General features: G+C 61.7%; 195 protein-coding genes and 3 tRNA genes (2 of these 198 only partly in view). 98 read left to right on the plus strand and 100 right to left on the minus strand.

The genetic code is table 11. The features are described 5' to 3' along the window. A protein-coding gene (locus tag FJ954_RS05680) for an alanine racemase (protein ID WP_140660702.1) crosses the window boundary here: on the plus strand, positions 1-383 show its 3' end. 1,444 nt of this gene lie to the left of the window's left edge; 383 of the gene's 1,827 nt are visible here — the last part of the coding sequence; its start codon lies off the left edge, out of view; its stop codon occupies positions 381-383. Here FJ954_RS05680 and FJ954_RS05685 read toward each other — a convergent pair whose 3' ends face one another. From FJ954_RS05685 to FJ954_RS05715, 7 genes are all read right to left on the minus strand, one after another. Further along, positions 384-1,760: an FGGY-family carbohydrate kinase gene (locus FJ954_RS05685; protein WP_140660703.1), complete on the minus strand. Its 1,377-nt coding sequence runs from the start codon at positions 1,758-1,760 to the stop codon at positions 384-386. It lies immediately after the preceding gene. After that, positions 1,757-2,074: an L-rhamnose mutarotase gene (rhaM, locus tag FJ954_RS05690; protein WP_140660704.1), complete on the minus strand. Its 318-nt coding sequence runs from the start codon at positions 2,072-2,074 to the stop codon at positions 1,757-1,759. Before rhaM ends, FJ954_RS05685 begins: the two co-directional genes overlap by 4 nt. Continuing rightward, the gene (locus tag FJ954_RS05695; RefSeq protein ID WP_140660705.1) at positions 2,074-3,075 is read right to left on the minus strand and encodes an ABC transporter permease; all 1,002 of its coding nucleotides are present in this window, start codon (positions 3,073-3,075) and stop codon (positions 2,074-2,076) included. Before FJ954_RS05695 ends, rhaM begins: the two co-directional genes overlap by 1 nt. Next, on the minus strand, positions 3,072-4,052 hold the full coding sequence (locus FJ954_RS05700) for an ABC transporter permease (RefSeq protein WP_015319236.1): 981 nt from the start codon (positions 4,050-4,052) through the stop codon (positions 3,072-3,074). Before FJ954_RS05700 ends, FJ954_RS05695 begins: the two co-directional genes overlap by 4 nt. Next, on the minus strand, positions 4,049-5,590 hold the full coding sequence (locus FJ954_RS05705) for a sugar ABC transporter ATP-binding protein (RefSeq protein ID WP_140660706.1): 1,542 nt from the start codon (positions 5,588-5,590) through the stop codon (positions 4,049-4,051). Before FJ954_RS05705 ends, FJ954_RS05700 begins: the two co-directional genes overlap by 4 nt. Positions 5,591-5,673: 83 nt before the next feature. Further along, positions 5,674-6,669 (minus strand): rhamnose ABC transporter substrate-binding protein, encoded by a 996-nt coding sequence (gene rhaS / locus FJ954_RS05710; protein ID WP_015319234.1) that lies wholly within the window; start codon positions 6,667-6,669, stop codon positions 5,674-5,676. A gap of 54 nt (positions 6,670-6,723) precedes the next feature. Then, a complete protein-coding gene (locus FJ954_RS05715) occupies positions 6,724-7,527 on the minus strand; it encodes a DeoR/GlpR family DNA-binding transcription regulator (protein WP_140614716.1) in 804 nt (267 codons plus the stop codon). A 188-nt stretch (positions 7,528-7,715) separates the two neighbouring features. On the opposite strand from FJ954_RS05715, the gene FJ954_RS05720 reads away from it, so the two are divergent. The 3 genes from FJ954_RS05720 (at position 7,716) to ggt (ending at position 13,183) form a co-directional block, all read left to right on the plus strand. Then, positions 7,716-9,818, plus strand: a complete 2,103-nt coding sequence (locus FJ954_RS05720) for a bifunctional rhamnulose-1-phosphate aldolase/short-chain dehydrogenase (protein ID WP_140660707.1) — start codon at positions 7,716-7,718, stop codon at positions 9,816-9,818. Between the two features lie 111 nt (positions 9,819-9,929). Beyond that, positions 9,930-11,222, plus strand: a complete 1,293-nt coding sequence (rhaI, locus tag FJ954_RS05725; RefSeq protein WP_140660708.1) for an L-rhamnose catabolism isomerase — start codon at positions 9,930-9,932, stop codon at positions 11,220-11,222. A 215-nt stretch (positions 11,223-11,437) separates the two neighbouring features. Beyond that, positions 11,438-13,183 carry a gamma-glutamyltransferase gene (ggt, locus tag FJ954_RS05730; RefSeq protein WP_140660709.1) on the plus strand — a complete coding sequence of 582 codons (1,746 nt, stop codon included), beginning with the start codon at positions 11,438-11,440 and terminating at the stop codon, positions 13,181-13,183. A gap of 81 nt (positions 13,184-13,264) precedes the next feature. Here ggt and FJ954_RS05735 read toward each other — a convergent pair whose 3' ends face one another. Next, a complete protein-coding gene (locus FJ954_RS05735) occupies positions 13,265-13,606 on the minus strand; it encodes a hypothetical protein (protein WP_015319229.1) in 342 nt (113 codons plus the stop codon). A gap of 270 nt (positions 13,607-13,876) precedes the next feature. Here FJ954_RS05735 and FJ954_RS05740 point away from each other — a divergent pair, with 270 nt between their 5' ends. From FJ954_RS05740 to FJ954_RS05750, 3 genes are read left to right on the plus strand one after another with little or no spacing between them, the layout of a single operon-like run. Next, on the plus strand, positions 13,877-14,803 hold the full coding sequence (locus tag FJ954_RS05740; protein WP_246681021.1) for an ABC transporter substrate-binding protein: 927 nt from the start codon (positions 13,877-13,879) through the stop codon (positions 14,801-14,803). Then, positions 14,796-16,844 carry a Fe(3+)-hydroxamate ABC transporter permease FhuB gene (gene fhuB, locus FJ954_RS05745; RefSeq protein WP_140660710.1) on the plus strand — a complete coding sequence of 683 codons (2,049 nt, stop codon included), beginning with the start codon at positions 14,796-14,798 and terminating at the stop codon, positions 16,842-16,844. Before FJ954_RS05740 ends, fhuB begins: the two co-directional genes overlap by 8 nt. A gap of 28 nt (positions 16,845-16,872) precedes the next feature. After that, a complete protein-coding gene (locus tag FJ954_RS05750) occupies positions 16,873-17,733 on the plus strand; it encodes an alpha/beta hydrolase-fold protein (protein WP_140660711.1) in 861 nt (286 codons plus the stop codon). Positions 17,734-17,742: 9 nt separating this feature from the next. On the opposite strand, the gene FJ954_RS05755 is transcribed toward FJ954_RS05750, so the two are convergent. The 3 genes from FJ954_RS05755 to FJ954_RS05765 all read right to left on the minus strand — a co-directional run bounded on the left by FJ954_RS05755 (position 17,743) and on the right by FJ954_RS05765 (position 19,757). Then, positions 17,743-18,177 carry a hypothetical protein gene (locus FJ954_RS05755; protein WP_140660712.1) on the minus strand — a complete coding sequence of 145 codons (435 nt, stop codon included), beginning with the start codon at positions 18,175-18,177 and terminating at the stop codon, positions 17,743-17,745. 459 nt (positions 18,178-18,636) lie between these two features. After that, a tRNA-Phe gene (locus tag FJ954_RS05760) sits at positions 18,637-18,712 on the minus strand. Between the two features lie 172 nt (positions 18,713-18,884). Next, on the minus strand, positions 18,885-19,757 hold the full coding sequence (locus FJ954_RS05765) for a helix-turn-helix domain-containing protein (protein WP_140660713.1): 873 nt from the start codon (positions 19,755-19,757) through the stop codon (positions 18,885-18,887). Between the two features lie 104 nt (positions 19,758-19,861). Between FJ954_RS05765 and FJ954_RS05770 the strand changes: the two genes are divergently transcribed. From FJ954_RS05770 to FJ954_RS05790, 5 genes are all read left to right on the plus strand, one after another. After that, positions 19,862-21,133, plus strand: a complete 1,272-nt coding sequence (locus FJ954_RS05770) for an ABC transporter substrate-binding protein (protein ID WP_140660714.1) — start codon at positions 19,862-19,864, stop codon at positions 21,131-21,133. 94 nt (positions 21,134-21,227) lie between these two features. After that, on the plus strand, positions 21,228-22,088 hold the full coding sequence (locus tag FJ954_RS05775; protein ID WP_015316252.1) for a sugar ABC transporter permease: 861 nt from the start codon (positions 21,228-21,230) through the stop codon (positions 22,086-22,088). Further along, positions 22,085-22,921: a carbohydrate ABC transporter permease gene (locus FJ954_RS05780; protein WP_140660715.1), complete on the plus strand. Its 837-nt coding sequence runs from the start codon at positions 22,085-22,087 to the stop codon at positions 22,919-22,921. The genes FJ954_RS05775 and FJ954_RS05780 overlap by 4 nt, the downstream gene beginning before the upstream one ends. Positions 22,922-22,929: 8 nt before the next feature. Next, a complete protein-coding gene (gene ugpC / locus FJ954_RS05785; protein WP_140660716.1) occupies positions 22,930-24,009 on the plus strand; it encodes a sn-glycerol-3-phosphate ABC transporter ATP-binding protein UgpC in 1,080 nt (359 codons plus the stop codon). 36 nt (positions 24,010-24,045) lie between these two features. Continuing rightward, positions 24,046-26,073 carry an aldo/keto reductase gene (locus FJ954_RS05790; RefSeq protein ID WP_140660717.1) on the plus strand — a complete coding sequence of 676 codons (2,028 nt, stop codon included), beginning with the start codon at positions 24,046-24,048 and terminating at the stop codon, positions 26,071-26,073. 17 nt (positions 26,074-26,090) lie between these two features. On the opposite strand, the gene FJ954_RS05795 is transcribed toward FJ954_RS05790, so the two are convergent. Beyond that, positions 26,091-26,966, minus strand: a complete 876-nt coding sequence (locus FJ954_RS05795) for an AraC family transcriptional regulator (protein ID WP_140614689.1) — start codon at positions 26,964-26,966, stop codon at positions 26,091-26,093. Positions 26,967-27,214: 248 nt separating this feature from the next. Between FJ954_RS05795 and FJ954_RS05800 the strand changes: the two genes are divergently transcribed. From FJ954_RS05800 to FJ954_RS05825, 6 genes are all read left to right on the plus strand, one after another. Further along, positions 27,215-28,681 carry an alpha-glucosidase/alpha-galactosidase gene (locus FJ954_RS05800; RefSeq protein ID WP_140660718.1) on the plus strand — a complete coding sequence of 489 codons (1,467 nt, stop codon included), beginning with the start codon at positions 27,215-27,217 and terminating at the stop codon, positions 28,679-28,681. Between the two features lie 103 nt (positions 28,682-28,784). Further along, a complete protein-coding gene (locus FJ954_RS05805) occupies positions 28,785-30,866 on the plus strand; it encodes an ABC transporter substrate-binding protein (protein WP_140660719.1) in 2,082 nt (693 codons plus the stop codon). Positions 30,867-31,000: 134 nt separating this feature from the next. Then, positions 31,001-32,008: an ABC transporter permease gene (locus FJ954_RS05810; RefSeq protein ID WP_140660720.1), complete on the plus strand. Its 1,008-nt coding sequence runs from the start codon at positions 31,001-31,003 to the stop codon at positions 32,006-32,008. Next, the gene (locus FJ954_RS05815; RefSeq protein WP_015316260.1) at positions 32,009-33,145 is read left to right on the plus strand and encodes an ABC transporter permease; all 1,137 of its coding nucleotides are present in this window, start codon (positions 32,009-32,011) and stop codon (positions 33,143-33,145) included. It abuts the gene before it with no gap. 10 nt (positions 33,146-33,155) lie between these two features. Next, positions 33,156-34,823: an ABC transporter ATP-binding protein gene (locus FJ954_RS05820; protein ID WP_140614686.1), complete on the plus strand. Its 1,668-nt coding sequence runs from the start codon at positions 33,156-33,158 to the stop codon at positions 34,821-34,823. Between the two features lie 19 nt (positions 34,824-34,842). Continuing rightward, complete coding sequence (locus tag FJ954_RS05825) at positions 34,843-36,213, plus strand: alpha-glucosidase/alpha-galactosidase (protein WP_140614685.1); 1,371 nt, start codon at positions 34,843-34,845, stop codon at positions 36,211-36,213. A gap of 11 nt (positions 36,214-36,224) precedes the next feature. Here FJ954_RS05825 and yacG read toward each other — a convergent pair whose 3' ends face one another. The 9 genes from yacG to FJ954_RS05870 all read right to left on the minus strand — a co-directional run bounded on the left by yacG (position 36,225) and on the right by FJ954_RS05870 (position 41,819). Continuing rightward, the gene (gene yacG / locus FJ954_RS05830) at positions 36,225-36,422 is read right to left on the minus strand and encodes a DNA gyrase inhibitor YacG (RefSeq protein WP_023772777.1); all 198 of its coding nucleotides are present in this window, start codon (positions 36,420-36,422) and stop codon (positions 36,225-36,227) included. Continuing rightward, positions 36,419-37,045 (minus strand): Maf-like protein, encoded by a 627-nt coding sequence (locus tag FJ954_RS05835; protein ID WP_015316264.1) that lies wholly within the window; start codon positions 37,043-37,045, stop codon positions 36,419-36,421. The genes yacG and FJ954_RS05835 overlap by 4 nt, the downstream gene beginning before the upstream one ends. A 24-nt stretch (positions 37,046-37,069) precedes the next feature. Next, on the minus strand, positions 37,070-37,288 hold the full coding sequence (gene infA, locus FJ954_RS05840) for a translation initiation factor IF-1 (RefSeq protein WP_006329283.1): 219 nt from the start codon (positions 37,286-37,288) through the stop codon (positions 37,070-37,072). 87 nt (positions 37,289-37,375) lie between these two features. Beyond that, positions 37,376-37,837: a low molecular weight phosphatase family protein gene (locus tag FJ954_RS05845; protein WP_140614683.1), complete on the minus strand. Its 462-nt coding sequence runs from the start codon at positions 37,835-37,837 to the stop codon at positions 37,376-37,378. After that, on the minus strand, positions 37,825-38,310 hold the full coding sequence (locus FJ954_RS05850) for a UPF0262 family protein (RefSeq protein ID WP_015316266.1): 486 nt from the start codon (positions 38,308-38,310) through the stop codon (positions 37,825-37,827). Before FJ954_RS05850 ends, FJ954_RS05845 begins: the two co-directional genes overlap by 13 nt. Positions 38,311-38,316: 6 nt before the next feature. Continuing rightward, a complete protein-coding gene (gene hisD / locus FJ954_RS05855) occupies positions 38,317-39,609 on the minus strand; it encodes a histidinol dehydrogenase (RefSeq protein WP_140660721.1) in 1,293 nt (430 codons plus the stop codon). A gap of 7 nt (positions 39,610-39,616) precedes the next feature. After that, the gene (locus tag FJ954_RS05860) at positions 39,617-40,051 is read right to left on the minus strand and encodes a DUF2948 family protein (RefSeq protein ID WP_015316268.1); all 435 of its coding nucleotides are present in this window, start codon (positions 40,049-40,051) and stop codon (positions 39,617-39,619) included. 168 nt (positions 40,052-40,219) lie between these two features. Then, entirely contained in the window at positions 40,220-41,512 is a 1,293-nt protein-coding gene (gene murA / locus FJ954_RS05865) for a UDP-N-acetylglucosamine 1-carboxyvinyltransferase (RefSeq protein WP_015316269.1), read from the minus strand. Between the two features lie 130 nt (positions 41,513-41,642). After that, positions 41,643-41,819 (minus strand): hypothetical protein, encoded by a 177-nt coding sequence (locus FJ954_RS05870; RefSeq protein ID WP_015316270.1) that lies wholly within the window; start codon positions 41,817-41,819, stop codon positions 41,643-41,645. Positions 41,820-41,979: 160 nt separating this feature from the next. Between FJ954_RS05870 and FJ954_RS05875 the strand changes: the two genes are divergently transcribed. Beyond that, positions 41,980-42,054, plus strand: a tRNA-Thr gene (locus FJ954_RS05875). A gap of 176 nt (positions 42,055-42,230) precedes the next feature. Then, entirely contained in the window at positions 42,231-43,739 is a 1,509-nt protein-coding gene (locus FJ954_RS05880; protein WP_140660722.1) for a tyrosine-type recombinase/integrase, read from the plus strand. Positions 43,740-43,785: 46 nt separating this feature from the next. On the opposite strand, the gene FJ954_RS05885 is transcribed toward FJ954_RS05880, so the two are convergent. Further along, positions 43,786-44,430, minus strand: a complete 645-nt coding sequence (locus FJ954_RS05885; protein WP_140660723.1) for a type IV toxin-antitoxin system AbiEi family antitoxin domain-containing protein — start codon at positions 44,428-44,430, stop codon at positions 43,786-43,788. A 171-nt stretch (positions 44,431-44,601) separates the two neighbouring features. Between FJ954_RS05885 and FJ954_RS05890 the strand changes: the two genes are divergently transcribed. The 3 genes from FJ954_RS05890 (at position 44,602) to FJ954_RS05900 (ending at position 45,628) form a co-directional block, all read left to right on the plus strand. Further along, complete coding sequence (locus FJ954_RS05890; protein WP_140660724.1) at positions 44,602-45,012, plus strand: XRE family transcriptional regulator; 411 nt, start codon at positions 44,602-44,604, stop codon at positions 45,010-45,012. Beyond that, complete coding sequence (locus FJ954_RS05895; protein ID WP_140660725.1) at positions 45,009-45,206, plus strand: hypothetical protein; 198 nt, start codon at positions 45,009-45,011, stop codon at positions 45,204-45,206. The genes FJ954_RS05890 and FJ954_RS05895 overlap by 4 nt, the downstream gene beginning before the upstream one ends. Positions 45,207-45,274: 68 nt before the next feature. Continuing rightward, the gene (locus FJ954_RS05900) at positions 45,275-45,628 is read left to right on the plus strand and encodes a DUF2293 domain-containing protein (RefSeq protein WP_140660726.1); all 354 of its coding nucleotides are present in this window, start codon (positions 45,275-45,277) and stop codon (positions 45,626-45,628) included. A gap of 6 nt (positions 45,629-45,634) precedes the next feature. On the opposite strand, the gene FJ954_RS31790 is transcribed toward FJ954_RS05900, so the two are convergent. The 5 genes from FJ954_RS31790 to FJ954_RS05925 form a co-directional block, all read right to left on the minus strand. Further along, positions 45,635-45,982, minus strand: coding sequence for a hypothetical protein (locus FJ954_RS31790; protein WP_140660727.1), 348 nt, complete (start codon positions 45,980-45,982; stop codon positions 45,635-45,637). 504 nt (positions 45,983-46,486) lie between these two features. Further along, positions 46,487-49,576, minus strand: coding sequence for a DEAD/DEAH box helicase (locus tag FJ954_RS05910; RefSeq protein WP_140660728.1), 3,090 nt, complete (start codon positions 49,574-49,576; stop codon positions 46,487-46,489). Next, positions 49,573-50,901, minus strand: a complete 1,329-nt coding sequence (locus FJ954_RS05915) for an EH signature domain-containing protein (RefSeq protein WP_140660729.1) — start codon at positions 50,899-50,901, stop codon at positions 49,573-49,575. The genes FJ954_RS05910 and FJ954_RS05915 overlap by 4 nt, the downstream gene beginning before the upstream one ends. Next, positions 50,898-51,863, minus strand: a complete 966-nt coding sequence (locus FJ954_RS05920) for an OmpA family protein (protein WP_140660730.1) — start codon at positions 51,861-51,863, stop codon at positions 50,898-50,900. Before FJ954_RS05920 ends, FJ954_RS05915 begins: the two co-directional genes overlap by 4 nt. Then, positions 51,863-53,890: a hypothetical protein gene (locus FJ954_RS05925; RefSeq protein WP_140660731.1), complete on the minus strand. Its 2,028-nt coding sequence runs from the start codon at positions 53,888-53,890 to the stop codon at positions 51,863-51,865. The genes FJ954_RS05920 and FJ954_RS05925 overlap by 1 nt, the downstream gene beginning before the upstream one ends. A 248-nt stretch (positions 53,891-54,138) precedes the next feature. On the opposite strand from FJ954_RS05925, the gene FJ954_RS05930 reads away from it, so the two are divergent. From FJ954_RS05930 to FJ954_RS05960, 7 genes are all read left to right on the plus strand, one after another. Then, positions 54,139-55,713 carry a class I SAM-dependent DNA methyltransferase gene (locus FJ954_RS05930; RefSeq protein ID WP_140660732.1) on the plus strand — a complete coding sequence of 525 codons (1,575 nt, stop codon included), beginning with the start codon at positions 54,139-54,141 and terminating at the stop codon, positions 55,711-55,713. Further along, a complete protein-coding gene (locus tag FJ954_RS05935; RefSeq protein WP_140660733.1) occupies positions 55,710-56,891 on the plus strand; it encodes a restriction endonuclease subunit S in 1,182 nt (393 codons plus the stop codon). Before FJ954_RS05930 ends, FJ954_RS05935 begins: the two co-directional genes overlap by 4 nt. Before the next feature lie 2 nt (positions 56,892-56,893). Then, positions 56,894-57,727 carry a DUF3883 domain-containing protein gene (locus FJ954_RS05940; protein WP_140660734.1) on the plus strand — a complete coding sequence of 278 codons (834 nt, stop codon included), beginning with the start codon at positions 56,894-56,896 and terminating at the stop codon, positions 57,725-57,727. 14 nt (positions 57,728-57,741) lie between these two features. Next, on the plus strand, positions 57,742-58,275 hold the full coding sequence (locus tag FJ954_RS05945) for a hypothetical protein (protein WP_140660735.1): 534 nt from the start codon (positions 57,742-57,744) through the stop codon (positions 58,273-58,275). Further along, on the plus strand, positions 58,272-61,703 hold the full coding sequence (locus FJ954_RS05950; RefSeq protein ID WP_140660736.1) for a DEAD/DEAH box helicase family protein: 3,432 nt from the start codon (positions 58,272-58,274) through the stop codon (positions 61,701-61,703). The genes FJ954_RS05945 and FJ954_RS05950 overlap by 4 nt, the downstream gene beginning before the upstream one ends. Positions 61,704-62,493: 790 nt before the next feature. Further along, positions 62,494-63,021, plus strand: a complete 528-nt coding sequence (locus FJ954_RS05955; RefSeq protein ID WP_140660737.1) for a hypothetical protein — start codon at positions 62,494-62,496, stop codon at positions 63,019-63,021. A 101-nt stretch (positions 63,022-63,122) separates the two neighbouring features. After that, entirely contained in the window at positions 63,123-63,962 is an 840-nt protein-coding gene (locus FJ954_RS05960) for a DUF3102 domain-containing protein (RefSeq protein ID WP_181177755.1), read from the plus strand. Between the two features lie 1,814 nt (positions 63,963-65,776). Here the strand turns inward: FJ954_RS05960 and FJ954_RS31460 are convergent. Next, positions 65,777-65,926, minus strand: coding sequence for a hypothetical protein (locus FJ954_RS31460; protein ID WP_181177756.1), 150 nt, complete (start codon positions 65,924-65,926; stop codon positions 65,777-65,779). 198 nt (positions 65,927-66,124) lie between these two features. On the opposite strand from FJ954_RS31460, the gene FJ954_RS05965 reads away from it, so the two are divergent. Next, the gene (locus tag FJ954_RS05965; protein ID WP_140660739.1) at positions 66,125-66,460 is read left to right on the plus strand and encodes a hypothetical protein; all 336 of its coding nucleotides are present in this window, start codon (positions 66,125-66,127) and stop codon (positions 66,458-66,460) included. A gap of 467 nt (positions 66,461-66,927) precedes the next feature. On the opposite strand, the gene FJ954_RS05975 is transcribed toward FJ954_RS05965, so the two are convergent. The 3 genes from FJ954_RS05975 to FJ954_RS05985 form a co-directional block, all read right to left on the minus strand. After that, positions 66,928-67,155, minus strand: coding sequence for a hypothetical protein (locus tag FJ954_RS05975; RefSeq protein ID WP_246681022.1), 228 nt, complete (start codon positions 67,153-67,155; stop codon positions 66,928-66,930). A gap of 253 nt (positions 67,156-67,408) precedes the next feature. Next, the gene (locus FJ954_RS05980) at positions 67,409-67,588 is read right to left on the minus strand and encodes a hypothetical protein (RefSeq protein ID WP_246681023.1); all 180 of its coding nucleotides are present in this window, start codon (positions 67,586-67,588) and stop codon (positions 67,409-67,411) included. Further along, positions 67,581-69,173 carry an anti-phage dCTP deaminase gene (locus FJ954_RS05985; protein WP_140660741.1) on the minus strand — a complete coding sequence of 531 codons (1,593 nt, stop codon included), beginning with the start codon at positions 69,171-69,173 and terminating at the stop codon, positions 67,581-67,583. The genes FJ954_RS05980 and FJ954_RS05985 overlap by 8 nt, the downstream gene beginning before the upstream one ends. A 99-nt stretch (positions 69,174-69,272) precedes the next feature. Between FJ954_RS05985 and FJ954_RS31465 the strand changes: the two genes are divergently transcribed. Further along, positions 69,273-69,446, plus strand: a complete 174-nt coding sequence (locus tag FJ954_RS31465) for a hypothetical protein (protein ID WP_181177757.1) — start codon at positions 69,273-69,275, stop codon at positions 69,444-69,446. A 310-nt stretch (positions 69,447-69,756) separates the two neighbouring features. On the opposite strand, the gene FJ954_RS05990 is transcribed toward FJ954_RS31465, so the two are convergent. The 11 genes from FJ954_RS05990 to FJ954_RS06040 form a co-directional block, all read right to left on the minus strand. Further along, the gene (locus FJ954_RS05990; RefSeq protein ID WP_140660742.1) at positions 69,757-71,271 is read right to left on the minus strand and encodes a zinc-binding dehydrogenase; all 1,515 of its coding nucleotides are present in this window, start codon (positions 71,269-71,271) and stop codon (positions 69,757-69,759) included. A 9-nt stretch (positions 71,272-71,280) separates the two neighbouring features. Beyond that, positions 71,281-71,718 carry an SRPBCC family protein gene (locus FJ954_RS05995; protein ID WP_140660743.1) on the minus strand — a complete coding sequence of 146 codons (438 nt, stop codon included), beginning with the start codon at positions 71,716-71,718 and terminating at the stop codon, positions 71,281-71,283. Between the two features lie 17 nt (positions 71,719-71,735). Beyond that, entirely contained in the window at positions 71,736-73,925 is a 2,190-nt protein-coding gene (locus tag FJ954_RS06000; RefSeq protein ID WP_140660744.1) for a flotillin family protein, read from the minus strand. Positions 73,926-74,005: 80 nt separating this feature from the next. After that, positions 74,006-76,213 carry an ABC transporter permease gene (locus FJ954_RS06005; protein ID WP_140660745.1) on the minus strand — a complete coding sequence of 736 codons (2,208 nt, stop codon included), beginning with the start codon at positions 76,211-76,213 and terminating at the stop codon, positions 74,006-74,008. Beyond that, complete coding sequence (locus FJ954_RS06010; RefSeq protein WP_127318638.1) at positions 76,206-76,976, minus strand: ABC transporter ATP-binding protein; 771 nt, start codon at positions 76,974-76,976, stop codon at positions 76,206-76,208. Before FJ954_RS06010 ends, FJ954_RS06005 begins: the two co-directional genes overlap by 8 nt. 41 nt (positions 76,977-77,017) lie before the next feature. After that, complete coding sequence (locus FJ954_RS06015; RefSeq protein ID WP_140660746.1) at positions 77,018-78,265, minus strand: ABC transporter substrate-binding protein; 1,248 nt, start codon at positions 78,263-78,265, stop codon at positions 77,018-77,020. Positions 78,266-78,314: 49 nt separating this feature from the next. Beyond that, complete coding sequence (locus FJ954_RS06020; protein ID WP_140660747.1) at positions 78,315-79,337, minus strand: branched-chain amino acid ABC transporter permease; 1,023 nt, start codon at positions 79,335-79,337, stop codon at positions 78,315-78,317. A gap of 2 nt (positions 79,338-79,339) precedes the next feature. Continuing rightward, a complete protein-coding gene (locus tag FJ954_RS06025; protein ID WP_140660748.1) occupies positions 79,340-80,389 on the minus strand; it encodes a branched-chain amino acid ABC transporter permease in 1,050 nt (349 codons plus the stop codon). Continuing rightward, the gene (locus FJ954_RS06030; protein WP_140660749.1) at positions 80,386-81,714 is read right to left on the minus strand and encodes an amidohydrolase family protein; all 1,329 of its coding nucleotides are present in this window, start codon (positions 81,712-81,714) and stop codon (positions 80,386-80,388) included. Before FJ954_RS06030 ends, FJ954_RS06025 begins: the two co-directional genes overlap by 4 nt. Before the next feature lie 52 nt (positions 81,715-81,766). Continuing rightward, the gene (locus tag FJ954_RS06035) at positions 81,767-82,546 is read right to left on the minus strand and encodes an alpha/beta fold hydrolase (protein WP_140660750.1); all 780 of its coding nucleotides are present in this window, start codon (positions 82,544-82,546) and stop codon (positions 81,767-81,769) included. Beyond that, complete coding sequence (locus FJ954_RS06040) at positions 82,543-83,421, minus strand: fumarylacetoacetate hydrolase family protein (RefSeq protein ID WP_140660751.1); 879 nt, start codon at positions 83,419-83,421, stop codon at positions 82,543-82,545. The genes FJ954_RS06035 and FJ954_RS06040 overlap by 4 nt, the downstream gene beginning before the upstream one ends. 180 nt (positions 83,422-83,601) lie before the next feature. Here FJ954_RS06040 and FJ954_RS06045 point away from each other — a divergent pair, with 180 nt between their 5' ends. Then, positions 83,602-84,291 carry an FCD domain-containing protein gene (locus FJ954_RS06045; protein WP_246681025.1) on the plus strand — a complete coding sequence of 230 codons (690 nt, stop codon included), beginning with the start codon at positions 83,602-83,604 and terminating at the stop codon, positions 84,289-84,291. Positions 84,292-84,623: 332 nt separating this feature from the next. On the opposite strand, the gene FJ954_RS06050 is transcribed toward FJ954_RS06045, so the two are convergent. Next, positions 84,624-84,929, minus strand: a complete 306-nt coding sequence (locus FJ954_RS06050) for a hypothetical protein (protein WP_140660752.1) — start codon at positions 84,927-84,929, stop codon at positions 84,624-84,626. 145 nt (positions 84,930-85,074) lie between these two features. Here FJ954_RS06050 and FJ954_RS06055 point away from each other — a divergent pair, with 145 nt between their 5' ends. The 7 genes from FJ954_RS06055 to FJ954_RS06085 all read left to right on the plus strand — a co-directional run bounded on the left by FJ954_RS06055 (position 85,075) and on the right by FJ954_RS06085 (position 92,904). Then, on the plus strand, positions 85,075-86,040 hold the full coding sequence (locus FJ954_RS06055; protein ID WP_140660753.1) for an ABC transporter substrate-binding protein: 966 nt from the start codon (positions 85,075-85,077) through the stop codon (positions 86,038-86,040). A gap of 10 nt (positions 86,041-86,050) precedes the next feature. Next, positions 86,051-87,001 carry an ABC transporter permease gene (locus FJ954_RS06060; protein ID WP_140660754.1) on the plus strand — a complete coding sequence of 317 codons (951 nt, stop codon included), beginning with the start codon at positions 86,051-86,053 and terminating at the stop codon, positions 86,999-87,001. Further along, positions 86,982-87,833 (plus strand): ATP-binding cassette domain-containing protein, encoded by an 852-nt coding sequence (locus tag FJ954_RS06065; protein WP_181177758.1) that lies wholly within the window; start codon positions 86,982-86,984, stop codon positions 87,831-87,833. The genes FJ954_RS06060 and FJ954_RS06065 overlap by 20 nt, the downstream gene beginning before the upstream one ends. An 11-nt stretch (positions 87,834-87,844) precedes the next feature. Next, a complete protein-coding gene (locus tag FJ954_RS06070; protein WP_181177759.1) occupies positions 87,845-88,657 on the plus strand; it encodes a TetR/AcrR family transcriptional regulator in 813 nt (270 codons plus the stop codon). A gap of 40 nt (positions 88,658-88,697) precedes the next feature. Continuing rightward, positions 88,698-90,062 (plus strand): aminotransferase class III-fold pyridoxal phosphate-dependent enzyme, encoded by a 1,365-nt coding sequence (locus FJ954_RS06075; protein WP_181177760.1) that lies wholly within the window; start codon positions 88,698-88,700, stop codon positions 90,060-90,062. 77 nt (positions 90,063-90,139) lie between these two features. After that, positions 90,140-91,309 carry an acetyl-CoA acetyltransferase gene (locus FJ954_RS06080; protein ID WP_140660758.1) on the plus strand — a complete coding sequence of 390 codons (1,170 nt, stop codon included), beginning with the start codon at positions 90,140-90,142 and terminating at the stop codon, positions 91,307-91,309. Then, on the plus strand, positions 91,306-92,904 hold the full coding sequence (locus FJ954_RS06085; RefSeq protein ID WP_140660759.1) for an acyl-CoA synthetase: 1,599 nt from the start codon (positions 91,306-91,308) through the stop codon (positions 92,902-92,904). The genes FJ954_RS06080 and FJ954_RS06085 overlap by 4 nt, the downstream gene beginning before the upstream one ends. Before the next feature lie 73 nt (positions 92,905-92,977). Here FJ954_RS06085 and FJ954_RS06090 read toward each other — a convergent pair whose 3' ends face one another. The 7 genes from FJ954_RS06090 to FJ954_RS06120 form a co-directional block, all read right to left on the minus strand. Further along, positions 92,978-94,147: a Gfo/Idh/MocA family oxidoreductase gene (locus FJ954_RS06090; RefSeq protein ID WP_246681026.1), complete on the minus strand. Its 1,170-nt coding sequence runs from the start codon at positions 94,145-94,147 to the stop codon at positions 92,978-92,980. A gap of 70 nt (positions 94,148-94,217) precedes the next feature. After that, complete coding sequence (locus FJ954_RS06095; protein WP_140660761.1) at positions 94,218-95,858, minus strand: GMC family oxidoreductase; 1,641 nt, start codon at positions 95,856-95,858, stop codon at positions 94,218-94,220. Then, the gene (locus tag FJ954_RS06100) at positions 95,848-96,507 is read right to left on the minus strand and encodes a gluconate 2-dehydrogenase subunit 3 family protein (protein WP_140660762.1); all 660 of its coding nucleotides are present in this window, start codon (positions 96,505-96,507) and stop codon (positions 95,848-95,850) included. The genes FJ954_RS06095 and FJ954_RS06100 overlap by 11 nt, the downstream gene beginning before the upstream one ends. Positions 96,508-96,612: 105 nt before the next feature. Then, positions 96,613-97,575, minus strand: a complete 963-nt coding sequence (locus tag FJ954_RS06105) for an ABC transporter permease (RefSeq protein WP_140660763.1) — start codon at positions 97,573-97,575, stop codon at positions 96,613-96,615. Further along, the gene (locus FJ954_RS06110; protein ID WP_246681027.1) at positions 97,572-99,104 is read right to left on the minus strand and encodes a sugar ABC transporter ATP-binding protein; all 1,533 of its coding nucleotides are present in this window, start codon (positions 99,102-99,104) and stop codon (positions 97,572-97,574) included. The genes FJ954_RS06105 and FJ954_RS06110 overlap by 4 nt, the downstream gene beginning before the upstream one ends. A gap of 162 nt (positions 99,105-99,266) precedes the next feature. After that, on the minus strand, positions 99,267-100,391 hold the full coding sequence (locus tag FJ954_RS06115) for a substrate-binding domain-containing protein (RefSeq protein WP_140660765.1): 1,125 nt from the start codon (positions 100,389-100,391) through the stop codon (positions 99,267-99,269). Between the two features lie 78 nt (positions 100,392-100,469). Continuing rightward, positions 100,470-101,195: a sugar phosphate isomerase/epimerase family protein gene (locus tag FJ954_RS06120; RefSeq protein ID WP_224713084.1), complete on the minus strand. Its 726-nt coding sequence runs from the start codon at positions 101,193-101,195 to the stop codon at positions 100,470-100,472. Positions 101,196-101,276: 81 nt separating this feature from the next. On the opposite strand from FJ954_RS06120, the gene FJ954_RS06125 reads away from it, so the two are divergent. The 6 genes from FJ954_RS06125 (at position 101,277) to FJ954_RS06150 (ending at position 108,925) form a co-directional block, all read left to right on the plus strand. Continuing rightward, positions 101,277-102,842, plus strand: a complete 1,566-nt coding sequence (locus tag FJ954_RS06125; RefSeq protein WP_140660767.1) for an ROK family protein — start codon at positions 101,277-101,279, stop codon at positions 102,840-102,842. A 299-nt stretch (positions 102,843-103,141) separates the two neighbouring features. Then, a complete protein-coding gene (locus tag FJ954_RS06130; protein WP_181177761.1) occupies positions 103,142-104,032 on the plus strand; it encodes a substrate-binding domain-containing protein in 891 nt (296 codons plus the stop codon). A gap of 251 nt (positions 104,033-104,283) precedes the next feature. Continuing rightward, entirely contained in the window at positions 104,284-104,685 is a 402-nt protein-coding gene (locus FJ954_RS06135) for a serine acetyltransferase (RefSeq protein ID WP_140660769.1), read from the plus strand. A gap of 214 nt (positions 104,686-104,899) precedes the next feature. Then, on the plus strand, positions 104,900-106,567 hold the full coding sequence (locus FJ954_RS06140; protein ID WP_140660770.1) for a DUF882 domain-containing protein: 1,668 nt from the start codon (positions 104,900-104,902) through the stop codon (positions 106,565-106,567). A gap of 94 nt (positions 106,568-106,661) precedes the next feature. Continuing rightward, entirely contained in the window at positions 106,662-107,567 is a 906-nt protein-coding gene (locus FJ954_RS06145) for a MurR/RpiR family transcriptional regulator (RefSeq protein ID WP_140615407.1), read from the plus strand. A 41-nt stretch (positions 107,568-107,608) separates the two neighbouring features. After that, positions 107,609-108,925 carry an ArgE/DapE family deacylase gene (locus tag FJ954_RS06150; protein ID WP_140614679.1) on the plus strand — a complete coding sequence of 439 codons (1,317 nt, stop codon included), beginning with the start codon at positions 107,609-107,611 and terminating at the stop codon, positions 108,923-108,925. A gap of 20 nt (positions 108,926-108,945) precedes the next feature. On the opposite strand, the gene FJ954_RS06155 is transcribed toward FJ954_RS06150, so the two are convergent. From FJ954_RS06155 to FJ954_RS06175, 5 genes are read right to left on the minus strand one after another with little or no spacing between them, the layout of a single operon-like run. Next, positions 108,946-109,980 (minus strand): branched-chain amino acid ABC transporter permease, encoded by a 1,035-nt coding sequence (locus tag FJ954_RS06155; RefSeq protein WP_140660771.1) that lies wholly within the window; start codon positions 109,978-109,980, stop codon positions 108,946-108,948. After that, positions 109,977-110,852 carry a branched-chain amino acid ABC transporter permease gene (locus tag FJ954_RS06160; protein ID WP_140660772.1) on the minus strand — a complete coding sequence of 292 codons (876 nt, stop codon included), beginning with the start codon at positions 110,850-110,852 and terminating at the stop codon, positions 109,977-109,979. Before FJ954_RS06160 ends, FJ954_RS06155 begins: the two co-directional genes overlap by 4 nt. A gap of 9 nt (positions 110,853-110,861) precedes the next feature. After that, complete coding sequence (locus tag FJ954_RS06165) at positions 110,862-111,575, minus strand: ABC transporter ATP-binding protein (RefSeq protein ID WP_140660773.1); 714 nt, start codon at positions 111,573-111,575, stop codon at positions 110,862-110,864. Further along, positions 111,572-112,312, minus strand: a complete 741-nt coding sequence (locus tag FJ954_RS06170) for an ATP-binding cassette domain-containing protein (RefSeq protein WP_140614675.1) — start codon at positions 112,310-112,312, stop codon at positions 111,572-111,574. The genes FJ954_RS06165 and FJ954_RS06170 overlap by 4 nt, the downstream gene beginning before the upstream one ends. 3 nt (positions 112,313-112,315) lie before the next feature. Beyond that, positions 112,316-113,569, minus strand: a complete 1,254-nt coding sequence (locus FJ954_RS06175; RefSeq protein WP_140660774.1) for an ABC transporter substrate-binding protein — start codon at positions 113,567-113,569, stop codon at positions 112,316-112,318. 190 nt (positions 113,570-113,759) lie between these two features. On the opposite strand from FJ954_RS06175, the gene FJ954_RS06180 reads away from it, so the two are divergent. Both FJ954_RS06180 and FJ954_RS06185 read left to right on the plus strand, forming a co-directional pair. After that, complete coding sequence (locus FJ954_RS06180) at positions 113,760-114,578, plus strand: alpha/beta hydrolase (RefSeq protein WP_140660775.1); 819 nt, start codon at positions 113,760-113,762, stop codon at positions 114,576-114,578. Positions 114,579-114,751: 173 nt separating this feature from the next. Continuing rightward, positions 114,752-116,146, plus strand: a complete 1,395-nt coding sequence (locus tag FJ954_RS06185) for a multicopper oxidase family protein (RefSeq protein WP_140660776.1) — start codon at positions 114,752-114,754, stop codon at positions 116,144-116,146. 33 nt (positions 116,147-116,179) lie between these two features. On the opposite strand, the gene FJ954_RS06190 is transcribed toward FJ954_RS06185, so the two are convergent. The 3 genes from FJ954_RS06190 to FJ954_RS06200 all read right to left on the minus strand — a co-directional run bounded on the left by FJ954_RS06190 (position 116,180) and on the right by FJ954_RS06200 (position 118,425). Beyond that, entirely contained in the window at positions 116,180-116,467 is a 288-nt protein-coding gene (locus FJ954_RS06190; protein WP_015316281.1) for a PTS sugar transporter subunit IIB, read from the minus strand. Positions 116,468-116,485: 18 nt separating this feature from the next. Next, entirely contained in the window at positions 116,486-116,947 is a 462-nt protein-coding gene (locus tag FJ954_RS06195; protein ID WP_140660777.1) for a PTS sugar transporter subunit IIA, read from the minus strand. A gap of 71 nt (positions 116,948-117,018) precedes the next feature. Further along, entirely contained in the window at positions 117,019-118,425 is a 1,407-nt protein-coding gene (locus FJ954_RS06200) for a PTS sugar transporter subunit IIC (RefSeq protein WP_015316283.1), read from the minus strand. Positions 118,426-118,764: 339 nt separating this feature from the next. Here FJ954_RS06200 and FJ954_RS06205 point away from each other — a divergent pair, with 339 nt between their 5' ends. The 3 genes from FJ954_RS06205 to FJ954_RS06215 are packed head-to-tail and all read left to right on the plus strand — an operon-like array spanning position 118,765 to position 120,779. Continuing rightward, a complete protein-coding gene (locus FJ954_RS06205; protein ID WP_140660778.1) occupies positions 118,765-120,099 on the plus strand; it encodes an NAD(P)H-dependent oxidoreductase in 1,335 nt (444 codons plus the stop codon). A gap of 45 nt (positions 120,100-120,144) precedes the next feature. Beyond that, positions 120,145-120,387, plus strand: coding sequence for a type II toxin-antitoxin system VapB family antitoxin (locus FJ954_RS06210; protein WP_015316285.1), 243 nt, complete (start codon positions 120,145-120,147; stop codon positions 120,385-120,387). Next, positions 120,387-120,779, plus strand: coding sequence for a type II toxin-antitoxin system VapC family toxin (locus FJ954_RS06215; RefSeq protein ID WP_140660779.1), 393 nt, complete (start codon positions 120,387-120,389; stop codon positions 120,777-120,779). The genes FJ954_RS06210 and FJ954_RS06215 overlap by 1 nt, the downstream gene beginning before the upstream one ends. 10 nt (positions 120,780-120,789) lie before the next feature. On the opposite strand, the gene proC is transcribed toward FJ954_RS06215, so the two are convergent. From proC to FJ954_RS06230, 3 genes are read right to left on the minus strand one after another with little or no spacing between them, the layout of a single operon-like run. Continuing rightward, a complete protein-coding gene (gene proC / locus FJ954_RS06220) occupies positions 120,790-121,605 on the minus strand; it encodes a pyrroline-5-carboxylate reductase (RefSeq protein ID WP_140660780.1) in 816 nt (271 codons plus the stop codon). A 60-nt stretch (positions 121,606-121,665) separates the two neighbouring features. After that, positions 121,666-122,994 carry an O-antigen ligase gene (locus FJ954_RS06225; RefSeq protein ID WP_140660781.1) on the minus strand — a complete coding sequence of 443 codons (1,329 nt, stop codon included), beginning with the start codon at positions 122,992-122,994 and terminating at the stop codon, positions 121,666-121,668. Next, the gene (locus FJ954_RS06230; protein ID WP_140660782.1) at positions 122,963-123,961 is read right to left on the minus strand and encodes a glycosyltransferase; all 999 of its coding nucleotides are present in this window, start codon (positions 123,959-123,961) and stop codon (positions 122,963-122,965) included. The genes FJ954_RS06225 and FJ954_RS06230 overlap by 32 nt, the downstream gene beginning before the upstream one ends. A 171-nt stretch (positions 123,962-124,132) precedes the next feature. On the opposite strand from FJ954_RS06230, the gene FJ954_RS06235 reads away from it, so the two are divergent. From FJ954_RS06235 to FJ954_RS06245, 3 genes are read left to right on the plus strand one after another with little or no spacing between them, the layout of a single operon-like run. Continuing rightward, positions 124,133-125,305 carry a glycosyltransferase family 4 protein gene (locus FJ954_RS06235; protein ID WP_140660783.1) on the plus strand — a complete coding sequence of 391 codons (1,173 nt, stop codon included), beginning with the start codon at positions 124,133-124,135 and terminating at the stop codon, positions 125,303-125,305. Next, positions 125,302-126,108 (plus strand): WecB/TagA/CpsF family glycosyltransferase, encoded by an 807-nt coding sequence (locus FJ954_RS06240; RefSeq protein ID WP_015316291.1) that lies wholly within the window; start codon positions 125,302-125,304, stop codon positions 126,106-126,108. Before FJ954_RS06235 ends, FJ954_RS06240 begins: the two co-directional genes overlap by 4 nt. Continuing rightward, positions 126,105-127,031: a DUF6492 family protein gene (locus FJ954_RS06245; RefSeq protein WP_140660784.1), complete on the plus strand. Its 927-nt coding sequence runs from the start codon at positions 126,105-126,107 to the stop codon at positions 127,029-127,031. Before FJ954_RS06240 ends, FJ954_RS06245 begins: the two co-directional genes overlap by 4 nt. Positions 127,032-127,036: 5 nt before the next feature. Here FJ954_RS06245 and FJ954_RS06250 read toward each other — a convergent pair whose 3' ends face one another. Continuing rightward, complete coding sequence (locus FJ954_RS06250) at positions 127,037-128,332, minus strand: lipopolysaccharide biosynthesis protein (protein ID WP_140660785.1); 1,296 nt, start codon at positions 128,330-128,332, stop codon at positions 127,037-127,039. A gap of 200 nt (positions 128,333-128,532) precedes the next feature. Here FJ954_RS06250 and FJ954_RS06255 point away from each other — a divergent pair, with 200 nt between their 5' ends. From FJ954_RS06255 to FJ954_RS06270, 4 genes are all read left to right on the plus strand, one after another. Then, the gene (locus FJ954_RS06255; protein ID WP_140660786.1) at positions 128,533-131,121 is read left to right on the plus strand and encodes a GumC family protein; all 2,589 of its coding nucleotides are present in this window, start codon (positions 128,533-128,535) and stop codon (positions 131,119-131,121) included. A gap of 179 nt (positions 131,122-131,300) precedes the next feature. After that, complete coding sequence (gene folD / locus FJ954_RS06260) at positions 131,301-132,200, plus strand: bifunctional methylenetetrahydrofolate dehydrogenase/methenyltetrahydrofolate cyclohydrolase FolD (protein WP_140660787.1); 900 nt, start codon at positions 131,301-131,303, stop codon at positions 132,198-132,200. A gap of 28 nt (positions 132,201-132,228) precedes the next feature. Then, on the plus strand, positions 132,229-133,227 hold the full coding sequence (locus FJ954_RS06265; protein ID WP_032922464.1) for a GlxA family transcriptional regulator: 999 nt from the start codon (positions 132,229-132,231) through the stop codon (positions 133,225-133,227). A 113-nt stretch (positions 133,228-133,340) separates the two neighbouring features. Further along, positions 133,341-134,999 carry a VWA domain-containing protein gene (locus tag FJ954_RS06270; protein ID WP_140660788.1) on the plus strand — a complete coding sequence of 553 codons (1,659 nt, stop codon included), beginning with the start codon at positions 133,341-133,343 and terminating at the stop codon, positions 134,997-134,999. A gap of 67 nt (positions 135,000-135,066) precedes the next feature. On the opposite strand, the gene edd is transcribed toward FJ954_RS06270, so the two are convergent. The 3 genes from edd to zwf all read right to left on the minus strand — a co-directional run bounded on the left by edd (position 135,067) and on the right by zwf (position 139,134). Further along, on the minus strand, positions 135,067-136,890 hold the full coding sequence (edd, locus tag FJ954_RS06275; protein ID WP_140660789.1) for a phosphogluconate dehydratase: 1,824 nt from the start codon (positions 136,888-136,890) through the stop codon (positions 135,067-135,069). A gap of 73 nt (positions 136,891-136,963) precedes the next feature. Then, positions 136,964-137,680, minus strand: a complete 717-nt coding sequence (gene pgl / locus FJ954_RS06280; protein WP_140660790.1) for a 6-phosphogluconolactonase — start codon at positions 137,678-137,680, stop codon at positions 136,964-136,966. Next, positions 137,662-139,134 (minus strand): glucose-6-phosphate dehydrogenase, encoded by a 1,473-nt coding sequence (zwf, locus tag FJ954_RS06285; protein WP_015316300.1) that lies wholly within the window; start codon positions 139,132-139,134, stop codon positions 137,662-137,664. The genes pgl and zwf overlap by 19 nt, the downstream gene beginning before the upstream one ends. 321 nt (positions 139,135-139,455) lie before the next feature. On the opposite strand from zwf, the gene FJ954_RS06290 reads away from it, so the two are divergent. Further along, on the plus strand, positions 139,456-140,202 hold the full coding sequence (locus tag FJ954_RS06290) for an SDR family oxidoreductase (RefSeq protein ID WP_041163342.1): 747 nt from the start codon (positions 139,456-139,458) through the stop codon (positions 140,200-140,202). Positions 140,203-140,221: 19 nt separating this feature from the next. On the opposite strand, the gene FJ954_RS06295 is transcribed toward FJ954_RS06290, so the two are convergent. The 4 genes from FJ954_RS06295 to FJ954_RS06310 form a co-directional block, all read right to left on the minus strand. Further along, positions 140,222-141,103, minus strand: a complete 882-nt coding sequence (locus FJ954_RS06295) for an SH3 domain-containing protein (protein ID WP_181177762.1) — start codon at positions 141,101-141,103, stop codon at positions 140,222-140,224. 376 nt (positions 141,104-141,479) lie between these two features. Further along, on the minus strand, positions 141,480-142,766 hold the full coding sequence (locus FJ954_RS06300) for an FAD-binding oxidoreductase (RefSeq protein ID WP_140660792.1): 1,287 nt from the start codon (positions 142,764-142,766) through the stop codon (positions 141,480-141,482). A gap of 48 nt (positions 142,767-142,814) precedes the next feature. Next, entirely contained in the window at positions 142,815-143,180 is a 366-nt protein-coding gene (locus FJ954_RS06305) for a four helix bundle protein (protein ID WP_015316304.1), read from the minus strand. Positions 143,181-143,235: 55 nt separating this feature from the next. Continuing rightward, on the minus strand, positions 143,236-144,672 hold the full coding sequence (locus FJ954_RS06310) for a glutamine synthetase family protein (RefSeq protein WP_015316305.1): 1,437 nt from the start codon (positions 144,670-144,672) through the stop codon (positions 143,236-143,238). Between the two features lie 148 nt (positions 144,673-144,820). Between FJ954_RS06310 and FJ954_RS06315 the strand changes: the two genes are divergently transcribed. Beyond that, complete coding sequence (locus tag FJ954_RS06315) at positions 144,821-145,537, plus strand: HAD family hydrolase (protein WP_140660793.1); 717 nt, start codon at positions 144,821-144,823, stop codon at positions 145,535-145,537. Between the two features lie 70 nt (positions 145,538-145,607). On the opposite strand, the gene FJ954_RS06320 is transcribed toward FJ954_RS06315, so the two are convergent. The 3 genes from FJ954_RS06320 to aceA all read right to left on the minus strand — a co-directional run bounded on the left by FJ954_RS06320 (position 145,608) and on the right by aceA (position 147,879). Further along, on the minus strand, positions 145,608-146,021 hold the full coding sequence (locus FJ954_RS06320) for a response regulator (RefSeq protein WP_167331149.1): 414 nt from the start codon (positions 146,019-146,021) through the stop codon (positions 145,608-145,610). Positions 146,022-146,290: 269 nt separating this feature from the next. Then, entirely contained in the window at positions 146,291-146,533 is a 243-nt protein-coding gene (locus FJ954_RS06325) for a hypothetical protein (protein ID WP_006202762.1), read from the minus strand. 56 nt (positions 146,534-146,589) lie between these two features. Next, positions 146,590-147,879, minus strand: coding sequence for an isocitrate lyase (aceA, locus tag FJ954_RS06330; RefSeq protein WP_023772829.1), 1,290 nt, complete (start codon positions 147,877-147,879; stop codon positions 146,590-146,592). Between the two features lie 225 nt (positions 147,880-148,104). Here aceA and FJ954_RS06335 point away from each other — a divergent pair, with 225 nt between their 5' ends. From FJ954_RS06335 to FJ954_RS06365, 7 genes are all read left to right on the plus strand, one after another. Continuing rightward, a complete protein-coding gene (locus FJ954_RS06335; protein ID WP_140660794.1) occupies positions 148,105-149,553 on the plus strand; it encodes an XRE family transcriptional regulator in 1,449 nt (482 codons plus the stop codon). Positions 149,554-149,700: 147 nt separating this feature from the next. Beyond that, positions 149,701-150,600: a DUF2167 domain-containing protein gene (locus FJ954_RS06340; protein ID WP_140660795.1), complete on the plus strand. Its 900-nt coding sequence runs from the start codon at positions 149,701-149,703 to the stop codon at positions 150,598-150,600. A gap of 176 nt (positions 150,601-150,776) precedes the next feature. Continuing rightward, a complete protein-coding gene (locus tag FJ954_RS06345) occupies positions 150,777-151,730 on the plus strand; it encodes a DMT family transporter (RefSeq protein ID WP_015316311.1) in 954 nt (317 codons plus the stop codon). 328 nt (positions 151,731-152,058) lie between these two features. Beyond that, positions 152,059-153,156 carry a polyamine ABC transporter substrate-binding protein gene (locus tag FJ954_RS06350; RefSeq protein WP_023772832.1) on the plus strand — a complete coding sequence of 366 codons (1,098 nt, stop codon included), beginning with the start codon at positions 152,059-152,061 and terminating at the stop codon, positions 153,154-153,156. Positions 153,157-153,232: 76 nt separating this feature from the next. Beyond that, positions 153,233-154,375, plus strand: coding sequence for an ABC transporter ATP-binding protein (locus tag FJ954_RS06355; RefSeq protein WP_015316313.1), 1,143 nt, complete (start codon positions 153,233-153,235; stop codon positions 154,373-154,375). Positions 154,376-154,384: 9 nt separating this feature from the next. Beyond that, complete coding sequence (locus FJ954_RS06360; RefSeq protein WP_140660796.1) at positions 154,385-155,353, plus strand: ABC transporter permease subunit; 969 nt, start codon at positions 154,385-154,387, stop codon at positions 155,351-155,353. Further along, positions 155,350-156,168 (plus strand): ABC transporter permease subunit, encoded by an 819-nt coding sequence (locus tag FJ954_RS06365; protein WP_015316315.1) that lies wholly within the window; start codon positions 155,350-155,352, stop codon positions 156,166-156,168. Before FJ954_RS06360 ends, FJ954_RS06365 begins: the two co-directional genes overlap by 4 nt. Positions 156,169-156,194: 26 nt before the next feature. Here FJ954_RS06365 and FJ954_RS06370 read toward each other — a convergent pair whose 3' ends face one another. Beyond that, positions 156,195-158,048 carry an AsmA family protein gene (locus FJ954_RS06370; protein WP_140614648.1) on the minus strand — a complete coding sequence of 618 codons (1,854 nt, stop codon included), beginning with the start codon at positions 158,046-158,048 and terminating at the stop codon, positions 156,195-156,197. 204 nt (positions 158,049-158,252) lie between these two features. On the opposite strand from FJ954_RS06370, the gene FJ954_RS06375 reads away from it, so the two are divergent. Next, complete coding sequence (locus tag FJ954_RS06375) at positions 158,253-160,211, plus strand: acetoacetate--CoA ligase (RefSeq protein ID WP_140660797.1); 1,959 nt, start codon at positions 158,253-158,255, stop codon at positions 160,209-160,211. 246 nt (positions 160,212-160,457) lie between these two features. Here FJ954_RS06375 and FJ954_RS06380 read toward each other — a convergent pair whose 3' ends face one another. Beyond that, positions 160,458-164,354, minus strand: a complete 3,897-nt coding sequence (locus tag FJ954_RS06380) for a PAS domain S-box protein (protein ID WP_140660798.1) — start codon at positions 164,352-164,354, stop codon at positions 160,458-160,460. Positions 164,355-164,602: 248 nt separating this feature from the next. Between FJ954_RS06380 and FJ954_RS06385 the strand changes: the two genes are divergently transcribed. Further along, complete coding sequence (locus FJ954_RS06385; RefSeq protein WP_015316319.1) at positions 164,603-165,061, plus strand: phasin; 459 nt, start codon at positions 164,603-164,605, stop codon at positions 165,059-165,061. A gap of 351 nt (positions 165,062-165,412) precedes the next feature. Beyond that, positions 165,413-165,489 (plus strand) — tRNA-His (locus FJ954_RS06390). A 217-nt stretch (positions 165,490-165,706) separates the two neighbouring features. Here the strand turns inward: FJ954_RS06390 and FJ954_RS06395 are convergent. From FJ954_RS06395 to FJ954_RS06405, 3 genes are all read right to left on the minus strand, one after another. After that, positions 165,707-166,726: an NAD-dependent epimerase gene (locus FJ954_RS06395; protein ID WP_140660799.1), complete on the minus strand. Its 1,020-nt coding sequence runs from the start codon at positions 166,724-166,726 to the stop codon at positions 165,707-165,709. Positions 166,727-166,831: 105 nt separating this feature from the next. Further along, complete coding sequence (locus FJ954_RS06400) at positions 166,832-168,223, minus strand: HlyD family type I secretion periplasmic adaptor subunit (RefSeq protein WP_140660800.1); 1,392 nt, start codon at positions 168,221-168,223, stop codon at positions 166,832-166,834. Continuing rightward, entirely contained in the window at positions 168,216-169,970 is a 1,755-nt protein-coding gene (locus FJ954_RS06405) for a type I secretion system permease/ATPase (protein WP_140660801.1), read from the minus strand. Before FJ954_RS06405 ends, FJ954_RS06400 begins: the two co-directional genes overlap by 8 nt. 404 nt (positions 169,971-170,374) lie before the next feature. Here FJ954_RS06405 and FJ954_RS06410 point away from each other — a divergent pair, with 404 nt between their 5' ends. The 8 genes from FJ954_RS06410 (at position 170,375) to FJ954_RS06445 (ending at position 181,869) form a co-directional block, all read left to right on the plus strand. Continuing rightward, positions 170,375-172,084 (plus strand): calcium-binding protein, encoded by a 1,710-nt coding sequence (locus FJ954_RS06410; protein ID WP_140660802.1) that lies wholly within the window; start codon positions 170,375-170,377, stop codon positions 172,082-172,084. 176 nt (positions 172,085-172,260) lie between these two features. Then, a complete protein-coding gene (locus tag FJ954_RS06415) occupies positions 172,261-172,512 on the plus strand; it encodes a hypothetical protein (RefSeq protein ID WP_140660803.1) in 252 nt (83 codons plus the stop codon). A gap of 254 nt (positions 172,513-172,766) precedes the next feature. Further along, positions 172,767-173,978 (plus strand): glycosyltransferase, encoded by a 1,212-nt coding sequence (locus FJ954_RS06420; RefSeq protein WP_041163711.1) that lies wholly within the window; start codon positions 172,767-172,769, stop codon positions 173,976-173,978. Beyond that, the gene (locus FJ954_RS06425) at positions 173,975-175,237 is read left to right on the plus strand and encodes an O-antigen ligase family protein (protein WP_015316384.1); all 1,263 of its coding nucleotides are present in this window, start codon (positions 173,975-173,977) and stop codon (positions 175,235-175,237) included. The genes FJ954_RS06420 and FJ954_RS06425 overlap by 4 nt, the downstream gene beginning before the upstream one ends. Next, positions 175,237-177,228 (plus strand): asparagine synthase (glutamine-hydrolyzing), encoded by a 1,992-nt coding sequence (gene asnB / locus FJ954_RS06430; protein ID WP_140660804.1) that lies wholly within the window; start codon positions 175,237-175,239, stop codon positions 177,226-177,228. Before FJ954_RS06425 ends, asnB (FJ954_RS06430) begins: the two co-directional genes overlap by 1 nt. Position 177,229: 1 nt before the next feature. Further along, a complete protein-coding gene (locus FJ954_RS06435) occupies positions 177,230-179,464 on the plus strand; it encodes an exopolysaccharide transport family protein (RefSeq protein ID WP_140660805.1) in 2,235 nt (744 codons plus the stop codon). Between the two features lie 97 nt (positions 179,465-179,561). Further along, a complete protein-coding gene (locus tag FJ954_RS06440; RefSeq protein ID WP_246681029.1) occupies positions 179,562-180,806 on the plus strand; it encodes a lipopolysaccharide biosynthesis protein in 1,245 nt (414 codons plus the stop codon). A 1-nt stretch (position 180,807) separates the two neighbouring features. Further along, on the plus strand, positions 180,808-181,869 hold the full coding sequence (locus FJ954_RS06445; protein ID WP_015316388.1) for a glycosyltransferase family 2 protein: 1,062 nt from the start codon (positions 180,808-180,810) through the stop codon (positions 181,867-181,869). Between the two features lie 132 nt (positions 181,870-182,001). Here the strand turns inward: FJ954_RS06445 and FJ954_RS06450 are convergent, their stop codons facing one another. Then, a complete protein-coding gene (locus FJ954_RS06450) occupies positions 182,002-182,703 on the minus strand; it encodes a helix-turn-helix transcriptional regulator (RefSeq protein ID WP_224586269.1) in 702 nt (233 codons plus the stop codon). A gap of 184 nt (positions 182,704-182,887) precedes the next feature. Here FJ954_RS06450 and FJ954_RS06455 point away from each other — a divergent pair, with 184 nt between their 5' ends. Beyond that, complete coding sequence (locus FJ954_RS06455; protein WP_140660807.1) at positions 182,888-184,627, plus strand: PAS domain S-box protein; 1,740 nt, start codon at positions 182,888-182,890, stop codon at positions 184,625-184,627. A 1-nt stretch (position 184,628) separates the two neighbouring features. Here the strand turns inward: FJ954_RS06455 and FJ954_RS06460 are convergent, their stop codons facing one another. Beyond that, positions 184,629-185,300, minus strand: coding sequence for a response regulator transcription factor (locus FJ954_RS06460; protein WP_015316391.1), 672 nt, complete (start codon positions 185,298-185,300; stop codon positions 184,629-184,631). A gap of 420 nt (positions 185,301-185,720) precedes the next feature. Between FJ954_RS06460 and FJ954_RS06465 the strand changes: the two genes are divergently transcribed. From FJ954_RS06465 to FJ954_RS06495, 7 genes are all read left to right on the plus strand, one after another. Beyond that, positions 185,721-186,443 (plus strand): NDP-sugar synthase, encoded by a 723-nt coding sequence (locus FJ954_RS06465; protein ID WP_015316392.1) that lies wholly within the window; start codon positions 185,721-185,723, stop codon positions 186,441-186,443. A gap of 33 nt (positions 186,444-186,476) precedes the next feature. Beyond that, positions 186,477-187,613 (plus strand): DegT/DnrJ/EryC1/StrS aminotransferase family protein, encoded by a 1,137-nt coding sequence (locus tag FJ954_RS06470; protein WP_015316393.1) that lies wholly within the window; start codon positions 186,477-186,479, stop codon positions 187,611-187,613. Beyond that, positions 187,610-188,284, plus strand: a complete 675-nt coding sequence (locus FJ954_RS06475) for a sugar transferase (RefSeq protein ID WP_140614635.1) — start codon at positions 187,610-187,612, stop codon at positions 188,282-188,284. Before FJ954_RS06470 ends, FJ954_RS06475 begins: the two co-directional genes overlap by 4 nt. Before the next feature lie 64 nt (positions 188,285-188,348). After that, a complete protein-coding gene (locus FJ954_RS06480; RefSeq protein WP_140614634.1) occupies positions 188,349-189,353 on the plus strand; it encodes an SDR family NAD(P)-dependent oxidoreductase in 1,005 nt (334 codons plus the stop codon). Then, positions 189,350-190,612 (plus strand): hypothetical protein, encoded by a 1,263-nt coding sequence (locus FJ954_RS06485; RefSeq protein WP_140660808.1) that lies wholly within the window; start codon positions 189,350-189,352, stop codon positions 190,610-190,612. Before FJ954_RS06480 ends, FJ954_RS06485 begins: the two co-directional genes overlap by 4 nt. Next, a complete protein-coding gene (locus FJ954_RS06490) occupies positions 190,599-191,858 on the plus strand; it encodes a polysaccharide biosynthesis/export family protein (RefSeq protein ID WP_140660809.1) in 1,260 nt (419 codons plus the stop codon). Before FJ954_RS06485 ends, FJ954_RS06490 begins: the two co-directional genes overlap by 14 nt. 60 nt (positions 191,859-191,918) lie before the next feature. Next, positions 191,919-192,611, plus strand: coding sequence for a class I SAM-dependent methyltransferase (locus FJ954_RS06495; RefSeq protein WP_140660810.1), 693 nt, complete (start codon positions 191,919-191,921; stop codon positions 192,609-192,611). Between the two features lie 54 nt (positions 192,612-192,665). Here FJ954_RS06495 and FJ954_RS06500 read toward each other — a convergent pair whose 3' ends face one another. From FJ954_RS06500 to FJ954_RS06525, 7 genes are all read right to left on the minus strand, one after another. Next, on the minus strand, positions 192,666-192,932 hold the full coding sequence (locus FJ954_RS06500; protein WP_023771446.1) for an acyl carrier protein: 267 nt from the start codon (positions 192,930-192,932) through the stop codon (positions 192,666-192,668). A 61-nt stretch (positions 192,933-192,993) separates the two neighbouring features. Beyond that, a complete protein-coding gene (locus FJ954_RS06505) occupies positions 192,994-194,547 on the minus strand; it encodes an AMP-binding protein (RefSeq protein WP_181177763.1) in 1,554 nt (517 codons plus the stop codon). Next, positions 194,544-196,565, minus strand: a complete 2,022-nt coding sequence (gene asnB / locus FJ954_RS06510; RefSeq protein WP_140660811.1) for an asparagine synthase (glutamine-hydrolyzing) — start codon at positions 196,563-196,565, stop codon at positions 194,544-194,546. Before asnB (FJ954_RS06510) ends, FJ954_RS06505 begins: the two co-directional genes overlap by 4 nt. Positions 196,566-196,568: 3 nt before the next feature. Beyond that, positions 196,569-197,552, minus strand: a complete 984-nt coding sequence (gene nadE, locus FJ954_RS06515; protein WP_015316402.1) for an NAD(+) synthase — start codon at positions 197,550-197,552, stop codon at positions 196,569-196,571. Next, the gene (locus FJ954_RS06520; protein WP_140660812.1) at positions 197,549-200,278 is read right to left on the minus strand and encodes an AMP-binding protein; all 2,730 of its coding nucleotides are present in this window, start codon (positions 200,276-200,278) and stop codon (positions 197,549-197,551) included. The genes nadE and FJ954_RS06520 overlap by 4 nt, the downstream gene beginning before the upstream one ends. 345 nt (positions 200,279-200,623) lie before the next feature. Further along, a complete protein-coding gene (locus tag FJ954_RS31470; RefSeq protein ID WP_167331116.1) occupies positions 200,624-200,767 on the minus strand; it encodes a hypothetical protein in 144 nt (47 codons plus the stop codon). A gap of 245 nt (positions 200,768-201,012) precedes the next feature. Then, positions 201,013-204,165 (minus strand): GAF domain-containing protein, encoded by a 3,153-nt coding sequence (locus FJ954_RS06525; RefSeq protein ID WP_140660903.1) that lies wholly within the window; start codon positions 204,163-204,165, stop codon positions 201,013-201,015. Between the two features lie 398 nt (positions 204,166-204,563). Between FJ954_RS06525 and FJ954_RS06530 the strand changes: the two genes are divergently transcribed. Beyond that, positions 204,564-204,806 carry a hypothetical protein gene (locus tag FJ954_RS06530; RefSeq protein WP_015316406.1) on the plus strand — a complete coding sequence of 81 codons (243 nt, stop codon included), beginning with the start codon at positions 204,564-204,566 and terminating at the stop codon, positions 204,804-204,806. Between the two features lie 108 nt (positions 204,807-204,914). Then, positions 204,915-205,199: a hypothetical protein gene (locus FJ954_RS06535; RefSeq protein ID WP_140660813.1), complete on the plus strand. Its 285-nt coding sequence runs from the start codon at positions 204,915-204,917 to the stop codon at positions 205,197-205,199. A gap of 16 nt (positions 205,200-205,215) precedes the next feature. On the opposite strand, the gene xth is transcribed toward FJ954_RS06535, so the two are convergent. Continuing rightward, the gene (xth, locus tag FJ954_RS06540) at positions 205,216-206,001 is read right to left on the minus strand and encodes an exodeoxyribonuclease III (RefSeq protein ID WP_140660814.1); all 786 of its coding nucleotides are present in this window, start codon (positions 205,999-206,001) and stop codon (positions 205,216-205,218) included. A 334-nt stretch (positions 206,002-206,335) separates the two neighbouring features. Between xth and FJ954_RS06545 the strand changes: the two genes are divergently transcribed. The 4 genes from FJ954_RS06545 to FJ954_RS06560 all read left to right on the plus strand — a co-directional run bounded on the left by FJ954_RS06545 (position 206,336) and on the right by FJ954_RS06560 (position 209,652). After that, a complete protein-coding gene (locus FJ954_RS06545; RefSeq protein ID WP_140660815.1) occupies positions 206,336-207,262 on the plus strand; it encodes an NAD(P)/FAD-dependent oxidoreductase in 927 nt (308 codons plus the stop codon). 146 nt (positions 207,263-207,408) lie between these two features. Beyond that, positions 207,409-208,398 (plus strand): alpha/beta hydrolase, encoded by a 990-nt coding sequence (locus FJ954_RS06550; RefSeq protein WP_246677665.1) that lies wholly within the window; start codon positions 207,409-207,411, stop codon positions 208,396-208,398. Between the two features lie 40 nt (positions 208,399-208,438). Next, a complete protein-coding gene (locus FJ954_RS06555) occupies positions 208,439-208,969 on the plus strand; it encodes a DUF1003 domain-containing protein (RefSeq protein ID WP_140660817.1) in 531 nt (176 codons plus the stop codon). Positions 208,970-209,259: 290 nt separating this feature from the next. Further along, positions 209,260-209,652, plus strand: a complete 393-nt coding sequence (locus FJ954_RS06560; protein WP_140660818.1) for a response regulator — start codon at positions 209,260-209,262, stop codon at positions 209,650-209,652. 339 nt (positions 209,653-209,991) lie between these two features. Here the strand turns inward: FJ954_RS06560 and FJ954_RS31475 are convergent, their stop codons facing one another. The 4 genes from FJ954_RS31475 to FJ954_RS06580 all read right to left on the minus strand — a co-directional run bounded on the left by FJ954_RS31475 (position 209,992) and on the right by FJ954_RS06580 (position 212,302). Then, a complete protein-coding gene (locus tag FJ954_RS31475; RefSeq protein ID WP_157163632.1) occupies positions 209,992-210,168 on the minus strand; it encodes a hypothetical protein in 177 nt (58 codons plus the stop codon). A 173-nt stretch (positions 210,169-210,341) separates the two neighbouring features. After that, on the minus strand, positions 210,342-210,935 hold the full coding sequence (locus tag FJ954_RS06570) for a sigma factor-like helix-turn-helix DNA-binding protein (protein ID WP_140660819.1): 594 nt from the start codon (positions 210,933-210,935) through the stop codon (positions 210,342-210,344). 376 nt (positions 210,936-211,311) lie between these two features. Beyond that, positions 211,312-211,548, minus strand: coding sequence for a hypothetical protein (locus FJ954_RS06575; RefSeq protein ID WP_140660820.1), 237 nt, complete (start codon positions 211,546-211,548; stop codon positions 211,312-211,314). Positions 211,549-211,567: 19 nt separating this feature from the next. After that, positions 211,568-212,302, minus strand: a complete 735-nt coding sequence (locus FJ954_RS06580) for a Crp/Fnr family transcriptional regulator (protein ID WP_015316416.1) — start codon at positions 212,300-212,302, stop codon at positions 211,568-211,570. A 73-nt stretch (positions 212,303-212,375) separates the two neighbouring features. Here FJ954_RS06580 and FJ954_RS31480 point away from each other — a divergent pair, with 73 nt between their 5' ends. Then, a complete protein-coding gene (locus FJ954_RS31480; protein WP_041163349.1) occupies positions 212,376-212,792 on the plus strand; it encodes a hypothetical protein in 417 nt (138 codons plus the stop codon). Positions 212,793-213,039: 247 nt separating this feature from the next. Then, on the plus strand, positions 213,040-216,381 hold the full coding sequence (locus FJ954_RS06590; RefSeq protein ID WP_181177765.1) for a DEAD/DEAH box helicase: 3,342 nt from the start codon (positions 213,040-213,042) through the stop codon (positions 216,379-216,381). Positions 216,382-216,661: 280 nt separating this feature from the next. Here FJ954_RS06590 and cyoD read toward each other — a convergent pair whose 3' ends face one another. From cyoD to FJ954_RS06615, 5 genes are all read right to left on the minus strand, one after another. Continuing rightward, entirely contained in the window at positions 216,662-217,078 is a 417-nt protein-coding gene (gene cyoD / locus FJ954_RS06595; protein ID WP_140614624.1) for a cytochrome o ubiquinol oxidase subunit IV, read from the minus strand. Beyond that, positions 217,075-217,761 carry a cytochrome (ubi)quinol oxidase subunit III gene (locus FJ954_RS06600; RefSeq protein ID WP_140660821.1) on the minus strand — a complete coding sequence of 229 codons (687 nt, stop codon included), beginning with the start codon at positions 217,759-217,761 and terminating at the stop codon, positions 217,075-217,077. Before FJ954_RS06600 ends, cyoD begins: the two co-directional genes overlap by 4 nt. Continuing rightward, positions 217,758-219,761, minus strand: coding sequence for a cytochrome o ubiquinol oxidase subunit I (gene cyoB, locus FJ954_RS06605; RefSeq protein WP_181177768.1), 2,004 nt, complete (start codon positions 219,759-219,761; stop codon positions 217,758-217,760). Before cyoB ends, FJ954_RS06600 begins: the two co-directional genes overlap by 4 nt. A 2-nt stretch (positions 219,762-219,763) precedes the next feature. Next, complete coding sequence (gene cyoA / locus FJ954_RS06610) at positions 219,764-220,780, minus strand: ubiquinol oxidase subunit II (protein WP_140660823.1); 1,017 nt, start codon at positions 220,778-220,780, stop codon at positions 219,764-219,766. 178 nt (positions 220,781-220,958) lie between these two features. Further along, a complete protein-coding gene (locus FJ954_RS06615) occupies positions 220,959-221,828 on the minus strand; it encodes an MBL fold metallo-hydrolase (protein ID WP_015316424.1) in 870 nt (289 codons plus the stop codon). 313 nt (positions 221,829-222,141) lie between these two features. Here FJ954_RS06615 and FJ954_RS06620 point away from each other — a divergent pair, with 313 nt between their 5' ends. Further along, on the plus strand, positions 222,142-223,311 hold the full coding sequence (locus FJ954_RS06620; protein ID WP_181171267.1) for a beta-glucosidase: 1,170 nt from the start codon (positions 222,142-222,144) through the stop codon (positions 223,309-223,311). Positions 223,312-223,369: 58 nt separating this feature from the next. On the opposite strand, the gene FJ954_RS06625 is transcribed toward FJ954_RS06620, so the two are convergent. The 3 genes from FJ954_RS06625 to FJ954_RS06635 are packed head-to-tail and all read right to left on the minus strand — an operon-like array spanning position 223,370 to position 226,264. Continuing rightward, complete coding sequence (locus tag FJ954_RS06625; RefSeq protein WP_015316426.1) at positions 223,370-223,891, minus strand: ferritin-like domain-containing protein; 522 nt, start codon at positions 223,889-223,891, stop codon at positions 223,370-223,372. 34 nt (positions 223,892-223,925) lie between these two features. Next, positions 223,926-225,089, minus strand: coding sequence for a UDP-galactopyranose mutase (gene glf / locus FJ954_RS06630; protein WP_140660824.1), 1,164 nt, complete (start codon positions 225,087-225,089; stop codon positions 223,926-223,928). 2 nt (positions 225,090-225,091) lie between these two features. Further along, complete coding sequence (locus FJ954_RS06635) at positions 225,092-226,264, minus strand: glycosyltransferase (protein WP_140660825.1); 1,173 nt, start codon at positions 226,262-226,264, stop codon at positions 225,092-225,094. A 358-nt stretch (positions 226,265-226,622) separates the two neighbouring features. On the opposite strand from FJ954_RS06635, the gene FJ954_RS06640 reads away from it, so the two are divergent. Both FJ954_RS06640 and FJ954_RS06645 read left to right on the plus strand, forming a co-directional pair. After that, complete coding sequence (locus tag FJ954_RS06640; protein WP_181177766.1) at positions 226,623-227,540, plus strand: hypothetical protein; 918 nt, start codon at positions 226,623-226,625, stop codon at positions 227,538-227,540. 179 nt (positions 227,541-227,719) lie between these two features. Continuing rightward, positions 227,720-228,565 carry a manganese catalase family protein gene (locus FJ954_RS06645; protein ID WP_015316430.1) on the plus strand — a complete coding sequence of 282 codons (846 nt, stop codon included), beginning with the start codon at positions 227,720-227,722 and terminating at the stop codon, positions 228,563-228,565. Between the two features lie 57 nt (positions 228,566-228,622). Here FJ954_RS06645 and FJ954_RS06650 read toward each other — a convergent pair whose 3' ends face one another. Continuing rightward, positions 228,623-230,263 carry a M20/M25/M40 family metallo-hydrolase gene (locus FJ954_RS06650; RefSeq protein ID WP_140660826.1) on the minus strand — a complete coding sequence of 547 codons (1,641 nt, stop codon included), beginning with the start codon at positions 230,261-230,263 and terminating at the stop codon, positions 228,623-228,625. Between the two features lie 348 nt (positions 230,264-230,611). Between FJ954_RS06650 and FJ954_RS06655 the strand changes: the two genes are divergently transcribed. Then, a protein-coding gene (locus FJ954_RS06655) for a hypothetical protein (RefSeq protein ID WP_015316433.1) crosses the window boundary here: on the plus strand, positions 230,612-230,686 show its beginning. 537 nt of this gene lie beyond the right edge of the window; only the first 75 of its 612 coding nucleotides appear in the window; its start codon is at positions 230,612-230,614; its stop codon lies beyond the right edge, outside the window.

The raw sequence follows: 230,686 nt of genomic DNA on the forward strand, positions 1-230,686 counted from the left end.
AAAACGTCGTCATCATCGGACTGCGCCAAGCCGATCCGGCGGAAGTGCGGGTCCTGAAGGATTCGCGCGTCTCGGCCTTCACGATGACCGATATCGACGCGATGGGCATGCGCGACCTGATGCACGAGGCAATCCGCATCGCCACCTCGGGCACGCAAGGGTTTCATGTCAGTTATTCGCCCACGGCGACCGAATTCGCCGGCTGGGCGGCTGGCTCCGGCGGCCTCACCGTGCGCGAGACGCATCAGGCGATGGAGGCGATCGCGCTTTCCGGCGGGCTGCTTTCGATGGATGTCTCCGGCCTGGGTGCCGATCTGGAGCCCAGGATCGGTAGCGACGCGGTCAACTTCGTCATGTCGGCCTTCGGCAAGCGGATTCTCTGATCAGCCAATAGCCTCGACGGCCGCCCGCCATGCGCTGATATACTCCGCCCAGGCCGGATCGGCCGGCGGCTCCAGTGTTTGACCTTTGCCATGCGCCGCGCGCTGGTCCGATGCAAGCAGGGCGGCCCCGATGCTGGTGCCGGTAGCGGCTTCCGATGCGATGACGGCGCGGCCAGTGCTCGCGGCGAGCATCCGCGTGAACAATTGATTGCGCGCGAAAGGCCCCTCGACGGTCGTCGGGCCATCGCCGCCGACGAGGTCGAGGCAGGTCGCCGTCATCAGCGCCAGGTAGAAGGAGATGGCGGCAAAGCGTTGGCCGGGAGGGATCGCCTCGCCCTTGCGCCATGCGGCGGTGTGATGCGGAAACGGCCCCGAGCCTTGCTGGATCGAAGGCAAAAGCAATGTCTTGCGCGCCAGCACCGCGGTGACATCGCTGTCGCTCCAGCTCTGCGCCGAGCCCTCGGTCAGCAGCGAGAATTCGCGGCCACCCATGAACCGCGCCGAGGGCACGGGGTCGCCGAGCGCATTGACATTGACCAGCGTATCCCTTGCCGGATCGAGCGCCACCGTCTTGACGCCGACCGCCATCGACACCACCCAGGTGCCGGTCGAGACCACGCAGAAGGGCGGCGCATCTGACAGGAGGTGGGGCAGCAGCGAGGCGTTGGAATCGTGCAGGCCGCAAAAGACCGGGGTTTGTGGATCGAGCCCGGTCCGCTCCGCAAGCGCGGGCAGGATCGAGCCAAGCCGGTCCCTGGCCGGCCGCACCGGCGCCATCAGCTCGCGCCAGCCCAGGCGATCGACCAGCGCCGAAAAATCCCCCGTCCAGGGGTTCCACAAATCGGTGTGGCAGCCGAGCGAGGTGACCTCGTTGGCGGCCACGCCGGTCAGGCGCAGCGCCCAGTATTGCGGGTACATCAGCATCGCGGCTGCCCTGGCGAACTCCGTCGGGAAACTTTGCTGCTGCCAGAAGAATTGCGCGCCGAGATTGAGGCCGAGCGGCAGGCGCGGCGTGCCGGTCTCGGAGAAGGGCGGGCGGATCGCGTCATAGTCGGACGCCAGCTCATCGGGCCCATCGTATTCATAATCGAGGACAGGCAGCACCAGCTCGCCCGTGGCATCGACCAGCACGCCGGTCGCGCCATGCGTGGTGATCGAAACTGCGTCGATGCGCTGTTCGCGATTGAGGTCGGCAAGGCTGTCGAGGATGAACGCCCACAGCGCGTCGACATCGTGATGCGGGTAGGGCGCTTGTCGCACCGGCGCGTTCGCCACCCGGCGCAGCGTCACCTCCCTCAATGTGGCGAGATCGACCAGCGCCACCTTGGCGTTGGTCTTGCCGATGTCGATGACGGCGATGTGGCGGACCGCGCTCATTCCATATGGAACATCATTTCCAGCGGCACCGCCACCGGCTCGTTATCCGGTTTCGCCTCCATGATGTCGGCCATTTCAGCCCACCAGCGCTGCATCACCGGATGCTTAGGCAGATCGTCCATGCCGTGATCATCGCGCCGCCACAGCACGCCGAACAGGATGTTCGTCTCTTCGTCGAGATGGATGGAGTAGTCGGAGATGCCGGCCTGCTTCAGCAACGCGACCAGCGACGGCCAGATTTCATCGTGGCGCTTTTTGTACTCGGCCTTCATGCCGGGTTTGAGCATCATCTTGAATGCGTATTTCTCGGGCATCAGGCCAGGCGTCCCCCGCGCAGCCGCCGCCAGACGATCGGCAGCGCGATGACGGTGATCAGCAGCAGGCCGATGAAGATCGACATGACGATGCCGGGCACGTTGAGCAGGCCGAGGCCGAAGGTCACCAGCCCCATGATCAGGGCGGCAAGCACCACGCCGACGATGCTGCCGGCGCCGCCGAGGATGCTGACGCCGCCGAGCACCACCATGGTGATGACCTCCAGCTCATAGCCCTGTGCGATCGACGGACGCGTCGAGCCGAGCCGCGACGTGATCAGCACCGAGGCGATGCCCGACATCAGGCCGGTCAGGCAAAACAGGATGAATTTTATGCGGCCGACGCGCACGCCGGAAAACTGCGCCGCGACCGGATTGTTGCCGATCGCGAAGACCCGGCGGCCGAAACTCGTGCGGTGCAGCAGGACCCAGTAGACCACCGCGGCGATGAGGAAGAGCACCAGTTCGAACGACACCACCCACCAGACATAACCCTGGCCGAAGAAGGCGAAGCTTTCGGGATAGCCCTTGTAGGCCTGGTCGCCGAGAGTGATGAAGGCGATGCCGCGAAACAGGCTCATCGTGCCGATGGTGACGACGATGGAAGGCAAACCGAGGCGCGTGACCAGCAGTCCGTTGAAGGCGCCGCAGCCGAGCCCGACGACGATGCCGATCAGGACAAGCACTGGCGTGCCGGCGCCGGCCTGCACCGCCATGCCCATCATGGTCGAGGCGAGCGCGATGATGGCGGCCACCGACAGGTCGATCTCGCCCGAAATGATCAGCAGCGCCATGGCGAACGCGATCAGGCCCTTCTCGGTGAAATTGAAGGTGAGATCGGACAGCGAATACGGATCGAGGAAATAGGGTGAGGCGAAACTGTTGATGGCAAAGATGGCGATGGCCACCACGACCAGCAGCGCTTCCCAGGAAAAGATCGCCGAAGAGAGCGGCTTGTCGAGCCGGTCGGGAATGTGGCGCGGGGCGGGGACGTCGGTCATGTCACCGCTTCCACTTTCTTGAGGATGATGCGGCCTTGCTGGCGTTCGCCGCGCGCGTTGAGCACGACCGCCAGGATGATGGCGCTCCCCGAAATCGCCATCTGCCAGAAGGGCGAGATGTTGATGACCGGCAAAGCGTTGGAGATGATGCCGAGGAACAGCGCGCCGAGCACGGCGCCGCCGACCGAGCCGATGCCGCCGGCGATCGATATGCCCCCGATGACGCAGGCGGCGATGATGTTCAACTCATAGCCGTTGGCGACCTCGACCGAGGCGATCACATAGCGCGAGATCCAGAGATAACCGCAGAGGCCACCGATCATGCCGGAGATGCAGAAGACGATGAATTTGGTCCGCCCGACATCGATGCCGGTATAGACGGACGCCGTCGGATTGACGCCGATGGCATAGATCGAGCGGCCGAGCGCGGTGCGCGTCATCAGCACGAAGAACAGCGCGATCACCAGGATGGCGATCCAGGACAGAACCGGAATGCCGAGGAAAGCAGCGCGCTGGAAGCCGATGAAATCCGGACTCATCCTGTCGGCATTGACCCAGGCGCCGCCGGACAGGACGAAAGTGGCGCCGCGATAGATGGTGAGCGTGCCCAGCGTCACCACGATCGAGGGGATGTTCAGACGCCACACCAAAAGGCCGTTGATGGCGCCGAGCACCAGCCCGACTGCGAGCGCGATGACGATCAGCAGCGGGATCGGGATCGCCGGGTGCGCGGCGTTCAGCATCGCCACCACCATTCCGGTGAAACAGAGGTTCGACGCCATCGACAGGTCGATCGAGCGCGTCAGGATGACGACCATCTGGCCGAGCGCCAGGATCATCAGGATCGAGGTGTCGTTGAACACCTGGCGCAGATTGCCGGGGTCGGCAAAGGCGGGGAAGCGCGTCGAGATCAGCCCGATCAAGGCGACGATGGCCGCGAGCAGCCAGATTTCGCGGTATTTGAGGAAAGCTTTCATGCCGCGATCCCTGCTGCTGTCCTGACCAGCGTCTCGGCATCCAGTCCCTTGTTGTCGTAGACCGCCGCGACAAGGCCCTCGCGCATGACGACGACGCGATCGGACATGCCGAGAATTTCAGGCAGTTCGGACGACACCATGATTACCGACAAGCCCTGCGCCACCAGTTCGGCCATGAAGCCGTGCACGGCGGCCTTGGAGCCGATATCGATGCCCTTGGTCGGCTCGTCCAGGATGATCACCTTGGGCGCGGTCGCCAGCCATTTGGCGATGACCACCTTCTGCTGGTTGCCGCCCGATAGCGTGCCGACATCCTGGCTGAGCGAGGAGGCCCTGAGGTCGAGCCGTTCCGTGTAGGAACGGGCCAGCGAAAACTCCTCCGCCAGCCGCAGCATGCCTGATTTGGAGGTGCGGGCGAGCGATGGCAGCGAAACATTCTGGAAGATCGGCAGGCCGATAACCACGCCCTGCTTGCCGCGTTCTTCCGGGACGTAGACGATGCCGGCCTCGATCGAATCCGCGGCCGATTTCGGCGCGATCGCCTTGCCATCCAGCGTGATCGTGCCGGCGCTTATGCGGGTAATGCCTGAAATCGCCTGCATCACCTCGCTGCGCCCGGCGCCGACCAGGCCATAGAAGCCAAGAATCTCACCCTTGTGCAGTTCGAAGCCGATATCCCTGAACTCGGTCGGATGCGACAGGCCGGAAACGGAAAGCACCGGCGCGCCGATCTCGGCCTTGCGCTGCGGAAAGATGTGGTCGACCGAACGGCCGACCATCATGCGCACGATCTGGCTCTGGCCGGCATCCCTGATCAGGCCTTCGCCGACCATCTCGCCGTCGCGGAACACCGTGTAGCGATCGGCAATGCGATAGATCTCGTCGAACTTGTGGCTGATGAACAGGATCGCCTTGCCCTGCTCCTTGAGGAATTCGATCAAAAGGAAAAGCTCCTCGATCTCCTTCATCGAAAGGGCTGCGGTCGGCTCGTCCATGATGACGATCTGGGAGTCGATCGACATGGCGCGCGCGACGGCGACGAGATGCTTGTTGGCGATGCCGAGATCCCTGAGCCGCGCATCGGCATCGATATGGCCGGCATGCATGGTGTCGAGCACTTCGCGCGCATTCTTGCGCATCGTGCGCCAGTCGATGGTGCCGAAGCGCGTGCGCGGCGCATGGCCGAGGAAGATGTTTTCGGCGACGCTGAGATCGTCGAACAGCACGGTTTCCTGATGGATGGCGGTGACGCCGTGGCCGAAGGCGGCGTGCGCGCTGGGCAGCGCGACGGCCTGGCCGTCGATGCTGATCGTGCCCGCATCGGGCTGGTAGATGCCGGTCATGATCTTGACCAGCGTCGACTTGCCGGCGCCATTCTCGCCGATCAGCGCGGTCACCTGGCCGGGATAGAGCGACAGGCTGACATTGTGCAGGGCACGGACACCGGGGAAGCTCTTGGAGATGCCGGACAGTGCCAGGCGCGGAGCGGAGGCCGGAAGCCGCTCGTCAGTCTCGCTGTGTCGGGCCGTCGTGTCCATATCCGTATCAAGCCCTGAAACTAGGTCCGTTTGAAGTCGCGGCGGGATGTGAGTCCCGCCGCGCCAGCTTGAAAGCTCCGAGATCAATAGATCTTGGAGAACTTCTCGATGTTGCTCTTGTCGAACTGGAAGGGCGGAGCCATCGCGGCCGAGTTGGTGTCGTCGAGCGTCACCTTGCCGACGCGGCCGATCGACAGCGTCGCACCCGGCTTGGCCTCTTCCTTCTTCACCGCCAGGTCGTGGGCGAGGTAGACGGCGGAGTAGCCGAGGTCGATCGGGTTCCACAGCGCAACGGCCTGGCTGGCGCCGTTGTCGATGAACTTCTTGAACTCGGACGGCAGCGCCAGACCGGTGACGTTGACCTTGCCGATCAGGTTCTCGTCGGTGACCACCTGGGCGGCGGCGACGACGCCGACGGTGGTCGGCGCGATGATCGCCTTGAGGTTCGGATAGGACTTCAACAGGCCCTTGGCCTCGTCGGTGCTCTTGGCCGAATCGTCATCGCCATAGACGGTGGCGACCAGCTTGATCTTGGGGAACTTCTCCGGCAGCACCTTCTTGGCCGCTTCGATCCAGGAATTCTGGTTGGTCGCGGTCGAGGAGGCCGACAGGATGGCGACATCGCCGCCTTCCGGCAGATAGTCGGCGGCAAGCTTGATGATGGTCTCGCCGATCAGGCCGGTGTCGGACGGGTTGAGGTGAAGCTGGCGGCCTTCCTTGGCGACGCCCGAATCCCAGGAGATGACGGTGATGCCGCGTTCCATCGCCTTCTTCAGCACCGGCACCAGCGCGTCGGCGTCATTGGCCGAAATCGCGATGGCGTTGACCTTCTGCGCGATCAGCGAATTGACCACTTCGATCTGCGCCTCGGCGGTCGCCTTGGTCGGGCCGGTGTAGATGATGTCGACGTCGCCGAGTTCCTTAGCCGCCTCTTGCGCGCCCTTGTTGGCGGCATCGAAGAAGCCGTTGCCGAGCGACTTCACCACCAGCGCGATCTTGACGTTTTCCGCGTACGCGGCATTCACGAACATGGCGGCCGAGAAGGCCGCCGTCACCATCAGTTTCTTCAAGAAGCTCATCGAATTTCCTCCCTTGAGCGTTGCATTCCATCGCCGCTGCGGGCGTGAGGTGTCTCAGGCCTGCAGTGAAGATTCTTCCTTTGTCGACTTGCGGGCGACGATCAACGTCACCCCCGCGGCTTCCAGCATCTTTGCCTCGCGGTCCTCGATGCCGTCGTCGGTGATGACGGTGGCAATGCGCGAAAGACCGCACAGGATCAGGCTGGAGCGTTTGCGGAATTTCGAGGAATCGACCAGCACCACCAACTCGTCGGCCTGGTCGATCAGCTTCTGCTCCGCCTGGATCAGCAGTGGATCGCCTTCCATCAGGCCGAGCGGCCCCAGTCCCTGAGCGCCCATGAACATGCGGCGTGCGTAGAAATTGCGCGTCACGTCATTGTCGAAGGGCGACAGGATGATGTTCTGCTCGCGATAGATGGTGCCGCCCGACAGCATGACCGTGTTCTTGGAGTGCTTGAGCAGGTGCTCGGCGATCGGGAACGAATTGGTGAAGATCGGCATGCGGAGGCCGGTCAGGAAATGCACCATCTGGAAGGTGGTGGTACCGCCATTGATGATGATCGGCTCGCCGTCCTTGCACAGTTCGACCGCTTCACGAGCGATCGCCCGCTTCTGCGCCGCGTTGAGCGTTTCGTTGACGGAGAAGGGCCGGCCGGCCAGCCCGATGAACTGCGGCGGCGATATTGCTTCAGCACCGCCGCGCACACGGCGCAGGCGCTTCTGGACATGGAGAGCCGCGATGTCGCGCCGGATCGTCGCCTCGGACGATTCCGTCAGGTCGACCATTTCCTGCACCGTCACCACAGGTTTTTCCTGGACGGCGGACAGAATGATCCTGTGGCGCTCTTTTTCGTGCATGGTTCCTCCCTGCCTGAGCATCTAGGCACCCAAACCGAGCAGTGTCAATCATTTCCGATCATATAATTTCATTGTGCAGTGCAATATGATTGATATTGATCGTTTGTGATTGACAAGCTCGCCTCTTGCGTAGACATTCCCGAGCGAAAAAGGAGCGCATGGTGCGCGCTCCAAAGGGAGGATTACCTATGCTCGACAAGCGCTCCGGCTCGCGCCTCGCCAATCTGTGGGAGGATGCGAAGGCGAAGGGGATGAGCGAGCCCGAGCTGCTGGTCTATCGCTCGAACACGCTCGGCTCCGACAAGCGCGTCACCAATTATGGCGGCGGCAACACCTCCTCGAAGATATGGCAGAAGGATCCGCTCACCGGCCAGGATGTGGAAGTGCTGTGGGTGAAGGGGTCGGGCGGCGACAGCGCCTCGATCAAGCTTGACGGCTTCGCCACCCTTTACATGGACAAGCTGCGGGCGCTGAAGGGGCTTTATCGCGGCGTCGAGCACGAGGACGAGATGGTGGGCTATCTTCCCCACTGCACCTTCAACCTCAATCCGCGCGCGGCCTCGATCGACACGCCGCTGCACGCCTATGTGCCGAAGCCTTTTGTCGACCACATGCATCCCGATGCCATCATCGCCATCGCCGCCGCCAAGGATTCCAGGGTGCTGACGAACGAGATATTCGGCGATGCCATTGGCTGGCTGCCGTGGAAGCGGCCGGGCTTCGAACTCGGCCTGTGGCTGGAGAAATTCTGCGTCGAACACCCCACCGCCAAGGGCGTCATCCTCGAAAGCCACGGCCTGTTCACCTGGGGCGATACGCCGAAGGAGTGCTACGAAACGACGATTTCGGTGATCAACCAGGCGATAGAGTGGTTCGAGCGCCGCTCCGAAGGCGTGGCGATCTTCGGTGGGGAGGTGGTGAAGTCGCTCGATGCCGCTGCCCGCCGAGCGATTGCCGCCAAGCTGATGCCCAGGATTCGCGGCCTGATCTCGGAAAAGAGCCATAAGCTCGGCCATTTCGATGACTCGCCCGCCGTGCTCGAATTCGTCAACTCCAAGAATTTGCGCCCGCTGGCAGCCCTCGGCACCTCGTGCCCGGACCACTTCCTGCGCACCAAGATCCGCCCGCTGGTGATCGAATTCGATCCCGCAAAGCCCGACGTCGATGCCGTCATCGCGCGACTCGCCGACGACATTGCCGAATATCGTGTCGGCTACCAAGCCTATTACGACAGCTGCAAGCATGCGGATTCGCCTGCCATCCGCGACCCCAACGCGGTGGTCTATCTGATGCCCGGCGTCGGCATGTTCACCTTCGCCGGCGACAAGGCGACAGCGCGTATCTCGGGCGAGTTCTACGTCAACGCCATCAACGTCATGCGCGGCGCTTCCACCGTCTCGTCCTATGTTGGCCTGCCAGCGCAGGAGGCTTTTGACATCGAGTATTGGCTGCTCGAGGATTTGAAGCTGCAGCGCATGCCGAAGCCGAAGTCTCTCGCCGGCCAGGTCGCACTGGTCACCGGCGGCGCCGGCGGCATCGGCCGCGCCACGGCCAACCGCCTGCTGCGCGAAGGCGCCTGCGTCGTGCTGGCCGATATCGACGAGGCGGCACTCGCCGGCGCCAACGAGGAACTGGCAAAAGCCTATGGCAGGGATTTCGTCCGCCCAGTTCTCATCAACGTCACCTCGGAGGACCAGGTCGTCGCCGGCTTCGCCGAGACGGCCGTCGAGTTCGGCGGCATCGACATTCTGGTCTCGAATGCCGGCTTGGCATCGTCGGCGCCGATCGAGGAGACGACCCTGGCGCTGTGGAACAAGAACATGGACATCCTGTCCACAGGCTATTTCCTGGTCTCCAGGGAAGCATTCCGGCTGTTCCGGGTACAGAAGATCGGCGGCAACGTCGTCTTTGTCGCCTCCAAGAATGGCCTGGCGGCATCGCCCAACGCCGCCGCCTATTGCACCGCCAAGGCGGCCGAAATTCATCTCGCCCGCTGCCTGGCGCTGGAGGGCGCGGAAGCGCAGATCAGGGTCAATGTCGTCAACCCGGATGCGGTGCTGCGCGGCTCGAAGATCTGGACCGGCGAGTGGAAGGAACAGCGTGCCGCCGCCTACAAGATGTCGACCGACGATCTGGAAGAGCACTACCGCTCGCGTTCGATGCTGAAGCGCTCCGTCTTCCCGGAAGACATCGCGGAGGCGATCTATTTCCTCGCCTCCGACATGTCGGCCAAGTCGACCGGCAACATCATCAACGTCGACGCCGGCAACGCACAAAGCTTTACGCGGTAGCCGCTCGCCGGCGCTCACGCTGGCCCTTCTCTCCCGTCGCTATACGGGGAGAAGTTTCCGGCTGGCGGATGAGGGGCGCCGCCGACCGAATGCATTCTGGGAGGAACAGCAGTGTCCGAATCCATCATCTCCGCCGACATCGTCGCCAGCAGTAACGCCGCGCGCAAGATTGACCTCGAGCGTGACTATGCCTCGCTCGGCGAGCGCCTCGACCGACGCGGCATCGCCATCGACTCTGTCCGCGACAAGGTGGAAAACTTCGCGGTCGCGATCCCGTCCTGGGGCGTCGGCACCGGCGGCACCCGCTTCGCCCGCTTTCCCGGCGCCGGTGAGCCGCGCGACATCTTCGACAAGATCGAGGATTGCGCCGTCATCCAGCAGTTGACGCAGGCGACGCCGACCGTGTCGCTGCACATTCCTTGGGACAAGGCCGATCCGAACCGGCTGAAGCAGGCGGCCTCCCGCTTCGGGCTTGGCTTCGATGCGATGAACTCCAACACCTTTTCCGACGCGAAGGACCAGACGCTTTCCTACAAATTCGGTTCGCTGTCGCATGCCGACGCCGACACGCGTCGTCAGGCGGTCGAGCACAATCTCGAATGCATCGAGATCGGCAAGACGCTTGGGTCGAAGGCGCTGACGGTGTGGATCGGCGACGGCTCCAACTTCCCCGGCCAGGTCAATTTCGCCAAGGCGTTCGAGCGCTATCTCGACGCGATGAAGGAGATCTATGCCGGGCTGCCGGACGACTGGAAGCTGTTCACCGAACACAAGATGTATGAACCTGCCTTTTACTCCACCGTCGTGCAGGACTGGGGCACCAACTACATCATATCAAGGGAGCTCGGCGACAAGGCCTTCTGCCTGGTCGACCTCGGCCATCATGCGCCCAACGTCAACATCGAGATGATCGTCTCACGGCTGATTCAGTTCAAAAAACTCGGCGGCTTCCACTTCAACGATTCGAAATATGGCGACGACGACCTCGATGCCGGGTCGATCGACCCCTATCGGCTGTTCCTGGTTTTCAACGAATTGGTCGATGCCGAGCTGTCAGGCCCCGAGGGGTTCGACCCCGCCCATATGCTCGACCAGAGCCACAACGTCACCGATCCGATCGAAAGCCTGATGCTGTCGGCGGTCGAGGTGCAGCGCGCCTACGCGCAGGCGCTGCTGATCGACCGAAAGGCGCTTGAAGGGTTCCAGGACGGCAATGACGCGCTGATGGCGACGCAGACGCTGAAGGCGGCCTACCGAACCGATGTCGAGCCGATCCTTGCCATGGCACGGCTGAAGACAGGTGGCGCCATCGATCCTGTCGCCGCATACCGGGCGGCGGGCTATCGCGCCAAGGTCGCGGCGGAGCGGCCAGCCGTCGCAGGTGGTTCCGGCGGGATCGTTTGAGGTAGAGCCGATCTTCCCCTTTGCGGGGGAGATGTCCGGCAGGACAGAGGGGACGCTGTCGCGCCGACGTCCGAAAGTTGGCGATCCTTCACGCCTCCTCTGCCCTGCATCTCCACCACAAGCGAGCAGTCACCAACCCGTGAATGTCTTTATTGAAGATGGACTCGATCGCTCCAAGTAGCTCTTCTAGGCAAGCACCACTTGGAGAACCCGCCATGCATCTCACCCGTAGGACATTGATCGCCCTCGGTCTTTCCATCGCCTTCGCCTTTTCGCCATCGGCTTTCGCCGCGTCGCCGGCACCGGCCAAGGGCGAGAACGGCATGGTCGTCACGGCCCAGCATCTGGCTTCCGAAGTCGGCGTCGAGGTGTTGAAAAAGGGCGGCAATGCCGTCGATGCGGCGGTCGCCGTCGGCTATGCCTTGGCCGTCGTCTATCCCAATGCCGGTAATATCGGCGGCGGTGGCTTCATGACCATCCGCTTCAAGGACGGCAAATCGACCTTCCTCGATTTCCGCGAGCGGGCGCCGCTTGCCGCGACCAAGACCATGTATCTCGACAAGGACGGCAACCCGGTGAAGGGCGCTAGCCTGGACGGCTATCTCGCGGTCGGCGTACCAGGCTCGGTGGCTGGTTTCGAGATGGCGCGCCAGAAATATGGCACCTTGTCCAGGCAGGACCTGATGGCGCCGGCGATCGCCTATGCCAGAGATGGGTTCGTCCTCAACCAGGGCGATGCGGCTTCGTTCGCTGGCAGCGCCGAAAGGTTGGCGAAGGACCCAGCGGCGGCGGCGGCCTTCCTCAAAACCGATGGCAAGCCCTATGGCGTCGGCGAGAAGCTGGTTCAGCCCGACCTTGCCGCGTCGCTCTCGGCCATTTCCGAGAGAGGTCCCGATGCCTTTTACAAGGGCGCCATCGCCGACGCCATCGCCGACGCCATCGCCAAGGCGAGCGGCGCCAAGGGCGGTATCCTGGCCAAGGGTGATTTCGAACAATACGCGGTGCGCGAGTTGAAGCCCGTCACCTGCTCCTATCGCGGCTACGAGATCATCTCTTCGCCGCCGCCGAGCTCAGGCGGCGTCATCATCTGCGAAATCCTCAACGTGCTGGAAGGCTATCCGCTGTCCTATCTCGGCGCCGGCTCGGCCGAGACCGTCCACGTCATGGTCGAGGCGATGCGCCACGCCTATGTCGACCGCAACTCCGCGCTCGGCGATCCCGATTTCGTCGACAACCCCGTCTCCAGGCTGCTGGACAAAGCCTATGCCAAGGACATCCGCGACAAGATCGATCCGTTCCGCGCCGGCGTGTCGCAGGATCTGATGCCGAAGGGCTTCGGCGAGTCGAAGGAGACGACGCACTATTCGATCATCGACAAGGACGGCAACGCGGTCGCGGTCACCTACACGCTCAACGGTTCGTTCGGTGCCGGCGTGGTCGCCGACGGCACCGGCATCCTGCTCAACAACGAGATGGACGACTTCACCCAGAAACCCGGCGTGCCCAATCTCTATGGCCTCGTCCAGGGCGAAGCCAATGCCATCCAGCCGAAGAAGACGCCGCTGTCCTCGATGAGCCCGACCGTGGTGGCCAAGGATGGCAAGCCGTTCATGGTCATCGGCAGCCCAGGCGGCTCGCGCATCATCACCATCACGCTGGAAGCCATCGTCAACGTGATCGACCACGGCATGAACATCCAGGAGGCGATCGACGCGCCGCGCATTCATCACCAATGGCTGCCCGATACCGTCTATGTCGAGCCGTTCGGCCTTTCGCCGGATACAGAAAGACTGCTGGCCGGGATGGGCTATCGCCTTGATCTCAGTGACCAGAGCTGGGGCCAGGCGGCGGGCATTCTCGTCGGCGGCAAGAGCCTGGCGGAAATCGAGAAGGGCGGCGGCGCGCGCTACAATGGCGCCATCGACAGCCGCGCGGCATCCGGCGAAGCGCTCGGATATTGATAGGCCGCAAGACCGTTGCTTTCCGGATGAGGCCGGATTCCGCCTTTCGGGACCGGCCTCCGCCTCATGGCCCGGGAGCCGTCAGGTCACCAGCGTGATGGTCGACGCGATCAGCATCAAGGCGGCGATGCCGACGAACAGCGCATAGATGCGTGGCCGGTCGAGCAGCAGCGCGTTTCCCGATATCCAGGCCGACGTGGCACCGCCCAGCGCGAACAGGAACCCGTTGCGGTGGCCGAAAGTCATCGACGCGGCCATCAAGCCGCCGATGATCAGGGCGCCGAACACGATGATCACGGCGACCGCGTACTTCTCGAAGTCGTTATTGCCGATCCCTGGTCCGATCGCGTTCAAATTCGGCAGGTCGTCCGGATCGAAGGGGTTCGCCGACCCGTATTCGTCTTGACCCATGGATTCTCGCATCACTTGATCTCCGCTGACCGGCAACAAACCATCAACGCCTGCCGAGCGCAACCCGATCACGCTGTGGCGGATGCGCCCGGCACCGCCTCCGGCCCCTTTTCGGGGATAGTTTGCTGACGGATTTTAGGAGCTGTTGCCGGATCGCGTCACCTGCCTTCTTGGGGTTTGTCGCCGCCGGCCTCGTCTTAAAACTGACTAAGAATATCCTGTTTAATAGTCAACTCGGATTGGTCGCCGGAGACCAGGGCTCCGGGCAACAGGCAAGCCAAGTTGAATACAGATCATCAACCTCGGCCAGGAGAGGTCAATCGTCCGCGCGTCCGGATCACGCGTCGCCACGCGCTCGCGCTGTTCACTCTGCCGTTCACCGGCGTCGTGACGCCAGCCGCGGCCAGCCCGCCGCGCATCGTCTGCCTCGATGACGGCTTGGCGGAGACCTTGCTCATGCTCGGCATCACGCCGGTCGCTATCGCCGACCGTGAGGTCTGGGAAAGGTGGGTGCTCGAGCCGCCGCTGCCGCCCCAAGTCGCCGACATCGGCACGATCCTGGAGCCCAATCTCGAATTCCTGCAACAGCTTCGTCCCGACATCATCCTCTCCATCCCTTATCTCGACGGCATCAAGCCGCTCCTCGAGCGCGTGGCACCGGTGACGACGATCGGCATCTATACGCCGGGCGGTCAGCCCTATCAGCGCGCCATCGAGGCGACCCGGCAATTGGCCGGGCTTGTCGGCAAGGAAAGGGAAGGCGAGGCGCTGATAGCGGCGACGGAGGCGCATTTTTCGACCATCAAGCAGCAGCTGGAACCGCTTTCGGCGCGGCCGATCTATGTCGTCAGCTTCCTCGATCCGCGCAATGTGCGCGTCTATGGCGGAAAAAGCCTGTTTCAGGCGGTGTTCGACCGCATCGGCATCCGCAACGCCTGGGCCGGAGAGACTAATTACTGGGGATTTGCAACTGTCGGCATCGACGGGCTGGCAACGTCTGATGATGCGCGCCTTGCCTATCTCGAACCCTTGCCCGAAGGGGCGGGCGGAACGCTGACCGAGAGCCCGGTCTGGAATGCCATGCCGTTCGTGCGCAAGCGCTCGATCATGCGCCTGCCTGCGGTGCTGATGTTCGGCACGCTGCCCTCGGCGAGCCGTTTTGCCCGCCTGCTGGCCGCGGCGCTGACGGCGGAGACCGCCCGTGGTTGAGCAGGAAGCGATCTTGCCCGACAATGCCGTCCTCGTCCGCGGTCGCACCCCGTCGCCTCGCATACCAGGCGGATATCCCCTGGGCGCGATCCTGCTTTGCGTCGTGCTTCTCTGCGCGGCCGGCGCCGCGACCCTCTCCAACATGAGCGTGCAATTGCCGCCGGCACTCTGGCTGGGGGCGCTCGCAAGCCCCGATATCGAGGATATCAGGCAGGTGCTCGTCCACTACGCTTTCCTGCCCCGGCTCGCCGTCAGCCTTCTCTGCGGTGCGGCCCTCGGACTGGCCGGGACGGTGCTGCAGCAGGTTTTGCGCAATCCGCTCGCCTCGCCCGAAACCGTCGGCGTCTCGGCCGGCGCCTATCTGGCGCTGGCGCTGGCGACGCTTCTGGCGCCGTCGCTGCTTGCCTTCGGCCGCGAATGGGTGGCGCTTGCCGGCGCCTTCACTGCCCTTGCGGCGGTCCTGGCGCTCTCCTGGCACAAGGGCCTGTCGCCGCTTTCGGTCGTGTTGGCCGGGCTGGTCGTCAGCCTTTATGCCGGCGCCATCGGTGCTGCGTTTGTGGTGCTTCGGCATGAATGGCTGGCCAGCCTGTTCCTCTGGGGCGCCGGTTCGCTCGGCCAGCAGGACTGGTCGGTGACGCGGTGGCTCTTGCCGCGCCTTGGCGGTGCCGCGCTGGCTATCCGCCTCATGGTGCGGCCGCTGACCCTGCTTGGCCTCGACGACGAAGGCGCGCGCAGCCTCGGCGTCCCGCTCGGTGCCTATCGCTTCGCCGGACTGGCGGCGGCGGTCGCCCTGATCGCCTTCGTCGTTGCCGCCGTCGGCGTCATCGGCTTCGTCGGCCTTGCCGCCGCCACGCTCGCGCGCATCGGCGGCGCCCGCTGGCTCGGCCAGCAACTGGTGATGGCGCCGCTGATCGGCGCGGCACTGCTGTGGGCCGCGGACCAGGGAGTGCAGGTCGCGACCGGGCCACAGGGCGACCTGCTGCCGACCGGCGCGATGACGGCGCTTCTCGGCGCGCCTCTGCTTCTTTGGCTTCTGCCGCGCCTCGCGCTTGGCGCGGAAGCACCGGCACTCGCCGCCGAGCGCTTGCCCAGAACGAAAAGGCCCGGCCTTGTGCTGGCGGCGATCGGCGGCCTCCTGCTTTTGCTGCTCGTGCTGGCGCTGCTCTACGCGCCGGGCACCGATGGTTGGACATTCGCGTCCGGCGATCAGCTGCGGCCCTTGCTGGCCTGGCGGCTGCCTCGAGTGTCCGCGGCACTTGCCGCCGGCGCCATGCTGGCGCTGGCCGGGCTGATGATGCAGCGGCTGACCGGCAATCCGATGGCCAGCCCCGAAGTGCTCGGCATCAGCGCCGGTGCTGCGCTCGGCATGATGGTGGCGCTGTTCGCGCTCGCCGATGCCAGCCGCCCGGTACAGACCCTGGCCGCCACGATCGGCGCCTTCGCCGCCCTTCTGGTGACGCTGGCGATCGGCCGCCGTGCCGCCTATGCGCCGGAGCGGCTGCTGCTTGCCGGTGTCGCCTTGACGGCCCTGTTCGACGCGCTGATCCTGGTGCTCACCGCCACGGGCGATCCGCGCGCCATGCTTTTGCTCAATTGGCTCACCGGCTCGACCTACGGCGTCGACGCCGGCTCGGCGCTTCTGACCTCGACGTTTGCCTTTTGCCTGTTCCTGCTCGCACCGTTCTTCCTGCGCTGGCTGGACATGCTGCCGCTCGGCTCCGCCGCGGTGCAAAGCCTCGGAGTCAACCTCAAGGCAACACGGCTGCTGGTGCTTTTGATGGTGGCAGCGCTCACCGCCGCCTCGACCCTGGTCGTCGGGCCGCTGACCTTCATCGGCCTTATGGCGTCGCACCTGGCGTGGCGCCTTGGCCTGTCGCGTGCGCTGTCGCAAGCGATCGGCGCGATGCTTGCCGGCGCGCTGATCATGGTCTGCGCCGACTGGATCGGCCGCACCGCCATCTTCCCGCGCCAGATTCCGGCCGGCCTCGTCGCGACGCTGATCGGCGGCCCCGTCCTGATGTGGCTCTTGCGCCGCCGCTGAGCCTTGTCCCGTGGAGATATCCAAGCCGATGGCGACGCCAGCCTTGATTGCCGACACCACCGTCCACGACTTCGTTGGCAAAAGCGGAGGCGATCCCTGGCGGGTCTTCATCCATGTGCCGTCGGGGCCAATGCCCGAGGCCGGCTGGCCGGTGCTCTACATGACCGACGGCAACGCCGTTATCGGCACTGCGGTCGACGCGATGCGCGCGCAGGCCCTCTATCCCGCCGGCACCAATGTCGGCTGGGGCGTCATCGTCGCCATTGGCTACCCCGTCGAGGGCGCCTATGACCCGCTGCGCCGCTCATGGGATCTGGGCCCCCCGCCGGGCAGGACCTATCCGCCCTTCCACGAGGGCACGCCGGAAGTCAGGACCGGCGGGGCGGGGGATTCTCTGGCCTTCATCGAAGCCGAGCTGAAGCCGTGGGTCGCCAGCCGGACCAGGATCGACGAGAGCCGCCAGGCACTTTACGGCCACTCTTTCGGTGGCCTGTTCGCGCTCTACGCCCTGTTTACCCGCCCGCTCTCATTCAGCACCTTCATTGCGGCCAGCCCTGCCATCTATTGGGAAGATCGCGTTATCGACCGCTTTCTCGAAAGGTTCGAAGCCGCTGTTCCCGACGGCCTGAAAGCCGACGTAATCCTGTCGGCCGGAGAGTATGAGACCGAAAAGCTGGCGCCGTTCCAGGTCGGCGCGGAAGACGAGGAAAAGCGCCTGGCGCAGAAAAAGCTCATCCTTACCGACGAATTCGCCAGGGCGATGGCGGAACGCCTCGCCGCGCTCCCGGGCCTGCGGGCAAGCTTCGAACTCCATGCCGGCGAAAACCACATGTCGATCCTGCCGGTGACGGTCAACCGGGCGGTGCAGGCGGCATTCGCGGTGCGGTAGAATTTCTATTCAGCGCGCAGGCGGCAGTTCGAACAGCTTTGCGCCGTTTTCCTGGCCGCGCTCGACATAGCCGATAATGCCGAACCACCTGGCGACATCGGGCCCCTGGAGCCAACTGCGCGAGTGGATGGGAAGGTTGCCGGCAAGCGCCTGAATATGCCTGATATGCCGCTTGCAGAAACGGACGGTCGAGCCGCGGAAGAAATCCTCCTGGGCGGCGAACAGCGTATCGGCGGCATCGCTGTTTTCATGCCACGCGATGATCGCCACGGCCTTCTCGCCCTCGACAAGCGCGTGCGCGCGGCCTTCCTTCAAATTCATCATCAGATTGTCGTAGGCGATCTTGCTGTCCTTGCCGGCCGCCGCGTACTCGTCCGACATCCGCTTGGACAGGCCATGGAAGACATCCTCGAGATCCCCAAGCGTTGCTGCGCGTGCTCTCATTTCACCTCCTGCAGCCCCGGCAGGGAGTTTGCCCTAGGGTTGTGGGATCACCAAGCAAATTGAATCCTCCACAAGCCCGGCGAAGGCAAAGTCGTTCCGTCCATCGATCTTTGTGACAGGGCACCCGCACCAAGCCGACAGAAGGCTTCGGCCTCCCGGTTCTTTAAGACACGAGGGAACAAGAGCCTGTGGTTGCGGTTAACTGGATATGCCAGCCAAGATCCAAGTACCACGGCCGAAGCCCGGCCCGCAGCCACCCGTCCGTCGGCCGGACAAGGAAGCACCGCCAGAGCCTGAGCATGTCGATCCGCCACCGCGAGACGTGCGAGAGGCGCCGGCACCAAATCCCGATGGCGACAAGAAAACCTAAGCGACGACACGCGAACGCGCCTGCAATAGGCGCATGCGATTGATAGCGATCAGGTGGTCACGCCATAAGCGCTTGGATTTTTAAAATGATGGTGCCCAGAGGCGGATTCGAACCACCGACACGCGGATTTTCAGTCCGCTGCTCTACCAACTGAGCTATCTGGGCCTGTTCCGGCTAACGAAAACTCGCGCTCCGGATTTCATGAAGGCACCGTGGGCGCCCCTTGAAAGCGCGTGGGTTATAGCATGGGAATCCGGCCTGTCCAGCGCCCAGATGTGGATTTCCCGCAGGAAAAGAAATGTCGCCCGATGGGTCGGTTTCCATGCCGTGCGCCCGCCTATCTGGCGCTTGGCAGCCCCTTGCGGAAGTCGGATGGGGTCATGCCGGCCAGCTTGCGGAAGGATTTGTTGAAGGCGCTGAGCGAGCCGAAGCCCGAGTCCATGGCGACCCGCAGCACATTGGCGTCCTGATGCATCAGAAGCGCCTGCGCGTAGCTCAGCCGCAACAGGTTGACGTATTCGTTGAGCGTCATGCCAGTTGATTTCTTGAACAGGCTCATGGCGTATTTGGGGTGGATATCGGCGGCGGCCGCTATGTTCATGCAATCGATGTCGTAGAGGAAATTTTCGGCGATGAAATCGCACATGCGCCCGACATTGCGTGAGGACTGCTGGTCGAAGGGGCTGCCCGCCTCCTGCCCGGCGGCGTTTTCCGGCACCAGCCGATAGGGCTCGAACCGCACCCGCTCCAGCCGCAGCAGGAGTTCGCTGACGGCATGCTCGGCCTTGGCCGGATCGCCCGAACGGGCGTAGCGGTTCCAGCGGGCGAAATTGTCATTGTCGGATTGATCGGTGGCGCTGGTCACCAGCGTCGCGCCCGTCATCAGCCGGTGGCGTATATCCGCCGGCAGGTGCAGCCGGAAGAAATGCACCAGCGGCAGGTGCGCGCCGGCATAGACGGCGTCGTCGCTCAAATCGTCCATCTGGTGCGGCAGGCCGCCCCAGAACAGGCACATCTCGCCGGCCGAGAGCGAGATTTCGTGCTCGTTCATGCGGTAGTGCACGGAGCCGCGGACGATGAAATTCACCTCGACCTGGGCATGCCAATGCGGCTTCAGCATCACCAGCGGATTGGTGTGGAACATCTGCAGCAGCAGCGGCAGGCCTTCCACACTGCTGGCACCAGGCTGGTAAAACGGCCGTTCGGGCATCTTACTTTCCGCCAATTTCGTATTCCCTTTGTCGGGGACAGGCCTTTGCCGGTGCCTAGTCTAGCCAAGCTCGCAGAGAGAGCAAATGAAATGGGAGGATTTCAATGCGCATCACACTGTCCTGCGCCGCGCTCGCGCTTGCCTTGGGCTCAGCCCCGGCCTTCGCGCAATCCGGCGAAATCACCATCTGGAGCTGGAACATCGCCGCCTCGTCGCTGAAGGCAACGGTTGCCGGTTTCAACAAGGTCCATCCCGACATCAAGGTCACGGTCCAGGATCTCGGCAACCAGCCGACCTATGACAAGTCGATCGCCGGATGCGCGGCCGGCGGCGTCGGCCTGCCCGATATCGTGACCATCGAGAACGGCGAGGCCGAGAATTACTGGAGCCAGTTCCCCGACTGTTTCGTCGACCTGCACACGTTGGGCTACACGGCGGAAGACCAGAAGAAATTCCCCGATTTCAAGCGTACCGAACTCGAAGTCGGCGACAAGGCCTATGCCATGCCGTGGGATTCCGGCCCGGTCGCCGCCTTCTATCGCCGCGACTTCTATGAAAAGGCCGGCGTCGATCCGGCATCGATCAAGACCTGGGACGATTTCATCGCCGCCGGCAAGAAAATCCAGGCCGCCAATCCAGGGGTCTCGATGACCAATGCCGATTTCAACGGCGACAGTGAATTCTTCCGTATGATCTCCAACGAACAGGGCTGTGCCTATTTCGCCGAGGACGGCCAGTCGATCACGGTCAACCAGCCCAAATGCGTCGACGCCATGACCAAGGTCAAGGAGATGAAGGACGCGGGCATCGTCTCGTCGGCCGACTGGGGCACCAAGATCACCAACAACACCGCCGGAACCGTCGCCACCCAGGTCTATGGCGGCTGGTACGAAGGCACCATCCGCACCGAATCGGCCGGCGAAAACGGCAAGTGGGGCGTCTACCTGATGCCGAGCCTGACCGCGGACGGGCCGCACGCCGCCAATCTCGGCGGTTCGTCGCTCGCCATCACCTCGGCGTCGAAGAACAAGGAAGCGGCCTACGAGTATTTGAAATACACGCTCGGCACCAATGAAGGCCAGATCACCATGCTGAAGGAGTTCGGCCTCGTCCCATCACTGGTCTCGGCCCTGAACGACCCTTACGTCAGCCAGGGCCAGCCCTACTGGGGCGGCCAGGCGGTGTGGAAGGATATTCTGGGCACCTTGCCCAAGGTCGTTCCGAGCCGCGGCACGCAGTTCCAGAGCGATGCCGAGATCATCGTGCGCGCCGTGCAGACCAAATACCTCGCCGGCGGATATCCCGACGCCAAGGCGGCACTCGACGATGCCGCCAGCCAGATCGCCTCGGCGACTGGGCTGCCTGTCAAGTCCTGACCTCCCAGGACGGGGTCCGGGACGGCAGCTATGTCGTCCTGGACCCGCCGCTTGCACGCTTGCTTTCAACACCAGGGATGAAGGAGGACAAAAGATGCGCGCCCGCAATGCCACGGCCTATCGCTTCCTTACGCCCTATCTCCTGATCTTCGCCATCTTCTGGGTGTGGCCGATCATCTCCTCGTTCCTGATCTCGTTCCAGGCGACGCGCACCGTGCCGTGGCGCTTCGCGCCCGGTTTCAACTGGGGCCGGCTGGTCGGCGACCCCGCCTTCTTCAACGCGCTGAAGAACACGCTGCTCATCCTCGTCATCCAGGTTCCGGTGATGATCGCGCTGGCCATGGTGATGGCGGTGCTTCTGAATTCGCCGCTGCTCAAGGCGCGCGGCCTCTACCGCTTCGCCTTCTTCGCCCCGGTGGTGGTCGGCGAGGTCGCTTATTCGGCGGTGTTCCGGCTGATGTTCAGCCTCGATTTCGGGATCGTCAACAAGCTGCTGAACAGCATCGGCCTGCCCAAGGTCGACTGGTTTTCCAATGTCACGCCGGCCATGGCGCTGATCATGATCGCGGTCACCTGGCGCTGGGCCGGCTACAACGCCATCATCCTGCTGGCCGGCATGCAGTCCATTCCCGAGGATGTCTACGAGGCAGCGACGCTCGACCGGGTAAGCAAGCTCAAGCAATTCTTCTACATCACCCTGCCGCTGTTGAAGCCGGTCATCGTCTTCTGCGCCGTGCTGTCGATCATCGGCACCATGCAATTGTTCACCGAGCCGTTCCTGATCACCGAGCGTGGCGGGCCGGGCGGCGGCACCGAGACGCTCGGTCTGCTGCTTTACCGCCAGGGCTTCCGCTCGCTCAATTTCGGCTATGCCTCTGCCGTCGCCTACACCATGGCCGGGCTGGCGATCGCCATCACGCTGGTGCAGCTATGGCTGACGAGGGAACCGAAATGAGTTCGCTCTCGTCGGCAAGACTGAAACGAAGCATCGCACTGCACCTGTTCCTGACGCCGCTGGCGCTGATCTGGTTGTTTCCGCTGTGGATGATGGTGGTGTTCTCGACCATGCCCGACAATGGCATATTCAGCCCGGGCATCGAACTGTTGCCGCGCGGCAATTTCATCGACAATTTCAACAATTTGCAGCGCGACACAGACTTCGTCGGCGCCATCGTCATCTCCGTTTGCGTGGCGGTGACCTACACCGTCTTGTCGGTGCTGTTGACCTCGATGGCCGGCTGGGCGCTGGCCCGCTACCAGTTCTTCGGTAAAAGCGTGGTCGTGGCCATCATCCTGGGCACCATCACGCTGCCCTATGCGGTGGTGCTGATCCCGCAATTCATCATGGTGGCGCGCGACTTCAAGCTTGCCAACACCTGGGTGGCGCTGATCGTGCCGCCGCTGTTCAATTCGCTGGGCGTGCTGTTCATGCGCCAGAGTTTTTCGATGATGCCGGACGATCTGTTCGATGCGGCCCGCGTCGAGGGCGTCAAGGAGTGGCGGATCTTCGTCTTCATCGCCTTGCCGCTGGCGCGGCCGATGCTGGCGGCGCTCTGCATCATCCTGTTCCTCGCCTCCTGGAATAATTATCTGTGGCCACTTCTGATCAACAGCCAGCCGGGTTCGATGACAGCACCCGTGGCGCTTGGCACGCTGATCGGCCTGACCAAAGTGTCGTGGGGCGGCATCATGGCGGGCGCGGTCATGCTGACCGTGCCGATGCTCATCGTCTTCGTGCTCCTGCAGCGTCATTTCATCGCCGGCATCGCCGCCGGCGCGGTCAAGTAAGGGGCAGAATGGCAACCGTCACGCTCACCAATGTCGCCAAGCGCTTCGGCGCGTTCGAAGTCGTCCACGGTGCCAACATCGACATCGCCGATGGCGAGTTCGTCGTCTTCGTCGGCCCGTCGGGCTGCGGCAAGTCAACGCTGCTCAGGATGATCGCCGGGCTGGAGGACATCAGCGGCGGCGAGATCGCCATCGGCGGCAAGGTGGTCAACGATGTCGAGCCCGCCGACCGCGGCATCGCCATGGTGTTCCAGTCCTACGCGCTCTATCCGCATATGAGCGTCGAGCAGAATCTCTCCTTCGGGCTGCGCATGACCGGCAACCCCAAGGCCGACACCGAGCGGCGGGTGAAGCGCGCGGCCGAGATCCTGCGCATCAGCGAATTGATGGACCGCCGTCCGAAGAAACTTTCCGGTGGCCAGCGCCAGCGTGTCGCCATCGGCCGCGCCATCGTGCGCGAGCCGCAAGTGTTCCTGTTCGACGAGCCGCTCTCCAATCTCGATGCCGAACTGCGTGTCCAGATGCGGGTCGAGATTTCAAGGCTGCACAAGGAACTCGGCGCCACCATGGTCTATGTCACCCACGACCAGACCGAGGCGATGACGCTGGCCGACCGGATCGTCGTGCTGCGCGCCGGCCATATCGAGCAGATCGGCCGGCCGCTGGAACTCTATGACAATCCCGACAATATGTTCGTGGCCGGCTTTGTCGGTTCGCCGAAGATGAATTTCATCAAGGCCCATATTGTCGGGCGTGATGAAAAAGGGGTCGTGGTCGAGCTGGCCGGCGAGGAGAAGACCCGCATCACGCAACCGTTGAAATGCGCAGGGCCCGAACTGGGTAGCAAAGTCATCGTCGGCGTGCGGCCGGAACATTTTGGCAGCGCCGGTGAAGGCGACGCCGACCTGACCGCCGCCATCGACGTGGTCGAGCATTTGGGCGGCACGAGCTTCCTCTATGCCCGAACGGCCCATGGCGAGGATGTGGTGATCCAGCGCGACGCGGCAAAGATTCCCGACACCTCGGAGGTCGCCGTTTCCATCCGCAAATCCTACCTGTTCGACGAAAAGGGGCTGCGGCTGCGCTGACCGGCCGCCCCTTTCCAAGCCCGCAAGGAGAATGACATGACTGCATCAACGCCCATTCGCTGGGGGATTCTTGGGCCAGGCGGCATCGCCAAGGCCTTTGCCGGCGGCGTCGCCGGTTCGCGCACCGGGAAACTGGTCGCCATCGGCGCGCGTAACCCCGGCAAGCCGGGCCTGGCCGAGAGCTTTCCCGGCGCCCGCATCCTCGACGGTTATGACGCTCTTCTCGCCGATCCGGAAATCGACGCGATCTATATCGCGGTGCCGCATCCCGGCCACGCGCAATGGGCGATCCGGGCGGCGGAAGCCGGAAAACATGTGCTTTGCGAAAAGCCGCTCGGGCTGACCGCCTTCGAGGCAGACGCCATGATGCATGCGGCGCGCAAGGCTGGCACCTTTCTCGGCGAAGCCTTCATGTACCGGCTGCATCCGCAGACGCTGCAGCTGGTAGGCCTGGTCAAGTCCGGCGTCATCGGCGAGATCAGGATGATCAAGTCGAGCTTCGGCTTCGCCATGCCTGATTTCATGCCGGAGCACCGGCTCTACGCCAACGACCTCGCCGGCGGCGGCATCCTCGACGTCGGCGGCTATCCCGTGTCGATGGTGCGCCTCATTGCCGGCGCTGCCGCGGGAAAGCCATTCGCCGAACCCGACAAGGTGGTGGGCGGCGCCCACCTTGGCCAGTCCGGCGTCGACGAATGGGCCTCCGCTGTCCTGCATTTCCCCGGTGGCATCGTCGCCGAGGTTTCCTGCAGTATCTCGCTGAACCAGGACAACGTCCTGCGCATCTTCGGCACCAAGGGCCGCATCGAGGTGCCGGACTTCTGGTTCGCCGGCGGCGACCGCGATGTCGGTCTCGGTCGGATCGACGTGATCGGCTCCGACGGCGCGCAAGAGACCATCAGCGTCAACGAGAAGCGCCATGTCTATTCCTTCGAGGTCGATGCCGCCGGCGAGGCGATCCGCGCCGGGCGACAGGAATTCGCTTGGCCGGGCATGGGCTGGGCCGACAGCCTCGGCACCTTGCGCGTGCTAGACAGATGGCGCGCGGCGGTGGGGCTGGAGTACGAGATCGAGAAGGCCTCCCTGCGCACCAACACCATCTCCGGCCGACCTCTGCGGCCCGGCGGCACCGCGATCGGCAAGCGCACCATTCCGGGCCTGCCGAAACCGACCTCCGTGGTGGCGCTCGGCTTCGAGGATTTCCGCACCTTCTCCTCCGGGTCTATCCTGCTCGATGCCTTTTTCGAGGCCGGCGGCAATCTGTTCGACACCGGCTACGTCTATGGCGGCGGCTACACCGAGACGCTGCTCGGCCAATGGCTGAGAAACCGTGGCGTGCGCGAGCAGTCGGTGATCATCGCCAAGGGCGCGCACTCGCCGCTCTGCTATCCCGACGTGATCGCAAAGCAGCTTGCCCAGTCGCTCGACCGTCTGCAGACCGACCATGTCGACATGTATTTCATGCATCGCGACAATCCGGACGTGCCGGTCGGCGAGTTCGTCGACGCCATGGACGCGGAGGTCAAGGCCGGGCGCATTCGCGGTCCCTTCGGCGGCTCCAACTGGACGATGCAGCGCATGGACGAGGCCATTGCCTATGCCGAGCGCACTGGCAAGCAGAAGCCCGGCGCGCTCTCCAACAATTTTTCGCTGGCCGAAATGCTGGAGCCGATCTGGGCCGGCTGCATCACCTCCTCCACCGACGACTGGAAAGCCTGGCTGACATCCAGGCAGATGCCGAATTTCGCCTGGTCGAGCCAGGGACGCGGCTTCTTCACCGACCGCGCCGGGCGCGACAGGCTGGACAGCGAGGAACTGGTGCGGGTCTGGTACTCCGAGCGCAATTTCGGCCGCCGCGACCGGGCGATCGAACTCGCCGCCAGGCTGCGCAAGAGCCCGATCCATATTGCGCTGGCCTATGTCCTCAACCAGCCTTTCCCATCGGTCCCGTTGATCGGGCCGCGCACGCTGGGCGAACTGGACGACAGCCTGCGGGCGCTGGACATCGCGCTTTCGCCGGCCGAACTCGAGTGGCTGGACGGCGGCAGCCTGCACGCGGCCTGATTAGGTCTCAAGCGGCGTCAGGTCTCGTCGTCCGACACCTTGGCGCCGCGCCTGGCCGGCGTTCGCAAGCTGGCATACATGCCGGTGGTGCGGAACTGGCTGGGCGTCGTGCCGTAGAGGCGGCGAAAGACCTTCGAAAAATAATTCGCATCCTCGAACCCGCACAGGATGGCCACTTCCTTCACCGGCAGGAAATCGGCCTTGGTCAGCAATTTCGCCGCCCGCTGCAGCCGCTGCTGCAGCACGAACTCGGCGGGCGGCAGGCCTTCGCTCTCGGCGAAGCAGCGTGAGAAATGAGCCCGGCTCAGTCCGCTGATCTGGACAAGGTCCGCCACCGGCAGGGCTTTGTCGAGATTGGCGTTGATATGATCGATGACCGGCTGCATGGCACTCTGTTTTTCGGCAAAGGCGTGCGAGCCGAACACATCGTCGTAGAGCGCCATCGCCGCCTCGTAGGCGATCGCCGAAGCAGCGCCTGGAGAAGCGGCCCCTTTGATAAGACGCAGACTGCAATCGGCAAGATGATCGATCGTCGCCGGCTGCAGCCGAAAGACCGGTCCCGACACGTCGAGGATCGACTTGTGGACGCGCAACGCCTCCTCGCCGTTCATCGAGATCCAGAAATATTCCCAGCGCTCGCCCCTGGCCAGCCAGTAGCGGTGGTTGTGCGGCACCAGCACCAGCAGCGTGTCGTTCGTCTGCAGGCGGTAATCGCGGTTTTCGTAGCGCAACCGGCCGGTACCGCCGATCGTATGCTGCAGGACGGTGAACGGTGTCTGACCGCGCTTTCGCCCGTCCCAGTCATAGGTCACGTCCTCGCGCACCTCATAGCCCGTGCTCGTCGGCATGGCATGCAGGCGCTGGCGGCCGCGCGGCAGCGAGACGGTCCGCATTGACTCTCCGTTGGCGATTAAATCCCACAGCACAAAATTACCCCTGAAAGCATAATCCTTCTCTGGCCGCGCCCGCGAATAAGCGCATAATCGCGCCTCGAAGAACGCGAATAGCCTGCGAACGAGGAGCGGGCGGGAGGAGAGAAAAGCCGGATTCCGGCTTGAATGGCATGCGCCCAAAGGCGTGTGGCCATCTTTCTTCCCTTGCTGCTCCTTGCCTAGCATTCGATTGGACCGAGGTGAAGGTGATGAGTTTCAAAATCGCTATTATCGGCGCCGGCAGCGTCGGTTTCACGAAGAAGCTGTTCACCGACATATTGTGCGTGCCGGAATTCAAGGACATCGAATTCGCGCTGACCGACATCAGCGAGCACAATCTCGCGATGATCAAGGCGATCCTCGACAGGATCGTCGAGGCGAACAATCTGCCAACGAGGGTGACCGCGACGACCGACCGCCGCAAGGCGCTCGAGGGCGCGCGCTACATCATAAGCTGCGTGCGGGTCGGCGGCCTCGAAGCTTATGCCGATGATATCCGCATTCCCTTGAGATACGGCATCGACCAATGCGTCGGCGACACGATCTGCGCCGGCGGTATTCTCTACGGTCAGCGCAACATTCCGGTGATCCTGGATTTCTGCAAGGACATCCGCGAAGTCGCCGATACCAACGCCAAATTCCTCAACTATGCCAACCCGATGGCGATGAACACCTGGGCGGCGATCGAATACGGCAAGGTCGACACGGTCGGTCTCTGCCATGGCGTCCAGCACGGAGCCGAACAGATCGCCGAGGTGCTGGGCGCGAAATCGCCGCGGGAACTCGACTATGTCTGTTCCGGCATCAACCACCAGACCTGGTTCATCGATTTGCGGCTGAACGGCCGCAAGATTGATAGGGATGAGCTAATTGCCGCCTTCGAGGCACATCCGGTCTATTCCCAGCAGGAAAAGCTGCGCATCGATGTGCTCAAGCGCTTCGGCGTCTATTCGACCGAAAGCAACGGCCATCTCTCCGAATATCTGCCTTGGTACCGCAAGCGCCCCGACGAGATCACGCGCTGGATCGACATGTCCGACTGGATCCATGGCGAGACCGGCGGCTACCTCCGCTATTCCACGGAAACCCGCAACTGGTTCGAGACCGAATATCCGCAATTCCTCGAAGCGGCGTCGAAACCGATCGACGCATCAAGGCGCTCGAATGAGCATGCGAGCCACATATTGGAGGCGCTGGAAACCAACCGCGTCTATCGTGGCCACTTCAACGTCAGGAATGACGGCGTGATCACCAATCTGCCACGGGACGCCATCATCGAGTCACCCGGTTTCGTCGATCGTTTCGGCATCAACATGGCCGCCGGCATCACGTTGCCGGAAGCCTGTGCCGCTACTTGCATGGCTTCGATCAACGTCCAGCGCATGTCGGTCCACGCGGCCATATCTGGCGACATCGATCTTCTGAAGCTTGCCGTGCTGCATGATCCGCTGGTCGGCGCGGTGTCGACGCCGGAGGAGGTCTGGCAGATGGTCGACGAAATGGTCGTCGCCCAGGCGCAATGGCTGCCGCAATATGCCCATGCGGTTCCGGCAGCCAAGGAGAGGCTGTCGAAATCCACGGTCAAGACGCGGGAATGGGCCGGTGCCGCGCGGCGAAGCGTGCGCTCGATCGAGGAACTGCGCGCCGAAAAGGCCGCGCTGAAACAGGCCGTCTGAGAACCGGGCGCGGCGGCGGATCCACGGGAGGCGGATCCACCGCAGCCTGCCGTCCAGGCCAAATACGAGCAGCAGCAAACGTCTGAATACGAGGGAGGAGACAATGAGGAACCTACGCAGCATTGGCATTGCCGCCGGACTGGCGCTGAGCGTCTCCGTTCCGGCGCTCAACGCTTTCGCTTCCGAGCCGACCGTCCCACCGGTTCCGGCGACGTTTCCGGCCGAGGGCAAGATCAAGTACGTGCCGCGCGACTCCATCCTAGAGTTCAAGGCGCTGCCCGACTATCACGAGCCCGATTGGGTCACGGAAAAATATGTCAAGGCCGGCAAGCTGCCGCCGGTGAAAGATCGGCTGCCGAAAGAGCCGCTTGTCTTCAAGACCGCCAACATGCCGGACGGCGTCGGCGTCTACGGCGATACGATGCGCCATGTCATCGGCGGCCGGCCCGAAGGCTGGAACTACGGCGCCGGCCAGACCCAAGGGTGGGGCGGCATCGACATCGGCCTTTCCGAGTGCCTGACGCGCACCGCGCCGCTGTTCCAGGTTGAGGCGAAGGACACCGAGCCGCTGCCCAATCTCGCCAAAAGCTGGGATTGGTCAGCCGATGGCCACAAGCTGACCATGCATCTCGTCGAAGGCGCCAAATGGTCGGACGGCGTGCCATTCAACGCCGACGACGTCATGTTCTACTGGGACGACGAGGTCATGGATCCCAACGTCTCGCCGCTCAATGGCGCCACCCAGGAAACCTTCGGCGTCGGCACGACGCTGAAGAAGATCGACGACTACACCGTCGAGTGGACCTTCAAGGACGCCTTCCCGAAACAGCACCTCTACGCAATGGCCTATGGCACCTTCTGCCCCGGTCCCGCGCATATCTTGAAGCCGCAGCACCCGAAATATTCGAAGAACACCTACGACCAGTTCAAGAACGCCTTCCCGCCGGAATATATGAACATGCCTGTCATGGGCGCCTGGGTGCCGGTCGAATATCGGGCCGACGACATCATCGTCATGCGCCGCAATCCCTACTATTGGAAGGTGGACGAGAAGGGCAACCAGCTGCCCTATCTCAACGAGCTGCATTACAAACTGTCGACCTGGGCCGACCGCGACGTTCAGGCGGTCGCCGGCGCCGGCGACTTCTCCAACCTCGAGCAGCCGGAAAACTTCGTCGCCTCGCTGAAGCGCGCGGCGGAGGCGAACGCGCCGGCGCGCCTTGCCTTCGGCCCGCGGCTGATCGGCTACAATCTGCGCCTGAACTTCTCCGCCAATGGCTGGGGCAACCCGGACGAGCGCGGCCAGGCGATCCGCGAACTGAACCGCAACGAGGATTTCCGCAAGGCCGTCACCATGGCGCTTGATCGCAAGGCGCTGGGCGATTCCCTCGTCAAGGGGCCGTTCACCGCCATCTATCCAGGCGGCCTTTCCTCGGGCACCAGCTTTTATGACCGCAAGTCCACCGTCTACTATCCTTTCGACCTCGAGGGTGCCAAGGCCGAACTCGCCAAGGCCGGTCTGAAGGACACAGACGGCGACGGCATCGTCAACTTTCCGGCCGCGACCGCCGGCGGCAAGAACGTCGAAATCGTGATGCTGGTCAACAACGACTACACGACCGACAAGAGCCTCGCCGAAGGCGTGGTCGCGCAGATGGAGAAGCTTGGCCTCCGGATCGTGCTCAACGGGCTTAACGGCACCCAGCGCGATGCCACGCAATATTCGGGCCGCTTCGACTGGCTGATCCGGCGCAATGAGCAGGAGCTGACCTCCGTGGTGCAGAACACCGTGCAGCTCGCTCCGGTCGGCCCCAAGACCAGCTGGGATCACCGCGCACCGGAAAGCGGCGAGGTCGACCTGATGCCTTTCGAGAAGGACCTCGTCGACATCGTCAACAAGTTCGTCTCGTCGGCGGACAACAGCCAGCGCGCCAGTCTGATGCGGGACTTCCAGAGGATCTCGACCGAGCACGTCTACAATGTCGGCCTGACGGAATATCCCGGCGCCTTGATCGTCAACAAGCGCTTCTCCAACATCCCGCAAGGCACGCCGATCTTCATGTTCAACTGGGCCGAGGATTCGATCATCCGCGAACGGGTCTTCGTCGCGGCCGACAAACAGGCGAAATACGAATTGTTCCCCGAAGAGCTTCCCGGCAAACCTGGAGACAAGGGCCCGATGTAAGTTTAAGGGCCGATGCAAGTTTACCTCCCCTGACTGAGAGCGACCCGGCCGCGTCGATGGCGCGGCCGGGACAAACCAACCCTCCGAGCGCCCCTCCAGGGAAGCGTCCGGCGAGATGAGGAAGCGGACCGTCCATGCTGCGATTCCTGCTCACGCGCATAGCGTCGGCAATCCCGGTTCTCGCTATTTTGAGCCTCGTCACTTTTGCCATCATCCAGGCGCCGCCTGGCGATTATGCCGACTACATCCGCTCGCAGCTGATCAACCAGGGCGGAGCCTCCTTCGCGGAGGCCGACGCGCAGGCCCAGGCCTATCGCGTCGAACACGGCCTCGATAAGCCGCTGCCCGTCCAGTATCTCAACTGGATCGGCGGCATCGTCACCCGCGGCGATTTCGGCTACAGCCTCTATTACAACAAGCCGGTGGCAGAGGTTGTCGGCGAGCGCCTGCCGCGCACGCTGCTGCTCGCGCTGGTCTGCCATCTGCTCGCCTCGGTGCTCGGCATCACTTTCGGCATATGGGCCGCGACCCGGCAATACACCTGGATCGATTCCACGCTGTCGGCCATCGCCTTTCTCGGCATGACGGTGCCGCGCTTCCTGATGGCGCTGATCATCGTCTATCTCCTGGTCTTCCAGTTTAACGTGTCGGAGATCGGCTCATTCTTCTCGCCGCAATATGGCGGCGCGCCATGGTCGTGGGCCAAATTCGTCGACCTGGTCAAGCATGTCTGGCCGGTGGTGGCGATCGCCACCTTCGGCGGCCTCGCCTACAATATGCGCGTCATGCGCAGCAATCTGCTCGACACGCTCAACGCGCAATATGTCGAGACGGCGAGAGCCAAGGGCCTGACCGGCAGTGCCGTCGTCATGCGCCACGCCGTGCCCAATGCCTTGCATCCGCTCGTCATGTACCAGGGCGTGGTGCTGCCATACATGCTGACGGGCGAGATCGAGACGGCGATCATCTTCGCGCTGCCGACCGTCGGCCCGGCGATCGTCGGTTCGATGGCGGTCGGCGACGTCTATGTCACAGCCACCTTCATGATGGTGCTGTCGGCGACGCTGATCGTCGGCAACATCATCGCCGACATGCTGCTCGTCCTGCTCGATCCGCGCGTGCGCCAGTTCGGGGAGGGCTAGATGCTGGCGCGAGAGCCTTCACCACCGCCACTGCCGGCCGAGCGAGCCACAGTAGCGCCCGCACGCGGCAATGAGAGCTACATGGCGCTTGTCTGGCGCCGGCTGAAGCGCTCCTGGACCGGGATGGCTGGGCTTTGGCTGGTCGTGCTGCTGCTGGTGATGGCCGTGTTCGCCGAATTCCTGGCCCCGATGGATCCGAAGGCGACCGATGTCGGCTTCGCCCCGCCGCAGCTGCCGTCCTTCCACGACAAGGATGGTAATTTCGTCGCGCGGCCTAGGGTCTATGCGCTGGCCGATTCGGCCGATCTCGATCCGGTCACCTTCCAGCCCATCGTCGGCCCCGACTACGACCACCCGAGGCTGCTTGGCTTCTTCGTCGAGGGCGCGCCCTACAAGCTCTTCGGGCTGATCCCGGCGAACCGGCACTTGTTCGCCTCGACGGACGGCCAGCCGGTGCATTTCCTCGGCACCGACAAATTCGGCCGGGACGTGCTGTCGCGCGCCATCCATGGTTCGCGCGTCTCGCTGATGATCGCGCTGACGGTGGTCTTCATCATCACGGTCATCGGTACCACTGTCGGCATGGTGTCGGGCTATTTCGGCGGCCGGTTCGACGTCTGGATGCAGCGCTTCGTCGAACTGGTGCTCGCCTTCCCACAACTGCCGCTCTATCTGGCGCTGACGACGCTGATCCCTGTCACCGCGCCGACCAATGTGTTCCTCGGCTTTGTCATCATCGTCATGTCGGCGTTGGGCTGGGCGCAGATGTCGCGCGAGGTGCGCGGCAAGACACTGGCGCTGGCGCGCATCGAATATGTGCGCGCCGCCATGGCGGTCGGCTCCACCGACCGGCGCATCATCCTGCAGCACATCTTCCCCAATGTGATGAGCCACGTGATCGTCGCCGTGACGCTGGCCATCCCGACGGTTGTGCTGCTCGAATCCTTCCTCGGTTTCCTCGGTTTTGCCGTCAAGCCGCCCCTGATCTCCTGGGGGCTGATGCTTCAGGACACCGCGACCTATTCCGTCATCGGTACCTATCCCTGGATCCTGTCGCCGGTCGGTTTCGTGCTGGTCACCGTCTTCGCCTTCAACGCGCTCGGCGACGGCCTGCGCGATGCCGTCGATCCGTATTGAGGGGACAGGAATGACCGTCGTACTCGCCGAGCCCTTCGCACCAGCCTTTCGCCTCGATCATGATGGGCGCCAGGGAGAGCCCGTCATCGACGCCCGCAACATCGAGGTCGCCTTCAAGGTCGAGCACGGTACCGTCGAGGCGGTCAAGGACATCTCGTTCCAGCTCTATCGCGGCGAGACGATCGCGATCGTCGGCGAATCCGGTTCCGGCAAATCGGTGACGGCGCGCACCGTCATGGGCCTGCTGTCGCGCCGCGCAACGGTGTCACCGAAATCGAGCGTCTGTTATGACGGACAGGACATTCTGAAATTCCCCGAGAGCGCCCGGCGCAAGCTGCGCGGCAACCGCATCTCGATGATCTTCCAGGAGCCGATGAGCTCGCTCAACCCGATTTACACGGTCGGCAGCCAGATCGTCGAAGCGATCCGGGTGCATCGCAAGGTGAGCCGCAAACAAGCCTGGGCGCGCGCTCTCGAACTGCTGCGGCATGTGCAGATTCCCGAGCCCGAGGCGCGGCTCAAGCAATATCCGCACCAGCTCTCGGGTGGGCAACGGCAGCGCGTGATGATCGCCATGGCGCTCGCCAACGATCCCGACGTGCTGATCGCCGATGAGCCGACGACCGCGCTCGACGTCACGGTCCAGGCGCAGATCCTCAACCTGATCCGCAATCTGCAGAAAGAGCTGCGGATGGCGGTGATCCTGATCACCCACGACCTCACCGTGGTGCGCAAGTTTTCCGACTACGTCTATGTGATGCAGCATGGCGAAATGTGCGAGCACAACGTCACTGAACGCTTGTTCGCCGATCCGCGGCATCCCTACACCAGGCGATTGCTTGCTTCCGAACCAAGAGGACGGCCGCAACCGTTGCCCGCGGGCTCTGGCACCATCCTCGAAGCGAATGGCGTGCGCGTCTGCTTCATGCTGCGCCACGGCACGTTCTTGAAGCCGGACTGGCGTGAACTGGTCGCGGTCGACGACCTCGACCTCAAGCTTTGCCGCCATGAGACGCTTGGGCTGGTCGGCGAATCCGGCTCCGGCAAGACCACGTTCGGCCAGGCGCTGCTCCGGCTGACCGAAGCGAAACGCGGTGAGATACGCTTCGATGGCCAGCCGATCCATGGCCTGTCGCGAACGCAGATGCGGCCGCTGCGGTCGCGCATGCAGATCGTCTTCCAGGACCCGTTCTCCTCGCTTAACCCACGCATGACGATCGGCCAGATCATCGAGGAAGGGCTGGTCGTCAACGGCATCGGCGCAACGCGCCGCGAGCGGGTCGAACGGGTGCGCGAGGCGTTGGTCAGCGCGGGCATGCCGGGCGATATCCTGTCGCGGTTTCCGCATGAATTTTCCGGCGGCCAGCGGCAGCGCATCGCCATCGCCCGGGCCATCGCGCTCGAACCCGAATTCATCCTGCTCGACGAGCCGACGTCGGCGCTGGATCTCTCCGTCCAGGCGCAGATCATCGACCTGCTGCGCAAGCTGCAGGACGAGCGTGGCTTGAGCTATCTCTTCATCTCGCACGACCTGAAGGTGGTGCGGGCGCTCTGCCACCGCGTCATCGTCATGCAGCACGGCAAGATCGTCGAGCAGGGACCTGTCGACCAGGTCCTCACCCATCCCAAGACCGCCTACACCGAACGGCTCGTCAGGGCCGCTTTCGACGTGGCCTGAACATATGCCGGAGGTTAACGTGGCAAGACATCCCAGGATCACTTTCATCGGCGCCGGCTCGACGGTGTTCATGAAGAACATCGTCGGCGACGTGCTGCAGCGCCCGGCGCTTTCGGGCGCCACGATCGCGCTGATGGACATCAATCCGCAGCGGCTGGAAGAAAGCGCCGTCGTCGTCAACAAACTGATCGCCACACTCGGCGTCAAGGCGATGGCCGAGACCTACACGGACCAGCGCAAGGCGCTGGCGGACGCCGATTTCGTCGTCGTCGCCTTCCAGATCGGCGGCTATGAGCCCTGCACCGTCACGGATTTCGAGGTGCCGAAGACATATGGCCTGCGCCAGACCATCGCCGATACGCTCGGCGTCGGCGGCATCATGCGCGGCCTCAGGACCGTGCCGCATCTGTGGAAGATCTGCGAGGACATGCTTGCCGTCTGCCCGCGGGCCATCATGTTGCAATATGTCAACCCGATGGCGATCAACACCTGGGCGATCTCGGAGAAATATCCCGAGATCAGGCAGGTCGGGCTGTGCCACTCGGTGCAAGGTACGGCGATGGAACTGGCACACGATCTCGACCTTCCCTATGACGAGATCCGCTACCGCTCGGCCGGCATCAACCACATGGCTTTCTACCTGCAGTTCGAGCATCGCCAGCCGGATGGATCCTATCGCGACCTCTATCCCGATCTCGTGCGTGCCTATCGCGAAGGCCGCGCGCCCAAACCCGGCTGGAATCCGCGCTGTCCGAACAAGGTGCGCTATGAGATGCTGACGCGGCTGGGCTATTTCGTCACCGAGAGCTCGGAGCATTTCGCCGAATACACGCCCTATTTCATCAAGGACGGCCGTCCCGATTTGATCGAGAAATACGGCATTCCGCTCGATGAATACCCCAAGCGCTGCGTCGAGCAGATCGAGCGTTGGAAGGACCAGGCGCAGGCCTACCGCTCGGCCCAGCGCATCGAGGTCGAAGAGTCGAAGGAATATGCCTCCTCGATCATGAATTCGGTCTGGACCGGCGAACCGTCGGTCATCTACGGCAATGTGCGCAACAATGGCTGCATCACCTCGCTGCCGCGTGATTGCGCCGCCGAAGTGCCGTGCCTGGTCGATGCGTCCGGCATCCAGCCGACCTATATAGGCGACCTGCCGCCGCAATTGACGGCGCTGATCCGCACCAACATCAACGTACAGGAACTGACGGTGCGGGCGCTGATGAGCGAAAACCGCGACCACATCTATCACGCGGCGATGATGGATCCGCACACCGCGGCCGAACTCGATCTCGACCAGATCTGGTCACTGGTCGATGATCTCCTGGCCGCACATGGCGACTGGCTGCCGGCCTGGGCGCGCGTCAAACGCAAGAACGAAGCCGCCTGACCGGCGCTCGTCTACTTCGGCTCGTCGGCGTCCGGTTCTTCCTCGTCGTCGCGGGCCGAGATGACATAGGCACCCTTCAGCCAGCGGTTGAGGTCGATGTCCTTGCAGCGCGTCGAGCAGAATGGATAGGTCTCGCGCGCCGATGGCTTGCCGCATTCCGGGCACGGCCGCTTGGGCCGCAGGGGCGTGACCTTGTCGTCGAGGCTCATGGTCGCGCGGACAACCAGTTTTGATGCGTCTTGAAACCTTCGCCCGACAGCAGCGCCACCGTCTCGTAGAGCGGCAGGCCGACAATGTTGGTGTAGGAGCCGACGAGCTTGACGACGAAGGCGCCGGCCAATCCTTGCACGGCATAGCCGCCGGCCTTTCCGCGCCATTCGCCGGACGCGACATAGGCGTCGATCTCCTCGCGCGGCAGCCGCTTGAAACGCACCCGCGTCTCGACCAGTCGCTGGCGCAGTTTGCCGCCCGGCGTGATCAGGCAGATGCCGGAATAGACCCGGTGCGAACGTCCGGACAACAGCCCGAGGCAGTTGGCCGCGTCATCCAGCGTCTCGGCCTTGGGCAGGATGCGCCGCCCGACGGCGACCACCGTGTCGGCCGCCAGCACGAAGCTCGGCGCATGGTCCGTCTCGGACTTCAGCGACGCGAACGCCTTCTCGGCCTTTTCCTTGGACAGCCGTTTGGCCAGCGAGCGCGGATGCTCGGCACGCAGCGGCGTTTCGTCGATATCGGCTGGCAGGATGCGGTCCGGCTCGATGCCGGCCTGCTGCAGGAGTTCGATGCGGCGCGGCGAACCCGAGGCAAGCACCAGCTTTTGCAAAATGCTCATCGCTTTACCGGCCGGGTCTTGATCTTACTTGAAGCGGTAGGTGATGCGGCCCTTGGTCAGGTCGTATGGCGTCATCTCGACCAGAACCTTGTCGCCGGTCAGCACGCGGATGCGGTTCTTGCGCATGCGGCCGGCGGTATGGGCGATGATCTCGTGTTCGTTTTCGAGCTTCACCCTGAACATCGCGTTGGGCAACAATTCCGTGACGATACCCGGAAACTCGAGGACTTCTTCCTTCGGCATTCGATACCTTTGCTTGGATGGCAGTTCCAGCGCCCCGGCTGGAATTTCGGCGGAACCTATATGATAATCTGTCGCTTGTGAACACGCTTAATCGCCAGGCCTCGGAACGGTGAACCGGCTGTAGATCCGGGCTTTCAGCCGCTCGCGCACGTCGCGATAGCTGGCCATGATGTGTTCGCGCGTGCCGCCGGCATCGGTCGGATCCGGCGTCGGCCAGTATTCCACCTCGACGGCAAGCGAGCGCGTGAGTTCGAGCGCGGCATGGTGGGCCTCCGGCGCCAGTGTCACGATCAGGTCGAAATAGTCGTCCTCGAGATCGTTCAGCGTCCTTGGATGACGCTCACCCAACGACAGCCCGTCCTCGGCAAGCACGGCATCGACGAACGGGTCGCGCTCGCCGGCGCGCACGCCGGCCGAGGCGACGAAGACGGTGGCGGGCAGCATGCGGCGCGCCAGCTGCTCGGCCATCGGCGAGCGGACGGCATTCATGCCGCACAGGAACAGAACCGAGCGGGGCAGGGCGCCGGGGGCCAGGATCAGCCCCGCCAGTGCAGCACGCAGACCAGCGTGAACAGCCGTCGCGCCGTGTCGAAGTCGATGTCGATCTTGCCGGAGAGCCGATCCATCAGCGTCTGCGAGCCCTCATTGTGCAGGCCACGGCGGCCCATGTCGATCGCCTCGATATGGCTCGGCGTCGAGGAGCGGATGGCGTCGTAATAGCTCTCGCAGATCATGTAGTAATCCTTGACGATGCGCCTGAGCGGCGTCAGCGACAGGATGTGGGTGACGACGGCGGTGCCGTCCTCGCGCGCCACGGCAAAGACCAGGCGGGACTCGGCCAGCGACAGCTTCAGCCGGTAGGGACCCGCACCGCTGTCGTTGACAGGCTGAAAACTATTCTCCTCGATCAGGTCGAAGATCGCCACCGCCCGCTCATGCTCGACATCGGGCGTCGAACGGCCGATCGACTCATCGAGTTCGACATCGATCAGTTTTGCGCGGGTTTGACCGGAGCCCGTCATACCCGCCTACATGTTCAGCCGTATGGCGACAGAGCGGCCATGCGCGTCAAGCCCTTCCGCCTGCGCGAGTGCGATCGCCGCGGGTGCCAGCACGCGCAACTGCTCCGGTCCGAGTTTGAGGACCGAGGTGCGCTTGACAAAGTCGAGCACGGACAGGCCCGACGAGAAGCGCGCCGAGCGCGCCGTCGGCAGCACGTGATTGGAGCCGCCGACATAGTCGCCAATGACCTCGGGCGTGTGGCGACCGAGAAAAACCGCGCCCGCGTTGCGCATCTTCGCCAGGAAGCCTTCGGCATCCTCGATGGCCAGCTCGACATGTTCGGCGGCGATGCGGTCGACCAGCGGCAGCGCGGCCTCGACCGTCGGAACCACGATGACGGCGCCGAAATCGCGCCAGCTCTGGGCCGCCGTTTCCGCGCGCGGCAGGCTCCGCAGCTGGCGTTCGACCGCCCGTTCGACCGCCTTGCCGAATGCCGGGTCGTCGGTGATCAGGATCGACTGCGCCGACACGTCATGTTCGGCCTGGGCGAGCAGATCGGCGGCGATCCAGTCCGGATCGTTGTCGCCGTCCGCCACGACGAGCACTTCGGAAGGGCCGGCGATCATGTCGATGCCGACCGTGCCGAACACCTGCCGCTTGGCTGCGGCGACATAGGCATTGCCTGGACCGACGATCTTGGCGACGGGCTTTATCGTCTGCGTACCATAGGCGAGTGCCGCGATCGCCTGCGCGCCGCCGACGCGGTAGATTTCGGAGACGCCCGATATATCCGCCGCCACCAGCACCAGCGGGTTGACGACGCCGTGCGGTGCCGGCACGACCATGACGATGCGCTCGACGCCGGCTACCTTGGCTGGCACGGCGTTCATCAGCACCGAGCTCGGATAGCTTGCCGTGCCGCCCGGCACATAGAGCCCGACCGCCTCGACCGCCGTCCAGCGCGAGCCGAGCTCGACGCCGGCGGGATCCGTGTAGCGTTCGTCCTGAGGCTTTTGCCGCTGGTGATGGGACCGGATGCGGTCGCGTGCGAATTTCAGCGCCTCGACCGTGGCCGGATCGGCCTCGGCATAGGCGCCGGCGATGTCTTCCGCCGAGACGGCAATGCCGAGCTTGGCGAGATCGCCTCCGCCGAATTTCCGCGTGTAGTCGATCAGTGCCGCATCGCCCTCGGCACGCACGCGCGCGATGATGTCTCGCACCACGGCGTCGACGTCGGCCGACACCTCGCGCTTGGTCGTGAGAAACGCGGCGAAACGCTGCTCGAAATCGGTGTCGGACTGGGCAAGCGTGATGGCCATCGTATGCTCAAGCCCTGTGGATGGGGCGCGACGTGGCTTCCCACGCGCCGCCAATATCGGCAAGGCGGGCCTCGATGCATTCGACATCGAGCATGATCGTGCCGCCGCCCGAAAAGATCAGTTCGACGATGCCCGCGGGCTTGCTGATCTCGATAAAGCTGATCGCCAGCAAGGAGAGAATTTCGGCGGGCTTGTCGCGGGCGATACCGTTGGTCTTGGCGCCCAGCACCCGGTCGAAATGCAGCACGGCCTGCCGTCGTTCATTGTGCTGGCGAAACAGGCCGGATTTGGCCTCCCACACGAAACGGTTCATGGTCAGGACGAAGCGTTTGGCCTTGGGCAGGAATTCGAGGTCCGAGACCTTCATCACGGCGTCCTGGAGATGGGCCGAGACGATGCTCAGATCCTGGTCGTCGAGCGCGATAAGCTTGAGGGCGGTCATCCGGATTTTCGACCTACAGGTTGGTTTCAGCCTCTGTTAGGCGGTCTTTCCGGCCGGTGCAACCACCCCACGACGTCCGCCCGAGGCATTGCCTCGGGTTTGCGCTGCGGGCAGACGGGCGGCAGCACTATGAGCCGCCCTTTGCCAGAAGCTGCTGCTGTCCGACCGTCAGGCGGAAATACGTTCGATCACCGCGCCGCAGTTGGACAGCTTTTCCTCCAGCCGCTCGAAACCGCGGTCGAGATGATAGACACGGTTGACCGTGGTTTCGCCTTCGGCCGCCAGCCCGGCGATGACCAGCGAGACGGAAGCGCGAAGGTCGGTCGCCATGACTGGCGCGCCCTTCAGCTTCGCCACGCCGTCGACGATCGCCGTCTGCCCCGAGAGCGTGATGTGGGCGCCGAGCCGAGCCAGTTCCTGGACGTGCATGAAGCGGTTTTCGAAGATCGTCTCGGTGATGCGCGATTTGCCCTTGGCCATGGTCATCAGGCCCATGAACTGCGCCTGCAGATCGGTCGGGAAGGCCGGGAAGGGGGCCGTCGTCACGTCGACGGGTGAAATGCCGGCGCCATTGCGCTTCACGCGGATGCCGGAATTGGTCTGGGTGATCTCCGCACCCGTCTGGGAAATCACGTCGAGCGCCGTCTGCAGCAGCTCCGGCCGTGCGCCTTCCAGCACGACGTCGCCGCCGGTCATCGCCACCGCCATGGCATAGGTGCCGGTCTCGATGCGGTCGGGGATGACACGCACGCGCGCGCCCGAGAGGGCTTCGACGCCGTCGATGGTGATGGTCGGGGTGCCGGCGCCGGAAATCCTGGCGCCCATCGCGTTCAGGCATTCGGCGAGATTGACGATCTCCGGCTCGCAGGCGGCGTTTTCAAGCACCGTCTCGCCCTTGGCCAGCGACGCCGCCATCATCAGCACATGGGTGGCGCCGACCGAGACTTTCGGGAAGACATAGCGGTTGCCGACAAGGCGGCCGTTCCGGGTCTTGGCGATGACGTAGCCGGTATCGACATCGATGTCGGCGCCCAGCGCCTGCAGGCCTTCGAGGAACAGATCAACCGGGCGCGTGCCGATGGCGCAGCCGCCGGGCAGCGACACCTTGGCCTCGCCCATGCGGGCCAGCAGCGGGCCGATCACCCAGAACGAGGCGCGCATTTTCGACACCAGTTCGTAAGGCGCCGTCGTGTCGACGATGTTGCGGGCGGAGAAGTTGATGGTGCGCGAATAGCCCTCATTCTGCTTCTCACGGCGGCCATTGACCGAATAGTCGACGCCATGATTGCCGAGGATGCGGATCAACTGCTCGACATCGGCCAGATGCGGCACGTTTTCTAGTGTCAGCGTGTCGTCGGTCAGAAGCGAGGCGATCATCAGCGGCAGGGCGGCGTTTTTCGCGCCCGAGATCGGAATGCTTCCGGCAAGCTTGTTGCCGCCGACAATTCTGATGCGATCCATTGGAGACTGTCCCTCTCGGCCAGAAAAGGGCCGGTTCAATCGTTTGAGTATCGGCCCGTCTAGACCATTGACCAATTTGGTTCAAGAAATAGGATTTCGCCCACCCCGGCCTGAGAGTGGCCGATTTGAGTTAATCTTTCTTCATTTCCTTGGCCGCGCCGAGCCCGTCGGGCCGCTGGTCGGCCTCGCCTGTCCGGCGCGAGCGCGACTGCGCCTTGCGCTTCTGCAGGTTGGCCCGCAACTGCTCGGCGAGCCGGTTCTTGCGGGTTGTTCCGCTGTTCTTCGGTGGATTTGTCTTGTCGTTCATTGTCCCGCCACGGCTGGCGCCCGGCCAACCCGCTTTCAGGGATAGCCAACATTGTGGCGCCGCCATGTCAATAAAAGCTATCCGGCAAAGCCATTCACAGAAGCGTTGTTCTTGGCCTTGCGCTTGCCGGTTCGATATGGCAGAAGCCCCGCCATCAGCGGCTGCGGTAGCTCAGTGGTAGAGCACTCCCTTGGTAAGGGAGAGGTCGAGAGTTCAATCCTCTCTCGCAGCACCAGCCTATCCCATTGAAATCACTGAAGCGCTTGACATGAAAGGCTCTCTGTCCATTCTGATGTTACAAATCATGTAACAAAATGGATAGTGGCGGTGGCGGGGAAAGTTCGAAATCTTCTAGATCGAGACGGGCGCTATTTCGCCAGGCTAGTGATCCCGAAGGACCTTCGGCCCTTTATGGACGGCAAGGTGGAGCGGCGAAAGGCGCTTGGGCCCGATTATAAGACAGCTCTAAAGAAACTTCCTGGCGCGCTTGCGGATATTCATCACGAGATTGCGCTAGCAGAACGCCGGGCGACCGCTGCAGGCGAAAGATCGGTCACTATTGACCGCTATCCACTCACAGCTGACCAGATCGCTTTGCGCAACTACCAAACCCGTCTCGCACAAGACGAAGCACTTCGGAATTCGGGCTCGCAATGGGCGTCGGTCTCCATCGACGATCTACTCGTCACTAGATTGCGGCAAGGCATTGCGGGCCAGCTATCTGATCATGATTTGGCTGAGTTGGTCGAGCACCGCATCGAGCGCTTCCGGCAAATAGGCAACACGACGGCCGCATTCGGATCCGACGAATGGCGATCTCTGGCCCGTTATATCTGCGTTTCGGAATACGAAGCCCTGGCGCGTGTTGCCGAGCGCGATGAAGGCGACTTCAATGGCGCACCCTCTCACCCGATGCTGGCGAGCGCACAGCCCGAACCTGATCCGCTGCCGCCCGTCTCCCTCAAGAGTCTCTTTGCTGACTACATTGTGGCAAAGAAGCTGGTCGGCAAGGCAAGGGGAACCGAGAAGCGCTGGCGACCGGTTTTCACTGATTTGGCGAAGTTCGTTCGCCACGATGATGCTCGCCGATTGACGAAGAAGAATTTGACGGACTGGCGAGACGAGCTGCTGAAGAGCCTGTCGCCTAAAACGGTTGCCGACGTTTACCTGGCAGCTGTGCGCTCGGTTCTAACTTGGGCAGTTGAGAACGATCGATTGGACTCGAACGCCGCGGAGAAAGTTCGGCAGGAAGTTCCGAAGGGTGCTCGCAATCGTGAAAAAGGCTTTACCAACGTGGAGGCCGTAGCGATCCTAGTCGCTGCCCGGGATCACGTTCCCGCTGTCACCGACAACGCGGCCACGATGGAGCTCCCACAAACGACAGCCGCCAAACGTTGGGCCCCCGCCTTGTGTGCATTCAGCGGGGCGCGAGTCGCCGAAATCACGCAGCTTCGAAAAGAGGACTTCCGCGAGGAAGGCGGAGCGCACGTGATGCGTATTAGGCCCGAAGCTGGCACTGTGAAGGCGGGCGGGTATCGGGACGTGCCGCTGCACTCACAACTGATCGAGATGGGCTTCCTCGACTTCCTCCAGGCGGCGTCGGCAGGGCCGCTATTCTATCGCAGTGGCAAGGATCGGGATCCGATCAAGGCCGCGCGAGCGACGGCGGGCAGGATCAGCGAATGGCTCCAGGCGGCAGGATTAATCCCGGAAGGTGTCCAACCAAACCATGCTTGGCGCCACCGCTTCAAAACGGTGGGTGAGGAAGAGGGGATTTCCAAGCGAGCCCTTGATGCAATTCAGGGGCACGCTTCGACAACCGCTGGCGATAACTACGGTGACGTTACCTTGAAGGCCAGGAAAGCCGCCATCGATCGATTTCCCTCCTACGACCTAAGCGCAAATCGACAAGCGCAATGAGAGGCATGATAGAAAGGTGCACCGAGGCGCCGTATTGGCGATGGTCTTAGCCATTGGCTGTAAAGGCTTCGAGATAGGGTTGCACGACTTTCCAGGCGCCGGCGTCCTCGGCGTAGGAGGCGATCTCGAAAGGACGCGCCTTGCCGCTACGTAGCGCCTCTCTCAGGCCCTCAATCCCAAGATTGAGGCCGGTGCTTTGCTGGAAGCGTCTTCCTTCAGATCGGCGGTAGCGGAAGAGATCGACAACCGTTTTGGCGGGGCTGTAGATGCGAACCGTGACGCCCTCGATGGCATGCTCCTCGATTCCAGTATCCAGTGTCTTGGGTCCGAAGCGGACGAACTGGATTGGCGGGCTCTCGATCTTCGGACGTCGGTCCGTCGATCCGATGGCCATCCAGATGCGTGATGGGATGGTGTCGGTCAACTCGTGGAAGGCAAGGGCGGAAACCAGGCAAATGATGCCTCGGGGGGCGCGCTTGGCCGCTTCCGCCAGCGAGTGGTTGGCATCGAGCTCGGCATCGGGAAGTTGATATAGGCCGCGGCCGAGCTGAAGGACCTCACCTCGCTTCTCCATCCGGGCTATCGTGGCGGAGGTGATCCCGGCCGCGATGAATTCGGATAAACGTGCGATACCCCGCTCGCGAAGGAGTGAGATTGCGCGTTCCTGGTGTGTCTGGTCGCCTGCCGACATGCACATCAATTGATGCAAAACGTTGTATATGTCAACAGAGTATCTAGCGTTTTGTATCGGCCCGGATCGTGCCCAAAAATCCCCTGCGCTGATCCCACAAAGTCCCCAACAGGCCGTCGCTATAATGAAATTAGCAGCGCATCGAAGCTGTGATTTCAGAGGAAGACGACGATGAACAACCGTCCGAGGAAGCCCTACGCGGGCACCAGGCTCGCGAAATATCTTGAGAAGCGTATCCTGGAACTGAGACCAAAGAAGACCCAGATCGCGATCGCCGGCGAGGCGGGGTTCGTCAATCCGAACATGCTCGCGATGATCAAGGTCGGCACGGCCAAGCTGCCGCTCGACAGGGTGTCGGCCCTGGCCACCGCCCTCGAGTGCGATCCGGTGATGCTTTTCCAACTGGCGATCGAGCAGCTCGGCGGCGACACCACCGATCTTGCCGTCAGGCAGATATTCGGGACGCTGGTCACCGAGAACGAAGTGGCCTGGCTCGAGGAAATTCGCCGGGCGTCCGACCACACCAATCCGAGCCTCACCTCGAAGGCACGATCTGCCATTCGCGGAATCTTCGGCAAATGAGCGGCGAGCAGGACTTCTCTGTCGAAGGGCGGCCCCAGGCGGCCGATTTCCGTGATAAGGCGATCACCCCTAATGAACGCTTCTGGCTCGAGGTGATCAGGCTCGCGTCTTGCGATTCGGATCCGGCTCCCACACTCGAAAAGGTGCAGAAGCTGAGACGGATTTTCAGTCCTAGCTCAAACCTCGGCCCGTAAACGTTCCTTTTCGATCAGCTCGCCGCCGGTGCTTCCGCTGATCTGGTCAACGAATTTGTGGTTCATTGATGTCTGACGACGACCAGCCTAAACCGAACTTCTTCAACACTTTTTCCTTCGACGAGGTGATAGGGCACATTCGCATCCACCATCCAGGCTGTCCAAAGAAGACTTGCCTGACGATAGCAGCACGGGTGAGTGCCAAGGATTGGAAAGGCCTGAAGCTAGGCGCCGCCGTCGGTATCGAATTGCAGAAATATATCCGGCATTCCTTGACCGACTACGACGAGCTGCTTCGATCCAGAATTATGACGCGTGACGAGGCGCGGGCTTTCATCGCGCCGCACGTCGAGGAAGTCCTTCGCTCGTGGCGCAAATCTGGCGTCAAACTTCGTCTGGTGCGCAGGATTGATGATAGCTGACCTGGCTCAGATGACGCCTAAGGCTACGAAAGCCTGCCGGGCCTCGGCCTTTATAGCAAACGTCCTGCTGTCTTCCTGCCAGTCGGCAAGTAGGCCAGTGTAGAAACGCGCCTCTTTGCCGTCTGGAGTTCTCCTGCCCGGAGCGGCCGGAGCGGGTCCTAGATCAGCCTCGCGCTTGCGACAAAGTTGCCCAAAATGCAGTTGCCAGGCTCCATTGCCTTTAGCTCCGATTGCTGCCGTTAACCCAGCCGCTGTGGTATCGCGGTTGGAAGCCAACACTTGAACGAGTTTCTCTTCGAATGACGACAGCGGACAGCGTTTGAACGCCGCGACAATTCGGTCCTTGAGCTCCAAGTCAAGGCCGCTAGTTGGGGGCGCCAGATGCACCTCCCATTCTTCGCGCTCGCTTGCTAGCCAGTCAATCGGCGGAAGGCCTCGAGGATATGTCTGGTCAAACGGAACTTTCTGGCTAGCGGGATCCATCGTGATAAGCGTGAACCAGCTACCGAGACGGCCATATCTGGCTACTTTGGCCGTCCATGGGTCAGGGTTTGTGAACCGCCGGTGGAGTGTTGCGTGACATGAAGCGCAACACGGCAGAACTTCCAGCGGCTTTCGATAGTCCTCCAAATGGTTGAAGATTCGAACCGACACGCCAACAGCTTTTTCATTTGCACCACAAATGCAGCATTGCGTTGGGCGTTGGAGAGCGCCTGACCGGATCGCATTCCGCAGCAGCTGTCCTACGGCACCGCGTTCCTGGGGCGAGAATCCATTGTAGTGGAGCAAGCGTCCCTCCTTCCCAGCTTGGTCAAGCCAAGAGCGATTCACATCTGTCGCTCAAGTGATGCACAACGGTCATTTATACTCCCAAGCGCCCATTGCGTTGGGTGCGGGTGAGTTAATGCCATCGCGTCTCATCATCGCCGCCATGGCGTCGTCGATTGTGCGACCGGATATAGGTTCGCCTTCCTCCCGCAGCATATGCTGGAGATGTGCCGCATCGTCCGTGGAATCACCCATTGGCCAAAGCGCGGAACTAGCAAGCTTGCGTTTCTTTTGCATGAGGCTCTGAAGCAGCAAATCGAAAGAGTGCTCGCGATATTCAGGATGGACTGCCATGGGAACGTGGACTGTTACTGGTCTGGTCTGACCAAGGCGGTGGACACGGTCGTTGCACTGTTCCTCAACTGCCGGATTCCACCAGCGAGACAGGTGAATCACATGGGTGGCGGCCGTTAGGGTAAGACCGGTTCCCGCTGCTTTTGGACCAAGAACCAGCAGATCGAATCCGCCATCGTTGGTGAGATGCTGCTGGAAGCGGTTTACGACCGCCTGACGCTTCTGGATGGGCGTGTCGCCATTGATGAGTTCAACCCGCGCCAATCCGAACTCGGCACGCACCAGTTCCATGAAACGGAACTGCATCTGCCGGCTCTCAATGAACACCAGAGCTCGCTCACGCGCCGACTTGATGCGCCGCAATATGTCGAAAGTTGCTGCCAGTCGTCCTGACGCGTCGATGAATTCCTGCGCGCCCTCTTGTGCGTTAATTGCCGGATGCACCGAAACGGAACGAATATGGTGCAGCATCTTCAACGCAGCGCCGGGCCCACCGCTTGCAAGCTTCACACGAGCCTCCTCATATCGATCCGCCTGGAGTGGTGGCATTGCTCGCGGATGCATGAAACGTGACTTTGTAGGAAGGTCGCGGGCGACGGTTTCCTTCAGGCGCCGAAAGGCTAGTGGGGGCAAACCGTTCTGCGTCTTGAACACGCGAGAGTGGAGCTCCGACATGTTGTCTTCGTCCGGGGTTCCATACCGATCGCGGAACTCCCGTAACGACCCCAGCGCGCCAGGGGTCAACTGATCCATAATCGCCCAAAGATCGACGGTCGAATTCTCGATCGGCGTTCCCGTTAGACCAATACGAAAGTCGGCGTTAATTGCCCTGGCTGCGTTCGCCGCCAGGGTGCCCGGATTCTTGATATTCTGAATCTCGTCGAAAACGGCAACCGCGAACGGGATTTTGCCAAGCGAATGCTGATAGTTGGTTAGCGTCGTATAGGTGGTTAGGATCCAGGTAAGGTGCCCCGCTCCAGTATTGATCGCACCATGGATATCAGAGAAGTCCAACCTGGATTCGCCGTCCAGAGTATCGCGCCCGTTCGCCCCCGCAAGTTTCCTGGCTCCCGTCGCGGATCCATAGAGCCGTATGAGATGTCCAAGGCCCGGCGATTCGACGTGTTGACTAACCTCCAATTCCCAGTTCTCAAGCAACGACGTCGGAGCAACAATCAGCATTGGGCCGCGGCCTGCCGTCCCGTCACGCTTCATATGCTCGTTTAACCACGTCAGGAATGCGATTGTCTGCAGTGTCTTGCCCAGGCCTTGTTCATCGGCATTCAGGATGCCCGGCAGTCCCGCCTTCCAGGATTCAATCTGCAAGCCTAAGCTCTCGACCTGGTGATCTTTCAGCCTAGTCTTGATCGCATAGGGCACCCCGTCTCCGAGATTTGAATGCCGAGGCCCCCGGATTGGGCGCCAAGACACATCATCGAAGTTGACCTCGGTCTTCAGTATTATGGGGCCGTTTCGGCCTACATCATCGTGATTAGGTTCCTCGTCTGCAGGCCTCCGCGACTGGAGACGACCCTCAAGGACATGAAGCGTCTGGCCGTTCGCGGGAAGTTCAATGCCTTCGAACGATAGAGTTGCAGCCCCTCTTTCGATAGCCGTTTGCAAGCGATCACGCAGTTCCTCGAGCTCGGGTGTCCGGAGTTTATCCAGGCGCTTGAGCACCTCATCGGTGAAGACTTCGGGTAGCCAGGTCGTGCCACTTGAAGCAACTTCCCCTATCGGGTTTCCCGAGTAGGTTTCTATGCCTGTTACGCGGTCGGAGAATCGGGAATACTCCTCGGTCTCGATGAAAAGTGGTCCTGCCGCGGCCTCAACAGCTTCTTCCTGCGCCGCTGACGACAATTCCTGAAAACCGCTTTGCCTTCGTAGTTGCGCCTCAACCGCCTCGGTAATTCGTGCACGAGGATTACGCACGAACGCCCTGCGCTCCTCGGGAGCCGCGCGCTGCATGTCTGCCATGACTTTAAGCGCGGCCCCCGCGCTGCGATCTACGACCAGGAACTTACCTGGCGCGAGTCGAAAGGCATTGAGCGCTCCGCGCTCACGCAATCGTCGCTGAAATTGGGCGAGGTCGGGACCTGCGAGCTCGGCCATGGCCTCACTTGTGACCTCGTCAGGATCGAGCCTTTCATTGGCAAAGGGCAACACTTCGAAGTCGTCACCATCGTGCGTCGGACTGATTGAGAATCCATCGGCGAGCGATACTTCGAGTCCGGAAAGGAAGTCCGTCATCGAAAGCCGAGCCATGGCACTATCCGCTGACATATCTACACCTGGCTCAAGCGCCTTGCGAAAGCGCGCTAAAGCCTCCCAGTGCTCAGCGTCGTCCTTGGATTTACGAAACCCCTCTGCAACCTGGATTGCCTCGAGCATCCATAATGGCAGCCGCTGCAGGCCTCGATCCGTCTCTAGAAGCGATCCAGTTCTCTTCGGAGTTCGTTGCTGGCCCGATCGCTGCCACTGGACTTGGAGGCGAAAGCCCTCTGTCCCGAGCACGCCCTCTGCGTCGGTGCGCAAGGTCAGGTCCGTCAGCGCAGGCAACCCGATCTCAACTGCAGTGGAGTTGTCCAGTGCTGCGGCCAGACGATGTCCGAGCGTGATACGGTCGGCCGATATCTGGACGGCTTCGCCAAGGCCGTCGGCCGTGGATTTGAGATCCGCGAGAGCCAGCACTAGCCGGCGATCGGCGCCCGAAAGCGTTTCGAGATCAACTTTCTTGACGCGCATGAAACGCCCCAGCAGACCAGAGCGGTCGGATGAGAAGCGCAGCGTGATCCTGGCCGCGTCGTAGCTGAGTTCAAATGTCATCGGGACAGCGCCATCAGAACGCGAGATTGCCAGTCGCCCCGGTGAGCGATCTCATCGAGGTTCGGGAGTTTCCGGATGTCTGCCACATCGTAACGCGACCGATAAAGCTCAGGGGTGCGTGGCTGGTCGGCCCTGAAAAAATGGACTGGAAAGCTGTATGTTCCTTCAATGACGATCTTGTTGCGGATCCGCATGACAAGCAGAGACTTGTCACGCTCCCCAACCTGTCGGCCGAAACGCCGTCCACTTTGACGGCCGTCCGTCGGTAACTTCGACAGCGCCGCACGGTGTCCTTCATCGTTGAAGGCGATCCAGACTTCATCGATGCGCCCCTGCTCATGAAGCGTCCACCAGAATTTCTCCCTGTCGGCCCACATGTGACCGCGTTCGACTTCCGTTAGAACTCGGAACAAGAATCGGATGTCCGCACCCATTAGCCAGCGCAGGAAGATCTGGACCAAAGCTGGGTCGACCTCATTCCAGGCAGGATGAGGGTTGACACGAGGATGACTGTAGAGCTGCGTCAATCGATCAACCAGCAGGCTCTGAATTTCTGCCGGAGGGTTGCGTGTCCGCCAGTGGCCCAGCAGAACTTCTATCGCCTTACCTGCTCCCACCTGTCTGAGCGCACGATCATCCGGTTTAAGCCACCCCAGCAATCGCTCAATTTCATCAAGCGATCCGAGTTGCGGCCCGATGATATTGAGAAATTCGAGATGAGCCGCGTCCATTAGACCGGGCGCGTGCGGCTGATGAAGTCCCAACGCCCGAAGGCCATGCCAAGGATCCGGCATAAGGTCCATTTTTGCGGCAAGCGCCGAGGGCGCATGGCGCGCGTCGAGCAACTCCGGGACGTTCTCTAGGAGAGGCTGCCAACGAGCTCCGATCTTGGCGCGAGAGTGTTGCAGCGCTTCAGCCAACTCCATCGTGTGGACCTTACCTGTCTCGTAGCTCTCAATATAGATCCGCACCATCGGGTTGATAAAACCATGCCGCGTCGTTGCGCGAATCTCGGCACACAGAAAGCGGCGAATGGCGGCCAGATCGTCACGAAACCGGTGTGCTGGCGCATAGACGAGAGAAGCTACGCGCGTCACGAAACTCATTGGCACCTTGTGCCAATCGTGTGCTCTGATCCTGCGCAGCATCTCGGAGAAGAGCCGTTCGGCGTCCCGCTCCGGAGGCTTGTCGGGTGCGTCGTATCTGTCGAGAACACGATGGATGTTCCGCTCGATCAACTCGAAAGATGGCAGGGAAGGCGTCGCGAGCGATCTTAGATCGCCGAGTTGATGAGCTAGGGACCGTTGGTGCGCTTCTTGGGTCACGGGCGACTCATCCTAGATCCGATGAGCGCATTCCGCACCTTCTCGATCTCATCGGTGTCTCGGGGAACGTGCATGATAATGCGCAGGTCTATGCGTCGGTTTGATGCCTTGTGCTCGACCGTATCGTTCGGCGCGATCGGACGCATCCGGCCATAACCGGCGACCGACAGAACCGGCTGTCGCTGGAAATTGAGGTAGCTCAACAGCTGTTGGTGCGTGGTCATCGCACGGAAGGTGGTCGTAGCGCGATTGGTGGACAGCACAAGATTCGCCATATCGTCGCCGTCTGAGTCTGTGTGGCCTTCGATCTGGACGGCCTCGATAAGGGCGAACCCCGAATTGCAATTCGTGTCGAATCTGGCGTCAGCGCCCAGCGTGTAGCAAGGCACTATGTCGTGGAGGCGATCTGCCAACACCTGCACAAGGCGCAGTCCGTCCGGAAGAAGCGTATACTCCCCCCGCTTGAAAAGCCCTTCGCCCTGGAAGCGAAGCGACTCTTCACTAAGCATCAGCTGGAGATCCGGAAAGTCGAGCGCAATTCGGTCACGCAACTGCTGAAGGATGCGACGCCGAGTCTCCATGCTGTTGTTGATATAGGCTTCAAGAGGATTGGGTTTTCTTAGCCTTTCCAGCTCAGCCTCGAGCTGCGCGATCTGGGCCTTCAGCGCGGCAATTTCCTTCTCCGCGTTCTCGCGGGCTGCGATGGCCGCGTCGCGCTCGGTTTCCAATTGCACAATGCGTTGCTGTAGTCGTTTGAGTTCTTCAGCCAACGCGTCTCGTTCGTTCAATACCTGCTCGTATTGGGAACGAGGCACCATTTCTGACGGATTGTATCGACTCGCGAAGAAAGCAAGCAGCAGGATGACGATGAAGAGGAAACCAACCGTCATGTCTGTCATCGACACGAAGGCGGACTCCTCCTCTTCCTCATGCCGGCGACGACGCATGGAGCCGGCACGCATCAGCTACGTCCCTGCTGTGGTTGGAATTCCTGCAGTCCGTCAAGGATCGTCTGAAGCGTCGACAGCGCCGTGTTCAGTTGACCCGCCATACTCTGAACATGGCTGCGAACGGCCTGCATCGCCTGTTCAGTCTGGCTGGAGTAAAGATCGAACGCATGGCCAAGCTTGTCGTCGATCGTATCCATGCGATCGCCCTGACCACGCAGCCGTTCGAGCATGGTCGTGACCGCGGCAAGCGAGCTTTCAACGCCCTGGCGTTCTGCGGCAATCGTCTCACGGGCCACCTCCAATGTCCGGGCAGCCGCCTCCGCGGTTGCCCGCGAGCTTTCCCGGACCGTTGCGACCGCATCTCGCGTGCCATCAGCAAATTGACGGAGAGTGCCCTCGATTCGCTCCGATGTTGCACGGACAGGCGCTGCCGCGGTCACGAGTTCATGGGAGGCCCCGCGGAACGCACCTGCGGCTTCAGCACTGGCCGACGCGCCGTCGCGCACCGCATCCGCGAGTCTGCGCATTTGATCTACACCGCCTGTGAGCGAACCCACCATGTCATCGAGCTGGCGTGCGATCGCCTCGATCGGAGCTATCAGATCATTGCCCGCCCTCGAGGAAAGCGCTTCAGTCATTCCAGTGATATCGGCACCCGCCTTGCTGAATGCCTCCAGCATTGACTGTCCAGCTGCACCAATCGCTTTGCCCGCATCTTCGCTCGCGACCTCCAAGCGAGCCTTTGCCGCATCGGCACCATTACGCGCCGCAGTCTCCATTTCGCTGCGCATGGTTGCAGCAGCGTCGCGCATGTCTGCCGCCGCGGCCGAAATCGCACGCGCACCCTCGCCGGTGTTGTCGCGAATGCTTTCCAGTGTTCGGTTCATAACGCCAAGCAGTTGCTCGGCGCCTTGGCTAAACACGCCGGATGCGGATTCCGCGGAAGCCGACATTGCTCCGCGCAACTCGTCCACGGCCTGGGCGACGCGGGCAACGGCTGTCTCCATCTCGCTTCCCATCCGGCCAGAGGACTGGTCCATGCGTTCGGCCAACTGGCTGATCTTATCGCCAGCGCGCGCCAGGTGTTCACTTGCCTGCCCAAGAGCACCGGCGACTCCTTGCGTCACCTGCTGCGACAGGTCCGTCGCCATGGTCGAAATGCTCTCCGTGCCCTGTTGGCTCACCTTATCAAGGAGGGGCTGCATGGCTGTCGTGATCGAGGACGAAATGGCCTGCGGCAGCTCGGTTTTCAGAGGCCCACCGATCTCTGCGATCATTTGCAGGGTAAGTTGCCGCTGGTGCTCGCGACTTTCGATTGTCGCCCGGAGTTGATCGACCGCAATCTGCTCCAGACTGGCGAAATTGATCCGGCCTTCGACCGTCCTGCAAAGCCGATGCAACTGTTCATCGAGTTTGCCAACGAATATCCGAAGCCCAACCGTCAACACGATCGAACAGATCAGACCCGTCAGAGACATGATGAACTTGGCCGATGCTATCCGTAGCAGATTGGCCATTGCCGTGTCGTCGATATGCTTTCCAGACAGTGCATTCAGCGCCGCGATAAGCCCAAGAAAGGTGAGCGCCAGACCGATCGAGACGAACAGCCCTGGCCAGATTCGATAGAAGCCCTGGCCAAAATGCAGATCGTCGATGTTGAAAAACGCCGATGGACGCACAGAATTGCGAAGTAGCGGTTCGCCGCTAGAGTTGTCGATGAACAGCGTCTCGTCGAACTCGCTCCACGCTTCGCGCAGAGCTTCCTGCTCTTTGCCGCCCTTCTGGCTATTGAACCACGCACTAATTTTCTCGCGGCCTTGAAGCAGCGGCGAGTCGCCGCTGCCGAGTTCGCGTCGCAACTGTTTGATCGAGCCTATCCGCTTCCGGAAAGTGAGCCATGCAGACGCTAGAATGACTGCGAGTGCAATCAGCAGCACGATCACGACGACGCCTGGCGCCGCGTCACCAGTCAGGAAAGACGCAGCGGAAAGAACCAGGTCCTTTACAAAGGTCCCTAGCTCAAGAATCGAACTAAACATACCTGCTACTTCACCCCTCTACCGGAACGACCTCCGGCATTACCGCCCCAGCTAGCAAAGCTCCGATATTCGCCAGCAAATTTCTACTGTTGCCCGAATTTATCCACTACGACGTGTCTCTTGCTTGCGCAATCGGCGATATCGAGGGCAAGTCCAATCGACCAGCTCCGGGCCGCACATCGGGTCGGTTCCATCGCGAGCGAACTCCTTCTAGTGTCTTGCGATTGGTGCGAATCGAGTGGACAAGTATGATCACAGGTGAATTGCGTTCGAAAATCGATGCCGTCTGGAACGCCTTCTGGGCGGGTGGCATCGCCAATCCGCTTGAGGTGATCGAGCAGATCACCTACCTGCTGTTCATGCGTGGGCTGGACGATGCCGAGCAGCTCGAGGAAAACCGCTCCACTCGCACGGGTCAACCGATGCGTCGTCGCATTTTTAAGGATGGCAAGGACGGCATCGGCGAAGGTGGCGGCGTCCCTTATGCGGACATGCGGTGGTCACGGCTGAAGAACAAAGATGCCGGCACGATGTTCGAACTCGTTGCCGAACACGTCTTCCCGTTTCTGCGCACCATGGCGGAGGACGGCACAGCGCACGCCACGCACATGAAGGGCGCGCGCTTCACCATTCCGTCACCGGCGCTGCTGGTGAAGGTGGTCGATCTCATCGACAAGCTGCCGATGCAGGATCGCGACACCAAGGGCGACCTTTATGAATACATGCTGGGCAAGATCGCCAGCGCGGGCCAGAATGGCCAATTCCGAACGCCGCGCCACATCATCGCTTTGATGGTGGAGATGACGGCACCGACGCCGAAGGACATCATCTGCGACCCGGCGTGTGGCACGTGCGGCTTCCTGGTCGCCGCAGGCGAATATCTGCGCGACAATCATCCAAAGATGTTCCACGATCAAGAGAGCCGCGACCATTTCAATGAGGAGATGTTCCACGGCTTTGACTTCGACAACACCATGCTGCGCATCGGCTCGATGAACATGACGCTGCATGGTGTCGAGGATCCCGACATCCGCTACAAGGATTCGCTCAGCCAGGAGCACGCTGGCGACGAGGACCGCTATTCGCTTGTCCTTGCCAATCCGCCCTTTGCAGGCTCGCTGGATTACGAGACCACCGCCAAGGATCTGCTCTCGATCGTCAAGACCAAGAAGACCGAACTCCTGTTCATGGCGCTGTTCCTGAAGCTATTGAAGCCAGGGGGGCGCGCGGCGGTGATCGTGCCAGATGGTGTGCTGTTCGGCTCGTCCACTGCCCACAAGGAAATCCGCCGCATGCTGGTCGAGGACCATCGGCTCGACGGCATCGTCAAGCTGCCCTCCGGTGTGTTCCGGCCCTATGCCGGTGTTTCGACGTCGATTGTGCTGTTCACCAAGACCGATTCCGGCGGCACGGATCATGTCTGGTTCTATGACTGCAAGGCCGATGGGTTTTCGCTTGACGACAAGCGCAATGCCCTGTTGCCTGGCGAAAAAATAGGGCCGACACCGGGACCTCGCGAGGCCGGCCAATTCGTCGATCTGACGCTTACCCGCGAGGAACTGGCGAAGAACAACCTGCCTGACATTGCCGCGCGCTGGGTTGAGCGCAATGGCACCGAGCGCGAGCGGCCCCGGACCGCCCAAAGTTTCTGTGTGCCTAAGGCCGAGATCGCCGCCGCCGGCTATGATCTTTCCATCAACCGCTACATGGAAATGGTGCATGACAGGCAGGAGCACCGCCCGCCGAAGGAGATCATTGTCGAACTCAAGGCGCTGGAGAAGGAGATCGCTGGGGGCATAGAGGAACTGGAGGCTATGTTGTGAATGTTCGCAGTGTGCCTATCGGCGACCTAACGACGAGCGTCAGCACGTGGAACCCGGTTAGGAATCCAGAAGAACCATTTCGCTACATCGACCTAAGCGCGGTCGATCAGGACATCAAATCGATTGTGAGTGCATCCGTGATCAAGGGAAGAGATGCACCGACCCGAGCTAGGCAGATCGTTGCCTGCGGTGATGTTCTGGTATCCACGGTGAGGCCAAATCTGAACGGCGTTGCACCTGTCTCCAAAGAGTATGATGGGGCCACGGCGTCAACGGGTTTCTGCGTTTTGAGACCGAATGCCGGCAAGCTGCTAAGCAGCTATCTCATGCACTGGGTTCGAACACCGCAGTTCATCCAATCGATGATTCGTGAGGCGACTGGGGCAAGTTATCCCGCCGTAAGCGATCGGATTGTGAAGAACTCTCTCATCCCACTCCCGTCACTCCCTGAGCAGCGGCGGATAGCGACAATCCTGGACAAGGCGGATGCGCTGCGCCGCAAGCGCAAGCGCGCCATCGAACTGCTCGACAGCCTCACGCAGTCGATCTTTCTGGAGATGTTTGGGGATCCTACCGCCAACCCAAAGGGTTGGGAGAAGACGAAGCTGGGCGATCTTTGCGACGTGGGATCCAGCAAAAGAGTCTTTGCAAGCGAGTTTGCTGAAGAAGGAGTGCCGTTTTATAGAGGCATGGAAGTTGGGAAACTAGGCGCCGGCGAGATCATCCACCCCGATTTACATATTTCTCAGGATCACTATGAAAGCATTATTCAAGAATCAGGAAAGCCAGAAATTGGAGATTTATTACTTCCATCGATTTGCCATGATGGAAGAATATGGAGGGTGAACACCAGCGACCCATTCTATTTCAAAGACGGAAGGGTTTTATGGATCAAGAGACGCGCGTCGGAGATAAACAGCGAGTATTTGCGGAATCAGCTAAAAAATATATTTGTTAATAAATACCAATCAATTGCTTCTGGAACAACCTTCGCGGAGTTGAAAATTGTTAACCTGAAGAATTTGTGGATTCTGAATCCGCCACTACACCTACAGAATGAATTTTCTGCCCGAATTTTGGGAGTCGAAAAACAGCAATCGGAGTCCAGTCATTCAGAGAAAGCTATCGCCATCCTCTTCTCCTCCCTTCAATCTAGCGCCTTCTCTGGCCAACTCTGACCATGTCGGACGCGCTCGCCGGGACCGATTGGAGCGACCGCGAAATCGACCTGATCGTCGCCGACTATTTCGACATGCTGTCGCTCGAGCTGGCGGGTCGTGCCGTCGTAAAGGCACAGCGCAATGGGGCGCTGCAGGAACTCACAGGCCGCAGCCGCGGTTCGATCGAACTCAAGCATCAGAATATCAGCGCGGTGCTCTATCGGCTCGGCATGCCCTGGATTGCCGGCTACAAGCCGATGGCGAATTTTCAGGGCGCACTGGTCGACGGCGTCGAGCGCCGTATCGCCCGAGAACCGGCGCTCTTCGAGAATCCGGTCTCGTCGGCGCCAGCGGCCGGTTGGCAAGAGCCCCGGTCCCTTTTCTTCGAAGCACCACCTGTGGCGACTTTTGAGGCAGTGCCGCCCGTGCTGGAGCGGATCGTGCGAAAGTTTGATCCGGCCCTCCGAGATGCCCGAAACCGACAATTGGGCAAAAGCGGTGAGGAACGTGTTTTATTTGCAGAGCAGACAGGCTTGCGCGTGGCCGGGCGCGAAGATCTTGCCCGAAAGGTGCGCTGGGTGTCTGTGGAGGATGGCGATGGCGCCGGCTATGACATCCGCTCGTTCGATCCGGCCGGCAGGGAGCGCCTGATCGAGGTTAAGACCACCACCGGCCACAAGCAGACACCGTTCCTGCTCTCGGAGAATGAGCGGGCCTCCTCGGAGGAGCGGCCGGATGCCTTCCGGCTGGTGCGGCTGTTCGACTTTGCTCGCCAGCCCCGGGCGTTCGAACTTACGCCGCCGCTGGATAGATCCGTGCAGCTGAAAGCTGCGACCTGGCGGGCGGAGTTCTGAGGAGACAGACACGAATGACCGACACCGGCACTTTCCGCCTTACGCTACCAGGCCAAATGCTGCGGCGAGGTTTTTGGCTCTATGTTTGGAAGGTCGCCGCTGCCGACGGTCGCGAACTTCTCTATGTCGGGCGGACAGGTGACAACTCCAGCCCTAACGCCTCGCCACCATATATTCGGATGGGACAGCACCTCGGTTCAATGAAGAACCAGAACGCACTACGCCGCCATCTCACGACCTGTGGAATCGAACCCGAGACGTGTGGGTCCTTTGAGCTAGTCGCCCACGGCCCCATCCACCCCGAAGTCGTTAAGCCCGAAGATTTCGATCATGCTGATAAGCTCATGCGAGATTCTCTTATGGAATTACACACGCCTTTCCGAAATAGTGTGGGCGCGATGGAAAAGCAGCTGGAAAAAGAACTTCGTTCTGTCGGTTACGTCGTTATGAATGAGGTGAAATGGAAGCACAGTGTCAATGACGCGGAATGGATTCCCATCCGACGGGCATTCGCGACTGATTTCCCAAAGCTCAAGGACTTGAAGTGACGTCCAACTTCACATTCCTCGCAGCAGAGTTTCCAACCGTCCATGAGGCGGCCGTGGAAGCCGAGCGGCAGGCGGGCGTGTCGCCGACGGCGGCGGCGTTCTTCGCTGGCAAGACGGTGGAGCTCGCCGTCAAATGGGCATTCCGCAACGATCCTGGCCTGAAGCTGCCCTACCAGGACAATATCGCCGCCCTGCTGCATGAGCCGAGCTTTCGCCGCGCGGCCGGCGAGGCCGTGTTCGCGAAGGCGAAGTTCATCAACACGCTGCGCAACCGCGCCGTGCACGAGGAAAAGACCATCCGGCCTGGAGATGCCACCGGGGCGGTCAAGGAACTTTTCCACGTCTGTTTCTGGCTGGCACGCACCTATGCCCGTAAGGCAAAGCCGGCGGATGGGTTGGCCTTCGACCCCTCGGTGCTGGCGCGCCGTGACGAGACGCTGAAGAAAGCCTTCGCGCATCTGAAGGCGCAGCAAGCCGAGCTCGACGCCAAGAACGGCGAACTGACCAAGCTGCTGTCCGACAGGCAGAACCTCGACGCAGAATTGCAGCGCCTGCGTACCGAAGTGGCAGCCGCTCGGCATGCCGCCGAGGCGACTCCCTCCACGCATGACTACAACGAAGCCGAGACTCGCGACCGCTTCATCGACCTCCTGCTGCGCGAAGCGGGCTGGGCGCTGGACCGGCCGGAAGACACGGAGTTCCGCGTCGAGGGCATGCCCAACGAGCAGGGCATAGGCTTCGTCGACTATGTGTTGTGGGGCGCGGATGGCAAGCCGCTGGGCCTGGTCGAGGCCAAGCGCACGCGCAAGGATGCCCGCCAGGGCCAGCAGCAGGCAAAACTCTATGCCGACCGGCTGGAGGCGCGCTACGGCCAACGGCCGGTGATTTTCTACTCGAACGGCTATGAGCACTGGATTTGGGACGATGTGCGCTATCCGCCGCGCCAGATCGGTGGCTTCTACAAGCGCGACGAGTTGGAGCTCCTGATCCAGCGGCGCACATCCGCCAAGAAGCTCGCCGAGACAAAGCTCAACACGAAGATTGCCGGCGACAAGCGCCCCTACCAGCAGCGCGCCATCCGTGCCATCGCCAAGGCCTTCGAGGATGAGGGCGAGCGCAAGGCACTGCTCGTGATGGCCACGGGCTCAGGCAAGACGCGCACCGTCATAGCGCTGGTCGACCTTTTGATGCGCGCTGGCTGGGTGAAGCGCGTGCTGTTCCTTGCGGATCGCGTGGCCTTGGTGAACCAGGCGGCTGGCGCCTTCAAGGCGCATTTGCCGGATTCGGCGCCAGTCAATCTGGTTACGGAGCGCACCAGCGAGGGCCGCGTGTTCCTGTCCACGTATCCGACGATGATGAACCTCATCGATGGCCGGCAGGAGGGCAAGGCGAAGTTCGGCCCCGGGCATTTCGACCTCATCGTCATCGATGAGGCGCACCGGTCGGTCTACCAACGCTATCGCGCGATCTTCGAGTATTTTGACTCGTTCCTCGTCGGCCTAACCGCGACGCCCAAGGACGAGATCGACAAGAATACCTATTCGCTCTTCGATCTTGAAGACGGGGTGCCCACAGACGCCTATAGCCTCGAGGAAGCTGTTGCCGACGGGCATCTCGTGCCGCCCGTGGCGATCTCCGTGCCGTTGAAGATCGTGCGCTCCGGCTTGCGCTACGACGATCTCTCCGAGGAGGAGAAGGATCAGTGGGACATGCTGGAGTGGGGCGAGGACGAGATCCCCGATACGGTCGAGGCGGCCGAGGTGAACAAGCGCCTGTTCAACCAGGACACCGTTGATCAGGTCATCGCGCATCTGATGCAGAACGGGTTGAAGGTCGAAGGCGGCGACCGGCTCGGCAAGACCATCATCTTCGCCAAAAACCAGGCACACGCTGTTTACATCGAGGCTCGCTTTAACGCGGCCTATCCGTCGCTTGCTGGACACTTCGCTCGCGTCATCACCTATGAGAGCGGCGCCTACGCGCAGACGCTGATCGATGACTTCTCCAAGAAGGGCAAGGCCCCGCACATCGCCATCTCGGTCGATATGCTGGACACCGGCATCGACGTGCCGGAGGTGGTGAATCTCGTCTTCTTCAAGCAAGTGCGGTCGAAGACCAAGTTCTGGCAGATGATGGGTCGTGGCACACGTCTTTGCGCCGACCTGTTTGGGCCAGGCCAGGACAAGGAGTTCTTCCGCGTCTTCGACTATTGCCAAAACCTCGAGTTCTTCGGTGCCAATCCAGAGATCAAGGAAGCCAGCGCTGCCAAGTCGCTGTCGGCCCGACTGTTCGCCGCTCGGCTCGATCTTGTGCGTGCGGTAGATGAGAAGGATGGCACGGCGGGCGGCTTTGCCGCGCCCGAGCAGCAACCTTACGAAGCGCCTGGCAATCGACCGGACCCGCCAAGCGTGGAAGAGGTGCGCGCGAGCGCGCTGGCCGTTCTGCGCGAGACCGTCGCCGGCCTGAACCTCGAGAACTTCATCGTGCGCCAGAAACGCCGGACGGTCGAAAAATACCAGGCCGACCAGGCTTGGAATAACATCGACGACGAGGCGCGCGATGAGTTGGTGAGCGATATTGCGCCGCTTCCATCGTCGCGTGAACTGGGCACTGAAGAGGCGAAACGCTTCGACCTGCTGATGTTCCAGCTGCAGCTTGCCCTTCTCAAAGGCTCGAAGCGCTTCGATACGCTGAAGAAGCAACTCCTCGAATTCGCATCCGCTCTTGAAGACCAGACGGCCATTCCGGGCATCGCAGCGCAGGCCGCGCTCATCGAGGAGATCCAGACTTCGCAGTGGTGGGAAGGCGTGAGCGTTCCTCTGCTGGAACTGGTCCGGCTGCGCTTGCGCAATCTGATTCAGCACATCGAGAAAGGCCGTCGGGCGATCGTCTACTCGAACTTCGCCGACGAGATCGGCGCCGGCGAGGAGATCGACCTGCCGCAGGTCGGCGAGGCCGATTTCGTGCGCTTCAAGGCGAAAGCGCGGCACTTCCTGCGTGGGCTTTCCGGGAACCAGGTTCTCGATAAGCTGCGCCGGGGTAAGCCGCTGACCCGATACGATCTGGTGGAATTGGAACGGCTGCTGCTGGAGGCGGGGATTGCCGGCCCGCAGGATATAGCGCGCGCCAGGGAGGCCAGCCGCGGCTTCGGTCGCTTCGTGCGCTCGCTGGTCGGGCTCGACCGTTCAGCCGTCAGTGACGCCTTCGGTGAATTCTTATCGCATGGCGTCGCCACGCATCAGCAGATCGAGTTCATCGGCCTGGTCATCGAGCACATGACCGAAGCCGGCTCGATGGATCCCGCACTGCTCTACGAGGCGCCGTTTACCGACATCGCTCCGACCGGACCGGAACAGGTGTTCGACGAAGGCCGGGTGGCCGGCCTTATCGCCCGCATCCGAGACATCAGCGAGAGTGCTGCGGTTTAGTTCAGCTTTGAAGACCGGTGCCAAAGCTTCGTCTAACCGTCTCGCATCCGCTTGGCCTGCTGCATGATATCCCTGCATAGATTGACTTTCCCCCCTGCTGGATCGAGCACTACTATGGCGGCCATCCAGCAAGGGGGATCTTGTTCGATTCTGCATCGACAGTGTTGAAGAGCTTAGCCTTGTCATGGCGGCCAGGTGGGATGCGTAACCTGGCCATAACTCCGAATCCCGGGCCGTAAGGCCCCATCCGGTTAGGGTGGCGTTTTCTCGCCGCCCATCGTCGTGCCCAGCTTAACTCCAACCAGCACACGACACGCGGTCGTAGTTCTCACTACGGTGCCGCGATCTTTTCATTGCGTCCTTTGATAGCTGGCGACAACCAGGAGCGGGCGTCCGGATTTCTCCGGGGAGCGATCGTCCTGATCTTCCGGTCGGCTGCGGCTGCCTCATAGTGTCCTCACGGTATAAGGACGGGCCGTCTCCATCGAGGCCGCTATGTTCGCATTCCCACTGGGAAGAGGCACGCCGTCTATTTGACTCATATCGGCGTTCGCTTTGTCGGCAGGTCGTTGGGTGGCTTCGGCTTTGAACGTGTGCTGCCTTGATGGCGAGGAGTCGTGGAGCCGCATGGCGTGGCGGGGATGCCCTTGCACGACTACTCGATAGTAAGCGAACGCTTACTATCCGTCAAGACGAGGGGTGGTCTTGAGAATGGCGCGCTGCTCAGCAATTTTCCTCTTGACTCGTGATCGTGATTTCTATATTCACGATCACGAAAGGAGATTGAGCCATGGCCAAGTCAGCGGCGGAACGCAAACGCAACCAGATTGAACGGCAGCGGGAGCAGGAACGCTTGCTGCCTGACAGCACTTATTCGTTTCTTCGCGAGCCCTTCTACGCCTGGCTAGAGCGAACCGGCGCTGGCGGCGACTGGGGATCGGCAATGCAGCACTTGGACATGGCGGCGCTGCCCGAGCCGGATTTTGTTGATGACCGCGGCCCCTATTCCCGCCGTGGGGAGTTCGAAAGGGACAGCAACTATGACCCCTATGAGGGGTTCGAAGGTTCAATTGGCCGAGCAGAAAGCATGGTCGACAATCTCATCGCAGCTGCCGCCGGCATGGCGATGGTGATCAATAGATACAAACAGGAGGAACTTCAGAAGCGAATATCAGAAATCGAACGATCAGATCTCTCGGATCCTGAGGTCCGCAAGAAGGCGCTGGCCGACATCGTCCGGCTGAAGACCATGATGGATCGCCTTCAAGACAAGATGATCCGGGTTTCGATCTATCAATGGAAGATCAAGGGCGCATAGCAACAAAACATGCCTGCCGGAACGGTTGCAGCCGCCCGGCAGGCGGGAAATGCCGACTATCAATCAACCTTTCCAGGCATCGCTATCAAAAGGAAATAACGATGAGCGACGAGTTTACCACACCCCTCGCATCAGCAGCAACGACCACTGTTGGGAATGAACTCCAGGACTTCAACTTCAGCACCGGAGCAGCTGTCGAAATCGCGACCGTCAAGGAACTGGCTTCCGAAACCGTTTCGGATTTCAACCTCGCGGCTGTAACCGGCCGCATTCACAAGCTGTTCGACAGGATGAAGGCCGGCGCGGTCGAGATCGGCAGGGCATTCATCGTTGTTAAGTCCAATCTTCCCTACGGTGAGTTCGGCAAGTGGCTCGACACTGAATTCAAGATGACCGACCGAACCGCGCAGAATTACATGAATGCTGCGTTGGCAGTGCACGAAAATGGGGCCCTCGCCATCCTGCCTGACAAGGCGCTGTATATCCTTGGGGCCAAGAACACCCCTCCCGAAATCATCGAGAAGGTGGTGACGCAGATCAAGTCCGGGAATATTCCTTCGACGCGGGATATCGAAGCAGATGCAATGTCCGCGCGGAAGGAAGCAGCGCAGGAGCGTCTTGCGGCGGCCAAGCTCGCGGCGAGGACCAAGCGCATGGCCCCCGAAGACGCGGCGAAGTTGACGCTGAAGGAAGAAAAGCGTGCCGCTGCTAGAAAGGCGAGGGAGGATTTCGAACGCGCCGAAAGGAAGCGGAAGCGTGAGGAAGCCGAACAGATGAGCGAAAACGCCGTCGTCTTTCTCATGGAACACCTTGGCAATCGCTTCGCGGAGTTCACGGAGCTCTGCCAGGCGGTAGACAGCTGGACGTTCCTTCACGCGCTGAGGCGCGCTACATATCCGTCTAACGTCGTCGCGCTCGCCGCCAAGAAGGACGCTGCGTGAGCGCGGTAGATCTCCTCGAGCAGGAGTTGTGCAACGCCCTCGGCGCTTTGATGGAATTTTCAGCCACGCGGCACGAAGATGACTGGCGGATGTTCAGTGCCGCATACCTTCGTGCGAGTCTGGTTGCAAAGAATGTCGGCATTGACTTCCAAATGCCGAGGCCGGTCTTGCGCGTCAGGGCTTGCGCGCGGAAAGCGTAGTCTCGCGCACAGGCCACAATGGCCCCGGCGCTTAGCCGCCGGGTGTCTTCGCTCCAGATGATTGCGAGTTCATGGGAGGCGAGGGGCACCAGTCCAGCCCCAAACATGACGAGGACAGGCTGAAATGCCTCCTTTGCGGAATTCGAACGTCAGTCGAATAGGTCTTCGGTGTCGCGATATGCCCAACCACCGCGATAGAACACTGCCCGTCAGAAGCGATCCTTCGGAGCGAGGGCCATTGGTAATTTGACTAGAGCCGCAGTGGCAGAGAAATACATATCCGGCCTTGCAGGGTAAGGCGTTTCAGCCTCCTCGCTGAGCAACGTCAGCGGTGGGTCCCGATATTTGAGCGCTTCTTTTGGAATTCCAGCGCAATCGCGTCGCTCTATACGCTTGCTTGTGCGTTTTGTGTGCGGCCCGTTAGAGATCCGAGACGTTGTCACCGAGCGCAAAAAGCCGAAATCGGGCTGCGGGTGACAACATAAGGGAAACTTAGCGCAACATAGAGTTACGTTTTGGGCTGTTTGGGTGCCTTTGATGTTGGCACAGTCAACCGGCCTGGAGGCGGTTTAGGGGTCTTGGCGGTGATGCATGTTGACAGTGTCAACATGCATGTTGGCGCCCTTCGGGCCCGATGACAACGTGCGATAGGCCGGCACGCTCCCAAAGGAAAGGGTAGCTCTTGAATTAGAGGAGGTTTGGGTCCAGGAATCTCGGTGGTTGCAAAAGGCATCCCCATCGCATCTGTGTTTCCACTCTAGGACTTCGATGGAGTTCCACGGGAGATGACTTTTTCCTGCTCATAGGGACAAAACGCTGGCCATTCCCCGATTTTTTCCAAATTCTGTTTCTGGTCTGAAATTTGTCAGCGATATGCACCTAGGTGACCGCACGGCAACGGGCGTGTTGGGCATTCGGAGCGAGGTCACGGTTGAGACTGAAAGGCGCCTCTCGCCATCCCCGGTCATGTATTCGTCCGAAATCGTGCTCGTCATGCTTCATTTATATAAGGCGATTTCCGACTATGCGCTCAGGGTAGCATGCACCGTCGCTCACCGACAGCCGCACTTCTTGATGCCGAAGCCCCTGTTAGAATCCGAGTAGGCACGGCGATGAATTCCCCTGTCGCAAGGAACGCCACAAATGTCCCGACATGCGGAGTTACGGTCCCACACCCCCTGAGCATAATGGCATATAACTAGGTGTGGGAGGTCAGTCGAGGCTGATCTCCCAATTTCCACCCTTATCCTCGATATTGTATCTGTAGTTGAAGTGATTGCAGTCGACTGAGAAGCCGCGTGCCGTTAAGAACGGTGTCATTGCCGATATGCTGTCGCAGCGCCATCCGTGGGCTTCGATTAGGGCCACTGCAGGATCAACGAGTCCGCGAGAGAGACCGCAGCATATGCGCGCGCCCTCCTCGACTGGAACGCTCTGAGCAAAGGCAGGAGAGGCACAGACAAGCGCCGCGATGATAAAGTATCGTTTCATGGTAATTCCCCCAAGTGCCTCGTATATTCGCTCCGGCGAAGGGAACGTCAATCCGATCTTCGGGTCATTCGCCGCCGCGCCGCTAGAGAGCAGAGTGCCTTCCGGCGATGACGCGGCAATAATTCACGGGTCTCTCCTGTAGGGTTTGATAAGCTGCAAGGCGCACCAGTCACGCTTGCCGAAGCCGTTATCGGACGCCTCCAGGCAGGCCTCGTAGTTGCTCTGGTGGCGCCTGGGCTGGCTGATGAGCTGGATGGAGAGCAGCACCATCATAACGGCTAAGCCAAGGTAGAGACGGCGCTCGCATTCGAGAAGACGGACTTGTTGCTGGCGCTTAAGCGCTGCCGCTATCCTTGGCACTAAAGCTGGACTGTTCTCGACACCGGCTCGCACAATATTCGCCGGATCATCTTATGAGGTTGACTGGCGCTTGAGCCCGTCCCAATTGGAAACAGGTAGGGGATTCGGAGCATGTTCAAAGTAGCAATTGTCGTGGCTTCACTGGTCCAGCCGGTGACGCTCAGTAAGCAAGCCTTGACGATCTGCGGGTCTGCTGCCCAGTCGGCAGAGACAACTATGAAGCTTCGCCAGATGGGCATCTCGCTTGTCAAGGTCATGGAGGCGATCAATCGCACGACGCCAGACCCCAATAAGCCTGGTGAAGTTGCCGCGGTCGAGAACCAGCAGAGGCAGGCGCTCGCCGCCTATGACCATCCGCGCTACGAAACCGAAGACATGCAGCAAAAGACCATCGCCGATTTTCGCGACGAAGAGTATCGGGTCTGCCTCGAGGCGTTCACCAAATAGCCGTTTGCAGTGATTCGTGGATGAGGAGGAACTCGTGTCGCTAGCCGAAAAATCGAAGGTGAGGTAATAAATCCAACCTATGCCCTTTGATGAGCCCGTCAGCCAGTGCCGGCTGCCCCGATTGCGGTCAGGCTATTGACCTGCGTGATCTCCGACAGTGATCTGACATCAGTGGCCCGCTCACGAGCAGCTCGAACTAGATGTTTTCGGACCAGATCAATGCCCGCTGTCGGACTTGATGCGGCGATAGGGAAATCGGTTCCGTATGAAAAGGGGTCGGATTGTTTCCGAAACGCTTTTTAGCGATGGCTAACGGAACGCTTGCGGCCGTGCGATATTGATTCAAATTGTTGGTGAGTGCTTGTGCGTGGGTAAATCCGCCGGTGGCGTCCGGTTGTCATTCATTCTTCCGATGGAGCCGGAGCTAGTGGAGCAGCCGCCCAAGGGCGACGGCTGGAGCCACGAAGTCAAGTTCGACGGCTACCAGACCCAGGGATTGAAATCTTTGGCATGTCGTCGCCTTCGCCCTGTATGAGGAATTCAGCGAGCGCGCCCATCAGCCATTCGGCATTTTCGCGGTCGAGCAACATATCGACCGTGTCGTCATCGTCAGTGACCAACTCCAGCGTGCCTCTCAGCGGCTTGCGGGAAGTCACTTCCACATCACCGTCCTGATACTCAACAAATTTCGGCAAAGTTTTCTCCAAATGATCGTGGAGTGCAGACGTGCATGAGCCGGTCCGCGAGCCAGTTGATGTTCAAGGAGTTGTGTTGGGCAGCCGTGCTGCTCGTTGTCTACGACGTAAGGGCTCCCCCATCGTCGGTTATCACGCGGCGTTATACTCAGAGTGCCCGGCACCGGTTCTCTCGAGGCACGGTGCAAGAGTGACCTAGTGGGTGTAGGCAGTCAAGATCGTTCAGTCGCCTTGACGCCGGCAAGAAGCAGCTTCAGCGCAAGCAAAATCGAACCGCCGCACGAAGGCAGACTTCTCTTGCTCGGATTATCGCCCGCGCGATCGCCAGTTCGGCCGCGATCATCGCATTTTCCTTGTGGGTTGTGTCGTTGGCGGCAATCAGCAGGCACAGCGGCGCATCACCTCGCCGCGTAGCCACCTGGGCTTCAATCATGCAGTAGACGATCGCCTGAAAGCCCGGCTCCATCGCCTCCTGGCAGTCGTAACTCCTTTTCGTCGTAGGAGCCAGTGAGGACGAGCAGCTCGCCTGCTTCACTATCAAGATAAGCGCCCAAGCCTGGATCGAGCATAGGCGCGGGCGCTCCGCCGAGCCAACTCGAGGCGCTTCCATCAGGGTTCTTGCGCCTCCCTTTCTGGAATATGTCGCGATAGCGGAATGGCGATATGCCTATGAATGGAACGAAACCGACTCTGTCGGCGCTCTCGCTCTCGAGCGAGACCTCGTGGCCGTGGAGCTCCTGGACCCGGCTCTTCGGATAAGGTTCGATATATACGACCCTCCTAATGCCAGCTGCGAGGATATGTTTCGTGCAGTTGTGGCAGGGGAAGGTTGTGCAGAACAATGTGCCGCCCTTGACGCTCCGACCAAGGCGGGCTGCATCACAGATTGCGCACATCTCCGCATGCACAATCCGACCGTATTCCGTCAAATCCATGATAGCGGCATCCGCCAAAGGCCCTTTGGTGACGCCCTGCTTATCCTTCCTTTTTGCCGTTAGCGTAGCGACAATTGAGTCCACCGGACCCAGAGAGGTGCAGGTCTCGGATAACATCCCGGCCTCGTGCAGTCTCTCGACCAGGTCTTTTACAATTTGCTTCTTGAGCGCCTCGTTTGGGTCATACCCAAGCTTCACGTCCCTGAAGTCCGGCTGCTCTTGATCCCAGTAGGTTCCGCCAAACGCCTTCGGCACCTCGTTACACCCTTGGGTGATTATCTCACCGGCATCCGAGAAAATAGCTGCGCCTACCTGGCGCGAGAGATCTGCCGACCGCAATGAAGCCGACTTCGCAGCATACATGCCGTATTCGTCCTTCGTGGGGGTTACATCGGTTTTCCCGAAGAAACCCTTGATGAAGCGGTCTATGGTGCGGTCCATATCCTGCCGTGTGTTCCCGTCGACGAAAACGTCGGCAAGGTGATACGTGTCGCGAATATGCTGGCCGTTGACGTCATCCTCGTCGGCGTCGCGCTCGAGGATCTTGTTGGTCTGAAACTTCACGTCGGCAGGACTGGAACGTGTTGAGATCGACCTCTGTATGCGCTCGAACACTCGATTGAAGCGCTCGTCGACGGCTGTGTAGGCCGACACGAGCACAAATTGCTTTCCGTAGAGACGGCGAAGACGTTCAACCTCGTTGGGACGTTTGAGCTGACGAACGATATAGGCCGTAGGCGTGTCCGGTATCTTATTGATCGAACCGGAGAGCGCTCTTCGATGGCGTTGAATAGCGTCGATAGCGATAAGAGCCATCGTTGCAGGATTACCATATTTCCGGCACAGAGCCGTGGCGTAATCCATCTTAGCGGCGATCTGCTCGTGGTATGCAGACGACGCTGACAGGGTTATGTCAGCTGTGTAAGCCTGCATCTCGTCTGTTAACTTGATGCTAACCGCGTGGTAGCCTACTGCTCTCAAGGATTGGCTGAGGCTGTCGCTAAGCCCGTCCAGGTCGACACCAAGTGGTCCGGCGAGTCCGAACACGAGTTCGGGATGTTGTATAAGTGGTGAGTTTGACATCCTAGGGAACCTAAATGGAGTCCGCTGATTTCACTAGCCTCAGTGATTCACTGAGAACTATGGTGATGGTCAGCGATTCGCAAACTCTGGGAGAGGAGCATGAACCAGCCCATGACCCTGCGTGAAGAGCAAGAGTCAGCAATCCGTGAAGCCGCCAAGAAGCTTACCGAAAGGTTCAATCAGGCCTTCAATTTCGACCAGAAGAAGTTCGAGGATTTTATCTCGAAGGGTGATCGCCCCCCTAGGCAGCAGCTGACGTCTAAAAGCCGGTAGCTCGTCATCGCAGCACATCGACTAGGCGACCGCTCGGGCGTTCGCCGTCGTTCGGGTCGTGCCTGATCCGCCGGGGCAGAACCAAGGCATCGCTTTTCATCCAAAATTCGAGGTCATCTGTCTGCGCGTCACAAAACGTATCGTAAATGATTGATTCTATTGAAATTAGTTAGAGTTCAATCCTTTCTCGCGGCATCAAAATTGGCTTGGTGCTTGTGGTCGAGCCGGTTGCTGCGACAATTCGATTTGGCGCTCGGAAACCACGCTAACGCCCGTGATCAGTCAAACATGCGACAGTGTCGATGTTGCATCAAACCTTTAACACAAGCGCCCCGGTCGTCCTTCTAGCCTCCAGATCGCGATGGGCGTCGGCAGCCTGCGCCAGGTCATACTGCCTCGGCCGCTCTATCCTGATCACACCTTGACGCAAAGCAGCGAAAAACCGATTGATGTGAGGGCCAAGCTTCTCCGGACTGTCTGTGTAGTGGGCGTAGTTCGGACGGGAAATGGTGATCGACTTCGAAGAGAACCTGCCAATGTCCCAATTTCCCACAGGTCCAGAGGCCTGACCAAAGCTGACGAGATGGCCGCGGACACCCAGCGCGGCCAGCGACCCGCCAAATGTGTCATTGCCGACGGCGTCAAATGCTACATCAGCGCCCCTGCCGCCGGTCAACTGCATGACGGCTTCGGCGAAATTCTCTCTGGAGTAGACGACGACGTGATGGGCGCCGAGCCGTTCCACGATCCGGGCCTTGTCGTCGCTCGAGACCGTGGCGATCACCGTCGCGCCGAGATGGCGTGCCCATTGCACCAGCAATTGGCCGACCCCGCCGGCTGCCGCATGGATGAGCACTACGGACCCGGGCTTCACGGAATAGACGTCGTGGAGCAGGAAGCTTGCAGTAATGCCCTTCAACAGGCCCGCCGCCGCGGTTGCGTCGGAAATATCGTCCGAGAGGTGAACCAAAAGATCCGGTGCCATGTTGCGTCGTTCACAGTAAGCGCCGACCGGCGGGCATGCATAGGCAATCCGGTCGCCGACTGAAAAGCCCGACACTTCCGGGCCGACCGCTGCAATGACGCCGGCGGCCTCCATGCCCGGAACGCCCGGCGGCTGCAGGAGATCGAAATAGCCGGTTCTGCAATAGACGTCGATGAAGTTGACCCCAATGAATGTGTGACGGATCTGGACCTCGCCACGCGCTGGCGGCGCCAAGCCAATCTCCGCAAGCTGCAGAACCTCGGGTCCTCCGTGGCGCTCGACGAGGATTGCCTTGGTCCGTGTGCTTTGGTCGCTGGCTCTGGGCGGCTCCAAGTGGCGCCTCTCTTGTATCGACTCCGCGAGAGGTTGCTGTGATCCTGCGCTGGCAGGCTCGGCAACAGCCCTTCCGCTAAGGAGCCGGCGAACGGCCTCAAAACCGGCGAGGTAGATGCCTTCGGTAACGAGATTGACCAATTCATCACGGCGATGCGCGGGCGGATGGAACTCCGAGGACCATTCCCAAAAGGCGGCGTTGCCGTCGGTTACGGGCTTCAGCCGGATCGACGCGACATAGCCCATCAACGGCAACGGGGCTTCCAGTAGACAGTAGCTCAGCCGTCGGTCTTTGTCGGACAATGCCAGGAGCTGTTCGCGCAGTTCGCTGCCATCGGTGAGCCGGAAATGGCGCACTGCGCCGATCGCATCGGCCGGGTCGCCGCTCTCTATCTCGCTGAAGGAGATTGCCGGATGCCAGCGCTCATGCCCATTGAAATCGCGCAGAACAGACCAGACGTCCTCGACAGGCGCGTTGATGATCGTGCTCTGGCAAACCTTGACCATTCGTCGATGTCAGCGCGCGAAGCGCTGTTTGAGCGCCGTAAAGGCGCTCTGGAATACGCCCATGCCGATCTGCTGCACCAATGCGCTTTCCCTGTCGGGTGCACAGTCAAACTCGGCCTGCCACTCGGCGAACGTCATGTTGCCGTCGGTGACAGGGGTCAGGGAGAGTGTGGCTATGTAGTTCTCGACTCCCATCGGGCTCTCCAGCATCGCATAGCTGCAGGAGAGGTCGTAGTCAGACAGAGCCAGCAGTTTCTCCCGGATCCGGCCGCCGTCCTTCAGCATGAAATTGCGAATGCAGCCAATCTGGTCCGGATGAGCGTTCTGTTCTATGCGGCTCTCTGCGACAAACGGTGTCCAGCTCGGCAAGCCATTGAAGTTTCGGACAAGTTTCCAAACGTCCACAGCTGGCGCATTGATCGTCGATGACACATAGATCTTCGGCATCGGGTGACCCTACGGCTTCACTGGTCGCGATCGTCATCGTCGGTTTCCTTGCCGCTCTTTGCCTTGCCTTTCTTGTCGCGGCTCAAGCTGGCTATGTCCTTGGCGTCTCGCAAAACATCCGTCATGCGGCCAAGCGATCCGCCCTCGATGCCGATCTCCTTCATCAGATTGTCGATCATTGGCGCCTGCACCCTGTAACGCAGCGCTGAATCAATGACCTCGTCGGTGACGTTACGGCTGCCGCCCTGGCCACCGTTGATGCCGTCGACGTGCAGAATCTTGATGCCTTCGATCTTCTCCATCGGTTTGACACTCTCGCGGATGATGCCTTCCATGTGGTCCAGCAACTTGCCGCGGAGGCGCCCGGCGCGAGCCTCGTCCGAAAGCACGTTCTCGGCCTCGTTGAGCTGCCGGTTACCGGCGGCGTCGACCTCGTAGCGCTGGGCTGCGGCCAGGGCATGGATCTTCTCCGAATCCGCGGATGCGACGGCAGCGATCTTCTGTGCTTCCGCCAGGCTCTTTGCCGCTTTCATCTCGGCGTCAGCAGCCGAGGTGATACGCAGGGCATCGCGCTCGGCTTCCCGGGCGGCACCGATAAGGTCGGTCAGCTTGCGACGCTCGGCAATCTCGCGCTCGCGGGCGGTGAAGGCCTGTTCCTCGGCCTGAATGGCCTTTGCACGAACGGCTTCCGAGGCTGCAATCGCGGACGAGCGTTCCTGGGTCTTCTTGGCGATGTCGATTGCCTTCTGAATCTCGGCGATCTCGATCTTTTGGTCGCGATCGACGCCCAACTGGCGCATGTCGCGGTCCTTGATCAGGCGGGCTTCCTCAATGCCCCGCTCTGTAGTGATGCGGGCACGCTCCACCTCTTCGCCGGCTGAAATCTCGGCTTCCTCGAACGCTTGGCGCTTGGCGATCTGCAACGCTTCAAGGTGGCGCTCGCGAGCGATCCTCACCTCGTCAACGGCGCGCTCCTGCGCGATGCGCGCGGTTTCCGTGGCCTGGTTCTCAACAATCTCGGCGCGGCGCTTTTCAGCCTCTGCCTTCGTGACTTCCAGCGCCTTCTCCGCCAACGCGATCTGTCGCTCAAGCTCCGCGATCTCGAGCACCTTTTTGCGCTCGATCTCCAGTCCGCTCTGCGCGCCTTCGCGCTCGATGCGGGCCTTTTCCAGCGACAGTTCCAGGGCGATCTGCTCCCGCTCTGTCAATTCGCGCATTTTCATCTCGGTCTCGTCGAGGGACCGCCGGCGAGCAATTTCACGGCGCTGTGTGTCCTCTTCGCTCTTGATGCGCTCTTCCGTGATGTTCCTTTCCTGGTTCAGCCGGGATTTCTCGACGGCTTCGCGCGAGGACAACTGCGCCTGTTCCGATTCCTGGTCGCGGAGCGCGCGCTCTATGGCCAGCTCAGAACGTTGCGCCGCACGACGGATTTCGACCTCGCGCTCCTGTTCGAGCCGGGCATATTCGGTGTCACGGTCGATCTCCAAAACCTTGCGCTGCGTATCGAGGTTCTGGTTGCGGATATCGACGAGGGTGCGCTGTTCAATCTCGTTGCGCATCCGGCGGCGAGTTTCGATGGATTCCGTCAGTTGCGTCAGACCCTCCGCATCGAACGCGTTGGACGGATCAAAATACTCAAGGCTGGTCTGGTCGAGGTCGACGATAGCGACACTCTCAAGTTCGAGACCGTTAGCAGCAAGCGATTCAGAGGCGAGGGTGCGGACCTTGGCCGCGTAGTCGCCGCGCAACTCGTGCATTTCCTCAAGGCTCATCTGGGCAGCGATCGTGCGCATAGCGCCAGCGAATTTTCCCTCAAGCAATTCGCGCAGGCTTTCAGGCTGCAATGTGCGTCGACCAAGTGTTTGCGCGGCGGCAGACACCAATTCGCGGCTTGCTCCGACCCGCACGAAGAACTCGGCGATCAGGTCGACGCGCATCCGGTTCTTGGTGATCAACGCGTGAGCGTCTTCGCGACGCACCTCGATGCGCAGCACGTTCATGTTGACGGGAGTTATTTCGTGCAGGACCGGTATGACGAAAGCGCCGCCATTGACGACCACTTTCTCGCCCATGAAACCGGTTCGCACGAACGCTGTTTCCTTCGTGGAGCGGCGATACAGCCATCGCAGGATATAGACAGCAATCACAACGATGACCGCGGCGACGATCAACCACAAAAGGAACGTGCCAAAAGTCTGCGCGGCCATTTTTTACCCTCCCAAATACGATGCGATCGACCGAAGCCGAGCGGCTTGATTTTCGTGAAGCTGTCGAACCGCAGATCTGGTCATGCGCGCCTCTGCAGTTTCGGTGCGATTGCATGGAATGCAGTGATGACCGCATCGACGAATGGACCATCGTTGATGTTGGATCGGACGCGCTGAACCACACGCAGTGAAGTTTGGCGCACGGTTTTCTCGATCGCCTCGAACAGCGCATTATCGGCTTCCGGATCGTGGAATGCCTGGCCGGGTGCATCGAGCATCGAGACGCCGCCTTCAGGCAGGAGAAATCGCACAGGCCCGTTCATGGCATTCAGCCGCGTGCCGATCCATTCGCCAAACTGCCGGTTTTCATCCCTGGTGGTGCGCATCAGGGTGACATTGGGATTGTGGACGATAAACTTCCGGCTTTTGAATTTCTCCGGCACACTGTCGCGCGGACCGAAATTGACCATGTCCAGCGCGCCGGTGGACCCGACATAGGGCAAGCCCGTGCGTATCGCCGCTCCGAAGCGATCATCGCTTGCCGCGAACACGCCACCGACGATCATATCGGCGATTTCCGTCGTTGTCAGGTCGATGAAGGCCGACAGCATCCGGGAATCGGCGAGGTTCTCCATCGCCCGTCCACCGATGCCGGTAGCGTGGAAAACCAGGCAGTCATAATCCGCTTCCAACCGTTTGGTTACGGCCTGCACAGCGGGCGTGGTGACGCCAAACATGGTGATGCCGACAGCAGGACGTGCCAGCTTTCGCTTGGCTTCCCAAGCTTCGCCGGAAGGCAGCTGCGCGACCATACCCGCCATAGCGTGAGCAGCGTTGCCTAGAACGGCCTCAGTGATTGAGTTGAGACCCTGAACATCCGCGACCGAGTGGAACATCATGATATCGGCGCCACCGACATATTTGCCGACGTCGCCGGCTGCCACGGTGGACACCATCAGTTTGGGGACGCCCACCGGCAGGACGCGCATGCCGGCGGTGGCCATGGTTGTTCCACCTGAGCCGCCGGCCGAAATCACCCCGCCAAGACCTGGCTCGCGTTCGATCCAGCGAGCAAAGGCCTCGGCCATTGCGGCGACCGAGCCGCCGCGGTCATTCGAAAACACAGCCGATGATCCTCGCGCATGCATGCCTGCGACCTGCATAGCGGGAACGTCCGCGCTCGACGGCCTTCCCGAGGTCGAGAGGTCGACTGTGCGAACGGGGATCCCTAGGGATTTCAGACGATCGGCTACGAACCGCAGTTCCTTCGCCTTCGTGTCGAACGTTCCGGCGACAAGAACGGTGCGGCCGATCCGCTCGGCGAAAGGGATGGCGAAGACCTTTTTCAGTTCGTCTTGAGGATTGTGTTTTTCGACTGCCGCTTGCCGCATGGCTGCAACCGGCACGTTCCACCGGTTTGGCAGCTCAGTGACCGGACGATAGACCCCATTCTGAACCACCGGCTCTGTGCGTGTGCCTGCCCGATCAATGCGGTAGACCTCCGCCAGTTGCTCTTGCGCTTCGGCAATTGCGGCTGGAGAAACAACAGGTTCATCGGAGTGGCGACCAACGCCGAGCAGGCGTTGCTGCAAGTCGCGATCGGCAGCAAGAGCCGAGGCTTCCATGACCCGGTTGATGCGCCCGTTGACCATAATCGCGACGCGGTCCGACACGGCCGTTGCAACACCGATATTCTGTTCGATGACGAGGATCGCCATCTCGCCTTCTTCCGCCAGGCTGATGAGCATGCGCTCGACCTGTTCGACAATGACCGGCGCCAGCCCTTCGGTCGGCTCATCCATGACCAGCAGTTTAGGGTCGCTCAGCAGGGCACGCGAAATGGCCAGCATCTGCTGCTCGCCACCCGACAGTTGAGAGCCGCCATTGCTTTTGCGTTCCGCCAGGCGTGGAAAGGTCTGGTAGACACGCTCGACCGTCCAACTGGCGTCGCGTTTCGACGACATCCGCAAGTGCTCATCCACGGACAGGCTTGGCCAGACTCGCCTGCCTTGGGGGACGTAGCCCACGCCTAGGCGGTGGATCTCGTGCGGCTCGAGCGAGGATATCTCTCGACCGTTGACCCGAATGGAACCGGACTGTGCGCGCTTCAGCCCAGTGATGGTGTTGCACAATGTCGTCTTGCCCATGCCATTGCGGCCGACGACCGACAACACGCCGGTCTCCAAAGTCAGCGACACGCCCTGGAGCGCATGACTTTGGCCATAATAGACCTGAAGGTCCTCGATCTTGAGAACCGCCTTGCCTGAGGAAGCGGCGCGCTTAGCCATGCTTACCTCCAAGATAGATTTCCTGGACCTCAGGATCCGCCTCGATCTCCTGGGGCGTGCCTTCCTTGAACAGGCGGCCATTGTGCATCATCGAGACATATTCGGAGACACGAAGCGCCACGTCGAGATCATGCTCGATGATGACATACCCGATGTGCTTGGGGAGGCCGTTGAGGATCGCTACCAGATCGCGACGCTCTGTCGGCGACAGACCCGCTGCGGGTTCGTCGAACAATATGAACCGGGGTGCGCCCGCGAGCGCCAGCGCAATTTCCAGCTGTCGCTGCTGGCCGTGGCTGAGTGTCGCCACCAACGCGTCGCGGTCGCCGTCCAGATGCACGGCGTGGAGGATCGACTCGGCCTGAACTCTGTTGACGTCGTTCAACCGCGGCCGAAGCAATGAGAACCGGCGGCGCGACACTCCGCGGCACGCCAGAAAGATTGAATCGAGAACCGACAGCCCCTTGAACAACTGCGAAATCTGGTAGGTTCGGCGCAAGCCACGCCTGATGCGTTCATGTGGGGGCAGATCGGTTATGTCTTCGCCGAAGAAGCGGATGCGCCCGGCCGTCGGCAAGAAGTCACCGGTCACCGCATTGAAAAGCGTCGTCTTGCCGGCGCCGTTGGAGCCGAGGACCGCGCGCCGTTCGCCGGCTGCAATCCTCATATTGATGCCGGAAAGCGCCACCAGAGCACCGAAGTGACGCGCGACGCCGTCCAGTTCCAGAGCGTAAGCACCGGTTCCTTGCAGACGGGAAGCCATGTCATTCTCGGCCACTGGTGCGCGCCCCTGCGTTCGACCGATTACGGGCAGCTTGGATTGTCGCGGCTCACAGCGCCCAGCGCCGTGAAGTCCGCTTCAGCAATGCCGAGTGTCTGGTTTACCTGCGGAACCACTTTGATCAGCTTGTTCAACAGCGTCCCGTCGGCGTTTTCAGTCACTTCCGTCAGGAAGATGTCGGCAACCGCATTGCGGTTCTTGTCGAGCGAAACCTTGCCCGTCGGCGTCTCAAAAGAGAGCGACGAAAGGGTTTCGCGGAGCTTCGCACCACCATCCGACACATCGCCACCGACCTTGTCGAGGCCAAGCAGCGCGGCTTTCATGTTGATGTAGTAGGCATGCGCAAACAGCGACGGCGACGGGAATGCACCTGGCTGCTTTTTGTAAGCCTCGACAAACTTGGTCCAGGAAGGGGTGTCATTCGTATCGGCCGTCGGACCGGCCGAAGGCGTTCCAACGAGCACGTCCCGCAGCTTGCCCTTGGCCGTGAGCACCGTCTGATCGACTGTGATCGAGCCTCCGATCAGCGGGGCTGCACCGCCGGACTGTTGGTATTGAGTGAGGAAGTTGACGGCATCTGCACCGCCGAGTGCCACATAGATTGCGTCGACATTGTCGGGGATGGCAGCGATGACGGATGAGAAATCCTTGTTGCCGATCGGCACCCAGGACTTCGATGGCACGTGCCCGCCTGCCTTGCAGAACTCGGCCATGAAGCCGAACACCTGCGTGTAGGGGAAGGAGTAGTCCTCCGCCACCGTCGCAACGTTTTTGTAGCCTTTATCCTTGAAGGCGTAAGTGCCGAGGCCTGCCATCCATTGCGCGCCATCGGTTCCAAAGCGGAAGAAGTTCGGTGCAGGGTCCCGGAAACTCGTGTCCTGGGCAGCAGAGGCGCCATTTAGGAAGGTGACTGTCGGCTGGGTCTTGGCATAGTCCTTGACGGCCAAGCCTTCGTCGCCGGAAAGCGGACCGATCAGGACCTTGACGCCATCCTGTTCGACCAGCTTGCGGGCCGCGCGCACCGCACTGTCGGGCGACGCGTCGGACGACCCCTTGACGATCTCGATCTTTTTGCCAGCCACGGTGCCGGCAACCTCTTCTACGGCAGTCATTGCGCCGCGCTCGCTGTCTTCGCCGAGCACCGTGAAGGGCCCTTCGAAGGTCGCAAGCAGACCGATCTTGATTGTGTCGTCAGCGGCGAGAGCTAGGGACGGAGCGGTCAGTCCGCTCGCCAGTGCCAAAGCCAGTAATGTGCGTCTGTGCATCCTCATTATTTCCTCCCTTGATTGATAGAGTTATGCAGTTCATTCCGCCCGGCCGTCACTGGCCGGGGCGCAAGGACTCCTGAGAAAAGTTGGGCTTGAACTTCGCCCACAACCCAAGAATGCCGTCTGGTGAAATGAAAACGATCACCAGGAAGACGAGGCCGATCAGCGTGTTGAAACGCTCGGCCCCGACGAGATCGATCGCGAACGTCTGCATCAGAACGACGACGAGGGCGCCAAGGAACGGCCCGATCGGATGCCGCAGGCCGCCAATGACAGCGATGATCAGAACATCGATTGCAGCGTCCACACCGATGGTGCCGGGCGAGACGCGGCCGTTGAACCAGACCAGGAGCACACCGGCCAAGCCACCTATGATGCCGGCCAGAAACCAGGCGAACACCTTGTGCGCGGTGACGTTGAAGCCCAGAGCGCGCATCCGGCGCGGATTGTCACGGATCGCCTGCAGGGTCAGCCCGAACGTTGACCTGGAGCCGTAGAGGATCGCGGCATAGGCGAGCATCGAGAACCCAAGGCACAGGTAATAGAACGCCTTCGGATCGCGCCAGTTCGCGCCCCAGAAAGCTGGGGCGCGTATGCCGGCGTAGCCCGAATGGCCATTGAAGATCGCGTAGTTCTGCTGCGCGAAGTAGAAGGTGGCGGTGGCAATCGCCAGCGTGATCATGATGGTGTAGATGCCTTCGGTGCGGACCGATATGCACCCGATCAGGGACGAGGCGATCGCCGCGATCAGGATCGCAACCGGAGCCGCAATCCACCAGGGCCAGCCAAAGCCAAGAAGGTGGCTGTTGTTGTCGCCGAAGATCGCGATGCAATAGGCCGCGATGCCCGCGACGGTGATCTGAGCCAGGCTGACCATGCCGCCGTAGCCGGCGAGCATCATCAACGACAGGCCGAGCATGCCGTAGATCAAGGAGTAGCCGCCGATCTGCGTCAGGAAGAAATCCGACGCCACCAGCGGATACAGAACCAGCGCGATGGCGAGAAGAATGTGACCGGCGCCAATTTTGTCCAGCCAAGTTGGCTGAATTGCGGGGGGCGTTGATTGGAGGCTCATGGTCATCGTGATTTGCCCATGATGCCTTGCGGCCGGATCGCAAGTGTCACGACCATGATGATGAAGGTCAGCACGACGCCATAGGTCGGGAAGTAGACCAGGCCGAGTTGCTCGGCCAGACCAATGAGAAGCGCGCCTATGGCTGCGCCTGATATCGAGCCCATGCCGCCAACGATGACAACCACGAGCGAGGCCAGCAGATAACGAATGTCTTCACCCGGCGCGACGGACAGCGCCGATCCGCCAACGACGCCGGCAAAGCCGGCAAGTCCGGCTCCAACCGCAAAGACGATGCCGAAGACCGCATGCACGTTGACGCCAGAGGCCGAAAGCATAGCGCGATCGTCGACGCCGGCGCGGATCATCATGCCTACGCGGGTCTTGTTCAGCATCAGCCACAGGCCGATGCCAATGACGATGGCTGCGGCCAGCACTGCGATCCGATAGAATGGGTAAGTAAGAAAGACCGATGCGCCGTTGGATCGGACTGCCGTTATGACCGGCAAGGTCACTGCACCGTCCAGCCATTCCGGCACAGCGATCTGGTAAGTGCCGCCGGCCCAGACGGCAAGCATCAGGTCAGCAGCGACAATGGAGATGCCGATGCTGACCAGGGTTTGTCTGAGATCGTCACCCTCAAGCCGACGGAAGACGAGGACCTGCATGACGACACCGATTGCGGCCAGCACGATGAAGCCGGCAGCGACCCCCAGCAGCCAGTAACCTGTGCGGCTCGCCACTTCGTAGCCGATGTAGGCGCCGAGCAGATAGAGCGAGCCATGCGCCAGGTTGACGTTGCGCATGAGGCCGAAGATCAAAGTGAAACCGCTGGCAACCAGAAAGTAGAGCCCTGCCAGGGTGATGCCATTGAGGATGGCGCTGACGAAGGCTTTCTTCGATATCAGGATCGCGTTGAGCCAATCCGGCCAGACGGCGAAAACCAGCCATGCGACGAGCGCGGCGACCAGGAGCCAGAAAAAACCCCACGCCTGCCGGCGCGACACGCCGCCGCCCGAAATCCCGGACGAAGATGGCCGGTCCAGGATGCTCATGCAGTCAGCCGACGGCGCTGTTCGTTGATGCGCGGCGCCTTATGGAATTTGCCGTCCTTCATGATGGCCAGAATGCGGTTCTTGTCCTGCAGGATGCGCACGTCCGAGATCGGATCACCGTCGATCAGCAGCAGGTCGGCGAGATAGCCTTCCTTGATCAGACCGAGCTCGTCGCCCATGCCCATGATCTGGCCGCCAAACTTGGTTCCGGCCTGGATCGCCTCCATCGGTGAGTAGCCAAGCATCTCGACGAACGTCTGGATGTCCTTGGCATTGGTGCCTTGCGGGGTCCACGCAAAACCATAGTCGCCGCCGATGCAGACGCGGATACCGCGGCGGTGCATCTTCTTCATGGTGTCGATGCACATTTCGAGCTCGCGCTCATATTCGAGCGAAAGCGGCGAGCCCGGCTTGATGCCCCATTGCTCGGCATGGCGAGCAGTGTTGATGAGCCAGGCGATGCCGGGCGCAACGAAGTGCTTGTCCTTGGCTGCTTCAAGCATGTCGAGTGCCTCTTCGTCGGCGAAAGAGGCATGGTAGATGTTCTGGATGCCGTGCCTGATGCACTGCTTGACCGATCCGGATGAGCGCGCGTGCGCCGACAACACCTTGTTGCGGCAGCGTGCCTCCGAGGCCGCCATGGCGACCTCCTCTTCGGACATCGGTGTCTCTTCGGCGCCCATGCCGGTGATGCTTTCACCGGACAGGTTGAGCTTGATCGAGTCGACGCCGTATTTGATCAGCTGGCGCACGGTGCGCCGGATTTCTTCCGGCCCCGAGACGACGATGCCGAGGTTGAGACCTTCATGCGGGATATGAGACGGCGACGAATCTCCGAGGCCTCCCACCGTGGTGATCTCGGGTCCAGCTGCAAGGTAGCGCGGGCCAGGAAAGCGTCCCTGGTTGATGAACTTCTTGCACACGACATCCAGCCTGGGCTTCGCTGCCGCAGCACCGCGGCCGGCCGTAAAGCCTGCGTCCAGCACGAGCTTGGCCATTTCCATGGTGACCAGCATATGCTCCTCGATCTCCATCATCTGGATCGGGTCGATGCCGGGCGCATTGTTCCAGGACAGGTGCAAATGGGCATCGATCATGCCGGGCATCAGCGTCGCGCCCATGCCGTCGATGACCGTCGCACTGCCACCATATGACGGTGACGATGATGAGCCAAAACGTGACGAACCCTTGGTAATCTGCTTGATGCGGTTGCCCTGCACCAGCACTTCCCCGGTGTAGGGATACTCACCCGTCGCGTCGAGCACGCGCACATTGGTGAAGAGCGTGCCGCCCGAACCGTTTCCGTTCCAGCTGTCTTCTGCCATCTTATCCTCCCAAAAACTTTCGAACGCGCAGTTTTACGCGCTGTTCAGGTCCTCACCTATCAACGCGTCGCAAAAAATCGGCGAGCTTTTGGCTGCTTTCGCGGGGGCACTCAACGGTAGCCCAGTGTCCGCACCGATCGAGCGAAGAGATTACGGCTCCCTTGATCCCATCGGCAAGCGCTTGGCCGACGCTCATCGGATTGACCGTGTCGGCATCGCCGGTGACCAACAGGGTGGGGGCCGTGATCCGCCTGGGGTCGACCGCCACTGCCTTCGCCAGTGCCTCGCAAGTGCGCGCATAGGACTCCGGATCCTGCCGCGTAATCGACTCGCGGACGAAGGCGACCGCCGCTGGCGACGTCTCTCTTGTGTGTGCCGACAACGCATTGGCGACGATCTGATCGGCGATGTCGGCAATGCCGCCCGACCTGGCCAGCTGGGCTCGCTTGGCGAGGCCCACCCGTGTCGCTTCGGCAGGTTCGGCCAAGGCGCCGAACAATGCCAGCGAAGCGACCAGCGCGGGATGTTTGGCAGCGATTTGCTGACAGACGATGGTGCCCATCGAATGGCCGATGAAATGTGCCCGCGTCACTCCCATGCCGTCCATGGCACGGGCAACGGCGTCGCTCATAATTTCCATTGTCAGTGGCTCGAACGGCCTTGGCGAGCGCCCCGAGCCGGGCAGATCGAGCCGGACGACCCTATATGCTGAAAGTGCGGCCATCTGGGGCTGGAACATGTTCGACGTTCCGCCAAGACCATGGAGCATCACCACCGGCATGCCTTCGCCAGTGACCTCAGCAACGATCGGTCCGATCTTCACGGTCGTCATTGCGCACGCTCCGCGAAGCGGTTCTCCAGAGACCCAATGCCGTCGATCTCGACGCGCACGACGTCGCCGGCCTTCAGGTATCTAGGGGGATCAAACCCAATACCGACGCCCGCAGGTGTGCCCGTCGCAATGATATCGCCAGGGTTCAGTGTGATGCCTTGCGACAGCGTCGAGATGATCGTCGGGATATCGAAAATGAGCAGCGAAATCTTCGAGTTCTGGCGGAGGTCGTCATTGACGAAACAGCGGACAGAAGCACTATCCAGGTCGAGTTCGTCCTTGGTTATGGCCCAAGGCCCCATTGGGCAAAAAGTGTCCTGAGACTTGCCTATCAGCCACTGACTGTATTTGCCCTGCAGATCGCGAGCGGTGACGTCGTTGACGATCGTGTAGCCCCAAACGTGATCGTAAGCGTCTTCCTTTGAAATTCCACGCCCGCCCTTGCCGATGATGACGGCAAGCTCGGCCTCATAATCGATGGCCGTCGATACAGAGGAGTCGATCAACACATTGGTGTTGGTCGGTATCACTGACTCTGGAACCTTGGTGAAGATGATCGGATGCTTGGGGATGGTCCCAGCGGCCGCACTGGAGTCAAAACCACTGCGGGAAAACTCGTGGGCATGCTCATGATAGTTCTTGCCGACGCAGAAAATGTTGCGGGCCGGCAGCGGGATTGGCGCTTCGATCTCGACCTGCGCAAGCGGGATCGGCGAAAGCGTTCGCGGCATCCCGGCGCCATTGCGACGGATCAACGCCAGAAGACCTGTCTTTGCCTGGTCGACGGTTAAGTCGAAAGGCGAAACGGTCTGCTTCTCGAGATCGACGATACCGACGCGACGCTCTCCGCCAGTCGCGAATGTCGCAATTTTCATGCCTCTCTCCCTAAACCTTTTATGAGCCAATATGTGGCCTTTGAAGACACGATAGCCATGATTGGTTGGGCTTGGCAATGGGTGAGGCCAAGAATCTTTTAATGCCTTGCCCGAAATGGCCTATTCGAAGCTCACGCCACTGGACCGAGCGCCCAATGACTGATATTTATTGGTGCACCATTGGATCAGATCGAAGATATGCCGAAGCTCGTTGCGAACGACATTGCCTTGATGCTCAAGAAGCGGATTTCATCCGGCGAATGGCTTGAAGATGGCCGGATGCCGCCGGAACGAGATCTGGCAGTCGAGTTCGGCGTAGCGCGTAACACCGTGCGGCGCGCAGTCGGTTTCCTCGAAGACGATGGGACGGTTGTCCGTCACGTCGGACGCGGGACATTTCTCACGGCAACCGATACTTCGTCGATCGCCTCAATGGTTGCGCGGATGGAAGGGACCAGTCCGGCCGATATGATGGAGATCAGGCAATTGCTGGAACCGGCTGCCGCGGCTTTCGCGGCGACCAATGCAAGTGCTGCAGAGCTGAACGCTGTGCGCGAAGCACATCGGACCGCGTGCGAGTCGCAAGACATGCCCGCGTTCGAGCACTGGGACGCGGAATTCCATCACCGCGTCTTCGCATGCTGCCGCAATGACTTTTTGAAAGAAATCCACAATCTTATGCGTGCGATCCGAAACCAGTCGCCCTGGTTCGAGATGAAGAAGCGTTCTTTCTCGGAAGAGCGCCGCCAGGTGTATTGCGAAGAGCATCAGGCGCTCCTGGATGCCTTGCTCCGTCGCGATCCGGATGGCGCCAAGACAGCGATGCTGGTGCACCTCAGAACCGTCGAGAAGAACCTGCTCGGACGGTGAATGTTGGCCAACGTCCGCGGCCTCACCGCATGACGTCTTTAAAGATCAGCCGCTTGCCTGATACGCTCGCGCATCGCGGCGTCCGGCAGTGTGCCGGAACCTGCTGCCATATTGCTCGACATGTGAGCGATTGCTGGTTGCCGGGATTATGCAGGTAACCGCGGGGTTCGCCAGTTCGCTCCAACTCTGGCAGCGAATCTCCGCAGCAAAGTTGGGCAGAGGGTAGCGAACAAGCTCGTGAACCAATGACCTTGCCCGATTGTCCGGTTCACCAGAACGGCACACCCCGCTCTGCAGCCAGTGGCAGCAGCCGTTCTCGGCCGCCCGGTCGTCTAGTGCATAGTTGCATTGAACAAAATCAACCGGCTCGACGCGAATGACTGCTTCAGGTCTGCGTGCCCGCCGACGTTATAATGGATGATAACGATGTAACGGATGCGGCCTTGGACTTTCCATTCGCGTAGAATGGGAAGGTGGATCTTCCAATCAAGCAGGTTGTGAATCTGCATCAAATCGATGGGATGGGTTTTGAGCAGGCCGATCGAGCGGACCATCTGCGCAATGCCTGCCTCCCGCCCATGGGCCCAAACTTTTGTAGCCAGAAATGTTTTTGCCGGACGTTCAATCCTTTTTCGCATCATCCCTTTCCGCTGGTCAAAGTTGCAAGCCGCTCTCGATCGCCCTTTTTGCAGAAAGCCGATTGACAAATTATGAAACTGTATTCAGTTTCATAATCGGAACAGACGAGCGCTGCCGGTAAGGCGGTCAACATGGGGAACTGAAATGAAGGCACTGATCGCATTGTCGACGGCTGCAGGCTTGACTCTCGCCTGCTCGGTAACTGCAAAGGCGGAGGATGCGGCCCTTTCCGGCAAAACAGTCTGTGTGAACAGATATGCGTCGGCCCCCGTCATAGACGACATATTGAAGGGAATGAACGACGGCCTGAAGGCTTCGGGTGGCGAAAAGATCGTCCAGAACATCCAGAATCCCGAAGCGGACGCTGCAACACAACAGACAATCGCGCAGCAATTCGCCAATGGCGGTTGTGATCTAGTCGTGGTCATTGGCACCGCCGCCGCTCAATCCATACAGCAGGCGACTAAGACTGTGCCTGTGGTGTTCGTTGGCGTGTCGACCCCGGTCGAGGCGGGCATTGTCCAGTCGATCGAAAAGCCCGGCGGCAACATGACTGGAGTTTCGGATCCTCTTCCCGTGGAATCGGAAGTCGACGGCATGCTGAGCATCCTACCCACGATCGAGACCATCGGCCTGATCTACAAGGTTGGCGATCCCGCCGGTGATCCGCTGGCCGCACGTGCCATTGCACATATAGAAAGCAAGGGCTTGAAGCACGTTACAGCGGGCATTGCCAATGCAGGTGAAACCACCCAGGCGGCACAGTCACTGGTTGGGCGTGTTCAGGCGATCGAGTTTCCCTGCGACACGACCACGATCTCTGGCATGGCAGGAGCGCTGAAAGTTGCCAAGGATGCCAAGCTCCCGGTGTTCGGCTGCACGTCCGATGCAGTCAAAGGTGGCGCGATCCTCGCTGGCAGCTACAGTTATGTGACTGTTGGGATGAGGGCGGCCGACCTAGTGGTGGCCGTTCTGAAGGGCGCTGACCCTGCCACGACGCCGGTAGTCATTCCCAAGATTGCAGGGTTCGAGATCAACAAGACCGAAGCCGGCGCTTTGGGCCTCAAGATTCCCGAGACTATGATGACCTCCGCAGTCAAAACCTACTGAGGCGGATTCGATGCTGATCGATGTGCTCGTGATTGGTGGCCAGATTGGGCTCCTCTATGGACCATTGGCGCTTGGCATTTATCTCGCGATCAACGTGCTCAGCCTGCCGGACTTGACGCTCGAAGGCTCGTTCGGCCTGGGCGGCGCCGCTGCCGCGAGCAGCCTTCTCATGGGCGTCGATCCGATCAGTTCGCTGTTGCTCGGCATGTGTGCCGGCGCACTTGCCGGACTCGTAACAGCCCTGCTGCATGTGATCCTTCAGATGAACGTCTTGCTTGCGGGCATTCTGATGACCACGGCAGCATGGTCCGTAAGCATTGCGGTGATGGGCACAGGCAATGTCTCTCTCGTCCGGGTGGATACATTGTTCACCTGGGCCGAGAATTTGGGGCTCGGCAACCAGTCCGCTTCGATCCTGGTGGCGGGCGCTGTGACCTTGATTTTCGCCACCTTCCTTGTCTGGCTCCTGCACACTGGCTACGGCCTTGCGACACGCGCAAGCGGCTTGAACATACAGACCGCGCGCAGCCTAGGTATCCGAACGGAGATGCATCAGGTTCTTGGCCTCATGCTGGCCAACGCTCTGGCGGCGGCATCGGGCGCGCTGGTGGCGCAGAGCCAGGGTTTCATGGATGTCTCCATCCAGGGCGGCGTGATTGTGGTCGGCCTGGCGGCCTTGACGATCGGGACCAGTGTCATTCGTTCCGACAAGGTCGCTGTCGGGGTAACCTCCGTTATCGTCGGCGTCATCATCTATCGCTGTATCGTGGCGCTCAGCCTCAGAATGGGCATTCCGCCAAACTCCGTTCGCTTGATTACAGCGCTCCTGGTCTTCGCCTTCATCGCGGCCCGCATACACGGAAAGGGCACGCTCACGATTTCCGGGTTCGAAGGCTGGCGAGCCCGCCGGCGCAAACATGTGCAATTCCTGGAGAACGATCGTGTCACCACTCTTCTCTGAGCGACGCATTGGTGGCGCACCACCAGCGATACGTCTCCGCCACGCAACCAAGCGCTTTGCGGGCCTTGGCAAAAAGGAAGTCTTCACCGCGTTGGATGACCTGACCCTTGATGTCGCACGCGGTTCCTACGTCGCCTTGATCGGCTCCAACGGCGCCGGAAAGTCTACCCTGCTTTCGATCCTCATGGGGACATTGCTGCTTGATGAGGGATCCTTGCACATCGATGACGAGGACATGAGCGAGGAGCCCTCGTGGCAGAGGGCTTCCAAGATTGCGCTCGTTCGCCAGAACCCCGAGCACAACGTGCTGTCCTCGCTCAGCATCGAGGAGAATTTTGCGCTCGCCGTGATGGGACGGGAGCGTGCGTTCCGCCTTCGCCGCTATGACCGTAATGACGTGAGACAGGCGGCGAGAAGCGCACTTCAGCGATTTGGCATGGGGCTCGAAGACCGGCTCGGGGAATCGACGGGCACTCTCTCCGGAGGGCAGCGCCAAGCCGTGGCGATGGCGATGGCGGCGGTGCGCAATCCGCGCGTTCTCCTGCTTGATGAGCACGTGTCGGCGCTCGACCCCAAGCGTGCGAAAATCGTGGCTGACGTAACCGGGGAGATCGTTCGCGCACAAGACATCACGACGGTCATGGTCACGCATGATCTTGGCCATGCGCTCAGCCACACGGATCGAGTGCTAATGATGCATCGCGGCAAGGTCGTGATGGATCTGTCGGGCGACAAGAAAGCTGCACTCGACTTGGCCGAGCTTGCCGGCCAATTCGAGAGACTGGTCGGTGAGGCACTCCCTGACCGCACGCTTCTTGCGGCGGCTTCCTGATGAGGGATGAGATGACGGATCAGAACGCGTCGAACCACTTGCCAGCTGCGGTTTTAGGCCAGGGCCGAGCTGCTTCTGCCTCTCCCGGACCGCATCTGGCGTTGGGCGATCGCTACGTCGCTGCGCTGAACGCGCAGATCAAGGGCGCAAGTGGCGAAGGCAAGAGCGCTCGCACACGCGCAAAACTGAAGCGGGCGGCCTTCGATTGCCTGACGGAAAGCGATCTCGCGAGCCTGACGATTGGCTCGGTCACCGGCAAGGCAAAGGTCGCGGCAGGAACGTTCTACCTGCATTTCGACAGCATCCGTGACCTGGTGCTCGAGGTGTTCTCCGAGTTCGCTGCCGTCGACATCGCCCCGGCGATCCCCGAAGGCGACGAATTTGTCGACCTCTTTTCGCAGATGAAGGCAACGTTTATCGAAATCGTGGGGGCATTCCGTCGCCGCCGAATGTTCTTTCGATCATTGTTTCAGATGAAGCGGCAGGATGCGGATGCCAACGCGGTCTGGTTGAGGCTGACCGCACAATGGGCGGACATACTTTCTGCCATTGCCAGGAACCATGCTAAGCAGCCGGTTCCGGCGGCCTTCAACCAGTTCATCGGGCACGCAACCAGCGCGTTCGCCGACGAGATCATGACCCGCATCTATGTCGACGAGATTTTTGGCGAGGCATTTCCCGATGATCCGCGCAATGACGAGCACGTGGCAGAGCTCCTGGCTTTCACGCGCCATCGGATGTTGTTCGGATCTGATCCCGACCCGAAGCTGCTGACGCCGAATTCCCCACTCAATGGTTTCTCTTTCCCTGCTAAGCGGCCCTGAAAAGCCGCAGCTCTCCGCAGGCAACAGTGCGAGGATACTCATGACACTGCGTTATCAGCATTTCATCACGCCCGAAGGCACGAAGGAATTTCCCAAGGTCGTCCGCGGTGAAGGCGTCTATATCTGGGATAGCACCGGTCGCCGTCTGCTGGACGGATCGTCGGGTGCCATTTCGGTCAATGTCGGCCATGCCCATCCCAGGGTGTTGGAGGCAATGCGCGATCAGATGGGACGCATCATTTACGCGCACAGCATGAGATGGGACAACGACCCCAACGAGCGGCTGGCCGCCAGGCTCGAGCGCTTGAGCAATTGGAACTATGGCGCGGCCTTTTTCGTCTCCGGCGGCTCGGAGGCCAACGAGGCCGCGATCAAATTCGCGCGACAGGTGGCGGTGGCGCGAGGTCAGACATCACGTTTCAAGATCGTCAGCCGTATCCCTTCCTATCATGGCGCGACAACCGCGCTTCTCGGCATCACCGGAGATCCCGACTATGCGGCAGCCTACAAGCCGATGTTTGTCGACATGCCAAAGATCGATGCGCCGCTGATGTATCGTCGCCCCGCCGGCGAAAGTGAACAGGACGTCGTCGACCGCTGTGTGCGGCAGCTGGAAGAAACGATCCTCAGGGAAGGTCCCGAAACCATCCTCGCCTTCATGATCGAACCAGTCGGTGGCGTGTCGACGGGAGCCCTGGTTTCCCCGGACAGCTATTCCACCCGCATCCGGGAGATATGCGATCGCTATGGCGTCATGCTGATCTACGACGAGATCATGAGCGGCGCTGGCAGGACGGGCAAGTTTCTCGCCGGCCATCATTGGCCGGATTGTCGGCCCGATATCGTCACGCTCGCAAAGGGCGTCAGCGGCTCCTATGCACCACTCGGCGTGGTCCTGGCGTCGGCAGACATGGTGAGCGACGTGCGCCGTTCCGGTGGCTTCAAGCACGGCCACACCTATTCAGCCAATCCAGTCAGTTGCGCTGCATCCGACATGGTTCTGAGGGTTGTCGAGGAAGACGGTCTGATGGAGCGGGCGCGGAATTTGGGTGCGCTGATCAAGGCCCGATTGGGGGACATCAAGGGCAAGGTCGGCATCATCGGCGACATCCGCGGGCTTGGACTGCACATGGCCGTCGAGATCGTCGCGGACCAGGTCACCAAGGAACCGTTCCCAGCGGAAATACGGGCGAGCGAGCGGATCGGAATGATCTGCCGCGACCACGGACTGCTCTTGTTCTCGCGGCGCACCGCCGGCGGTTCGTTTGGAGAATGGCTGATGGTCTGTCCTCCCCTGACGATCAGCGAAGCGGAAATCGAGGAAATGATGGAGTCGTTCACCGCCGGCATCCGCGCTTTCGAGAGGGAGATTTCGGCCAAGCCGGAGTTGCGCGCGAGCGCCTGACGAAGTGGCGGCAGCGTTGCCGCAATCAGAGAACTGGCTGATTTAACGGCGTTCGTCGAGGGCCGAAAGGAAGAGGCATGGGCAAAGCACAGATAATCGGGTGGGCTCACAGCAATTTCGGCAAGTCCGCCGCCCCCGACACCGAAACGTTGATGGCGGAGGTCGCTGGCCCGGCGCTCGACCATGCCGGTATTGGAGCCGCCGACGTTGATGGCATCTTCGTTGGCGTCTACAACAACGGCTTTTCGCGTCAGGATTTTCAGGCGGCACTTGTCGGCATGAGTCGTCACGGCCTTGCCGCGACACCTGCCGTGCGTTTCGAAAATGCCTGCGCGACGGGTTCGGCCGCTCTTTTTGGTGCACTCGATTTCATCGAGGCCGGTCGCGGACGGATCGCCCTGGTGATCGGCGCTGAAAAGATGACCGGCTTGCCTTCAAGTGAAGTTGGCGATGTTCTGATGTCCGGCTGCTATCGCAAGGAAGAGGCGGACGTAGAGGGCGGCTTCGCGGGCGTATTCGGGGGCATCGCGCAGAACTATTTTCAGCGCCATGGCGACAGATCCGAAGAACTTGCGATGATCGCCGCCAAGAACCATCGCAACGGCGTCGCCAATCCGGTTGCGCATATGCGTAAGGATCTGGGCTTCGACTTCTGCAACACGGTGTCGGAGCGCAACCCCTATGTCGCCGCTCCACTAAGGAGAACCGATTGCTCCCTGGTTTCAGACGGAGCTGTAGCCATCGTCATAGCGGACGAGCAGGCTGCGGCCGAAATGTCACGTGCGATCGCATTTCGCAGCAGAAGCCATGCCAATGACTTCATGGCGCTGAGCCGGCGCGATCCGATCGCCTTTGATGGCGCGAGGCGGGCCTGGGGATCGGCGCTAGGGGCCTCCGGGTTGGCAATCGATGATCTCGACCTTGTCGAGACGCACGACTGTTTCACCATCGCGGAACTGATCGAATACGAGGCGATGGGGCTGGCGTTGCCGGGTCAAGGGTTTCGTATCGTGCGCGAAGGGATTGCGGAACGCTCCGGCAGGCTGCCGGTGAATCCATCTGGCGGCCTCAAAGCCAGAGGCCATCCGCTCGGCGCGACTGGCGTCTCGATGCATGTAATGGCGGCACAGCAACTGATGAACGAGGCCGGCGGAATGCAGGTCCCCGATGCCAGCATTGCCGGCGTCTTCAATATGGGGGGTGCGGCGGTCACCAACTACGTCTCGATCCTGGAGCGGGTGCGATGAACGCGGGAACTGCAGGTCCGATTGAACCGGTGTCGACGCGGGTGATGAACCTGTCGCATTTCGTCACCCAGGCGGCGCGTCGATTTCCCGAACGGACTGGATTTGTCTGGGGAGACAAGAGCTGGACTTGGCGCGAAATTGATCGGCGGATCGATGCGATGTCTGTTGCCCTTGCTGAGACCTATGGGGTCAAGAAAGGTGACCGCGTGCTCGTGCAGTCGCAAAACTGCAACCAGATGTTCGAGTCCATGTTCGCCTGCTTCCGCATCGGTGCGGTCTGGGTGCCAAACAATTTCCGGCAAACACCGGAGGAAGTGGCCTACCAGGCAGAGGTAAGCGGTGCCGTAGGGATGATCTGCGGCAACCAGTTTTCGCAACATCAGACCGCTTGTGCGGCTTCCTCCGCGCCACTTCGCTTCTTCATATCCATCGGCGCATCCGAATATGGTCCGGACTACGATAGCGTCGTTCTGCAGCATGAGGGAAGTCAGGTCGAAACGGCGGCAGTTGATCGGGACGACCCCTGCTGGTTCCTCTTCACGTCGGGCACAACGGGCCGGCCCAAAGCGGCGATGCTAACCCACGGCCAGATGGCATTCGTCATCACAAACCACCTCTGCGATCTCATGCCCGGAACCACCGAGGAGGACGCGTCGCTCGTGGTCGCGCCGCTTTCTCACGGGGCGGGCGTTCACCAACTGACGCAAGTGGCGCGAGGCGCCAAGACAGTGCTGTTGGCGACCGACCGTTTCGACATCGACGCCGCGTGGGCTCTGATCGAAAAGTGGCGCATCACCAACGTCTTCACCGTCCCGACAATCCTTAAGATGCTCGTCGAGCATCCAGCCGCGGATCGGTATGACCACTCATCGCTTCGCCATGTCATCTATGCCGGAGCCCCGATGTATCGCACCGATCAAGAGCACGCCTTGAAAAAGCTCGGGCCTGTGCTGGTCCAGTATTTCGGGCTGGGCGAGGTGACAGGCAACATTACCGTTCTCCCGCCCAACCACCATCGACTGGGTGACGGTCCCGATGCGAAGATCGGAACTTGCGGCTTCGAGCGAACAGGGATGCAGATTGCCATCAAATCCCCCGATGGTGTGGAACTCGCACTTGGCGAGACCGGGGAAATCCACGTCATCGGCCCGGCCGTTTTTCCTGGATATTTCAATAATCCGGAAGCGAATGCGAATGCATTCCGAGACGGCTGGTTCTGCACCGGTGACATTGGGCACATGGATGAGGAAGGGTTTTTATTTATAACCGGCCGGGCGTCCGACATGTATATTTCCGGTGGTTCGAACATTTACCCGCGCGAAATCGAGGAGAAGATACTTGCGCATCCCGGCATCAGTGAGGTGGCTGTGTTGGGCGTGCCCGATCCAGTGTGGGGCGAAATCGGGGTTGCTGTTTGCGTGGCCGCACCTGGCGCCGACATCGCAGGACTGGACATGGATTCCTGGCTGACGGACAAGATTGCCCGCTACAAGTTGCCGAAGCGGTATCTGTTTTGGAGCGATCTGCCAAAATCCGGTTATGGCAAGGTGGCCAAGACTAAAATCAGAGAGATTGTGGGCGGCCGAACGGATTGATCGTCTGATGGCGCTGGAGTTTAATCCTTTCTTGCATCGCTGCCCAGATCGACCATGATCCGCAAGGCACTCGTCACAATCTTGTCCAGACGCCTCCTGCAATCGACGAACGAATGGCGGCGTCGATGAAAGCCAGGCCCTTTACGCCGTCGTCGACGGTTGGGAACAGCGTTTCGGGCGCACGCGACCTGCCCTGGCGCATGACGACAATCGCCTCGGCGACTTCACGATACAGGGTGGCGAAAGCTTCTAGGTAACCTTCCGGGTGACCAGCCGGAACGCGCGAGGCACGTCTGTTTGATTCATCCGCGCCGGCGCCGTTGCGGGTAATGATTTGCCGGTTCTGGCCGAGCGACGACCAGACCAGCTGATTCGCGTCGCGCTGCTTCCATTCCAGCGCTCCCTTCGAGCCATAAACGCGAAGACTGACCTCATTCTCGTTGCCGATAGCGACCTGGCTGCACCAGAGACTGCCGCGCGCGCCGTTTTCATAGCGCAACATTATCTGGGCGTTGTCGTCAAGCCGCCGTCCTGCCACGAAGGTGGTAAGCTCGGCACATAGTGCGTCAGGCTCAAGCCCGGTGACGAAACCGGCAAGATTGAAAGCATGGGTGCCAACGTCGCCAATTGAGCCGCCCGCGCCCGAGCGTGCTGGATCCGAGCGCCACTCGGCCTGCTTGTTGCCGCCGTCCTCGAGTTTCGTCGCCAGCCAGTGCTGCGTGTATTCGACCTGGACGATGCGGATGTCGCCCAGGTCACCGTTGCGGACCATGGCGCGGGCCTGCCGGAGCATGGGATAACCAGTATAGGTATGGGTCAGCGCCACGACCAGCCCAGAAACCCGCGCCGCCTCCCGCAGCGACAGCGCCTCGGCCAGCGTCGTCGTCAGCGGCTTGTCACAAATGACATGGATGCCCGCATCGAGAAAGGCGCGGATAGCCGGCGCGTGCATGTGATTGGGGGTGACGATCGAGACCGCTTCGATGCCGTCGGGTCGGGAGGCCTCGCTGCGCGCCATGCCAGTGAAATCGGCATAGCTGCGGGTCGGGTCGAGACCGAGCAGCGCAGCGGATCGTGCCGCGCGCGCCGCGTCCGAGGACAACGCTCCCGCGACCAGGTCGTAGCGGTCGTCGAGGCGGGCGGCGATGCGGTGCACCGCGCCGATGAAGGCTCCTTCGCCGCCGCCTACCATTCCCAGACGGATGCGGCCACGCCTTCCAGCGAAACGGTTGCCGCCGCTCATGGCGCTCTCCATTGCTGCGGTCGATCGGGGACGTGGCGGGCGGTAGACCTTGGAGGTCTCCCGCCGGCCATCAAGCTGCTGCTCCCCGTTCGGCGATGATCTTGTCGGCGACGCGCCAGGCATTGGCCATGATGGTCAGCGTCGGGTTGGCGCCTGTGCCGGTCGGGAAAGGCGATCCGTCGACTGCGTAGAGGTTCTCGACCTCGTGCGCCCGGCACCATCTGTTGAGCACCGAGGTCGCTCCGTCGTCGCCCATACGAGCCGTGCCATGCTGGTGCGAGCAATTGCCGGTGACGCGGTCGGCATAGACCTTGCGGATGGTCAAAGCGCCGCTGGCCTCCAGAATGTCGGCACCGCGATCGATCAGGTAGCGTCCCTGGTCGAGATCGTTCTGGTGCGGCTTCAGTGTCACGCGCGCGACCGGCAGTCCCCAGGCGTCGACCACCGTTTCGTCGAGGTCTATGCGATTGTCGTGCTGGGGCATGTCGTGCAGCACCATGGCAATCGCCAGCGAATGGCTGAAGTGGTCACGGTCGTTCTTCTTGGCCTCAGCGCCCCATGATGGCGTGCCTGGCATGCGCCAGTTGATCGGGAGGGGGATACCGACGCCCGCCACCGCGATGTGCCCGCCGGAGACGAACCCGCGCGATGCGTCGTGCTCGTAATGTTGGAAGGTCGAAGCGCTGACATAGCCGCCGCCGGCCCAAGCATAGACCGGATCGTCATAGGTGCCGACCGCAGCCGAGTATTCGTGAAAGGTAACGTTGCGCCCGACCATGTCGCTGCCATTGGCTACGCCGGTCGGGAAGCGTCCGGACTTCGACAACAGCATCAGGCGTGCCGTTTCCATCGCGCCGCAGGCAAGGATGAACAGATCGGCCTCTTGCTCGATGGTGTCGCCGTCAGCGTCCTGGTAGATCGCTGCCTTGATGTTGCCTTGGCTGTCCAGAGTGAGTTCGCGAACCACGCAATCCGGCCGCAACTCGAAATTGCCGGTTGCAACGGCTTCCGGGATGAAGACGTTGAGCGCCGACGAGCGCGTTCCGGTCGGGTCCCCGTGCTGTTGTGCAAAAGCGCTGACCACTGTCGCCTTGCGACCGTTGAAAGGGCGCGACAAGGCGGCCTGCGGCGTCGGGAAGGCGTTCCAGCCAAGCGCGTTGCAGCCCTTGATGAACTTCTGTGCATAGCGCGACATCGGCATTGGCGGACACGGATAGCCGCCCGAGCGGTGCGACTCGAATTTGTTGGCGCCGGGCTGGCCGGACACGCCAAATGCCCATTCAACCTTGAGATAGTAAGGCTCGAGCTCGTCGTAGGTGATCGGCCAGTCGGCAAGGCTGGTGCCCGGCAGGTCGCCGGCCACGGTGCGCAGGCGGAAATCGTTCTCGGTGAAGCGCGGCAACCAACCCTGCCAGTGGACGGTGCCGCCGCCAACCATCTGCGGCACCGGGCAGAACATTTCGGAACGCGCGTCGTCGGCGGCGGTCTCGCGCCATGTGCGCGGATTGAGGATCGGGTCCGGCCATAGATTGTAGCGATTGATGTTGGCGAGCTCGTCACCGCCAAAGCTTTCCTTCTTCCGCCACGGCCCCTTTTCGAGGGCCACGACCTTGACACCGGCTTCGCAAAGCACCTTGGCGGCGGCGGCGCCGGACGCGCCGGCGCCAATGATGACGACGTCGGTTCTCGCGGGTTTTCTCTTATAGGCCATCGTGGAACTCCCTGACCTTTTCGGCTTCGCCGTCGGCGAAATACTGCAGCGTGGTGTAGCGGCCGGTGTGGACATCCTTTAGCGAGGCGGGGCCTGGAAAGCCGATCACCCTCCAGCCGATCCGGTTCCTGTTACCGCCATAGATGGGGTCGGCATAAAAACCCTGGCGGGTGTGGGTGACCAGCAGCGGCAGGAAATCGAGATCGACCTCCGTTGAGGTCTGCTGCAGCGCGGGTTGGGGCGAAACCGGACCAGCGAGCGCATCGTTGACGGCGAGCGTCGTCGGCGCACCCGTGCCGGCTTGCTCCAACTCATGAAGAATATCGTCCTGCTGCTGTGGCGCCAGCGCGACGAAGTTGGCCGAAAATCTCTCTTGGGCGCGGGCGTCGAGGTCGAGCAGTCCGGCGACATAGCGTTCGCGCATGATTTCGACGCGCTGCATCCAGGCCTTGGCCGATGCGCCTTCGAGAACTTCGAAGCCTGAGCCGTCGGGCTTGGCGAAGATATAGCCGATGCCGGAGAGATAGCGGTCGACGAAGTCCACGCAGCCGGCTTCGCGTGCGCCCGGCGTGTCGTCGGTTGGAATTATGCGGGCCATCGCGGCCTCCACCGTGGCGCGCTGATGCGGATTGAGGAAGGTGTCAGACATGGCATGTCCCTTGCTGCGATTATCTTTTCGGGGTCGACGCTTCGGGCCAGCGCGCTACAAGCCTGATGCCTGGCAAGGCCCAGCCTGTGGTCTCCTGCGCTCCGTCTAACGCTTGCGCGTCTGGCTGATGGCGACTGCAATGATGATGATGGCGCCACGAGCGATCAGCTGCTGGCTGAATTCCAGTCCCATCAGCACGAGACCGTTGTTGATCAGGCCGATCATCAGCGCGCCCATGATAGAGCCGACCACTGTGCCTGCACCGCCGAACAGGCTGGTGCCGCCAAGCACGGCTGCGGCGATCACCGAAAGCTCGTCGCCTTCGCCGAACTGGAAGCGGCCGGAATGGAGACGGCCTGCATAGAGCATGCCGGCAAAGGCGGCCGCCACGGACGACAGCATCAGCACGCGGAACTTGATAGAGCCGGTGTTGACCCCGGAGTAGCGTGCCGATGTCTCGTTGCCGCCGGTGGCCAGCACGCGCCGTCCGAACGTGGTGCGGCGAAGCACGATGTGGCCCGCGATGCCGATGATTGCCACCCAGATCAGCAGGCTTGGTATCGGGCCGAGGTTACCGGCGCCGAAGATCGCCGCGTAGGGCTTGCTCAGTATGGGGATCGCCGCCGTGCCGCTGATCCACATGGCGACGCCGCGTGCGATGCCCATCATGGCCAGCGTGGTGAGGAACGAAGGAATGCCGATGCCGGTGGTCAGCCAGCCATTGACGGCGCCGACGACGACGCCGGTGCCCAGGCCGTAAAGGATGCCGCCAGCGATGCCGAACTGGTCGATGCCCATTGCCGTGGCGACGGAAGCGAGGCCGGCGACAGCACCGACCGACAGGTCGATCTCGCCGGTGCTGAGCACAAAGGTCATCGTCACCGAGACCACGGCAATGATCGCGGTCTGACGGATGATGTTCAACAGGTTGTTGGGGTCGAGAAAGCCCCTGTCGCCCAGCGTCGCGGCAAAGACGAGGAAGATCACCAGGAAACCGATGTAGATGATGTATTCACGCCAGTTGGCCAGTGCCGAGAATTTGCTGGCTGATGCGGCCCTGTCGGTCATTGGATGGTTCCTCCGCGGGCTTCCTGCATGAATTTGTTGAGTTTCTGTTCGGCGTGCTGAAGGCTGTCGATCGAGTCCGCCTTGGTGGCGTCGTCGAGGTCGTGACGGGCGATGTCGCGCACGATGCGGCCTTCCGACATCACTAGGATGCGATCGCAAGCGGCGAGCAGTTCCTGAAGCTCCGACGACAGAACCAGGATTGCCTTGCCAGATTTGGCGAGGTTGCGGATCAGCGTCACGATCTCCGATTTCGAACCGATATCGATGCCGGCGGTTGGTTCGTCGAGGATCAGCACCTCCGGTTCGGTCGCCAGCCATTTGGCGATGACGACCTTCTGCGCATTGCCGCCCGACAGCGTCCTGATGGTCGCCTTGCGCGAGTCGGTCTTGATGCGCAGGCGCTGGATCGAGCTTTCGGCCAGTGCCGCCGACTTGCTTCGATCGACCCATGTCTTCGTCGAAAGGCGATCAAGGTTGGGCAGGTCGATGTTGCTTTCCACCGAATGGAAGGCGACGAACCCCTGCCGGGCACGGTCTTCCGGCACCAGTGCAATGCCGGCGTCGATGGCATCTCGCGGCCTGGCGATCGAAACTGCCTTACCTTTGATCAGGATCTCGCCACTAGCCATCGGCTGGACCCCGGCCAGCACGCGCGCCAGCGACGAGCGGCCACTGCCCAGCAGGCCAGCGACGCCGACCACCTCGCCGCGGCGAAGCGTCAGATCGATACCGATCGGCTTGCCGGAGCCCGAAAGGTCGCGTGTTTCGAGCAGCACTTCGCCGATAGTCGCCGTCTCGCGCACCACGTCGGAGAAGCCGCGAGAGCGTCGGCCGATGATATGGGCGATCATCGATTCCAGCGTAAATTCTGACATCGGCGCTGTGATGATGTGCTTGCCGTCGCGCAAGATGGTAGCGCGGTCCGCGATGCGGAAGATCTCGTCCATGCGGTGCGAGACATAGACGATTGCGACGCCCTGGCCGCGAAGCTGGCGCACGTAGTCGAACAGCCGCTCGACCTCGTTCTGCGACAGCGCGGTGGTTGGCTCGTCCAGCACCAAAACCTTGCACGGTTGCGAGGTCGCCTTGACGATCTCGGTCAGCTGTCGGTGTCCAGCCGGAATGTCGGAGACCTTGGCGCTGGGGTCGATCTCGACGCCCATGCGCGTGAAAAGTTTTCGCGATTCGGCTACAGCGGTTCTGTCGTCGATGAGCCCGGAGCTGGTCATGATCTCACGGTTGAGGAAGATGTTCTGCGCCACCGTCAGCGTCGGAATAAGGCTCATTTCCTGGAACGCCATAGCGACACCGGCATTGCGCGCGGCCTCGGCGGTGAAGGTGGCTAGCGGCACGCCGCCGATCTCGACCGTGCCGGAGGTTGGCGGCTGCACGCCGCGGAGAATTTTCAGGATTGTCGACTTGCCGGCGCCGTTCTCACCGACGAGTGCGTGCACTTCGCCCGGGCTAACGTCGAGATGAACGTCGTCGAGCGCCCGGACACCGCCGAAACGCATGCTGACATTTCGCATTCGGACGGCTTCGGCTGCATTGGCAGTGTTCATGACAACACCTAGGGCAAAACAAAGGTTTGCGTCTGGTAGGAGGAATGGTTCGGCCTGTCGGACAGAAACGCTGCGCTTCTGCTCGAACTAGGCCGAACCATCGCCACCGGGAGGACCTGTGTGCGAAGTCTACTGCATGCTTTGCTTGATCTTGTCGGTGACCGGCTTGTGGTAGACCTGCTGCCAGGCATCGGCGAGATTGGCCTTGGTTACCGGCAGCGCCGGCAGCGCGACATAGGCCGGCGCCTGCTTTCCGAGCAGGCCATAGCCGGCCAGCATTGCCTCGGTCACGCCCTGGTCGTAGGGCCGCTGCGCCGACAGGCCCTTTACCGGACCGTCGGCCGCCATGTTGATGGCGACGTTTTCACCGAGGTCGCAATTGACGATCACCAGGTCGTCCCGGCCATTGGTGAGGGCTGCGGAGATGACGCCTTCCGCGGGCACATCCCACACTGCCCAGATGCCCTTGATGCTGGGATGGGCGACGAGCAGGGCGCCGGCGGCCTTCTCAGCATCGCCTGAGAAGTCGGGACCGCCGATACCTTGCTCTGCGACGACGTGGATGTCCGGATAGTTCTCGGCCAGCGTCTTCTTGACTGCGTCGTAGCGCTGCTTGGTGACGAAGAAGTCGGCTGCATGGAAGATCAGTCCGACATCGCCCTTGCCGCCAAGTGCCTGCGCCAGCAGGTGCGCTGTGGCGACGCCGTTGCCGTAGTTGTCTGCGGAAACGGAGCTGACGTAGTCCTTGCCGGCCACGAAGCCTTTCGGCACGTTATCCATGAACACGAGCTTGGCGCCGGCGTCGGCGGCCGCCTTGTAGGCCGCTGCGGTCGCGACCGGGTCGGTCGGAATCGACACGATGATATTGGGCTTCTGCGCCATGACGGTCTCGAGGTCGGACACCTGCTTGTCGGGCTTGAAGCCTGCGTCGGTGACGGCGATGATTTCGATCCCCATGGTGGCGAACTGCGCCTTGAGGCCTTCGATCTGCGCCTGCGACCAGTCGTTGCCGGCATAGTGCATGACTATGGCGGCCTTGGCATGCATCTCCTTGATCTTGGCCAGTTCCTCATCGGTGAGCTTGACGGTCGAGGCGGCTTCCGGCTTCTCGCCGTTCGGTCCGAGGCTCATCACATGCTGGCCGATCTCGGTCAGCGCCTGGGCGGGATCAGTGGCATAGGCCGCGTTCGAGACAAGGCCGAGGCAGAGCGTCAGACAGATTGCCGTCGACCGAAGCAAGGTTTTCATGCGCATGGTGTTTCCTCCCTGATGTTGTTTGGTTTTCGTTCTTGCAGTTACAGGCGCTTCCGGCGTCAATGCCGGTCGGTAACTTCAGGCTTTCGCCAGTTCCGTTTGCACAAAGGCATGGCTTTCCCGCGCCCCGGCGGCAGGATCGGCCCAAGCGTCGAGTTCGTTGCAGATCCAACCCGTGTAACTGATGTCCTTCAGGGCCCGGATCACGGCGCCGTTGTCGCAATCGCCCCGGCCGACCGGCACGAAGGCGAACGGGTCGCGCTGCCAACCCTTGAGGTGGACGTAGGAAATGCGTGACGCGTGCTCGCGCACCATAGCTGCCACGTCGCCTCCGGCAGCGGCCAAATGCGCCGTGTCCGGACAGAACCCGATCGCGGTCTTGCCGAAGATCGTCCGCACTTCGTCGGGGTTCTCAACGATGGTGGACAGATGGGGGTGGTAGTGAGCTTTCAGGCCGTGCTCCGCAGCGATTGCCATCACCTTGTCGAGCGCTGAAGCCAAGGCATCGTAATCGCCTTGCCGCGTCCTGTCGTGGCGCCGCGCGCCGCCGCCAACAACCAGGTGCTCGGCGCCGAGCACCCGCGCTGCGTCCGCTGCCTTGGTGACGCGTGCCAGTTCTTCGTCAAGGATGTCCTTGAAGATGAAGTTGCCGCCGGCATAGACCGAGACCAGAGACAGCCCGGTGTCGGCGAGGATCTTGCGGATGGCGGCGTAATCGTCGCCTGCGCTTTCGACTACATTGCCGTCGAAGAACTCGATGCCATCATAGCCCGCTGCTGCAATATCGCGCGCGGCCACGGCCATGTCCCCGAACGTCCGGTAGGTCAATCGGTTGATTGAGGTAACGCCAACGGCGTCGCCCCCAAGTGGACCCCAGCAATTGGCATGATAGGCCAGCTTCCAAGCAGTCATGGCGTCTCCTCCGACACGGCCCGATATGCTTTTGCATTTGAAAACGTATCTTTAGTTGATAAAAATCAAAAGTCAATTTACTTTTCTGTGTTAGCGACAAAATTAGGCATTGCGTCTTCTGAAAGCGCTCGTCCATGTTGGACGACGAAGGAGCAATCGGCTGTGGCTAGGACTGGCTTGGGACGCACCGCAGTTGCGGATGCAGATCGATCCGGAGAGACGGGCTCTCTGGCGACGACGGACCGCGTAAAAGCCCTCGAAGCCGAACGCCAGAGTCTTGTTTCGCTTCTCAACATTCTGCGATCCAGTGAACCTTGCACTCGCCTCGACCTCGAACGAGAGGCCCGGCTCGGCCGCGCCGTGGTCACGGACCGCCTGTCGACGCTTGCTGCCTTCGGCCTTGTCGACGAAGGCGGTGTCGGGCGCTCCATAGGCGGGCGCGCGCCGCGTCTGGTGCGGTTTCGATCGGAGGCCGCGCGCATTCTGGTTGCCAATATCGACGGCGACACCATCAGCCTTGGTCTCGCCGATCTGGACGGGCGACTCATCCTTGAGCACTACGAGGATTTCGACGCCGCTTCCCCAGCACAGGCACTGTTCGATCGGCTCGAGGCGCTGTTCAACTGGTCGCTCGGCAAGGATGGTGCTCCGCTGTGGGCGATTGGGCTGGGAGCGCCGGGTGCGGTAGAGCAGAAGGACTCGAAAAGCCTGGCGATCCCTAAGCTTAGCGCGATGCCTGCGTGGGACGAGGCGAAGCTTCTGGAACGTTTGATACATCGTTTCCAGGCGCCGGTCTGGGTGCGGGGCGCCGTGCAGATGGAAACCATGGGTGAACTCAGCGCCTTGTCAGCGGAAGCCAGCCGCGACATGCTCTATGTCGACCTTGGCTCGGATATCACCGCCGGCATAGTTGTCGACGGCCGCCTGCATCGTGGCGCGCAAGGCATAGCGGGACAGATAGGGCATGTTTACGCCGGCGAGCCGCACAAGCGCATTTGCGGTTGCGGCAATGTTGGCTGCCTGCAAACCGTCGCCGGCTGCGATGCTATCGCCCAGGCCGGCCTACTAGCGGCAGAACAGGGGCGAAGCCGTCTTCTCGGCGAAACGCTCGCCGCAACCGGGACGGTGACGGCTGCCGACATTGGCACGGCGGCCCGCCTCGGCGACCCGTTCTCGGCCGATCTGCTGGCGCAGTCCGGACGGCTGATCGGCACCGTCCTGGCGACGCTGGCCAATATCCTCAACCCGTCGATGATCGTTCTCGGCGGCGAACTGTCCCAAACGGGCGACATCTGCTTGGCGGCGATCCGCGAGGGTATCTACGGGCACGCGCAGCCGCTCATCAGCCGCGATATCAGTATTGTTCATTCGCGCATGGGAAGGTCGGCTGGACTTGTTGGCGCCGCAGCCGTCGCCGTGACTGAACTGTTCGCCCCCGCGTTCCTCAGCGAATGGATCGTATCGGGCACGCCGCTTGCCCACGCCGGGGTTGCCAACTTGCTGGCTGGGGTCGAGAAGACGGCGACGACAGGCGGTTGAGCGTGCGGCCCGCCCGACCAGCTGTCGCGCAGTCGCCGCGATAAGCCGTGGCGCTTGCAAACCCGAACCCCTGCGGTAGGTTTGATTCAATACAGCTGCCCGCAGAGGTGGCGGATGGGAGGAGCAACGGGATGCAGAGAGCTGATGCGGCAATGCCACCCGGATGTGTGTTGCCAGTTTCGTCCCTAGCGCGTCCGCTGGTTGCAGGCCTGGGACCACATGGCGAACGGCCGGCATCTCCCGAATTGCTGCGCCCGTCTGCCGACATGCTGGAACGCGCCAGGGAAAGGGCCTTCCACGTGGCAATCGTGCTGCACACGACCGCTTCGGACTGGGCGCAGCGTCAGATCGCGGGCATCAAGGCAGGCTTGGAGCAGGCGGGCGCCGTCGTCGTCGACATCGTCGATTGCGGCTACGACGCAGCCACCCAGATCGCAGCGATCGAACGGTTGGTGCAATCGAAACCCGATGCCGTGATCAGTATCCCCGTCGGAAGCACGGCCGTGGCCGCAGCTTTCCGCAAACTGGCGGTCGCCGGGATCAAGCTCGTCCTACTCGACAACGCGCCTTCCGGCCTGCTTCAAGAGACCGACTATGTAAGCGTCATATCGTCGGACAATTTTGGCCTTGGCCAGATCGCCGCCAGTCTGATTTCGCCGCACATCCGGCAGAACGGCAAAGTCTGCGTGGTTGCCTACAACGTCGACTTCTTCGCGACAGCGCAGCGTGAGATCGCTTTCGGCAAGTGGATGCGGCACGAGCGCCCGGACATCACGCTGACGCAGCTGAAGTTCGACGTGCCAGCAAATGCCGGCAGCGCAGTCGGCCCCTACCTCGATGCCAATCCCGATCTTGACGGAATGTTCGTCGTCTGGGACGAGCCAGCAGTCGCATCGCTGCCGGTTTTTTCTGGCCGCTCCCGGATCCCGGTTATGACCACGGTGGATCTTGGTAGCGCGATCGCTGAGGCCCTTCTCGAAGGAACGATCGTCAAGGGCGTTGCGGCGCAACGGCCTTTCGAACAGGGCGAGATAGCGGCCACGGCGACGATTGTCGGGCTGACCGGCAATGCTGTGCCGCCGTGGATTGTGCTCCCGGGCGTAGCAGTGACCTCTGGCAATGTCGCGGAAGTCTACGAGCACGTTGGCGGCGCGCCCAGCTTCTATTCAGCCGATGATACTAGAGGTTGAAGAGCGCCTCGTGGAGGCAAACACGCCCATTGATTCGAAGGCTATGCGCGGTCATTCTGACGGTCGTCACAATGTTACAAAATGGCTGATAAATCATTGATTTTATTAATTTAAGCCAGAGTTCAATCCTCTCTCGCAGCACCAGACACCCTGCAAACAACGCGGCCTGTGACACCGTCTTTCCGGCACGGACAGGCGATGAAGTCACAGCATGCGCCGGGCACCGGATCGCGCAGTCGGACAATTCCGTCGTGTGCCGGATAGCCCGTCTCTTCCTCTCGCTGAAGATGAGGAAATTCGGCATACAAATCCCCGTGGAGACCAGCATCGGCCATGGCTTCTACATAGGCCATGGCGGCCCGTGCGTGGTCCATCATACGGCAACGATCGGCAACAACTGCAACATATCCCAGTATGTGACGATCGGGGCGACGCTTGGCAAATCCGCGTCGATAGGGGACGAGGTCTATATCGGCCCAAACGTGTGCATCGTAGAGGAGGTCACGATCGGCAGCCGCTCGCTTATCGGCGCGGGTGCCGTTGTCACTAGGAATATTCCGGCGGGGAGCACCGCGGTCGGCGTCCCCGCGAGGCCGATCGACAAGGCGCGGCAGCACAATTTCATCACCAATCGATGGCCGCCGGCAATGTGAACAGGCCTATGGTGCTTGCCGGTGGCGCGCCCTCATCGGTCGAACGCATGCGCGGCATGACACGATTCGTTAACCAAGATGCTGTTCTTCGACATGACGGGTTGTCGGACGGCTGCCTGTCCGGCTGGTCAAGTCATGGCCGGGGAGAGTGCTGAACGAAAGCTCCTCATCTGAGCGAAGCCAAATCGCCTCAAACAGGAACGATGTGCAAGGCATGAATGGGATTGAAAGCGAACAAAACCCGCTCGGCGCTTCCCGTCGTTGGACATGGTTGCCGGCCATTGCGATGGCGTTGCTTTGCATGTGTGTCACCGATGCGTTCGCCGAGACGCGCGCCCTGCGGATTCAGCATCTTCATACGGGCGAGAAGGCCGAGATCGTCTTCAAGCGCGATGGGCGCTACGATCAGGCGGGCCTGAAGAAGATCAACTTCATGCTGCGCGACTGGCGCCGCAACGAGCCGACCAGGATGGACCCGCGCCTGCTCGACCTGGTCTGGCAGGCTTACCGCGCCAGCGGCTCGACGGCCTATATCCATGTGGTCAGCGCCTATCGCTCGCCGGCCACCAACGCCATGCTGCGCGGTCGTTCGAAGGGCGTGGCCCGCGAAAGCCAGCACATGGTTGGCCGCGCCATGGACTTCTTCCTGCCTGACGTGCCGCTGAAGAAGTTGCGCGACATCGGCCTGAAGATGCAGGGCGGCGGCGTCGGCTATTATCCGACCTCCGGTTCGCCGTTCATTCATATGGATGTCGGCAATGTGCGGCATTGGCCTGGCATCAGCCGCCAGGAGCTCGCCAGGGTCTTCCCGAACGGCAACACGCTGCATGTGCCGAGCGACGGCAAACCGTTGCCTGGCTACGAGCAGGCGTTTGCCGCCTACGAGTCACGCAAGGCCGCCGGCACGCCCAACATCGAACTGGCCAGCGCCGACCGCGGCCAACGCAGGCCAGCGCGCGGCCTGCTGGCGACGCTTTTGGGCGGGCGCGGCGCGGATGAAGCGGACGATGCCGCGGAAGCGGCGCCTGCGCCACGCAAGCCGACCAAGTCAGTTGAACCTAAAACGGCCGGTGATCCCAAGATGCCTGGCGACTCCAAGACGGCTGGCCAGGGCATTGCTATCGTGGCCCCGGAGGCAGCCCAGCGGGCGGACGTCCAGACCCCCTCCGCCGATCCGGCCGAAGAAACGTCTGCAAAGTCGCCTGAAGCGATCGTCATGGCGATGCCGCCCGGCACGGTGCCGATACCCGCTTTCGCACCGCGCACCGGGTTCGCCGCCACCATTCCAATCCCGCAAGCCGTGCCGTTCGGCGTAGCCAGCAGCGCATCCACCGCGCGGGTTGAACCGGCGGCGACCGGTGCCGAAAATCCCGTGGCCAGGATGAATGCCGCCCCCGCGATTGCCGGTCCGGACATGCTGGCGCTCAACATCCCTGTCCCGACATGGCGACCGCAAGACCAGACGGGCCCCGCGCGTCAACCGGAGGCGGCTAAATCTGCCGATGCAATCGGTGCCTTGCTGGCCACGCATCACGTCGATGACAGCCTCGATTCGCTGGCTGGACAGCGGATTGCAGTCCCTGCATCGAAACCTGAAGACCGTGTCAGGACCAGCCCCAAGGCCGACCGTGTCCAGCCACGTCTCGATCCCGAAGCCACCGCCGTCGTTCTGCCAGCGGCGCCGACCGCCCAATCGCTTAAGACCGGGCGCCGCATCACCGGAACCGGCTCGACAGCGGCGACCGTCATTGCCGCCAATTTCATCCGCACGGCGCCGGAGCAGGTCTATCTCGATGGCTTCCAGCCACGAGGACAGACGTCCGATCACCGCCGCTTCACCGGCTCCGCTGTGAAATTCCTGCCCATCGCCAGATTCAGATAGGTCGACGCGCAAGTCTGTAAGATATTTTCCAAATTTGACAATCTTGTATGAAATTGTAAGGTAATCGTCTTTCCGTTGGCGAGAGGCGATGACCATGTCGATCCGCGAAGAGTTGGCCAACACCACCTTGGCTTTCACGTCGGCGGAAGAAAAGATCGTTCAGGTCCTGCTCGCCGACTATCCGATGTCGGGGCTGGGAACGGCGACCCGGCTGGCGCGACGCGCCGGAGTCAGCGACCCGAGCGTGACCCGCCTGATGACCAAGCTCGGCTATGTCGGCTTTGCCGATTTCCAGGCGCGGCTGCTGACGGAAGTCGAATCCAGACTGCATTCGCCGTTGCTGATGATGGAGGCCAAGCGTCCCGGCGGCTCCAGCGAGGGCACGGCACTGGCCTACTTCCATTCGGTTTCCGACAGTCTGGAGCGCACGCGCACGGCGGTCCCCCTGCAGGCCTATACACGCGCTGTCAATTTGCTGCTCGAGACCAAGGGCCAGGTCGTCCTGCTGGGCGGCCGTTTCAGCCGCCACATCGCCTCCATGCTCGCCGGCTATCTCCTGCAATTCCGCTCCGGCGTGCGCGACATCGGCTCGTTGAGCCCGGCGGATTTCGACTTGCTGATCGACCTCGGCAAGCGCGACCTTCTCGTCGTGTTCGACTATCGGCGCTACCAGTCGGACGTGGTGAGCTTTGCGCGGCAGGCGAAGGAACGCGGCGTCTCCGTACTGCTGTTCACCGATGTATGGCTGTCGCCGATCGCTGACATCGCCGACCTGACGATGGTCGCGGCGATCGACGCCAACTCGCCCTTCGACACGCTGGCGACCGCCGTGGCTCAGATGGAGACGGTTTTCGCCCATGCGCTGGAAGGCCATGGCGCCGGGGTGCGCAAGCGCATCGAGGACATCGAGAAGATCCGCAGCGCCAATGCCGTCACCCTCGATGCCGCCTTGTCGCCGTCCGACAACGAAACCGTCAAACCAAGAACCACCAGGAAATAGCATCGATGCGCCCGGCGCGGCGGTGCGAGGAAGGAATAACCATGGCTGACGCCCAGACGATCATCGATGCCGTGCAGGCTGAAATCGAGAGAGACCGCGACTGGCTGATCGGGCTTGTCCGCGACATGGTCCGCATCCCTTCGGTCAATCCCAAATTCGAGGCCAATCCGGCGATCAACCGCGAGGCGGATGTCCAGGCTCTGCTGGAGCCGATCCTCAAGCACGATGGCTTCAAGACCGAACAGTGGGACGCCTTGCCCGGCCGGCCCAATCTGGTCGGCGAATGGGCTGGAAACGAGGAGCGCAGCCTGATCCTGTGTGGGCATATCGATGTCGTGCCGGTCGGCGAGATGAAGGACTGGTCGGTCGATCCGTTCGGCGGTGAGATCACGAATGGCCGGCTCTATGGCCGGGGCGCGGTCGACATGAAGGGCGGCGTCGCGGCTTGCGTCGCCGCCGCGCACGCGATCCGCAAGGCGGGCATCACACTGCAAGGCCGGTTGGCCGTCCACTCCGTCGTCGACGAGGAGGCTGGTGGCTTCGGCGCCATGGACGCGGTCAAGAACGGCAAACTCGCCAAAGCGGTGCTTGTCGCCGAGCCGACCTGGGGCGATGTCCTCCCGGTCGAGGGCGGGCTCGAATGGGCGCGGGTGACGATCCGTGGCCGCAACGCGCATTCGGCGCTGCGTTACAACGAAATCTACCCGCAACGGCACGACAAGGACCGGCTGAAGCCGGGTGTCAACGCCATCGAGATCGCGGCGCGGTTCATTGCCGCCGTCCGCCAATACGAGCTCGACCGGACACGGGCAAAGTCCCATCCGCTGCTGCCGGTCGGCATGAACACGATCAACATCGGTGTCATGCATGGCGGAACGGGCCTTGGCGAACACGGCCTGCCGACGGTGATGACCAACCCGGCCATCATCCCCGATGTTGCCGTGCTCGATCTCGACATGAAGTTTCTGCCGGATGAGAATTCAGCCGACTATCGCCGCGATTTCGAGAATTTCGTCCATCATTTCGCGCAAACCGACGCCTGGTTGCGCGACAACCCGCCTGCCATCCAGTGGGAGCTCGGCGGGCTGCATTTCCCGCCGATGAACACGCCGGTCGACCATCCGTTGGTGACGTCGCTGATGAAACGCAAGGCGGCGATCGGCAAGGCGCCTCAGACAAGCGGCTTCGTCGCCGTGTGCGATGCTGCGCACTATGCCGGCGCCGGTGTCGACGGTGTCATTTTCGGTCCGTCGGGCGACGGCTTCCATGGCGCCAACGAATATGTCGAAGTGGAATCGGTGGTCGAGACCGCCAAGGTGATCGCGGCATCCGTCATCGACTGGTGCGGCGTGCGCTGAGAGGCTTGCTTTTCAGGCGGTCACGCCGGGCGGTTGATCCGCCCGGCGACGGCACCCCAAGCCGCTTTGATCATGCCGGCCAGTCCGCTGGGATAGGCCAGCATCACGCCGATGATCAGAACCGCCGTGATCATCGGGCGCCATGCGCCGAAATCAGCCATCCACTCGGCGAAGACCGTCAGCACGAAAGAGGCGACGATGGCGCCGTAGATGGTGCTGGTGCCGCCCAGCAGCACCATCGACAGGATGATGGTCGCCAGGCTCATGCCGAACACGTCGATCGAGGCGTTGCGCTGGTAGGCGGCATAGAAGGCCCCGGCAATGCCGGTGAAGAAGGCGCTTGCCGCAAGCGTCAGCATGCGTTGGCGCACGATCGAGACACCGCGGCTGACGGCGTATTCCTCATTGTCGCGCAGCGCCACGATGCTGGCGCCGGCGCGCGAGCGCACGAGCACACGCAGGAACAGCGTGCTCGCCACCAGCAGCGCCAGCGCGATGTAGAAATAGGCGAATTTGGCGTCGCGGACCATATTGTGGTCGAGCCAGTAGAGGCCGGGGATACGCACGATCCCTTGCGTGCCACCGGTGATGTCGGACTGGCTGAGGATCACTTGCATGACCAATTGCGCGAAGCCGAAGGTGACCAGGATGATATAGATGCCCTTCAGGCGCAGGATCGGGATGGTCACCACGATCGCGGCAAGCGTGGCGATGATGCCGCTGGAAAACAGCGCGATCCACGGATCGAGCCCGGCCAGCTTGGTCAGCAGGCTGTAGGCGTAGACGCCGATGCCGAAGAGCGCCAGATGACCGAAATTGAAGACGCCGCCATAGCCGAGGCTGAGATCCCAATTCGACGCCACGATGGCGTAGATGAAGGCCATGATCAGGATGTGGCGGGCATAGGTGTCGCCGAAGACGAGCGGCAGCAGCGCCAGCACGGCGAAGCCGAGCACGAAGCCGATGGCTTCGTGCTGCCACGGCGTGCGGCCAGGTGCGATCGGGGTTGCCGCCGCTGTGCGGATCTGGGTGATCGGCGAGGTCGTGTCGGTCATGCGAGGCCTCGCGAGCGGCTGGCGAAAATGCCCTCGGGGCGCACCATCAGGGTCAGGATCAGCACGCCGAACAGCAATGCCGGCGTCCAGTAGAGGCCGAAGTAATAGCTGCAGGCGGCCTCGAAAAAGCCGATCAGATAGGCGGCGAAGATCGGTCCCGATATGCTCGATATGCCGCCGAATACGACGACGATCAGCGCCTTGAGCAGCGGGTCTGAGCCCATCACGGGCGACATGAAGCGATAGCCGCCCATGAAGATGCCGGCGAGCCCCGCCAGCGAAGCGGCGATGGCGAAGGCCAGCCCGTAGAGCGCGGTGACATTCAGGCCGACCAGATGGCTGGCGTCCTCGTTCTGCGCGACCGCACGCAATGCCAGCCCGAGGCGCGAACGGTTGAGGAACATCCACAACGCCGCCAGGATCAGCGGCGTGATGACGATGATGGCGATCTGGTGCAGCGAAACGCCGACGCCGCCGATGGTGGCGTTGCCGTCCACCAGCGCCGGGATCTGCTTGGAGCGCGGCCCCCAGATGGTGAGCGCTCCGTTCTCGATCAGCGATCCGGCGGCAAGCGTGGTGATGACGACGACCAGCACGATGTTGGGCCGGCCGATCAGCGGCCGGACGACGCTTGCCTGCAGGATCCAGCCGGCGCCGGCCATGACGACCACGGCGACGGGAAAGGCTACCGCCGCCGGCAGGCCGAGTTCCACCAATTGCCAGGCGACATAGGCGCCCAGCATCATGAACACGCCATGGCTGAAGTTGAACACGCCGATCGTCGTCCAGACCAAAGCGAGCCCGACCGCCATCATGGCGTAGAGCGAACCTTGGAACAGGCCGCCGAACAGGATTTCCGCCAATGCGCTCATACCAAGTTCCTAGTGGCCAAAATACATCGACATGATCTCGCCGTGGTCGAGGCTCTCGCCCGGCTTGATCTCGGTCGCCACCGCGCCGTGGTTGACGAGGTAGAGTTGCTGCGTCAGTTCCAGCAGGAACTCGATATCCTGCTCGACGACGATCAGCGGCACCCCGCCGCGCGAAATGTCCAGGACGGAGGCGCAGAGTTCGTCCTTGATCTTGGGCGCCAGCCCAAGCGTCGGCTCGTCGAGGATCAGGAGGCGCGGATGGCTCATTAGCGCCGTGCCGATCGACACCATCTGGCGCTCGCCGCCCGACAGCGTGCGCACGCGCTGGCGCCAGCGTTCCGCCAGTTTCGGGAACAGTTTGATCACCTTCTCGCGGTTCTCCGCCTCATGCGGACGGGCGCGCGGCGAATAGGCGCCGAGCGCCATGCAGTCGGCGATGGAGAGGTCGGGAAACAGCCGGTTGCCTTGCGGCACGTGGATCAGGCCGGCGCTGACGATGGCGCGGGCGCTGAGGCCTGCTATGTCTTGCCCGTCGAACTGGATGCGGCCGTTCTTCGGCCGCAGCAGGCCGGAGACGGTGCGCAACAGGGTCGTCTTGCCATGGCCGTTGGGTCCGAACAGGCCGACATTGCCGAAGCGGCCAGCTTCCAGCGAAATGTCGTGCAGCACGGTGACGCGGCCATAGCCGGCGGTGACGCTTTCGACGGTGAGGATGGGAGTCACGCCACCGCCCTCCGGGTTCCGAGATAGGCCTCGATGACGCGCTGGTCGGCAATCACGCTTGCCGGCTCGCCAGCGGCGAGCACGCGGCCATTGTTAAGCACCAGCAGATGCTGCGACAGGCTCATCAGGAAGGTCAGCACATGCTCGATCAGGAGGATGGTGATGCCGCGTTCGGCGGTGCGGCGGATCAAACCGATCGACGTCTCGATCTCGGGCTTGGTCAAGCTCGATGCCGGTTCGTCGAGCAACAGCATACGTGGCTGCATGGCGATCGCGGTGGCAAGCATGAGGCATTTGCGCTCGAAGACGGAAAGCTCGCCGGCCAGCCGCCCGAAGGACACTGAACCCAAGCCGACAAACTCCAGTGCCTCTGCGGCCGCCTCGCGGGCGGCTGCCGCTGCAGCTTTCTCCTTTCTGCCGTAGCTGGCGCCGATCAGCGCGTTCTCGAATACGGTCAGGCCGTCGAAGCTGGTTTCGCGCTGAAAGGTGCGGGCAAGGCCGAGGCGCGCGATGGCATGTCCAGACTTGCCGTTGATCGCGGTCCCGTCAAAGCGGATGTGGCCTCTGTCCGGCCCGAACGGGATGCCGGTGATGATGTTGAACAGCGTGCTCTTGCCGCTGCCGTTCGGGCCGGCGATGCCAAAGATCTCGCCGGCCTCGACCTTGAACGACACGCCATCGACGGCCTTCAGCGAACCGAAGGCCTTCGATACGTCGTCCAATTCAAGCAGGGCCATGCCTCACTGCATCCAGGGCTGCGGCTTGAAGGCACCGGTGGCGTATTTTTCCGGCGAGATCAGCGTGCGCTGGCCGTCCCAGATCTGAAAGAAGGTGATCGGGATATAGTCGTCGCCCTGCGTGGCGAGATGCGTGGCGGGATCGAATTTCAGCCGGCCTTCGGCGACCTGCTTGTCGGTCTCCGATAGCGCCTTCATGATCGCGGCGTGGTCGGATGCGCCGCCGACTTTCTTGACCGCGTCGAAATAGACGTTGGTCATTTCATAGAGGCCGACGCCATAGGTGCCGCTCTCGACGCCATATTTGGCCTTGAACTTGGCCGCCACCTCGTCGGCGCGCGGGTTCTTCGGCGTCGTCAGCGCCCCGCCGAGGAGATTGTAGATGACGCCATTCGACTTCTTGCCGGTGAGTTCGACGAATTCCGGAACACTCGGCGCATATTGCAGGAAGACAAGGCTCTTGGTCGGCTGTTCGAGGAACTGGTTCAGGAAAGACGCCGAATTGCCCGGCAGATAATCGGTGTTGATGACGACATCGGGAACATTCTCGCGCACCTTGGCCAGGATCGGACGCCAGTCGGTGACTTCGCCGAAGGGCACGATCTCATCGACGCTGATAGTCCAGCCCTTCTCCTTGAAAGTCTTCTTCATGCCCTCCGAGATGGTCTTCGAATAGGCGTTGTCGGAGGAGATGATGGCGACCTTCTTGGTCGGCAATGTGATCTTGCCGTCGGCCGCGAGTTTCTCGACGAACAAGGTGACGTCGGTGTTGTAGGCGTCGAAGGACGGCGTTAGCGACCAACAGCACATGTACTTGTCTGGGCTCGGCGCGATGATGTCCCTGGTCTGCTGCGAGGTGGCCGCCAGCATGTAGGGCATCTCGGCCTCGGCCATGTTGTCGATCTCGAAATTCGTCAGGCTGGCGTAGCCGGTGAGCATGAATTGCACGCCGGGATCGCCAAGCAGGCGCTCGACCGCGCTGGTGACGTTGCCGGCGGACTGATCCTTAACGTCGCCGACCACCAGTTCGAATGTGTTGCCGGCAACGCCGCCGGCGGCATTCGCCTCATCGATTGCCATCTGCACGCCGCGCTGGAATTCCTGGCCGTCCGCCGCGGCAGGGCCCGTGATCGGCGCCAGCAGGCCGATCTTGACGACATCGGCGAAAGCGGGGGCGCTTGCCGTGGCAAACGCCGCGATCAGGGCCGTGGTCATCAGCATATGGCGGAGTCTGTTGCCTGCGAATTTGGATTTCATCGTGCCGTTCCCTGTTTTCCTCCCGTTCATCGGGAGTTGGATAATTGACAATCTACGCACAATTGTTGTTATTTGAAAAGGATTTTTCAACGGCACGAGACCGGGAAAATGTTATGGCAGGGCTAGGGGAGGCGGCGGCGCTTTGTTGTGCAACTGCTTCGAAACAGGGCGATTCCAGACGGAGCCAAAGATGACGATCGCGCAGAAGACCCTTGAAACCAGTCACGGCAGGATCGCCGTTCGCGAGACCGGCGGCAAAGGCACCGCCGTCCTGCTGATCCACGGCAATTCGTCTTCCGGTGCCGTTTTCCGCAACCAGCTCGAGAGCCCGCTGGGCGAGCGCTACCACATGATCGCCCCCGATCTGCCGGGCCACGGCGCTTCCGGCAATGCGATCGATCCGGACCGCTCCTACAGTATGGAAGGCTATGCCGATGCGATGACCGAAGTGCTCGGCCTGCTCGGTATCGACAAGGGCATCGTCTTCGGCTGGTCGCTCGGCGGTCATATCGGGCTGGAGATGATCGACCGTTATCCTGGCCTGCTTGGCCTGATGATATCGGGCACTCCGCCTGTAGCGCCCGAGGAGGTCGGCAACGGCTTCAAGTCGAGTCCGCATATGCATCTTGCCGGACAAGAGGCCTTCACCGCCGCTGATGTCGAGGCTTATGCGCGCAGCACTTGCGGGGAACCGTTCGAACCGTTCCTCCTCGACACGGTGGCGCGCACCGACGGGCGGGCGCGGCGCCTGATGTTCGAGAAATTCGCCGCCGGCACAGGCCGCAACCAGCGCGAGATCGTCGCCGGCAAGACGCCTCCGATCGCCGTTCTCAATGGCATCGACGAGCCTTTCGTGAACACCGATTTTGTCTCAGCGGTCAAGTTCTCCAACCTGTGGGAAGGCAAGGCGCATCTGCTCGACAAATCGGGCCATGCGCCGTTCTGGGATTCTCCCGACCGCTTCAACCCGATCTTCGCCCGCTTCCTGGAAAGCGTGGATCAGGCATAGACTCGCCGCAAGGCCACCGACCAGCCGCCATCGACCGGAATGAGTCCAGCCCTGCTGGCCTCATTGCACTGACAGGAGGAGGGCGGCCGCGACCGGGCCGTTGGCAAGGCATGCGTGTCCGGCTATGACGGCAAAGTTGCGAAGAGCAGTCAGCTTTTCCGTTGGAGTGCGACATGACCGTATTTACACGCCGCGGACTGCTGAAAACTGCCGCCGTTGCCGGTGCGAGCGGGCTCGGGCTTGCCGCCATGGGCAGGATTGGCGGCTGGGCGGCGTCCGCGCCTGAGCCGGTGGTGCTGCGGACGGCGAAAATCCAGGCGAAGCTGATGGATGTCGGCCAGACCAACAATGTGCTGACTTACGGCAAAGCGGGAATGCCGCCGGTGCTCAGGATGAAAAAAGGCGAACCCTTTGCCGCGCGCCTCGACAATGCCATCGACGATCCGACGACCATCCACTGGCACGGCATTCGCCTGCCGAACAAGATGGATGGCGTGCCCTTCCTGGTGCAGCCTTACGTCTACACCGGCGATCATTTCGACTATGCCTTCACGCCGCCCGATGCCGGCACCTTCTGGTATCACCCGCACTGCAACACGCTGGAGCAGATGGGGCACGGCCTGACCGGCGTGATCGTGGTTGAAAACCCGAACGATCCGAAATTCGACGCCGAGTTTGTCCTCAACCTGCGCGACTGGCGCCTTGGCGACGACGGCCAGTTCATCGACCAGTTCCGGCCGCGCGATGCGGCGAGAACCGGCACCTACGGCACGGTGCGTACGGCCAACTGGCTCGATCAGCCGCAATACGACGCGCCTGCCGGCGGGCTGGTGCGGCTGCGCGTCGCCATTACCGATGTCACCCGCATCCAGGCCTTTCGCGTCGACGGCGCCGAAGCGATCGTGATGGCGCTGGACGGCAATCCGGTGCCGGAGCGCTTTGCGCCCGATGCCTTGCTGCTTGGACCGGGGCAGCGCATGGAACTCGCCATCCGCATGCCCGACGATGAGGGGGCGATCGTCAGCCTGCGGGACGTCAGGGGCACCAAGCCCAAGGTGCTGGCGACGCTGCGCGCGACGGGCAACTCGCTCAAGCGGGACGTTCGCGACGTTGCGCCGCTGGAAGTGAATCCGGTGGCGGAAGTGGATCTCGGCTCGGCCCAGCATATCTCCCTGTCGCTCAGCGCCACGGCGGAGAACGTCCCGAGCGACAGCATCTGCGGTTCGCTCGGCTACAGTTTCTGGGCGATCAACAAGGTGCCGTGGCCGGGCGATACACCCGATCCAACCGCGCCGCTGGCCGAATTGAAGCTCGGCAGGAGCTATGTCATCGACATGGAGAACCTGACGCCGCAATCGCATCCGATGCATTTGCACGGCATGAGCTTCAAGGTTTTGTCATCCTCGACGCGGCCGGCGCGGGCGTTGATTTCGGACACCTATCTCATCCAGCCCAATGAGAAGGTGAGCCTCGGCTTCGTCGCCGACAATCCCGGCGACTGGCTGCTGCATTGCCACATCATCGAGCACCAGAAATCGGGCATGACGAGTTACGTCAGAGTGGTCTGAGCCAAGCCCACCGAAGGCCGCATTGTCCGCGACCTACTTGCGCAGTTGCGCCTCGATCTCGTCGAGCACCTTGTCCTTGCCGATGCCGGTGAGGAAGGCGAGGCCCTTGATGACCGGCTTGGTCACCGAGGCCGAGATCGGCGTGGTGGCGACGATGAAGTCGACGCTATCGGCGAGCCCCGGCACTTCGGTCGCCTTGGCCTGCTGCGCGTTGAAGGTAAGGCCGCGCATCTTCATCGCCTCGGTGACCGCGACGTTGACCGCAGTCGAGGTGGCGATGCCGGTGCCGCAGGCAAAGAGAATTGTCTTCTGTCGGGCCATCTTTGCTTTCCCTTGATATCAGCCGAGCACGGTGCGCACGTCGTCAAGCGTCCTGGCCGACCTCAAGCCGTCCAATGCATCTGGATTCTGGATCGTTGCCATGACGGACTGCAGCGCTTCAATCTGCTTGTCCTTGTCATTGATCGCAAGCAGGAAGACGAAACCCACCGGCAGCTTCTCGTCGGGGTCTTCCATGTTGGCGAAGATCACCGGCTTTCTCAGCGTGCCCATTGCGATGCCGGGCTTCAGCACATGCTCGGGATCGGTGTGGGGCACCGCGACATTGTCGGCGCGTTCCAGCGGCAATCCTGTCGGGACGGTCATTTCGCGGCGCACGACCGCGTCGGCATAGGAGCTCTTGACATAGCCAAGGGCCTCGAGCCGTCCCGCCAGGACGCGGATGATCTCCTCATTGGTCGACGCGTCCGACCCGAGTACGATCGCCTCGGGATCCAGAAGCTGCATGAGGGCGTCGGACATGTCTTGCTCCGTCGATAAATCGTGCGCCCGGCGAAGGCGCACGATCGTTTCAGATGAAGGCACGCTTGCGTTCAGGCCGTGCCTTCGGCCGGCTCGTCCTCGGCGCCCGCCGCCCGTTCCCAGCCGAGCGGATTGCGGCGATAGAGCACGAACAGCGCCGCGATGACCACGGCGATCACGATGATGCCGATGAGCCCAAGTCCCTGGATCGCCTCGATGATCACATAGGGCACCCACAGGAAGCCGTCGACCACCGAGGTGATCTGCAAAGCATCCGCCGGCAGTTTGAAGCCCGACGCGACGGCCGCACTGGTGAACAGCGGCGCCAGGGCGTTGGCGACATAGAAGCCGATCGCCAAGGTCACCGTGCCGATCACCACCATGCGGAACACATTGCCTTTGACCAGCGGCGCGGTCATGGCGACGATGAACGGGATGACCGCCAAATCGGCGAACAGGATGACGCGATTGCCCGGCAGGATCACCGACAGGATGATCGCGATCGGCACCAGGATCAGCGACGACGAGATCGCGGCGGGATGGCCGATCAGGATCGCCGAATCGAGGCCGACGAGAAGCTCGCGATCGCCGGTGCGCTTGCGCACGAACTCTTGCGCCGCGTCGGAAACCGGGATCAGGCCCTCCATCAGGATCTTCACCATGCGCGGCAGCAGCAGCATGACCGCGGCAAGTGTCATACCGGTGCCCAGCACCTTGGCCAGCACCGTGCCGGGATCGCCGGCATTGTAGAAGGCGATGGCGCCGAGCACGAGGCCGATGATCAGGCCGAGCACGACCGGTTCGCCGAACACGCCGAAGCGGCGCTCGATGGTTTCGGTGTTGATGTTGATGCGGTTGATGCCGGGAATGCGGTCCATGATCCAGTTCAGGATGATGGCGATCGGCAGGATTTGCGCCGAGGCGAGATGCGGCACCGAAATGCCGGGAACGCCGTAGAATTGCTGCACCGCGCGCGCCGACCAATCGGCGAACAGCAGCGACAGCGCCGCAACCAGGGCCGCGATGGCAATGCCGTAGGCCAGATTGTCGGTGGCGGCGACGACGAGCGAGCCGACGAAGGCGAAGTGCCAGAAATTCCAGACGTCGACATTGAGCGTGCGCGTCATGCGCGTCAGCAACAGCACGATGTTGACCAGGATGCCGACCGGGATGACCCAAAGCCCGACCGAGGAGCCAAAGGCGATGGCGGCCGCCGAGGGCCAGCCGACGTCGATAATGTCGCGATGAATGCCGGTGTTGGTGACGATGGCCTTGGCGACGTCGCCGATCGACGTGAACATCAGGCCAAGCACAAGGTTGATACCGATGAAGGCGACCCCGATGGTGACGGCGGCGCGAAAGGCCTTGCTGACCTTGGCGCCCAAAACCACGGCAATGATGAAAATGACGATCGGCAGCAGGATTGTCGCGCCGAGCGTGTCGATGGCCCCCTTGAGGCCAGCGAGTAGAGTATCCATTCTTCCTCCCCTGGAGCCCCGAGCCTAAAGCTTCGCGGTGCTCCTTTCTCTCAGCCTCTGCCGCCACCTTAGCGCAAAGGCACTCCCCAGATGCCGCGAGACGAGTGCCCCTCCGAGCGGTTGTCTCGATGAACATTTGCCTTTGTTGGCAAACGAATGTTTTTATTGAGACTGTTCGCGACAATGTCAATTGGCAAGCCTTTGGGCCAATCGGCCAAGGCGACGACGCTTGTCACGGGTCATTTTCGTTGGAAATCGCCGGTCGCGAGCGGTTTTGTTGGCACAGGGGAATGGTCCCTGCTAATTCGCGTCCAGACCAAGAAGCTGTGGACATTCCGCATGACCAATGTCGCCTTGACCGGGCTTGCCCGCGATCTCGCCAGACGTGCCGCCGAGGGCCGCCCGGTGCGCATCGGCATCATCGGCTCCGGCGAAATGGGCACTGACCTCGTCACGCAAGGCATGCTGATGCCCGGCATTGCGGTTTGCGCCGTCTCGACCCGGCGCCCGCACACCGCGCGTGACGCCATCCGCATCGCCTACGGTGACGAGGCGATGGCGGTCGAAGCCGACACCGCGTCGAAAGTCACCGCGGCGATCGAGGTTGGAAAAATAGCCATCACCTCGAACGAGATGCTGGTCACCAACCCACTGATCGATGTCGTCATCGACGCCACCGGCAAGCCTGGCGTCGCCGCCGATTTCGACCTGATGGCGATGGAGCACGGCAAGCACCTGGTGATGATGAATGTCGAGGCCGACGTCACCATCGGCTGTTACCTCAAGCAGCAGGCCGACCGGCTTGGCGTGGTTTATTCGGTCGGCGCCGGCGACGAGCCGTCGAGCTGCATGGAACTGATCGAGTTCGCGTCCGCACTCGGCCTTACCATCGTCTCGGCTGGCAAGGGCAAGAACAACCCGCTCAACCACGATGCCGTGCCTGACGACTATCGCGAGGAAGCGACCCGCCGCAACATGAACCCGCGCATTCTGGTCGAGTTCGTCGACGGCTCCAAGACCATGGTCGAGATGTGCGCCATCGCCAACGCCACCGGGCTGGTGCCTGACGTGCCCGGCATGCATGGTCCCAAGGCCGACCGCGATGACCTCGTCAAGGTGCTGATCCCGCGCGAGGATGGTGGCCTCCTGCTGAAAAAAGGCGTCGTCGACTACACTATCGGCAAGGGTGTGGCGCCCGGTGTCTTCGTCATCGTCGAGGCGACGCATCCGCGCATCATCGAACGCATGGACGACCTGCATATCGGCCGCGGTCCCTATTACAGCCTGTTCCGGCCCTACCATCTGACCTCACTGGAAGTGCCGCTGACGGCCGCTCGCATCGTGCTGTTCGGCAAGCCCGACATGGTGCCGCTGCCGCGGCCGGTTGCCGAGGTCTGCGCCGTCGCCAAGCGCGATCTCGCCGCCGGCGAGACCTTCGATGCGATCGGCGAGACCTGCTATCGCTCCTGGACCATGACCGTCGGCGACGCGCGTTCCCAGCGCGCCGTGCCGGTCGGCCTGCTTGAGGGCGGCAAGGTGCTGAAGCCGGTCAGGAAAGGTGCACTGCTGACCACCGACAATGCAGCGCCAGACCGGACGACCAGTCTGTTCGCGCTGCGCCGCCTGCAGGACGAGATGCTGTACGGAAACAAACCCGTTGTGGCGCTGTCATGACAGATGCGCTATATTGTAATGGCAGATGACGCCGAGGATCGACCAATGAACCTCCAGATCAGGGACCCGCGTGCACGTGAACTGGCACAGCGGCTCGCCGCCAAACGCAAGATTTCGATGACCGAGGCGGTGATCGAAGCTCTTGAGTCCGAACTGAAACGGGAAAGTGGACGCGCTCCGTTGGCGCAGCGGCTGGCTGCCATCGCCGATGAACTCAAAGCCAGAGCTGGCCAGGGCGGCCGGCCCGTACACAAGGATGAGATCGATGAGATGTGGGGCCACTCCTGATGTTTGTCGACACCTCGGTGGTCGTCGCAATTCTTTCGGGAGAAGAAGATGCTGGCGAGTGGAGCAACCGCATCGCGGTAGCACCTCGCAGGATTACTTCCGCGCTGGTGGTGCTCGAAGCGGCTATGCGGCTTTCAACTATGCTGGCCGTCGAGCCGCTCGTCGCTGAAGTGGCGATAGAGGCTTTTCTGCGCGAGGCCGAAATCGAAATCGTTCCCATCGACGCCGGCGACGCCAAGCTCGCGGTCCAAGCTTTTTCAGACTATGGAAAAGGACGCGGGCATCCCGCCCAACTCAACCTGGCCGATTGCCTGTCCTACGCTTGCGCAAAGGGCCGCGGCTCTGCTCTGCTCTACAAAGGCAACGACTTCTCGCATACCGATCTGGCCTAGGGAGTCTGCTCTATTTCCCTAGTTCGATCGACCGCAGCCGCGCCGCTTCCACCGCTTGCGTAAGGAGATTGGTCAACCGGTCATCGCCCATCAGCACGCCAAGCGCCGCCGCCGTCGTGCCGTTGGGGCTGGTCACCTGCTTGCGCAGCACGGCCGGGTCCTCGCGGCTTTCGGCGGCGAGCGAGGCCGCGCCGTAGACGGTCTGCATGGCGAGCAGCCTGGCGGTCGCCGCCGGCAGGCCGGCCTTCTCTGCGGCCACCGTCAGCGCTTCGATAAAATGGAAGATATAGGCCGGACCCGATCCGGACACGGCGGTCACCGCATCCATAAGGCCCTCGTCGTCGACAGTGGCCACTTCGCCGCTGGCCGACAGAAGGTCGGCGACGAAGCGCTTGGCGTCGGCGGAAACCAGGGGATTGGAAAACACCACCATCATGCCCTTGCCGATGGCCGCCGGCGTGTTGGGCATGCACCGCACAACGGGGGCGCGGTTGCCGAGGATGCCCTCGAAGGTGGCGGACGGCGTGCCGGCGGCAATGCTGACGAAAGTGGTGCGTCCATCGCCGAAGCGCTTGTACGCGGCGGTGACGTCGCGGATCACCTGAGGTTTCACCGCGATGACGACCAGATCGGGCACGGCATCCGCCGGAATGGCCCCGGCATCCGCTGCCGAGCCGCAGCCAAGCGCCACTGCGCGATCGCGCAGCTCGGCATTGGGCTCGATCACGAAAACCGCCGAGGGTGCAAGCTTGCCGGACTTCAGCCAGCCCGAGAGCATGGCGTAACCCATATTGCCGCAACCGGCGAGAACAAGCCTGATCGTCATCGAGAGCCCTCCGAGGAAAGGCCATGACATAGACGCTCGCGGGTCGGTGGGGAAGCCCTCTCAGGACCGCTGAACAGGCGTGCGCACCGCGATCGGCCGCAACGACACTTGCCTGAGGCCCAGCACGCCGAGCACGAAGAACAGCCAGACCGGATCACCGCGATGGAAGAAGAAGCTCTCGAGAAAGGCGTTGAGTGCGGTGAACAGCACCACCATCATGAAGAAATCGCCGAGATAGATGTTCTCCTTGCGCGGCGGAATGCGCATATAGTCGCGCAATGGTGCGATGAGGAAGGTGTAGACCGCCACGCAAAGGGCAGGGATGCCCATCAGCACCGCGATGTCGAGATAGCCGTCATGGCCGTGCACGATGGTCCTGATGTCCCACGGGCGATCGAAGGGTTGGTCCTGGTTGAGCAGCAGCGGCGTGCCCCAGAAGCTCTCATAACCGTAGCCGGTCCACGGCTTCTTCGCCAGCATCGAGCCGGCGAACTCCCACAGTGTCGTCCGGCCGGTATAGGTGAGGTCGGGAAAGTAGATGGCCGCCAGATGCTTCACCGGCGGCAGGAAGACGATGCCCAGCGTGCCGACCGCCGTGGCGATGATCGCCAGCATGAACAGGATCGGCGTACCGAGCCGCATGCCCATCAGACTCGGAAACATCACGATCAGGATCGAGAACGGCACCAGCCCGGCGGTGGTCTTGGAGCCGGTGTGCAGCATGAAGATCATCGCCGCGCAGAAGATACCCGCGCCCCACCAGCGCTGGCCGCGTCGGTAGAGATAAAGCCCGGCGAAGCTGAAGCAGGCCATGATCGGGCCGGCGATGTTCTTGTGGGTGAACACCCCGCGCCACAGGCCGGCATGTTCAGGCTCCTGCGAGTCAGCCGTGTGCATCGCCTCGTGCGGAAAGACGATCAGGCCGAGATAGGACAGGCCCATGACCACGACCGCGGTGAAGATGATGACCCTGGAGAAGGACTCCGCGTCGCGGGGTAGCGCCAGAATCGTCGCCATCGTCAGGATGCCGATCATGGTGAAGGACGCCGCGCGCATTGCCGAGGGCGGATCGGTCGCCAGCACCACCGACAGGAAGAAGAAGCCCAGCATCAGTATCCAGGATGGGCTGAGCAGCGAGCGCACGACGCGCGGATCGGCGAAGGCCATCAGCGCGAAGATCGAAATCCCGCCGAGCGAGCCGAAGCCGAGCTGATTGACGATGTCGCCCCCTTCGCCGGTGAGTTCGGCGCCGGCCGGCTGGAACGGGCGGAAGGACACCATGATGACGGTGAACAGCAGCGCGGCGATCGCGGTCGCCACGCCACCGCGCGTGAACGCGGCGCTGAGCGGCGCGCGCTCAGTTCTTCTCAGGCTGGCGGTATTGCTCATTGGCATATCCGAATTCGGCCAGCACGCGGCCCAGCGCCACATGGACGGGGTAGATGGCGGCCGCCGGGGATCCCGTGCGCGCCAGCCGCATGATGCCGCGAACCGGCGAGGCGGCAAGCAGCGCCAGGCTCCTGGCGAATACCTTGGCGCCGGCGAACGGCATGCCGGCGCGCCTCTTCTTTTCCACCAGTGTCGAGATGACACCGTTGCGTAGGCTGCGGGCGCGGATCCAGTCGGTCTCGACGCGCCGGGCCGGAACGGTCTCCCGCACCTTGGCTTCGGCGCACCAGCCCAGCACGAAGCCGCGTTGCGCCGACCGGCTGAGAAAGTCGGAATCGCCGCCGCCCATGAAATTGAATCTGAGATCGAGGAAGGGCGGCCCCATCGCGGTCAGCACGTTGCGCCCGACCAGAAGATTGCCGGACGAATAGAGCGCGGGCACCCGTCCCGTCTCCCGGTAGGGGGGTGCGAAGACGGGATGCTCGGCCCATTTGGCATGGGCAGGATCGGCAAAAACGGGCACCTGCGGGCCGCCGACGATGTCGGCGGCGAGCGTTTCGGCGGCGTGGCACATCCGCTCCAGCCATTGCGGATCGGCGGTCTCGTCATCGTCGATGACAAGAAGATGCTTGAAGTTCGGGAACTGCAGGATCGCCGTCTGCCAGCCGGCATTGTAGGCGCTGCAATTGCCGCGCTCATGCGCGATGATGACCATGCCCGGTATCTCGCCGCGCTCGAACAGCGGCAGCACCGCCTTGGCGCCCTCCCGCGCCTCGGCCTCGTTCTCGATGACGATGACGGCAAAGCGCCTGTCGGTTTGCTGCGCGCGCAGCGACGCCAGTGTCTCCAGCACCTGCTGCGGCCGCTTGAACGTCGGCAAGGTGACGATCGCTTCGACGGCCTCCACGTCGAGCAGGCGAGATCGTCCCGCGATCGATACCGAACCGTCCAATGGCAAAGGGATCATCCGTGTCCAGCCGCGTCGTGAGTCGCGTTCTGGTAGCACCACGATGATAAGGTTTCGTTAATCACCTTGCACGGAGAGGCCCGCCAGACATGGGTTTTGGGGCGTTGATCGTGCTCGTTTAATCAAGGGTTCACCGCGCTTTGCTACCGGCTACACCACAGGATAGGTAAGATGCATCTGCTGTTCGCCACATCGATCGTGCCCGACGGTGCTCTCGCCTCGGGCTACGAGATAGCCAACGCCGCGATTATCGCCGCCCTGCGGCGCGCCGGCGCGCGCGTCACGGTCATCGGCTTCACCTGGCCCGGGAAAGCCGCGGCCGATCCCGAAAATACCGTGGTGCTGGGGGCGGTCGACGTGCGCACCGAAAGTGCTTCGCCGCTGCAAAAGCTTGTCTGGGTCGGCAAGGCGATGTTTTCAGGCCTGACCTTCGCGTCGGTCAAGTTGCGTGCGGTGTCCAGCCACGATGTTCAGGCCGCCCTCGAACGAGCCGGTCCGTTCGATGGCTATGTGCTGAATTCCGTGCAGTTCGCCGGTGCTTTCGAACGGGTCTTCGAAGACCGGCCTTCGATTTTCGTCGCCCACAATGTCGAGCATCTCTCGGCGCGGGAGAACGCCGTTGCCGCCGCCGGCATTTTCCAGCGCCTGCTGTTTCGGCGCGAGGCAAGGCTGCTCAAACTGGTCGAAGAGCGCCTCTGCCGCCGCGCGCGTTTTGTCTTCACGTTGGCCGAGGAGGATCGCGGGGCACTTGGCGTCGCCTCGGATGATCGTTCGGTGGTGCTGCCGCTGGTGACCGGCGCCACGGCGCCAGTCTGGAACGGCCGGCGCGCGATCGACTGTGACGCGGCCCTGATCGGCACCTGGACCTGGCAGCCGAACCGCATCGGCCTCGACTGGTTCTTGGGCAAGGTGGTGCCGCATCTGCGGCCTGGTTTCCGCATCCGCATAGCGGGTCACATGCCTTCCGGCGTCACCTCCGCGCATCCGGGCGTCGAGTTTGTCGGCCGTGTCGCAGATGCCAGGGCTTTCGTGCGCGGCGCGGCCGTCATCCCGCTGATCAGCACCGCGGGCAGCGGCGTACAGCTGAAGACCATCGAGACCTTCGAGCTTGGCCTGCCCTCGGTCGCCACCAGCCGGTCGCTGCGCGGCATCGACCATCGCCCCGACAATTGCGTCGTCACCGACGATCCGGCCGGCTTCGCCCGGGCCCTGGAGGCAGCCGCGGCCGACATTCACGATGTCGATGGCAGCACCTTCCATCGCCGGCAGGTCAAGGCGCTCGACGCCGCGGTTCGTGTCGGTCTCGAAAAAATCGGCGCCGTGCGGGAGGAGGTGTTTGCATGAACATGCACGCCGCCCGCGCCGCGTTCGGCTTTGACAGCCTGAAGGCAATCCTCGGCATCCCGGTGCTGGCGATCCGCTGGGACGATGCGATTGCCTTGCTGAACCGATTGATCGCCGAGCGGCGCTTCACCAAGGTCAGTTTCCTCAACGCCCACAATGCCAATATCGCCCACACCGACCCGGTGTTCGCCGAGGCGCTCGACGATTTCCTCATCCTGCCGGACGGCATTGGCGTCGATCTCGCCGCGAAGCTTCTCTACGGCGCGCCGTTTCCCGACAATCTCAACGGCACCGATTTCGTGCCGGCCTTCCTGCAGGCTTCCAAGAGGCCGCTGACGGTGGGGCTGCTCGGAGCAACCCGTGTCAACGCCGAGGCGGCGTCCGTGAAGCTGGCGGCGCTTGCCGTGCAGCACAACTTCGTGGTCATTCACGACGGTTATTTCTCCCCCGCGCAGGAGCCGGAGATCATCGACCGCATCGCAAAGCTACGGCCTGATATGCTGCTGGTCGCGATGGGCGTGCCGCGCCAGGAATTGTGGATTGAACGCCACATCGACGAACGCCATTGCACGCTGCCGATCGCGGTCGGCGCGTTGCTCGATTTCCTGAGCGGCTCGGTGCCGCGCGCACCGCTGTGGATGCGCCGCCTGCGGCTGGAATGGCTGTTCCGTCTGGCGGTCGAGCCGGGCCGGCTCTGGCGCCGCTACGTGGTCGGCAACCCCCTGTTCCTGTGGCGGGTCGTCAAGCAGAAATGGGCGCGCGGCGCCGAGGCCGTCGCAGATGCTCCCGGAGAGTTTCGTTGAACAAGCGGTTCGTCCCAGACCCGCTGGCCGGCCCACGCCTGTTGCCGAAGACGCCGACGGCAGCGGTTGTGACGGCAAGCTACGCCCCGGATTTCGAACGCTGCCGACTGCTGTGCGAAACGCTTGACCGGCATGTCTCGGGTGCCGCGCACCACTACATTCTGGTCGAACATCGCGACCTTGCGCTTTTCCGTCAGTTGCAGACCAGCCGCCGTTCGGTCGTCGATGAGCGGGATCTCCTGCCGCGCTGGCTGCGCGCCTTCGACGATCCGCTCAGCCTGTTTCGCCGCCGCGTCTGGCTCAGCCTGAAAACCCAGCCGCTGCGTGGCTGGCACGTGCAGCAGCTGCGCCGTATCGCCATATCGGCGCACGCAGGGGAAGATGTGCTGATCTTCTGCGATTCCGACGTCGCTTTCCTGAAGGCGTTTGATTGCGGTGCCTTCTGGCGAGATGGCAAGGCGCGTTTGTTCCGCCGGGATGGCGTGCTCGCCGATGACGGCCATGACGAGCATCGCTTGTGGTCGTGCAATGCCGGAACGGCACTTGGCATCGATTCGTCCCGGAGATCGGTCCATGATTATATCTCGACGCTGATCGCCTGGCGCCGCGACACGGTGCTTGCCATGTGCGGCCGGATCGAAAAGGTCCATGGCCGCGACTGGGTCGAGGTCATCGGCTCGGCGCGCAAATTCTCCGAATGCATGATCTACGGGCGCTATGTCGACGATCTGCTGGACGGAGCCGGCCACTTCCACGGTTCGGAAGAATTCTGCCGCGTCCACTGGACGGGCGAGGCGCTGTCGGACGACGAGTTCCGCCGCTTCGTTGCCAGCATGGCGCCAGAGCAGGTGGCAATCGGCATGCAGTCCTTTATCGGCACCGATATAGGCCGGATCCGACGCCTGATCGGGCTTGATCGCTGATTGTCCTAGATTGCCTTGGCCGGTCTGCGCAGCGCCGAATAGGTCAGCAGCATGGACGCGAGGTAGAGCAGCAGGAAGACGATGTTGAGCGACAGCACCAGATCAGATGTTTCGGAAATGGTGGTCAGCACATAGATCAGCAGCAGCGCCTTGAGGGCGGCGAGCAGGCCGAGATTGAGCGCTCGCACCAGCGTCTGGCCGCGCGCGAAAAGAAGCTCGGCCTGGTATTCGACCAGATTGCGCAGTCCAGGCACACAGATCGCCAGCGCCACCAGGGGTGAGGCCTCGGAAACATTCCTGCCGAGCGCGTTGGGAAAGAAATGCAGCACGATGCCAAGCGCTGCCAGCGCCAGCGTTGAAACGAGGAACACGCCGCCCTCGATGCCGCTCTTTATCGCAAGGCGCGACAGCAGCTCCGGCGCGCGCATCATGCGCTGCACGAGCATCATGGAGAAGGTACGGATGGGGATCGCCGTCAGGTCGACGAGCCGCATGATGATGGCATAGATGCCGGCCAAATGCGGGCCACCGATCGCCAGCACCAGCAGCTTGTCGAATTCCGATTGCAGGTAGAACAACACCTCGGCGCCGGCCACATAGATGGAATCGGCGAGCCGCCGCAGATAGAGTTCGATGCGCAGCCGCAGCCGCTGGCGTGGATAGAACCAGCCAAAAGCCAAAAGCAGCGAGGCAGCGTTGGCCCCTATGTAGAACCACGACCACATCCAAATGTCATGCTGTGGCGAGACCATGAACAACACAGCGCCAAGCGCCCGCAGTGCGGTGGCCAGGATCGCCAGCACGGCTGCACGGCCGAATTTGCCCAGCCCGTTGTTGACGATCAGCGCCACTTCCACCGGCCGCCACAGCAGTGCCTCGGCAAAAACGATGGCCGTGAATACCGACAGCGGCACAGTGCCGGCAAAGAAGATCAGGTAGACGCCGAACGAGGCCAGGACCAAAAGCGGCAGCGAGACGGCGCCGAGCAGCAGGAAACCCGCTGTGAACGTGCCGATCAGATTGGGGCGGATGGTGGCGGTGCGGTAGAGTGCCGAAATGAAACCGAAGGCGAGAAGCCTCGACAGCATGACGCCGGCCGCCGAGGCGGTGGCGAACATGCCGAACTCTGCGATCGACAGCGTATTGGCGAGTGCGATGAAATAGGCGAGTGAAAACACCAGTCGCCCGCCGGCGCCGCTGATCGCCGAAAAATAGTCGCGCACCAGCCCCCGCCGTTCGGCCATCAAGGTGCCGATCCGCGCGAAGGTCCGCCTTTGCGGTATGTCGCTGGCCTCAGTCATACGTCGAGGAAAATGCATAGGCTGGAAAGTTTAACGCGCCGTTCTGAAGCTTTCAGTAGTGTTGAAAATTGTTGCAACCATGGCGTGAATTCTTGCCGTCCTCTTTCGAAAATTAACCTTTTGTTTCCTATGCCTGTTTAGCGTGACTTAACGAATGGCCGACCGCCGCTGCCAAGCGGCCAAGAGTAAAGCTCCACGACATGGTCGACAGGGAAAACCGTGAAGACTGGAAGCGCGAGCGCTCGTTGCTGGCGCTTGGCGAAGCCGTGCGTGGCGAGGACGATGCTTCGCTGGTCTCGATTGGAGATCGCGCGGACCCTTCGTGGCGCGAGGATGCCGCCACGCGCCATCGCCTGGCTCGTTCCCGTCGCGAGACGAAGGCGAGCCCGCCTCGGTCGGCAGCCGATAGCGCCGAACGGTCTCGCCTGGACGAGGAGCAGCCGTTTGAATCCGACGGCGCCTGGCGTTCGCGGGGGGAAACCGGCACCGGCGATTTGCCACCCGACATGCCGCCAGCAAGGCCCGCCCCGGAGGAACCTTCGGGCACGGGTGGCGCCCATGATGCAATCGGGTCCCGCGCTACGGGCAGAGCCGACCCGTCCTCCAATGGCGGGGCCGACAGTCAGCAATGGAAGCCGCTGATCGATCCGATGCTGGTCGTTCGCGGCGTTGCCAGGTCGAAGCTGCTGATCGTTGCGACCACGATACTGGGCGCTGGACTTGGCGTTGCCATCGCCTTGTCGATGCCGAAGAAATACGAAGCCACGACCGAACTGATCATCGAGCCGGGTGACCTGAAGCTCTCCGACCGCGATCTCACCCAACCGGTAGGCCAGCCCGATGCCGCTCTGGCCGTCGTCGAAACCCGGATCAAGATGCTAACCTCGGGCACCGTTCTCGATCAGGTTGTCAAGAATCTCAACCTCGTCAACGATCCGGAATTCAATGGCCAGGGCTCCGGCGGCCTCGGCGTCATGTCGCTCATCCGCTCGATCGTGTCACGCAACGATGGGCCGGGCGGCGTCGATGAGATTCGCCGCCAGGCGCTGGCTGTCGGCAATCTGGCCAAAAGTCTGTCGGTCGAACGCAGCGGCAAGACTTTTGTCATTTCCGTCAGCGCCGTGACCCAGAACGGCGACAAGTCGGCGCTCATTGCCAATACGACGAGGACCGTCTTCCAGCAGGAAGCCGCCAAATACCAGTCCGACATGGCCGGACGCGCGACGAACGAATTGACGTCCAAGCTCGATGATCTGCGCAAGGGGGTCGAGGCGGCCGAGCGCAAGGTCGAGGATTTCAGGGCCACGCATGGCCTGGTCGACGCGCAAGGCCATCTGATCAGCGACGATCAAATGCTGAAGCTCAACGAGCAGCTCTCGGTCGCCCGCGCCCGCACGCTGGAACTCAATGCCCGGGCAGCGTCGGCGCGTTCGCTGGATGTCAATTCCGTTCTGACCGGCACGTTGCCGGAAGAGATCAACTCCAACGCCATGAGCGATCTGCGCTCGCAATATGCAACGCTGAAGCAGGAGGCCGATCGTGCCGCGGTCCGGCTGGGACCGCGTCATCCAGAACTCCAGGCCCTCGACGCCCAGATCGCCGGCGCGCGCGAACGCATCGCGGCTGAACTGCGCCGCATCGCCTCTTCGCTGCAGGTCGACTTGAAGCGCGCGGTTCAGCTCGAACAGGACCTCGCTTCCCGGCTGGCCCAGGCAAAGGTCCAAAGCGGCGACGTCAACAGCGACCTGGTTGCCCTGCGGGAGCTGGAGCGCGAGGCCACCGCCAAGCGTTCCGTCTACGAACAATATCTCCTGCGCGCCAAGGAGACTGGTGAACAGACGGGCATCAACACGACCAACATCAATGTGATCACTCCCGCCCAGGCTCCACTCGAGCCAAATGGACCCTCACGGGCCTTGGTGGCGCTGGCCGGCCTGCTGCTTGGCCTTGCTGCCGGTGTTGGCCTCGGCGCTCTGCGTGGCACCTATGACAGCCTGCGCGAGACGGCAAGCGCGCGCTCACGCCGCGAGCGCAAGGTGGACGAACGCAAGTTGGCTGACCAGAGAGCGCCTCGCGAGGAGCAGGCATTCCGGGCGGAGCCTCCGCCAGAGCCACCGATCGCGGCAGCGCATGTGCCGCCGCCGCCCGCACCACCGCCGCCGGTCACGCGGACCGAGGCCGCTCCCGCCGAAAGCTCGGGGAGGATTGGCGCACTCATGTCGAGACTGCGCAAGGCCATGTCCCGCAAGCCGTCCGCCGAAGCCGACGACGACATCTCCAGCGGGTTCGGCCTACCCGCCTTCGCCGACAACGGACGGCCTGTCAACGCTCCGCTATTTCCTGGCCATCCGGAGTCCGGTTTCGGGCCTCGGCAGGCGGCCGGCCTGGATTATTCGCAGTCACCCTTCCAGCCGGGCCCCGATGCGGGGTATGGGCAGCGGATGACCTTGCCTTCGCGCTCGCCCCTGATGCCGCAACAGGCAACGTACCCAGCTCCCCCGTTTCCGTCCTCTCCCTATGCACAGCCGTTGGGCTACCCCCAGGCGCAGCCCTGGTCGCAAGCGGGCCATCCCTCCACGCAAAGCTCAGCGGGACCTTATGCGGCGCAGATGCCGTATCCGCCGCCGCCCGCTCCGGCGCAGCCACCGGCCGCCCCGCCCGCGAGGCCGACCCCGGTCGAGGAGGGTGGCGAACAAGCATCGGTCGAAGAGATTCGCGCCAGCCTGCGTGAATTCCGCGAAGCGGTCCGCGAACTCACGGAAAACCGCACCCGCCGCCGCTACTTCTGAACCATTAGATAGGCTGCGGAGGCCGAACAAAACCGTGCCGGTTTCGCGTAAACGGCATGGGAAGGCGCTTTGACGGGATTGCGAGCTTGTATTTTCGTGACAATGCCGCGCTGCAGATTGCCTGCGCCGCGGCATTATGTTCTCGAAGCGGCGTTGGGCGGAACGATGTTGAGGGTGGCATGGCCGAAGTGATTGACGGAAAAAGCGTTGCCGAAGACGTGGTGCGGACGGTCAAGGCGCTGACTGCCGAGCTGGTCGCCAAGGGCCAGGCCAAGCCAGGCCTGGCCGTCGTCATCGTCGGCGAGGATCCGGCGAGCCAGGTCTATGTCGCCTCCAAATCCCGTACCGCCAAGGAATGCGGCTTTCATTCGCTTCAGCACACGCTGCCGGCGGAAACGTCCCAAGAGGCGCTGCTCAAGCTCATCGCCGAACTCAACGCCGATCCTGAAATCAACGGCATCCTGGTCCAGCTTCCGCTGCCCGCCCATGTCGATGCCGGCAAGATCATCCAGGCGATCGCGCCGCACAAGGACGTCGACGGCTTCCATTTCATCAATGTCGGCAAGCTCGGCACTGGTGAACTCGACACGGCCTTCGTTCCCTGCACGCCCGCCGGCTCGATGCTTTTGATCGAGCGCGTGCGCGGCAAGGATCTGTCCGGCCTCAACGCCGTTGTCGTCGGCCGCTCCAACATCGTCGGCAAGCCGATGGCCAATCTGCTGCTTGCCGCCAACTGCACCGTCACCATCGCGCATAGCCGCACCAAGGACCTGCCGGCGCTTGCCCGCACGGCCGACATCCTGGTCGCCGCTGTCGGCAGGCCGGAAATGATCAGGGGTGACTGGGTCAAGCCTGGCGCCACCGTCATCGATGTCGGCATCAACCGCATTCCCGCGCCCGAGAAAGGCGAGGGCAAGTCGCGTCTCGTCGGCGATGTCGCCTATGCCGAAGCGGCCAGGGCGGCCGGCGCGATCACTCCGGTGCCCGGCGGCGTCGGGCCGATGACCATTGCCATGTTGATGGCCAATACGTTAGCTTCGGCCTACCTTGCGGCCGGACTGAAGCGGCCTTCCTTCTGAGCCCGGGTTGACCCTGAAAGCCGCAGCTTTGCCGAACCCCACTATTTCCCCGGAACGGCCGGTCACGAATGATCCCGTTCAAGGCGGCCGGCAGTTCGCTTTCCTGCTGGTCGACAAGTTTTCGATGTTCTCGCTGGCCGCCGCGATCGATACGTTCCGGTCGGCGAACCGCCTGCTCGGTCGCGACTTCTACGGCTGGACAACTGTGTCGGCCGATGGTGACCCGGTGATGGCTTCCAACGGCCTGCCGCTCAAGATCGACTACGCCGTCGCGGACCTGCCGCCGGTCGATATTCTCTTCGTCTCGGTCGGCTTGACGACAGAATTTCCGGGCAAGAGCAAGGTTCTGGCCGCCTTGCGCAGCTGGGGCCGGCGCGGCAACGCGCTTGGTGCCTTGTCGGTCGGATCCTACCTGCTGGCCGAGGCTGGCCAGCTCGAAGGCTATCGCTGCACGATCCATTGGGAAAACCGCGCCGGCTTCGTCGAGCGCTTTCCCGACATCAACTGCACGGGCAACGTCTTCGAGATCGACCGCAAACGCTACACCTGCGCCGGCGGCACCACCTCGATCGATCTGATGCTGGAGATCGTGCGTGGCGATTTCGGCTCCAACCTCGCCAATGGCGTCGCCAACCAGTTCCAGCACGAGCGCATCCGCTCCGCTGGAGACCGCCAGCGCGTCGGGCCGGAGCGTGACCTCACCGGCAAGTCGGAGAAGTTGCGACGCATCGTCGAACTGATGGCCGACCATCTCGATGAGCCGCTGTCGGCGGTACAGCTCGCCAAGTCGGCGGGCCTCTCGGTGCGCCAGGTGGAGCGGCTGTTCCTGCGCCATCTCAACGTCACGCCCGGACGCTACTACATGCGGCTGCGGCTGGAGCGGGCGCGCGAATTGCTGCGCCAGACCAACATGCCGATCCTCGACGTGGCGATCGCGACCGGCTTCACCTCGCATTCCTATTTTGCCCAGAGCTATCGGCTGCAGTTTGGCCGCCCGCCCTCGGAAGAGCGCCGCACGACATACTGAATTGGGTACGCACGGGCCCTATGCGAGCTATCGTTGATAGCGGTGGCTTGTGTCCCTGCACGCGCTCAAATAGCTTCGGCCAGCGGACGGGGTGGCTAACTCAGGAGATTTCGATGGCGATACTTGCGCGGAGCGTCGCTGCGGCGATCCTCCTTTTGTCGACGACGACATTCGGCTTTGCCGCCAACAAGGTCATCATCATCCTCGACGCGTCGGGATCGATGTGGGCGCAGATCGACGGAAAGCCCAAGCTGGAAATCGCCCGCGAATCGCTGAGGACCGTGCTTCAATCGGTTCCCGCCGACGACGAGATCGGCTTCATGGCCTATGGCCATCGCGAAAAAGGCAGCTGCGACGACATCCAACTGATCGTGCCGCCCCAGGCGGGCTCGGCAAGCGCCATCTCGGCAGCCGCCGACAGCATGAAGTTCCTCGGCAAGACGCCGCTGACGGCAGCCGTCAAGCAGGCGGCCGAAGCGCTGAAATACACCGAGGACAAGGCAACTGTCGTTCTTATCACCGATGGGCTGGAAACGTGCGCCGGCGACCCTTGTGCGCTGGGCAAGGAACTCGAAGCCTCCGGCGTCGATTTCACCGCCGACGTCGTCGGCTTCGGCCTGACCGCCGACGAAGGTAAGCAGATTGCCTGCCTCGCCGACAATACCGGCGGCAAATACATCCAGGCTTCCGATGAGAAGGCGCTGCAGGAGGCGCTGGTCGAGACCGTCGCGGCACCGGCGCCCGAGCCAGCACCGGCCCCCGCTCCGGCACCAGCGCCCGAGCCGGCGAAGCCCGAGTTCAATTTCATGCCGACCGTGGTGCTGGCCGAGGGCGGCGATCCTGTCACCGACGGCAATGCCTGGGAAGTCTACAAGGCCAAATCGGACGGCACGCGCGGCGACAACGTCACCACCGAATACGGCGACTACAAAGCCAATCTGGAACCGGGCGACTACATCGTCGTCGCGCGCGACGGTGAGGCCAAGACGGAGCAGAAGATCGAGATCGAGGCGGGCCAGGTCTACAAGCCGCTGTTCACCTTGAATGCCGGCACACTCATCCTGCATCCGCGTCCGAGCCAAGGTGCCGATGTGGCCAGCGGGGCGGCTGTCGTGATCGCCTATCCGGGCGTCGACAACCCTCCGACCTATTATGGAGACACGAAAGTCGTGTTGCCGGCCGGCGACGAGAAAGTGACCGTCACGATCGGGCAGGGCGTGGTCACCGAAACGATCCCGCTCGCCGCGGGCAGGGTGATCGACAAGGACATCATCGTCGGCGTCGGCCATGTCGTTGCCAACGCATACTATGTGGCCGGCGGCGACAAGGCTGACGGTTCAGGCATCGGCTTCAAGGTGCTCAAGGCCAAGAAGAAGATCGATGGCACCCGCGACGAGGTCACCTATGCCTATGGCCCCGACAGCAAGTTCGATCTGCCGCCCGATGACTATGTGCTGATCGCGACGGTCGATCTCGCCATCGTGGAACAGCCTTTCAGCGTCAAGGTCGGCGAGTTCCAGGACCTCAAGGTCGCCATGAATGCCGGCGTGCTGGCAATCACGGCGCCCGGCACCTCCAAGATCGAGATCTTCGAGACGAAGAAGGACATCAATGGCAATCGCAAGTCGATCGGCTATGCCTATGACGAGAAGTATCAGGCCGCGATAGCGGCCGGCGATTACGCCGTGGTTTCGGAGAAGTCGGACAACAGCAAGAAGGAAGGCGCCGTGACCGTGAAGGCCGGAGAGCGGGTTGAACTGACGGTGCAATGAGGATTGCGATTTCGACCGGCAAAAAGGGCGGCCACGAGCCGCCCTTTTTCATGCCGGACAGAATGCGTCAGGCAGTGCCGAACGCGCTGGCGCCGTGATCGGCGCGGCCCACCAATTGGCGGAAGCCGGCGAACAACTCGCGTCCGAAGCCGAATTCATTGCCGATGAGATCGACTTCGGCTGTGCGGCGCAGCGCGAATTCGGTGCCTGGCACCAGCACTTCCAGCGTGCCGGCATCGGCGTCGAGGCGGATGATGTCGCCGTCATGGATCCGCGCGATCGGCCCGTCCTCGACCGCTTCCGGCGTCACATGGATTGCCGCCGGCACCTTGCCGGAGGCACCCGACATGCGCCCATCGGTGACCAGCGCCACGCGCTGGCCGCGATCCTGCAGGATGCCGAGCACGGTGGTCAGCTTGTGCAGTTCCGGCATGCCGTTGGCCTTCGGACCCTGGAAGCGGATGACGGCGATGAAGTCGCCGGTGAGTGTGCCCGCCTTGAAGGCGTCGTTCAGCCCCTGCTGGCTGTCGAACACCTTGGCCGGCGCTTCGATGATACGCCGCTCCGGTTTGACCGCCGATGTCTTGATGACGGCGTGGCCGAGATTGCCCGCCAGCACCTTCAGACCGCCCGTCGCTTGGAAGGCCTTGTTGAACGGCGCCAGCACCTTTTCGTCGCCGCTTGCGCGCGGCGAAGCCTCGCGCAGCACACCGCCGTCGGCGCCGAGCTTTGCCTCGACCGCGTACGGCCGCAGGCCTTCGCCCCACACCGTCTGCACATCCTCGTGCAGGACGCCTTCGTCGAGCAGTTCGCGGATCAGGAAGCCGAGGCCGCCGGCTGCATGGAAATGATTCACGTCGGCAAGTCCGTTCGGATAGACCCGTGCCAACAGAGGCACCGCTTCCGAGAGGTCGGAAATATCCTGCCAGGTCAGCGCGATGCCGGCGGCGGCGGCCATGGCGATCAGGTGGATGGTGTGGTTGGTCGAGCCGCCGGTGGCATGCAGGCCGACGACGCCATTGACGAACGAACGTTCGTCGATCATCCGCCCGACCGGCGTATAGGCGTTGCCGAGCGCGGTGATCGCCAGTGCCCGTTTCGTCGCTTCGCGGGTCAAGGCGTCGCGCAGGGGCGTGCCGGGGTTGACGAAGGACGCGCCCGGCGTGTGCAGGCCCATGATCTCCATCAGCATCTGGTTGGAGTTCGCCGTCCCGTAGAAGGTGCAGGTGCCCGGCCCGTGATACGACTTGGACTCGGCTTCCAGGAGTTCGGCGCGTCCTGCCTTGCCCTCGGCATAGAGCTGGCGGACCTTGGCCTTCTCATCGTTGGGCAGGCCTGTCGTCATCGGGCCGGCAGGAATGAACACCGCCGGCAGATGGCCGAAGGTTAGTGCGGCGATCACCAGACCCGGGACGATCTTGTCGCAGACGCCGAGATAGACGGCGGCGTCGAACATGTTGTGCGACAGGCCGATCGCGGCTGCCATGGCGATCACGTCGCGCGAAAACAGCGACAGCTCCATGCCGGGCTGGCCTTGGGTCACGCCATCGCACATCGCCGGCACGCCGCCCGCGACCTGGGCGATGCCGCCCGCCTCGCGCGCGGCCTCCTTGATCAGGGCAGGGAAGGTCTCGAAGGGCTGATGCGCCGACAGCATGTCGTTGTAAGAGGTGATGATGCCGAGATTGGGCACCTTGTCGGCACCGAGCGCCAGCTTTTCCGAGGGGCTGCAGACCGCGAAGCCATGGGCAAGGTTGCCGCAGGACAGCACCGACCGGTTGGCGGTCTGGTTCGACGCTTCGGCGATACGGCTGAGGTAGCGCTCCCGGCCCGGTTTGGAGCGCTGGCGTATCCGTTCGGTGATGGCTTCGATGTCTCGTCTTGCGGTCATGGGATCAGGTCCTTTCAGGCGAGGTCCCGGAAACATCCTCCCGCCGTTGCCGGGACCACTTGTAAACTTGAAATCAGGGCGCCCAGAAAACCTCCACGGGCTTGGGCGATGCGTCGAGCACGGCACGGATCGGCTTTCGCGGCCCGGGCGCGGCCGCGCCGTCGAAGGCGGTGCGCTTGTCCTCGCCCTCGATGTGCAGCGCGATGAAACCGGCGTCGATGATCCGCGCCAGGGTCAGGGTCAGCCGAGGCTCACCCGCACTTGCGGCGTGAACCGGCAGGATGATCCTGTCCGAGGCGGGGTCGAGCAGCTTCGGCAGATCGTCGGCGTCGGGAAAGAATGAGGCGGTATGGCCGTCCGGCCCCATGCCGAGGATCACGGCATCGAGCGGCCAGGGCAGGGATCGCAGGGCCGCATCGTCGGATGCCGCGGCATCCTCGATGCCGACCGCCTCGTGGTAGAGCGGAACGAAGCGGGCCGCCTTGGCCGCGTTCTGCAGCAGGTTGGCGGCAACCAGCCCGGCATTGGATCGCGGCGAGGAGGCCGGCACGAAACGTTCGTCGACCAGCGTCACGATCACCTTATCCCAGGCGATCGGCGCCGCGGAGAGCGCGGCAAAGAACTTTGCCGGTGTCGTGCCGCCGGAGACCGCCAGCAGTGCCGTGCCGCGCCCGGCGATCGCCTTGGTCAGGGTATCGGCGACGCGGCCAGCCAGCGCCGAGGCCAGTTGCGGACGGTCGGGAAAAGCGTTCCAGTTGTAGCTGGCGCTGTTCAATTGCTCTCGTGCCATGTCCGCCCGTCACGTTCGATCAGTGCTATCGAGGCCGACGGCCCCCATGTGCCTGCCGTATAGCCCTGCGCTTCCTGCTTGGCGCCTTCCCAGGCATTCTGGATCGGGTCGATCCACTTCCAGGCGGCTTCCACCTCGTCGCGGCGCATGAACAGCGTCTGGTTGCCGCGGATGACATCCATGATCAGCCGTTCATAGGCGTCAGGCGCGCGGCCGTCGAACGACTGCGCGAAACTCATGTCGAGCGAGATCTGGCGCAGCCGCATGCCGCCCGGGCCTGGGTCCTTGATCATGATGAACTGCTTGACGCCTTCGTCCGGCTGCAGCCGGATGACCAACTGGTTGGCAAAGATCGGCCCCGCGCCGCTGTCGCCGAAGATCGAATGCGGGATCGGCTTGAACTCGATGACGATTTCCGAAACCCGGGTCGCCAGCCGCTTTCCGGTCCTGAGGTAGAACGGAACGCCGGCCCAGCGCCAGGTGCCGATCTCGGCCTTGATGGCGACGAAGGTCTCTGTGTTGCTGTCCTTGCCGAGTTCCTCGACATAGCCTTTCACCGGTCCCCCGGCCGAGGCGCCGGCGCGGTACTGGCCGCGCACGGTGTGCTTCGGCGCCTCGTTGCCGTTGATGCGCTTCAGCGCCCGCAGCACCTTGAGCTTCTCGTCGCGCACCGCGTCGGCGTCCATCGACGAGGGCGCTTCCATGGCGACGAGGCAAAGCAGCTGCAGCATGTGGTTCTGCACCATGTCGCGCAGCGCACCGGCCTTGTCGTAGTAGGTGACGCGGTCTTCCAGGCCCACGGTCTCGGCGACGGTGATCTGCACGTGGTCGATGTGGGCGGAATTCCACAGCGGCTCGTACAGCGCATTGGCAAAGCGCAGCGCCATCAGGTTCTGCACCGTCTCCTTGCCGAGATAATGATCGATGCGGAAAATCTGGCTTTCGTGGAAGTCGTCGCCGACCAGGTCGTTGAGCGCCTGCGCCGAGGCAAGATCGCGGCCGATCGGCTTCTCCAGCACGATGCGCGAATTCGGCGTGATCAGATTGTGCTCTTTGAGCTTGTGCGAGATGTCGCCGAACAGCGCCGGCGCCACGGCCAGGTAGAAGGCGCGGATGTGGTCGCTTTCGCCGATCGCCTTTTTCAGCTTGTCGAAGCCGGCGCCGCTCGTTGCATCGGCCGGGACGTAGGAAAGCCGGGCGAGGAAGGTCTTCAACTCCTTGGCATCGATATCGGCCGGCTTGACATGGTCCGAAATCGCCTGCTTGGCGAACGCCTGGAACTCCTCGTCGCTCATTTTCGAGCGCGACGTGCCGATGATCCGCGTCGGCTCGGAGAATTGATGGTCGCGCTGGCGATAGTAGAGCGACGGCAGCAGCTTGCGTTCCGACAGGTCGCCGGTACCACCGAAAATGATAAAGTCGAAAGGGTCGACGGGGATGATCTGGCTGGTCATGGTCTGTCCGCTTTGACGCCGGTCGCAAATACGCGGCTGATATATTCTAATCGATTTAAATTTTCCAGTGCCATGGTGTCACATCGAGGACCAACTGCTGGATTTTGCGTCGGTCCACGTGTGCGCTTGACACTGGCGCCGCCGGGAGGCTTGTCGGTGAACGAAGACTCCGGAAGCTTTCGCAGTTGCAGCATAGAACGTGAATGTGACGAAAGCTAAGGGAGAAATCGGCGCGCCATCCTTGCGGCATCGATCGCATCGGTCGCCAGCCCTTGTGCAAGCTGTGCAGTGATATCGAGGAAGTCCATGAGCGGGAAAAGCATGCGTCTGGAAAACAAGGTCGCCATTATCACCGGTGCGGCATCGGGCTTCGGCGAAGGCATGGCCAAGCGCTTCGCGGAAGAGGGCGCCAGGGTCGTTGTCGCCGATCTCAACGCCAAGGGTGCCAAACGCGTCGCCGATGAGATCGGCGAGGCGGCAATCTGGACGCAGACCGACGTTTCGTTGCGCTCCGAGTTCGACGAGATGGTCTATGCCGCCAAAAGCGCCTTCGGCCGTGTCGACATCATGGTCAACAATGCCGGGTTCACCCATCGCAATGGCGACATGCTCAAGGTCGACGAGGAAACTTTCGACCTGATCACATCAGTCAACATGAAGGCGATCTATCACGCCGCCCTTGCGGTGGTACCGATCATGGAGCGGCAAGGTGGTGGTGTCATCCTGACCACGGCCTCCACCGCGGGCCTGCGGCCGCGGCCCGGCCTCACCTGGTACAATGCCTCGAAGGGTTGGGCGATCACCGCCACCAAGTCGATGGCGGTGGAACTCGCGCCCAGGAACATCCGCGTCAACTGCCTTTGCCCGGTCGCCGGTGAAACCGGCATGCTTGAAAAATTTATGGGCGCCGACACGCCCGAGATCCGCGAGGCATTCCGCGCCTCGATCCCGCTCGGGCGGCTGTCGACCCCGCTCGATATCGCCAACGCGGCTTTATGGCTGGCCTCGGACGAGGCCGCTTTCATAACCGGGGTCGCTCTGGAAGTCGATGGCGGGCGCTGCATCTGAACGCGGCGATCGTCGGATATTACGTGCCGGGCTTGACGTAGCTCTTGTACACCCAGCCGTGCTTGCCGTTGTAGACGATCTCGCACCACTGCTTGCAGCCCATCAGTTGCACCGAGGTCCGGGCAGGGATCGTACCGATGGGGGTGGCACCCTTCTTTGGAGCACTGCGCATGGTCACAGCCCTGAGAATACGGCCGCTGCCCGTCGCCGCCACCTTGCGCGGCTTCGCTTTGGCTGCGTTGTCCTCGCCTTGTGCATTCGCGGGTTTTTGGTCCGGTGCTTGCGGCTGCGTCTCCGGAATGGCGGCGGTCTGCGCGCCATCGGGATTGCTGCTATTGGCAGGCGGGCTCGGCGCGGCGACCTTGGCAAGCTCGTCGGTGGCATCGGTATCGGTAGACGATTGCGCGAATGCCGCCGCTGTTTTGTCAGGCGCCGGCTCGGGCTGCTTGGCTACCTGGCTGGGAGCCGCCGTTTGATCGGGATCAGTTGCCGCGGCAGCCTTCGGCTGCGCCCCTGTCCAGCGGGGATCATTGGCGGCAAGCGCTGGTATGTCCACCGCCGCCGCTGCCTTGGTCGGTGACACCTGGCTGGACTTGCGCTCCGCCTGCGGCGTCACGGCCGCCACCGTCACCGTCGTCCCCGAGGAGGGAACTTTCGTCGTCTTCACCGGAATGGTCGGAATGCTCTGCTCGGGACTGGCGGCTGCTTGCCTCTCGCCGGTCGGCAACGCCAGCCAGAGCGCCACTGCGGCAACGCCAAGCAGTGCCGCGGTGCCTATTGCCGCGATAACCAGGTGCGAGTTCGAACGGACTCCCTGCCAGAATGACGGGCGCATGTCATAGCCGAACTGCATGGCGAAGCGCCGACGTTCCGGAGCACCGAAACTGAAGGGCTCTCTCACTCTTGCCACCTCCATAAGCGGGCCGGTGTTCTTTCGATCAAATATCGCAAGTCACGCGTTCGATCAGCATCGGTCCCAAAACGCGGGCGGGCCCGCAACAATCCCCGAACAATCGCCCAGATGCGGACCTTTCGCCCGCGATTGTGGCGTCAGTACGCCATTAGCAAGGATTCTGCGCTTTTGCCCGCAATTCCGCAATGTGTCGCCCGGGCAACAAATATTACATGAATATTACAATATTACATGAGTTCGTGATCGCAGGGATAGCGGCGATCCAATCCCAGCCTAAGCACGTCGCGTTGGAAAAGACCCCACGACGCACTTGGATCTTGTTTTGTGCATGTCGTTCTTCCCAAAGGTCACTTTGCGCGACGCATTAGATCCTGTCCCGCAGCGCAAACCAGTTGAGCGCAAGGAAAAGCAGCGGCGCCCGGAACCGGCGGCCGCCAGGAAATGGCGGGATTTTCAGCTCCTCGATAAGCTTCAGCCGGTCGCGGTTGCCGGTGATGGTTTCGGCATAGAGCTTGCCGAAGAAGTTCGACAGCATGACGCCGTGACCGGAATAGCCGCCGGCCGAGATCACATTCGGCATCACTTCACGCACGAACGGCTTCCTCGGCACGGTGATGCCGACATAGCCGCCCCAGCCATGGGTGATCTCGACATCGCCGAGCGCCGGATAGAGCTCCGCGATCTGGCGGCGAATGTGGATGTGGATATCTTTGGGATCGTTGACGCCATAGACCTCGCGTCCGCCGAAAAGCAGCCGTCCATCCCTGGATTTGCGGAAATAACGCACGACGAAGCGGGAATCGTCGACCGATTCGCCCCCCGGCAACACGTTCGAATCCGATCCCAGCGGCACGGTCGCGCCGATGAAGGATCCGATCGGCATGATGTGCGCGGCACTCACCGGCTCGAGCGTGCCGCCATAGGCGTTGACCGCGATCAGGCATTTTTGCGCCGAGATCGTCCCTCTCGGCGTGGAGACCCTGACCTTGCCGCCTGCCGAGACGATGCCGGTCGATGGCGTCCCTTCGAACAAGTGGGCGCCAGCTTGTGCCGCCGCCCGCGCCGTGCCGATCACCAGCTTCATCGGATGGATATGGCCGGTGCCGATATCGCGCGTGCCGCCGAAATAAGCGCTCGAGCCCAGCCGATCCGCCGTCTCCTTCGCATCCATGAAGGAGATGTGCGGGTATGAGAAGCGGCCGGCCATGATTTCGGCATGCGCCTTGTAGTCGTCCACATAGCGCGGCTTGTGCGCGACCGAGAGCTGGCCCGGCATGTAGTCGATATCGATCTGGTTGAGGGCCGCGAAGTCGAGCAGATGCGCTTTCGCCTCTTCGGCGAGATCGAACAGCGCCCTGGCGCGGGACAGACCGTATTCTGCCTCCAGGTCCTCGGCCCAGGCACGCTGCCCGGTGCCGAGCTGGCCGCCATTGCGCCCGGAAGCGCCGTCGCCAAAACGATATGCTTCGATCAGGACAACGCTGGTACCGGCCTTGGCCAAATGCGTCGCTGCCGACAGGCCGGTAAACCCGCCGCCGATAATAACGACGTCGCAGGTCCGATCACCGTCGAGCGTTGGATATTCGGGCCGCGGCCCAGCCGTGTCCTCATACCAGGACCGGCCGGGGGAAATGGGGGATTGGTAGTTCATGATGCTCACAGGGCAGTAGGGCAGTAGGGCAGTAGGGCAGTAGATAAACTACTCGGGTGACAATTTGCGGATTAGAAGCCGCAAGAGCGTTCCCACACTCTCGCTGCGGTTCATCAGCGGTTGGGCTATCTCATGCGAGGTGATGCCGACGCGTTGCGCGATCAGCAGATGGGTCTCCAATTCTTTGAGTGATCCTTGCGCAATCCTGAGAAATTGCTGATAGGAAGCCCGGCTTTCCCGTCCGTAACCCTCAGCTATGTTGGCGGGCACGGAGGTGGCTGCCCTGCGTAGCTGAGCAGTCACGCCATAGAGTTCTTCTTTCGGCCAGGCTTTTGTCGCCTCGTAGACTGATACTGCTAGGTCCATGGCCTGCTGCCAGACGATCAGATCCCTGTACGATTCGATCTTCGCCATCGTCTGCCACCCCCCTTACTGCCTTACTGCCCTACTGCCTTACTGCCTTACTCCCCTAAACATTCAGCAGCAGATATTCCCGCTCCCACGGACTGATCACTTCCATGAACGTTTCGAATTCCGCCCGCTTGATCGCCGCATAGGTGGCGGCGAAGGACTTGCCCAGCAATGCGCAGAGTTCCTCGTCGCCTTCGAACAGGTCGACGGCTTCGAGCAGGCTGCGCGGCAGGTCGATCTCGTGCGCGTTGGCGGTGGTCAGTACGGGAGGCTCGGCCTTGATCTTCCTGGTGATGCCGATCAGCCCGCAGGCAAGCGAAGCCGCCAGCGCCAGATAGGGATTGGCATCGGAGGACGGGATGCGGTTTTCAACGCGCCGCGCCGCTGGATCGGAACGCGGCACGCGGAAAGCCGTGGTGCGGTTGTCGTAGCCCCATTTGTTGTTGACCGGGGCAGAGGCCGCCTGCGTCAGCCGCCGGTAGGAATTGACGTAGGGCGCGAACATAACCAGCGCATTCGGCACGTGCTTCTGCATGCCGCCGATGAAATGGAAGAAATCCTCGGTCTCCGAACCATCCTCGGCCGAAAAGATGTTCCTGCCCGTCTTCTTGTCGACGATCGACTGATGGATATGCATGGCGGAGCCCGGCTGGCCCTGAATCGGCTTGGCCATGAAGGTCGCGTAGATCTCATGCTTGAGCGCGGCTTCACGAATGGTGCGCTTGAACATGAACACCTGGTCGGCGAGCTCGATCGGGTCGCCGTGGCGCAGATTGATCTCGAGCTGGCCGGCGCCCTCTTCGTGGATGAGCGTGTCGATCTCCAGGCCCTGGCTTTCGGAGAAATGGTAGATGTCGTCGATCAGTTCGTCGAACTCGTTGACGCCGGCGATCGAATAGCCGGCGCCGCCGCCGATCGCGCGCCCCGAGCGGCCGACAGGCGGGGTCAGGGGATAGTCCGGGTCCGGATTCTTGCGCACGAGGTAGAACTCGATTTCGGGTGCCACGACCGGCTTCAGCCCAAGCTTGTCATAGGCCGCCAGCACGCGCTTCAGCACATTGCGCGGCGTGAACTCGACCGAGCGGCCGTCCTGGTGGACGAGGTCGCAGATGACGGCGGCCGTCGGGTCTTCTTCCCAGGGAACCACGGTCAATGTCGACAGGTCCGGCATCAGCTTGAGGTCGCCGTCGTCTTCCGGATAGTGAAAGCCGTTACCGTCCTCCGGATAGCCGCCGGAAATCGTCGTCATGAAGACCGCCGAAGGCAGCGCCAGTGAGGTGTTGGAAGTGAATTTCTTCGACGGCATCATCTTGCCGCGCGCCACGCCGGCCTGATCAGGCGTGATGCATTCGATATCCTCGATGCCGCGCCATTCCAGCCAATCGCTGACTTCCTTCCAGTTCTTCACACCTCGCAGGTTTTTCACGAAGGCAGGCGTGCGCGCCCGTCCTCCGCGGCTCGACGGACGGACTTCCTTTTTTGCAGGCGGCATCATTCACCAGATTGGGTTGCGGATTTTCAAGTATAGCCGTGCCGTGCGACCGAAGGGAAGGGGAGCCGCCGCGGGCATTTGCCGTTGCGGGTTGAAAACCGGTTGCCGGTCGGCATAGGTTTGGCGTCTTCCCGCACTCGAGAAGCCGGCGATGAGATCCAGCAACGAACTGACCACGATCGGCTTCGACGCCGACGACACGCTTTGGCAGAACGAACGGTTCTTCCGCATGACGGAAAAGCGCTTTGCCGCCATGCTGGCCGATCATGGCGAGGGCGAGCAGATCTCGGCTCGACTGTTGGAAGCCGAGAGGCGCAATCTCGCGATCTACGGTTTCGGCATCAAGGGATTTACGCTCTCGATGATCGAGACGGCGATAGAGGTCACCGACGGGCGCGTGCCGGCTTCCGTCATATCGGAGATTCTCGACGCCGGCCGCGAGATGCTGGGCCATCCGATCGAGCCCTTGCCGCATGCACGCGAGACGGTCGAGAAGCTCGCCGGCACCTTCCGCCTCGTGCTGATCACCAAGGGCGATCTGTTCGATCAGGAGCGCAAGCTGGCTGGCTCCGGGCTGGGCGAGTTGTTCTACGCCGTCGAGATCGTCAGCGACAAGACCGCCGCGACCTATGCGCGCCTTTTCAACCGCCATGGCGATGGCCCGGCAAGGAGCATGATGGTCGGCAATTCGCTGAAGTCGGACGTGGTGCCCGCCATCGAGGCCGGCGGCTGGGGTGTCCATGTGCCGCACGAATTGACCTGGGTGCTCGAACATGTGGAGGCGCCGGTCGCCGAGCCGCGTTTCCGCCAGATATCGGATCTCAGCCAATTGCCCGCGCTTGTCGAAAGCATCAGGAACAGAGTTTGATCGTAGACCTCCGACTGCTTTTTTCGCGCAATTCTGGATGGAAAAACGGTTTTCGCCTTTTGGAATCGTTTTAGCGGCCGGTCAGGCGATCGATGACCGGTTGCAGCCGTTCGGGCGTGATCGGCTTGGCCACCACCGCGTCGACAACATGCGCCAGGCCCAGGCTCTCGGGCGTGCCATTCTTGGTTGAAAGCAGGATCACGGGAGGAAGTGCCTTGCCCGCGGCTCGCCGCAACGTGTCGATACTGGACATCAGCGTGTCGCAGTCTTTGTTGTCGGGGCCACCATCGAGGACAACCGCCCCGGGGATAAGCGAACGTAAGGTCTTCACCGCCATTTCAGGCGATTCCGAGATTGGTTTGAGCCCGGAACGCTCGACGATTTTAGACACCACGACGCGATTGATCGGCGACTTCCCGACAACAAGCACCCGCGAAGGATCTCGGATCGTCTCAATGTTTGAACCCCGGGTCACCCGATTCAGATGTTTTGTACTCTCCCCCTCGTCACTCACTAGGCACCCAAGTCGGCCAAGAATCTTGCCCCTATTTCAATGCAGAGTTGAATCTGCGGACAATTGGCGTGAGATCGCACCCTATGTCAAGTTGAAATAAAAGACTTCTGAAACCGTCTCCCACACAGTGGATTCAAGCAACAGTACTGTACTGCCCTGTCCATAGCTTGGTTGCGTGAAAATAAAATTCACCTACGCATACGCGGCGCGGGCAAATGGCCGGTTGTAGCGCTTCCGGGTCAGCCATGGCTTTGTTGTGTAACGATGACCGGGATCAGCAGGTCGCCCCAATTGCCGTCGCCGCCATGGTGCCTCGCGGAGCGCACGAGCTCCACCGAGACGCCCGCCTCGACCGCCTTCATCACCGATTGGTTGAGCCTGTGCAGGTCGTTGGCCAGCATGCGGATTGTCGCCTGCTGGTCGACGCTCATCGTGGTCGATTGCTCTTCGGCCCGTTCCTTGACGCGGCTTATCGATGCCATTGGTCTTCTCCTGTGTCTGAGGCCCTGTTGGGCGTTTCCTCTGTATTTCCTGGTCGCTATTCCGCGGCCGGCTTGAACTGCGCGTGCTCGGTCGATTCATGCATGGCCGTGGTCGACGACCGGCCGCCGGTGATCGCCATAGAGACCGCGTCGAAATAGCCGGTGCCGACCTCGCGCTGGTGCTTGGTCGCGGTATAGCCATTGGCTTCCGCCGCGAATTCCGCTTCCTGCAACTCGGAATAGGCCGCCATCTGCCGCGCCTTGTAGCCGCGGGCGAGTTCGAACATGCCGTAGTTGAGCTGGTGGAAGCCGGCCAGCGTGATGAATTGGAACTTGTAGCCCATGGCGCCCAGTTCCCTCTGGAACTTGGCGATCGTCGCGTCGTCGAGATTCTTCTTCCAGTTGAACGACGGCGAGCAATTGTAGGCGAGCAGCTTGCCTGGATGGTGCCTGCGCACCCCCTCGGCGAATTTCTTGGCCTGCGCCAGGTCGGGCTTCGAGGTCTCGCACCAGATCAGGTCGGCGTGCGGCGCATAGGCAATGGCCCGCGCGATGCAAGGCTCGATGCCGTTCCGGACCTGGTAGAAGCCTTCCACCGTGCGGCCGGCATCATAGTCGACGAAGGGCTGGTCGCGTTCATCGATATCGGAGGTCAGCAGCTTTGCAGCTTCCGCGTCCGTGCGTGCCACGACCAAGGTGGGCGTGGCCATCACGTCGGCCGCGAGCCGCGCCGCGTTGAGGTTGCGGATATGCGCCGCGGTCGGGATCAGCACCTTGCCGCCGAGATGGCCGCACTTCTTCTCCGACGCCAACTGGTCCTCGTAATGGACGCCAGCGGCACCGGCCTCGATGAACGCCTTCATGATCTCGAAGGCGTTGAGCGGACCGCCGAAGCCGGCTTCCGCGTCGGCAACGATCGGTGCGAACCAGGTCTCCACAGAAAGCCCCTTGCCTTCGGAGGTTTCGATCTGGTCGGCGCGCTGCAGCGTGCGGTTGATGCGCTTGACCAGTTCGGGCGCCGCATTGGCCGGATAGAGCGACTGGTCCGGATACATCGCCGAGGCGGTGTTTGCGTCGGCAGCGACCTGCCAGCCCGACAGGTAGATCGCCTTCAGCCCGGCGCGCACCTGCTGCATCGCCTGGTTGCCGGACATGGCGCCGAGCGCGTTGACGAAGTCCTCCTCGTGGATGAGTTTCCACAGCCGGTTGGCGCCCATTTCGGCAAGGCTCTGACGAATCTGCACCGAACCGCGCAGCCGCTTCACGTCCTCCGGCGAATAGGGACGTTCAATGCCGTCGAAGCGACCTTCAGGCGCCGAGGGGACGAGGTTGTAAAAATCAGTCATTGGTCACTCCGAAGATTTCTGCACAGCCAATTCTCGGGCCGCTTCTATGTGACTGAATTTACATTTTGGCGCCGCATGAGCTAGAAAAATCAGCAGAACCGAGTGGATATAACGGAAAATCTGTGTTTGTGTTTGACAGCAAGGCACTGTAAATTTGTCAATCCTGTAAAGCGAAGAGAGGCGGGATGCAGCTGGCGGCGTGTAAACTCCTGTCAAGAATTGGCGATGGCTGACCAGAAGATTTTCGCTGGGCCGCGCATCCGCCGCATCCGTGGCGCCAAGGGCCTGACCCAGACGGCGATGGCCGAGGGGCTCGGCATCTCGCCGTCCTACCTCAACCTGATCGAGCGCAACCAGCGGCCGCTGACGGTGCAATTGATCCTGAAGCTCGCCTCCGTCTACAAAGTCGATCCGCATGAGCTTCAGGGCGAGGCAAGGGGATCGGTCGCTGCCCTCAAGGAGGTGTTCACCGATCCGCTGCTGGTCGGCGAACTGCCGGGAGACCAGGAATTGATCGAGTTTGCCGAGGCGGCGCCCAACGCCTCCGCCGCGGTGATAAAACTGTTCCGCGCCTATCGCGAGCAAGCCGAGCGGCTGTCCGATCTCAACGAGCTTCTGGCCCGCGAGGGCCGGGCGACCGCCCTCTCTGGCGCCCGCCTGCCGATCGACGAGGTGCGCGAGATTTTCGAGCGGCGACCGAACCATTTCGCCTCGCTCGAGGAAGAGGCCGAGGCGTTCACGTCGGTGCTCGATCCCGGCGACGACCTGCTTGGCGCCTTGAAGGCATGGCTGAAGCGCGAATACGGCATCGTGGTCAAGGTTCTCCCGGTCGCCACCATGCCGAACTGGCGCCGCCGCTACGACCGCCACTCGCAGCGCCTGTTCCTGTCCGAGCGTCTGTCGCCGTTCGACCAGTTGCGTGAAGTCGCGATGGAGGCCTGCCTTATCCGCATGTCGGTTGCGGTCGCCAGTGAGATCCAGGCACTGAGGCTGACCACGGACGAGGCGCGCCGCCTTGCCCGCTTCGAACTCGGCCGCTACGCCGCCCATGCGCTGATGATGCCCTATCTGCCCTTTCACGCGGCGGCCGTTCGCTCACGCTACGACATTGATGTCCTGCGCTCGCGCTTCGGCGTTTCCTTCGAGCAGGCGGCAAACCGGCTGACCATGCTTCAGCGGCCAGGTGCTTCCGGCGTGCCCTTCTTCATGCTGGAGATCGACAATGCGGGAAACCGCTTCCGCAAGGCCGGCAGCCAGGGCTTTCCGCAAAGCCGCTTCGGCGGGGGCTGTGCCAAGCTTCCCGTGCATGTCGCCTTCACTCAGCCGGGCCAGATATTCGTCGAGGCGGTGGAAATGCCCGACGGCGCCGAGTTCCTGTGCATCGCCCGCACGCTGGAGGGGCCGCAAGGCGCGTTCTCCGAACGACCCCGCCGCACGGCACTGCTGCTCGGCTGCGACATCGGCTTTCGCGACGACATCGTCTATGGCACGGTGCTGCCTGGCGCGGCGACCGGCGCGAAGATGGGGGCGGGCACCGTCGCGGCGACGCCTGTCGGCCCCGCCTGCCGGCTTTGCGAGCGCGTCGGCTGCCTGGCGCGCGCAGAGCCGCCGGTGACGCGACCGCTCGGCCTCGACGAGATGGTCACCGGCTTGAGTGCCTTCGACTTCCAGTGATGTCGTGGTGACTTGCCGCGCGAAGAAGAAGACTGCTTCCTACTCAGGAAGACAATAAGCCGTCACGCTAAACATAGCGGATGCAATATTGATTAAGCATTGCTGTTAAGATATCAACGACAATCTGTGCAGCGATCGGGGGGATTGATGAGCCGGATAGCTCTTTGGCTTGGTTTGGGCCTTGCCCTTTCGGTCTGGCCCGCTCAGGCGGAAAAATCCTCGGATTTTTTTAAATCTTACCAAGGGTACAATGACGACGGCAAGGCTTTCCTGGACAAAATCGAGCCGAAGATCGGCACGGTGGACCTTGCCGAAGGTGTACACCTGACCCTTGGCGATAAGTTCTATTTTCTTAACAAGAAAGACACCGCCTCTGTTTTGACAGAAGCCTGGGGCAATCCTGCCAGTTCCGCTGCCGATTCGGTCGGCATGATCTTTCCGGCCAAATATGATCCCATTGCCGATGGCAATTGGGGCATAGAGTTGCGATGGGAGAAGATAGGCTATGTCGATGATGGCGACGCCGCATCCATCGACTACGGCGAGTTGCTGCGCACCATGCAGGCGGACACATTGTCAGGCAACGATCAAAGGGCAAAGGATGGCTTTCCTCCCATTACCCTGATCGGCTGGGCCTCGCCGCCAGTCTACGACTCGGTCAACAAGCGTTTGCACTGGGCAAAGGAACTGCAATTCGGAGACGATACCGTCCACACGCTCAACTACGACGTCCGTTTTCTGGGTAAGGAGGGCGTTTTTGTGATGAGTTATATCGCTACGGTGGAGCAATTGCCGGAGATAAGGCAAAGCCTGGACGAAGTCCTTGGCCTCGCCGCCTTCAATACCGGCAAGAAATACACTGATTTCATACCCGGCTCCGATACAGTTGCGGCAGTTGGCATTGGTGGCCTCATAGCGGGAAAATTGGCGGCGAAGGCGGGCCTTCTGGCCGTGGCGCTCATTGCGCTGAAGAAATTCGGTTTGATCTTGCTGGTTCCCTTGGCCGGAGTCTGGCGCTTCATTCGCGGCAACAAGCGCACGTCGTAGGCGTCGCCCAAGCGCTGCTGACTGTTGTCGGGCGCGCCGGTAGGGTGCCGGCAGTGCGCCAAACGGAACACTGCACTGGATCACGCCTCGCCAATGCCTTTGCGGTACGCGAACAGGGTACGTTCTTGTCGTCTCCTGCGCATCGTGCCGTCCTCAAAATCTCGACAGTCGCGCCCATGACCGACACCACATCAAGGCAGATCGCCACGTCCGCGGCCATCCCGCTGCGCGAGGAGCGCATCGGCTTCCTTCTGGTGTTCCTGTCGGCGCTGATGTGGAGTTTCGGCGGCACCATCGCCCGGTTCATCACGGTCGGCGACAGCTGGACCGTGATATTCTGGCGCTCCGCGTGGGCTGCCGTCTTCCTGCTTTGCTTCATGGTCTGGCGTGACGGCTGGCGCGGCATGCTGAAATCATTCCGCGACATGGGCCTGCCAGGCATTGCGGTGGGGTTCTGCTTCGCCATTGCGTCGACCTCGTTCGTGGTGGCGCTTGCCTATACCACCGTCGCCAATATTCTTTTGATGCAAGCCGGCGTGCCGCTTCTGGCGGCCCTGTTTGCCTGGGCGCTGTTCCGCGAAAAGGTAACCGTCGCGACCTGGATAGCAATCGTCGCCGTCATCGCCGGCGTCGCCATCATGGTGTCTGAATCTGTTGACGGCGCCGTCTCGCCCATAGGCGATGGACTGGCGCTGCTGATCGCGTTCATGTTCTCGATCGCCACCGTCATCACCCGGCGCTTCTCCAGCGTGCGCATGACGCCGGCGACGTGTCTCGGCACGATCCTTGCGGCGGGCTTCGCTGCCTCGCAGGCCTCGACGTTCGCGGTGTCGGTCGGCGACATGGGCTTCCTCTTCGTCTTCGGCGTGGTCAATCTCGGCCTTGGTCTTGCTTTCTTCGCCACTGGCGCGCGCTTGATCCCGGCGGCTATCGCGGCGTTGCTCGGCACGTTCGAGCCGATCCTGGGGCCGATATGGGTCTGGCTCATCCATTCCGAGGTGCCGTCCGGGCGCACCATCGTCGGCGGCGCGGTGGTGGTCACGGCGCTGCTTGTCCATATTGGGCTCGAATTCAAGCGTCAGGCGCGGCCGCAGCGGGCTGGGGTCACCGGGGTGCCTTCGCCTAATTGATGCGGGCGCCGAAGCTTTGCCCATTGACAATGTCGCTGCCACCCGGGCAGGCTGGGAACACGGCAACAACAAGACAGGCGTATCTTGCCAAGTCTCCCCGGCGGCCCGATCGAGACCGGACCACATTCTAGTATCTCTGACCGCACGGCGGCGAAAGCTTCTGACGGCATCGCAATTCCTTCCCGCCCCGACCGTGCGGGCGGCCGTCGGCGGCGTGCCGAATGGCGGCCGTCGACCTCTGGAAAGCTCAACAGTCTAAAGCAAATGCCCGGCCTCGCGAGCATGTCGCGACGCGCCGGCAATGGAACACTCACCAAAGGAGAATAGCATGATCCGCAAAGCACTCTGGCTTTCGGCAACCTCGGTATTTCTGGCGCTTTTGACGCCCGCCGGTCACGCCGCGGACCGCGTCGTCAACGTCTTCAACTGGTCGGATTACATCGACAGTTCGATCATCGATGATTTCACCAAGAAAACCGGCATCAAGGTCGTTTACGATACGTTCGATTCCAACGAGATCCTCGAAACCAAGCTGCTCGCCGGCGGCAGCGGCTACGACGTCGTCGTGCCGAGCGGCAATTTCCTGGCCCGCCAGATCCAGGCCGGTGTGTTCCAGAAACTCGACAAGTCGAAGCTGCCGAACCTCTCCAACATGTGGGACACGGTTACGGAGCGCACCGCCAAATACGATCCCGGCAACGAATACTCGGTCAATTACATGTGGGGCACGGTCGGCATCGGCTACAACACCAAGAAAGTGCAGGCAGCGCTCGGCACCGACAAGATCGACAGCTGGGATACCTTCTTCAACCCCGATAGCCTGGCCAAATTGAAGGATTGCGGCGTCTATGTGCTGGATTCTCCATCCGACATCCTGCCGGCGGCGCTGAAGTACCTCGGTCTGGACCCCAACAGCACCTCGCCCGACGACATCGCCAAGGCCGAGGAAGCTCTTCTCAAGGTCCGTCCCTATATCAGGAAGTTCCACTCGTCCGAATACATCAACGCACTTGCCAATGGCGATATCTGCCTGGCGGTCGGCTGGTCGGGTGACGTGTTCCAGGCTCGCAACCGCGCGGTCGAGGCCAAGCAAGGCGTGGAAATCGGCTATTCCGTGCCGAAGGAAGGCGCCCAGATGTGGTTCGATCAGATGGCGATCCCCGCCGACGCGCCGCACGTCGCCGAGGCGCTTGAATTCATCAACTACATGATGACGCCGGAAGTGATCGCCAAGTCGTCGAACTATGTCCTTTATGCCAACGGCAACAAGGCATCGCAGCAATTCGTGGACAAGGCGCTGCTCGACGATCCGTCGGTCTATCCGGACGCCGCGACCTTGCAGAAGCTCTATACCACCCAGCCTTACGATCCCAAGACCCAGCGCATCGTCACGCGCAGCTGGACCAAGATCGTCACCGGCCAGTAGGCAATCCGGCGCGACCCCGGCAGCCAACTGCCGGGGTCGATTTCTTTTGGGGAATAAAAAAGCACGGAGTGGGGATATGAAATCGCTTGGCAGCATCCGCAGGGACTTCGCGCCATGGAACGACCCGAACGCCAAGCCATATATCCAGTTCGACAATGTCACCAAGAAGTTTGGTGACTTTACCGCCGTCAACAATCTGTCGCTGACCATTTTCGAGCGTGAATTCTTCGCTCTGCTTGGCGCATCGGGTTGCGGAAAGTCGACGCTGCTCAGGATGCTTGCCGGCTTCGAGGAGCCGACGGCCGGGCGCATCCTGCTCGACGGCCAGGATCTGCGCGGCATTCCGCCCTATCGCCGGCCGGTCAACATGATGTTCCAGTCTTATGCCTTGTTCCCGCATATGACCGTCGAGAAGAACATCGCCTTCGGTCTCAAACAGGAAGGCATGCCGAAGCCGGATATCGAAAAACGCGTCGCCGACATGCTGAAGCTGGTCAAGCTCGAGCAGTTCGCCAAGCGCAAGCCGCACCAGCTTTCCGGCGGCCAGCGCCAGCGCGTCGCGCTTGCCCGCTCGGTAGCCAAGCGACCGAAGGTGCTGCTGCTCGACGAGCCGCTCGGCGCGCTCGACAAGAAACTGCGCGAGGAAACTCAGTTCGAACTGATGGATCTGCAGCAGGAGCTTGGTCTCACCTTCGTCGTCGTCACCCATGATCAGGAAGAGGCGATGACGATGGCCGATCGCATCGCCATCATGGATAAGGGCGAGGTGATGCAGGTGGCGACGCCGCCGGAAGTCTATGAAGCCCCGACCTCGCGCTTCGTCGCCCATTTCGTCGGCAACGTGAACATGTTCGAGGGCAAGGTTGCCGAACAGGCGGCCAACACGACGCGCATTACAGGTCCAAGCGGAGCTCAGATCGTCGTCGAGAACGGTGGCGCGGCTGCGAAGGCCAATGCGGATATCGTCTTCGCCGTCAGGCCGGAGAAGATCAGGGTCTCGTCTAAGAAGCCGGCCGATGCCGTCAACGCGCTGGAAGGTGAGGTTTACGACATCGCCTATCTCGGCGACATGACTGTCTATCACGTCAGGCTGGACGACGGGCAGATCGTGCGGGCAAGCGCCTTGAACGCGGCCCGTGTGACCGAGGATCCACTGACCTGGAACGACCGTGCCTGGGTGTCTTTCCGGCCCGACGCCGGCGTCGTGCTGGCACGGTAGGGGACGGTCATGTCCAACATCGCCGTTACCGATGCCGCCGCGCCACCGACCGCCGCCAATCCGTTCCTGACGCGGCTCGGTGCCGGCTTCGTCAGCCGGCTCGTCATCATCGTTCCCTATCTCTGGCTGCTGTTCTTCTTTCTTGTCCCCTTTGTCATCGTCTTCAAGATCTCGTTGTCGCAGACGGCTATCGCCATGCCACCCTATACGCCGGTGCTCGATTTCAGGGACGGCGTTTCCGGTTTCTTCGCCGGCTTTCGCGACCTCAACTTCGACAATTATGTCTGGCTGACGCAGGACGCACTCTATTTCAAGGCCTATCTCACCAGCGTCGTCATCGCTGCCATCTCGACGGTGCTGACCCTGCTGGTTGGCTATCCCATCGCATATGGCATGGCCCGCGCTCCGGCGACAATCCGCCCGACATTGCTGATGCTGGTCATCCTGCCGTTCTGGACGTCGTTCCTGATCCGCGTCTATGCCTGGATCGGCATCCTCAAGCCCGAGGGCCTGCTCAACCAGCTGCTGTTGTCGCTGCACATCATCAACCAGCCGCTGGTGATCCTCAACACCTACACGGCCATCTTCATCGGCATCGTCTATTCCTACCTGCCGTTCATGGTGCTGCCGCTTTATTCGTCGCTGGAAAAAATGGACTATTCGCTGATCGAGGCAGCCAAGGACCTCGGCTGCCCGCCGACGTCAGCCTTCTGCAAGATCACTTTTCCGCTGTCGCTGCCCGGCGTCATAGCCGGCTGCCTGCTGGTGTTCATCCCTGCCGTCGGCGAGTTCGTCATCCCCGATTTGCTCGGCGGCTCGCAGACGCTGATGATCGGCAAGACGCTGTGGAACGAGTTTTTCGCCAATCGTGACTGGCCGGTGTCGTCGGCCGTTGCCGTCATCCTGCTGCTGCTGCTGATCGTACCGATCGTGTTGTTCCAGCATGCCCAGGCCCGCGCGCAGGAGCAGGGCAAATGAACACCACCTGGAGCCGCTTCAACATCACTTCGATCACGCTCGGTTTTGCCTTTCTCTATTTGCCGATCGTGCTGCTCGTCGTCTTCTCCTTCAACGAGTCCAAGCTCGTCACCGTCTGGGGCGGCTTTTCCACCAAATGGTACGTATCGCTGTTCCACAATCAGGGCCTGATGGACGCCGCATGGGTGACCATCCGCGTCGGTCTGATTTCAGCGACCGTGGCCACCGTTCTCGGCACAATGGGGGCCCTGGCGCTGACCCGCTACACACGCTTCCGGGGCAGGGTCCTGTTCTCCGGCATGATCTTCGCACCATTGGTCATGCCTGACGTCATTACCGGCCTGTCGCTGCTCCTGCTGTTTGTCGCAATCGGCATGGATCGCGGCATGACGACCGTGATCCTCGCGCATATCACCTTCACGATGTGCTTTGTCGCTGTTGTCGTGCAGTCGCGGCTTGTCAGCTTCGATCGCTCACTGGAAGAAGCCGCCATGGATCTCGGCGCGCCGCCTGTGAAGACCTTTTTCCAGATCACCCTGCCAGTCATTCTGCCGGCGATCGTGTCCGGCTGGATGCTGGCCTTCACGCTGTCACTGGACGACCTGGTCATCGCCAGCTTTGCTTCGGGCCCTGGCGCCACCACGCTGCCGATGAAGATCTACAGCCAGGTCCGCCTCGGTGTGACGCCGGAGATCAATGCCGCCTGCACCCTTCTGATCGCGATCGTCACGGTTGGCGTCATCATCGCTTCCGTCGCCAATAAGCGGCGCGAGGTGCAGCGGCAGCTTGACGAGCGGGCCGCGCAACGCGGTTAGAAGCGTTTCAACTGAGGGGCCAGGCCTTATTCGCCCGAAACGCCGCGGCTGATGGGTGAAATGAACGGCGTGCTCCAGGTTCCGCCGACGAAAAACGACGACTGGTTGGGCCCCTGCTGGCCGCTCTTCTGCGTTGCTGGCTGATCCGGCTGGATGACACCGCCCGACAGCGCCAGTCCGCGTCCTGCGTAGGATGCGATGCCGGAAAGCCAGATCTTGTATTTCGCCGAATTGGCCTCGGCCTTGTCCAGTCTGGCCACGCCTCGCGAAATGGTTGCCTTCACTTCGGCGCCATCGATGGGCAGCGTCCCGTCCGAGACATCGTCCAGCGCGAAGAAGCCGCCCTGTTCGGTATGCTTGAGAAAGGCCGGCAGGTTGAACTTGCTGAGCGCGCCAGGGCCAAAGGTCGCCGAGACCGAGCCGTCGGCGTTCTCAAAAACCGAATCCCAGGTCCTTCCCGGTCCCTTGAGGATGACCGAGACGGTGCCCGTGCCGACCGGCACCAGCCGGGTCATCCCGGCCGCGGTGCCGAACGCGCCGCCATCGACATCGGAGGCCAGCAGCCGGATCTCGACCTGGGTGCCCTCGGGCTTGCGGTCGAAACGAAGGCTGGTCTGGATGTTGCCGCCGAAGGCGGAGGCGTCGGAGATGTCGAAGACGGAAAGGCCGTCCTTGACCTGCGCGGTGGCCGCGACATCGGCAAGCTGGATGCTCCCCGCCGTGGCATGCGCCGCCGATAGCCTGAGATCGAGGTTGACCCGGTCGGCGAAACTCGTGTCGATCTGACCTGGTTCGCCGCTGCTCGCCGGTCCCAGCGACGTGAAGGCGGATAGAAACGACCTGAGGTCGAGCGTGTCGAAGGCAAGCGTGCCCGAGATCACCGGCTGTGCCTCGCCAAGCGACACGTCCAGCGCACCCATGCCCGGATTGTTGTCCAGCGCCAGCGCCGTGTTCTCGAACTTGACGCGTCCGGCCGATGCCGTGACCTTGCTCGAAATGCTGACCGAGCCGATCGCGGCGCTCGGCGCGATGCCGGCCTGCGACCATTCCAGTACGCGGCGCAGCGAAGGAGCGGCGAATTTTACCTGGCCGTCGAAATAGGCGTTTTCGGACATGCTGGCCGTGCCGTCGAAGGAGAAGGTGGCTGGCGCCGCCTTGAAGGACAGGGTCAGCGGCGCCATGCCCCCGGCAAACAGCACCAGCGGCCTCGGCGAGGCGGCGTCCACGGTCACGCTTTCGCCACGCCAGATCCCGGTCGCGGACAGTGTCGCATTGCTGTTCATCGCCGCCCAGTTGGCCTGGCCGCTAAGACTGCTCAGGATCTCTTCGTCCTTGCCGTTGACGGACGCCACCATGCGGCCGTCCCTGAACTCCACTGTGCCGAAAGTATCGGCCGGCAGCTTGTCGAGGTCGGGCTTGGCGGGGTCGGCGTTGACCAGGCCACGGGCCGCATCGATGGAGCGCGCGATGCGCCCGCCGGTCGGCGCCGTGGGCAGGAACAGACCGTCCGCCGTGCGCTGGACCCGGATCGTCGGCCGCACCAGCCGTGCCGTGGAAAACACCACATCGCCCTGCAATGCCGCCATGGCCGAGAGGTCGACCTCGACCCGTTCGGCTTCGACGACCGGCGGCGCATCGCCGTCGGTCCATTTTGACAGCGTCACATCGGTCAGGATCGCGCGGAAATTCGGCCAGACCTCGATTCGTGGCGACCCCTCGATGGCAACCCGAAAGCCACTCCAGGCGCTCAATTCCCACGCGATGCGGTCACGCACGATCCGCGTCGAGGCGATCAGCGGCAGGGCCGCGACCACCAGAGCGATGACGATCGCGGCAGCGCCGATCGCCCATACTCCGCGGCGGATCAAGGATGATGGCATATAGCCCCGTATGCTTCCATTCCGACAAAAACGAGCGTCCGACGGGTATAACCCCTGTCGTCACTACGACTTAGGGCCGACGCATTTCAAGTCTTTATGGCCCGGCGATGGCATTTGCGCACACCTGACCGCATCGGCCCAACAAAATCTTGCTCTGCCGCGCAGCGATATGCATAAGCGATGGCGACCGTGGGAGGATCGATCATGGCTGGCGAACTACCGCTCTGGACCCCGACGCAAGACCAGATTGATGCCTCGCCATTGACCGCTTTCATGAAGGCCGCGGCAGCGAGTACCGGCAGTCCATTCTCGTCCTATGCCGACCTCCACCTCTGGTCGGTCGAGAACCGGGAGGCGTTCTGGGGTCTCGTCTGGGATTTCTGCGGTCTTGAAGGCGACAAGGGTGAACGACTGCTGCTCGACGGCGAGAAGATGCCCGGCGCCTCTTTCTTTCCGGACGCATCTTTGAATTTCGCCGAAAACCTTCTGAAAAAGACCGGCGCTGGCGAGGCCATCGTCTTTCGCGGCGAGGACAAGGTCGAGAGGCGGCTGTCGTGGAATGAACTGCATGGCCTGGTCTCGCGCCTGCAGCAGCTTTTCCTGGCGCTCAAGGTGAAGAAGGGTGACCGTATAGCGGCGATGATGCCCAACATGCCCGAAGCCGTCGCCGCCATGCTGGCGGCGGCCTCCATCGGGGCGGTGTGGTCATCCTGTTCTCCCGATTTCGGCGAGCAGGGCGTGCTCGATAGGTTCGGCCAGATCGAGCCCGTCATCTTCATCGCGCCGGACGGCTATTGGTATAATGGCAAGGCGATCGAGGTCGCCGACAAGGTCAAGGCGGTCGCGGCCAGGCTCGGCGGCGTCCGCAAAGTCCTGCTCGTCGACTATCTTGGCACCTCCGCCGACGTGGCTGATACCATCGACAAGGCAGTGGCGATGGAAGAGGCCCTGTCGCCCTTTGCCGTCAGGCCCGTCACCTTCGAGCGGCTGCCGTTTTCGCATCCGCTCTACATCCTGTTTTCGTCCGGTACCACCGGCGTTCCCAAATGCATCGTCCATTCGGCCGGCGGCACGCTCATTCAGCATGTCAAGGAACACCGGTTGCATGCCGGCCTCGGCGATGGCGACCGCTTCTTCTATTTCACCACCTGCGGCTGGATGATGTGGAACTGGCTGGTTTCGGGCCTCGCTTCCGGCGCCACGTTGTTGCTCTACGACGGTTCTCCCTTCTATCCCGACGGCAATGTGCTGTTCGATTTCGCCGACGCTGAGAAGATGACCTTTTTCGGCACCTCGGCCAAGTTCATCGATTCAGTGCGCAAGGCCGGCCTCAAGCCGATCCGCAGCCATGATCTGTCGACGATACGCGCCATATCCTCCACCGGATCGCCGCTTTCGCCCGAGGATTTCCGCTTCGTCTATGATGGCATCAAGAAGGACGTGCACCTTGCCTCGGTGTCCGGGGGCACCGATATCGTCTCGTGCTTCGTGCTCGGCGTGCCGACCCAGCCGGTCTGGACCGGCGAGATCCAGGGGCCGGGCCTCGGCCTCGCCGTCGACGTCTGGGACGATGACGGCAAGCCGGTCCGGCAGGAGAAGGGAGAGCTGGTGTGCACCAGGGCTTTCCCGTCCATGCCGATCGGCTTCTGGAACGATCCCGACGGCAGGAAATACCAGGCGGCCTATTTCGAGCGTTTCGACAATGTCTGGTGCCATGGCGATTTCGCCGAATGGACCGATCATGGCGGCATGGTCATCCATGGCCGCTCCGACGCGACGCTCAACCCCGGCGGTGTGCGCATCGGCACGGCCGAGATCTACAACCAGGTCGAGCAGATGCCGGAAATCCTGGAGGCGCTGTGCATCGGCCAGGATTTCGACAATGATGTGCGCGTCGTGCTGTTCGTGCGGCTTGCCGCCGGCGTCAAGCTCGACGACGATCTCGAAAAGCGCATCCGGGCCAAGATCCGCAGCGGCGCCAGCCCACGCCATGTTCCGGCCAGGATCGTCGCCGTCTCCGACATCCCCCGCACCAAGTCGGGCAAGATCACCGAGCTTGCGGTGCGCGACGTGGTCCACGGCCGCGCCATCAAGAACAAGGAAGCGCTGGCCAACCCGGAAGCACTGGAGCTGTTCCGCGACTTGCCGCAGCTCGCGCGGTGAACGCGGTCGGCATGGTTAACGAAAGATGTCGCACGAATTTACCTAGATTTCACGAGTGGTACACATTCGTAAATTTTTTGGCGACCCGGTAAGGACTTGTTAAGGCCCGGCGTCGATAGTCGCACGTAACTTGAGGGAGAAATCCCGTTCCTCAGCCCCGAGGATCTGAATTCAGCTCAAGCCCCCGTTGTGACAGCAATCCAATTTCCTAAGGCGTCCTTACCGGGCGCCTTTTTTCTTGGCTTGCTATTCCGCGAGCACCCGGGTCGAGGGAAACGCAACCTCCACCAGCGTGCCTTCGCCGGGCGTCGAATTGATGGTGAAGCGGGCGCGGTTGGCTTCCACCATCGCCTTGGTCAGCGGCAGGCCAAGGCCGGTGCCGTCGCCGCGCCCACGCTTCAGCGCATTGATCTGCTTGAACGGCTTCAGCGCCTGCTCGATCTCGGCCTGGCTCATGCCGATGCCGGTGTCGCGGACCCGCATGACGACGTCGCCCGAGGTCTCGTAGGCGGTCGAGACGATCACCTGGCCGCCGGCCTGGGTATAGCGCACGGCGTTGGACAGGATGTTGAGCGCGATCTGGCGCACGCTGCGCAGGTCCGCCACCACTTCCGGCAGCCGCGAGGCGAAGCTGGAGCGGATGATGACGCGTTCGCGGTTGGCCTGGGGCTGCATCATCGCCACGGTTTCGGCCAGTGTATCGTTGAGCGACACCGCCTCATAAGCCATTTCCTGCTGGCCGGCCTCGATCTTCGAGATATCCAGGAGGTCGTTGACCAGATCGAGCACGTGGTTGCCCGAGCGGTTGATGTCGCGCAGATAATCGCGGTAGCGGTCATTGGCCACCGGCCCGAACTTCTCGTCGACCATCAGTTCGGAAAAGCCGATGATGGCGTTGAGCGGCGTGCGGATCTCATGGCTGATGCGGGCGAGGAAATCTGTCTTCTGCGAGGAGGCGCGTTCGGCCACCGCGCGCGCCTGGGTGAGATCCTCTTCGGCTCGCTTCCACTGCGTGATGTCGCGCACCACGGCACAGAAGCCGCTGTCATTGGGCAACCGGCCGATGGTCATGAACAGCGGGATGAAGCGTCCCTGTGCTTCGCGGCCGATCACCTCGCGGCCGTCATTCAAGACGCTCGCCACACCAGGCTCCGACAGGCCAGTGAGATAGTCGCGCGCCGCGCGCTGGCTCTCGATGGCAAACAGCGAGGCGAAGGGCTTGCCGGTCACCTCGTCGCTGTCGAAACCGAACAGCGCCTCGGCCGGGCGGCTGATCGAACGGATGGTGCCGTCGCTGCCGATCAGCACGACCCCGTCGGTAGCTGTGTCGATGATGGTGCGCATCTCGGCGATGCGTGCCTTGAGCTCGGAAATGTCGGGCTGCGTCGGCTCCTCGCCGATCGCATGCGCTGCCGCGGGGGCATCATCCTCGCCGGAACGGCGAACGACCAGCATCAGGGCCTTGCCGTCGCGCCAGGGCACGGAGCGCAGGATGGCGTCGATCGGGAATTCCTGCCCGTCGCGCGTCTTCAGCCGCAGCGCCCGGTCGCTGCCGTCGGAGGCGCCGTCATCGGCATAGGGATCGGCAAACAAAGCGCCGAGGCCGCCCGCATCCTCGAGGTCCTCCAGCGTCGCGTACCTGGTCAGGTCGAGGAATTCCTCGTTGGCATAGTGCAACTGGTCGCCTGAATGGATGATCAGCGGCACCGGCAGCTTGCCGAGCAGCGATGTATCGGGCGTCTTGTTTTCTGTGCCGACGGAAAAAGCCGACGGCATGAACCCTTCGGTCTTGAGCGGCGGTACCTGCAGCCGTGGCGGCTGGATGAGCGTCTCGGCCGCGTGATGCGTGCCGCCGGTTCCGCCGGTGGCCGCAATCGCTTGATCGCCGGATGCAGTTGCTGCGTCGCCGGCCCAATCCTCGTCATCCTCGGCGTCGCGAAAATCGTCTGACGTCATGCTGTCGTCATCGGCCGGTGCTTGGGCAGGTTCTGCCTGGGCCGCAGCCTCGCCATCCTCGGCCGTCGCCGCCTCTTTGTCGCTATCGTGGGCGGCATAGTCGAGCAGGGAGCCCGAGGCCCCCGGCGGCGGGGATCCGGAGGCCGGCGCCTGTTGTTCGGCCTGGTCCGGTTGCGCACCGTCGAGCCGCGCCAGATCCCTCTGATCCTCGGCATCGCTTGGGGAAAATTCGCCCGCATCCGGCTCGTCTTCCGCATCGGGCGCTGCCATCTCATGCGCCGGGCCGCTCGCCGGTTCTTGGCTCAAGCCTGCTGGTCCGGCATTCGGGTCGGCGATATCCGCCTGCGGCTTCGCATCGGCCTCCGGCTTGGCCGCGTCGTGCGGCCCGGGCAAGGACCCTATTCCGGCACCTTGTTCCGCCTGCCTTGCCGGCTCGGCTGCCGCCGGCGGCTCTGCCGTGGAACTGTCTTTTTTCAGCCGCTCGCCGATCTCGCGGAATGCGCTGCGTTCCAGCGAGGACAGTCCCTTGTCGTTGGCCGGCTGCCGGTGTTCGGCCAACCGGATGACCTTGTCGGCAAAGCGCCGCTCCGGTTTCGGGACGATGGTCAGCGCCGGCACTTCGCCCTTGAACGGATCCGATGCTTTTGGTTCTTCGGCCTTTGGGTCTTCCGGCATTGTCTCCACGGTTTTCGGCTTGGGTGCCGCCGGCATCTCGCCATTGGGCACCAGGGCCATGCCGATCGCTTCCGGATCGACGACCGCATCCCCGCTTCGCGCGACGCCGAAGCCGCGAAAGCCTTCGAAGGCGCGGCCGCGCCCATAGACAGGCAATGCCGCCAGGTCGACAGGGATCTTCAGGTCGGTACCGACGACCGGCCACAGCACCGAGCGGCCGGACCAGGTGTCGCGCCGCTCCAGCAGGCCGGAGATCTCGCCGGATGCATCAAGGCCGAAGGCCGCCGCCACATCTCGGAAGCGCCGGCCGATCACGTCGGCGGCCGGATGGCCGACGATATCGGCGAATTCCGGCGACAGGGCGCTGAACTTACCCTCGGCGTCGGTCCGCCAGACAAAACGCAGCGGTGCGGCCGAGCGGTCTATCGTCCGGGTGGCCATGGTCGCGGTCGGGGCTACGGGCGAGGTGGCCTCGTCTTGCTTTACGCTGTGCGCCGCAGCTTCGGTGCCGACCGCCTCTGCCACGCGTTTCGGTTCCGGCGCGGCTGGCGCGTCGTCTTCTCCGGCATTGAAATACCAATGATCGTGCTGCCCCGGCGTGCCGGCCGCCGGCTGATCATTGTCGGCGGCAGCGGGTGTCGGCCCGGCCGGCTCCTCGATTTCCCGCGCTGTCGGCTCCGGCATCTCGCCAGCCATGGGTTCGGAAGGGACGTGTTCGTGCTCGGTCGCGGCAGCGACGGGCAACTGCTCGCTCGCCTCTGTCGCGGCGGTTCCCACCATCCGAACGCCAACCTCCTCGGCAGGGCTTTCCGTGGTCGCGGGCGAACCGTCTGCCGGAGCCGCGCTGTCCTCGAGTTGGTCCTCGTCTATCACCACCAGCAGATGCCGCTCCGGCGTCAGCCGGGCGAGACCGGCGGGGTAGGAGGTCCTGCCGCCCGGAACGAGGCGCTTGACGATGCGCTCGCCCTCGGCCGCGACGTCTGCCACCAGGGCCGCCAGTGTCGCGGGCTGGATGCCGAGCGCCGAAAATCCCTCCGAGGCGGCCTCGACATTGCCCTTGGCATCGATGAAGGCGATGAAATGGCCGTCTTCGGTAAAGCCGCTGATTGCCCGGCCGGCGATCTCGGCGGCACTGCGCGAGCCGGTCTGCGCGGCCGGCACCGCCAGCATGATGGCATTCTCGCCGTCGGGTAGCGTCACGGCACTGGCAAGAAAGCCGACGGCGCGACTGGTCATGCCGGTCGCCAGGCGCACGGTAATCGATCGATCGACGCCGATCTGGGGAAAACCACTGGTCGCCATGATCTGGCGGCGTGCGGCCAGCGGCAGCCGCGCCGAGACCCCAATGATCGCTTCGATGTCGGGATAGCCGAACATGGCGGCGCCCGGCCCGTTGGCCCAGATCACCTGCTCGAGGTCCACCGACAGGATCGCGATTGCGTCGCCGGCGGCAAACCGCTGGCGGACCGCGTCAAGCACGGCGACGTCGAGGAAGGAATATTCGGACGGCATGCGCTTGGCGAACCCTCACGGAGCGGCGAATTTGCAGTTAACGCTTTGTTAATAAAAGCCGCAGCCACGAAGGTCCACAAGCCAGAACGTGCAAAGGCTGAATTTTGGCCGTTTGGTTAACGGCCGAAAACATTTTTTTGTGCACTGCAACAAAGATATTGCAATGCACAAGATTTGCCTTTATATTGCCATCATACATGAACGAGACGGCTTTCTGTCAAAGCCGCTGCCGCTGAAAAGGATGGAAAATGTCCAGGACCAAGACCGCCGAGACGATCGAAAACGTTGAATTCCCGAGCTTCGACGCTTCCAAGGCCACCGACCAGATGCGCGCTTTCGCCGAAAAGGGCGTTGAGCAGTCGAAGGAGGCCTACGCCAAGCTCAAGACCGGTGCCGAGGAAACCCAGAAGGCCCTGGAGTCGACCTACGAAACCGCCAAGGCTGTTTCCAGCGACCTGTCGCTCAAGACCATCACCGCGCTGCGCGCCAACGCCGAGGCCGGCTTCTCGCATCTCGAAGCCCTGATCGGCGCGAAGTCGCTGTCGGAAGTCATCGAGTTGCAGACCGCGTTCCTGCGTAAGCGCGTCGAACTGACCGTCGAGCAAGCCAAGGACTTCCAGGCCGTTGCCTCCAAGGCGGCCGAGGACGTCTCGAAGCCGATCAAGACCGCCTTCGAGAAGGCGATCAAGGAAATCAAGGCCGCCTAACAAGTACGCATCGTCCGCGGATGCAACAAAAGGTCGCATTTTGTCGGACAAATAGATGTGAGACAGTGGCGACCGAGCGAATACCCGGCGAGTGGAACCTCCTCCCTCTGCTCTTCGGGGTGACCAGCCAGCACCTCCTCCCGCTGGCTCGTAACAGGAAAAGGCCGGCACCTCCTCCCGCCGGCCTTTTTCTTTGCCCGGCGAAAGGGGCGCCGCTGTAGGGAAGTGGCCTTTGCTTTGCAAAAGCCTTGAATTAGAATTCATAAGCCCGTAAGGACGCATCGCCGAACGAAAGAGCGGATCGCGGAGAGTGAACCTTCCACCCCGATCCTGCTACTAACGTTAAGACGTGCCGTTGTAGCTCAGATGGTTAGAGCGCCGGATTGTGGATCCGGAGGTCGCTGGTTCGATCCCAGCCAACGGTACCACTAGCACTCTCCCCATAACCGGTCGAAACTATTGGAGAAGGTTTTTCCAATAGCGGGTCCTTTCCTGATTGCATCGCCTTCGATGCTGCGCCCCTTGCTCTCGCGCACCGCAACTTTCGCGGTGTTCCGGCGCATCAGTAAGTGATGGCTCGACCCGCAAAACCACGCCCCGCTCTTAAACAGTCGGCTGCGGCCCGGGCCTCGCGAACCCGACCCGTCAGCTGTAGAAATCCTGGTACCACTCGACGAACCGCCCCACCCCCTCGGTGACGGAGGTGCGGGGGCGATAGCCGACCGCCGCCTGCAGCGCCGAAGTGTCGGCGAAGGTGTCGGGCACGTCGCCGGCCTGCAGCGGCAGCAGCTCGATCACCGCCTTGCGGCCGAGCGCGTTTTCCAGCGCCTCGACATAGGCGGTCAGCTTCACCGGATTGTTGTTGCCGATGTTGAAGATTCGCCAGGGCGCGCTGCTGGTCGCCGGATCCGGACGGCCGGAATCCCAGGCCGGGTTGGCCGCGGCGGGGCTGTCGCTGGCACGGATCACGCCCTCGGCGATGTCCTCGACATAGGTGAAGTCGCGCGTGTGGTTGCCGTTGTTGAACAGCTTGATCGGCTCACCGGCCAGGATGCTCCTGGTGAACAGGAACAGCGCCATGTCAGGGCGGCCCCAGGGACCGTACACGGTGAAGAAGCGCAGCCCCGTGGTCGGCAGGCCGAACAGGTGGCTGTAGCTGTGCGCCATCAGTTCGTTGGCACGCTTGGTGGCGGCGTAGAACTGCAGCGGATGGTCGGCCGGCCGATGCTCGGAAAACGGCATGTCGGTGTTGGCGCCGTAGACGCTCGAGGTGCTGGCATAGGTCAGGTGCCCGACACGGCTGCCGCGGCAGGCCTCGAGCATGTTGGTGTAGGCGATAATGTTGCTCTCGACATAGGCGCGCGGATTTTCCAGGCTGTAGCGCACGCCGGCCTGGGCGGCGAGATGGATCACCCGGTCGAAGCCATGGTCGGCAAAGCAGCCGTCGACCACGCCCCTGTCGGCGAGATCGCCGTGGATGAAATGATAGCCGGCATTGGTCTTGCGGCTCGCCTCGTCCAGGAGCCGCAGCCGCGCCTGCTTGATTTGCGGGTCGTAGTAATCGTTGATGCTGTCGATGCCGACAACCTCGTCACCGCGCTCCAGGAGCCGCCTGGCGACATGATAGCCTATGAAGCCGGCAGCGCCGGTGACCAGTACCTTCATCAGAAGGCATTATAGGTTGCGCCGCGAAACCGGCATCCTGCGGACGCATGATATGTCCAGCCCATGGCTCTCGGGCTGGACCCGGCATGCGAATTCCAGGCCTGCTTAGCGGAAAGCCCTGGAAATCTGGTCCGTGAGAGGTTTCAGCATATACGACCAGACATTGCGTTCATCCGTGCGGATGTGAACTTCCGCTGGCATGCCCGGTCTGAGTTGCCTGGCTTCCTTCAAGCACTCCGACTGACTGTCGACCTTAATACGGGCCGAAAAGTACGAAAGCTGGCGTTGCGGATCTTTGATCAGGTCCGCCGAGATGTACTTGACGGAGCCGTTGCAAACAGGGGTAGTCCCGGCATCGAAAGCTGGAAACCGGATCGAAACGCTCTGTCCCGGGTTGACGTCGTCTATGCGGGAAGGAGGGATCAACGCGTCCACGACAAGGTTGTCGGCCTCGGGAACGATCGTCATCAGCAGTTCGCCCGGGGCGACCACGCCGCCGACAGTGTGAACGGACGACTGCTGAACTGTGCCGGATTGCGGAGCGCGGATCTCGGTTTTGGTCAGTTCGTCTTGCGCCACGATCTTGCGTTCGTTGAGTTCGGTGCGCTTGGCTTCAGTCTCGCGCAGTTCACCGGTCACATCGCTTCGCCGTTGCTCGTCGAGCTGCAGGATTTGCAACTCGATCTCGCTGATCTTGGCCTGTGCCTCTGCTACCGCGGCTGCCAGTCGTCCCGACTCGCCCTTGGCACGTGTCGCATCCAGCCTGACGTTGCTGATCCTCTCTTTGGACACCAGTTTCTTCGAATAGAGGGCATCGACATCCGTAAGGTCAGTGCTCAGCAGCGCCGCTGATTCATCGGCTGCAACCTGCTGCGCCTTCAGGCCATCGATCTGACGCTCGAGTTGCTTTGTTTGGCTCGACAAGAGCGCCTTCTGCCCGGCCAATGCCGAGGCACGGGTTTCGAACAGAGCGCGCTCGCCGCTGACAAGGGCGGCCAGCTCCGGCTTTGGCATCCCGGCCTCAAGGCCGGCTGGAAGCTGCATTTCACGCAAACCGCCGCGTTCGGCCTCCAGCCGCGCAAGCCGCACCGTGGTGCGATCAAGATCTTCGCTGATGATCTGCAGATTGGCCCGTGGCAGCGTGCCGTCCAGCCGGACCAATATGTCACCGGCCCGAACATGGTCGCCGTCTTGCGCAAAGATGCCGCCGATCGTGCCGCCGGTCTGGTGCTGGACCTTCTTGATGTTGCTTTCGACCACCACCGTGGCGGGCGCGATCACGGCACCAGCTATCTTGGTCAAGCCAAGCCATGCTCCGCCGCCGACCACCAGCAGGCCAGTCACAACGAGCCCCAGCGTCATGCTTGGCCAAAGGGTCCCTGGCGCAGGGATGCTGCCTGGCACCTTTGGCAAGTCGGTTTCGGCGGGCTGGTATCGAGTTCCGAACCGGGCAAGTGTCGGCATGAACGCAAGCACGCGGGGCAAGATGTCACGCATGTCCGGTCACTCCCGAGTGGATGGGCGCGATCGAAGATGGACGTTGCGCGGCAGGCGAGGGCGGCCGCCGCATGCCGGCAAGCACTTCCTCGCGCGAGCCGAAGGTGCGCAGCCTGCCATCCGCCAGGACCATGACTTGATCGATGTTGGTGAGGGCAGATGGCCTGTGTGCAACAACGATCACAATACCCCCACGCTGGCGGACAGCCATGATGGCTCCGGCCAGGGCGGCGTCACCTTCAACGTCGAGATTTGAGTTTGGCTCGTCCAGCACGACCAGGAACGGGTTGCCGTAGAGCGCCCGGGCAAGGCCGATAAGCTGCCTTTGCCCTGCCGACAGCGCTCTTCCTCCCTCGCCGATGCGCGTCTGGAAGCCTGCCGGCAGATGCATGATCATCGAGTGGACGCCCGCGGCTTTCGCCGCGGCGAGCACGCCCTGGGGGTCGCTCTTGCCGCCAAATCTCGAAATATTGTCCGCCACCGTCCCGTCGAACAGTTCAACATCCTGCGGCAGATAGCCAATGTGGGCGCCGAGCCGTTGCGCGTCCCACTGGTCGAGAGAGGCCCCGTCCAGCCGTACCGTGCCGTGCAGAGGACTCCAAACTCCCACCAGCGCGCGAACCAATGTTGTCTTTCCCGAGCCGCTTGGGCCGATAACCGCCATTCCCGCGCCGCTCGAAAGCTGGAAGCTTACATCGATGAGCGTCGGCCTGGGTGTACCCGGAGGCGCTACCGCCAAACTATCGACCGCCAGGCGGGCTTCTGGCGGCGGCAACTTCATGGATTCCATTGGACTCTCGAACGCACGGAGCGCCGCTTTCAACTGGAAGTAGCTCTGCCGGGTGGATAGGAAACCCCGCCAGTTCGCAATCGCCGCATCGACCGGGGCTAGCGCGCGACCCAGCAATATCGACGACGCGATGATCACGCCAGGGGATGCTTCGCCTCCGATGACGAGATACGCGCCGAGCCCTAGCACCGAAGATTGCAGCACCATCCTAAGCGCCTTCGACAGCGAGCTGATTCCACCCACGATGTCGGAGAGCCGCTCCTGATAGGAGAGATAGGCGTGAGTGACTTCGCCCCAGCGCCCCGCCAGCCGTTCGGAGAGGCCCATCGCGTGGACCACCTCGGCATTCCGACGGCCGGAATCAGCAAGCGCGCGCTGTGTCAGGATCGCTTCGGACGCCAGCGCCGCAGGGCGGCGGCTGATGATCTCAGCCACGATGGTCAGCACGACGACGGCGACGGAGCCGAAGGTCGCAAGCACGCCGAGCGACGGATGCAACATGTAGATAATGAGCAGATAAAACGGGATCCACGGCGCGTCGAAAAGAACCGTCGGCCCCGTTCCCGAAAGGAATCCGCGCAATTGATCGAGGTCCCGCAACGGAAGCACCCGGTCCGCTTCTCGACCGGCCCTGAGCGGGAGAAGCAACGAAATTGCGAATGTTCTCTGCTGCAAACTGCAGTAGAATCGACTGGCGATTCGGACCAGTAGACGAAGCCGCACGAAATCGAGCAGACCGTAGGCCGCATAGAGGCCCAGCATTCCGATGGTGAACCCGACCAAGGTCGGGACGCTTTGCGACGGCAGGACGCGATCATAGACCTGCAGCATGTAAACGGATCCGGTCAACGCAAGGATGTTTATCATTGCGGAAAAGAGTCCGATGCCAGCTATTCCAGGCAGGCAGTCTAGTATTGCGGAGCGTAGCGGAGAGGCGCTTTGTGGCTCTTTATTCATAGCTTATTGCTATGACACGACGTTGTCGCGTGTCTTTCTTTGTTCATCCGATGGGTAACCTTTTCTGATTCCACCATATCACATGCGCCCCCCGGACATGATGGCTAGCTAACATATGGCGAACTTTATGCAAAATGAAGCGAAATCGTGGCCGGGAGTCGGGGTGGGGAGAGGGGTGCCTGTGAAAACAGTGGAGAACTGTGCATGCGGTCGTCAGTGGAAAACCCGCAGATTTCGCTGCAAGCCACTGACTTTACAGTAAATTGCACCGACCCGTTGATGTGGCCATCCCCACAGCGATCAAAAACTTCGTTCAAAGATGTTGGTATGTGATTTTCATCTAATGGAGCTTTCGGTCTAACCCCCATCCAGGGCGGGGTGTTGCCAAACAAGAAGGAAAACGCATGGCGACTCTCCATTATGCATCAGGCGGTTCGGCTGCCGAAGTTGCGGGCGCCGGATTTAACCTGGCGGACGTTCAGTATCTTTCGCAGGTCAATGAGCTGCCCAGCGGAATGAAGGGGCTTGTCTATCTAAGCGCTCATGACGGGGTGACCTCGTCGTTCATCGAAAAAGTCACGCCCTTCCTCAACAATCCAAAAGTGTTTGGATTTTTCCTGATGGACGAGCCGGATCCTACCGGCAGATGGGGCACCTACGCGAGTGCGGCAAATCTGAAGGCTGAATCCGACTGGATCCATTCCCACTTCCCGGGCGCCAAGACCTTCATCACCATGATGAATATGGGGTCGTCCACCAACCCGGACTTTTCCAACACCTATAATCCCGCCAACACCGGGATCGACTACTATGGACTGGACCCATACCCGGTTCGCACGGGGATAAGCAGCGTCGACTACAACATGATCGACAGAGCCGTGGCAGCGGCCGTGAAATCAGGCATTCCGGCTGACAAGATCGTTCCTGTATATCAGACATTTGGCGGCGGCGGTTGGCAGACGGACACCGGCGGCAAGCACGTCATGCCAACGTCGACCCAAATGCAAACGATGATCGATCACTGGGCAAAGCTGGTTCCGTCCCCAGCCTTCGACTATGCGTATGCCTGGGGTTCTCAGAATGGCGACACCGCCCTGGAGAACTCCCCTGAGTTGCAGGCCGTTTTTCGCCAGCACAACCTCGCCAGCCCTAGTCCTTCGACACCGCCTCCGAGTTCCGAGCCGACAACGCCTACGCCCACCACGCCGACTGTCCCCGATCCCACGCAGTCGACCCATCACATCTTCCATGGCGGCCCTGGCGCGGACGTATTTCATTCGACCAGCGGGGACGACGTTTACTATGTCAACAATGCACATGATAAGGTGATGGAGGCATCAGGCGGCGGCTTCGACAAGGTGGTCGCCTCGGTCAGCTACGCATTGTCTGCTGGTTCGCATGTCGAGCAACTCTCGACCGACAAGACGGGCGGCACACATACGATCAACTTGACGGGCAACGAGTTCGGTCAGGCGATCAATGGCAATTACGGCGCCAACAAGATCGATGGTCGAGGCGGCGCCGATACAATGAAAGGCTATGGCGGCAACGACACCTATTTTGTCGACAATGTGCATGACAAGGTGGTGGAGCAGCCAGGCAACGGCAAGGACGCGGTGTTCGCCTCGGTGAGCTATGCTCTCTCGGCGGGCTCATCCGTCGAGAAACTTGCGACCACGCAGGCTTCGGGAACGGGGCAAATCAACCTGACCGGCAACGAGTTTGCCCAGACGATCCAAGGAAATGCCGGCGCCAACAAGATCAATGGCGGGGGTGGTTCCGATACGCTGACGGGCTTTGGCGGCAAGGACGTCTTCGTGTTCAACACCGCGCTTGGCTCTGGAAATATCGACAAGATAACCGACTTCAAGGTTTCCCAGGACAAGATCCAACTTGATCACAGCGTATTCACCGGACTCCAGCAGGGCGCCCTTTCGGCCGCGAACTTCCACATCGGCAAAGGTGCGCATGATGGAAGCGACCACGTCATCTATAACAGTTCGACCGGCGCGCTCTCTTTCGACAGTGACGGTATCGGCGGCCATGCTCAGACGCAGTTTGCGACCGTTGCTCCGCATCTCTCAATTGGCGCGAGCTCCTTTTTCGTGGTTTGACGCACGCGGTTGTGCTTCCGGCAGGAACTGAGCGCTCCTGCCGGTCGGCTTCTCCGCTCGCCGTCGAGTTGAGCGCGCACGCCGCTTTTTGGGCTAAAAACGGCTGCCGTCCGAGGCATTGCGGGAACATTCTGCCTTGATCGTGGTTTGGTGCCATCGCGCAGGGGATGGATGACGTGCCAAGCTACGAAGTCGAGGAGATTTTCGCCGGCCAAGTCGTGGTGACCCACAAGGTAGTCGCACCAACTCCGTTTCGAGCAGCCAAGCTCGCGACAAACCGGGAAATCACGCTTCGTGCTTCCGAGGTCCGCTGGATCCGGGTATTCGAGCAGGACGGCCGCCGCCGAGCCTATGAATATACGTTCTCGGATCGACCTCAACCCACCCCAACGAGCAATCTTGATAGTCCGATCACCCGTTCGCGATGAATGCGCATTCGCGCGGCTGATCCCATAGCGCACGGCGTCTCGATCCAAACAGTCCAGCCCGCGGTCTGATCCTTGCGCCGTTGGCACGCAAGCATGGTTCTAGTTGCGTCATTCGAACGGACGAGGACAACGGCCAGCCCTGCCCGTAGCCTGAATTGCTGGTGTAAATCGCAACGAAATCGGGCCATGGGAAACGATCCAAGTTTGAGCCGCTTATGGGAGCCGAAGGCCCGCTGGATTTCGGGAGCGGCACGATGAACCCGCACCTGGTTTGCATCGGCGGCGAGGATCACGCCTTGAGGATCTCGTTTCTGATGGAACTCCGCGAGCGGGGTTTTCGGGTCACCGCGGTCTCGACGGGCGATGAAGCTCTGTTTTTACGGCACGGCATTCCGCACCGCCGCTACGAGTTCAATCGCTTTGCCAATGGCAGCGGCAAAGCCGGGACGATCAGGACATTGCGAAGGTTGTTGCGGGAACTCCGCCCCGACATCGTCCAAAGCTTCGACACGAAACCCAATTTGCTAACCCCGCTGGCGGTGCGGGGAGAAGTCCCGGTCGTCCGCACGATCAACGGCTTGGGCTGGACCTTCTCATCGCTGGAGCCGCGAGCCTTGGCCATGCGGCCCGCCTTCTGCGGTCTGCAGTGGGTTGCTTCCTTCTGGACTGCTGCCACGGTTTTCCAAAATCGCGACGACCAAGCCTTTTTTGAGCGCTATCGGCTGATCCCACGCGGCAGCGGACGCCTTATTCAGGGGTCGGGCATCGACGTCAATGCATTCGCGGTGGCAAGACGTCTTGCCTCATCACCAGCGGCAATGCGGCGGGAATTCGGACTGGAATCGGCCGAGATCGTCATTTTTGTCGGCCGGCTCACCCGCCTTAAGGGCATTCCGACCCTTCTCGAGGCGATTCCGCACATTCTCTCCAAAAGACCTCATGCGCGTTTCGTGCTCGTTGGCCCACGGGAATCGGAAGGACCATTCGCCGTCGAAAAGTCCGAAATCCAACGATTTGCTTCTCATGTAACCGTGCTGGGCAAACGGCATGATGTCCCCAGTCTGCTTGGCATGGCTGATTTGTTCGCCTTCCCAACACAATATCGCGAGGGCGTTCCGCGCGTCTTGCTGGAAGCCGGACTCGCTGGATTGCCGATAGTCGCATCGCGAATGCCCGGTTGCAGCGACGTCGTCGAAGATGGGTGGAACGGTTATCTGGTCACGCCGCGCGATGCTCGCGCCCTTGCGGACCGGATAGTCGACATACTGTCGGACCGCACCTTGGGAGCGGCCATGGGGCAGCGCTCCGCCTCGCTTGTCAGGGAGCGTTTTGCCCTGCCGGGCATCGTCGACCAGTACTGCGATGTCTATAAGAGCAATCTCAGGACCAAATCTCGCGGCTTGCTTGCTCCATCGCCTCTGGAGAGCGGCATTGCGAACCGCCGGTTGGACGGGGCGCGGCAATGATGCGCGACGCGTTGCTTGCCGGCGGTGTCATCCTGTCAGCCGCGTCGCAGCTCTCCGTCCCCGGCATGCCATTCGGCTATGGCGAACTGCTCCTGGCGCTTTGGATCATGCTGTCGGCCGGACGAATGTTGGTCGGCGGGCGCGTCGAAGCGACACCAGCCTTCGCGCAACTCGCGACTTTTTGGCTGCTCCTCTCTCTCGCATTGGGGATCGGCACGATCGTCGGCTACTTGACCACCCTGCTTTACCCGACAGGGTTGTTGCACGACACAATGGCCTACGTGCTGTTGGCCAGCATCACTTGCCTGGCGAGTGTGGAGCCCGACGCGGGGCGTCGTCTTCGGCGCAGCGGTTGGTGGACAATCGTGTTCGCCGACGCGATATTTGCCATCCAACTCGCCATCGCGTGGGGCTGGCTCCATCAGCCCGGCGTCGATCCGTGGTATTGGGACCGCTTTCGCGGCTGGTCTGAAAATCCGAACCAGCTCGCGCTCTATTGCGCGCTTCTTGGTCCGCTGGCGCTGCACCTTGCAACCACTACTCGCAACCGGTGGGGTCAGGCCCTTGCGCTCTCAAGCCTCGTGTTCATCTTTTTTGTCGGCCGCCTGACCAGGAGCGATGCCTATCTCTACACCACGATTGTAAGCGGCGTCGCCTTCCTCGGGTTGCGGTTGAAGGCATGGTTGGCATCCGATGGCAATCGAACCAGCCTGCCCAGGCAGATCGCACTTCTGCTGATGGTCGGCGCTGTCCCCTTGGTGATAGCGATGACCCCCTATCTTCTTAGCGAGGAAAGCTTTGCGGCGAATTTTGCCAAGAGCCTCACCAAGGACGGAGGCGGCGAGGCCACGGCTGAAACATTCGAACTTCGGGTTTATCTGTGGGATGAGGCGCTTCAGAAGGGGCTGCAATCGGCATCGCTCGGCCTCGGTCCTGGCCCCCACCTGGAGCGCCCGCCGACGGCCGACATGCAATTTCTGGAGCGGCCGTTCGAAGCGCACAATACGGTTCTCGACCTCTATCTGCAGGGCGGGCTGGTCGCGGTCATCGCCTTGCTGTGGATCGTTGGATCGGCGGCCATGTCCGCCTGGCGCGCTCGCTACGACGCGCTTTTGGTGCTCGTGGCGTCCGCAGCCGTGTTCAGCATACCGCACCTCATCATTCGTCATCCGATCGTGTGGTTTGCATTGACCTTCTGCCTCGTCGCGGGACCGCCAAGCGTTTTCCGGCGCGAGCTTGAGCCTTCAGAGGTGATGTGATGTGCGGGATAGCCGGGATACTTCTCGCGTCCAATGCTGCCGACCCCAAGTCGCTCGATCAGATCGGGCAAATGATGATGGCGCTTCGTCACCGCGGTCCGGATGGCGAAGGACTCTGGACGGATCGCGAAGCAGGCATTGCCTTGGGCCACAGGCGGCTGGCGATCGTCGATCTGTCGGAAACGGGGCAGCAGCCCATGCTGTCCACAAGCGGTCGGTATGCGATCACCTTCAACGGCGAGATATATAATTTCCGTGACCTGCGTCTCGAGCTCGAAGGCGTCGGTCACCATTTCCGCGGCACCAGCGACACCGAAGTCATGTTGTGTGCGATCGAGAGCTGGGGCCTCGAGGCCGCACTCCAGCGTTTTGCTGGCATGTTCGCGTTCGCCTTGTGGGACCTGAAGACCAGGACCCTGCATCTCGCGCGCGATCGATTGGGCAAAAAGCCCCTCTACATCGCTTCAGCCAGGCATGCGCTGGTCTTTGCTTCCGAACTGAAAGCAATCAGCCGCTTTTCAGGCTACTCTCCGGAGATCGATCTGGATGCCGCCACTGCAATGCTTTCCAAGGGGTGGGTCCCGGATCAGAGTTGCATCTGGCGAGGTGTCTTCAAACTGCCACCCGGCTCGGTCCTGACCCTCACGGCCGCGACTGTGGCGGAGGGGCGCGGGGCCGCCTCCCTTTCGCAGGGCGCAAGTCGCTGGTGGTCGCTGGCCGAAGTCGCCAAGAACGGGCGAGAACACCAGATCGCCGGCAGTGACGACGATTTGACCAATGAACTGGATGATCTGCTCCGGCTTGCCGTTCGCGAGCGCATGATCGCCGACGTTCCGTTGGGCGGTTTCCTGTCGGGAGGCGTCGACAGCTCTACCGTTGCAGCCTTGATGCAGGCTCAATCTCCAAATCCCGTGCGCACTTTCACCATCGCCTTCGCGGAGAGCGGCTTTGACGAGGCCCCTTACGCCGCCGAGGTAGCGCGCCATCTGGGCACCGACCACACGGAACTACACCTTTCGGCCGCCGCCGCGCGTGACGTGATCCCCGAACTGCCAACGGTGTGGGATGAGCCATTCGCCGACGAATCGCAGATACCGACTCTGCTGGTGGCGCGGCTGGCCCGCCAGCACGTGACCGTGGCGCTGTCGGGGGACGGCGGAGACGAGTGCTTTGCAGGCTATGGCCGCCACTTCATGGCGGACCGGCTGAAACGGTACCAAGGTCTACCCGCAAGTGCACGACGAACGGTGGCGGCCGGCGCAGGGATGCTGTCCAGGGCGGCTCGTCACGATTTCATTGGCAACCTGCCACTTCCGTCGCATGTGCGGCATGCGCTGCGCAGCGATCGGCTCACTCGCTTCGCCTGGCTTCTCGCCGCGAAGGATGAAGACGAGCTGCACAGGCGGCTGACAGGATCATCGGCCGAAAACCTCACCCGGCACGAGACTCCTGCATCCAAAGTCTCTGCACCGCGGCTCGACGGGCTGTTGTCTCGCCTCCTGTACGACGACATGTCCGGTTACCTCGCTGGTGACATTCTCGTCAAACTGGATCGAGCCAGCATGGCCAACAGCCTCGAGGCGCGTTGTCCCCTGCTGGACCACCGCGCCGTCGAATTCGCTTGGCGCCTTCCGGCTGCCATGAAGGTTCGCAACGGCAGAGGCAAGTGGATCCTTCGAAATGTGCTGCGTCGTTATCTTCCGCAACGGCTGATCGACCGGCCGAAGCAGGGCTTCGACGTGCCGATCGCGGCTTGGCTGCGGGGCCCGTTGCGCAGCTGGGCCACCGATATTCTGTCCGATGTTCGCAACCAGGGCGAAGGCTTGCTGGACAGCACAAAGGTGGACGCCTGCTGGCGCGATCACGTTGCAGGACAGGACCGCTCCCGTGAACTGTGGTCGGTGCTGATGTTCCAAGCCTGGTGCAACGAGGCCAAGCGGCAGGCGTCGGCATCGAACTCATCCCGTGAACTCGATCTGGCAGGAGTATGAAATGGCGGGTTCCGCAGTCAGCCGAATTGAATTGCCACGAGCCACCCCGGTGGCTGCCCCGGTTCCTGAAAGCAGGGCCCGCGTACGGCCTCCCAGAAGCGCCCCGAATTCAGCAACCCCGTCTCGCCAACTGCTGGTGACATTGGCGAGCAGGAAATGGATCATTCTGCTCTTCGCGGTTGTCGGCGGCATCTTGGCGGCCTTGGCGGGAATAACCCGCCCTACCATGTACGAAGCCACCAGCCAGCTTATCATAGACGCTCCTGCCAGGGCGGCCCTTCCCGCCAGCCCGGGCTCAGCGCAGGACATGATCGATTCAAGCATTGACGACCACATCACGATGCTCTCGTCGGAGAGCCACCTTCGTCGAGTCGCCGCAGCGCTGCGTCAACCGAGCCCGGCCAACGCGACCGCACAACCGCAAGCCGGGAAGGGAAGCTCCAGCCAGGGGCCAACGCCCGCCGATCCGCCGACATCGCACTCTTTCGCTGGCGATCTGCTGAAGCGCCTTTGGCCGCGGGATGTTGTATCCACCAATGCGCCGCAAGCAGCAGAGGCCGCCGAGATGAAAGCGCTGCGCAAAGGGGTAAGGGTCGGACAAGAGCTCCGGTCCCGGGTCATTTCCGTCGGCTTCTCGGACGATGACCCGGCGCGCGCGGCGCTGGTGGCCAATACATTCACCAAGATCTATGTCGACGACCTCGCGCAGAAAAGTCAGGCGTCGAACATGCAGGAACTTGACGCCGTCGTCGCCAGTTTGCCCAAACTGCAGAATGAACTGGTGGATGCGTCCAATCGGCTCGAGGAGTATCGGCTGAGCCATGGCGCGGTCGATCAAGGCTCGGCTGACAAGGTGGCCGGGGAGAGGGCGGATCTCAGCCAACAGATATCGATGTCCAAAGCGGATCTGGCGGCGCTGGAGTCCCGGCTCCAGCGTATCCAGGAGCTTCGAAAGCAGGGCGCGCCGGCCGCGACCCTGGCCGAGGCCGCCGGCACGCAGGAGTTGGCCGACCTTTCGGCTCGCGTGGCCAGGGCGCCAGCGGACAAGGATCTGGCCAATGCCTTTTCTGTCGCGATCGAAAAGGCAATCGCTGATATCGTCGCTGAAGCGGACATCTATCGTGCCCAGGTCGAGGCTCTGGGAAATCGAATGCGTGTGCTCGATGCGGTCGCGGCCGACACGGCCAGCCGGCTCGCCGGTTTGCGGGCGCTCGAACCTCAAGTCAGCCTCCTGACGCAACGCTACAACGAACTTCTCGGCCGCCAGCAGGACCTGAAGCGGCGCATCGGAGCTCCGTCCGCCGGGGTCTCGGTCCTTTCCGTTGCATGGCCGCCGACAATTCCGCAGACATTGCCGCCGGTTTTTTTGGTTCCACCGGGAATGATTGCGTTCGGCCTCCTTGGCGCTGTTTTGGTCCTCATGCGAAATCGCTTCGATCGCACCTTGCGCGGTGAAGCGGAGGCGGAAGCCGTGCTCAGGATACCGTGCGTGGGGCTCGTGCCCGAACCGGGCAGGATGCACGCCAAACAGTTGCGTGACTTGGTTTTGGGCCAGCCCAAGTCGGCCTACAGCCGTGCGGTGACGTCGCTGCTGGTCGCGGCCGCGCCAAATCAGGCAAGGGGTCGTGCTCCGCACACGATCCTGCTCACGCCAAGCGTCCGGGCTGACGGAGCGACCGAGCTTGCGTGGGGCCTGGCCTTGGCGGCCACCCGACTGGGCAATCGTGTTCTTCTGGTGGATCTCCAGCGGGCGGGCTCCCAACTTACGCCCGAGTTTCTGCGCCAGTTCAACGGACCCAAGGCTCGTCATTCCTTCGCGGATTACATCAGCAGTCGTTGTACCTTGGATGACGCGGTCGCCAGCATTCCCGAAATTGGCATCGACCTGACGACCATGGCACCTGCAGAAGATCTTTTGGCTCTCCTGGCGCGTGTCGACACCGCCAAGTGCAGGGAAGATTTGCACTCGGCGTACAGCCTCGTCATCATAAACGGGCCATCGGGGCTGGCTGGGCCAGAAGCCATGTTCCTCAAGAGCTGGGCGGACGCGGTTCTCGTTACCGTTCGCTGGGCAAGAACCTCGCGGCATGTCGCGCGCGGGGTGGTGGAGCAGCTCCTGAGCGACGGAACGCTCTCGGTTCCGGTGGCGAGCGTCCTTACCCGGGTGAACCTCACCCGGTACGGCAGGTATCGGTTTGGCGACAGTGCCGATCTTTTGCGCGAGAGGATCTCATGAATTCGACCGGCACCGGCCGTAAGCAAGGCTCGCCATGATCCGACTTCCGCAAAGCCCGATCGGCAAGGTCCTTCGAGCGGCCGGTGGCGTGTCGGCCATGGCGATTGCCGGTCAGCTCATTCTTGTCGCGACCATTCCGGTGTTGGCCAGGCTCTATTCTCCTGCTGATTTCGGCTTGTTCACGATCTATCTTTCGACCGTGAACATACTGGGGGCGGTCGCGGCACTGCGCTTTGAGGCTTCGCTGTACGGCGTCAAGAGCGACGCGCAGGCATACGTCACGGTTAAGCTCATTCTTTTGGCCGTGTCGGCAACCGGCGTTCTTGCCTTGACGGCGGGGGTTATGTTGTCGAGCACCGTTCCGGTCCGCGCTGTTGACCTTGTGTGGCTGGTTCCGATCGGCATGGCAGGCGCAGGTCTTGTGGAGACCATGAATTGCTGGAGCCTGCGTGCCGGCCTGCTGCGCGACTTCGCGCTCGGCCGCTTGATCTTGCCCGCGACGATGGCGTTGTTGCAGCTGATGTTCGGCATCGTCCATCTCGGAGGAGAGGCGATGGTGCACGCTCACATTCTCAGCCAATTCATCTTCATTGGGTTCCTTGGCGTTCGGATTTTCCGCTGGGAGGACGTGTGCGGTATTGCCCGCGCGCCGTGGCAAACGGTCTTTGAAAAGGCCAGGCGCGAATACAAATTTCCACTGTTCGACATCCCGGCAACGGTCGCAAGTTTCGCCATCAACAACCTTCCGGCGATACTCGTCGGCTCAATGTTCGGGACCGCCTATGCGGGCTATCTGGGCGTCGCGTCGCGGCTCGTCACCGGCCCCGTCACGCTCATAGCCACGCCGCTCAGCAATGTCTTTGTCGCCGAAGCCAACAAGGGCGGCGGCCGCAGGCATCTGCTCGGCCTCGCACGAGGCCTGCTGATCCTTGCCGGCGGGCTCACTTCACTGCCCATTCTGGCTCTTGGCCTCGCCGCACCGCAGCTCGTCGTACCCCTATTGGGACGGCCATGGCTGCCCGCCGCCGAAATCATGACGGCGCTGGCTTTCATGGGCGCGGTGCAAGCTTTGTCGACGCCGCTTCAGGATGTGCCGGCTCTCCTGCGACGGCAGGAGGTGCGCCTGGTCGTCGATGCCATAAGGACGGTGCTCGTGTTTGGTCCGCTTCTAGCCGGCGCCAGAGCTGGCTGGGAACCTCTCACTGTCATTTATCTCATGGCTGCCGGCGGCGCCGGGGGCTTCTTCATCAAGACGGCAGCCTCTCTCTATCTGTTGAAGCAAAGTGTTCAACCGGACGAGACGTCGCCTCGCAGCCGGTGCATCGCCTTGGAGGAAAGATAACATGACGCAGATGGACAGTCGCGACGCCCTTCCTTCCGCAGCCTTGCCAACAGGGGTCGGACCTTCGCAAGATGAGGGGTCGGCGGAGTTGGTGACACTGCGGCCGTTCATTTCAGTGGCCATCCCGACCTTTCGCAGGCCAGATACCATTCGAAGGACAATCGACAGCATCCTCCAGCAGGATTTTGCGAATTGGGAACTGGTGGTTAGCGACGACGAGGGGCAAGGAGGGCTGTCCTGGAGGATCGTCGACGACTATGCGCGTGCCGACGGTCGCATTCGGATTGTCGAGAACGGCAGGGGGCGAGGCCAGGTCGAGAATACCAACAACGCCATGCTCGCTTGCACCGGCACCTGGATCAAGTTGCTGCATGACGACGACTGGCTCGCGCCCGGCGCGCTCAAGCGATTTGCCGAGGTGTCCAAGGAGCATCCCTCGGCCGCATTCATGACCTGTGCAGCCAATATCGTGGAAGACGGCAGGATCATGCTCCGCTCGACGCCATCGGAGCAAAACCGCGTTTCAGTCTATTCGAGCCAGCAATGCCTCAGGGATCTTTACCTTGTCCGGACGACGAGGAGCCTCGGCATCATTCCCTCGACACTGTTGATCAACAGCAAGGTTCTTCAGGCTGGATGCCGAATGCGTGCACACAAATCGATCCCCGCCGGCGTCGACCAACTGTTCTTCGTGGACCTGGCCGGTCACGGAGACATGGTTGCGATTAATGAGGGTCTGATTTTTTACGACGCGACCAACCATCCGAGCATCACCACATCGAAGAGCTACACGGAAGTGGACGAAGTTACGCTTGCGGTTAAGCAGCTTAATTGGCAGCTGCTCGAAAACAGAAGGAATCTTCCTGACCCTGAGAGCCTCTTGCGAGCATTGCGGGTTGCACGCGTACCCGCCAGATTTCATCACCAGTCCTTGCCCGTGACTATCCGCGACACGCTGCAAATTCTTCGCCCATCAGTGATGAAGATCGCAAGCCAGTACCTCGTGGAATACCTGTTCAGGATCCGCCCGGTCCTAGGGCCATGGTATACCCGAAGACAGTGATGGAGCTGACCCGTTCAAGGCCGCGCACGGGACGCGGCACGCGCCGAACCGATTTATGGGGCACGGATTCACGACGGCCGCCCCTGCGGTGGCCACAAGGCTGGACACGATCATCCCCGGATGTTCAGGGAACTAGGGCAACACCGAGACGCGTGCGAGAAGGGTGACCAATTCTGCCTGACGCCTGGTTTCAGTTTTGGCGAACAGTGATGCGAGCTGGGTTCGGATGGTCGTCCGGCTGAGCGCACAACTTTCAGCTATTTCCAACGGGGTGTAGCCCTTTGCCAACCGCACCGCCAGATGTGTCTCGGCTCCGGTCAAACCGAACATTCGCTGCAGGGTTTGAGGGTTGGGCGCCGATTTCGTCTCTCGGTCCAACAGGGCGACGACGATCGTGTTGTCGGCTGCGAAGAGGCCGCGCTCGTTGATGACAACGGGGCGATCTCCGCTGCTGCGGATCACAATCCATGCAAACGATCCGGGGTTGAGGTGGCACGGCACGTTCGCGATCAGGCTTCTGAGCGCTCCCGAAAGGCCGTCGGCGTTGTTCACCTGGCTGCCATAACCGCTGAGAATGACGCGCGCGGTGGCGTTCCACTTGAGGACTTTCCTGGTTTCGCTGAGCACGAGACATCCGTAGCCAAGGCGATCAAGCATACCCGGGAAAGAATGCAGCGGCGGTTGGTCACCTTCGGTGGCGGCAGCAGGCCTTTCAACCTGCCGGTCGGAGCTTTGGGCATGGCGCAAGGGAGACGGCCTGCTGCCAGGCCCCATGGCCGCCATCGCACGTTGCACTTGGAAAACAGTACTTCTCGGCCGTTCGACCAGGTTCATTGTCGTCACCACTTTCCGGTTTCGCTGTCAGATCGGCGCCAGCGCATGGGCTAAGTGTTGGAACTTTCTTCTGATGATTCTGATAGGCTGACATTTCGGCGCGCGAAAGCGAGCAGCAGCACTAGGTCCGATAACCAAAGGCTCTAAGCCGCATTGGCTAAGCCAAAAGTTGTAGGTAGTCAGGATGAGATTGCGGATAGGCGGTCCCGTACTGTCGGACAGGCTACGACAACATCTGGTTTCGTCGGCCGTCCTGCTGGCTACCCTTTTTATCGAGATGAAATCGTCGCTGACAGGTGGTGGCAGTGCGGCCTTTCTGGAATGTGTGCCGGCGATTGTCATCATCGCCTTCCTGGAGGACCGCTGGCCTGCGATGGCTGCCACGTTTGCCATGGTGGCTGTCGGCTTGGCAGTTCGCCTGGCGGCGAACGGTCAGTTGGTCGGAGATGATCTTTCCGGGGCCATTCTCCTCGCCTTGTCCGGCGGGATGATCGCCTTTCTTTTCCATCGTTCAAGGCAGGAGTTGAGGAGCGCGCTCGATGTCGCCGAGAACAGGCTTACCGCCATCGAAACGACCGAAGCGCGATATCGCTGGGCTTTCGAGCGGGCCGCCTTGGGATTTGCGACCGCAAATGACCGTGGTGAGCTGCTGCAGGTCAACATGTGCATGTGCAGTATGTCCGGCTACGCACAGGAAGAGCTCGTCGGCCAGCATATCGAAACGCTCGTTCATCCTGACGAACGCGATCTGTTCGCCAGGCTTGGACGTGGTCTAAGCGCGGAGGCGCCGTCGTTTGGCTTGGAAATGCGCTTGAGAAGGAAGGATGGCACTGTTTTCTGGGCTCGCGTGACGCTCTCTTGGTCTGGTCCGGAGAAACAACTGCCGATGGGCATATTTGTCGTCTTCGAGGATATCACTGAACGCAGGGCTGCAAGCGAAGCGCTCTTGAGCCAAAAGGAATGGCTGGACCTTGCGCTGCTCGCCGGAAGGCTTGGCACATGGCGCGTGGACTACAAGGAGAGAATTGTCTCCGGTTCAGATCAATTTTGGGAAATTCTTGGTTTGCCGCCAGCCGCTTCCCGTCCTCTGGACGAGCTGTCGGCGATCATTCATACGGCGGACTGGCCAAAACTCGGGGCCCATTCAGAATTCATCGCGGCAACCGCCAACTACGACGCAGAGGTTCGAGTTCGGCGGTCGGACGGACAGTTCCGCTGGATTGCCCTGCGCGGCCGTGAGGACATCCGCGATGGCTATCATCAGCGGTTCGGGATCGCGGCTGACCTTACCGAGCGGCGGCAGACGACACTGTTGCGGGCCGCGGTGAGAAGACAGGAGCGGCTTATACTTGAACAGCGGCACCGGCTCAGTAATCTGTTTGCCGTGATCACGGCTGTCGTGAAAATGATCCCTGCTTCAGACCAGGATATTTCCAAGTACAGAGGAGATCTTTTAGAGCGAATTCGGGCGCTCGAATCCACGCACCTGCTGTTGATCAACAATGCAGAGTTATCATCTACGATCCGCGATATTGTCGCACATGCGCTTCGCCCCTACGCGGAGGCACACAGAGCAACGATCACAGGGCCTCATGTCAGAATCGTCGGAGGCGCTGCGGAAAGTTTCGCGATGGTCGTCCACGAACTCACGACAAATTCGGTCAAGCACGGGGTGCTCGGGAACTCCCAAGGCCAGGTGGAGGTAAGGTGGGGCGTCGCACCCGAGGGCTCGGACGGCGACATCGTGTTCGACTGGATCGAACGAGGCGGCCGAAATGCCAAGCCTGTCCTGCGGAAAGGTTTTGGGTCGATTGTCCTTGGCGCCGATGGAACGCCCTTGGTCGGTCACTCTTCGAAACTGGAAATGTCGGCTGGTGGATTGCGATATCAGCTACGCCTATCCCAGGGCGAGATTCAGCCTTAACTTAGATCGTTCCAAGCCATGTCCTCATCAAAACAGCGACCTCGGTGCGGTTTCGGACTCCCAGTTCACGCAAGATTGCGGCGGCATGGATCTTCGTCGTGGCCTCGGCGATGTCGAGATCGCGGGCGATCTCCTTGTTCGAATAACCTTCGGCCATAAGCTTGAGCACGTCCTTTTGCCTTGACGTGAGCCTTCCCAGAGAACCTGGGCTGGCCAAGGCCTGGTGCGAAGCCTCCACGGGAGATCTATGCGTCTGAGGCGCGGCTGCGCCAGAGCTTCGCGACAGGAGGGCTGGTACATAGATGCGGCCTGACAAGATCTCTTTGACAGCCAGCACCACCTCCTCATCCGGCTGCGACTTCACGATGTAGCCGTGGAGGCCAACTGAAAGGGCCAGCAAAATTTCCGATCGTGAATCGTTTCCTGACACAATCGCAAACCTGCTTTTGGGATAGGCGGCGAGAACATCGCCGAGCACTTCCTGGGTGAGCAGCCCGGGCATGTTCAGGTCCAGGATCGCAAGATCAATTGTTTCGTGTTCGGCCAAGAGCCCAACCACGGCATCAAAACAGGTCGCCTCGATTATTTCCGCACCAGGGATTCCGGCTGTCAGCGCCATGCGCAAGCCACGTCGATAAAGGCCATGATCATCGGCTATGACGATCTTGTACATAGAAACCCCCACGCACAAACAACCCGCACTACCTGGCCGCGCCTTGCAGGAGCGCCGGTACGTCCAGAAAGGTGGACCCGACGTCCTACAACCCCGTCCTGCTAATTACCGTACGCTAATGTAGCTCGGTTTTAGGAAAATGTTTACCTTCAATCGCAATTCAAGTGGGACCTTGGTCTGTTGCGCGTCTCGACCACGCCCGTCAGGTCCGCGGGATATGTTTCGTCCCCTACGGTTCCGGGATCAGAGAAATTCGCCCGTGCCATTCAAACGCACGACGACAGTATCCCGGTTCGCTCCCTAATCTCTCGCAGGTTCGGACAACTGAAACCCTGCTGCGCGAGGCGGTTCGCCGTCTTGGCTCCGGATGCGGTTTCAGCCGTCGAGGCCAACTCTGGCCATGTGCGTAGGGAGGATCGAATGAAAGCGGTAATTCAATGCGGTGGCATGGGAACGCGCCTTCGGCCATTTACATCGGTTTTGCCCAAGCCGCTGATGCCAATTGGCGCGCGGCCAGTCCTCGAGTTGCTGCTGAAATGGCTGCGGCGTAGCGGAATCGAAGACGTCTACGTCACCACCGGCTATCTCGGGCACCTGATCCGGAGCGTGTGCGGTGACGGCTCGCAGTGGAATCTGAGGATCCGCTACACGCAGGAAATGGAACCGCTCGGAACGATCGGCCCGCTTTCCTTGATCAGAGACGAATTGAATGAGCCGTTCATTGTCCTGAACGGCGATGTGCTGACCGACCTGAGCATCAGCCGGTTTACCGCAGCGCACCGCCTGCACAAGGACTCCGTCACGATAGCGACTTCGCTGCGGCTTACCAAGATGGATTTCGGTGTGATCGACGAGGTTGACAACACCGTCCAGGTCTTCCGCGAGAAGCCTGCGCTGTCGCATCTGGTAAGCATGGGCATCTACTGCATGAACCCGGACGTCCTCGACTTCATCCCATCCGGGATACCGTTTGGGTTCGACGACCTCATGCTGCAGATGCTCCAGGCCGGACGCGTCGTGCATGTCTACAAGCACGAAGGTCTTTGGCTCGACATCGGACGCGTCGAGGACTTCCAGAACGCGCAGACAGTTTCCTGGGAAGAGCAGTCGGCGTCCATCGAAGTGGCCGCCGCGGCAGCGTAACGGCCAGGCGCGAGGATCATCGAGGAGGTGACGATGCTCTTGGTAAGTTCCCCGGTCCTGGGAGTGCCAGAAAAAGCGGCTTTGGCGAAAGTGATCGACAGCGGTTGGCTGACGATGGGTGAACGGGTCCGGGCTTTCGAAGAGGCGTTTGCCTTGATGCACGAGGCAGAGGACTGCGTAGCGGTTAGTTCCTGCACCGCAGCCCTTCATCTTATCCTTCACGGATTGGGGATTGGTCCGGGCGACGAGGTGCTGGTTCCTTCGCTGACCTTCGTGGCTACCGCGAACGCAGTGCTCTATGTCGGCGCCACTCCTGTCTTTGTCGACATAGAATCGGCAGACGTCCCTCTGATGTCGCTCAAAGAAGCAGAAGCACGCTGCAGCCCTCGCACCAGGGCCGTGATCCTGGTTCATTTCGCCGGCTATCTTGCCGACAAGGACGCCTGGCAAGCATTCGCCAGCGCACGCGGGCTCTCGATCATCGAGGATGCGGCACATGCTCCCGGCCTAAAAGCGGTTGGCACCTTTGGTGCGGGCGCCGCCTTCAGCTTCTACGGCAACAAGAACATGACGACGGCGGAGGGCGGGGCCGTAATTGCCCGGGACCCCCAACTGCTGGACAGGATTCGCCAGGCTCGCGCGCACGGCATGACCACCGGAACACGCCAGCGACTGAACAGCCGCACCGCGCATTACGATGTGACTATGCTCGGCTTCAACTACCGAATGGACGAAATGCGGGCCGCGATCGGCTTGGTTCAACTCCAGAACCTGCAGGAGTGGAACGAGATACGGCGCATTCTTGTCGTGTTGTACCGGCGCCTTATCGCGTTGCGTTGCCCGGCAATCACAATACCCTTCGAAGAACCGCGAGCCTCGGCTTACCACATCATGCCGATCCTCTTGCCGCGCTACGTCAATAGGCAGCATGTCGTCGATGAACTGCGGGCGCAGGACATACAAACCACGGTCCATTACCCGCCCGTTCATCAGATGACCCTCTACCGTGAGCTTTACCCGGGTACTCACCTGCCGCGCACCGAGGATTTCGCGGAACGAGAGTTGACCATTCCGCTGCATCCTCAGATTACCGCGCCCGCGGTTGAAGCCGTGGTGGACGTCCTGGCGACCGCGCTCAACAGCGGCATCCACGCGGGAACCGCCGCATGAACGCGTTTGATCTATCCATACACCCGCCCGTCGTGTCAGGCGTGAGCCATGGTTTTGGCAGACGCGCGATGGATGTCGTGGCCGCATCCTTGGCCGCGATCGTTTTCGCGCCGCTGATGTTGCTGATTGCATTTGCGCTATTTCTCGAGGGCGGACGCCCCGTGCTCTTCCGGCAGCCTCGCATCGGTGCAGGGGGGCGCATGTTTCATATCTATAAGTTCCGCAAATTCGAGGTTCTGTGTGATCCTCAGGGCCCTGCGTTGACCAGCATAGGCGACCGTCGGCTGACGAAGATCGGGCGCATTTTGGCCAGCACCAAACTGGATGAGTTGCCGCAACTCTGGAATGTGCTCAGAGGCGACATGGCCATCGTCGGGCCACGGCCGGAAAGCCTCGCCTTTGCTGACTGCTTCCATGGCGGCTTCGAGGCGGTCCTAAGATATAAACCCGGCTTGGTCGGCCCGACGCAAGTTCTTTTCCGTCACGAAGCCTCTCTCTACCCGGTCTCAGGAGACCTGTCGTCCTTCTACAGGGAGGCGCTGTTTCCGATCAAAGCTAAGTTCGATCTTTCCTATTATCCCCGACGAACCATCGCTTCGGATGTTGTGTGGATGATCCTCGGTTTTCTGGCGGTAATCGGCTGGGTGCCTGTCGGGCTACTCAGGCGTTGAAGGCTGTTTCTGTGTGCGCGCTCGGCAACCGGAGCGCTTCAGGTGAAAGAAGGAACACCTGGTTATGAGCTACAATGGCAAGAGAGTTCTGGTCACTGGCGCGGATGGGTTCATTGGATCGCACCTGACCGAGGCACTCGTCCGCAACGGTGCCGAGGTGACCGCATTGGCCCTCTATAATTCGTTCGACAGTCATGGATGGCTGGATGATCTGCCAGACGACATCCGAGGTCATCTGAAACTCGTTCGAGGCGATGTACGCGACGGTGCATTCCTGAACCGGATCGTGCGCGGCCAAGCCGTCGTGTTTCATCTCGCTGCGCTTATCGCGATCCCGTACTCATACGCGGCCGCCCAGTCCTATGTGGAAACCAATATCATGGGGACGCTGAATGTCCTTGAAGCGGCCCGCCAATGGGAGACGGAACGGATCATTCACACCTCGACCAGTGAGGTTTACGGCACGGCGCTCAGCATGCCGATCAGCGAGTCCCATCCTCTTCAGGGACAATCGCCATATTCGGCGTCCAAGATCGGCGCCGACATGATGGCGCAGTCCTATGCCAGATCGTTCGACCTGCCCGTCGTGATCCTCCGGCCGTTCAATACATTCGGGCCGCGGCAAAGCGAACGAGCCATAATACCGACAATCATCCGGCAGGCGCTCGATCCAAAATGTGTTTCGATCATGGTGGGAGATACCAGCCCGGTCCGCGACCTGACCTTCGTCGAGGACACAGCGGCTGCCTTCCTGAGCGCGGGTTCAGCCACACTCGAATTCGGCCATGCCTACAATGCTGGAAGCCAGCGTGCCGTGACCATATCGGACGTGCTCGATCTCGTGCGCGAACTGAGCAACTGCAAGAAGCCCGTTCACCGCGACGAGAGTCGATTGCGGCCGCAAAACTCCGAAGTTCGCGCTCTGCTGGCCGATTCATCACGGCTCGAACGTGAAACCGGATGGACTGCGCAAACGAGTTTGCGCCACGGCTTGGCCAGAACCATCGATTGGTGGCGGGCGCGCCTCGGCGAAGGTCGGGTACGTCGCGAAATGAGCTACATGACATGAGGTTTTACCCATTTCCATTGGCACTGCTCCTGATCGCCTTTGCCGTCCTGCTGCGGGCGGCCGACAGCCAGGGAAACAGCATGTCCACGACGTTCGTCGCGCCAATGCCGATGGATCTCCCAGATTATCTGCATCCCGCGACAGATCCGGCATTCGGCACGAATTTCATGCGCATCACCAAACCCGGCGCACTTGGGGGAGGTGTCGTGTGTGGGACGAAATATTGCAGTCATCGCTATTCGAGCGCTCAAGCCTGGAATGCGGACCAGAGCCTGCTCGTGCTGGCCAATGGCTGCAACGGGCTGTGCTTCCTCGACGGCAAGACATATGCTCCGCTATTCCACCGCGACAAAGGCGGTGAATGCGAATGGAATCCTCGAAACGCTGACGTGATGATCTGCGTTGAGGATCGGAAGATCTCGACATGGGCGCCAAGGACAAACCACGAAGACGTTGTCTTCGTCACGGCTCAATACCACGATCTGCAGTTCGGGCCGTCGAAGGGCAATCCAAGCCGTGACGGCAAACGTATAGCCGTCCGCGCTGTCCGCGCGGATGGAAAAGCCGTGGTGTTCGCCTTCGATCTCGCGGATCGATTCAAATTCCCGGACATCGATCTCGCTCAGGTTCCTGGGACCACCAGCTCCTGCACCATCTCCCCGCTCGGGACGAACATCCTTTGCTTTCAAAACCTGGCCGACGGCACCGAGCAGAGGGCCATTTTCAGTGTCGATGGCACCTTGCGACAGAGGTGGACGGACCATCACCGCCCCGGCCACGGAGACCTTACGCTCGATGACGACGGCAGCGAGGTCTATGTTGGCATCAGCAAATCCGGCCCCGACAAGTATCACGTGATCAAGCGAAGATTGTCCGATGGGAAGGTGACCTCCCTGACCGGATACGGCGAAGCAGAGCATGCATCGTCGCGTGCTCTGAAGCGGCCCGGCTGGGTCTTCCTGACCTATGGCGGCAACCCGGAAGAGATATCGGCCAATCCAGGCTGGGCACCATATGCACGGGAAGTCATCGCGTTGCGCATCGACGGCAGCGGCGAAGTTCGGCGCATCGTGCAGACCCGCAACGCGCCCTTCGACTACTGGAGCGAGACGCATGCGTCACCTTCGCCGGACGGCACACAGGTGATCTGGTCCAGCAATTGGGGCGTGGCCGGTGGACCGGTTTACGACTTCGTCACCCGCGTCGACTGGCCCGAAAACCAGGACAAGAAGGAGATTGTCGCGAATGGTCAACCTTAGCCGATTCTTCCTTGCGACACTTGCGATGCTTTGCGCCCTGCCGATGGCTGCGGCAGCCGATGCGACGATCTATCGAATTTCGCCCGGAGACACCATCGAGATCGCAATCACCTCGCTTCCCGAGCGGACGCAGCGTGCGGTGGTGCAGATGGACGGCACCATCGTTCTCGCCGAGGCAGGCACGGTGCCTGTCGCCGGCCTGACCCCGTCCGAACTTCAGACGCGCTTGCAGGCGATCCTGCCGACCAAGATCTACCACATACGCATGCCGGACGGCCGTGAGCAGGTGGCGGTCGTCAGGCCCGGCGACGTGACGGCGATCATCGCTGAATACCGTCCAATCTACGTGACTGGCGAAGTGCTCGCTCCTGGGCAGCAAGCCTTTCGTCCGCTCATGACGGTTCGGCAGGCGATAGCCGTCGCCGGCGGCTTCAGCCTCTTGCGTGCACGGGCGAACCAGGCTGGGCCGGACCCAACGGACCTGCAGCGCGATTATGAGACGATCTGGGGAGAATACATCAAGGACTATTTCCACAGTGCGCGCATACGTGCCGAACTTCAAAAGCAGCCCGATTTCGACATGAAGGCCCCCCAGGGCTTTCCGCTGTCTTCTTCCCTCGCAACCGAAATCGCGCAGGCCGAGGCAGAAGGGCTGAAGCTCTCGCTGGACAATTTCGGGCAGGAGCAGAGCTTTCTGGAGAAGGGCGCCAAGGATGCAGCGACCCAGGTCCAGGCGTTGCTCCAGCGCGAGCAGGACGAAGCCGATGGAGTCAAGGCCGATGAAGAGGATTTGGCGCAGGTGACCAAGCTCTTCAAGGCTGGCAACCTGACCAACAACCGGCTCGCCGATGTCCGGCGCGCGGTGCTTCTGTCCTCGAGCCGTGCGCTTGAAACTTCGGTCGAACTCATGAGGGCTCGGCGCCAACAGGATGATCTTGCAAGGCAGATCGAGCGCAATGACAACCAGAGGCGTGCCGGTTTGTTGAACGAGTTGCGGGATACACAGGCGCGCCTTGCCGACATCACCGCAAGGCTGCACGCGGTCAGCCAGAAATTGCAGCCGCAGGGAGCATCCGCCTTGCCGCAGCCGATCGGCGGCGAAACCGTGCGGGCCCAGGTGACGATCATCCGCTCCGTCGATGCGCAATGGCGCAAGCAGCCGGCCGACCAGGATACCGCGGTGGCGCCGGGTGATACGATCGAGGTCAGGTTCAGCAGCGCGCTCGAAAACGCGGCGGTGCAATAGACAATCGCTGCCGGCGTCGCCGGTAGCGGCAATATCTTCGATGTCGTTGCGAGAACGGTCGTGAGCGAAGAGATCAGCGTCGCCGGCGCTTACAACAAAGGCAGCATCATCTTCATGGGAATGAAGATCCTGGTTGCGCCCGGTGCACTGGTGCCGCGGCCGGAAACAGAGCTGCTCGGCTCCGTTGCCGTAGATGTCCTGCGCGCAATGGACCTGCCGGCGCCGCGTGTCGTCGACATGTGCTGTGGCGCCGGCAACCTGGCCTGCGCGATCGCTAGCCATATCCAATCCGCCCGAGTTTGGGCCTGCGATCTTACCGACGGCTGTATCGACGCGGCGCGGCGAAATGTCGTTCATCATGGCTTGACTGACCGGATTTCAGTGCATCAGGGTGATTTGTTCGAAGGCGTGTCCGGACTGGAGCTCAACGGCACGCTTGATGCCATCGTCTGCAATCCGCCCTACATTTCGGAGAAGCGGCTCGAGGGTGATCGCCGCCATCTGGTCGTGCTTGAGCCGCGAGAGGCATTCGCGGCCGGTCCTTATGGGCTCAGCATTCATATGCGGGTCGTCAAGGACGCGCTGCGCTACCTCCGACCAGGCGGCGTCCTGCTGTTCGAGGTGGGGCTTGGTCAGGACCGCCAGGTCATAAGTCTTCTGGAGCGCAGCAAGGGCTACGAGCAGATACGCACCTTCGCCAACCATGCCGGTGAAGTGCGGGTGGTCCTGGCAGGGGCCAGGCGGCAGGCATGACCGCGTTCGGCCGGTATCGGGCCGACCGTCCAGATCATTGCTTCTTGCGCCAGATCATTTCTTCTTGCGAACGATGAACCGCGCGATTCCTTGAATCGAATCGAGGTTTTCCGGCAGGAGTTCACTGTCTTCCACTGTGATGCCGAAAGTCTCTTCGATGAACCCGATCACCTCGAGCACTCCGGTCGAGTCGACGATCCCCTGATCGAGCAATGATGCGGTGAGGGATAGCGCCTTGACGTCCGCGATGTAGAAATTCGAGGCCAGGAAGCTGCGGATCTGGTTGATATGAATGTCGTCGCTTTCCGCGGCCGATATCATGGAATCCATCTAATCCATCCTCCGTTGCAAAGGCGACTTGCGATCGCGCTTCTGAAACAATCTACGACAGGGCCGCTTTCTTGAGTTTTCCGGTATCGGTCATCGGCAGGCTGGGCACGATGACGATGGTCTTTGGCACCATGAAACTCTCCAGCCGTTTCCGGCACTCCATCAGGAGCTGCCTTTCGCCGACAATTCTTCCCTGCTCGATGACGACGAATGCTTTGACCGCTTGCCCGAGGAGGTCGTCGGGAACACCGATGACCGCGGCTTCCTTCACCCCAGGGACGTCCATCAGCACGCTTTCCACCTCTTTGGGAGCGACCTTTTCGCCTCGTGATTTTATGATCTCGTCACCACGGCCGACGAAGTACAAATAGCCTTCAGCGTCCATCCGGCAGTAGTCGCCCGTGTAGAGGACCTGCTCGCCCGGCAGCGGCCCCGGCTTCAGCTTCCTTGCAGTTGCCTCGGGCTTGCCCCAATAGCCTTTCATCACCGTTGCGCCGCGGACTACAAGTTGGCCAACGACGCCCGGACCGACCCGCCTGCCACCCTCGTCGACGATCCACACTTCTGTGTTGGGAATGGCAATGCCTACGCTGAGGGGCTTTCGCCCGAGATCGTCGGGCGGCAGATAGCTGCAGCGTTTGCATTCGGTGAGGCCGTACATAGAATAGATGCGTGCGCCCGAAAACAGCTCCCTGAGCATGGCAATCTGCTTGAGCGGCAGGGCGGCCGCGGTATTGGTGACATAGCGGATGCTCGCGAAATCGTTGCTCTTCAGCGATCTGAGTTCCGCAAGGGCCGCGAAGATCGTGGGCACGCCCGGAAAACCTGTGATCTGCTCGTCCTTGATGACCTGAAGGATCTGCGCCGGAAAGGCGAAGGAGCGCTCGAGGACGAGCCGTGCGCCGGTGCGAAAGGCCATGATCATCTGATAGAGCCCGTAGTCGAAGGCGAGGGGCAGAACGTTGAGGATCACCTCATCCTCACGCAGCTCCAGATAGGAGGCGATCGATGCGCACGCGGCAGTCATGTTGCCGTGCGTCAACATGACCCCCTTGGGTTCGCCGGTGGATCCGGAGGTGTAGACGATGGCGGCGAGATCGATGTCGATCGATTTGCGCGGCGGCGCAACAGAAGGTCCTTCGATGATCGTGTCCCAACGCACGGCGTGCGGCAATCGGTTGAACTCGGCCTCGTCGACCGGCCCAGAGACAATCACCGCCCGCAGCGAGTGACAGTCGCGCGACGGCTGGGAGAATATCGAGTGCAGATGGCTGTCCGTGATCAGCGCCGCTGGCAGGCAATCGTTGAGCAGGTAATGAAGCTTCTCGCTTTTCGTAAGCGGGTTGACGATGCAGACCACGGCGTTCGCCTTGAGCACCGCCCAGAAGCTGACGACGGTTTCGACCGTATTGTCGGCGAAGATCATGACGCGGTCGCCGCGCTCGACGCCGGCCGCGGCCAGGAAATGCGCGATCCTGTCGGAGCGCTCATCGATCTCCGCGTAGGTGACGCGTTGCTTGCCGGCCACCAACGCGACCTTGCCGCCAAGCCGGCCGGCGGAATGGATGAGGTAGTCCTGCAGGAGTGGTACGGCGCCGTGGATCATGCCAGGACCCTTTCCCGCTGTTCGTGATCAACGTCGATCCTGAGCTCGGCTTTGTCCGCTCCGCGTGGGCGGCTCGCGATGAACTGCTGATGCAGAAGCTGGGTCGACAACACGCCGACCAGTGCCATGTTGTCGGAGTTGGAGAGATCGCCGTCGCCGGCCTTGGACCGGCACTTTCCAAGCAGGAAAGCCACCGATTTCGGATCGAAGACATTTGCCGCGCGCAATGCCGTGTCCGACAGTGCTTCGCGAATGTAATCTGGTGCATCATGACCAACGAAACTAAGCGCGTTTGGCGCCCTGTAGGGCTGCTTCGTGCGGGCAACGACTTGCGGTGGCACGATCGGCTGCGCCACTCGCTTGAGCACGTGCTTTTCGTCGAGGACGCGCAGCTTGTAAGCATCCGGAAGCGAATTCGCGAGCGCCACGACATCGTCGTCGAGATAGGGGAAGCGCCCCTCGACCGAGTGTGCCATCAGCATCCTGTCGCCCTGCGAGGAGAGCAGGTAGCCCGACATCAGCGTTCGGATTTCGAGATACTGGTCCTGGGCAAGGAAGCTCCATCGCGAAAATTCGGCGGGGAGAGGGGCGAGCAGTTCGGAGACCGCATTGCGGTGCTGCGAGGCGCCGCGCATGTCGGGGCAGAATAGGCGCTTGATGGCGCTTGTGGTGCGCCAGCGCGTGTCATGTGCAAAGCCGGGCCTGTCGCAGGCATGAAGATCGCGCCCGAAGAACTGTCGCGCCATGGCCTGTTGGTGCACCGGTGAGCGCGACAGATAGGGGTAGAGACGCTCGAGCAGTCGCGCACGCCGGCTCGAAGCAGGTTGACGCCCCCAGAAGCGGCGAACCTTGCCTTCGCGGAAAAGGTCGTAGCCGGCGAACATCTCGTCGGCGCCTTCCCCTGTCAGCACAACCTTGATGCCGCGCTCGCGGACCAACTTGGACAGAAGGAAGAGCGGTGCCGGGGCCGTCCTCAGGATTGGCCGCTCGGTATGGTAGACGACCTCGGGAAAAACCGCTGCAATGTCGCGGCGGGAAATCACCACCTCGTGGTGCTCGCTCGCGGTCGCGGCGGCAACCAGGCGCTGGAAATAGGTCTCGTCGTATTCCTCGTCGGCAAAACGCAAGGAGAATGTCTGGAAGCGCTCCCCCGCGAAACGTCTCCCAAGCGCCGCGACAAGTGAGCTGTCGAGCCCACCGGACAAATAGCAGCCCACCGGCACGTCGGCCTGCACCATCCGCAGCGCCGTCGCGGCTTCGAGCGCACCGCGGATCGCCTCGACGGCATCATCGCACGAGCCGGTGAACCATTCAGGCTCGGAACCGGAAATTCGCGGATAATGCGGCTCCCAGAAAGCCGTCTCCCGGGCCACGCCACCCTCATAGAGCCGGATATGTCCAGGCTGCAATTCCTTGACGCCTTCGAAGACGCTCTGCGGTGGGATCACCGTCCAGAATGTGAATGTCTGATCGATTCCTGCCGGATCAAAGGCGCGAGGAACGGCCATTTCCGCAGCGAAAATGGCTTTGACTTCGCTTGCAAAGAAGACGCGGCCGCCGTGCTCGCAATAATACAGCGGGCAGATGCCGTAGCGGTCACGCGACAGGATCAGGCGGCCGGCAGCAGAGTCCCATATCGCGACTGCCCATTGACCATTCATCCGCCCAAAGGCGGCCTGGCCCCAGGCCTGGTAAGCATGGAGCACGACTTCCGTGTCGCTATGCGTGCGGAAGCGGTGACCAAGCGCGATCAACTTGTCGCGCAATTCGACGTAGTTGAAGATTTCACCGTTGAAGACGATCCATGTCAGGCCGCTCACGTCGGCGAGTGGCTGCTGGCCGTGCAGCAGGTCGACCACGGACAGGCGGGCATGCGCCAAACCCGCGCGTCGGTCGCGATACAGCCCCCGCTCGTCGGGTCCGCGGTGTGCGAGCGCGCCCACCATACGCAACAGCGCTTCCCGCGAAGGAGGTGGGGCAGTGGCGCTCAGCGCGACAATTCCGGCGATCCCGCACATCCGTCAGTCCACCGTCATTGGCACCGAAGGCAAAGGCTGGGCGTGCAGATAGCGCGCCGCTCGACGCTTGGCTTCGATATCCTTGAAGACCTTCTGGACCTCGTCTGGTGACAACCCGGCAACATCAGCGACTTCATCGGCGCAGATGCCATGGTTCACGCCGTAGAGGCATAGGTCCGTCTGATGATAGGGCAGGGCGAAGTAGAACTCCTCCTGGCTCTGCGCCATGGAGAAGGTGTCGGTCGTCGGCGGCCTGCGCCGGATCTCCCCGTCCACACCGAGATATTCCGCCAGTTGATAGACCTGCGTCTTGTAGAGGTGGACGATCGGCATCAGGTCAGCGATTCCGTCGCCTTGCTTGACGAAAAAACCCTGATCATATTCGAGCCGGTTAGGCGTGCCCGCCACCGCATAGCCGAGACGGTCCGCGTGATAGTACTCAGTCATCTTGCGAATGCGCTGCTTGTAATTGGTCGCGGCCACTATCTGCAGATAGGCCGCTCCTGACAGGCGCACGGTATCGATCTTCCCCTGGGGATCCTGAACGGTGAGACGGGTGATATTGAGGCCTTTGCTCTCCAGCACCGAGGTCAGCACCAGCTTGCATTTCCACCCTTCGCCGTAGTCCGGAACAACGGTGCGAATGGCCTCTATCTGCCGGCTATAGGCACCGATGGCGTCGAGCGCCGGCGCAATGTCCTCGGCGATGGTGTCGATGCCCAGCTGACCGGCGATAACGCGCCCCAGCCTCAGCGAGTCCCCGGACGAGTCACGCTCCGGCATGAAGATCCCGAGCACCCTGTCCTTGCCGAAGGCAGCCACGCACAACGACGCGACCACCGAACTGTCGATGCCGCCTGAGAGCCCGACCACCACTCCGCGCCGGCGGAGCGTGACCAATACCTGCTCGCGCACGGATGCTACGATGCGGTCGACCTCCGCGGCCGCATCCAGTGCCAGAACATCCTTGCCGAACCGCGAAGTCACGCGAAGCTGCCTTTCATGGTTGAAGACTCGGCCGGCGAATAAGTGCGAGCGACCGCCTCCTCGATCAGCGGACGATTGACGCCGATGTGAGGCTCGACGACCAGATCAATGTGGTTGCCGGCAATCGGGATGACCTGCAGGTCCGCGAACACCCGATCCCATCCGATGGCAAGAGGCATTCCCGGTCGCGCGCAACGGAACAGCGTTCCGGTGATCGGGAGCACCGTTCTTGGCTGCTCCAACCAACGGAAGAAGGCCTGCGCACGCAAGACTTCCTGCAACTCCAGCTTGATGCGGAAGCTGGTTGCGTTGAATTGTCCTCGGGAAAAGTGGTCGATGGCTTGGGCAAGACGAGCTTCCTGGCCGACCTTGACCGTGAGCTTCGCCAAAACACGGCAAGCCATTCGATAGGGTGACATGCGGTTGGACCGGACCCGACGCAAGGTGCGGGTGATTGTCTCCCACGGACGGCTCCGCTCGCCAGCCAGGCTGGTGTCGAGGATACCGACAAACTTGACGGACCTTCCCTCCTTCAGCAGGCGCACGGCAACTTCGAATGCGACGGCTCCGCCGAGCGAGTGGCCGAGAAGCCTTACATGGCCCGACGGCTGGATGCGGCTGATCTGTTCAAGCGCGGCGTCCACCATGGCGGCAAGATCGTTCTGGCCGCTGAGAATGGTCGCGAGGCTGGGATATCTTATCGGACGGACCGTTGCGACTTTGCCCATGGCTGAGGCGAAGGCTGCAAGACTAGGCCCATAGCCCACGGAGCCGGGAAACAGAAAGAGAAAAGGCCGATCATGCTCCAGCACATGATCGGGCGCATTGCCGGCTTGTGCGGACGCGACCGCGCTGACCATCGCCTCGGCGCTCATCCCGACGGTAAATGCCTCAAGATCCAGTTCCTGGCCGATTTCGTTCTCGATCTCCATGACGCAGTGGAGCAGCTTCAGCGAGTCCCCTCCCGCTTCATCCCATCGCCCGACGGCTGCCCGCGTGTTGAGGACCCTGGTCCAGGCATTCTGCACTGCTTGATGGGCCTTGAGGTTGCTGCCTGAAATTGGTGGATCGGCAACTTGGGTAGGCTTCTTGGCCAGAAGATCCATTTTCCCGAGTTTCGCCACATCTATTTTTCCGCCCGCCAGGCGCGGAATGTCCTCTACCCTGTGGAGCCGCAGCGGGCGCAGTGGCGGCGGCAGCGTCTTTGCAAGCAGCTGGCGAAGGTCGTCGGCGAAGGCCGGACCGGCGGAATTCCTGGGGATCGCGAAAGCGACCAGTTCGTTGGCCTCGGTCACGATCGTCACCGCATCCTCGACTGACGAGGCGGAGCGCAGGATTCTTTCGACTTCGGCCGGCTCGATGCGCCGACCGTTGATCTTTATCTGCCGCCCCTTGCGGCCGACGATCCTCAGCAGGCCCCGATTGTCCAATTGGACGAGATCGCCGGTCGCGAATATCCGTTGACGTGGATCATCGGGGTCCGCCTCGGCGGGGATGACGGTGCCGTTTTCCCAGTGGCCGAGCAAGACGTAGGGGCTCTTGATGACGAGTTCCCCGCTTCCGCCCCGCGGTACGCTGTCACCGTCCTCGTTGACGATCGCAAAAGCTATTCCTGGCAAGAGCCGGCCGACCGGTACGGACGTTTGGTTCTTTGGTTGAACGCGAGGCAGAAACCATTGTGACCCGGTCGTCTCGGTTGACGAGTAGCCGATCTGTACGAGGCAATGAGCAGGAATCGCCTTTCGCAAAAGGGCAATGTCGGTCCAAAGCACTTTCTCGCCGCCGACGCGGACCACCCTGAGCGATCCGAACGCATCGGCGGGGGCATTGGCCATGAGGGCGCGAAGCAGCGCGGGCACGAGGTAAGTAAGCGTCGCGCCAACCTGCTGCATTCGCTCGCGAACCGCACGCAGACCGATCGCTTCCACGTCGACCATATGCAAAGTGGCGCCGCACAGGACCGAAGTCAGGATTTCTCGACAGCCGGCTATGGTGGCCGGCCCGGTCAAGGGGAGGAAGACATCGTCGGAATTGATGTGACACGCATCGGCATATTGGTGCACCCGCCAGAGCAGGCTGCGCTGGCTGTTGACTATGCCCTTTGGAGATCCGGTGCTGCCAGACGTGTAAAGAACCATCGCCGGTGCATCGACGGATACGGCAGGCAATTGCGTCGATGACAGCGGCGCCGTCGACGCGGGGCTGGCAGTCACATCGATCCAGCGGATGTCCTCGGGTAAACCCGCATGCCGGTGTCCAACGCCAAGAATGGCGCGGAGCCGCGCGACGCCGACAATCTCGTTGACACGGGCGATTGGGTCCCGGGCGTTGAGGGGAACCGAAATCCTTCCCGCCGCCATGCTCGCCAGGACAGCAACGATGTACCAGACGGAGTTTGGTTGATAAATTCCGATCGGCTGCCCCTCGGGAACGACGGCAGCGATCCGGCGGGACAGGACTTCGACGGCAGTTGCAAGCTCGAAGTACGACAGTTGATTCACGCCGTCATGCACAGCGGCTTTTCCGGAAAATTGGGCCGCGACTTTCTTGAGCTGATCGGCAATCCCGACATCCGCAAATGCCGGCCCCAACTTCTGATGAAGGCGCAGCGCCGGGCCACCTTGATCCAGGGCGTAGGCCGCGACGTCTATCCATCTGCGGGAGGGCCGAGAATCCTGGTGATGGTCCTGATCCGCTGCTGGTGCATTCAAATACGCCGGGAGCATGGCTTGCCTGGGTTTACGGTTGATACCCGGTTATGAGCTTGCAAGAGGGGGAATTCATCGATCATTCTGATGATGAACAAGGCAAGGAAAGAGATTAGGCGTCGGGTTTCCTTGCCACGGGCGCAGCGTTGGAACCGATCCGCTGTTGATCTGTTGTTTACCCAGCGTGGAGATGTCCCCTCAACTCCTAGCCGATCGCCCGCTGCACTCCCCCGAGGCAGTGGGCTTTCTTTTTCAATTGGAAATCGCGGGCTCTCGCGAACAAGCCTGTCAGGCGGGATGAGCCGCTGCTGTAAATAGGCTTTTCAGGATTTAGCGTCTTCCCGAGAGACCTGGAGGCTTCCGTCAGGTGCTGTCCTTGTATGACTTCGCCGCCTCATCGATCTTGCGCCAATCGTTGCCGTGGCGACGTACCAGCTCCCTTGCCTGAGCGGGCGACAGGTCATGCGTTTCGACGACATGCCGGACCTCCGCGTCCTCGCCCTTCAAGGGACGTGTACGACGCCTCTTGGTCGGTTGATCCCCCATTTCTCCATCTCGCCTTGACACGATCGTTTCCTCCGGTGTCGCAAACAAGCTGCGAGCAGGGAAAAGGTTTCACTGTTGGGTGCACGAAGCCCCAATAGCCTCTGCGGTACGGCAGTTGTCTTGGAGAAGGTGCCATTCCGCCAAGCGCGGTGTCCTGTAAAGCAACCGAAGCGGAGAGGGATTGGTGTGCCTCGGGCAGTGACCATTCACTTGCGATCCAGCACCTTACGGATCTTCTCTGCCAATTCGTCAATCGTGTAGGGCTTGGTCAAAAGCTCCGTTCCAAAATCAAGTGTGCCGTTGTGGACAATCGCGTTTCGTGTGTAGCCGGTGGTGTAGAGCACTTTTAGCGACGGTTGCATGCTCTTGACCTGATCCACCAGTTCCCGGCCGGACATCTCCGGCATGACGACGTCAGTGAACAGAAGCGACGGCACTTGCCCGCTTGCGACGGCCGCCAGCGCGTCCCGCGGCCCTTGCATTTCCAACACGGAATAGCCCAGTTCCCGCAGCGCCTCCGCAGCCATCAGCCGGACGCGATCTTCATCCTCGACAACCATGATGATCTCGTCCTCACTGCCGGGGTGCTCGCCCGCCACGGACTCGGCCGGGCTGTCGACCACGTCGCCGTGCGAGCGCGGCAGATAGATTTTCAAAGTGGTTCCGATACCCTGCTCGGAATAGATCTTGACGCTGCCGCCGGACTGGCGAACAAATCCATAAACCTGGCTGAGCCCCAGCCCGGTGCCTTTGCCAACCCCCTTTGTGGTGAAGAACGGATCGAAGGCTCTGGCCAACACGTCAGCAGTCATGCCGGTTCCGGTGTCCGTGACAGCTATCATCACATACTGGCCGGAGGGTATTGCGTTTTCTCTCGCATACCGGTCGTCGACATGGGCATTGGATGTCTCGATGGTCAGCCTTCCACCAGCGGGCATGGCATCCCGCGCGTTGACGCAAAGGTTGAGCAACGCGCTTTCCAGCTGCCCTGCGTCGACTTCCACATGCCAAAGTCCCGCGGCGAGCACGGTCTCGATTTGGATTGTCTCCCCAAGCGTCCGGCTCAGCAATTCACTCATATCCGAGACGAGGCGATTTGGATTCAGGCGCTTGGGCGCCAGAGGTTGCTGGCGAGAGAAGGCAAGCAGCCGCTTGGTAAGTTCCGCAGCACGTTGGGCTCCATCGATCGCGCCGGTCACGAACTGGTGGACGTTGGTATCGCCGTTTCTGAGCTTGCGCTGCACAAGGTTCAGTCCGCCGATAATGACAGCCAGCATATTGTTGAAGTCGTGCGCGATGCCACCGGTAAGCTGTCCGACAGCTTCCATCTTCTGGGCCTGCCGCAGGTGCTCTTCTGCTTTGGTGCGTTCGGCGACTTCGTCCATGACACGTTGTTCAAGGGTGCCATTGAGCGTCTGCAGCGCCTTGAACAGTCGAGAATTGTCGATTGCCGTCGCGGCATGGCCCGCAAGCCCCAGCAAGGCCTTCTCTTGCTGTTCGGCGAAGACGCCGATCTCTGCATGACCAAAGAAGAGGCCGCCCAGCACCTCTCCCGAACGCGAGACGACCGGTACCGCAAGATAGGAACGCACTGGCAGATGGCCCTCCGGCATTCCCTTGCGGGGCCAGTTCTTGCCGTAGCGGGGGTCGGCGAGGATGTCGTCGGAGCGCACCACGCTTGTCCCGCGGAAAGTGGGGTCGAACACCGCCGTGTTGCGAGGCATTGGAAAATTTTCGAACGCGGAGCGAGGTGCGCCCGACAGGGCGTAGAGCATGTAGCTGTCGCCCTTGTCGTCGATCACATTGTAGAAGAAAGCTCCGAATTGTGCGCCCGACAGCGCTACGCCGGCATCAGTTACCGTTTGAACAATCCGCTCCACGTCGAGCTCGGCCGCTACCGCGGCAGCGGTGACGTTCATCATCTGAAGCTGATGCTCCACCCGCTTTCGCGCGGTGATATCCATGACGGTACCAATGAAGCGGACCGCGCGCCCTGACTGGAAAAGCGACTCGCCCGCTGCCGCAATCCAGCGTTCCTTGCCGTCGTGCAAGCCGACCGTCCGATATTCGATGTCGTAGCGGGAAGACGTGCCCGGCGCGAGCGCCTGGCGTACGGCCTCGTCGGCGCGGGCCCGATCTTCTGGGTGAATACCCGCCAGGAACGCGCTTTCATATGTTACCTCCGCGTCTGGCGGGAGGCCGAAAAGGGCTTTGCACCGGTCATCCCACCGCAGCGCCTTGGTGACGGGATCGTAGTCCCAGGTCCCGATAGCGGCTGCGTCCGTGGCGAGCCGGAGGCGCTCCTCACTGGCCCGGGCCGCCTGTTCCGAGCGAACGCGCTCGATGTGAGCCCAGGACCGCTCCGTCACCTCCGTCAGCAAGGACAGTTCGCGCTGTGACCAGACGCGGGGCTGCTTGTCGTGAATGGCCATCAGGGCGGTCAGCCGGCCCTGTTTTACCAAGGGCATGCAGATGGTTGCCGTTATGCCGATGTCCTGAAAGGTCTTTGCCTCCTCGGGTGCAATTTCCTCGAGGTTGTTGTTGATGATGAGCGGCCGATTGGCGCTGAGATTGGTGACCGCCAGGCGACCAAAATCGGTAAGACTGTAATACCCTCTGATGCTGGGCGAGCCGGGTGCGCTCCAGTCGCCACGGATGGTGAAATGGTCCTGATCCTGCTCCATGTCGGCGTAGGCGCAAATCGAGACGGCAAGATGTTCGCCCAACAGACGAGTGGTGATCGCCATGACGGCGTCGGCGTCGGCCGCGAGGGCAATCTCCCTTCCAAGACGGTCGAGAAAAGCCAGGCGTTCGGCGTTCTCACGCAGCGCTCGCTCAGCGCGAAGCCGCTCGATGGCGGTACGCGTCCGGTCCGCCACTTCCGAAATAAGGGCAACCTCCTCCTTGGCCCAGCGTCTGGGCGCGGAGTGGTTCAGGTATAGCAGCGCCACCAAACCGCCATGCTCGGTAACCGGCATGTTGATGACGGATTGGGCGCTGATGGCTTTGAGAGCCTCTGCATGATCCCTTGTTCGCGGGTCTGTCTCGGCATTTTCGAAGACAACGGTGTCGCCCCGCTTCAAGTCCTCGATATACGAGCCGTAGTTCCTGAAATTCAGGGTCCCAGCCAGGCTTTTGATGCCTGGCGCGTTCCAATCCCTCTCGATCGTGATGGTTTCTTTCTCAAGATCGATCGTGCCGTATCCGGCTCGGCTGACATCGAAATGTCTCCCTACCAGTTCCGCGGCAGCGTGGGCCAGTTCGGCAGGATCAGTAATCTCGCGAATCCGGTCGCCCAGCGCCGCCAACAGCTCGAAGCGCTGCAGTTCAGATTGACGATCGCCTGAAGTGACCCCCATATCGCCCCCGTTTCGCCCGGACTGGATAATGCAGTTGACGGCCAAGAGTTCCATTGCGGCCCGCACGCTTCTTTGACGGGCAGGCCGGCGGTTCGCGCGAACACCTTGAGTGACACACGACGAGACGCGGCTTGAACGGCAAGAAACATCTACGATGTCCCTTTGGTCGCCTTGAACTTTAGAACACTCGCGGCTCCAACGGTCGTGCGGCTTCCATTGGGCGTGGCGCTAGCCGCGTCGCTATACGCAATTGGATCTTTTGTGCGCGAACTTGCCTCGGTCCATCATAGGTTAGCGACACGTCGTGCGCTGTGCCGCATAAGCGAGAGGTCAGCGGGCATGTAACGGGCTCCGCTGCTTGGGAGACCATCGCACTCTCGCTCGTTTGGAGACGCTTGATGCTTGACCGACCCATTCGCACGGATACCCTCTACCCGAATGACCTGGACACGCTTCGCGCGGTCTTCGACGCGATGTGCCAGGAGTTTGCCATTTTGCCGGACACCGCGGCGGCTCACTCCATCGCGAGAGAGCTGATCAGGCTGTTCCAGACCGGGATCACGGAATCGGCCATGCTGATGATTGCCGTGCGCGCGCGTTGGCAGGACGACTGGCAAACGGAAGCCAGCAACGCTGCCTGACCTCCGGTGCAGGCACGCACAATCGGTGCATCCTTTTCGAAACGGTGGCGTTGACCGTCACCCTGCTAGCAATGGCCGATCCGTTATCACCACCGACAGGAGGGATCGATGCCGAAATTTCGCTTCGAGTTTATCGAAGGCATGTCCCAGCCTGCAATCTTCGCCGACATGGCTGATCGGGATGAGGCCATCAAAGAGGCGAAGCGCGCAGCCAAGGAGGCCATGCTTGACGGAATTATCGATGGCGCGGACCCGACCAGCTGGGTGACGAAAGTCTACGACGAGGCGGGTTATCTCGTCGTCACACTTGGATTCCAGGATCTGGTCGCCGCCCCCGAGGATTCGCAACGACTAAGAGAGGCGGACGAACCTGGCGTCATGCGGTCTGGCTGAAGCCCGATGTCTCGGTTCACCGGGGCCAGTCGAGTTCGATCCAGGCTGGCGCGTGATCGCTTGGCTTGTCCCATCCCCGTACCGTCTCATCCACGCCCGCTCCGCCCAGCCTGTTCGTGAGCGAGGGGCTCACGAGAAGATGGTCCATGCGAAGGCCGGAACTGCGGTCGTAACCGCCCCGATAGGAAAAATTCCAGTAGGTATAGACGCCTCTCTCGGGACGGATCAGCCTGACGGCGTCGGTCCAGCCATCGGCAAGCAGGTCGGCGTAAGCCTGTCGGCTCTCCGGGAAGTAGACGGCGTCGCCCAGCCATCGTGCCGGAACCGCGGCGTCGATCGGCGCCGGCACCACGTTGTAGTCGCCGCAAAGCAGGCTGGCGGGCGCGTCCTTGATCAGGAGCCGTCCGTAGTCGATCAGCCGCTCGAACCAGCGGAGCTTATAGTCGAACTTCGGACCAGGCGCCGGGTTGCCGTTGGGCAGGTATAGGCAACCAACGACGAGACCGTCGATCTCCGCCTCGATGTAACGGCTATGCGTGTCATCGGCGTCACCGGGCAACCCGCGCCGACGCTCATGCGGCTGCTTGCCCCGAGCGAGAATGGCTACGCCGTTGTACGACTTCTGTCCGTGCCATATCGCCCCGTAGCCGGCGTTGCTGATGGCATCGGCAGGAAACTTTTCGTCCGATGTTTTCAATTCCTGGAGACAGATGATGTCGTGGTGCGTCTCACCCAGCCATTTGAGCAGAACCGGCAATCGACCGTTGACGCCGTTTACGTTAAAGGTAGCGACCCGGATCATCTGAAGCCTTGAGGCATCCATTCATAAAACGGCGCTCCCCGTTTGAGCGAGTTCGGCAGCGCCCTTTGTCGGCGGCCTCAGCTCTTCACTCATATCATTCATGGCCTGCGAGCCGCCCGACGTCGTTTGAGGACGAGGTCAACGGTTGTGTTTCGCAGGTGCTCACCTTGTCCGTCAGGATTAACCCCGAAGCGGTAAGAAGGTTTCGACGCCGAGCAGGACCGGTGTGACAACGAGATCGAAGCTCTCTGGCTGCGGCTGAAGCCGGCCGGGCTTATGCGGTCTCTCCGCGTGTCGTGCTGGAACATCGAACGAACCAGATAGTTCGCCGCTGATGGAGCAAACCTGCGGTGAAAGCCATGCCGGTCACCCGCTCGCCGACGCTGAAGATGTGCTGATCGTCGGAGGCGGGCCAGCGGGACTGACCGCGGCCCAATATCTCGCCCGTTTTCGCCATCGCGTGCTGGTGGTCGATGCCGGCCAGCCCCGTGCCGCTCTGATCCCGAAGAGCCATAATTGTCCGGGCTTTCCCGAAGGGATAAGTGGCCCCGACCTTCTCGATCGGCTTGGCCGCCACGCGAGCTTGTACGGAGCAACCTTGATGCGGGGGCAGGTGTTTTCGCTGGCCGCTGGCGAGGGAGGCTTTGATGCTGAGACCTCGATCGGCGCAATCCGCGCGCGTAAGGTTTTCCTGTCGACCGGGATTGTCGACACGACACCCGAATTGCCCCGCTTGGCGGAGGCAATCGCGGCCGGTGTCGTTCGGCTTTGTCCGGTGTGCGACGGATATGAGGTGATCGACCGGAAGATAGCGGTCGTGGGGCAGGGTGACAGAGCCTTGCACGAGGCCATTTTCCTCAGCCGATTCACACCACACGTAACGATGCTGGGGACCCACGCATCGGACTTTTCAACCAGCACGCGTCGCGCGGCGGGCGAAAGAGGGATAGTCATCCGTCACACTCTCGACAGGCTCAGCCCGGCTGCTGACGGTTGTGCGGCGATTTTGCAGGATGGAGCGACCTGGCGCTTCGATGCAGTCTACGCGGCCTTGGGATGCAAGGTGCGCTCGCACCTCGCCCTGGCCGTCGGCGCGAGATGTTGCGCGGAGGGCTACGTCACGGTCGATGAGCACCAGCAGACTTCCGTCGCCGGCATGTACGCCATCGGCGACGTTGTGAAAGCGCTGAATCAGATTGCGGTCGCGTTTGGACAAGCTGCCATCGCCGCGTCCCATGCCCATAGAGAGCTTACCGCCTAGGCCGTTTGAGCCGGCTACAAAGCGTCGTCTTTGTCCAGCGGAACAAGCCGCCACTCCGAAGGTTTGGGCAGGCAGGGCACCGGGCAGGGCAGTTGCTGGCAGGCATGGGCATGGCGTTCGACAGGGATGGACCGAAGCTATCGACCGTGCTGCTCATCGCCGCATTATCGGCACTTGCCGGGTACAATCACGCCCGCGCCAAACGTGCGCTTGTTGGCCGGGCGCACGGCCATGTCATGGAGGTTGACGGTCTTCGCCTGCATTTTATCGAAGCCGGCACCGGCATGCCGCTCATTCTGCTGCATGGAAACGGATCCATGGCACAGGATTTCAAGTCGAGCGGCATCTTCGATCAGGCGGCAAAAACCTATCGGGTACTCGCATTTGATCGGCCGGGCTTCGGGCGAAGCACGCGGTCGCGCGGCCGGCGGTGGTCTGCCCGCGACCAAGCCGATCTCATACATGCCGCCGCCGGCAGGCTGGGTATCGAGAACTACATCGTGCTTGGACATTCGTGGGGCGCTTGGGTAGCCCTCGAATTGGCGCGCAGGCATTCTCGTTCGGTTGCCGGCGTCGTGCTGGTCTCCGGCTATTACTATCCGCCGCCGCGGCTTGATCTTGCGCTGGCCGCCCTCCCGGCTCTGCCATTCGTCGGCACCGCGTTTCGCCACACCTTGCTGCCGGTGCTTGTGAGGCTTGCCTGGCCTTGGACGATGCAGAAGATCTTCCACCCAGCGGATGTCGCTGCCGACTTCGCCGTTCTCGCAAAAGATATCGCCAGCCGCCCTTCCCAACTGCGGGCGGTGTGTTCGGAATCGGCATCGATGCTGGCGGCGGCCCTGCTGACGAAGGCCAGCTACACGGACATTGGTGTCCCGACAGGCATCCTGGCGGGTTCTGGAGACCGGCTGTTCGACGCCGAGGGGGAGGCACGACGCCTGCATGCGGAGGTTGGTGGGTCCCTCCTCGACGTCGTTGAGGGCGCCGGCCATATGGTTCATCAGAGCGCCCCGGGGGCGGTGATCGCCATGGTGGACACGATTGCAGGACGGCACTCCTCGTCTGAAGAGACCGGCGGCCATGAGCCCGCGAGTTCAGGCGGTGCAGCCTCGCCGGACGTGCCAGGCGGGCGATGAGCAACGCTCGGATGACATTGGCCAAACCGGGCTTTCAAAGATGAACGATCAGCATCCCGCCGACATGCGGTCGGTCCTTCAGCAGAACATACAGGCTCTGGTCGACCACAGGCGACAACAGGAGGAGCACCAAGGCGTTCAGGTGCGAATTGCCGGCATCATTTCGCGCTTCGCGGGAAGCATGCCTTTTGTCTATTTGCATCTCGCAATTCTGGTCGCCTGGATCCTTGCGAACCTTGGCCTGATACCGGCCGTCCCAGCTTGGGACCCAACTTTTGTGATCCTAGCCATGGTGGCTTCGGTCGAGGCGATCTTCCTGTCCACCTTCGTGCTGATCAACCAAAACAGAATGGCCGAACACAGCGAGCGCCGAGCGGAGCTGGATCTGCAGATCAGCCTTCTCAACGAGCACGAAACCACGAGGCTCATCGAAATGGTGGCTGCTTTGACGGAGCGCCTCAATGTCTCCACACCGGCCGATCAGGAGCTGCCGCAACTGGCCGAGAATGTCGATCCCCGGCAGGTGATGACGGAAATCCAGCAAGCTTCTGGAGATCAGGAGAAATCTTGAGCAAAAACGAAATGCCCCGCATTGGAGGCGGGCTGCCGCGGAGGCTAATCGAATAAGAGCCTACATCCAGAGGAACATTCGCTGCACTTCAAGGTTCGGTCGCGGGCCTACAATCCTCCCTTGTCTTGGCCTTCGAGGCTGTCGAAGCAGCTTCAGCCCGTCTCGGCTTTCCGAGGCGGGCTTCTCATGACTCCGCCGCGAGGTCGCGGTGACAACAGGCCGATGCGTGTCATATGGAACCAAGTTGACGCCGAGATCGTAGTAGCGGTGGCGACTTGGGGATATCCCGGATGAGCGATGGCGTTGTTCTGATCGTCGAAGACGAGACGATGATACTGCTCGACCTCGAGTCAGCTTTGGAGCAGGCTGGCTTTCAGGTCGTCGGCGTTCGAAATGCTGCCGAGGCGCTGGCGGCCTTCGACCCCGATCCCACCAGGTTCAAGGCCGTGCTCACCGACATCCGTTTGGGGCCGGGACAATCCGGGTGGGAGATCGCCCGGCATTTGCGTAGGTCCAACTCGACCATCCCAGTTGTCTATATGAGCGGCGACAGCGCGGTACACTGGGGAGCGGAAGGAGTGCCCAACAGCATTATGATCACCAAGCCCTTCTTTCTGCCGCAAATCATAACCGCCGTTTCGCAGCTTTTAAACGCTCGGCAAGCCCCAGAAACTCACATCTAGCGCTGATAAGCTTTTTCTCCTTCCACGAAAATCCATGGAACATTCTGTCCCGACCAGCGTTAGGGCGCGCCGGAGAATCCTTATTGTAGGTTTCTTGCAGTGCATGGGCGGGATGAAATGCATAGGGATGCCTATACCCCATCGGAACTTGCCGTACTGAGCCGTGTTCTTGCACGCAGCAATCTCAAGAACGAGACTGAAGCCGAGAGAGAACGGCGCGCATCGCGCATCCTTGCTTACTACCAAGCCGGGATCACGGACGAGAACGAGCTTGAACAGCTGTCCCGGCAGCCGCTGGGAAGATGACGACTGAGCGTCCGTGTCTCGGCAAGCATGCATTTATTCGTCGAGCTTTCGGTCGAGTTCGTCGAGCAACGACCGATGCTCGCGCGGCATGTCCGCATCGGTCGGTAGGTCCAGCAACTGGCGAAGCTGGCGACGACTGGCGTCCGATGCAATCCACTGACGTATGAGACGGGCTATGGCCTTCTGTTGCGCCTTGCCGATTTCTTCCATGTTGGGAACCCGAGCTTGTCCGAGGGTCGAACTCGGCGGATCCCCTCATGGTTCCCTGTCATGGATAACAAACCGGCGGTTGAGCTATAGGCTATCTCAGGGCAAGTGATGCGTGGCTGCCTGACAGGCATTCCGACTTTTTTGCGTTGAACACTGCCGCGCTTTGCTCACCATCAATTCGATATTTCAGGCGTGGCTTCCGCCGGGACACCCGACAGGACAGCCATTCTTGTCCTCGCATCCTGTATCCGGCCTTTGATGGTGGCTGTGTCGCAATCGCAGATGTCGGCGGCGTCTTCATAGGACAGTCCGAGCATGCAAACCAGAACGATGGCCTGCCGCTCCGGATCCGCCAGGAGGTCAATGGCATGCGCTATCCTTGGGCCGGCTTCCATCTGTTCCTGTGTGTCCGTGGCAAAAGGTTCTGACAAGCAGCTCGCCGGTCCTCGAGGCTGGGGGGCTGTGCCTTCAAGCCTGGCCAAGGAAGCCCTGCGCATGGTGGCGAAGATCCAGGGCTTTACCCGGCTTCCGTCAAGACCATCGAGATCTGCAATCCCTTTGACCAGTGTTTCTCGGACAAGATTGTCAGCTTCGTCGATGCTGCCGCTGAGCGAACGTGCGAATGCCCGCAATGCGGGAACAAGGTCGACCAGGTTCGTCTGTTCGCCAGAACCTGGCAAGGACGAGCCGCCAGGGTCGGTAACGGGCTGTGTCTGCTCCACAAGCGCCGGATCGGAAGCTTCGAGCTTGCGACGGTGTTCAGCCATCACACCGATCCTCCAGAGACATGGGACCTCTTTCGTGTCGGTCTGATCTGGTGGGGTGAAGGGTCCAAGAAGCGACAATTGTCATGTTTTGCTCCAGGCTGATACTCGGGCCCGTCATCAGCAGGGTCCTGCGTGCGAGCAAGGGTGCATTGTCCCCCGGCACGCACAGACCCAATTAATCCGGTCGCCGACTAGGCGCACTTACATAGATTAAAGCGCCCACCCACTTGCATTCATGGATCTACTCCATGACCGAGCACTGAGTGATCTATGGCTCGCGGCCCTTCGAGAGTTCTCGCTCGATGCAGTCCGATGGCCATGTTGAAGCTGGTTGGGTGGGGGGCTGATCCGATAATGGCGCGAAAATCGGCCGAATTCATCTCATCAATTTGATCTGAAGCGAGAGGCTTAGCCGCAGAACCTTGTCGCCATTTTCATCACGCACCTCGACAAACAATTTCTGTCCGTCGACGCTTTTCAATGCGTCTCTCGTAAGATCGATAAGGCCTTCGAATCCGACTCGGCGCACCTCTTCCAGGCCAGTGCATTCGACACCTATCTCATCCTGCAAGACCAAATCGCGATCGCCGGTGTCAAAGAAAAATCGTGCCATGGGAGAGCTTCCGTCACCACTAATCTGCCGGGTTCTTTTGATGCAGGTAAGTCGTGTCGAAATCCCCTGCGTGAGTGAGGCCGGGCCAGTCGATTGCATGCATTCTCGACCCCGTGGTGGCGATCAGGCCTTCACGTCGTAGTTCCTGAAGCATTCGGTTGACGTGGACCGTCGACAGACCCAATGCATCGCCAAGTGCGGCTTGGGTTATGGGAATATCCGCAATGTGATCCTGAATGCGTCCGACCGCCCGCAAGCGAAATATGAGTTCGCACAAAATGTGAGCCATGCGGGTGTAAGCCTCACGTCTGCCAACGTTGGTGACCCACTCCCTGTACATCGCGGCGTCGATCAGCGTCGACCGCCAGAAAGCGGTGGCGATGCGAGGGTGCTGGTCACAGATGCTGCGTAGAACATCGTGTCGCATGAAGCCCACTCGGGCCGGCGTCATGGTGGAGAAATTACAATCCATGACCGACAGATGCAGCCCGTGCAGATCGGGAATGTCCCCGGCCACGAAGAAAGACGTGATCTGTCGCTTTCCTTCGCTTGTGTATTTGGTGGACCCGACCAAACCATCCAGGACGACAAACGAGTAAACAGGATGGTCACCCTCACGCACCAGGTCGTGGTTGGCCGAAAAATCTTTCTCCTGAATCGGTATGCTTTTCAAAACCGCGATTTCGGCTTCTCGAATGTCCGAGATGGTCTGAAGCTTGCGGATAAGTACATCCGAGGACGAAGAGGGGGACAAAATGGCTACCTAGCTGATGTTGCCCACCGAACTTTTATCCCAGCCAAAAGTTCCGGATGGCGGTGAAATCCGAATGAGCAGAACCTGGTTTGCCAAAGGCGCGATCAAAACCGCAGCCCACGGAACAAACGCACCCACGGCTTTGTACGTTTTCATACCTAACGCCGCTCCGCCGGAACGTAGGGTAGGCATTCGCGGTTACGTCGGACTCTTCGGGGAGTTCGCCATGGATGAGCCTAAGACAGCTTTCATTGATCGCCTGATCAAGGAAACCAGCGTCAGCGAAAAAGACGCCCGCGAACTGATAGCCCTGCTAGGGCTCAATTGGTCGTCCTTGGTCCGGGAAGCGAAGCTCCTGAAGCCACAGGCCCACGGTGCCTCTTATATGAGCGTGGACGGCGGCGGCGTCTCTGATTTCCAAACGAATTCTAACCAGGTCTCCGAGCAAGGCGGCCATTCTAGCCCGCTGGTCGGAAAGGCTGACACGTAGCGCCCGCGCTATTACGAGTTCGTTCAAAGTCCTTGTGGAGATTCTGGAAGCATGGCCGGCTAAACGGCCATCGTCGGCGGCGGTGACTGCTGCCAACAGAAGCGGCTCATCGAGAGCCGCATCGTTGGCGCGTTGCTCCATAGAACGCAAGACCGCGCGCGCTGCCACTGCCTGCAACACTTTAATCCGCGCCTCAGGAACGGAGTGGTCCCACTGACGTTCTCGACGGTGGCAAGGTGAGACCTCAGTGAACAGACCCATTTCGCGGACGGAAATCATCGAAGAAATGGATCACCCGTCGAATGACGGGGACCTCGCGAGAGACCAGGGCGCCTCGCCTTCCGCCGCAATCGCGGCGGCGCTGGCCGACTCCCTTGAGAGCGGTCCAAACAAGCATATTGTCCATATAGCCGCCTCGGAACGCAGTGCCGAAGAGACCGCTGCGGCTTTGCGTCAGTTTCTGCCGAGCGCGGACGTCATCTTGCTGCCGTCCTGGGATTGCCTGCCTTACGACAGGGTATGGCCGACACGCGCCAATATGGGGCGGAGGCTTCGCGCTCTGCGTGAGATCGCGAGCGAGCCAAAACGTCCGCGCATCGTGGTTCTGTCGATCGAGACTACTCTCCAGCGGGTGCCGCCCGCACCAGTCATTGCTGGCGGTTTTACAATTCTGGAACTCGGACAAGAGTTCGACGCGGATGGTTTCCGAACGAGAGCAGAGGCGATTGGATACGGTGTCGACGAAAGGGTCGACGAACCGGGCGAGATAGCTTTTCGGGGCGACCTCATGGACATATTCCCTGCTGGCGCCGATCACCCGGTTCGTGTCGTCATCGGTACAGATAGCTGCATCCGGGAACTCAAGACCTATGATCCCATCAGCCAGCTTAGCGAACAGTCGCGCGAGTCGGTCACGGTTGGGCCGGCATCCGAGTTGATTTTCGCAACAGGGGATCATCCCGAGTTGGCAGCGATGCGCGAGACGTCGATGGAAGAACGCCTCGTCGCGTTGTACGGCAGCATGCCGTCGGTCTTCGATGTGGCATCCGGCGCCTGTGTCTCCATCGCGGAAGGTCTCGAAGGCGCGCCGCTCGACCGCTTCCTGGGCCTGATCGAAGATGCTCGTGGTGCAAGGCAGGAGGTTGCCGCGCCCGCCAAACCCTTGCCGGAACAGTTTTACCTGTCGCGTCAAGAATGGGACGTCGCAGTCCGTAAACGCCACGGCACGAGTCTCGCCGTTTCTGCCGCGCGAGTTCCCAAATTCTTCCAGCAGGCGCGATCCGGGCATCGGTTCGCCGAATTTGCGGAAAGGCAGACAAGGTCGGGTGTCACCGTGGCATTCGCGGGCGAGGCCTCCGAACTGCAGCGAGCCGATCGTCTGCTCGATCGGAAGCTTGGTCGGCGAATGGGGGAAGTGGCGGACTGGCCGCGGATCCGTTCGGCCCCAAGGGGCTCTCTTCTCAAGGCCGAGATCGTTCTCGACGAAGGCTTTGTCGACGAGCAATCTGGCATCGCGGTGGTGGCCGCGGCCGACCTGTTTGGCCACGCCTTGAAAGCAAACGGCAGCGCGGCCACCAGCATACTCGAACCCGAGTTGCGCATTGGCGACGTCGTCGTCCATGAGGACCATGGCCTCGCCATGCTGGCGGCGGTCGAACAGGTCGAGTTGGCCGGTCAGCAGCAGGATGTCGTCAGGCTGGAATATCAGGACGGAGCTTCCTTGCTGGTTCCGATCGGTGAGTTTGGGCGGATATGGCGCTACGGCTCGGAACCCGGTGCAGTGCCGCTGGATCGCTTGAACAGCGATGGGTGGCTCAACCGACGCAAGGCGGCGCTGCGCGATATCGACAGGCTGGCCAAGCGCTTGAGGGACCTTGCCAATGCCAGGTCCAGCCAGCCTGCCGCGATCATAAAACCCTCTCGCGCCGACCTTGCCCGGTTCGCGGCGCGGTTTCCCTATACCGAGACTCCCGACCAGGCTGCCGCCATCCGCGACGTGCTCGGCGACCTGTCGTCGGGGAGAACAATGAATCGCCTTGTCTGCGGCGACGTCGGCTTCGGCAAGACAGAGGTGGCCCTGCGGGCCTGCGCCGCCGCGGCCCTCTGCGGGAAGCAGGTGGCGGTGATAGCGCCGACAACGGTGTTGGCACGTCAGCACTACGAGACGTTCAGCAGAAGATTTGCGGGAACCGGCCTCGACGTCGCCCACCTCTCGAGAATGGTCGGAGCGGCGGAGGCGAGAGCGGTGAAGGAGCGGCTGCGGAGCGGTCAGGTCGCGGTGGTTGTGGGTACCCAGGCCCTGGCGGCCAAGAGCGTCAGCTTCGCCAATCTCGGGCTGCTGGTGATCGACGAGGAGCACCGGTTCGGTGTCAAGCTGAAGCAGGCGCTGCGGAACATGGCGCCCTGCCTTCATACGCTGAGCATGAGCGCCACGCCGATACCGCGGACGCTGCAATCGGCGGTGTCAGGCGTCCAGGAGGTCAGCGTCCTCAACTCTCCGCCCGCCAAAAGACGTCCCGTTCGCACCATCCTGGCGCCCTTCGATCCAGCTTCGGCAAGAGCCGCCCTTTTGCGCGAGTTTCGTCGGGGCGGACAGAGCTTCCTGGTGGTTCCGCGCATCGAAGACATCGATCCGGTTCGCCTGCAGCTAAACAGAGTGGTGCCGGAACTCGCGGTCAAGACGGCGCATGGCGAAATGAAAGGGAGACAACTGGACGACATCATGGTCGGGTTCGCTGACGGTGACGGCGACGTCCTGTTGAGCACCGACATCATCGAGAGCGGCCTCGACGTGCCGCGGGCCAACACCATACTGATCTGGCGAGCGGACAGGTTCGGTCTGGCACAGCTGCACCAGCTTCGCGGCCGGGTCGGAAGGGGGGCGGTGCAGGCTATTGCTCTTCTTCTGACCGAGCCTGGCGTCGAACTGGCCGAAGGCACAAGAGCCCGACTTTCGACCATGATTGCGCTCGATCGGCTTGGCTCCGGCCTTGCGATCAGCCAAAGGGACCTCGACCTGCGCGGGGCAGGAGACCTTTTCGGCGAAGATCAAGCCGGACACATGAAGCTGATCGGAGCAGGCCTTTACCAACATTTTCTGCAGCGGGCGGTCTCGCTGGCTGCGGGAGGGGCCGATACCGACAAGCAGCTTGCCGACATCAACGGCGCCGGAAAAGGGGCCTTTCCCGAAAGTTACGTCAACGAGCCGACGGTGCGCGTCAGCCTCTATGCGAGGCTGTCTCGTTTGGCTGCCGAGACGGACCTCGATGCATTCGGCGAAGAGCTTGAGGACCGCTTTGGAGACATGCCCGGCGAAGTGGCGGATTTACTGGAACTGACCAGGTTGCGCATAGCCGCGGCGGACCTGGGCATCAGCAAAGTCGATGTGGGACCAGAAGGGATCGCGATTACCTTCCGCAAGAAGCCGGTGGCATCAAAATGGCGCTTTAAAAACGCACAGGGCTTCGAGTTCCGCAACGGCCGGCTGATTTTCAGGCCCCCGATCCAGTCTCGCGGCTCAGGTATCGATGCCGTCCGCTCGGTGCTCGGTGCCTTGCGTGCAGCCCGGCCGGCGCGGCGCCGCCCATGATGGGTTCGCTCGGATCACCGGTTCCAGATCGTGGGGAAAGTCCGGCGCTTCGACGGGCAGTTCGTCAGCCGGCGTTCTTTCCCTTTGAGTCACGGCCGGAAGCATTTCGGCGACCTCGATGAGGATATCCTTGACGAAGTGATTGATCTGGGCGCCCATCTACCGCGAGCCTGTTGTCTCCGATGGCGTCCGAACTTGCTGCCCGAACCAAAGTTCCCGCCTGAAACGCGTGACGAGGCGAGCGAAAGTCAGCTAATGCCGTGTCCGGCGTGCGGTTCGCTCAAGGCATCACTCCGGCTTGATGGGCCGTCATGGCAGCCATGTTCTGATCCAGATGGGCCATGATCCAGACTGAGCCCAGAACCACCAGCGCCACGATCAGCACGCCGAAGGCCAGGGCCAGGACGTTGTTGGTGTTGTCCGGTCCGGTCGTCAGGTGGAGAAAGAAGACAAGATGCACCCCCATCTGCGCGACAGCGAGCACCACCAGAGCCGAAATCACCGCCGGCTGGTAGATCAGGTTGGTCTGAGCCGCCAGGAACGAAGCAATCGTCAGCAGGATGGCCAGGCCGAAGCCGAGCAGGTAGCCAGAGAGGCCCCCCGCCATTTCGTGCTCGGTTATGCGTTCCTCGCCCGGCGCTGAATCGCGGCGGTCTGGCGTCTCGCCGGCCCCGCTCTCGCCCCCGATTTCGGTCATGGCGATACTCCTAACAGATAAACCAGGGTGAAGATTGCAACCCAGATGATGTCGAGCGCGTGCCAGAAGAGCCCGAAGCAGTGGAGCCGCCGCAAAATATCGGGTCGAAAACCCTTGACCCACAGCTGCGCCATCATGGTGCCTAGCCAGAGCAGGCCAAGTGCGACGTGGGTCCCGTGGCAACCAACGAGTGCGAAAAAGGCTGAAAGAAATGCGCTGCGAGACGGGCCTGCCTGCTCGCCGGCCATCGCCGCGAACTCCTGCACCTCCAGGAGCAGGAAGGCTGCCCCGAGCAGGCCGGTAACCAGCAGCCAGAACTGGGTGGCAGCCATCGATCTGCGGTGGCTCGCGAGCGTTGCCAAGCCGCCGGTGAAGCTCGAACTGAGCAGAAGGCCCGTTTGCACCGCAACGCGCGTGGGCTCGAACAGATCCTTGCCGGCCGGCCCGTCGGCGGTTGCCTTGGCGAGCACGGCATAGGCGGCGAAGAAGGCCGAGAACATGATGATGTCGGACAGCAGAAAGATCCAGAACCCGTAGGCAACGGTGACGAACTTCGACGCTGGGCCGCCCTGTCCGTGGCCCGTCGCGGATCTTGCACCATGGCTGCCGGTGCGATTGACCCGGTATTGGTCGCGTGTCTGGCCGTCGGCGCTGATGTCGCTGGTGAAGGCGTGATCGCTCATACCGGACGTTCCCAGCTGCGCAGGAAGGCAAGCCGCGCGGCTCGGCCGTTTCGGTCTATTCGCGCGACCTCATCGGCGGGGATCTCGTAGTCGCCATGATCGCGCCAGGCGAAGACGACGAAGGTGGCGTAGGCGCCGATGAAGCCGACGATCGCCAGCCACCAAATGTGCCAGATCAGCGCGAAGCCGATCAGCGTGCTGAAAAAAGCGGTGACGAAGCCTGTCGGGCTGTTGCGCGGCATCTCGATGGGCTCGTACGCGGCCTCCGTTTCCGCGCCCTGCTCCTCGATCCCCCGCTGCTTGATGCTCCAGTAGGGTTCTTCGTTCTCGACGTGCGGCAGCCGCGCAAAGTTGAAGGCGGGCGGAGGGGAGGATGTCGACCACTCCAGCGAACGCCCGTCCCACGGGTCGCCGGTCTCGTCGCGAAGCTTGTCGCGATGCCGGATCGAAACCACCAGCTGCATGATCTGCAGCGCGGCGCCGATAATCATCACCAGCACGCCGAACGCGGCCACCACCAGCCACGGCGCCCAAAGATCCATGTCGATGTGCTGAAGGCGCCGCGTCATGCCAAGCAGGCCGACGATATAGAGTGGCACGAAGACCAGCATGTAGCCGACCAAGGTGACCCAAAATGCCGCCTTCCCCCAAGCTTCGTGCAACCGGAAGCCGAATGCCTTGGGGAACCAGTAGGTGAAGCCGGCAAAGGCGCCGAACAGCACGCCCGAGATGATGACGTTGTGGAAATGTGCCACGAGGAAAAGCGAGTTGTGCAGCACGAAGTCGGCGGGCGGGACGGCAAGCAGGACGCCGGTCATGCCGCCGACGGTGAAGGTGGTGACGAAAGCCAGCGCCCAAAGCATGGGCGTGTCGAAGCGAACGCGCCCGCCATACATGGTAAAGAGCCAATTGTAGATTTTTACGCCGGTGCCGACGGCGATCACCGAGGTGGCGATGCCAAACGCGGCATTGACGTCGGCACCGGCGCCCATTGTGAAGAAATGGTGCAGCCAGACCATGAACGAGACGATGCAGATGAACATCGTCGCCGCGACCATCGAACGATATCCGAACAGCGGCTTTGACGAGAAGGTCGAGAAGATCTCGGAAAAAATCCCGAAGGCTGGAAGCACCAGGATGTAAACCTCGGGATGGCCCCAAGCCCAGATCAGGTTGACGAACATCATCTGATTTCCGCCGGCTTCGTTGGTGAAGAAATGGAAGCCGAGATAGCGGTCCAGCGTCAGCATCGCGAGCGTGGCGGTGAGGATCGGGAAGGCCGCGACGATGAGCAGGTTGGATGCCAGCGATGTCCAGCAGAACATCGGCATGCGCAGATACCCCATTCCCGGCGCACGCATCTTGAGGATGGTCGTCACCAGGTTCACGCCGGTCAGCAGCGTGCCGACGCCGGAGATCTGGATCGACCACAGATAATAGTCGACACCGACGCCCGGCGAGTAGGTGGTTTCCGACAAGGGCGCATAGGGCAACCAGCCGGTGCGCGCGAACTCGCCAATGACAAGCGAGATGTTGACCAGCAGGGCTCCGGTAGCCGTCAACCAGAAGCTGACTGAGTTGAGTGTCGGAAAGGCGACATCGCGGATGCCAAGCTGCAGTGGCACGACGAAATTCATCAGTCCGATGATGAAAGGCATTGCCGCGAAGAAGATCATGATCGTGCCGTGCGCCGAAAAGATCTGGTCGTAATGCTCGGGCGGAAGATAGCCTGGACCGTGGATGGCCAGCACCTGTTGCGTGCGCATCATGATGGCATCGACGAAGCCACGCAAAAGCATGAGCATCGCGAGCACGATGTACATCACGCCGATGCGTTTGTGGTCGACCGAAGTTATCCACTCGCTCCACAGATAGGGCCAATATCCCTTGAGACTTATCCAGCAGAGCACCGCTGCCGCGGCGAGGAACACCGCGAAGGCCGCACCGAGGGGGATAGGTTGGTCGAACGGAATCGCCGACCAATCGAGCTTGCCGAGCATCGTCATTCTCCCCCTTCTGCCCGCTGGTGGTGCGCCATGGCCGCCGCTCGTAACGCCTTCGGACTGACCTGTGGCTCACCGCTGCCGGCACTTTCAGCGGGGCCGGGGCCGGGCGGCAGCGTCTGCTGAACAACCGCTTCGAACAGCCCGGGCTGCACGTGGCCGAACGAAGCCGGCGGCAGGTTTGTGCTTTGCCGGGCGAGCTCGCGGTAAGCGTCGGCGTTGAGCACGCCGCCGCCGCCACGCAACGATGACGTCCAGCGGGTGAACGCATCAGGCGAAACCGCGGTCACGCTGAAGTTCATGTCCGAGAATCCGTCGCCGCTGAAATGCGCCGACTGACCGAAATAGCTCCCCTCGCGGTCGGCCTGCAGATGCAACTCGGTCTGCATGCCGTTCATGACATAGACCATGCTGCCAAGCTGAGGCACGAAGAACGTGTTCATCACGCTGGCCGAGGTCAGCTTGAAATGCACGGGAACGCCGGCCGGGATGACCAGCTGGTTGACCGCCCCAACTCCCTGCTCGGGATAGAGGAACAGCCATTTCCAATCGAGCGCCACCACTTGGATGTCGAGCGGTGGCCGCGCCGAGGCGATCGGTTTGCGCGGATCGAGGTGATAGGAACCGTAATAGATCAGTCCGCCAAGGAAGAGGATGGTGAGCGTCGGGATCGACCAGACGATCAACTCGATCCGACCGGAATAGGTGAATTCCGGGTCGTAGCGGGCATTGCTGTTCGAGGCGCGGAACTTCCAAGCGAAGGCCAGCAGTGCGATCAGCGTCGGAATGACGATCACCAGCATCACCGCCAGCGAGTTCAAAAGGATCGTGCGATTGCCCGCGCCAATTGGCCCTTGCGGGTCGAGCACGCCCCCCGCGCAGCCGGGCAAGAATGCGGCTGCGGGTATCCAGAGCAGCGAACGCGCCGGCTTGAAGGTGGGTGGCAATAACAGTGGCTGCGCCACGCATCTCGGGGAGGACGCGTCGTGAGGGCACGCGTTCTTCGCGTTTTCCATCTAAGTCTTCCCTGACGCAGAATTCGAGAAACGCCTGGTGTCGCCTGCCGCCCAACGAACGCCCTAACTGGCGCCCGTGGCGTTTGTTCCGCCGCCGCCCGTCTTGGGCCGCCCGAGCGGCAAAGCCGGCGCGTTTTTGACAATCTTGAGAGCAGCAGCGGAGCGCGCTCGGACAGGCTCAGCTATTTGGAACCGTCGCCGGCTCGCGCACGAACTTCATTTTCGGCGGCACGGCAAACTCCGTGAACCGATCAGCCAGGCTGTCAAGAGCTTGACGCATGCCCATGCCAGCCGCCGCCGCCCCATGTCCACTGATGACCATCTGCGGCTTCAGCGCGGCCAGGCGCTTCACCGATCTTTCCGCCGCATCCCAGTCCGGCGTGAAATAGCGTGGCGGACCGTGCATCTCGAGATCCTGAACGGCAACCTCATAGACCGACTCCTGGCCTGTGGTGATGAAAGCGTCCCCTACGATCAGCGAGCGGTCCTCCTCGCGCCAGAGCGAAATATGCCCCGGGGCGTGTCCTGGCGTGTGCAGCCACTGCCATCCGGGCATTCCGGGGATCGAACCGTCGGCCGGCAAGAGTTCCAGACGGTTGCCAAGATCGATCGGCCCGCGTGGAAATAGCGGCGAGAGCAGCGCCATCAGTCCACCGCCGACCCAGGGGTCCGGCGGCGGATAGGATGTGGTCCCGTCCAAATAGGGGCGCTCGAGCGGGTGCGCGAAGACAGGCACGTCCCACGTATTCGCCAGGTCCAGAACCGTTCCCACATGGTCGAAATGGCCGTGCGTCAAGATGATCGCAGCCGGCCGCGCGTCAATCCCGAAGCGCTTCTCCGCCACGGCAAGGATGCTGCTCCGGGACGTCGGCAACCCGGTATCGATCAGCACCCATTTCCGGTCTCCGCTGCCCGGTGCGCCGAAGAACACGACATTGACGATTGCCAGCCGCAAATAACCCAGATCCGGTGCGATGCTCCAAGCACCGTCGCCACGATCCTCGCGCCTGGCGTGGTCGATATCGGAAAGTTGAATTTGAACGGTCATGTGATCCCGCGCCTCTGTTGTTTGCCGGGCAGCCGGTCGAGTTAAGCGACGCCGGTGCTACATCGCCCCGAACTTGGCTCGAGCCTCCTTGTTCCTGATGTCGCCAATCGCCACCCAGCTCGCGGCTGGTCGACCACCGGAACAAAGGCTCGGCCAGTCGGTTCGGCTTTACCCCGCTCAGGCAGGATGAGGGGTCAGCTGAGCTGAGCAATGGAACGCGGCTTGCCTGATCGGATACGGCGTTTCGCCAAGGCAATTCGCGGTCCAAACAGGGCGGCCGAGTTTGAAACCGACTGCCCAAAGGAGACTTCGAATGGACGAAGTGGAACGCACGGACGGGCACGAAGTGGGTGAGTCGGCTCCGAAAGCTTCGCGCTTTGCCAGTTTTTTCATGGCGGGCTTTGAGTGCTCCTCGCATCGGCGCAAGGATGGCGTCCGCCTCGACCTTATTCGTGCGACTTCGCATAATTTGCATGCCCTCGGCGATTACCGGGCCTGCGCCGAACTCGGCCTGCGCACCATTCGCGATGGGCTACGCTGGCACCTGATCGAAACCGCTCCTGGAACCTATGACTGGTCAAGTTGGATGCCTATGGTCGAGGCAGCCCAATCGGCAGGGGTCCAGGTCATCTGGGACATCTTCCATTATGGATCCCCGGATCATGTCGATCAGGGGTCCATCCAGTTCATCGATGCCTATGCCTCGTTCGCGGCGGAAGCCGTGAGGGTGTACCGTTCGATAACCGGAACATCGCCTCTGTTGTGTCCGATCAACGAAATCTCCTTCTTCGCCTGGGCCGTCGAGGTCGGCTATTTCCCGCGCGTAGGGCCGAACAAGCGGGGATGGTTCAAGCGGCACCTCGTCAAGGCTGCCATCGCCGGTGTTCGTGCAATGCGGGAGGTCGATCCGGCATGCGGATTTGTCTGGGCCGAGCCGCTCATCCACATCGCGCCTCGCGACCGGACCCGCGGCGAACGGCGCCGCGCCGAAAACGCCCGACTGGGACAGTTCGAGGCCTACGACATGTTGCTGGGCCGCGTCGAACCGGAGTTGGGCGGCAGCGAGGATGTTGTCGACGCCGTGGGCCTGAACTTCTACCCACACAATCAATGGTACATAAATGGACCGACCATTCCGATGGGGCACCACGAGTACCGTGCTCTGTCGGAAATGCTGATCGAGGTCGCTCATCGATACGGCAAGCCGATGTTCATTGCCGAAACCGGCTCGGAGGGATCGGGCGGGGCGGCTTGGCTCCACTATGTCTGCGACGAGGTGCGTGCGGCGATAAAACTCGAAGCGCCGATCGAGGGTATTTGCCTGTATCCGATAACCGCTTACCCCGGGTGGGATAATTCCCGACATGCGGAGGTGGGATTGTTTTCCGTCATCCAGGCGGATGGCACGCGACGCCTCCGCCAGCCCGTCGCGGACGAACTGGTTCGGCAGCAAGATCTGTTCGCACCAAACCGGACGCGTTGAAGGAGCGGCCGGCAACCAGGCGGGGGCGGCGTTGTGGATGCCGCCCCTGGCCGTTGGATCAGCTTTTTGCGGTCTCCCCCGCCGCGCGCAACTTGGCGTACCGCAGGGTCACGTCGCTCAGATTTTCCTTAAGCCAATCGGCCATCGCTTCCTCTTCGCTCAGATTTTGCTTGAGGACCGTTTCGGCATCCTGGAAGCCGCCGGCCTCGGCGAGCACCAGGAGCGAATTGTAGGCAGCGATCTCGTAGTTCTCGAAGGCGAAATTCGCTAGGCTGTTCTTGATGATCTCGTCGCCTGCCATCGAGTGTCCCATGGCAGCCATGCTGCCAACCATCGACAGGGCCGTGTCCTTGAGAGTCGAGTGCTCTTCATCGAGACCCTCCAGGACCGTCTCGAGCCGAGTGATCTGGCCCTCGGTCTCTTGAATATGCCGGCGCAAGCGATCAGCCACCTCAGGATAATTCTCGATACGCTCGACCTGTGGTTTCATGATCGACAGCGCTTGGTTCTCCATGGCATGGGCGTTGCGCAAGCCAACAATGAATATCGAACGGCTCTCCGAGTTGAAGTTTGTATCCATCGCAATTCTCCTTCTGTTTTCTGCCGCGGTTAATTCAGCTCCCATGTGCGGGAGAACTCGCCACCAGTCCGGCCAGGGACGTCCTTCCAGTGCCCGCCCATTCCGGCAGACTTTTCTGGATGCGAGCGAAAGTGGCCAGAGCCTGTCCGACCACCTGGTCCATGTTGTAGTAGCGGTATGTTGCCAGGCGGCCGACAAACCACACGTCGGGACAGGTTGCGGAGAGCGCTTCGTAGCGCTTGTAGAGCGCTTCGTTTTCGGCTCGCGGCACCGGGTAGTACGGGTCGCCGATATCCGTCGGGTATTCGTAAGTCAGGCTGGTCCGCGCGTTCTGCTGGCCGGTCAGATGTTTGTACTCGGTGATGCGGGTGTAATCTTGCGTCTGCGGATAATTGACGACGGCGACCGGCTGAAACTGCTCGCGGTCCAGGGTGACGTGCTCGAAACGCAGCGAGCGATAGGGAAGATGCCCAAGCTGCCACCCGAAATATTCGTCGATCGGACCGGTATAGATCATCCGCCTGAACGGGATCTTCTCACGGATTTCGCGGAAATCGGTCTGCAGCATGATCTTGATGTTCGGATGGTCGAGCATGCGTTCGAACATCCTGGTGTATCCGCCGGCCGGCATTTTCTGGAAAATATCGCTGAAATAGCGGTCGTCACGGTTGGTCCTGGTCGGCACTCGTGCCGTCACCGACTTGCTCAGTTGACTGGGATCGACGCCCCATTGCTTCCTGGTGTAGCCACGGAAGAATTTTTCGTAGAGCTCGCGGCCCACCGTGCTGACAACGACATCCTCGGCCGTGCGAACGTCCTCCACAGTCTCGCGTCGCGACGCGAAGAATTCCTCCAACTGGGCCGAGGTCAGTTCCAGTCCATAAAGGCTGTTGATCGTGTCGAGATTAATCGGGATGGGAACGAGTTTCCCGTCCACCGCCGCCAACACCCTGTGCTCGTATGACCGCCACTCGGTGAACTGCGACAGGTAGTCCACGATTGCCTGGCTGTTGGTGTGGAAGATATGCGGACCGTAGCGGTGGATCAGGATGCCGGCTTCATTGTAGCAATCATACGCATTGCCGCCGACATGGCCGCGACGATCTACCAGCAGGACGCTTTCGTGACGCTGCGAGGCTATCCTTTCGGCAAGCACGCTGCCGGCAAAACCCGCCCCGACGACCAGCCAGTCGAACATGGCTAAGCGCTCCTGCGAAGAGGGACGATTTTCTTGCGTTCATGGGCGCGCTCGATGTGAGCCGCCATGGCATTCCATGTTCGCTCCCAGGAGGTATCCGCAAGGTAGGCGTCGACTTGTTGCCGGAGCATCTGGCGCGGTCGCGAAAGAGCCGAGCGGAGCTTGGTTTCCAGATCGTCGCTGTCGGCGATTTCCACCAGCCCGGCAGCGCCGTAGCTGCGCACCACGTCCACGATCGCCGTCGAGACTACCGGCAGCCCCGCCGCGAGGAACTCCGGCGTCTTGGTCGGGCTGATGAAGCGGGTCGCTTCATTGAGGGCGAACGGCATCCAGCCGGCATCCCAATGGCGCAGGTAGTCGGGCAGATCGCGGTAGGCTTTCCCGCCCAGCCAGTGAAGGTTCTCGGCGCGCGGCAGGCTTGCAGCGTCGATCTTGACCACCGGGCCGAGCATGACGAAATGCACGTCCGGCATGGTCTCCGCCGCCTGGGCCACGAGATCGACGTCCAGCCGCTCGTCGATGACGCCGAAATAGCCGACCCTCGGGTGAGGAATGCCGGCCTGATCGGCCGGGTCTTTTCCCGGCTTCCTGGCCTTGTGAAAGTGGTTCACGTCGATGCTGCTCGGAAAGGGATAGATCGCGTGATGCAGGTGGCGCTTGGTCTCGAACAAGCTCAGGCCGCCGGTGAAAACAAGATCGGCGCGGTGCAGAAGCGCCTTTTCCATCTGCCTCAATTCAGGCGGCGCATTCTTGAACGCCGAGAGTTCGTCCATGCAATCATAGACACATATGTCAGGCTCAAGGTACTCCGTGAAGCGGAGAGCCATTGGCGTATAATACCAGGCGATCAGCCGGCTGTGCGGCATAGAAGCGATTGTCTGCTGAACAAATCTGCGCTGCGTGGCATCTGCTTTCGCAGCCGACGTGCCGACCGGGAGCACTGGTGTCACAATCAGAATGTTTGGCGAGGCCTCGCTCGTCCGCATTAGCGGCTGCGGCAGTTCTTCAAAGACAGGTTCTTCAAAGTAGACAACCCTCTGCTGCATGGATGCGAGTGTGAGGATATGCTGCGGGCGTTGATGAACGAAGTTCCACCTTAAATGAGAGAAGCAAACCAGTAGATTTTGCCTGCCAGCCTGTTTACTGACGGTGACCCTGCCCAAGGCTGCTTCCATTGAGATATTCCTTTTATAGACGGTGGTTTGTGTTTCGACTAACATTTGTTAATCGGGGATGAGGGAGAACTAGACTTCGGTTTCAGCTCCTAACTTTCGGGTAGGTGAGTTGTTCCAAGGTGAAACGGAGAGCCTCGGTCGCCGCTTCGGATTGGACGAATGCAAAGCGCCGGCTGCGCGGAGGCAGACTGGCTGTCTCAAATGGCGGTCATCGAAACTGCCCCGACCAAGTTTGCTGGTGGAGAACCGCCTTCGCCGTATTTGCGTTGAACTTGCTGGCTATAAAATGTGCCGGACATCAACTTGATTCGCCCGCGGCTTGGGCGGGTCCGGGGCAAGGGCAAATTCCGGGGCTAAGATGAAGATCGACTTCGATACCAACGTGTTTCCGCTGTTCCATCCGCAAAGCGTGGATGATCTCAAGGACCCATGCCCCGTCTTCGATGGCAGGCTGTGGCATGTGTTCGGCTCAAGCGGGACGGTGACGACCGAGACGTGGAGGATCCTGCACGCCACGGCCCCCGACCTCTATGGGCCTTGGACCGAGCACGAAGCGATCGAGCTTCCCATCAACGGGACCGGGGTCGCGGCTCCGGGCGTCATCCACGAAAGTGGCGTCTTCCATATGTTCATCCAGACCGAGTTCATGAAATCCGGGGGCCGCTGCGAGCATGCGGTTTCCAACGACGGCTGCCATTGGGTGGTTCTCAGCCCGGCCATTCTCGCCATCCCCGACACGGAAGAGGATGGCATCTACGATCCGCATCCGGCGGTCATTGGTGGCAAGCGCTATCTCGTTTACTCTGCCATGCCGAAATTCAACAGGGTGCCGCAGCCCGACATCTATCTCGCACGCAGCCAGTCCGACTCGTGGTTCGGGCCGTGGAAGCGGATCGGCAAGATCCTCGATCACGCTGATGTCCCTCATCACAATACGAGAGAGGACCCCGACTATGAATGGGGCATAGAAGGTGCCCAACTGGTCGAGTTGCCGGATGGCCGAGTGCTTCTGAACGCCACTTGCTTTCTTCCAAATGGCCTTCGTGGGAATCGCCAGCGCGTGTTTTTTGCCATCGCTGACGAGGTTGCCGGACCTTACGTGTCCATAGGCCCGGTACTCGAACCAGGCCAGCCGGGCGAGAACGGTCATTCAACGGTGATGATCGAAGGCAGCCAGCTTTCCCTGTTTTACCAAAGCCGGGTTGCCGCGACCGACCACCGGTGGCGCTACGGCTTGGCCCGATGTGACGTGGCTCTGTTTTCCAAGGTTGCATGATCCTGGTCTGCCGGCCGGCACGACTGCGTTCGACCGGCCGGAGCGGCTGTCGTCGTCGTGCAATTGAGTTCCGTTGACACGAGGCGATCCGTTGCCAGTTCTTTCCAAATTAAACGCCTACCCGGGCGGAACAATGCTTCCGGGCTGAGGTTCGGCTGACTTCAAACGGAGAGTCAGCCATGTATTACACCGACAAGAAATTGCAGTTCCCGGTTCGAGTCGAGACGCCGAACCCAATCTTTGCACGCGCCTTACAGCAGGCCATAGGCGGAGTGGAAGGCGAAATTCGTGTCGCCTTGCAGTATTTCTTTCAGGCGTGGGGGTGCCGTGGACCGGCCAAGTACCGCGACCTGCTGTTGAACACAGCCACCGAGGAGCTCGCCCATATCGAGATGCTGGCGACCGCGGTCGCGCTCAATCTCGAAGGGGCACCGCTTTCGCTGCAGGAGGACGTGTCGTCCGATGCGGTCGGCGGCTCTGTCCTCAACGGGATGAATTTCCGTCATATCTTGTCGACTGGGCTCGCCGCCCTGCCGGAAAACTCCAACGGTGTTCCCTTCAATGCTTCGCATGTTTATGCCAGCGGCAATCTTGCCGCCGATATGGTCGCCAACGTAACCGCGGAAGGAAGCGGACGCGTGCTTGCGACCCGCCTCTACAACATGACCAACGATGCCGGAATGAAGGACATGCTGTCATTCCTCATTGCGCGCGACACCATGCATCAGCAGCAGTGGCTGGCGGCGATCGAGGACATGGGGGGCCTGACTGCGTCTCTGCCGGTGCCCAATTCCTTCCCGCAGGAGAAAGAGCGTCAGGACGTATCCTATGCCTTCATCAACTGTTTCATCGAAGGTGTAGCACCGGCGCAGGGACGCTGGAGCGAAGGCCCGTCGATGGACGGCAAGGGCGAGTTCTCCCTGGTGCCCGGCGCACCGATGGGCGAGGAGCCAATGCTTTCGCCGCCACGGCCAAGCTCTGGTGCGCAGAGCGAGCAGATGTTCGACAGGAAGGCAGCCGAATAGTCATAGTCGCAGGCCGAAGGCGGCGGCCAAATGGGGCCGCTTCCGCTTTGGTACTTGTCAGGTCGCGTCGGGCCGAAGGATCCTGGTGCAGACATCGCGAATGAGCTGCGGCAGGACGTCGAACGCATAGCCGACATGCAATCGTTCGAGCGGCGTGTGATAATCGCGTCCCCACGGACCGATGTTGATTGTCGGTATGTTGGCCAGGGCTCGCGTGAGGGGCCAGCGCACGCTGTCTTTCCAGGCTGGTGTGTTGCGGGCGACGACGTCGAGGGAGGATTCGGCCGCTTCGCCAAAGAAGCTCATGTCCGAAATCCCGGCGAAATAGTCCGCGCAGGTGACCACGCTGCCATAGCGAGCCGCTGCCTCGTCGGCCACCTCGACGGCAGCGGCTCGCAGCCTGGCGGCTGCCGGCTGCGCGGAAAGGTTCGTCGGCAGATAGGGAATGGATCCGAAGCCCGTCACGATGGCTGGTCCGGCCAAGCGGCTGAGTTCCCAGGCCTGCTCGGTTATCAATCGGCACTTCTCGGGCAGGGGCTGGTCGCCGGCGGCGATCGAAGCGGAAACAGCTTCGAGCCGCATCCGCTCCGGTTCTTCGAGACGCGCCAGCAGAGTCTCATACCGATGGACCGGGATCGATTGCACCATCTCCAGCAGACCTGTTTCGTGCTGAGCGGAGACGCGCCGCCGGAGCTCCTGTAAAAGACGCGAGGCCGCTTCGGCGCATAGGCTGTCGAACCGGTCGAGCACCTCACTGGGCGCCCGGCGATAACTCAGCACATTGAAAGTGGCATGGGCGGTCCGCGGTGTCGTGACATCATACCCCGTCTTTCCGTCCCGAATCCCGAGCAGGCTGGGCGGGGTGCCGGGTTCGGTGCCGCACATGTCGGTGAGCTCGGGCGCCCATTCGACCCGCGCGGCGATTGCCGCGGCGATCGCGCCGGCATTGAGGCCATTCAGGGGAAAGCCGCTATGTGTGGGAACACCAACCACGCAGGCGGCTGGAAGCAGCTTGCCGACGGTTCCCAGAGCGATGACGCGACCCTTGCTGCCGTCGCCATCATCCGCGATCGCATCGAGATTGATCACCGCGACCAAATCGAGGTCGCGCTCTTTACAGAGTTCAGGCAGCATCTGTGCCGCCTTGCGGGCGCCGGCGGAATTGTTCTCCTCGTCCGGCACGGCGATAAAAAGCAGATTTCCAGCCGGCTTTGCACTTTCGGCAAATTCGGCGCATACGGCCAGCCCCGCTGCAAGGCCCGCTTTCATGTCGAGAAGGCCGCGTCCGGCAAGGAATTCCCCGCTCGCGAAATCATGGTGCGCCAGGATGGCGGCTGGAGCGTTCGCGGCGACGAGGGAACCGTGCAACGCCTTTGTCAACGCGTCGGGCCGAGTGGCCAGAGGCTCCAACTGTCCGTAGTCGCTTGTCCCGACGGTGTCGTAGTGACCGGTCAAGAGCACGGTCGAGCGACCAGTGCCGCGCAGGAGCATCGCCACGCAGTGACGGCCGTCCTGAGGTCCGACCTCGATCGTCCAGACCTCCGCGTTCTGAAATGCCGTCTCCTCTCGGAGTTCCGCCGCCAGCCACGGGCCGAAGGCAGCCTCGCCGTCCGTGCCGGTGACGCTCTTCTGCTCGGTCAACCCGATTGCCCATCGCCGCGCGCGACTGGACAGCGTCTCGATAGGGTTGCGGGTCATTGCGATCCTGCCATTCGGGTGGGAACGGTGGATCCTATCCTGGTCAAGCGATTTCTCTCAAGCACACTTCGGCGGTGGCTCAGTGGAATCCACTTGGAAGGTATTCGTGCTCAGAGGGGAACTCCCGGGCCGGGCAGCTCGTCTCGATGACGGACTGGCGACGCTCTGGACCGGTTCTTCCTGCATTGCTCTTGGATCGCAAAAAGCTCTTCGCCGACGGAACATCGCAGGGTCCATGAAGTTGGGCTGCCAAGGAGGAACGTGCCATGAACGGTGTCATTTATCTTATCGGCCTCGTCGTTGTCGTGCTCGCGGTCCTCTCCTTCCTCGGTTTTCACTAGGTGACCCATGCAACGTAATGACGGCCAGGGCCGTAAACACACTGATTTCGACAAGGCGACAAGCGACGTCTCCGACAGACTT

It is taken from the genome of Mesorhizobium sp. B2-3-15, from assembly GCF_006442875.1.
Lineage (GTDB): Bacteria > Pseudomonadota > Alphaproteobacteria > Rhizobiales > Rhizobiaceae > Mesorhizobium > Mesorhizobium australicum.

Coding starts and splice junctions, on each gene's coding strand:
- FJ954_RS05685 (WP_140660703.1), bottom strand. CDS start 1,760: ATGAGCGCGGTCCGCCACATCGCCGTCATCGACATCGGCAAGACCAAC.
- rhaM (WP_140660704.1), bottom strand. CDS start 2,074: ATGCCCGAGAAATACGCATTCAAGATGATGCTCAAACCCGGCATGAAG.
- FJ954_RS05695 (WP_140660705.1), bottom strand. CDS start 3,075: ATGACCGACGTCCCCGCCCCGCGCCACATTCCCGACCGGCTCGACAAG.
- FJ954_RS05700 (WP_015319236.1), bottom strand. CDS start 4,052: ATGAAAGCTTTCCTCAAATACCGCGAAATCTGGCTGCTCGCGGCCATC.
- FJ954_RS05705 (WP_140660706.1), bottom strand. CDS start 5,590: ATGGACACGACGGCCCGACACAGCGAGACTGACGAGCGGCTTCCGGCC.
- rhaS (WP_015319234.1), bottom strand. CDS start 6,669: ATGAGCTTCTTGAAGAAACTGATGGTGACGGCGGCCTTCTCGGCCGCC.
- FJ954_RS05715 (WP_140614716.1), bottom strand. CDS start 7,527: ATGCACGAAAAAGAGCGCCACAGGATCATTCTGTCCGCCGTCCAGGAA.
- FJ954_RS05720 (WP_140660707.1), top strand. CDS start 7,716: ATGCTCGACAAGCGCTCCGGCTCGCGCCTCGCCAATCTGTGGGAGGAT.
- ggt (WP_140660709.1), top strand. CDS start 11,438: ATGCATCTCACCCGTAGGACATTGATCGCCCTCGGTCTTTCCATCGCC.
- FJ954_RS05735 (WP_015319229.1), bottom strand. CDS start 13,606: ATGCGAGAATCCATGGGTCAAGACGAATACGGGTCGGCGAACCCCTTC.
- FJ954_RS05750 (WP_140660711.1), top strand. CDS start 16,873: ATGGCGACGCCAGCCTTGATTGCCGACACCACCGTCCACGACTTCGTT.
- FJ954_RS05755 (WP_140660712.1), bottom strand. CDS start 18,177: ATGAGAGCACGCGCAGCAACGCTTGGGGATCTCGAGGATGTCTTCCAT.
- FJ954_RS05765 (WP_140660713.1), bottom strand. CDS start 19,757: ATGCCCGAACGGCCGTTTTACCAGCCTGGTGCCAGCAGTGTGGAAGGC.
- FJ954_RS05770 (WP_140660714.1), top strand. CDS start 19,862: ATGCGCATCACACTGTCCTGCGCCGCGCTCGCGCTTGCCTTGGGCTCA.
- FJ954_RS05775 (WP_015316252.1), top strand. CDS start 21,228: ATGCGCGCCCGCAATGCCACGGCCTATCGCTTCCTTACGCCCTATCTC.
- FJ954_RS05780 (WP_140660715.1), top strand. CDS start 22,085: ATGAGTTCGCTCTCGTCGGCAAGACTGAAACGAAGCATCGCACTGCAC.
- ugpC (WP_140660716.1), top strand. CDS start 22,930: ATGGCAACCGTCACGCTCACCAATGTCGCCAAGCGCTTCGGCGCGTTC.
- FJ954_RS05790 (WP_140660717.1), top strand. CDS start 24,046: ATGACTGCATCAACGCCCATTCGCTGGGGGATTCTTGGGCCAGGCGGC.
- FJ954_RS05795 (WP_140614689.1), bottom strand. CDS start 26,966: ATGCGGACCGTCTCGCTGCCGCGCGGCCGCCAGCGCCTGCATGCCATG.
- FJ954_RS05800 (WP_140660718.1), top strand. CDS start 27,215: ATGAGTTTCAAAATCGCTATTATCGGCGCCGGCAGCGTCGGTTTCACG.
- FJ954_RS05805 (WP_140660719.1), top strand. CDS start 28,785: ATGAGGAACCTACGCAGCATTGGCATTGCCGCCGGACTGGCGCTGAGC.
- FJ954_RS05810 (WP_140660720.1), top strand. CDS start 31,001: ATGCTGCGATTCCTGCTCACGCGCATAGCGTCGGCAATCCCGGTTCTC.
- FJ954_RS05815 (WP_015316260.1), top strand. CDS start 32,009: ATGCTGGCGCGAGAGCCTTCACCACCGCCACTGCCGGCCGAGCGAGCC.
- FJ954_RS05820 (WP_140614686.1), top strand. CDS start 33,156: ATGACCGTCGTACTCGCCGAGCCCTTCGCACCAGCCTTTCGCCTCGAT.
- yacG (WP_023772777.1), bottom strand. CDS start 36,422: ATGAGCCTCGACGACAAGGTCACGCCCCTGCGGCCCAAGCGGCCGTGC.
- FJ954_RS05835 (WP_015316264.1), bottom strand. CDS start 37,045: ATGAGCATTTTGCAAAAGCTGGTGCTTGCCTCGGGTTCGCCGCGCCGC.
- infA (WP_006329283.1), bottom strand. CDS start 37,288: ATGCCGAAGGAAGAAGTCCTCGAGTTTCCGGGTATCGTCACGGAATTG.
- FJ954_RS05850 (WP_015316266.1), bottom strand. CDS start 38,310: ATGACGGGCTCCGGTCAAACCCGCGCAAAACTGATCGATGTCGAACTC.
- hisD (WP_140660721.1), bottom strand. CDS start 39,609: ATGGCCATCACGCTTGCCCAGTCCGACACCGATTTCGAGCAGCGTTTC.
- FJ954_RS05860 (WP_015316268.1), bottom strand. CDS start 40,051: ATGACCGCCCTCAAGCTTATCGCGCTCGACGACCAGGATCTGAGCATC.
- murA (WP_015316269.1), bottom strand. CDS start 41,512: ATGGATCGCATCAGAATTGTCGGCGGCAACAAGCTTGCCGGAAGCATT.
- FJ954_RS05870 (WP_015316270.1), bottom strand. CDS start 41,819: ATGAACGACAAGACAAATCCACCGAAGAACAGCGGAACAACCCGCAAG.
- FJ954_RS05880 (WP_140660722.1), top strand. CDS start 42,231: ATGGACGGCAAGGTGGAGCGGCGAAAGGCGCTTGGGCCCGATTATAAG.
- FJ954_RS05885 (WP_140660723.1), bottom strand. CDS start 44,430: ATGTCGGCAGGCGACCAGACACACCAGGAACGCGCAATCTCACTCCTT.
- FJ954_RS05890 (WP_140660724.1), top strand. CDS start 44,602: ATGAACAACCGTCCGAGGAAGCCCTACGCGGGCACCAGGCTCGCGAAA.
- FJ954_RS05895 (WP_140660725.1), top strand. CDS start 45,009: ATGAGCGGCGAGCAGGACTTCTCTGTCGAAGGGCGGCCCCAGGCGGCC.
- FJ954_RS05900 (WP_140660726.1), top strand. CDS start 45,275: ATGTCTGACGACGACCAGCCTAAACCGAACTTCTTCAACACTTTTTCC.
- FJ954_RS05910 (WP_140660728.1), bottom strand. CDS start 49,576: ATGACATTTGAACTCAGCTACGACGCGGCCAGGATCACGCTGCGCTTC.
- FJ954_RS05920 (WP_140660730.1), bottom strand. CDS start 51,863: ATGCGTGCCGGCTCCATGCGTCGTCGCCGGCATGAGGAAGAGGAGGAG.
- FJ954_RS05925 (WP_140660731.1), bottom strand. CDS start 53,890: ATGTTTAGTTCGATTCTTGAGCTAGGGACCTTTGTAAAGGACCTGGTT.
- FJ954_RS05930 (WP_140660732.1), top strand. CDS start 54,139: ATGATCACAGGTGAATTGCGTTCGAAAATCGATGCCGTCTGGAACGCC.
- FJ954_RS05940 (WP_140660734.1), top strand. CDS start 56,894: ATGTCGGACGCGCTCGCCGGGACCGATTGGAGCGACCGCGAAATCGAC.
- FJ954_RS05945 (WP_140660735.1), top strand. CDS start 57,742: ATGACCGACACCGGCACTTTCCGCCTTACGCTACCAGGCCAAATGCTG.
- FJ954_RS05955 (WP_140660737.1), top strand. CDS start 62,494: ATGGCCAAGTCAGCGGCGGAACGCAAACGCAACCAGATTGAACGGCAG.
- FJ954_RS05960 (WP_181177755.1), top strand. CDS start 63,123: ATGAGCGACGAGTTTACCACACCCCTCGCATCAGCAGCAACGACCACT.
- FJ954_RS31460 (WP_181177756.1), bottom strand. CDS start 65,926: ATGATGGTGCTGCTCTCCATCCAGCTCATCAGCCAGCCCAGGCGCCAC.
- FJ954_RS05965 (WP_140660739.1), top strand. CDS start 66,125: ATGTTCAAAGTAGCAATTGTCGTGGCTTCACTGGTCCAGCCGGTGACG.
- FJ954_RS05980 (WP_246681023.1), bottom strand. CDS start 67,588: ATGATTGAAGCCCAGGTGGCTACGCGGCGAGGTGATGCGCCGCTGTGC.
- FJ954_RS05985 (WP_140660741.1), bottom strand. CDS start 69,173: ATGTCAAACTCACCACTTATACAACATCCCGAACTCGTGTTCGGACTC.
- FJ954_RS31465 (WP_181177757.1), top strand. CDS start 69,273: ATGAACCAGCCCATGACCCTGCGTGAAGAGCAAGAGTCAGCAATCCGT.
- FJ954_RS05990 (WP_140660742.1), bottom strand. CDS start 71,271: ATGGTCAAGGTTTGCCAGAGCACGATCATCAACGCGCCTGTCGAGGAC.
- FJ954_RS05995 (WP_140660743.1), bottom strand. CDS start 71,718: ATGCCGAAGATCTATGTGTCATCGACGATCAATGCGCCAGCTGTGGAC.
- FJ954_RS06000 (WP_140660744.1), bottom strand. CDS start 73,925: ATGGCCGCGCAGACTTTTGGCACGTTCCTTTTGTGGTTGATCGTCGCC.
- FJ954_RS06005 (WP_140660745.1), bottom strand. CDS start 76,213: ATGGCTAAGCGCGCCGCTTCCTCAGGCAAGGCGGTTCTCAAGATCGAG.
- FJ954_RS06010 (WP_127318638.1), bottom strand. CDS start 76,976: ATGGCTTCCCGTCTGCAAGGAACCGGTGCTTACGCTCTGGAACTGGAC.
- FJ954_RS06015 (WP_140660746.1), bottom strand. CDS start 78,265: ATGAGGATGCACAGACGCACATTACTGGCTTTGGCACTGGCGAGCGGA.
- FJ954_RS06020 (WP_140660747.1), bottom strand. CDS start 79,337: ATGAGCCTCCAATCAACGCCCCCCGCAATTCAGCCAACTTGGCTGGAC.
- FJ954_RS06025 (WP_140660748.1), bottom strand. CDS start 80,389: ATGAGCATCCTGGACCGGCCATCTTCGTCCGGGATTTCGGGCGGCGGC.
- FJ954_RS06030 (WP_140660749.1), bottom strand. CDS start 81,714: ATGGCAGAAGACAGCTGGAACGGAAACGGTTCGGGCGGCACGCTCTTC.
- FJ954_RS06035 (WP_140660750.1), bottom strand. CDS start 82,546: ATGACGACCGTGAAGATCGGACCGATCGTTGCTGAGGTCACTGGCGAA.
- FJ954_RS06040 (WP_140660751.1), bottom strand. CDS start 83,421: ATGAAAATTGCGACATTCGCGACTGGCGGAGAGCGTCGCGTCGGTATC.
- FJ954_RS06050 (WP_140660752.1), bottom strand. CDS start 84,929: ATGCGAAAAAGGATTGAACGTCCGGCAAAAACATTTCTGGCTACAAAA.
- FJ954_RS06055 (WP_140660753.1), top strand. CDS start 85,075: ATGAAGGCACTGATCGCATTGTCGACGGCTGCAGGCTTGACTCTCGCC.
- FJ954_RS06060 (WP_140660754.1), top strand. CDS start 86,051: ATGCTGATCGATGTGCTCGTGATTGGTGGCCAGATTGGGCTCCTCTAT.
- FJ954_RS06070 (WP_181177759.1), top strand. CDS start 87,845: ATGACGGATCAGAACGCGTCGAACCACTTGCCAGCTGCGGTTTTAGGC.
- FJ954_RS06075 (WP_181177760.1), top strand. CDS start 88,698: ATGACACTGCGTTATCAGCATTTCATCACGCCCGAAGGCACGAAGGAA.
- FJ954_RS06080 (WP_140660758.1), top strand. CDS start 90,140: ATGGGCAAAGCACAGATAATCGGGTGGGCTCACAGCAATTTCGGCAAG.
- FJ954_RS06085 (WP_140660759.1), top strand. CDS start 91,306: ATGAACGCGGGAACTGCAGGTCCGATTGAACCGGTGTCGACGCGGGTG.
- FJ954_RS06090 (WP_246681026.1), bottom strand. CDS start 94,147: ATGAGCGGCGGCAACCGTTTCGCTGGAAGGCGTGGCCGCATCCGTCTG.
- FJ954_RS06095 (WP_140660761.1), bottom strand. CDS start 95,858: ATGGCCTATAAGAGAAAACCCGCGAGAACCGACGTCGTCATCATTGGC.
- FJ954_RS06100 (WP_140660762.1), bottom strand. CDS start 96,507: ATGTCTGACACCTTCCTCAATCCGCATCAGCGCGCCACGGTGGAGGCC.
- FJ954_RS06105 (WP_140660763.1), bottom strand. CDS start 97,575: ATGACCGACAGGGCCGCATCAGCCAGCAAATTCTCGGCACTGGCCAAC.
- FJ954_RS06110 (WP_246681027.1), bottom strand. CDS start 99,104: ATGCGAAATGTCAGCATGCGTTTCGGCGGTGTCCGGGCGCTCGACGAC.
- FJ954_RS06115 (WP_140660765.1), bottom strand. CDS start 100,391: ATGCGCATGAAAACCTTGCTTCGGTCGACGGCAATCTGTCTGACGCTC.
- FJ954_RS06120 (WP_224713084.1), bottom strand. CDS start 101,195: ATGGCCGTGGCCGCGCGCGATATTGCAGCAGCGGGCTATGATGGCATC.
- FJ954_RS06125 (WP_140660767.1), top strand. CDS start 101,277: ATGATAGGCCAGCTTCCAAGCAGTCATGGCGTCTCCTCCGACACGGCC.
- FJ954_RS06140 (WP_140660770.1), top strand. CDS start 104,900: ATGAATGGGATTGAAAGCGAACAAAACCCGCTCGGCGCTTCCCGTCGT.
- FJ954_RS06145 (WP_140615407.1), top strand. CDS start 106,662: ATGTCGATCCGCGAAGAGTTGGCCAACACCACCTTGGCTTTCACGTCG.
- FJ954_RS06150 (WP_140614679.1), top strand. CDS start 107,609: ATGGCTGACGCCCAGACGATCATCGATGCCGTGCAGGCTGAAATCGAG.
- FJ954_RS06155 (WP_140660771.1), bottom strand. CDS start 109,980: ATGACCGACACGACCTCGCCGATCACCCAGATCCGCACAGCGGCGGCA.
- FJ954_RS06160 (WP_140660772.1), bottom strand. CDS start 110,852: ATGAGCGCATTGGCGGAAATCCTGTTCGGCGGCCTGTTCCAAGGTTCG.
- FJ954_RS06170 (WP_140614675.1), bottom strand. CDS start 112,312: ATGGCCCTGCTTGAATTGGACGACGTATCGAAGGCCTTCGGTTCGCTG.
- FJ954_RS06175 (WP_140660774.1), bottom strand. CDS start 113,569: ATGAAATCCAAATTCGCAGGCAACAGACTCCGCCATATGCTGATGACC.
- FJ954_RS06180 (WP_140660775.1), top strand. CDS start 113,760: ATGACGATCGCGCAGAAGACCCTTGAAACCAGTCACGGCAGGATCGCC.
- FJ954_RS06185 (WP_140660776.1), top strand. CDS start 114,752: ATGACCGTATTTACACGCCGCGGACTGCTGAAAACTGCCGCCGTTGCC.
- FJ954_RS06190 (WP_015316281.1), bottom strand. CDS start 116,467: ATGGCCCGACAGAAGACAATTCTCTTTGCCTGCGGCACCGGCATCGCC.
- FJ954_RS06195 (WP_140660777.1), bottom strand. CDS start 116,947: ATGTCCGACGCCCTCATGCAGCTTCTGGATCCCGAGGCGATCGTACTC.
- FJ954_RS06200 (WP_015316283.1), bottom strand. CDS start 118,425: ATGGATACTCTACTCGCTGGCCTCAAGGGGGCCATCGACACGCTCGGC.
- FJ954_RS06205 (WP_140660778.1), top strand. CDS start 118,765: ATGACCAATGTCGCCTTGACCGGGCTTGCCCGCGATCTCGCCAGACGT.
- FJ954_RS06210 (WP_015316285.1), top strand. CDS start 120,145: ATGAACCTCCAGATCAGGGACCCGCGTGCACGTGAACTGGCACAGCGG.
- FJ954_RS06215 (WP_140660779.1), top strand. CDS start 120,387: ATGTTTGTCGACACCTCGGTGGTCGTCGCAATTCTTTCGGGAGAAGAA.
- proC (WP_140660780.1), bottom strand. CDS start 121,605: ATGACGATCAGGCTTGTTCTCGCCGGTTGCGGCAATATGGGTTACGCC.
- FJ954_RS06225 (WP_140660781.1), bottom strand. CDS start 122,994: ATGAGCAATACCGCCAGCCTGAGAAGAACTGAGCGCGCGCCGCTCAGC.
- FJ954_RS06230 (WP_140660782.1), bottom strand. CDS start 123,961: ATGATCCCTTTGCCATTGGACGGTTCGGTATCGATCGCGGGACGATCT.
- FJ954_RS06235 (WP_140660783.1), top strand. CDS start 124,133: ATGCATCTGCTGTTCGCCACATCGATCGTGCCCGACGGTGCTCTCGCC.
- FJ954_RS06240 (WP_015316291.1), top strand. CDS start 125,302: ATGAACATGCACGCCGCCCGCGCCGCGTTCGGCTTTGACAGCCTGAAG.
- FJ954_RS06250 (WP_140660785.1), bottom strand. CDS start 128,332: ATGACTGAGGCCAGCGACATACCGCAAAGGCGGACCTTCGCGCGGATC.
- FJ954_RS06255 (WP_140660786.1), top strand. CDS start 128,533: ATGGTCGACAGGGAAAACCGTGAAGACTGGAAGCGCGAGCGCTCGTTG.
- folD (WP_140660787.1), top strand. CDS start 131,301: ATGGCCGAAGTGATTGACGGAAAAAGCGTTGCCGAAGACGTGGTGCGG.
- FJ954_RS06270 (WP_140660788.1), top strand. CDS start 133,341: ATGGCGATACTTGCGCGGAGCGTCGCTGCGGCGATCCTCCTTTTGTCG.
- edd (WP_140660789.1), bottom strand. CDS start 136,890: ATGACCGCAAGACGAGACATCGAAGCCATCACCGAACGGATACGCCAG.
- pgl (WP_140660790.1), bottom strand. CDS start 137,680: ATGGCACGAGAGCAATTGAACAGCGCCAGCTACAACTGGAACGCTTTT.
- zwf (WP_015316300.1), bottom strand. CDS start 139,134: ATGACCAGCCAGATCATCCCCGTCGACCCTTTCGACTTTATCATTTTC.
- FJ954_RS06290 (WP_041163342.1), top strand. CDS start 139,456: ATGCGTCTGGAAAACAAGGTCGCCATTATCACCGGTGCGGCATCGGGC.
- FJ954_RS06300 (WP_140660792.1), bottom strand. CDS start 142,766: ATGAACTACCAATCCCCCATTTCCCCCGGCCGGTCCTGGTATGAGGAC.
- FJ954_RS06305 (WP_015316304.1), bottom strand. CDS start 143,180: ATGGCGAAGATCGAATCGTACAGGGATCTGATCGTCTGGCAGCAGGCC.
- FJ954_RS06310 (WP_015316305.1), bottom strand. CDS start 144,672: ATGATGCCGCCTGCAAAAAAGGAAGTCCGTCCGTCGAGCCGCGGAGGA.
- FJ954_RS06315 (WP_140660793.1), top strand. CDS start 144,821: ATGAGATCCAGCAACGAACTGACCACGATCGGCTTCGACGCCGACGAC.
- FJ954_RS06325 (WP_006202762.1), bottom strand. CDS start 146,533: ATGGCATCGATAAGCCGCGTCAAGGAACGGGCCGAAGAGCAATCGACC.
- aceA (WP_023772829.1), bottom strand. CDS start 147,879: ATGACTGATTTTTACAACCTCGTCCCCTCGGCGCCTGAAGGTCGCTTC.
- FJ954_RS06335 (WP_140660794.1), top strand. CDS start 148,105: ATGGCTGACCAGAAGATTTTCGCTGGGCCGCGCATCCGCCGCATCCGT.
- FJ954_RS06340 (WP_140660795.1), top strand. CDS start 149,701: ATGAGCCGGATAGCTCTTTGGCTTGGTTTGGGCCTTGCCCTTTCGGTC.
- FJ954_RS06345 (WP_015316311.1), top strand. CDS start 150,777: ATGACCGACACCACATCAAGGCAGATCGCCACGTCCGCGGCCATCCCG.
- FJ954_RS06350 (WP_023772832.1), top strand. CDS start 152,059: ATGATCCGCAAAGCACTCTGGCTTTCGGCAACCTCGGTATTTCTGGCG.
- FJ954_RS06355 (WP_015316313.1), top strand. CDS start 153,233: ATGAAATCGCTTGGCAGCATCCGCAGGGACTTCGCGCCATGGAACGAC.
- FJ954_RS06360 (WP_140660796.1), top strand. CDS start 154,385: ATGTCCAACATCGCCGTTACCGATGCCGCCGCGCCACCGACCGCCGCC.
- FJ954_RS06365 (WP_015316315.1), top strand. CDS start 155,350: ATGAACACCACCTGGAGCCGCTTCAACATCACTTCGATCACGCTCGGT.
- FJ954_RS06370 (WP_140614648.1), bottom strand. CDS start 158,048: ATGCCATCATCCTTGATCCGCCGCGGAGTATGGGCGATCGGCGCTGCC.
- FJ954_RS06375 (WP_140660797.1), top strand. CDS start 158,253: ATGGCTGGCGAACTACCGCTCTGGACCCCGACGCAAGACCAGATTGAT.
- FJ954_RS06380 (WP_140660798.1), bottom strand. CDS start 164,354: ATGCCGTCCGAATATTCCTTCCTCGACGTCGCCGTGCTTGACGCGGTC.
- FJ954_RS06385 (WP_015316319.1), top strand. CDS start 164,603: ATGTCCAGGACCAAGACCGCCGAGACGATCGAAAACGTTGAATTCCCG.
- FJ954_RS06395 (WP_140660799.1), bottom strand. CDS start 166,726: ATGAAGGTACTGGTCACCGGCGCTGCCGGCTTCATAGGCTATCATGTC.
- FJ954_RS06400 (WP_140660800.1), bottom strand. CDS start 168,223: ATGCGTGACATCTTGCCCCGCGTGCTTGCGTTCATGCCGACACTTGCC.
- FJ954_RS06405 (WP_140660801.1), bottom strand. CDS start 169,970: ATGAATAAAGAGCCACAAAGCGCCTCTCCGCTACGCTCCGCAATACTA.
- FJ954_RS06410 (WP_140660802.1), top strand. CDS start 170,375: ATGGCGACTCTCCATTATGCATCAGGCGGTTCGGCTGCCGAAGTTGCG.
- FJ954_RS06420 (WP_041163711.1), top strand. CDS start 172,767: ATGAACCCGCACCTGGTTTGCATCGGCGGCGAGGATCACGCCTTGAGG.
- FJ954_RS06425 (WP_015316384.1), top strand. CDS start 173,975: ATGATGCGCGACGCGTTGCTTGCCGGCGGTGTCATCCTGTCAGCCGCG.
- asnB (WP_140660804.1), top strand. CDS start 175,237: ATGTGCGGGATAGCCGGGATACTTCTCGCGTCCAATGCTGCCGACCCC.
- FJ954_RS06435 (WP_140660805.1), top strand. CDS start 177,230: ATGGCGGGTTCCGCAGTCAGCCGAATTGAATTGCCACGAGCCACCCCG.
- FJ954_RS06440 (WP_246681029.1), top strand. CDS start 179,562: ATGGCGATTGCCGGTCAGCTCATTCTTGTCGCGACCATTCCGGTGTTG.
- FJ954_RS06445 (WP_015316388.1), top strand. CDS start 180,808: ATGACGCAGATGGACAGTCGCGACGCCCTTCCTTCCGCAGCCTTGCCA.
- FJ954_RS06450 (WP_224586269.1), bottom strand. CDS start 182,703: ATGAACCTGGTCGAACGGCCGAGAAGTACTGTTTTCCAAGTGCAACGT.
- FJ954_RS06455 (WP_140660807.1), top strand. CDS start 182,888: ATGAGATTGCGGATAGGCGGTCCCGTACTGTCGGACAGGCTACGACAA.
- FJ954_RS06460 (WP_015316391.1), bottom strand. CDS start 185,300: ATGTACAAGATCGTCATAGCCGATGATCATGGCCTTTATCGACGTGGC.
- FJ954_RS06465 (WP_015316392.1), top strand. CDS start 185,721: ATGAAAGCGGTAATTCAATGCGGTGGCATGGGAACGCGCCTTCGGCCA.
- FJ954_RS06470 (WP_015316393.1), top strand. CDS start 186,477: ATGCTCTTGGTAAGTTCCCCGGTCCTGGGAGTGCCAGAAAAAGCGGCT.
- FJ954_RS06475 (WP_140614635.1), top strand. CDS start 187,610: ATGAACGCGTTTGATCTATCCATACACCCGCCCGTCGTGTCAGGCGTG.
- FJ954_RS06480 (WP_140614634.1), top strand. CDS start 188,349: ATGAGCTACAATGGCAAGAGAGTTCTGGTCACTGGCGCGGATGGGTTC.
- FJ954_RS06485 (WP_140660808.1), top strand. CDS start 189,350: ATGAGGTTTTACCCATTTCCATTGGCACTGCTCCTGATCGCCTTTGCC.
- FJ954_RS06490 (WP_140660809.1), top strand. CDS start 190,599: ATGGTCAACCTTAGCCGATTCTTCCTTGCGACACTTGCGATGCTTTGC.
- FJ954_RS06500 (WP_023771446.1), bottom strand. CDS start 192,932: ATGATATCGGCCGCGGAAAGCGACGACATTCATATCAACCAGATCCGC.
- FJ954_RS06505 (WP_181177763.1), bottom strand. CDS start 194,547: ATGATCCACGGCGCCGTACCACTCCTGCAGGACTACCTCATCCATTCC.
- asnB (WP_140660811.1), bottom strand. CDS start 196,565: ATGTGCGGGATCGCCGGAATTGTCGCGCTGAGCGCCACTGCCCCACCT.
- FJ954_RS06520 (WP_140660812.1), bottom strand. CDS start 200,278: ATGCTCCCGGCGTATTTGAATGCACCAGCAGCGGATCAGGACCATCAC.
- FJ954_RS06525 (WP_140660903.1), bottom strand. CDS start 204,165: ATGGGGGTCACTTCAGGCGATCGTCAATCTGAACTGCAGCGCTTCGAG.
- FJ954_RS06530 (WP_015316406.1), top strand. CDS start 204,564: ATGCTTGACCGACCCATTCGCACGGATACCCTCTACCCGAATGACCTG.
- FJ954_RS06535 (WP_140660813.1), top strand. CDS start 204,915: ATGCCGAAATTTCGCTTCGAGTTTATCGAAGGCATGTCCCAGCCTGCA.
- xth (WP_140660814.1), bottom strand. CDS start 206,001: ATGATCCGGGTCGCTACCTTTAACGTAAACGGCGTCAACGGTCGATTG.
- FJ954_RS06545 (WP_140660815.1), top strand. CDS start 206,336: ATGGAGCAAACCTGCGGTGAAAGCCATGCCGGTCACCCGCTCGCCGAC.
- FJ954_RS06555 (WP_140660817.1), top strand. CDS start 208,439: ATGAACGATCAGCATCCCGCCGACATGCGGTCGGTCCTTCAGCAGAAC.
- FJ954_RS06560 (WP_140660818.1), top strand. CDS start 209,260: ATGAGCGATGGCGTTGTTCTGATCGTCGAAGACGAGACGATGATACTG.
- FJ954_RS31475 (WP_157163632.1), bottom strand. CDS start 210,168: ATGGAAGAAATCGGCAAGGCGCAACAGAAGGCCATAGCCCGTCTCATA.
- FJ954_RS06570 (WP_140660819.1), bottom strand. CDS start 210,935: ATGGCTGAACACCGTCGCAAGCTCGAAGCTTCCGATCCGGCGCTTGTG.
- FJ954_RS06575 (WP_140660820.1), bottom strand. CDS start 211,548: ATGGCACGATTTTTCTTTGACACCGGCGATCGCGATTTGGTCTTGCAG.
- FJ954_RS31480 (WP_041163349.1), top strand. CDS start 212,376: ATGAGCAGAACCTGGTTTGCCAAAGGCGCGATCAAAACCGCAGCCCAC.
- cyoD (WP_140614624.1), bottom strand. CDS start 217,078: ATGACCGAAATCGGGGGCGAGAGCGGGGCCGGCGAGACGCCAGACCGC.
- FJ954_RS06600 (WP_140660821.1), bottom strand. CDS start 217,761: ATGAGCGATCACGCCTTCACCAGCGACATCAGCGCCGACGGCCAGACA.
- cyoB (WP_181177768.1), bottom strand. CDS start 219,761: ATGCTCGGCAAGCTCGATTGGTCGGCGATTCCGTTCGACCAACCTATC.
- cyoA (WP_140660823.1), bottom strand. CDS start 220,780: ATGGAAAACGCGAAGAACGCGTGCCCTCACGACGCGTCCTCCCCGAGA.
- FJ954_RS06615 (WP_015316424.1), bottom strand. CDS start 221,828: ATGACCGTTCAAATTCAACTTTCCGATATCGACCACGCCAGGCGCGAG.
- FJ954_RS06620 (WP_181171267.1), top strand. CDS start 222,142: ATGGACGAAGTGGAACGCACGGACGGGCACGAAGTGGGTGAGTCGGCT.
- FJ954_RS06625 (WP_015316426.1), bottom strand. CDS start 223,891: ATGGATACAAACTTCAACTCGGAGAGCCGTTCGATATTCATTGTTGGC.
- glf (WP_140660824.1), bottom strand. CDS start 225,089: ATGTTCGACTGGCTGGTCGTCGGGGCGGGTTTTGCCGGCAGCGTGCTT.
- FJ954_RS06635 (WP_140660825.1), bottom strand. CDS start 226,264: ATGGAAGCAGCCTTGGGCAGGGTCACCGTCAGTAAACAGGCTGGCAGG.
- FJ954_RS06640 (WP_181177766.1), top strand. CDS start 226,623: ATGAAGATCGACTTCGATACCAACGTGTTTCCGCTGTTCCATCCGCAA.
- FJ954_RS06645 (WP_015316430.1), top strand. CDS start 227,720: ATGTATTACACCGACAAGAAATTGCAGTTCCCGGTTCGAGTCGAGACG.
- FJ954_RS06650 (WP_140660826.1), bottom strand. CDS start 230,263: ATGACCCGCAACCCTATCGAGACGCTGTCCAGTCGCGCGCGGCGATGG.